General features: G+C 32.2%; 214 protein-coding genes and 3 tRNA genes (1 of these 217 cut by a window edge). 81 read left to right on the forward strand and 136 right to left on the reverse strand.

The annotated features are described in order from the left end of the window. Window positions 1-399: 399 nt before the first annotated feature. Complete coding sequence (locus H7355_RS11420; RefSeq protein ID WP_186647570.1) at window positions 400-1125, forward strand: 4-hydroxy-tetrahydrodipicolinate reductase; 726 nt, start codon at window positions 400-402, stop codon at window positions 1123-1125. Window positions 1126-1212: 87 nt separating this feature from the next. After that, window positions 1213-1884, forward strand: a complete 672-nt coding sequence (locus tag H7355_RS11425) for a hypothetical protein (RefSeq protein WP_186647573.1) — start codon at window positions 1213-1215, stop codon at window positions 1882-1884. On the opposite strand, the gene H7355_RS11430 is transcribed toward H7355_RS11425, so the two are convergent. Beyond that, window positions 1885-2526 (reverse strand): hypothetical protein, encoded by a 642-nt coding sequence (locus tag H7355_RS11430; protein ID WP_186647575.1) that lies wholly within the window; start codon window positions 2524-2526, stop codon window positions 1885-1887. A gap of 166 nt (window positions 2527-2692) precedes the next feature. On the opposite strand from H7355_RS11430, the gene H7355_RS11435 reads away from it, so the two are divergent. From H7355_RS11435 to H7355_RS11455, 5 genes are all read left to right on the forward strand, one after another. Continuing rightward, on the forward strand, window positions 2693-3466 hold the full coding sequence (locus H7355_RS11435; protein ID WP_186647577.1) for a hypothetical protein: 774 nt from the start codon (window positions 2693-2695) through the stop codon (window positions 3464-3466). Window positions 3467-3530: 64 nt separating this feature from the next. After that, window positions 3531-5081: a response regulator gene (locus tag H7355_RS11440; protein WP_186647579.1), complete on the forward strand. Its 1551-nt coding sequence runs from the start codon at window positions 3531-3533 to the stop codon at window positions 5079-5081. A 33-nt stretch (window positions 5082-5114) separates the two neighbouring features. Further along, a complete protein-coding gene (locus H7355_RS11445) occupies window positions 5115-5915 on the forward strand; it encodes a DUF6588 family protein (protein ID WP_186647581.1) in 801 nt (266 codons plus the stop codon). 176 nt (window positions 5916-6091) lie between these two features. Beyond that, complete coding sequence (locus H7355_RS11450) at window positions 6092-6421, forward strand: hypothetical protein (protein WP_186647583.1); 330 nt, start codon at window positions 6092-6094, stop codon at window positions 6419-6421. A gap of 32 nt (window positions 6422-6453) precedes the next feature. Beyond that, on the forward strand, window positions 6454-8466 hold the full coding sequence (locus tag H7355_RS11455; RefSeq protein WP_186647585.1) for a SpoIIE family protein phosphatase: 2013 nt from the start codon (window positions 6454-6456) through the stop codon (window positions 8464-8466). Between the two features lies 1 nt (window position 8467). Here H7355_RS11455 and abc-f read toward each other — a convergent pair whose 3' ends face one another. Together abc-f and H7355_RS11465 are read right to left on the reverse strand one after the other, a co-directional pair. Next, window positions 8468-10420: a ribosomal protection-like ABC-F family protein gene (abc-f, locus tag H7355_RS11460; protein ID WP_186647587.1), complete on the reverse strand. Its 1953-nt coding sequence runs from the start codon at window positions 10418-10420 to the stop codon at window positions 8468-8470. Between the two features lie 26 nt (window positions 10421-10446). After that, complete coding sequence (locus H7355_RS11465; protein ID WP_186647595.1) at window positions 10447-11328, reverse strand: alpha/beta fold hydrolase; 882 nt, start codon at window positions 11326-11328, stop codon at window positions 10447-10449. Window positions 11329-11463: 135 nt separating this feature from the next. On the opposite strand from H7355_RS11465, the gene flgG reads away from it, so the two are divergent. The 5 genes from flgG to H7355_RS11490 are packed head-to-tail and all read left to right on the forward strand — an operon-like array spanning window position 11464 to window position 15930. Next, a complete protein-coding gene (flgG, locus tag H7355_RS11470) occupies window positions 11464-12249 on the forward strand; it encodes a flagellar basal-body rod protein FlgG (protein WP_186647597.1) in 786 nt (261 codons plus the stop codon). A gap of 16 nt (window positions 12250-12265) precedes the next feature. Further along, the gene (locus H7355_RS11475; RefSeq protein ID WP_186647600.1) at window positions 12266-13060 is read left to right on the forward strand and encodes a flagella basal body P-ring formation protein FlgA; all 795 of its coding nucleotides are present in this window, start codon (window positions 12266-12268) and stop codon (window positions 13058-13060) included. Beyond that, complete coding sequence (locus H7355_RS11480) at window positions 13047-14330, forward strand: hypothetical protein (protein WP_186647602.1); 1284 nt, start codon at window positions 13047-13049, stop codon at window positions 14328-14330. The genes H7355_RS11475 and H7355_RS11480 overlap by 14 nt, the downstream gene beginning before the upstream one ends. 27 nt (window positions 14331-14357) lie before the next feature. After that, window positions 14358-15434, forward strand: coding sequence for a flagellar basal body P-ring protein FlgI (locus tag H7355_RS11485; protein WP_186647603.1), 1077 nt, complete (start codon window positions 14358-14360; stop codon window positions 15432-15434). Between the two features lie 13 nt (window positions 15435-15447). Then, the gene (locus tag H7355_RS11490; RefSeq protein WP_186647612.1) at window positions 15448-15930 is read left to right on the forward strand and encodes a rod-binding protein; all 483 of its coding nucleotides are present in this window, start codon (window positions 15448-15450) and stop codon (window positions 15928-15930) included. A 64-nt stretch (window positions 15931-15994) separates the two neighbouring features. On the opposite strand, the gene H7355_RS11495 is transcribed toward H7355_RS11490, so the two are convergent. From H7355_RS11495 to H7355_RS11505, 3 genes are read right to left on the reverse strand one after another with little or no spacing between them, the layout of a single operon-like run. Further along, window positions 15995-16369, reverse strand: a complete 375-nt coding sequence (locus H7355_RS11495) for a hypothetical protein (protein WP_186647615.1) — start codon at window positions 16367-16369, stop codon at window positions 15995-15997. Then, window positions 16366-17322 carry a hypothetical protein gene (locus H7355_RS11500; protein ID WP_186647617.1) on the reverse strand — a complete coding sequence of 319 codons (957 nt, stop codon included), beginning with the start codon at window positions 17320-17322 and terminating at the stop codon, window positions 16366-16368. Before H7355_RS11500 ends, H7355_RS11495 begins: the two co-directional genes overlap by 4 nt. 56 nt (window positions 17323-17378) lie before the next feature. Then, window positions 17379-19094: a hypothetical protein gene (locus H7355_RS11505; RefSeq protein ID WP_186647619.1), complete on the reverse strand. Its 1716-nt coding sequence runs from the start codon at window positions 19092-19094 to the stop codon at window positions 17379-17381. A gap of 388 nt (window positions 19095-19482) precedes the next feature. Here H7355_RS11505 and H7355_RS11510 point away from each other — a divergent pair, with 388 nt between their 5' ends. Next, window positions 19483-21429 (forward strand): methyl-accepting chemotaxis protein, encoded by a 1947-nt coding sequence (locus tag H7355_RS11510; RefSeq protein WP_186647621.1) that lies wholly within the window; start codon window positions 19483-19485, stop codon window positions 21427-21429. 34 nt (window positions 21430-21463) lie between these two features. Here the strand turns inward: H7355_RS11510 and H7355_RS11515 are convergent, their stop codons facing one another. Then, window positions 21464-22969 (reverse strand): methyl-accepting chemotaxis protein, encoded by a 1506-nt coding sequence (locus H7355_RS11515; RefSeq protein WP_186647623.1) that lies wholly within the window; start codon window positions 22967-22969, stop codon window positions 21464-21466. A gap of 128 nt (window positions 22970-23097) precedes the next feature. Continuing rightward, on the reverse strand, window positions 23098-24630 hold the full coding sequence (locus tag H7355_RS11520) for a WD40/YVTN/BNR-like repeat-containing protein (RefSeq protein ID WP_186647625.1): 1533 nt from the start codon (window positions 24628-24630) through the stop codon (window positions 23098-23100). A gap of 454 nt (window positions 24631-25084) precedes the next feature. On the opposite strand from H7355_RS11520, the gene H7355_RS11525 reads away from it, so the two are divergent. The 3 genes from H7355_RS11525 to H7355_RS11535 all read left to right on the forward strand — a co-directional run bounded on the left by H7355_RS11525 (window position 25085) and on the right by H7355_RS11535 (window position 29193). Continuing rightward, window positions 25085-26317, forward strand: coding sequence for a hypothetical protein (locus tag H7355_RS11525; RefSeq protein WP_186647627.1), 1233 nt, complete (start codon window positions 25085-25087; stop codon window positions 26315-26317). 67 nt (window positions 26318-26384) lie between these two features. Then, window positions 26385-28748 (forward strand): adenylate/guanylate cyclase domain-containing protein, encoded by a 2364-nt coding sequence (locus tag H7355_RS11530; protein ID WP_186647629.1) that lies wholly within the window; start codon window positions 26385-26387, stop codon window positions 28746-28748. Between the two features lie 10 nt (window positions 28749-28758). Further along, window positions 28759-29193 carry a GatB/YqeY domain-containing protein gene (locus H7355_RS11535; protein WP_186647631.1) on the forward strand — a complete coding sequence of 145 codons (435 nt, stop codon included), beginning with the start codon at window positions 28759-28761 and terminating at the stop codon, window positions 29191-29193. A 10-nt stretch (window positions 29194-29203) separates the two neighbouring features. On the opposite strand, the gene H7355_RS11540 is transcribed toward H7355_RS11535, so the two are convergent. The 3 genes from H7355_RS11540 to H7355_RS11550 form a co-directional block, all read right to left on the reverse strand. Next, complete coding sequence (locus tag H7355_RS11540; RefSeq protein ID WP_186647633.1) at window positions 29204-29665, reverse strand: hypothetical protein; 462 nt, start codon at window positions 29663-29665, stop codon at window positions 29204-29206. Window positions 29666-29792: 127 nt separating this feature from the next. Beyond that, the gene (locus H7355_RS11545; protein ID WP_186647636.1) at window positions 29793-30245 is read right to left on the reverse strand and encodes a hypothetical protein; all 453 of its coding nucleotides are present in this window, start codon (window positions 30243-30245) and stop codon (window positions 29793-29795) included. Window positions 30246-30270: 25 nt separating this feature from the next. Beyond that, entirely contained in the window at window positions 30271-31254 is a 984-nt protein-coding gene (locus H7355_RS11550) for a pyridoxal-phosphate dependent enzyme (RefSeq protein ID WP_186647638.1), read from the reverse strand. Window positions 31255-31327: 73 nt separating this feature from the next. Here H7355_RS11550 and H7355_RS11555 point away from each other — a divergent pair, with 73 nt between their 5' ends. The 9 genes from H7355_RS11555 (at window position 31328) to H7355_RS11595 (ending at window position 41821) form a co-directional block, all read left to right on the forward strand. Next, window positions 31328-32626 carry an RsmD family RNA methyltransferase gene (locus tag H7355_RS11555; protein WP_186647640.1) on the forward strand — a complete coding sequence of 433 codons (1299 nt, stop codon included), beginning with the start codon at window positions 31328-31330 and terminating at the stop codon, window positions 32624-32626. Next, window positions 32623-33972 carry a hypothetical protein gene (locus H7355_RS11560; protein WP_186647642.1) on the forward strand — a complete coding sequence of 450 codons (1350 nt, stop codon included), beginning with the start codon at window positions 32623-32625 and terminating at the stop codon, window positions 33970-33972. The genes H7355_RS11555 and H7355_RS11560 overlap by 4 nt, the downstream gene beginning before the upstream one ends. 314 nt (window positions 33973-34286) lie before the next feature. Then, on the forward strand, window positions 34287-34835 hold the full coding sequence (locus tag H7355_RS11565) for a DNA-3-methyladenine glycosylase (protein WP_186647644.1): 549 nt from the start codon (window positions 34287-34289) through the stop codon (window positions 34833-34835). A gap of 154 nt (window positions 34836-34989) precedes the next feature. Continuing rightward, entirely contained in the window at window positions 34990-36381 is a 1392-nt protein-coding gene (locus tag H7355_RS11570) for a sugar transferase (protein ID WP_186647646.1), read from the forward strand. 42 nt (window positions 36382-36423) lie between these two features. Beyond that, a complete protein-coding gene (locus tag H7355_RS11575; protein WP_186647648.1) occupies window positions 36424-37593 on the forward strand; it encodes a glycosyltransferase family 4 protein in 1170 nt (389 codons plus the stop codon). A 173-nt stretch (window positions 37594-37766) separates the two neighbouring features. Beyond that, window positions 37767-38873 (forward strand): CDP-glucose 4,6-dehydratase, encoded by a 1107-nt coding sequence (gene rfbG, locus H7355_RS11580; protein WP_222435705.1) that lies wholly within the window; start codon window positions 37767-37769, stop codon window positions 38871-38873. Then, entirely contained in the window at window positions 38858-39934 is a 1077-nt protein-coding gene (locus H7355_RS11585) for a DegT/DnrJ/EryC1/StrS family aminotransferase (protein ID WP_186647652.1), read from the forward strand. The genes rfbG and H7355_RS11585 overlap by 16 nt, the downstream gene beginning before the upstream one ends. After that, window positions 39928-40962, forward strand: a complete 1035-nt coding sequence (locus H7355_RS11590; RefSeq protein ID WP_186647660.1) for a lipid II:glycine glycyltransferase FemX — start codon at window positions 39928-39930, stop codon at window positions 40960-40962. The genes H7355_RS11585 and H7355_RS11590 overlap by 7 nt, the downstream gene beginning before the upstream one ends. After that, window positions 40949-41821, forward strand: a complete 873-nt coding sequence (locus H7355_RS11595) for a glycosyltransferase family 2 protein (protein WP_186647662.1) — start codon at window positions 40949-40951, stop codon at window positions 41819-41821. The genes H7355_RS11590 and H7355_RS11595 overlap by 14 nt, the downstream gene beginning before the upstream one ends. A 70-nt stretch (window positions 41822-41891) precedes the next feature. Here H7355_RS11595 and H7355_RS15925 read toward each other — a convergent pair whose 3' ends face one another. Next, a complete protein-coding gene (locus H7355_RS15925; RefSeq protein WP_222435706.1) occupies window positions 41892-42284 on the reverse strand; it encodes a hypothetical protein in 393 nt (130 codons plus the stop codon). After that, a complete protein-coding gene (locus tag H7355_RS15930) occupies window positions 42268-42930 on the reverse strand; it encodes a class I SAM-dependent methyltransferase (RefSeq protein WP_222435707.1) in 663 nt (220 codons plus the stop codon). The genes H7355_RS15925 and H7355_RS15930 overlap by 17 nt, the downstream gene beginning before the upstream one ends. Before the next feature lie 375 nt (window positions 42931-43305). Here H7355_RS15930 and H7355_RS11605 point away from each other — a divergent pair, with 375 nt between their 5' ends. From H7355_RS11605 to H7355_RS11615, 3 genes are read left to right on the forward strand one after another with little or no spacing between them, the layout of a single operon-like run. Further along, window positions 43306-44046, forward strand: coding sequence for a cytidylyltransferase domain-containing protein (locus H7355_RS11605; RefSeq protein WP_186647664.1), 741 nt, complete (start codon window positions 43306-43308; stop codon window positions 44044-44046). 13 nt (window positions 44047-44059) lie between these two features. After that, the gene (locus H7355_RS11610; protein WP_186647666.1) at window positions 44060-44953 is read left to right on the forward strand and encodes a class I SAM-dependent methyltransferase; all 894 of its coding nucleotides are present in this window, start codon (window positions 44060-44062) and stop codon (window positions 44951-44953) included. 3 nt (window positions 44954-44956) lie between these two features. Next, window positions 44957-46240, forward strand: coding sequence for a DUF4910 domain-containing protein (locus H7355_RS11615; protein ID WP_186647668.1), 1284 nt, complete (start codon window positions 44957-44959; stop codon window positions 46238-46240). 9 nt (window positions 46241-46249) lie between these two features. Here H7355_RS11615 and neuC read toward each other — a convergent pair whose 3' ends face one another. The 29 genes from neuC to H7355_RS11760 all read right to left on the reverse strand — a co-directional run bounded on the left by neuC (window position 46250) and on the right by H7355_RS11760 (window position 75629). Continuing rightward, on the reverse strand, window positions 46250-47455 hold the full coding sequence (gene neuC, locus H7355_RS11620) for a UDP-N-acetylglucosamine 2-epimerase (protein ID WP_186647670.1): 1206 nt from the start codon (window positions 47453-47455) through the stop codon (window positions 46250-46252). After that, window positions 47445-48296 carry an NAD-dependent epimerase/dehydratase family protein gene (locus H7355_RS11625; protein ID WP_186647672.1) on the reverse strand — a complete coding sequence of 284 codons (852 nt, stop codon included), beginning with the start codon at window positions 48294-48296 and terminating at the stop codon, window positions 47445-47447. Before H7355_RS11625 ends, neuC begins: the two co-directional genes overlap by 11 nt. Then, window positions 48293-49324, reverse strand: coding sequence for an N-acetylneuraminate synthase family protein (locus tag H7355_RS11630; protein ID WP_222435708.1), 1032 nt, complete (start codon window positions 49322-49324; stop codon window positions 48293-48295). The genes H7355_RS11625 and H7355_RS11630 overlap by 4 nt, the downstream gene beginning before the upstream one ends. A 21-nt stretch (window positions 49325-49345) precedes the next feature. Then, window positions 49346-50572 carry an N-acetyl sugar amidotransferase gene (locus H7355_RS11635; protein ID WP_186647684.1) on the reverse strand — a complete coding sequence of 409 codons (1227 nt, stop codon included), beginning with the start codon at window positions 50570-50572 and terminating at the stop codon, window positions 49346-49348. Window positions 50573-50587: 15 nt separating this feature from the next. Further along, the gene (hisH, locus tag H7355_RS11640) at window positions 50588-51241 is read right to left on the reverse strand and encodes an imidazole glycerol phosphate synthase subunit HisH (RefSeq protein ID WP_222435709.1); all 654 of its coding nucleotides are present in this window, start codon (window positions 51239-51241) and stop codon (window positions 50588-50590) included. 10 nt (window positions 51242-51251) lie between these two features. Next, the gene (gene hisF, locus H7355_RS11645; RefSeq protein ID WP_186647688.1) at window positions 51252-52103 is read right to left on the reverse strand and encodes an imidazole glycerol phosphate synthase subunit HisF; all 852 of its coding nucleotides are present in this window, start codon (window positions 52101-52103) and stop codon (window positions 51252-51254) included. Further along, complete coding sequence (locus tag H7355_RS11650; RefSeq protein ID WP_186647690.1) at window positions 52100-52801, reverse strand: acylneuraminate cytidylyltransferase family protein; 702 nt, start codon at window positions 52799-52801, stop codon at window positions 52100-52102. The genes hisF and H7355_RS11650 overlap by 4 nt, the downstream gene beginning before the upstream one ends. A 52-nt stretch (window positions 52802-52853) precedes the next feature. After that, window positions 52854-53861 (reverse strand): GDP-mannose 4,6-dehydratase, encoded by a 1008-nt coding sequence (locus H7355_RS11655; protein WP_186647692.1) that lies wholly within the window; start codon window positions 53859-53861, stop codon window positions 52854-52856. A gap of 6 nt (window positions 53862-53867) precedes the next feature. Then, the gene (locus H7355_RS11660; RefSeq protein ID WP_186647694.1) at window positions 53868-54971 is read right to left on the reverse strand and encodes a nucleotidyltransferase family protein; all 1104 of its coding nucleotides are present in this window, start codon (window positions 54969-54971) and stop codon (window positions 53868-53870) included. Window positions 54972-55157: 186 nt separating this feature from the next. Continuing rightward, the gene (locus tag H7355_RS11665) at window positions 55158-56552 is read right to left on the reverse strand and encodes a hypothetical protein (RefSeq protein ID WP_186647696.1); all 1395 of its coding nucleotides are present in this window, start codon (window positions 56550-56552) and stop codon (window positions 55158-55160) included. 13 nt (window positions 56553-56565) lie between these two features. Beyond that, window positions 56566-58320 carry an ABC transporter ATP-binding protein gene (locus H7355_RS16265; protein WP_186647698.1) on the reverse strand — a complete coding sequence of 585 codons (1755 nt, stop codon included), beginning with the start codon at window positions 58318-58320 and terminating at the stop codon, window positions 56566-56568. Window positions 58321-58322: 2 nt separating this feature from the next. After that, window positions 58323-60119 carry an LIC12162 family transferase gene (locus H7355_RS11675; protein ID WP_186647700.1) on the reverse strand — a complete coding sequence of 599 codons (1797 nt, stop codon included), beginning with the start codon at window positions 60117-60119 and terminating at the stop codon, window positions 58323-58325. Between the two features lie 100 nt (window positions 60120-60219). After that, window positions 60220-61134: a glycosyltransferase family 2 protein gene (locus tag H7355_RS11680; protein ID WP_186647702.1), complete on the reverse strand. Its 915-nt coding sequence runs from the start codon at window positions 61132-61134 to the stop codon at window positions 60220-60222. A gap of 33 nt (window positions 61135-61167) precedes the next feature. Then, window positions 61168-61920 carry a polysaccharide deacetylase family protein gene (locus H7355_RS11685; RefSeq protein ID WP_186647704.1) on the reverse strand — a complete coding sequence of 251 codons (753 nt, stop codon included), beginning with the start codon at window positions 61918-61920 and terminating at the stop codon, window positions 61168-61170. 31 nt (window positions 61921-61951) lie between these two features. Beyond that, a complete protein-coding gene (locus H7355_RS11690) occupies window positions 61952-62890 on the reverse strand; it encodes an SDR family oxidoreductase (RefSeq protein ID WP_186647706.1) in 939 nt (312 codons plus the stop codon). Between the two features lie 38 nt (window positions 62891-62928). Then, the gene (locus H7355_RS11695; protein ID WP_186647708.1) at window positions 62929-63378 is read right to left on the reverse strand and encodes a dTDP-4-dehydrorhamnose 3,5-epimerase family protein; all 450 of its coding nucleotides are present in this window, start codon (window positions 63376-63378) and stop codon (window positions 62929-62931) included. Window positions 63379-63453: 75 nt separating this feature from the next. Further along, on the reverse strand, window positions 63454-64239 hold the full coding sequence (gene rfbF / locus H7355_RS11700; RefSeq protein ID WP_186647710.1) for a glucose-1-phosphate cytidylyltransferase: 786 nt from the start codon (window positions 64237-64239) through the stop codon (window positions 63454-63456). A 37-nt stretch (window positions 64240-64276) separates the two neighbouring features. After that, window positions 64277-64816 carry a class I SAM-dependent methyltransferase gene (locus H7355_RS11705; RefSeq protein ID WP_186647712.1) on the reverse strand — a complete coding sequence of 180 codons (540 nt, stop codon included), beginning with the start codon at window positions 64814-64816 and terminating at the stop codon, window positions 64277-64279. Between the two features lie 10 nt (window positions 64817-64826). Continuing rightward, complete coding sequence (locus H7355_RS11710; RefSeq protein WP_186647714.1) at window positions 64827-66017, reverse strand: glycosyltransferase family 4 protein; 1191 nt, start codon at window positions 66015-66017, stop codon at window positions 64827-64829. Between the two features lie 22 nt (window positions 66018-66039). Then, window positions 66040-67020, reverse strand: a complete 981-nt coding sequence (locus tag H7355_RS11715; RefSeq protein ID WP_186647716.1) for an NAD-dependent epimerase/dehydratase family protein — start codon at window positions 67018-67020, stop codon at window positions 66040-66042. A 27-nt stretch (window positions 67021-67047) separates the two neighbouring features. Then, a complete protein-coding gene (locus H7355_RS11720) occupies window positions 67048-67776 on the reverse strand; it encodes a class I SAM-dependent methyltransferase (RefSeq protein ID WP_186647718.1) in 729 nt (242 codons plus the stop codon). A gap of 1 nt (window position 67777) precedes the next feature. Beyond that, window positions 67778-68758, reverse strand: coding sequence for a class I SAM-dependent methyltransferase (locus tag H7355_RS11725; RefSeq protein WP_186647720.1), 981 nt, complete (start codon window positions 68756-68758; stop codon window positions 67778-67780). 33 nt (window positions 68759-68791) lie between these two features. After that, the gene (gene pseB / locus H7355_RS11730) at window positions 68792-69889 is read right to left on the reverse strand and encodes a UDP-N-acetylglucosamine 4,6-dehydratase (inverting) (protein WP_186647729.1); all 1098 of its coding nucleotides are present in this window, start codon (window positions 69887-69889) and stop codon (window positions 68792-68794) included. Between the two features lie 25 nt (window positions 69890-69914). Further along, a complete protein-coding gene (locus H7355_RS11735) occupies window positions 69915-70487 on the reverse strand; it encodes a GNAT family N-acetyltransferase (protein ID WP_186647732.1) in 573 nt (190 codons plus the stop codon). Continuing rightward, complete coding sequence (locus H7355_RS11740) at window positions 70484-71533, reverse strand: N-acetylneuraminate synthase family protein (RefSeq protein ID WP_186647733.1); 1050 nt, start codon at window positions 71531-71533, stop codon at window positions 70484-70486. The genes H7355_RS11735 and H7355_RS11740 overlap by 4 nt, the downstream gene beginning before the upstream one ends. Before the next feature lie 7 nt (window positions 71534-71540). After that, window positions 71541-72425 carry a sugar nucleotide-binding protein gene (locus H7355_RS11745; RefSeq protein ID WP_186647735.1) on the reverse strand — a complete coding sequence of 295 codons (885 nt, stop codon included), beginning with the start codon at window positions 72423-72425 and terminating at the stop codon, window positions 71541-71543. 185 nt (window positions 72426-72610) lie between these two features. After that, the gene (locus H7355_RS11750; RefSeq protein ID WP_186647737.1) at window positions 72611-74188 is read right to left on the reverse strand and encodes a response regulator; all 1578 of its coding nucleotides are present in this window, start codon (window positions 74186-74188) and stop codon (window positions 72611-72613) included. A 2-nt stretch (window positions 74189-74190) separates the two neighbouring features. Continuing rightward, the gene (locus H7355_RS11755; RefSeq protein WP_186647739.1) at window positions 74191-75126 is read right to left on the reverse strand and encodes a hypothetical protein; all 936 of its coding nucleotides are present in this window, start codon (window positions 75124-75126) and stop codon (window positions 74191-74193) included. Continuing rightward, window positions 75123-75629, reverse strand: coding sequence for a hypothetical protein (locus tag H7355_RS11760; protein WP_186647741.1), 507 nt, complete (start codon window positions 75627-75629; stop codon window positions 75123-75125). Before H7355_RS11760 ends, H7355_RS11755 begins: the two co-directional genes overlap by 4 nt. A 186-nt stretch (window positions 75630-75815) precedes the next feature. On the opposite strand from H7355_RS11760, the gene fumC reads away from it, so the two are divergent. Next, a complete protein-coding gene (gene fumC, locus H7355_RS11765) occupies window positions 75816-77210 on the forward strand; it encodes a class II fumarate hydratase (RefSeq protein ID WP_186647743.1) in 1395 nt (464 codons plus the stop codon). Between the two features lie 68 nt (window positions 77211-77278). Here fumC and H7355_RS11770 read toward each other — a convergent pair whose 3' ends face one another. Next, a complete protein-coding gene (locus H7355_RS11770; RefSeq protein WP_186647745.1) occupies window positions 77279-78241 on the reverse strand; it encodes a hypothetical protein in 963 nt (320 codons plus the stop codon). A gap of 261 nt (window positions 78242-78502) precedes the next feature. Between H7355_RS11770 and pheS the strand changes: the two genes are divergently transcribed. The 3 genes from pheS to H7355_RS11785 all read left to right on the forward strand — a co-directional run bounded on the left by pheS (window position 78503) and on the right by H7355_RS11785 (window position 83395). Then, a complete protein-coding gene (gene pheS, locus H7355_RS11775) occupies window positions 78503-79627 on the forward strand; it encodes a phenylalanine--tRNA ligase subunit alpha (RefSeq protein ID WP_186647747.1) in 1125 nt (374 codons plus the stop codon). 25 nt (window positions 79628-79652) lie between these two features. Beyond that, the gene (pheT, locus tag H7355_RS11780) at window positions 79653-82481 is read left to right on the forward strand and encodes a phenylalanine--tRNA ligase subunit beta (protein WP_186647749.1); all 2829 of its coding nucleotides are present in this window, start codon (window positions 79653-79655) and stop codon (window positions 82479-82481) included. 173 nt (window positions 82482-82654) lie between these two features. Beyond that, the gene (locus tag H7355_RS11785) at window positions 82655-83395 is read left to right on the forward strand and encodes a substrate-binding periplasmic protein (protein WP_186647751.1); all 741 of its coding nucleotides are present in this window, start codon (window positions 82655-82657) and stop codon (window positions 83393-83395) included. A gap of 30 nt (window positions 83396-83425) precedes the next feature. Here the strand turns inward: H7355_RS11785 and H7355_RS11790 are convergent, their stop codons facing one another. Continuing rightward, window positions 83426-84829, reverse strand: coding sequence for a hypothetical protein (locus H7355_RS11790; protein WP_186647753.1), 1404 nt, complete (start codon window positions 84827-84829; stop codon window positions 83426-83428). A gap of 184 nt (window positions 84830-85013) precedes the next feature. Here H7355_RS11790 and H7355_RS11795 point away from each other — a divergent pair, with 184 nt between their 5' ends. Then, window positions 85014-85238, forward strand: coding sequence for a NifU family protein (locus H7355_RS11795; protein ID WP_130611241.1), 225 nt, complete (start codon window positions 85014-85016; stop codon window positions 85236-85238). A 2-nt stretch (window positions 85239-85240) separates the two neighbouring features. Further along, window positions 85241-86389 carry an Mrp/NBP35 family ATP-binding protein gene (locus tag H7355_RS11800; RefSeq protein ID WP_186647755.1) on the forward strand — a complete coding sequence of 383 codons (1149 nt, stop codon included), beginning with the start codon at window positions 85241-85243 and terminating at the stop codon, window positions 86387-86389. 8 nt (window positions 86390-86397) lie between these two features. Here the strand turns inward: H7355_RS11800 and H7355_RS11805 are convergent, their stop codons facing one another. The 11 genes from H7355_RS11805 to H7355_RS11855 all read right to left on the reverse strand — a co-directional run bounded on the left by H7355_RS11805 (window position 86398) and on the right by H7355_RS11855 (window position 97799). Further along, window positions 86398-87789, reverse strand: a complete 1392-nt coding sequence (locus tag H7355_RS11805; protein ID WP_186647757.1) for a homocitrate synthase/isopropylmalate synthase family protein — start codon at window positions 87787-87789, stop codon at window positions 86398-86400. Beyond that, window positions 87779-88807: an alpha/beta fold hydrolase gene (locus H7355_RS11810; protein ID WP_186647759.1), complete on the reverse strand. Its 1029-nt coding sequence runs from the start codon at window positions 88805-88807 to the stop codon at window positions 87779-87781. Before H7355_RS11810 ends, H7355_RS11805 begins: the two co-directional genes overlap by 11 nt. A 22-nt stretch (window positions 88808-88829) precedes the next feature. Beyond that, window positions 88830-89675: a HesA/MoeB/ThiF family protein gene (locus tag H7355_RS11815; protein ID WP_186647762.1), complete on the reverse strand. Its 846-nt coding sequence runs from the start codon at window positions 89673-89675 to the stop codon at window positions 88830-88832. Between the two features lie 134 nt (window positions 89676-89809). Next, on the reverse strand, window positions 89810-90673 hold the full coding sequence (locus tag H7355_RS11820; RefSeq protein ID WP_186647764.1) for a HesA/MoeB/ThiF family protein: 864 nt from the start codon (window positions 90671-90673) through the stop codon (window positions 89810-89812). A gap of 137 nt (window positions 90674-90810) precedes the next feature. Further along, window positions 90811-91980: a response regulator gene (locus H7355_RS11825; protein WP_186647766.1), complete on the reverse strand. Its 1170-nt coding sequence runs from the start codon at window positions 91978-91980 to the stop codon at window positions 90811-90813. A 141-nt stretch (window positions 91981-92121) separates the two neighbouring features. Next, window positions 92122-92196, reverse strand: a tRNA-Asn gene (locus tag H7355_RS11830). 122 nt (window positions 92197-92318) lie between these two features. Next, window positions 92319-92981 carry a hypothetical protein gene (locus H7355_RS11835; protein WP_186647768.1) on the reverse strand — a complete coding sequence of 221 codons (663 nt, stop codon included), beginning with the start codon at window positions 92979-92981 and terminating at the stop codon, window positions 92319-92321. 23 nt (window positions 92982-93004) lie between these two features. Next, window positions 93005-94438, reverse strand: coding sequence for a DUF4340 domain-containing protein (locus H7355_RS11840; protein ID WP_186647770.1), 1434 nt, complete (start codon window positions 94436-94438; stop codon window positions 93005-93007). Further along, window positions 94435-96090 (reverse strand): Gldg family protein, encoded by a 1656-nt coding sequence (locus H7355_RS11845; protein ID WP_186647772.1) that lies wholly within the window; start codon window positions 96088-96090, stop codon window positions 94435-94437. The genes H7355_RS11840 and H7355_RS11845 overlap by 4 nt, the downstream gene beginning before the upstream one ends. Before the next feature lie 3 nt (window positions 96091-96093). Next, the gene (locus H7355_RS11850; RefSeq protein ID WP_130611283.1) at window positions 96094-96822 is read right to left on the reverse strand and encodes an ABC transporter permease; all 729 of its coding nucleotides are present in this window, start codon (window positions 96820-96822) and stop codon (window positions 96094-96096) included. Further along, window positions 96819-97799, reverse strand: coding sequence for an ABC transporter ATP-binding protein (locus tag H7355_RS11855; protein ID WP_186647774.1), 981 nt, complete (start codon window positions 97797-97799; stop codon window positions 96819-96821). The genes H7355_RS11850 and H7355_RS11855 overlap by 4 nt, the downstream gene beginning before the upstream one ends. A 172-nt stretch (window positions 97800-97971) precedes the next feature. Between H7355_RS11855 and H7355_RS11860 the strand changes: the two genes are divergently transcribed. The 3 genes from H7355_RS11860 to H7355_RS11870 all read left to right on the forward strand — a co-directional run bounded on the left by H7355_RS11860 (window position 97972) and on the right by H7355_RS11870 (window position 100039). Continuing rightward, window positions 97972-98469 carry a response regulator gene (locus H7355_RS11860; RefSeq protein ID WP_130611289.1) on the forward strand — a complete coding sequence of 166 codons (498 nt, stop codon included), beginning with the start codon at window positions 97972-97974 and terminating at the stop codon, window positions 98467-98469. Between the two features lie 6 nt (window positions 98470-98475). Further along, complete coding sequence (locus H7355_RS11865; protein WP_186647776.1) at window positions 98476-99261, forward strand: amino acid kinase family protein; 786 nt, start codon at window positions 98476-98478, stop codon at window positions 99259-99261. A gap of 85 nt (window positions 99262-99346) precedes the next feature. Next, window positions 99347-100039 carry an NAD(P)H-binding protein gene (locus tag H7355_RS11870; protein ID WP_186647778.1) on the forward strand — a complete coding sequence of 231 codons (693 nt, stop codon included), beginning with the start codon at window positions 99347-99349 and terminating at the stop codon, window positions 100037-100039. A 41-nt stretch (window positions 100040-100080) separates the two neighbouring features. On the opposite strand, the gene H7355_RS11875 is transcribed toward H7355_RS11870, so the two are convergent. From H7355_RS11875 to H7355_RS11885, 3 genes are read right to left on the reverse strand one after another with little or no spacing between them, the layout of a single operon-like run. After that, complete coding sequence (locus H7355_RS11875; RefSeq protein WP_186647780.1) at window positions 100081-101454, reverse strand: NAD(P)H-binding protein; 1374 nt, start codon at window positions 101452-101454, stop codon at window positions 100081-100083. A 32-nt stretch (window positions 101455-101486) separates the two neighbouring features. Continuing rightward, the gene (locus tag H7355_RS11880) at window positions 101487-102224 is read right to left on the reverse strand and encodes an SDR family NAD(P)-dependent oxidoreductase (protein ID WP_186647782.1); all 738 of its coding nucleotides are present in this window, start codon (window positions 102222-102224) and stop codon (window positions 101487-101489) included. 28 nt (window positions 102225-102252) lie between these two features. Then, complete coding sequence (locus H7355_RS11885) at window positions 102253-103251, reverse strand: class I SAM-dependent methyltransferase (RefSeq protein ID WP_186647784.1); 999 nt, start codon at window positions 103249-103251, stop codon at window positions 102253-102255. A gap of 216 nt (window positions 103252-103467) precedes the next feature. Between H7355_RS11885 and H7355_RS11890 the strand changes: the two genes are divergently transcribed. From H7355_RS11890 to H7355_RS11905, 4 genes are all read left to right on the forward strand, one after another. Then, window positions 103468-104196: a hypothetical protein gene (locus tag H7355_RS11890; RefSeq protein WP_186647786.1), complete on the forward strand. Its 729-nt coding sequence runs from the start codon at window positions 103468-103470 to the stop codon at window positions 104194-104196. A 296-nt stretch (window positions 104197-104492) separates the two neighbouring features. After that, window positions 104493-105290 (forward strand): 2OG-Fe(II) oxygenase, encoded by a 798-nt coding sequence (locus tag H7355_RS11895; protein WP_186647788.1) that lies wholly within the window; start codon window positions 104493-104495, stop codon window positions 105288-105290. 22 nt (window positions 105291-105312) lie between these two features. Beyond that, window positions 105313-106713 carry a pyridoxal phosphate-dependent decarboxylase family protein gene (locus H7355_RS11900; protein WP_186647790.1) on the forward strand — a complete coding sequence of 467 codons (1401 nt, stop codon included), beginning with the start codon at window positions 105313-105315 and terminating at the stop codon, window positions 106711-106713. Window position 106714: 1 nt separating this feature from the next. Next, the gene (locus H7355_RS11905) at window positions 106715-107392 is read left to right on the forward strand and encodes a GNAT family N-acetyltransferase (protein ID WP_186647792.1); all 678 of its coding nucleotides are present in this window, start codon (window positions 106715-106717) and stop codon (window positions 107390-107392) included. Here the strand turns inward: H7355_RS11905 and H7355_RS11910 are convergent. The 5 genes from H7355_RS11910 to H7355_RS11930 form a co-directional block, all read right to left on the reverse strand. Continuing rightward, window positions 107389-109581, reverse strand: coding sequence for an aminotransferase class III-fold pyridoxal phosphate-dependent enzyme (locus H7355_RS11910; RefSeq protein WP_186647794.1), 2193 nt, complete (start codon window positions 109579-109581; stop codon window positions 107389-107391). The two genes, H7355_RS11905 and H7355_RS11910, sit on opposite strands and share 4 nt — an antisense overlap. Before the next feature lie 17 nt (window positions 109582-109598). Beyond that, entirely contained in the window at window positions 109599-110789 is a 1191-nt protein-coding gene (locus H7355_RS11915) for an aminotransferase class I/II-fold pyridoxal phosphate-dependent enzyme (protein ID WP_186647796.1), read from the reverse strand. Beyond that, the gene (bioB, locus tag H7355_RS11920; RefSeq protein ID WP_186647798.1) at window positions 110779-111825 is read right to left on the reverse strand and encodes a biotin synthase BioB; all 1047 of its coding nucleotides are present in this window, start codon (window positions 111823-111825) and stop codon (window positions 110779-110781) included. The genes H7355_RS11915 and bioB overlap by 11 nt, the downstream gene beginning before the upstream one ends. Window positions 111826-111979: 154 nt before the next feature. Further along, window positions 111980-113017, reverse strand: a complete 1038-nt coding sequence (locus H7355_RS11925) for a methyltransferase (protein ID WP_186647800.1) — start codon at window positions 113015-113017, stop codon at window positions 111980-111982. Between the two features lie 127 nt (window positions 113018-113144). Continuing rightward, the gene (locus H7355_RS11930; protein ID WP_186647802.1) at window positions 113145-113681 is read right to left on the reverse strand and encodes a pyridoxal-dependent decarboxylase; all 537 of its coding nucleotides are present in this window, start codon (window positions 113679-113681) and stop codon (window positions 113145-113147) included. Window positions 113682-113965: 284 nt separating this feature from the next. Here H7355_RS11930 and H7355_RS11935 point away from each other — a divergent pair, with 284 nt between their 5' ends. After that, window positions 113966-114190: a hypothetical protein gene (locus tag H7355_RS11935; RefSeq protein ID WP_186647804.1), complete on the forward strand. Its 225-nt coding sequence runs from the start codon at window positions 113966-113968 to the stop codon at window positions 114188-114190. 267 nt (window positions 114191-114457) lie between these two features. Then, on the forward strand, window positions 114458-115753 hold the full coding sequence (locus tag H7355_RS11940) for a 3-oxoacyl-ACP synthase III family protein (RefSeq protein ID WP_186647806.1): 1296 nt from the start codon (window positions 114458-114460) through the stop codon (window positions 115751-115753). Between the two features lie 3 nt (window positions 115754-115756). Here H7355_RS11940 and H7355_RS11945 read toward each other — a convergent pair whose 3' ends face one another. Beyond that, on the reverse strand, window positions 115757-116068 hold the full coding sequence (locus H7355_RS11945) for a hypothetical protein (protein ID WP_186647808.1): 312 nt from the start codon (window positions 116066-116068) through the stop codon (window positions 115757-115759). Between the two features lie 395 nt (window positions 116069-116463). On the opposite strand from H7355_RS11945, the gene H7355_RS11950 reads away from it, so the two are divergent. Beyond that, entirely contained in the window at window positions 116464-118377 is a 1914-nt protein-coding gene (locus H7355_RS11950) for a glycoside hydrolase (RefSeq protein ID WP_186647810.1), read from the forward strand. On the opposite strand, the gene H7355_RS11955 is transcribed toward H7355_RS11950, so the two are convergent. The 4 genes from H7355_RS11955 to H7355_RS11970 all read right to left on the reverse strand — a co-directional run bounded on the left by H7355_RS11955 (window position 118367) and on the right by H7355_RS11970 (window position 121969). Further along, complete coding sequence (locus H7355_RS11955) at window positions 118367-119098, reverse strand: hypothetical protein (protein ID WP_186647812.1); 732 nt, start codon at window positions 119096-119098, stop codon at window positions 118367-118369. The two genes, H7355_RS11950 and H7355_RS11955, sit on opposite strands and share 11 nt — an antisense overlap. A gap of 21 nt (window positions 119099-119119) precedes the next feature. Further along, window positions 119120-120328: a tetratricopeptide repeat protein gene (locus tag H7355_RS11960; RefSeq protein WP_186647814.1), complete on the reverse strand. Its 1209-nt coding sequence runs from the start codon at window positions 120326-120328 to the stop codon at window positions 119120-119122. Between the two features lie 83 nt (window positions 120329-120411). Then, window positions 120412-121053 carry a hypothetical protein gene (locus H7355_RS11965; RefSeq protein ID WP_186647816.1) on the reverse strand — a complete coding sequence of 214 codons (642 nt, stop codon included), beginning with the start codon at window positions 121051-121053 and terminating at the stop codon, window positions 120412-120414. Window positions 121054-121087: 34 nt separating this feature from the next. Next, window positions 121088-121969: a hypothetical protein gene (locus H7355_RS11970; RefSeq protein WP_186647818.1), complete on the reverse strand. Its 882-nt coding sequence runs from the start codon at window positions 121967-121969 to the stop codon at window positions 121088-121090. A 49-nt stretch (window positions 121970-122018) separates the two neighbouring features. On the opposite strand from H7355_RS11970, the gene tyrS reads away from it, so the two are divergent. Continuing rightward, window positions 122019-123284, forward strand: coding sequence for a tyrosine--tRNA ligase (gene tyrS / locus H7355_RS11975; protein WP_186647820.1), 1266 nt, complete (start codon window positions 122019-122021; stop codon window positions 123282-123284). 149 nt (window positions 123285-123433) lie between these two features. Continuing rightward, complete coding sequence (locus H7355_RS11980) at window positions 123434-124363, forward strand: class I SAM-dependent methyltransferase (protein ID WP_186647822.1); 930 nt, start codon at window positions 123434-123436, stop codon at window positions 124361-124363. Window positions 124364-124441: 78 nt separating this feature from the next. Here H7355_RS11980 and H7355_RS11985 read toward each other — a convergent pair whose 3' ends face one another. The 17 genes from H7355_RS11985 to H7355_RS12065 form a co-directional block, all read right to left on the reverse strand. After that, entirely contained in the window at window positions 124442-125059 is a 618-nt protein-coding gene (locus tag H7355_RS11985) for a hypothetical protein (RefSeq protein ID WP_186647823.1), read from the reverse strand. Beyond that, on the reverse strand, window positions 125056-126786 hold the full coding sequence (locus tag H7355_RS11990; RefSeq protein WP_186647825.1) for an ATP-binding protein: 1731 nt from the start codon (window positions 126784-126786) through the stop codon (window positions 125056-125058). Before H7355_RS11990 ends, H7355_RS11985 begins: the two co-directional genes overlap by 4 nt. A gap of 587 nt (window positions 126787-127373) precedes the next feature. Further along, window positions 127374-128894 (reverse strand): ABC transporter substrate-binding protein, encoded by a 1521-nt coding sequence (locus H7355_RS11995; RefSeq protein ID WP_186647827.1) that lies wholly within the window; start codon window positions 128892-128894, stop codon window positions 127374-127376. A gap of 15 nt (window positions 128895-128909) precedes the next feature. Then, complete coding sequence (locus H7355_RS12000) at window positions 128910-129119, reverse strand: hypothetical protein (RefSeq protein WP_186647829.1); 210 nt, start codon at window positions 129117-129119, stop codon at window positions 128910-128912. Between the two features lie 29 nt (window positions 129120-129148). After that, on the reverse strand, window positions 129149-130054 hold the full coding sequence (locus H7355_RS12005) for a hypothetical protein (RefSeq protein WP_186647831.1): 906 nt from the start codon (window positions 130052-130054) through the stop codon (window positions 129149-129151). Window positions 130055-130550: 496 nt separating this feature from the next. Further along, window positions 130551-131258 (reverse strand): hypothetical protein, encoded by a 708-nt coding sequence (locus tag H7355_RS12010; RefSeq protein ID WP_186647833.1) that lies wholly within the window; start codon window positions 131256-131258, stop codon window positions 130551-130553. 17 nt (window positions 131259-131275) lie between these two features. Then, entirely contained in the window at window positions 131276-132436 is a 1161-nt protein-coding gene (locus H7355_RS12015; RefSeq protein WP_186647835.1) for an MFS transporter, read from the reverse strand. Next, entirely contained in the window at window positions 132433-132933 is a 501-nt protein-coding gene (locus H7355_RS12020) for a DUF2165 family protein (protein WP_186647837.1), read from the reverse strand. Before H7355_RS12020 ends, H7355_RS12015 begins: the two co-directional genes overlap by 4 nt. Window positions 132934-132959: 26 nt before the next feature. Next, window positions 132960-133190 carry an acyl carrier protein gene (locus H7355_RS12025; RefSeq protein ID WP_186647839.1) on the reverse strand — a complete coding sequence of 77 codons (231 nt, stop codon included), beginning with the start codon at window positions 133188-133190 and terminating at the stop codon, window positions 132960-132962. A gap of 14 nt (window positions 133191-133204) precedes the next feature. Beyond that, window positions 133205-134170 (reverse strand): ketoacyl-ACP synthase III, encoded by a 966-nt coding sequence (locus H7355_RS12030; RefSeq protein ID WP_186647841.1) that lies wholly within the window; start codon window positions 134168-134170, stop codon window positions 133205-133207. A gap of 37 nt (window positions 134171-134207) precedes the next feature. Continuing rightward, complete coding sequence (locus tag H7355_RS12035) at window positions 134208-134906, reverse strand: HAD family hydrolase (protein ID WP_186647843.1); 699 nt, start codon at window positions 134904-134906, stop codon at window positions 134208-134210. A gap of 26 nt (window positions 134907-134932) precedes the next feature. Beyond that, a complete protein-coding gene (locus tag H7355_RS12040) occupies window positions 134933-135742 on the reverse strand; it encodes an AfsA-related hotdog domain-containing protein (protein ID WP_186647844.1) in 810 nt (269 codons plus the stop codon). A gap of 392 nt (window positions 135743-136134) precedes the next feature. After that, a complete protein-coding gene (locus tag H7355_RS12045) occupies window positions 136135-137145 on the reverse strand; it encodes a TerC family protein (protein WP_186647846.1) in 1011 nt (336 codons plus the stop codon). Window positions 137146-137215: 70 nt separating this feature from the next. Continuing rightward, complete coding sequence (locus H7355_RS12050) at window positions 137216-138454, reverse strand: S8 family peptidase (RefSeq protein WP_186647848.1); 1239 nt, start codon at window positions 138452-138454, stop codon at window positions 137216-137218. Window positions 138455-138532: 78 nt separating this feature from the next. Continuing rightward, entirely contained in the window at window positions 138533-139306 is a 774-nt protein-coding gene (locus H7355_RS12055; RefSeq protein WP_186647850.1) for an SDR family NAD(P)-dependent oxidoreductase, read from the reverse strand. Between the two features lie 9 nt (window positions 139307-139315). Continuing rightward, window positions 139316-141202 (reverse strand): ABC transporter ATP-binding protein, encoded by a 1887-nt coding sequence (locus H7355_RS12060; protein ID WP_186647851.1) that lies wholly within the window; start codon window positions 141200-141202, stop codon window positions 139316-139318. Window positions 141203-141206: 4 nt separating this feature from the next. Continuing rightward, window positions 141207-142967, reverse strand: coding sequence for an ATP-binding cassette domain-containing protein (locus tag H7355_RS12065; RefSeq protein WP_186647853.1), 1761 nt, complete (start codon window positions 142965-142967; stop codon window positions 141207-141209). A gap of 400 nt (window positions 142968-143367) precedes the next feature. On the opposite strand from H7355_RS12065, the gene H7355_RS12070 reads away from it, so the two are divergent. Continuing rightward, entirely contained in the window at window positions 143368-143985 is a 618-nt protein-coding gene (locus H7355_RS12070) for a TetR/AcrR family transcriptional regulator (RefSeq protein ID WP_186647855.1), read from the forward strand. Between the two features lie 8 nt (window positions 143986-143993). On the opposite strand, the gene purH is transcribed toward H7355_RS12070, so the two are convergent. Next, complete coding sequence (gene purH / locus H7355_RS12075; RefSeq protein WP_186647857.1) at window positions 143994-145652, reverse strand: bifunctional phosphoribosylaminoimidazolecarboxamide formyltransferase/IMP cyclohydrolase; 1659 nt, start codon at window positions 145650-145652, stop codon at window positions 143994-143996. A gap of 275 nt (window positions 145653-145927) precedes the next feature. Between purH and H7355_RS12080 the strand changes: the two genes are divergently transcribed. After that, window positions 145928-147061, forward strand: a complete 1134-nt coding sequence (locus H7355_RS12080) for a cyclic nucleotide-binding domain-containing protein (RefSeq protein ID WP_186647859.1) — start codon at window positions 145928-145930, stop codon at window positions 147059-147061. On the opposite strand, the gene H7355_RS12085 is transcribed toward H7355_RS12080, so the two are convergent. Together H7355_RS12085 and H7355_RS12090 are read right to left on the reverse strand one after the other, a co-directional pair. After that, window positions 147011-147661 carry an acyltransferase gene (locus H7355_RS12085; protein WP_186647861.1) on the reverse strand — a complete coding sequence of 217 codons (651 nt, stop codon included), beginning with the start codon at window positions 147659-147661 and terminating at the stop codon, window positions 147011-147013. The genes H7355_RS12080 and H7355_RS12085 overlap by 51 nt on opposite strands. 11 nt (window positions 147662-147672) lie before the next feature. Further along, window positions 147673-148065, reverse strand: coding sequence for a hypothetical protein (locus tag H7355_RS12090; protein ID WP_186647863.1), 393 nt, complete (start codon window positions 148063-148065; stop codon window positions 147673-147675). A 172-nt stretch (window positions 148066-148237) separates the two neighbouring features. Here H7355_RS12090 and H7355_RS12095 point away from each other — a divergent pair, with 172 nt between their 5' ends. Both H7355_RS12095 and H7355_RS12100 read left to right on the forward strand, forming a co-directional pair. Further along, complete coding sequence (locus H7355_RS12095; RefSeq protein WP_186647865.1) at window positions 148238-149371, forward strand: heparan-alpha-glucosaminide N-acetyltransferase domain-containing protein; 1134 nt, start codon at window positions 148238-148240, stop codon at window positions 149369-149371. 90 nt (window positions 149372-149461) lie between these two features. Beyond that, on the forward strand, window positions 149462-151687 hold the full coding sequence (locus tag H7355_RS12100; RefSeq protein WP_186647867.1) for a cation:proton antiporter domain-containing protein: 2226 nt from the start codon (window positions 149462-149464) through the stop codon (window positions 151685-151687). 33 nt (window positions 151688-151720) lie between these two features. On the opposite strand, the gene nadA is transcribed toward H7355_RS12100, so the two are convergent. Next, the gene (gene nadA, locus H7355_RS12105) at window positions 151721-152827 is read right to left on the reverse strand and encodes a quinolinate synthase NadA (RefSeq protein ID WP_186647869.1); all 1107 of its coding nucleotides are present in this window, start codon (window positions 152825-152827) and stop codon (window positions 151721-151723) included. Between the two features lie 62 nt (window positions 152828-152889). Between nadA and H7355_RS12110 the strand changes: the two genes are divergently transcribed. Continuing rightward, a complete protein-coding gene (locus tag H7355_RS12110) occupies window positions 152890-153747 on the forward strand; it encodes a 3-hydroxybutyryl-CoA dehydrogenase (protein ID WP_186648571.1) in 858 nt (285 codons plus the stop codon). 10 nt (window positions 153748-153757) lie between these two features. On the opposite strand, the gene H7355_RS12115 is transcribed toward H7355_RS12110, so the two are convergent. Continuing rightward, window positions 153758-154978: an MFS transporter gene (locus H7355_RS12115; RefSeq protein ID WP_186647871.1), complete on the reverse strand. Its 1221-nt coding sequence runs from the start codon at window positions 154976-154978 to the stop codon at window positions 153758-153760. A 301-nt stretch (window positions 154979-155279) separates the two neighbouring features. Here H7355_RS12115 and H7355_RS12120 point away from each other — a divergent pair, with 301 nt between their 5' ends. Together H7355_RS12120 and dinB are read left to right on the forward strand one after the other, a co-directional pair. Continuing rightward, on the forward strand, window positions 155280-156170 hold the full coding sequence (locus H7355_RS12120; protein ID WP_186647873.1) for a Bd3614 family nucleic acid deaminase: 891 nt from the start codon (window positions 155280-155282) through the stop codon (window positions 156168-156170). Then, the gene (dinB, locus tag H7355_RS12125; protein ID WP_186647882.1) at window positions 156160-157257 is read left to right on the forward strand and encodes a DNA polymerase IV; all 1098 of its coding nucleotides are present in this window, start codon (window positions 156160-156162) and stop codon (window positions 157255-157257) included. The genes H7355_RS12120 and dinB overlap by 11 nt, the downstream gene beginning before the upstream one ends. A gap of 5 nt (window positions 157258-157262) precedes the next feature. Here dinB and H7355_RS12130 read toward each other — a convergent pair whose 3' ends face one another. Beyond that, window positions 157263-157817, reverse strand: a complete 555-nt coding sequence (locus H7355_RS12130; RefSeq protein WP_186647884.1) for a transporter substrate-binding domain-containing protein — start codon at window positions 157815-157817, stop codon at window positions 157263-157265. A 331-nt stretch (window positions 157818-158148) separates the two neighbouring features. Between H7355_RS12130 and H7355_RS12135 the strand changes: the two genes are divergently transcribed. Continuing rightward, complete coding sequence (locus H7355_RS12135; protein ID WP_186647886.1) at window positions 158149-159756, forward strand: trypsin-like peptidase domain-containing protein; 1608 nt, start codon at window positions 158149-158151, stop codon at window positions 159754-159756. A gap of 229 nt (window positions 159757-159985) precedes the next feature. Further along, window positions 159986-160393 (forward strand): hypothetical protein, encoded by a 408-nt coding sequence (locus H7355_RS12140; protein WP_186647888.1) that lies wholly within the window; start codon window positions 159986-159988, stop codon window positions 160391-160393. A gap of 21 nt (window positions 160394-160414) precedes the next feature. Here the strand turns inward: H7355_RS12140 and H7355_RS12145 are convergent, their stop codons facing one another. Beyond that, on the reverse strand, window positions 160415-161734 hold the full coding sequence (locus tag H7355_RS12145; protein WP_186647890.1) for an MFS transporter: 1320 nt from the start codon (window positions 161732-161734) through the stop codon (window positions 160415-160417). Between the two features lie 146 nt (window positions 161735-161880). Beyond that, the gene (locus tag H7355_RS12150; RefSeq protein ID WP_186647892.1) at window positions 161881-162393 is read right to left on the reverse strand and encodes a hypothetical protein; all 513 of its coding nucleotides are present in this window, start codon (window positions 162391-162393) and stop codon (window positions 161881-161883) included. A gap of 1036 nt (window positions 162394-163429) precedes the next feature. Here H7355_RS12150 and H7355_RS12155 point away from each other — a divergent pair. Then, window positions 163430-164437 carry an N-acetylmuramoyl-L-alanine amidase gene (locus H7355_RS12155; protein ID WP_186647894.1) on the forward strand — a complete coding sequence of 336 codons (1008 nt, stop codon included), beginning with the start codon at window positions 163430-163432 and terminating at the stop codon, window positions 164435-164437. 3 nt (window positions 164438-164440) lie between these two features. Here H7355_RS12155 and H7355_RS12160 read toward each other — a convergent pair whose 3' ends face one another. The 4 genes from H7355_RS12160 to H7355_RS12175 form a co-directional block, all read right to left on the reverse strand. Beyond that, complete coding sequence (locus H7355_RS12160; protein ID WP_186647896.1) at window positions 164441-164701, reverse strand: hypothetical protein; 261 nt, start codon at window positions 164699-164701, stop codon at window positions 164441-164443. Window positions 164702-164962: 261 nt separating this feature from the next. Then, window positions 164963-165475, reverse strand: a complete 513-nt coding sequence (locus H7355_RS12165; protein WP_186647898.1) for a hypothetical protein — start codon at window positions 165473-165475, stop codon at window positions 164963-164965. Window positions 165476-165512: 37 nt separating this feature from the next. Next, complete coding sequence (locus H7355_RS12170) at window positions 165513-166115, reverse strand: hypothetical protein (protein ID WP_222435711.1); 603 nt, start codon at window positions 166113-166115, stop codon at window positions 165513-165515. 128 nt (window positions 166116-166243) lie between these two features. Continuing rightward, window positions 166244-166320 (reverse strand) — tRNA-Asp (locus H7355_RS12175). 112 nt (window positions 166321-166432) lie between these two features. On the opposite strand from H7355_RS12175, the gene H7355_RS12180 reads away from it, so the two are divergent. Next, complete coding sequence (locus H7355_RS12180; protein ID WP_186647902.1) at window positions 166433-166762, forward strand: hypothetical protein; 330 nt, start codon at window positions 166433-166435, stop codon at window positions 166760-166762. Window positions 166763-166806: 44 nt separating this feature from the next. Here the strand turns inward: H7355_RS12180 and H7355_RS12185 are convergent. The 3 genes from H7355_RS12185 to H7355_RS12195 form a co-directional block, all read right to left on the reverse strand. Further along, window positions 166807-166883: transfer RNA gene (locus H7355_RS12185), tRNA-Asp, on the reverse strand. A gap of 90 nt (window positions 166884-166973) precedes the next feature. Next, window positions 166974-167288 carry a hypothetical protein gene (locus tag H7355_RS12190; protein ID WP_186647904.1) on the reverse strand — a complete coding sequence of 105 codons (315 nt, stop codon included), beginning with the start codon at window positions 167286-167288 and terminating at the stop codon, window positions 166974-166976. Between the two features lie 76 nt (window positions 167289-167364). After that, the gene (locus H7355_RS12195) at window positions 167365-169011 is read right to left on the reverse strand and encodes a peptide chain release factor 3 (RefSeq protein ID WP_186647906.1); all 1647 of its coding nucleotides are present in this window, start codon (window positions 169009-169011) and stop codon (window positions 167365-167367) included. A 137-nt stretch (window positions 169012-169148) separates the two neighbouring features. Between H7355_RS12195 and H7355_RS12200 the strand changes: the two genes are divergently transcribed. The 6 genes from H7355_RS12200 to H7355_RS12225 all read left to right on the forward strand — a co-directional run bounded on the left by H7355_RS12200 (window position 169149) and on the right by H7355_RS12225 (window position 173749). Continuing rightward, complete coding sequence (locus H7355_RS12200) at window positions 169149-170570, forward strand: hypothetical protein (RefSeq protein ID WP_186647907.1); 1422 nt, start codon at window positions 169149-169151, stop codon at window positions 170568-170570. After that, window positions 170567-171253, forward strand: a complete 687-nt coding sequence (locus H7355_RS12205) for a hypothetical protein (protein ID WP_186647909.1) — start codon at window positions 170567-170569, stop codon at window positions 171251-171253. Before H7355_RS12200 ends, H7355_RS12205 begins: the two co-directional genes overlap by 4 nt. Further along, complete coding sequence (locus tag H7355_RS12210; RefSeq protein ID WP_186647911.1) at window positions 171231-171977, forward strand: hypothetical protein; 747 nt, start codon at window positions 171231-171233, stop codon at window positions 171975-171977. Before H7355_RS12205 ends, H7355_RS12210 begins: the two co-directional genes overlap by 23 nt. Then, window positions 171974-172450 carry a hypothetical protein gene (locus tag H7355_RS12215; RefSeq protein WP_186647913.1) on the forward strand — a complete coding sequence of 159 codons (477 nt, stop codon included), beginning with the start codon at window positions 171974-171976 and terminating at the stop codon, window positions 172448-172450. Before H7355_RS12210 ends, H7355_RS12215 begins: the two co-directional genes overlap by 4 nt. Before the next feature lie 10 nt (window positions 172451-172460). Continuing rightward, the gene (locus tag H7355_RS12220) at window positions 172461-173234 is read left to right on the forward strand and encodes an RsmE family RNA methyltransferase (protein ID WP_186647915.1); all 774 of its coding nucleotides are present in this window, start codon (window positions 172461-172463) and stop codon (window positions 173232-173234) included. Window positions 173235-173314: 80 nt separating this feature from the next. Beyond that, window positions 173315-173749 carry a VOC family protein gene (locus tag H7355_RS12225; RefSeq protein ID WP_186647917.1) on the forward strand — a complete coding sequence of 145 codons (435 nt, stop codon included), beginning with the start codon at window positions 173315-173317 and terminating at the stop codon, window positions 173747-173749. Here the strand turns inward: H7355_RS12225 and aguB are convergent, their stop codons facing one another. The 4 genes from aguB to H7355_RS12245 form a co-directional block, all read right to left on the reverse strand. Continuing rightward, the gene (aguB, locus tag H7355_RS12230) at window positions 173750-174610 is read right to left on the reverse strand and encodes an N-carbamoylputrescine amidase (RefSeq protein WP_186647919.1); all 861 of its coding nucleotides are present in this window, start codon (window positions 174608-174610) and stop codon (window positions 173750-173752) included. Window positions 174611-174617: 7 nt separating this feature from the next. Further along, window positions 174618-175664 (reverse strand): agmatine deiminase family protein, encoded by a 1047-nt coding sequence (locus H7355_RS12235; RefSeq protein WP_222435712.1) that lies wholly within the window; start codon window positions 175662-175664, stop codon window positions 174618-174620. Between the two features lie 104 nt (window positions 175665-175768). Next, complete coding sequence (locus H7355_RS12240; protein WP_186647920.1) at window positions 175769-176104, reverse strand: hypothetical protein; 336 nt, start codon at window positions 176102-176104, stop codon at window positions 175769-175771. Between the two features lie 243 nt (window positions 176105-176347). Next, window positions 176348-176740, reverse strand: a complete 393-nt coding sequence (locus tag H7355_RS12245) for an HU family DNA-binding protein (RefSeq protein ID WP_286190841.1) — start codon at window positions 176738-176740, stop codon at window positions 176348-176350. Window positions 176741-176843: 103 nt separating this feature from the next. Here H7355_RS12245 and pdxY point away from each other — a divergent pair, with 103 nt between their 5' ends. Further along, the gene (gene pdxY, locus H7355_RS12250) at window positions 176844-177707 is read left to right on the forward strand and encodes a pyridoxal kinase PdxY (RefSeq protein WP_186647924.1); all 864 of its coding nucleotides are present in this window, start codon (window positions 176844-176846) and stop codon (window positions 177705-177707) included. Here the strand turns inward: pdxY and H7355_RS12255 are convergent, their stop codons facing one another. After that, window positions 177708-178232 (reverse strand): MgtC/SapB family protein, encoded by a 525-nt coding sequence (locus tag H7355_RS12255; RefSeq protein ID WP_186647926.1) that lies wholly within the window; start codon window positions 178230-178232, stop codon window positions 177708-177710. A 174-nt stretch (window positions 178233-178406) separates the two neighbouring features. Between H7355_RS12255 and H7355_RS12260 the strand changes: the two genes are divergently transcribed. Next, window positions 178407-178691 (forward strand): hypothetical protein, encoded by a 285-nt coding sequence (locus tag H7355_RS12260; protein WP_186647929.1) that lies wholly within the window; start codon window positions 178407-178409, stop codon window positions 178689-178691. Here the strand turns inward: H7355_RS12260 and H7355_RS12265 are convergent, their stop codons facing one another. Both H7355_RS12265 and H7355_RS12270 read right to left on the reverse strand, forming a co-directional pair. After that, window positions 178692-179477: a hypothetical protein gene (locus tag H7355_RS12265; protein ID WP_186647931.1), complete on the reverse strand. Its 786-nt coding sequence runs from the start codon at window positions 179475-179477 to the stop codon at window positions 178692-178694. It abuts the gene before it with no gap. 6 nt (window positions 179478-179483) lie between these two features. Further along, entirely contained in the window at window positions 179484-180464 is a 981-nt protein-coding gene (locus H7355_RS12270; RefSeq protein WP_186647933.1) for an ATP-grasp domain-containing protein, read from the reverse strand. Between the two features lie 143 nt (window positions 180465-180607). On the opposite strand from H7355_RS12270, the gene H7355_RS12275 reads away from it, so the two are divergent. The 4 genes from H7355_RS12275 (at window position 180608) to H7355_RS12290 (ending at window position 184132) form a co-directional block, all read left to right on the forward strand. Next, entirely contained in the window at window positions 180608-181783 is a 1176-nt protein-coding gene (locus tag H7355_RS12275) for a homogentisate 1,2-dioxygenase (RefSeq protein WP_186647935.1), read from the forward strand. Between the two features lie 45 nt (window positions 181784-181828). Further along, window positions 181829-182965 (forward strand): UDP-N-acetylglucosamine--N-acetylmuramyl-(pentapeptide) pyrophosphoryl-undecaprenol N-acetylglucosamine transferase, encoded by a 1137-nt coding sequence (locus H7355_RS12280; RefSeq protein WP_186647937.1) that lies wholly within the window; start codon window positions 181829-181831, stop codon window positions 182963-182965. Continuing rightward, complete coding sequence (gene tsaE, locus H7355_RS12285) at window positions 182965-183507, forward strand: tRNA (adenosine(37)-N6)-threonylcarbamoyltransferase complex ATPase subunit type 1 TsaE (protein ID WP_186647946.1); 543 nt, start codon at window positions 182965-182967, stop codon at window positions 183505-183507. Before H7355_RS12280 ends, tsaE begins: the two co-directional genes overlap by 1 nt. Before the next feature lie 139 nt (window positions 183508-183646). After that, on the forward strand, window positions 183647-184132 hold the full coding sequence (locus H7355_RS12290) for an Hsp20/alpha crystallin family protein (RefSeq protein WP_186647948.1): 486 nt from the start codon (window positions 183647-183649) through the stop codon (window positions 184130-184132). Window positions 184133-184212: 80 nt separating this feature from the next. Here the strand turns inward: H7355_RS12290 and H7355_RS12295 are convergent, their stop codons facing one another. The 7 genes from H7355_RS12295 to rpoZ all read right to left on the reverse strand — a co-directional run bounded on the left by H7355_RS12295 (window position 184213) and on the right by rpoZ (window position 193045). Continuing rightward, window positions 184213-185475, reverse strand: a complete 1263-nt coding sequence (locus tag H7355_RS12295) for an ATP-grasp domain-containing protein (protein WP_186647950.1) — start codon at window positions 185473-185475, stop codon at window positions 184213-184215. A gap of 239 nt (window positions 185476-185714) precedes the next feature. Beyond that, the gene (locus tag H7355_RS12300; RefSeq protein ID WP_186647957.1) at window positions 185715-186893 is read right to left on the reverse strand and encodes a S8/S53 family peptidase; all 1179 of its coding nucleotides are present in this window, start codon (window positions 186891-186893) and stop codon (window positions 185715-185717) included. A gap of 255 nt (window positions 186894-187148) precedes the next feature. After that, window positions 187149-188906: a proline--tRNA ligase gene (locus H7355_RS12305; protein WP_186647959.1), complete on the reverse strand. Its 1758-nt coding sequence runs from the start codon at window positions 188904-188906 to the stop codon at window positions 187149-187151. A 28-nt stretch (window positions 188907-188934) separates the two neighbouring features. Beyond that, window positions 188935-189840, reverse strand: coding sequence for a class I SAM-dependent methyltransferase (locus H7355_RS12310; RefSeq protein WP_186647962.1), 906 nt, complete (start codon window positions 189838-189840; stop codon window positions 188935-188937). Window positions 189841-189846: 6 nt separating this feature from the next. Further along, window positions 189847-190686, reverse strand: a complete 840-nt coding sequence (locus H7355_RS12315) for a Cof-type HAD-IIB family hydrolase (protein ID WP_186647964.1) — start codon at window positions 190684-190686, stop codon at window positions 189847-189849. Window positions 190687-190734: 48 nt separating this feature from the next. Beyond that, complete coding sequence (gene metG / locus H7355_RS12320; protein ID WP_186647973.1) at window positions 190735-192717, reverse strand: methionine--tRNA ligase; 1983 nt, start codon at window positions 192715-192717, stop codon at window positions 190735-190737. Between the two features lie 100 nt (window positions 192718-192817). After that, a complete protein-coding gene (gene rpoZ / locus H7355_RS12325; protein WP_130611520.1) occupies window positions 192818-193045 on the reverse strand; it encodes a DNA-directed RNA polymerase subunit omega in 228 nt (75 codons plus the stop codon). A 187-nt stretch (window positions 193046-193232) separates the two neighbouring features. Here rpoZ and H7355_RS12330 point away from each other — a divergent pair, with 187 nt between their 5' ends. The 6 genes from H7355_RS12330 to H7355_RS12355 all read left to right on the forward strand — a co-directional run bounded on the left by H7355_RS12330 (window position 193233) and on the right by H7355_RS12355 (window position 200378). Beyond that, complete coding sequence (locus H7355_RS12330; protein ID WP_186647975.1) at window positions 193233-194813, forward strand: ABC transporter substrate-binding protein; 1581 nt, start codon at window positions 193233-193235, stop codon at window positions 194811-194813. 9 nt (window positions 194814-194822) lie between these two features. Next, on the forward strand, window positions 194823-195743 hold the full coding sequence (locus H7355_RS12335) for an ABC transporter permease (RefSeq protein ID WP_186647977.1): 921 nt from the start codon (window positions 194823-194825) through the stop codon (window positions 195741-195743). After that, on the forward strand, window positions 195740-196594 hold the full coding sequence (locus H7355_RS12340) for an ABC transporter permease (protein WP_186647979.1): 855 nt from the start codon (window positions 195740-195742) through the stop codon (window positions 196592-196594). Before H7355_RS12335 ends, H7355_RS12340 begins: the two co-directional genes overlap by 4 nt. A 19-nt stretch (window positions 196595-196613) precedes the next feature. After that, window positions 196614-196997 carry a DUF6165 family protein gene (locus tag H7355_RS12345; protein ID WP_186647982.1) on the forward strand — a complete coding sequence of 128 codons (384 nt, stop codon included), beginning with the start codon at window positions 196614-196616 and terminating at the stop codon, window positions 196995-196997. Between the two features lie 176 nt (window positions 196998-197173). After that, entirely contained in the window at window positions 197174-200005 is a 2832-nt protein-coding gene (locus H7355_RS12350; protein ID WP_186647984.1) for a PAS domain S-box protein, read from the forward strand. A gap of 10 nt (window positions 200006-200015) precedes the next feature. Further along, entirely contained in the window at window positions 200016-200378 is a 363-nt protein-coding gene (locus H7355_RS12355) for an Hpt domain-containing protein (protein WP_186647986.1), read from the forward strand. Window position 200379: 1 nt separating this feature from the next. On the opposite strand, the gene H7355_RS12360 is transcribed toward H7355_RS12355, so the two are convergent. Genes H7355_RS12360 through eno form a run of 3 tightly spaced genes read right to left on the reverse strand, consistent with a single transcriptional unit; the run spans window position 200380 to window position 203168 of the window. Next, on the reverse strand, window positions 200380-201552 hold the full coding sequence (locus tag H7355_RS12360) for an ATP-binding protein (RefSeq protein ID WP_186647988.1): 1173 nt from the start codon (window positions 201550-201552) through the stop codon (window positions 200380-200382). A 10-nt stretch (window positions 201553-201562) separates the two neighbouring features. Continuing rightward, on the reverse strand, window positions 201563-201871 hold the full coding sequence (locus H7355_RS12365) for a hypothetical protein (protein WP_186647990.1): 309 nt from the start codon (window positions 201869-201871) through the stop codon (window positions 201563-201565). A 16-nt stretch (window positions 201872-201887) separates the two neighbouring features. After that, entirely contained in the window at window positions 201888-203168 is a 1281-nt protein-coding gene (eno, locus tag H7355_RS12370; RefSeq protein WP_186647992.1) for a phosphopyruvate hydratase, read from the reverse strand. Between the two features lie 300 nt (window positions 203169-203468). Between eno and H7355_RS12375 the strand changes: the two genes are divergently transcribed. Next, complete coding sequence (locus H7355_RS12375; RefSeq protein ID WP_130611546.1) at window positions 203469-203822, forward strand: HU family DNA-binding protein; 354 nt, start codon at window positions 203469-203471, stop codon at window positions 203820-203822. A gap of 69 nt (window positions 203823-203891) precedes the next feature. On the opposite strand, the gene H7355_RS12380 is transcribed toward H7355_RS12375, so the two are convergent. The 3 genes from H7355_RS12380 to H7355_RS12390 all read right to left on the reverse strand — a co-directional run bounded on the left by H7355_RS12380 (window position 203892) and on the right by H7355_RS12390 (window position 206266). Next, window positions 203892-204302, reverse strand: coding sequence for a hypothetical protein (locus tag H7355_RS12380; protein WP_186647994.1), 411 nt, complete (start codon window positions 204300-204302; stop codon window positions 203892-203894). Window positions 204303-204390: 88 nt separating this feature from the next. Then, window positions 204391-204864, reverse strand: a complete 474-nt coding sequence (locus H7355_RS12385) for a hypothetical protein (RefSeq protein ID WP_186647996.1) — start codon at window positions 204862-204864, stop codon at window positions 204391-204393. A 151-nt stretch (window positions 204865-205015) separates the two neighbouring features. Continuing rightward, window positions 205016-206266, reverse strand: a complete 1251-nt coding sequence (locus H7355_RS12390) for an MFS transporter (RefSeq protein ID WP_186647998.1) — start codon at window positions 206264-206266, stop codon at window positions 205016-205018. Window positions 206267-206436: 170 nt separating this feature from the next. Between H7355_RS12390 and H7355_RS12395 the strand changes: the two genes are divergently transcribed. The 3 genes from H7355_RS12395 to H7355_RS12405 all read left to right on the forward strand — a co-directional run bounded on the left by H7355_RS12395 (window position 206437) and on the right by H7355_RS12405 (window position 212243). Next, window positions 206437-209100, forward strand: coding sequence for a valine--tRNA ligase (locus tag H7355_RS12395; protein ID WP_186648009.1), 2664 nt, complete (start codon window positions 206437-206439; stop codon window positions 209098-209100). Window positions 209101-209154: 54 nt separating this feature from the next. Continuing rightward, on the forward strand, window positions 209155-209670 hold the full coding sequence (gene orn, locus H7355_RS12400) for an oligoribonuclease (protein WP_186648011.1): 516 nt from the start codon (window positions 209155-209157) through the stop codon (window positions 209668-209670). A gap of 194 nt (window positions 209671-209864) precedes the next feature. Continuing rightward, a complete protein-coding gene (locus H7355_RS12405) occupies window positions 209865-212243 on the forward strand; it encodes a hypothetical protein (protein ID WP_186648013.1) in 2379 nt (792 codons plus the stop codon). Between the two features lie 14 nt (window positions 212244-212257). On the opposite strand, the gene H7355_RS12410 is transcribed toward H7355_RS12405, so the two are convergent. The 4 genes from H7355_RS12410 to H7355_RS12425 form a co-directional block, all read right to left on the reverse strand. Continuing rightward, window positions 212258-212797 carry a pentapeptide repeat-containing protein gene (locus H7355_RS12410; RefSeq protein ID WP_186648015.1) on the reverse strand — a complete coding sequence of 180 codons (540 nt, stop codon included), beginning with the start codon at window positions 212795-212797 and terminating at the stop codon, window positions 212258-212260. A 179-nt stretch (window positions 212798-212976) separates the two neighbouring features. Continuing rightward, window positions 212977-213981, reverse strand: coding sequence for a hypothetical protein (locus H7355_RS12415; RefSeq protein ID WP_130611571.1), 1005 nt, complete (start codon window positions 213979-213981; stop codon window positions 212977-212979). A gap of 350 nt (window positions 213982-214331) precedes the next feature. After that, window positions 214332-215588: a fumarylacetoacetase gene (fahA, locus tag H7355_RS12420; RefSeq protein ID WP_186648576.1), complete on the reverse strand. Its 1257-nt coding sequence runs from the start codon at window positions 215586-215588 to the stop codon at window positions 214332-214334. Window positions 215589-215610: 22 nt separating this feature from the next. Continuing rightward, entirely contained in the window at window positions 215611-216579 is a 969-nt protein-coding gene (locus H7355_RS12425) for a hypothetical protein (RefSeq protein WP_186648017.1), read from the reverse strand. Between the two features lie 103 nt (window positions 216580-216682). On the opposite strand from H7355_RS12425, the gene H7355_RS12430 reads away from it, so the two are divergent. Beyond that, a complete protein-coding gene (locus tag H7355_RS12430) occupies window positions 216683-218554 on the forward strand; it encodes a cation:proton antiporter domain-containing protein (protein WP_186648019.1) in 1872 nt (623 codons plus the stop codon). On the opposite strand, the gene H7355_RS12435 is transcribed toward H7355_RS12430, so the two are convergent. The 5 genes from H7355_RS12435 to H7355_RS12455 all read right to left on the reverse strand — a co-directional run bounded on the left by H7355_RS12435 (window position 218537) and on the right by H7355_RS12455 (window position 223259). After that, window positions 218537-220051 carry a nicotinate phosphoribosyltransferase gene (locus H7355_RS12435; protein WP_186648021.1) on the reverse strand — a complete coding sequence of 505 codons (1515 nt, stop codon included), beginning with the start codon at window positions 220049-220051 and terminating at the stop codon, window positions 218537-218539. The genes H7355_RS12430 and H7355_RS12435 overlap by 18 nt on opposite strands. Window positions 220052-220076: 25 nt before the next feature. After that, window positions 220077-220547 carry an NUDIX domain-containing protein gene (locus H7355_RS12440; protein ID WP_186648023.1) on the reverse strand — a complete coding sequence of 157 codons (471 nt, stop codon included), beginning with the start codon at window positions 220545-220547 and terminating at the stop codon, window positions 220077-220079. 16 nt (window positions 220548-220563) lie between these two features. After that, on the reverse strand, window positions 220564-221730 hold the full coding sequence (locus H7355_RS12445) for an MFS transporter (RefSeq protein ID WP_186648025.1): 1167 nt from the start codon (window positions 221728-221730) through the stop codon (window positions 220564-220566). Between the two features lie 103 nt (window positions 221731-221833). Beyond that, the gene (locus H7355_RS12450; RefSeq protein ID WP_186648027.1) at window positions 221834-222601 is read right to left on the reverse strand and encodes a hypothetical protein; all 768 of its coding nucleotides are present in this window, start codon (window positions 222599-222601) and stop codon (window positions 221834-221836) included. Further along, window positions 222585-223259: a hypothetical protein gene (locus tag H7355_RS12455; RefSeq protein ID WP_186648029.1), complete on the reverse strand. Its 675-nt coding sequence runs from the start codon at window positions 223257-223259 to the stop codon at window positions 222585-222587. The genes H7355_RS12450 and H7355_RS12455 overlap by 17 nt, the downstream gene beginning before the upstream one ends. Before the next feature lie 155 nt (window positions 223260-223414). On the opposite strand from H7355_RS12455, the gene H7355_RS12460 reads away from it, so the two are divergent. Continuing rightward, the gene (locus tag H7355_RS12460) at window positions 223415-224329 is read left to right on the forward strand and encodes a DMT family transporter (protein WP_186648031.1); all 915 of its coding nucleotides are present in this window, start codon (window positions 223415-223417) and stop codon (window positions 224327-224329) included. A gap of 167 nt (window positions 224330-224496) precedes the next feature. On the opposite strand, the gene H7355_RS12465 is transcribed toward H7355_RS12460, so the two are convergent. The 7 genes from H7355_RS12465 to H7355_RS12495 form a co-directional block, all read right to left on the reverse strand. Then, window positions 224497-224907 carry a DNA/RNA non-specific endonuclease gene (locus H7355_RS12465; protein WP_186648033.1) on the reverse strand — a complete coding sequence of 137 codons (411 nt, stop codon included), beginning with the start codon at window positions 224905-224907 and terminating at the stop codon, window positions 224497-224499. A gap of 63 nt (window positions 224908-224970) precedes the next feature. Continuing rightward, on the reverse strand, window positions 224971-225540 hold the full coding sequence (locus H7355_RS12470) for a PAAR domain-containing protein (RefSeq protein ID WP_186648035.1): 570 nt from the start codon (window positions 225538-225540) through the stop codon (window positions 224971-224973). Between the two features lie 45 nt (window positions 225541-225585). Then, window positions 225586-226152, reverse strand: a complete 567-nt coding sequence (locus H7355_RS12475) for a DUF2345 domain-containing protein (protein WP_186648037.1) — start codon at window positions 226150-226152, stop codon at window positions 225586-225588. Window positions 226153-226297: 145 nt separating this feature from the next. Next, window positions 226298-226735 carry a hypothetical protein gene (locus H7355_RS12480; RefSeq protein WP_186648039.1) on the reverse strand — a complete coding sequence of 146 codons (438 nt, stop codon included), beginning with the start codon at window positions 226733-226735 and terminating at the stop codon, window positions 226298-226300. 9 nt (window positions 226736-226744) lie between these two features. Next, a complete protein-coding gene (locus H7355_RS12485; RefSeq protein WP_186648040.1) occupies window positions 226745-227509 on the reverse strand; it encodes a hypothetical protein in 765 nt (254 codons plus the stop codon). 9 nt (window positions 227510-227518) lie between these two features. Then, a complete protein-coding gene (locus tag H7355_RS12490) occupies window positions 227519-228481 on the reverse strand; it encodes a PAAR domain-containing protein (RefSeq protein ID WP_186648042.1) in 963 nt (320 codons plus the stop codon). A 43-nt stretch (window positions 228482-228524) separates the two neighbouring features. Then, window positions 228525-230686 carry the 3' portion of a contractile injection system protein, VgrG/Pvc8 family gene (locus H7355_RS12495; protein ID WP_186648044.1) on the reverse strand. Its footprint extends 130 nt past the window's final position, so only the last 2162 of its 2292 coding nucleotides appear in the window; the start codon falls outside the window, past its right edge; its stop codon occupies window positions 228525-228527.

Raw genomic sequence — 230686 nt, forward strand, 5'->3', positions numbered from 1 at the left:
TAATTACTTACTCCATAACTTACGTTATGAAGATTTTTTTTCTTTTGACGGCTCGTCTTTTATCTCGAGCCCCGAAGCTTCCCTCTCTCTCGACTTGCGTCGATTGAGTCAAAGCCTCTAAGGACCCGCACTCTGTTTCTGCTCTCTTCTCTTGTCAAATAACTTTACCAGTTATGCTGGGTTGTTAGACTGATTTCTCAGTTTTGCTTCCCGCTGGTAAGGGATGTAGCTACAGAAACCATGATCACTTGTCAAACTTTTCTGAAAAGTTTTTTTAAATAAAATATTATTTTGTATTTTCAAATACTTAAAACTGCCTCATTGCGAAGCTTTGAAAAAAGCGAATCTCGTTATATCCTCCCCACTGGTCTTGAATGTGTTAATTTATAAGGACTTTTTATGTATATTGGTTTGATTGGAGCGACTGGTCGACTTGGAACACTCACTGCAGAGATACTCGATCAAGAAAAAGCTTCCTATGTTAAGATTTCCCGAAATATGTTGGCAACCGTTGAAAATTTCAGATCTTTATTGTCTGATCTTCCTACTGATATGCTCTTACTCGACCTGAGCCTTCCTGCTGGAACATTAAATTTATGTAATATAATTAATATTTTAGACACAAAGTCTCTTGAAAAGTTGTGTGCGCTCGTAATTGGAACAACGGGGCACAACGTCATAGAGAAAGAAGCTATTCAAAAGTGCTCTACAAAGCTTCCTATTTGCATGGTCTCAAATTTCTCAAAGGGAATATTCTTATTTGAGCAGCTCTTAAAAGCAAAAACCACATCAGGCCTTAATGTAAGCGAACTTGCTCGAAGACTTGGCTTCGATCTCTCAATTCATGAGATTCATCATACACAAAAGAAAGATGCTCCCAGTGGAACAGCTATAACCTTAGCAGATGCCTCATCTGTGAATCATGAAAGAATATCTTCTTCGCGGGTTGGAAAAGTCGTCGGTGAACATAGTCTTATATTAAGCCACAATAGTGAAAGTTTGCAAATTACGCACACAGCTCATTCACGAAGACTCTTTGCAGAGGGAGCTATTGAACTTTGTAAAAATATATATAAAAATCGACCCAAGCCAGGTCTATTGCGCACAGAAGATTTTTTTATTTAATTGACTTGAACTTTAGAAGTCATTGCATAAAAATTTAAGCTAAACTATATCTTCGCTGGGATTATCCCAAATGACTAGATACAACAAATGCTGTCTTTTAATAAAGCAATTTGTAAATCTTACACTCTCACTCAATTAAGTTGTGGTTGGTATATGGAAACATTAGTACTCATATTTAGAATTTTATTCATCGTTATTGCATCTCTTACAAGTATAATTTATATCCTATTACAGCTCTATCAAAAATTACCAAAAGTTAAATTCGAATTAGCCATAGCAGATTACATTGTTTATTCGATAGTAAGTGTTATTTTTGGTTTTGGTACCGACTCTTATTTTGGACTTTTGGCCTTTATTCCTTTATTAATTGCAAAAATTGCTGCAAAGAGTTTGATTGTGCCAAATAGAATCAGTGGTTCTGGTTTATGGATTGAACTTGATTGGAAAAAACTAACTCCAAAAGGTTTTGATCGCAATGTTTCCAAACAAATACTCGATGAAATAAATAAAATGCTAAGTAGCACTCCTAATGATACACATTTTATTATTCCACGCATTTATGCACGAGTTGCTATAGCTTTTATGATGCGTAAAATGAAAAAAGATAATCAAAAATTGCCTGCAGGGTTAACGGCTCAACAAAAAGATATGGGCATGAATCAGTTTACAACATTAGCACAAAGCATATTATCCCTTGAAGTGGGGAAGAGCGAAAAGAAAGATCTTCATATTGGTATACTTAGGATCACTCGACTCTAATTAGGATATATCTGGCAAATCAAAAAACCATTTCTCTTGCCCCTCTTCTTTCTCAAATCCAGCAATCAAAACTGAAGGAATAACGTCATTTTCAGATGAAATTGAAAGTATTTTTTCAAATTCAGCGTATTTATTTGCTGGTATATGGTTTTTAATCCACCCAAGCAAAGCATTAACAGATGTGCCAATAAGTATAATAGGTGGATTTATTTCATTGTTTAGAAGGTTGCTCAGATCCATAAGGGCATCATTTAAGGTGCCAATTTCTGGTTGTAAACCCGCATGTCTATCTAACCTTTTATCAACACAAACAGGCAAAGCCATTCTATTAGCAAGAATCTCAGATGTTTTGAGGCTTCGCATATCATTTCCTGCCAAAAGCAAAAGCTGAGGGCACAAACCAACTGAAGCTTGAATTGCGTTGGGAAGTGAAGTGGGATCTTTAAAAGATTTCCACATATTATCTTCATTTAAAGATTTTGTTCTTGCTTCTATGTTGGATAAAAGATCTAGATGCAAGCTATCCTTTAAAAATGTGAATATTGATTCCGAGAGAGCTTCAGCACCTTGCTCACCTGTACGACTCAAATATTGGGGAGCTCCGGCTTCACCCTGGGTAAAAAATAAAAACAGTGATTTCATATAACCCTTCCTGAAATTCAATTGCCGCAAATAACCATTAGGATTTAACTCTCGCCACAGTCAAGCCCATGTAGTATGTTAGTGTTGGAAATCACAATACCTTCTATAAGTTGGATTATTGTGCAAAATAAATATAATTTCGCAATAATATGTTTGAGGTTCATTTATGAATAAAAAAATTGAGTTTGAAAACCATTTTTCAGCTCGTGTTCTCGAAATATTCTTTCCAGAAGGATACCATATACATTCAGAGGAAGATATTTCAAATTTAAAAAACGCGTGGGTTGCAAATTTAAAATCATGGCATTCTCCCTATACATGTTTATTTGATCTTAGAGATTTTCATATATCTCAAGAACAAATCCCTGCTTTTGAAAACATGCTTAAATTTTTTAAAAATTTTTTTATGCGAAAAATAATTGGATTTTATGATGATGAATCTAAAAAACCAAATCTCAAAATAGAAATTATATTTAGTTACGACGAAGCTATTAAACACACAGGATTAGCACGAGGCAGAGGTGTTCAAAAAATTAAAGGAGATTTACGTAGCGCAATTCAAATTGATAATGATTTTAATGCACACGTGATGGAAATAAATTTTGCTGAAAATGTTGATTTTATCTCAGCAGCAGATGTTCAAATATTAAAAGCAAAATTACAAAATATTCTCATGATGTGGCATACACCGTATAGTGTTATGTTTAATTGTGTCAACTGCACTTTTAGTCAAGAAGCGTATAGAGAATTTACAAAAGTAGAACGATTCTTAAGAGGATTTTTTTGTAAGTCAATTATCGGCTACGCCCCAAAAGCTGAAAAAGAATCTTACCCATTTATCACGTTCCGTTCTCGCCATCTTGCCGCAGCGTCACTTGAAAACAGTGGGATTGAATCCGGTGAAGTGGCAAACTGTTCGACACGTAAAATTGGCACATAAATTTCTGTAAAACAGGTTAAACTGAGAGCATCCTAGTTTTGCTTAAGCAAGGAGCTCAAATTATATGAACGATAATTTATCTGAAAATGAAATTCTTCGTGCTTTCGTAACAAATTCAAAACAGAAGATCCAGGAACTCAATGGAGTTGCTACCATTTTAATGAAAGAAGGACCAAAACCTGAATTTTTTGATGCAATATATCGAGCGAGTTCTGCAATTAAAAATTTTGCTGCAACCTGTAATCAAAATCAAATAGTTTATTATATTGTAAGTGTAATCGATGTTCAATTTAATCAATTACGTTTAGAACGAAAAGAAATTACTGAGACAGTTAAACATGAAATAAAAGAAAATATTCAAACATTAAAAGATATGATTTTAAAACTATCAAATGATACTTCAACTAAAGAAACAGATGATGACAGCTATACAGATATTAGTGAAAATCACCTTGGCATGTATGTTGCAATTGGTCAATTGAGTGTCTGGAGTTTTCACGACATGATGAATGCTTTTGCAAAAATACATGGATATACAGAACTTTTAGATGACATTGTTCAGCATATCCCAAAAACATTTTCACAAGTTCATAGTGAACTGCATGTTGTTAAAGAAAAGCTTATCTCAAATACCGAATATATGACAGGAATAGTTAATCGTATTCGCTCTTTACGTGGTAAAACAAAACTTATTATGAAAGAGCATAATATTCGAAGCATTGTGCAAAAAATTCAAGATTTAACTCAACAACCTCGTAAAACTTTGCAATGGTCTACCTTACAAATTCCAAGCGTGAATGTACAAGTGGACTATATTATTTTTGAGCAGATGTGGGTTCATCTTTGGCGGCTTCTCACGGAATGGCAGATCCCTGGAAAAAGTGTACAATCCTTGTGTCTAGGAAAAATTGAAAAAAATAAATTTCCGGGCAATCCAAAATTTAAAAACCAACTGAATTTATATATTTGGTTAGAATCTAATGATATATCTAAAGTAAATCCTGAAGAAATAAAATACAATGATAAAACAGAGCATTCAGATATAGCAAATATCTTTTTGTACACAGCAAAAACAGCCGAACGTATTCAATGCGAAGTCTTATATGGTAAAACTTCAGATGGTGTTCCTATATTTAGAGTTTCTCTTTCATGCGATGATATTTTGCATGCAGTCTCTGAAACAACTGGAAACGCTGTTCCTCAACCACTACATGCAACCGAAGAAAATAAAAATTTAGTTCCATTAAAATATGTTCTTATTGTTGATGATGAAAAAGATCTTCGTTCAATATTAAGTTTGAAGATAAGTAAACTAGGCTATGGCGTTTGCGCAGCTTCCACAATTCAAGAAGCTCGTGAATTAACTAAACAAAAAGATATAAAACTTATTCTATCCGATTTATATTTAAATAATGAAAGCGGAATTGAATTAATGAAAGAATTTAAGCAAAGTTTTCCATCGACACCATTTATTTTTATTACGGGTGCAGATGCAGATGATATACCAAACTCTATCATGGAAATTATGACAAAATATTCTTCAGGATTCTTAGCAAAGCCAATTTCTAATCAAACTTTAAAGGACATGCTTGATAAAAATTTACCACTCATCTAAGAAGTAAACGGTATTGTATGGAAAGGAATTAAAATGTTTTTTAAAAAAAAATCCCCGCAAAGAAAATCAATATCTATACTTAGCCTATCTTTTTCTTTGTTTATGACTCAAGAAATTTATGCAACATCCCTCGATTATCAATTTACGGCACAACCATCTCAAAGTGACTATGACAATATTGTACGCCCTATTGTAAATTCCACCCGTTTTCAATTCATGTCTTTTCCTGGAGCATCGGCAGGTAGAATAATTCCACTCTCAATCTCTGTTGGAGCAGGAGCAACATATTTTGATGTTTCGAGTTCAACCAAAACGTCTTTAAGTAACTACACAAATGGCAGCGCTAATTTTCCAACATCCATCGTTTATCCTCGTATTATAGCTCAATTAGGTATACCATTTGGCTTGGATGTAGCGTTGAACTATGCACAAATACCAAATAGTAATATTGAATTATCTGGGGTCGCATTACAATATGCATTCAAGCCAAAACTATTACCACTATCGTTTGCTTTGCGAGCAGGATATACGCAAATAGCAAATTATGCACCGTTTACAGCTTCTTCTACAAATGCAGAATTATTAATTGGTTTAGCTGTTCCATTTTTGAAACCATATTTGGGTGCAGGAGCAAATTGGTCAAACGCAAGTACAAATGCAGATTTCACAAGCAATGGTGTTACAGTTCATGTTTCACAAAGTTCAGCTTGGACAGAATTTTATGGAATGGGCGGCCTTCATGTTTCCTTAATTCCGTTTATTGGAATTGATTTTAATGCACAAATTTCCAGTTCACAAACAATTTATAATGCAAAACTTTCATTAGATATTTAATCTCGCAAATTCCTCATTAAAAAAGTCAATCCAAATAAATATAAGGCATTTCTTGCCGCATTAACTATTTAACTGATGCTCCGATCAAATATGAAGCAATAAAAGAGCCCCAGCAAAGGAATCTTTTATTCCAAAGAAACAAGAAGTTTCTTTGTATATGCCAGGAGGCAATTATTATGATCTTTTTTACTTTACAAAAAAAGTTGCGTGAACTTGTGACTTCAAATTGCACTTTATTGTGGCTTGAAGGAGCGAAGCATGAAAGAGTTCTGAAAATTAAATTAACAGGAAACAAGGTAATTTTAAACTTAGCAAACGAAACAACACGCGTAATAGCTTTCGAGCGCTATGCGTGTACTTCAGTCGGATTACAATTTTGGTTTCAAGGAAAAGCTGGAGTTTTATATAAATGGGAACAAGTGCCAAAATCAGGCGGATTTGACAGCATACAAAAGGAACAAAATTTACCGGATGATGAACCTCCACCGCCCAATGTTGCAGCTTAAGTAAAGAAGATATATTAATTTTCGGGGTTTTTATGAGGTTAACTGCAAAAATACTTTCATGGATACTAGGTTCAACATTAGTAGTCATGCTTACTTTTGCAAGTTTAGCTATTTATATGCTTGAAAAAAATTTGAGAGCAGAAGCATTAAATTCACACAAACTTATTTATACATTATTCGTTCCTTCAGTTACCCGTTACTTATGGGAATTTGATATATCAGGAATCAGAGAAACTCTTTCAAATATTATCGAAAATAATTATGCTTATAAAATATATATATTTGATTCCGATTCATCTCTTGTCACATATTTAGGAAAGGATCCTAAAAGCGAGAAAATATCTAATAATTATGATAAAAACAAAGAAAACGAAATAAAAGAAATCATCACGCCAGAGAAAAAGAAAAAGTTGGAAAATAAGCTTTTAAAAAGTGAAGAAAGCTTTTTATACCAAGACAATCTCCCAAATGAAACATCGAGAATTATCGGCAGTATGATTCACCGAAAAAAAGCCAATGCGGAACCAACTGTTATCGGTTATTTTGTGTTAGATTATTCCACTTCAAATATTGCAAATGCAATTCGTGCCATGATCCGCAATGTCGTATTTCTTGCATTAGCAATTACAGTTATGATCGTGTTTTCTATAGGACTTCTGTTAAGAAAAACTTTAATCAATTCCATTTTAAGACTCAGTCAAGCAAGTTTAAATATCTCTCGCGGAAAATTTATAAAAATTCCGGAAAGACTTGGCAGTCGAGATGAGATGAAAGATCTTGTCAAAAACTTTAATATAATGAGCTCACAAATCGAGGAAAATCAAGATAACCTCAAAAATTTAGCGGAAGAAGGTATGAAAGTTTCCAGTACCTTTTCTATTGAAGATCTAGGAAAACAGTTATCAGAATCTCTAGAAAAAATAGCAAAGAGAAAATTAAATACTGAGTTTTATGTTATACATTATTTATTACAATTTACATCGACAGAAGGTTTTCATGAAATATTAAAAGCCGATGAAACAGGTGAGGATAATTTTTTAGCGTTAGATAATATTGAAGATGAACCTCTGGGAAGAAAAAGATTCTATATCAAAGACAATGGAACAGGAGAAGTCAGTGCAATAATTCAAATTGATGATATTCGCCAGATCTATCAATTCTCCTACAATGCAGCAGAATCAGTTTACAGTGCGATCAGAGCTCTCCAGATCAGTGTATCAAATGCGCTTGATAATATCCGATTTATTAAAGAGCAAAAGGAACAACAAAGACTCATTGGTGAGCAAGAAACAGCTCGGCTTGTACAAAATAATCTTATGCCTAAGTCAGATTTTAGAGTGATAGGTGATTTTGAATTGGCAAATCACTTTGAAGCTGCAGACAAATGCGCAGGAGATTGGTGGAATTATTATACTTTAACGAATGATAGGTTGTTACTTTTGTTAGGAGATGTGACTGGTCACGGCACAGCGAGTGCTCTCTTAACGGCAGTTGTAAAAGGGTATTGTGATTCCATTCATACACAACCATTTATAACAACCAAAGCAATCTTATCTCAACTCGACGCAGTCGTACGCAATAGTGGAGACGGCAATAAAGTCATGACCATGTTTGCAGCAGTCCTAGATCCTATCAATAAAACTATTGAGTTTTCAAATGCAGCTCATAATTTCCCCATAACAATTAAAAAGAAACAAGGAAAAAATACTTTGTCGAAACTCATTGCTCAAGGCAAACCACTCGGCTTTGATATGACACCGACAGCTGAACTGTCATCTCAGAATTATGAGCAAAGAAATGTAGTACTTGAAAACGGTGATGCATTGATTATATATTCGGATGGATTAATTGAAGCTCTGAATAATTCTGGCGAAGAATTTAGTGAAAAAAGATTAAAAATGATCATTCTGAATAAAGCAGAAAGTAGTGTAACAGAAATAAAAAATGAAATCATAAAAGAATTCAGAGATTTCACTTTTCCAAATAAACTTATGGATGATGTTACCTTTATAGTTTGCCGCTTTAAAAAAATAGAAGATGCTTAAACTATTTTGGTAAACAACTCAATCTTTCTTCAATCTCAATCCACTCTTCTTCAGATTTAATTAATAAAGATTTAAGATTTTCATGCTGTTTATTTAAGTCTGTAAGACGTTTATAATCATTATGATCTACGCTTTCCATTTCGTTTGAAATATTCTTAATCTTTCCGCTTATTTCAAGAATATCTGCATCAATTTTTTCCTTTATCTTTTCAAGCTTTAATTTTTCTTTTTTGTATTCTTGCTGCTGTTCTCTTGAATTATCCGAAGAGTTTGCTTGAATAGGTTTTGTATATTCATCAGAAATTTTTGCAACTTCTAAGCTTTTATCAGGACTCAAAATATCAGGAAAACCTGACAAAGGAGCTAATCTTTCATAATCTTCAAGTTTTCCTTCGAATAAGGCAAAACGCCCATCATTGGTCATAGCAAAAACATGTGTGCATATCGAGTCGATAAAATTTCTATCATGACTAACGAAAAGCACAGTTCCTTCATAATCATCAATTGCCTGCGCTAAAATTTCTGCACTGGACATATCTAAGTGGTTTGTAGGTTCATCTAATAATAAAAAGTTTGCTTCCTGCAGTAAAAGACATGCTAGTCCCACTCGACTTTTTTCACCACCCGATAAAACTTTTACAGGTTTGAACACATCATCACGCCTGAACAAAAAACTTCCCAAAAGACTGCGGGCACGTCTTTCTGAGACATGGGCAGAGCTTCTCATAACATTTTCTAAAATTGTTAATTTTTCATCAAGAACATCTAACTGATCTTGGGCAAAAAACGCTAAAGAAACATTGTGTCCCAATTCAAAACTACCATCATATGGTCGAATATTTTCAGAAATTGTTTTTAATAAAGTTGATTTTCCGATACCATTTGGCCCTATTATTGCAATTTTCTGCCCTCTTGTTACTTTTAAATGAATATCTTTTGAAAGTACTTTATCATAGCCGATGCTAAGCTTTTCAATTGTTAATACTTCCTTACCACTTGCAATGGTTTTAGGTAATGAAAAAGAAATTTCATCCGCAGCATTATCTAAATCAAATGTTCCCTCAAGTTCTTTCATACGTGCGAGCATTTTCACACGGCTTTGGGCTTGCTTTGCTTTTGAAGCTTTTGCTTTAAATCGATCAACAAAGCGTTGAACTTCTTCCATTCTTTTTTTCAAGCGATCAGCTTGAGCTGCTTCTAATTCAAGTCGATGTTCCCGTTGTTCTAAAAAAGAATCAAAATTACCTTTATATGGTGTTAATTTACCATTATTAAGATGCAACGTAACAGTGGACAAACGATTTAACAGTGCTCGATCGTGGGAAACAAACAATAACGTTCCCTGAAAGCTCTGTAAAAATTTCTCCACCCAGATGAGACTTGGTAAATCGAGGTGGTTGGTCGGTTCGTCAAGTACTAAAAAATCAGGATCATTTAAGAAAACACGGGCCAACTCAAGACGCATTCTCCAACCACCCGAAAGTTCTTTTGGGTTTTTACTAAAAAGAAAATCCTGAAAGCCAAGACCTAATAAAATACCTTTCGCACGAGCTTCGAGTGCATATCCACCCGCCTCACGAAAATCATTTTCTATTTTCTCATATTTTTTATGAACTTCTTCACTATAATTTTCTTCCATTTGTTCAAGAATATGATCGAGCTGTTTTTTAAGCTCCCGCAATTTAATTGCACCATTAACACACTCTTCAAGAAGTGTTGCCTTTGGATGTGCGTTCGGTTCCTGAGGTAAATAACCTAGATTTACCTTTGCAGGTTTTAATATTTGTCCACTGTCCGCTTCATCAATTCCGCAAATAATATTTAATAATGTTGATTTTCCAGCACCATTGGGCCCAACCAACGCCACTCTTTCCGCTTCTGGAAAATGATAGGTTGTGTTTTGAAATAAGGTTTTTGCAGCATAACCTTTCGTTAAGTTCTCGATCCGAATCATGAATTAATTTCCATTTCTTTCTGATTTCAACCACTTTTTTCAATCCATTTTAAGAGATCGGATATAGCTTGTGATCGACATTGTTCTGTTTCATTAAAAATCTCATGCCCCGCCCCTTCAATGACTTTGAATGAACTGTCATTATGAGAAAAATAGGGTACGCATTTTTTTGTCACTTCAATTTTTACGAGTTTGTCATCCGAAGCGGCAATAACTGTGACAGGGGCTCGGATAAGACGAATTGCTTGGACAATTTTCTTTTCATCAAGGGCTCCTAGGAATGTGCTTCCCATTCTCGCAGTTATATGGGTTAAAATTAAATGATCATGCCGTGCCGCCTCATTATTCTCGGGATTGTTGGATAAGGAATTGGGAGGAATTCCAATAGGAGCCACCAAATTAGGAAGAAACTTTGCAACTTTTGTGGCAAGAAATTTTTTCCAAACGGGTATATTTTGCTTAACCCCATAACATGGCGAACTTAAAAAAAGCGGTGGACAAGAGTCTGCCAAATGCGCTGCTGCATAAGTTGCAAGTAATGAGCCAAAACTGTGGCCAAACAAACCAAAAAAAGAATTCTTTTGTTTTGTTAAACCAAGAATTTCCTTAACATGATTTGTCATAAATATCACGTCTAAAACCATCGCATGTAAATTTTCAGCATCCCCACGTGTTGGTCCCGATTTACCATGCCCTCGGATATCAAAAATTGCAAAGGCAAGATTTTTCGAGCAGACAGCTCTTGCGACATGCGCATATCGTCCACTGTGTTCACCAAAACCATGAACGGCAAGAACGACTCCATCTAGTTTTGACTCCCTCTGTTCTTTTTTTGCAGGAGTGTAGACACGAAAAAAGAGTTCATTTCCATCGAAACTTTTTATATTTTCTGCACGTTCTTGAAACATAATCAAAACTCCCTGCTTCAAAATTTCCTATAGTTAATTAGATAGCTGCAATGTTTTCATACGACTTTCACACTAAAACAAATTAACCTGCAAGAAGAAATGGAAATATTTTGATTCCTATAAAGGAGGCAGCTTATGCTTCGCAGTTTAAACACAGCAGCGACAGGTATGGACTCTCAACAAAGATTGATTGACACACTTTCCAACAATATGGCCAACGTCAATACAATTGGATTTAAGGGGAGTAAAGCGTATTTCCATGATCTGCTCTATCAAAATATTCGCGCTCCGGGACTGCAAACAACGACAGGAACAATCGCACCAAGTGGTATTCAAATCGGGAATGGTTCAAAACTTGTCTCGGTTGAAAAGTCCTTCGATGAAGGCGCAATAAAAATCACAAACAAAGACACAGACATGGCTATAATGGGCAAAGGATTTTTTAGGATTCAACTGCCCGATGGCAACATAGCATATACACGTGATGGAACCTTTCGGCGCAGTGCAGATGGAAGAATTGTTACATCGGAAGGATTGCCATTGTTACCAGAAATCGTTGTACCAGCAAATACATTGCATTTAGGCATAACACTTGACGGAGTCGTTTCAGCTAAAGTCAGTGGAGAATATGAGCCTCGCAATTTAGGCCAAATTCAATTGGCAAATTTCATAAATCCTGCAGGTTTAAACTCTATGGGCCGTAACCTTTACACAGCCACTCCTGCATCTGGTGAAGCATTAGTTTCAATACCAGGTGAAAATGGTGTGGGTACAATTGATCAAGGCGAACTTGAAACGAGTAACGTCAATATCGTAGAAGAAATGGTGCAATTGATTGTTGGACAACGTGCTTATGAATTGAATAGTAAAGTCATAAAAACGGGCGATGAAATGTTAGCATCAACCAATCAAATGAAATAAAAATATTAGGTGAACTATGATTGCATTGCCTCCACAAATCTATATTGAATATAAAAATTTAGCGAATGATCAAATCCGTGCAGAAATTCAAAAAGATCTCATCGCACAGGTTTTAAAAAAAAATGGATTTGAAGAAAATGTAATTATTGAAAATCAATTGCAAAAAAATCCATCGGAAAAAGATTATATTTTGAATGTCAATTGTCTTCAATGTAATCTTTTAGGATCTGATGAAAATGAAGTTGTTTTTTCTTCTATTCATAAATCAAACACAAAAAACAATTATACTGTAGAATATACATTTGAAGTGAGTGCAAACAAAAATAAACGTTCGCTCTGGAAAATTGCTGTTACTGACAAAAAAATAATTTATTTTATTTCAGCAAAACAGAATCTTCAGGTAAATACAATTTTATCTTCAAATAACATCGAAATCAAAACATGTCTCACAGGGGATGATAAATGCTCGCCTAAAATGTCTTATCAAACTTCTCAAGAGGCAATCGAGCAATTAAAACTTTTTATTAATAAAAAAACAAATAAAGATTTAAAAGTAGGTCAGGAGATTGAAATAAAAAATCTATCCCAAGAAATTCTTGTACATACAGGTGAAAAGACTCGAATTACCTATAAACCTTCCAATACACTTACGATACAAACTCACGGGAAAGCTCTCTCAAACGGTGGACTTGGAGAAATAATTCGTGTTCAAATAAATGACTGGTTTGAGAAAAATGCTTCTTTTCGCCCTACGGGGATCATTGAAGGAACAGTGATTGCACCAGGGGAGGTTGAATATGCTATCAAATAATAACACCAAAAATTTTATTCATGATCTTGATTCTATTTGTTTACATGAAGAAGAAGGATATACAGAGACATTAAAAGTTAAAGAACACCGTAATAAAAAAAGTAAAAAGGTGATTTTTAGTTCTAAAAGCTCTGATAAAGAAACAAACGATCACAATGTTTGGTTTTCAACAATAGATAAATATTTAAATTCAGTTGAGTATGCTTTTGACAAAGGTAACACTACGAGCAAAAAAGTATCATCAGCATTTGATAAAATACCTGAACCAACCTCAAAAAAAATTGTTTTGCGCCTGACTATTCTTTTTGCAATTATTGCTATGATTATCTTTTTTTCAAGCTGTGCTCCAAATAGAGTTTATGCACAAAATTTACCTATTCGGCCTCTGGTTGGAAATATAAATGGTCCACAAAATAACAATGAAGATTTGAAAATAGAAAAAAATAATCCAGTTGATATTCCCCGTGGGCAAGAGCAATTATTTATAAAAAGAGAAAATTTATCAATAAAAACAAGAGAAGCCGGTTCATCTTCGGGAAGTATTTGGACGGATTCAATGCAACCCAAATCCCTCGCTACAGAATACCAACCTTCGCATGTAGGTGAAACGATAACAGTGAATATTCCTGATGATTTACAATTTAAAGATTCACCGAATCCTGCACAGCCACCAGCAGGCGGAGCTGCTCCTGCCACTCCACCGGCTTCAGGGCAAAAATATGATCAAGTAAAATCTATGAAATTTGAAATCGTTGGTTTTGAGCCTGGCGGAGACGTTTATATAAGAGGAACAAAAAACTATATAAGTGATACAGGGGAAAGCAAAAATATATTAATCATGGCAAAACTTCCTCAACGTAGCCTTAATAAATTTGAAGTAGATGCAAAAGAAATTACTCAAATAGCAATCAATGAAAATAGCAATGGTCAAAGTTCTGAGTATTCGGCAGCAGGCTGGGATATGACTGTATCAAGAAAACTATCAGGTTATGCACCTGATATGAATACGACAATTGCTGCTCTTGATGGACAAAAGAAGGAACTAGAAACACAGAGAAATGCGCTAAAAGAACAGCAAAAAGCACTTAAAAATGATGAAGAACGGATTAAGAAAGATAGAAGCCGCTTGGATGCAGAGATGGCACAAGCTAAAAAGCTTTTAGATTCAGCAACAATTATTGATGCACCTGATCAACAAGGGGCAGGAGATGGTAAAGGAAAAAGCAAAGGGGCAGGAAGCGCTGGTGGTAACAAACCTGCTGCAAAATGATTTTGCAAAGGGATAAAGGAGAATAAATTGAGAGTTTTATTAAACTTCTCTAAAATAAGAATTGCTTTCTTTCTCTTAATATCAATATTATTTCAAGTTTCTATCACAGCGCAAGAAAGCGAATTACCTGTCAGATTAAAGGATCTTGTCGAAGTCCGAGGTGTTCGTGGAAATTCCCTATCAGGAATCGGACTTATTGTTGGGTTACAGGGAACTGGAGATAGTAAAGCCAGTCTTGCAACTAATAAAGCGACTTCCACCGTTTTTAAACGCTTAGGCATGACAGTTGAACCAACCGAAGTGATTACAAAAAATATTGCAATCGTCGTCGTCACAGCTGTCTTACCTGCTTTTGCCCGCGTAGGTGACAAACTCGATGTCCGTATTTCCAGCATGGGAGATGCGCAAAGCCTCGAAGGAGGCACTCTTTTACTGACAACTTTAAGTGCGGTAGATGGACAAGTTTATGCAACGGCTCAAGGAACAATCAGTCAGGGTACATCGATGGCGGGAGCGGAAGGTGGCACGGGACAAGCCACGCGCGGCTCGACCACAAAAACTGTTTCTTTAACAAACACAGGAACAGTTGAAAAAGAATTTTTATCGACCTTTATAAGTAATAATAATATTGAATTGAGTTTAAAAAATGCAGATTTTACTACTGCAACTCGTATAGCAAAAGCACTCAACGATACCTTTGGTGAATTTATAGCCGATCCCATCAATGCAGGACTTATATCTGTTAAAGTTCCAAATAAAGTAACTAGAAACAATCCAAGTTTTAATCCGGTCACATTTATGTCAATTTTAGAACAAATTAAAGTAACTCCTGACTCAATAGCTTTTGTTGTCATCAATGAACGGACTGGCACAATTATTTCTGGAAGCAATGTCGTCATAGAACCCGTTGCCATCAGTCATGGTCGCTTGGAAATACAAGTTGGCAAAAAAAATTATAAAGTGGGTGAAATGCCAGCTGTGACTTCAGTTTCTGACCTTGTTCGTGCACTCAATAATTTAGGAGCAGGTCCTAAAGATATTGTCTCAATTATACAGACATTAGAAATTGCAAAAGCCATAAAAGCTCAAATTAAACTCATGTAAATGGAGATTGGTTATGCGGATTGGTTCTCAAGATATTTTACAAAAAATGAAAAGCAATTCAGATCCATCAATCAACCAACCTACTCAGACAGTAAAAGACCTATCGAAAAAAGAACAGAATTTAAGAGATGCAGAAAATGTTTCGAAAGAATTCGAAACTCTTTATATCGATATGATGATAAAAAGTATGCGACAAACTGCAAAACCTGAAGATGAAAGCAATGCTCACGATATTTTTCAAGGTATGCTTGATGGGGAATATGCAAAAATTATGGCCGATGCGCAAAGTTTCGGTATTCGTGACCTCATTTTAAATTGGATGAAAGAAAATGATCCTGAATTAAATCCAAATATTAAACTCCCAAATGATAAAGATGGGATTGCCGCAACTAAGAAAGAATTCAATAAGGCATCTGAGCTCATGAATAAAATAAAAAATGATTCTTATATGTCTAAGTTAGCAATCGATCAGTATAAGATGGGTATGGGAAAATAAAAGTAAATCCATATATAGAAAAAATTTTCTAGATCTAATTGGAATAGTTCCTTATAATTATCTTTCATAACTCATCAGGTAAATAGAGTTCTTCTCCATTAGGCATGACAGTTATTGTTACGTTCCCTTTTCTGAATATGCGTGCTCCGTCATTTTTAATTTCAAGCAAAACTCTGTCTTTTGGATCTTTTAGCCAAGCCACATATTCATGGGGAGAGAGTTCATTATAATTTACTTCATCTTTCACATTATCTTGAACTCTATCTTCATTATTCTTCGCTTCATTCTTTTGCTCATTATTGATATAAACATCTTTTGACAAACTTATTTCTGCATCATTTAAATTTATACTATTACTTCTTATTTTAAATATAAAAAATAAGCTTAAAGAAAGAAATATAAATGACATTAATACAATAATTTTATTTTTTAATTTCATTGTCCCACCCAAACTAAATTATCTGAATATTCCGAACTACGAGTCAATCTAAAAACCACAAAATTTCTATTAATTGAATTGCTTCCACAATTATCGCTTAAAAACTTACCATTTAGAAAGCACTTATCATACAATAACTTTGCACTTTTTTGATAAGGAATCATTTTATAATAATCATTTATGTATTCAGAAAAGTTTGGAAGTTTTCTGCGTAATGCATCTATAAATAAAAATGCGACCTCACTTTCATTCCAACTTTCTTTAGCTGATTTTTCTAAAGTTTCTACGAACTCATTTACAACTTCTGGTGTTGCTTGTGGCGAATACAACTCAAAGGAATCAATCCAAGTTAAAAAATTTTTAAGCTCTTTCATTGAAAGCTCTTGAGATTGAGTTGCATAGGTTTTCCCTAAAATATTTTTATATTTTTCATCTTCTGGACGACAAGATGCTTTTTCACTAAAGTATTGTTCTAATCCTACAAAAATATAGGTAAAAGACAAATCTAAAATTGGCTTTTCACTGCGACAATTTTCACTATACATCTGGGTAAAGTTAAATAAAGATTCAGAATAAGATGAAATCTCATCCATATGAAATGAAGATGGTGTCTCTGGTTTCAGATACTCCATAAGTGTTAATTTATTATGCAGATCAAGTTGTTTGAGCCATCCCCAAAAACACCCACGCACAACATTTTGCACAGCATTGTGATAATCAAGTGATATAGTTAAATCGTTATATTTAAATTTTGTACCTGATAATATTTGTCTTAACCAAATATCAGAGTTTTTCATTTCTTCAGGACTAAATTTGTCATTAAAAGTAGGTAAAAAATAAATTTTATCCATTAACTGGGAAGTTCTAAAACTCCCATAAATGTAATTAATGGGTAAGGAGTATATATTTACAGTAAATAATAAAAATGCGATGCCGATAAAAAGCTTTTTCATTGGTTCCTCAAGGAAAAAAAAGCTCCAGAAATTCTCTGAAGCTTTTTTAAATAATCTTAAAGATTATCTGGTAGAATGTTCCCTTCTGGTGAAGTAGGAGCATTTGTATTTCTGCTCTCTCCACAAGTATTCGCGTCTTGTACATTTGCACAGGATTGAGATTGTCTAGCGGCCTGCGTTGCATCAGTTAAAGGTAAAGCGGTTGTTTGCTCACCTTCATTACAAGCTCTATAAGCTTTCACATGGACATTCCAAACAAAACAAATATTGGTTGGAATTGAAATATTTATAGAGCGTGAATTATTAGATACGAGATCACGATGTATTTTTAATCCTGTTAATGTTGCCATTTCTTGTGCATTTGTTTGCCAATAGTAATTTGGTCTTTGCGCAATAGCACTTACAGCCGACTGCGACCAACCTGATTGCTGATAGGCTTGAAACACGTTTTGATGACCATTGTTTTGTGCTGTTCTATCTTGAATAAGTCCTTGTTGTTGTTGCATTTGTTGCCAATATTGATTTCTATCTTGCAATGATAAATTTGTTTTTTGCACTTTTAATTTTTCAATTTCACTTTCAAGAGCTTGTGTCGCAGCAAGCATAGCTGCTTGAGAGTCTCCTGAATGAACTGTGATACGACATTGACTTTGTGACTGTGGACCATTCATAATCATATTTGAAATTGTATTATCATTAAATACTGCGACTTGTTTATTGATAATCGAACGGTTTTTAATTATCAATCCAGGGCCAAAATCACAGTCAAGAGTCGCATTGTATGGACTTATATTTTGCTGTAAAACACCTTTCACGCTTATCGGTGGAATAAATGGAGATAAACTTCTAGCAAATGACACCGAACCATTTGTGGTTAGATCGAAGTTAAATGTAGCACCCGTGAGAGTTCCTCCTCCTTTAAGCGATGAAAATATCGGAATACCTGCGCGTTGGCTTTTAACCCCATTGGAATCGTATTGTAATTCTGTTAAAGATTCAAAAGTCAAACTCGCAAGTGGAATTACAGATATTTTTATATTTGGAGCATATTTTGATTTATAAGTTTTGATTTTTATGAGATCACTGTCACTAAATCCACCATAAATATTTCCAGTAATGAGTCCACCATTTGAAGAATTCAAATCAACTAACTTTTGATTTAATCTATTGTGTCTAGCTGTCACATTTTCATTTTCGTATATTGGAAAATGGATACCAGCATTTCCAAATACAGTTGCAATATTATTGTAAATCGAGGTTAAAATTCCTTTTGGTAATGTTTGTTCAAAACCACTCGCCTTTTTTTCTATTTCAGTTTTCTTCTCAATCGCTTTGTTTAAATAATTTTGATAGACTTGAATATTTGGATCAGAAGGATTTCGCTTAATCGTTTCATTAATAATATTTTCCAAATCAAGCACTGTTTTTCTTGCATTAAAGTATTCTTCAGTCGTTAAATTAGAGACTTTAATACTTAAATCTGCGATAACAGACGAACTTGAAACTGCAACATCATTTTTTAAATAAGTTGCAGATACACCATCAGCATTTGTCGATGCTTTTAATTTTGGTACATAATAGTATTGATTAATATCAACTTGATCTTGATAAACAGGTATGCCAACAACATAATCTATTGCTTGTTTGTCAATTTGCTCCATCGTTTTGTCAACAGGCAAAGGAAGAGTAGTGCTTTGAAGCTTTGGCATACCAGCATAACTTAGACAAGGTATCATTAAACTAACGACAGAAAACACAGATACATTTTTCATACTAGTTCCCTTTATATTTGTTAAATTAACAAAAATACATTCTACAGTAAAAATTAAAACTTAAAATATTCGCATTACCTAGCATAGTATAATTAAAAGATCAACATAAATAAAAATTAAATAAAAATAAATTATTGATAAACAACGTAAATAATAATAATAAATTTTCTTATTAACACAAAATAAATACAAATATTAAGATGATTTTTTTATTCTAATTTTTTTAATCATTAAATTAATTAACAGGTCAAAATATCCAAAATTTACTCCCCCTAGAGAGTCAGAAAAAGAACATCAAATAGCTTTGGCTATTACATAAAAATGCATTTTCTGTTACTTTTAAGATCTGAAGATACATACATTTTTAAAAAAATTATAAGGCTTAGCTATGGCTTTAGAAAAAATAAATAAATTATTGGATAGATTTAGCTTAAAAGCTAAAGTTATCTTCACTGGTATATTTGGTATTACGATAATTGCTTTTATCATAATCACAATTGCTCTTATAAATAATAATATTAGAAATCAAGAAGCGATCCAAAACTATATAAATAAATCAACCTACGCAATTGATAAATCCATCTCAGCACAATTTTATGAGCGCTATGGTGACGTACAGGCATTTGCCGTCAATACGATTCTACAAACGAACAGAACAGATGACATGGCGAAAGTATTCAACGAATATGTAAGAATGTATGGAATATATGATTTCATTCTATTTGTAGATGCAAATGGCAACTACGTTGCCTCAAATACAAAAGGATCTAAAGATGAAAAACTAAATCTTGCAAAATTATCTAAACAAAACTTTGCTAAAACGGAATGGTTTAAAAATTCATTTGAAGAAAGATACACGGTTGATAAAACAAATGGATTCGATGGAACTTTTTTTGAAGATGCACAAACGGATAGTCTTGTTGAAGAAGCTTATGGAAGACAGGAGTTCACCACAAGTTTTAGCACCGTTGTTAAAAACTCAGCTGGAAAAAAAATTGGCGTCATAACCAATCGCGCAAATTTTGCTTGGGTTGGAAGTGAAATATCGACAGAATTTGAGCAAGCAAGAAAATACAGTGCCATCAGACTGGATATTTTACTTTTAAATAAAAATGGAGCTCTTCTTGCTGACTTCACCCGTGAGAGTTTCGAAAAAGGCAAAGCGCTTGATCCAAATTATTCTTCAGAAAAAGCAAAAATGCTCATTGACTCAGATGCTGTAAAAGATGCCTTAAACAACAAAAGCGGATCTTCATACTTTTACGACAAAATATCAAAAAGAGATACCTATCTTGCTTTTGATCAAATCAAGAATAAAAAATTTATTCCAAGTATTAATTGGACACTCGTTATTAGTATTCCAGTCGATGATATATTTGGTGGAAATAATAGACAGACTCTTTATACAGTCATTATTATTTCATCGGTTTGGCTTATCTCTTTGATTTTTGCTCTCTATCTTTCTCTTGGTCTCTCGAAGAAATTTGCTGAGGTTGCTCGTAGGCTTGGGATCACTTCAGAGTCAATTTTAAAATCATCAAAAGAGCTAACGAAACTTTTCGATAAAGTTGCTGCTAATGCTGTTAAACAATCACAATCGCAGGAACAATCATCAGCATCCTTGACTCAAATTTTAGCCATGATCAATCGCACTGTTGAAAATGTTCAAAGTTCAAAAGTCACTGCTACCAATGTTTCAAATGAAGCTCAAGAAGGCAACCAAGCTATGGAGCGTATGGAAAAAGCTGTCATTAAAATAGAAGAAACCAATACCTCCCTAGAAGAAATCAGAAAGATTATCAATCAAATAAATACAAAAACATCACTTATAAACGATATCGTATCAAAAACAGAGCTCCTCTCACTCAATGCTTCTATTGAAGCAGCGCGAGCAGGCGAATACGGTAAGGGGTTTGCTGTGGTAGCAGAAGAAGTCGGGAATCTTGCCAAAACAAGCGGAAATGCTGCAAACGAAATAGAAACGCTCATTGCCTCCAGTGCATCGAAAGTTGATAGCATTATAGAAGAAACAAAACTTAAAGTTGTAGAAGGAATTGAAGCAAGTAAACTTGCTGTCACTATATTTAAAGGCATATCTGAAAAAATAGAAGATATTAAACAGAGAGTTGATTCAATTAATGAAGCAACGAATGAACAAAAAATTGGAGTAGAAACCACCACCGAAGCAACCAATCAACTGAGCTTGGTTACAAAAGAAAATAGTGATTCAGCAGATAAAGCTCTTGCTACAGCTAAAACCGTTGAACAGGATAGCAATCGCATTGCTCTCAGTATGAATGAAATAAAATATTTAGTTTATGGTAAAAGATTTTAATTGAGGAGTGCAAAAAAGAAGAAATCATATTCAATCAGTCCTTCTTTTTTGCTCCTTGAATGACAAGATTTGACTTTTCAACATTATCTTTTAAAACTTCACTTACTTTTGCAATATCTTCGGTTGCTCTTAATGATTTTTCTGACTCACTGCTGTTTTTTAAGGCTAAATCGTTTAATTGGCTCATTGCTGTAGAAATCTGTCTTACACCAATCTCTTGTTCTTTGATGGCATCTGAAATTTGTCCCATTTGCGTATTTATACCCAAAATTCCATTCACGATATCAGGGAAAGAGTCAGAAACGGTAGATGTTCTTTGCTCTCCAACACTGACATTCTCAATAGTTTCTTGCAGAATTCCATCGACATCCTTCCGGCTTCTATTCAAGAGATGCTGAATTTCATTGGAAGCTTTACCGCTCATTTGGGCAAGATTTCCGACTTCAAGTGCCACCACTGAAAAGCCTTTCCCCGTTTCTCCAGCACGGGCAGCTTCTATTGATGCATTTAAAGAAAGCAGTTCGGTTTTAGCAACAATTCTCTTTATATCCTTAGTTTTGATTTCAATTTCATTAAATATTTTCTCAATATTTTTTAATTTAAAACTCGATTCTTTGATTTTCTGCATTGAGTCTTGCATACTTTTGATAGAATTTTCACCCTGTTCAACTTTTTTTGAGATTTCATTCGCAGATCTCGCTGAATCCATAGAAAACTCGGTAGTTTTTGCAATCATACTTGTTATTTCAGAAATTGCAGAAGCTGTAGATTGAATAGAAGCTTCCTGATCTTTAGAAAAAGATTGGACTTTTTGACTTGACTCACTCAAAAATTTGCTTTTATGTGTTAGAGCTTCAGAATTTTTCATCAAAATACTACTAACTTTCATCAACGGTTTTACAACTGAGTTTGCAAAATAAAGCCCAAGCGAGAGGAGTGCAGCGACACAAAAAATAAATGAAACCAGCAGTATTTCAATAAATTTTTTAAGAGAATTTAATACATCATCTAAATACAATCCCGTTCCAACAATCCAATTCCACTCAGGAATTAATTTTACATACGCAATTTTTTCAATTGGCGTATTTGAGCCAATTTTAGGCCACATATAACTTAAAAAACCTTCTCCTTTTGTTTTAGCAATTTCTGTAATTTTAATATAAATTTTAAATCCTGTAGGGTCTTTAAAATCACTCATATCTTTCATAAACAAATCAGGTCTTGAAGGGTTTACAACCAAATAATTTCTTGTATCAGCAATAAAAATATATTCTGATTCAGAGTACCGAATAGATTTTATATTATCCATCAATCTTTTTTGTGCTTCTTCGTGTGTCAAGAGGCCTTTTTTTTCTAATTCAACATATCCTTTAGATAAAGTATAACCAATATCAACTATATTTTTTATTCTCTCTTTTCTTGTTTCAAGCAACACATTCCAATAAAAATTGCTAAGCCAAACTAAAAAAACAAAAAATATCATAACTGATAGGAGACAGTTTAATAAAATTTTAACTTTAATACCATACCGGTCAAACATAGAAATCCTTTCAAATAAGGATGTTCTATACTTTATCGGTAGGTATTTCGTATTTATTAAAGAATTAAAAAATATAATTTTATATAGTAAAATTATATTGTTATAACAGAAACGATACGCTCGTTTACCTATTTTGAATCCTCAAAATAAGAAAGTCCGGAAGGAGATGAAATCAATGCCTTATCTTTAAAGAGCGTGAAACTCATAGGAAAGGGAATAGGAACCACTTTTCTAAAGATGATCGGATTTTCATGTAAATCTGCTAAATATATTCCATCGGTATGGTCTATATTTTTATTTTTTTCACTTTTCAAATTATTTTTAAGATTATATCCACATGTTTTGCAAAGTACAGATGCATAAATATAATTTTCCTGTATAAATAAATTGTAAATTTCATTATCACGCAATTCTTGCTGAGGATAAAATTTACCTCCAACTCCATCTTTTGAAATATAGATACCATCTTTTCCGCCCAAAATAACTATATTTTTATTTACTGCGATTTCACTAATATATTCATCTTCTAATTCAAATTTATTTTTATAAAATATTCCACTTGTCAAATCATTTGTATAAAAAATATTTTTCTCAGAAGCTATAATAACTTTATTTTCAGAAATAAGTAAAGAATTTATTTGCATACCAGGCATTAGATGTACCTTTTTAAAGGTCCCATTTACACCTTCTGTTGTAAAAAAAAGTGAATTATCATTAGTTAAAACATAAATATTTCTTCCTGAAGCAGCAACCCTAATTATTTTTTTATTTATTATCATTGGATCCCGCACAATTTTAAAATTCAGAATGTCATCATATGTGGTATAATATAAACCTCCATTACCGCCATAGTTTGCTGCATAAATATATCCATTATCAAATGCCATATTACGTACATCTTCACTTCGAATAGATTCAATCTTTTTGAAATTATTTTTTAGAAAATCACTGGTGTAAAATAATCCACCTTGTGTTTTGATTTGACTATTTGGTATATCTACGTTTTTATAACCTACTGCAAAAATTCCATTCCCATATGGATATACTCTATAAATTGCTTCGTGCGCTAATTCTTTTATTGTAAATTCTCTCGAATAATCAATTTCAATATTTTTCCCTTGAATACTGTAATCAAACTCATTTACTCTTCTTAATTGAAGATAAACCGTAGGAGATATTAATGAATCTCCTTTATTAAGCATAACTTTTGCAAATATTTTATCATCAAAATCACCCTGAGAATTACTTACCTTTGTGAATTCAAGGAATTTTTTTGAAAATTTATCTGATAAGAGGTACCTTTTTTTTCCATTGTTCATTACATTATATTTAGTAATAATATTATTTATAATTAATTTTAATCTCCTCAAATAAATTTTACAATTAACATCATTAGTAGACAATGCGAGAGTTTTCTCATGAATTTGGTCGCTACCAAAAAGTTTCCATTCTTTACCAATTAAGTGTTCATTACACCCTTCGCCATAAAATCCTTCTAGTATAATATTATTTTTTGGGATTTCTTTGCTTTGTGTCTGTATAGACAATCCAACGTTTAAATGCGAATCAACAGTTGATTCAGTTTGAAAATTATCTTGTTTACATGAATTTAATAAGAAGCAAAAAAATAAAACGACTACGCAATAAGATTTAACTTTCATATGAAAATCCTTTAAATTTTGCGAAAAAATATTATTAGGGAAATACAAAATGCCTTATATTATATTTTCCTATTATAAAAAAATTTAACAGAAAAATTCATGTATAATACAAATTATCAACTTTCAAGTACTTTCGTACTTTTAAAAATAATTTAAATTTGAAATTTATTAATATTTTAATTTTATTAAAAATTAATATTAACTTAATTATTTTTTTCTTAATAATTAATATAACCATATATTTATTATAACAATCTATTTATTTTTATGAAAAAATTCCCTAACACAAACAATTAAGATATTGTATATACTGGATTTTTATTTATAAGTTCATATTTTCTCAACATCATCCGATAAAATAACTTATAGAGTATGTGATTCTGATTTGCATATGCAATGTGCTGTTTTATTAAACTCTTACACAATCTATTTGGACCGACCCAGGGAGGCCTAAATGGTAAAAAAAATTGAAATTCACTTAAAAGAGGACCCATTGTCCACTTTAAGAATTTTCATAATGGAAAAAAGTCTAAATAAAAATGAAATCAAAAAACTTGATAATATAGAATTTATTCATGACAAATATAATTCTCTAACAATAGATCAAAAAAATAAACTAATTGAATTTACTGCATCACAATTGAAAAATAAATTCGATTTAGAAGAGCCAATCTATGATCAGCTTTTTTCATTTTGTCTAATTTCAAGTTTTGAGAAAGAATTTCAACATAATAACAAATTAATTAATATACTAATGGAAGACTTGTCTAACATGCATCTTCTTGATAAAATATGTCAGACTTTATTTTCTATTATGGATCATGAATATGACTTCGCATCAAATAACAGCTTAATTGCTGCACATTCACTAGCATTTATAATTGAATTAGGTATTAGACTCAACAAATTTCACAGCAAGAATGAATTTAACTCGGAACATACCCAGCATGTCATCAAATATATCACTTCAAATTTGCTTGCAAGAAGTAATATCAACAATGAAGAAATGCGCATCGGTCTTGTTTATTATTTATCTCGAATTGATACTAAGCCACAATTATATCTTCAAAAAATATTATCACGTTTCGGCGAAAGTTTACTTGAAAGTGTTTTTAACAAATATTTTATGAATCCGGAAAAAAATAAGACAGCACTCTACTTTCTAAAAGAACATTTAAGTGTTTTTCTTGGCGGATCTGCATTTATTGCAGAAATGACACAATCTGTTTTACAAGCTCAAATGTTAAAAAACCCTGATGAATTTATTAAACTCTTAACTCAGTTTTTAAAAGCTCCATTAAATGAACTAGATGATTATAAAAATATAACTATACATGTTTCATTTCTACTTAAAAAAGCATTTGCTATCAATCATTCCAAACTCATCAATAGTCTAATGGATATCATTTTAGATCATTTGGAGACTATAAAAAATCAGAAAAAAGATATGTATTTGTTAGCCGGTGACATTATAATTGACATATTATTGAGTGCAAGAACAAAACAATCCCGTCAGTTCATAAATAAAATATCTTCTCTAAATAAAGACATTTTAAATGATAATAAACAACAAATTAAATTTAAAAAAACAAATGTTCATCCAATTAAACTCAATATGGAGGCAAAAGCTAAAATGAATTCCTCCCCTCCCTCAGTGCTAGATGAAATCTTACTTTTGGCAAGTTAAAACAAAATTACCTACATGAAATTTTTTAAATAAAAAATAATAAAATATATTATAAAAAGGATTTTTTATGAAAAAAAATATACGAAGCCTATTTTCGAAAAAGAGATTACTTCATTTTTTCTTTTTGCCAACATCATTTAAAACTGGCTTATTCATCTGTACTATATGCTTGTTTCTTTTACTAAGGCATTATTCATTACCCAAAAATGCATTAGATCTTGTTGGTCAATTAGAACGAGAACTCTACGACATTCGTTTTAAAATAAGAGGTCCGATCAAGTTAACAGGAATTGTGGGAACATTGACAGCTGATGACAAAAGTATTGAAAAATTTGGACGGTGGCCATTCCCCAGAGATATTTATGAAAAAGCATTGCAAAATTTAAAAAAAGCAGGAGTAAAATGGATTGGTTTTGATGTCTTTTTTAGTGAGCCGCAAAGAAGATTTCTAGACGAAAGTATCCTTGATTTAAAACAAATTTATACAGGAAAACACTTAAATTCAAAAGAGTTTGATAATACTTTATACAATTTGATGAACAATAGTCCTGGAGATTTTTCGCTTGGGAGGGGAATAGAAGATTTTAAATCTATCACACAAGGATTTTATTTTATTGACCACAAGTCTCAACTCTTAAATTCTCAATACGATTGGCTTGCAAGTTTTCATCGCTTAAAAAATTCTGCAATCGACTTCGTTGATTTTCCTGCTGGTAAAAATATAAATCAGTATAAAGATTTAATGAGTTATGGTGCAGTCACAAACACTGATATTATTGCTGGAAAGTCACGCTATGTTGGCTTCGCAAACAATCAATCTGAATCCGATGGTCTCATCCGTAAAGCGGCTTTGGTCAAAGCTATTGAACCCACTGATAGTAAAGGAAATTCACATGGAAATGCCATCTTGGTGCCAAGTTTAGGACTGTCTCTTGCTGCTAATTACTTAGGCAGTGGCATTGTCGTCCACTTCGATGAAATAGGAATTGAAAGCATAGAGCTTTATCCGAGTGACAGTAAAAAACCACAAATAAAAATACCACTATTTTATGATGGGCAAGGTAAACTTCTTATCAATCACTATGGTGAATTTGAGCAATTGCCCCAGCTGTCATTACATGATGCTTATGAAAATAAAATCCCAAAAGATGTCCCACCTATCCTTGTCTATGGAGGAACGGCTACTGGTACAAACGACAAACGCCCCTCACCATTTGACGAAAATTTTGATGGAGTAGGCCATCATGTGACTGTTATTGAAAATATATTAACACAGAATTTTATGAAAAGACCGTTATCAGCGCCTTTTTTAGAAATAGCACTCTTAATAGTAACTGGTATCCTTTTTTCCTTTATATTAAAACATATGAGTGCAATAAAATCAGCTATTTTTGTTGGAACATTTCTTATTTCTTTCTATTTAATTGATAAATATTTTCTATTTGGCAAAGGTAATTGGTTTTATGTAGGTATGTTTTATTTGCAAAGCTTTTCAATTTATTTTGGCATTACTATTTTTAAATATTTTACAGAAGAGCGGGAAAAGAAAAAAGTCAGAAGTGCATTTCAATATTACTTAAACCCAGCTGTAATAAACCAATTAATGGAACAACCAGATAAACTGAAACTTGGTGGAGAAAAAAAGAACTTAACAGTTTTTTTCTCCGACGTTAGAGGGTTCACTACCATTAGCGAATCCCTTACCCCTGAAAAACTGACTGCTCTTTTAAATGAATATTTCACTCCTATGACAAAAATAATTCTTGATTCAAATGGACTTCTTGACAAATATATTGGCGATGCTGTTATGGCCGTTTGGGGTGCTCCTATTCCAATCGAAGATCATCCAGATCGGGCCGTTATGTCGAGTCTGAAAATGCTTGATGAACTCGAGAATCTACAAAAAAAATGGGCTAGCGAAGGATTGCCCTTTCTCGATATAGGCATTGGTCTTAATACAGGTGATATGGTAGTTGGAAACATGGGTAGCGATCAACGGTTTGACTACACAGTGCTTGGTGACGCTGTCAATTTAGGGGCACGCCTTGAAGGGATTAATAAAAACTATGGAACACGAATTATTTGTTCGGAGTTTACAAAAAATAGTCTCAAAAATCCTGAAAAATTTCTTTTGCGAGAGCTTGATATTATTCAAGTTAAAGGAAAAAATGAACCCGTCCGTATATTTGAAGTTATGCGTTTTCAAGCAGCGGAAAGAGAACAAATCAAAGAACTCATTCAAGCATATGAGAGCGCCTTGAGTTTATATCGGGCCCAAAAGTGGAATGATGCTATCACTCAATTTAAAAATGCCTTAAAAATAAAGGCTGAAGACCCACCCAGTTTGGAATTTATCGAACGCTGCAACTATCTTAAAAAAGAAGGTGTCGATAAAAATTGGAATGGAGTATGGGTATTTAAAACAAAATAAAGGATAAAAGATGAGTTCGTTGAAAGAGAAATTAAAAGAAGATCTTAAAGTTGCGCTTAAGGAACAAAATAAAGAAGTTTTAGCTGTTGTTCGTATGTTAATCAGTGCTATTCAATATGGAGAAACAGCTGCTAAACCTATCCCTGAGTTTGACTCTGTTTTGACATATCGTAAACAGTTGCTGGATTCGCTTGAAATGTTTCCAAAAGGAAGTGAAAAGCAAGTCCTGATAGAAAAAGAATTGCAAATTGTCGAAAGATATATGCCTAAAGCTCCTAGCGAAGAAGAATTGCTGCAAATTATAAAAGATAAAATAAACTCAGTTCCAAAAGATGAAAAAATAAATATGGGTCTTATTATGAAAGATTTAAAACAAAGTTTCCCCACCTGTGATGGGAAAATGGTGATGGGATTGATTCAAAAAGAAATTGCTTTGCGAAAGTGAAATGGAATTTTTAATTTTCAAAGGTGTATTGAAGTTTTAGTCCCATTGTCATCTTTGTTAGATCTCCGATTTCAAATGAATTTTCAGATTCACTTTGATTTTTGCCATAAAAATTGGGTCTTGGCACATAAGTGAAAAGTGGCTCAGCATGAAATCCTGGTTGATCGAATTTATTCACATGTCTATTGCCCGAACCACAATCTGACAGAGACAGTTCAATCACACCAACCATGGCACCTAATCCTGCACCTATCAAAGTTGCTGTTGCTATTTTTGCGGGCACTTTATCAGAGGTCTCATTGGCTATTAAAACCAAAGCTCCAACTCCCGCACCAATTCCTGCACCAAATAGGGTGTCACGAAAAAGAATAGGACCTACTTCACATTGTGCCTGAGCAGATTGCCAACTTGGAACAAGGAAAAGGAAAGCTGATGCTAATATTGTTAAGCCTTTTTTAGAAATAAATTTCATTTTTAAACCAATTTTATAAAAATACAAAACGAATAAACAAACCAAGAGGAGAATAACTGAGAATATTTCATTTTGCAATGGTGATATTGCTATAATTAAATAGCAATCGTATTTTCTGCAAGATCAATTACTCACCTTCATCAGTCAATTTTTTTTGCAAAGTTTTAATAAACTCAGCATCATAATCTGCTGCTATGACACTGTCGTCAATACCACCATTGGAGATATATTGAACGGCAAGTTGAAGAAAGTTTTTCTCTCCTCCATCGTTCAATAATTTTACTGCGTTTGGAAAGACATACCAATTTAAAGTTATTTTCTCTCCTAATAAATTAAATACTAATGGCAATTCTTCTTCACTGCTTGCAATAAATTCTAGTAAATATTTTGTATTCACATTTTTGTTTATATGCCAATCAAATTTATCATGCCGAATTAATTTATTCTTATTAATAATTTCTTTTAAATCATTTTTATCCAACGAGACTTCAACAATTTTATTATCTAACAAAGCAAACATAACTTTGAATGCATTATTAGATAATTTTATTTTTGTAAATAAAAGCAATTTAGCTTTCATATTTTCCCTATTCACTTAATAAATTTTATTTAGAAAATTTATTATTTGGTAAAACCGCTTGCTTAAAATTTAATTTAGACAACCATTCGTTGTCCATCAGTTTTGTCATATAATTACGGATTCCATCGGGCAGAATAACTACAATTTTAGAACCCTTAGGGACAGTTTCAATTATTGCATTCACACCATATAAGGCTGTTCCTGAACTTCCACCACACAAAAAGCCTTCTTCACGAATGGCTCTACGCGCCCAAACAAAACTTGGCTCATCCGTAGTTTTTATCCATTTGTCGATTAGATTGCAATCCAAAACTTTTGGGAAAAAATCATACCCAATTCCTTCAACTTGATAAGTCCCAACTTCGGTGCCCCCACCTAAGATACTGCCCACAGGATCACAACCAACAATTTGACAAGAAGGTTTTAACTCTTTAAATCTTCTAGCTATTCCGGTAATTGTTCCCCCTGTTCCAGCCCCCGCTACTAAATAGTCTGGCACCATACCAAGATCATCAATAATTTCTTGCGCTGTAAATTTATAGTGGGCTTCACAATTTGAAGGGTTTGCATACTGATCAAGGACATGCGCATTTGGTAGCTCTTTTGCTAAACGATTTGCTACAGAAATATGGCTTTCTGGCGCGTCATACGCTGCTTCGGTTGGTGTTCTTATTATTTCTGCTCCTAGAGCCGCAAGCACAACTTGTTTTTCTTTGCTCATTTTCTCAGGCAAGGTAATGATAACTTTATATCCGAGAACTGCTCCCGCCAACGCAATGCCAATACCCGTGTTCCCACTTGTTGGCTCTATCAAAATATCGCCTGGTTTTATTCTCCCAGAATTTTGCGCATCCAAAACCATTTGATAACCAATTCTATCTTTAACAGATCCTCCTGGATTTAAAAACTCACATTTTGCATAGACCTCAACCCCATCTTTTTTAAAGAGACGATTGATTTTTACCAAAGGAGTTCTACCTATTGCTTCAAGAATATTTTTTGTTTGCATTTTTATACCTTCCCATGCGACAACCTGTCGTCGCGTATTTTTAGAATCAACTTCTAACTCAAAAAGGGTTACAATGTCCAAACAAAGCACAAAATACCAAACTACAAAACTCAACTTAGCAAGAGGGCTTCGCTTTCGTATTGGAGAAGATGGTAATATATATGCATCTATTTCAAGTTCATCGGGTGAATTTTATATCGCACCTGAAGTTTTGACCTTTTTGTGCTTTTTAACAGACAACAACAAAGTAACAGATATAGATCTCATTCCTAACAAAATAAAGAAACAATATAATAATCTTTTAAATAACATTCCAAACAAAGAAGAATGCAAAGAATTATTAAATGATCTTATTGGCGCAGGAGTTGTCATCAGCTCAAATGCAGAGAATTCTCGCCATCTACATGAGGATGGTTTCGGTGACCCTTGGATTCAATGGGCTATGATCTCTGATAATATGCGGTCGAACGCATATTTTGCTGCATTAAAGCAAGTTCTTACAAATCATTCTATCGTTCTGGATGTGGGTGCAGGAACAGGTCTTCTGTCAGCACAAGCATTATCGCTTGGAGCAAAAAAAGTCATTGCTATAGAAGAAACTAAAATAGCAGAAAATATTAAACCTATCTTTACAAAGTTAGGTCTTGAAACCAGTGCTAAGAATTTTATATTGCACAACACTAATAGTTTTGATGTTGAAATAAATGAACCGATTACAAATGTTGTAAGCGAACTTTTTGGCAATGATCCTTTCCAAGAGGGAGTGATTCCCACTCTCAGAGAAATTGGCTCACGCTTTGTTGGCAAACAAATTACATATATTCCAAATAAAGTCTCAGTATTTTTTAATTTAATTGAATTGAATAATCACCCAGTTTTGCATAGAATCAAAGCATTTAATAAGCTCAAAGCAGATTCCAATAAGATTAATTTTACTGAAAAGTTTATGCATGCTGCTGCAAGTAAATTAGATTTAAATTCTATTTCATTTCCGATTGCCTTAAATGCAAATGATTTTAAATATCTGGCAAAAACTTGTGCATTGGGTGCAACACGTCTAGATCCTCCACCTGTTTATAGTTCAGATTTAACGAAACATCCACTCTATGGAAAAAAAGAAATTATTATTGAAGAAGATTGTGACAATATTCTTGCTATTATTTGGTTTAGAGTCCATTTGACTCAGTCAATTACTATTTCATCAAATCCTAAAGAAGAAGATGCTTGTGAACACTGGAGTCCCATTGCCATACCACTTAAAAAACTTTTAAATAAACAAAATAAAATTGAAATTAAATATCAACTCAGTGAACAAGAAAATCTATTTTGCTGCGATATTTATCACAATGAAGAAAAAATAGGATCAAGATGAAACCAGAAAAAGAGCAAAATATTGAAAAGCAAATTAAAAAACACATCTACGGAAAATCTCAATCTGCAATCGTAACTTTTCCAACTGGTTTTGGTTCGACTGCTTTGCAAGAAGTCGAAGAAATTTTAAATAATCTTTGGTTTAAACAAAAGTTTAATAGCAAATGTACACTCTTAAAAAATGAAATTTTAATTGAAAATGTGCATATTTTTGCCTTAAATGAAATTCTCATGCGCAGTCTTTGCCTCACGGATCTTCGTCTTATTTTACTCGAAGAAAAAGCTGTTGGCAAAGAAGCTTTTGCTAAGCATTGTCAATCCATTGCTTGGGATTATTATTTACAGAAATCAATGTCACTCAAAGTGAAAGTCGACTCAGTTGCGAGTAAAGCCTTTCACGAAAGCGGTCTAAAAGAAATTTTAGCAAATATTCTAAAAGACAAATGCCTCGAAATCGTGAGCGGAGAAAACACCAACGAAACAACAGCTCTCTATGCGCAGCTGTATAAAGATAAATTAACCGTCAGTTTATCCCTCTGCGGTCAACCTCTGTATAAAAGAGGCTATCGTGGAACATTGAGTGCCAGTGCCCCCTTACGCGAAGATGCGGCTGCCTGCACAATCACAAAAGCATTTCAATTTCTACAGAAACACAAGCAAGATCTCAAAGCTCAGACACTCATGCTCCCTTTTTCAGGAACAGGTACTTTTGCCTTCGAATATCTTTTGTCACAGCTTGCACACGCCCCTTGTTTACTTAATAGAGAGTATGCAATTCAAAAAATGCCGCTTTTTAGAAAAGAAAATTTTTCATTTCTTCTAAAGAAAGCGAATGAGTTTTCTAAACTAAATCTATTAAACTCACTAGATAATCCATTCCATATTCTCAGCATCGACAATGCAAAACAAGCAAACGCTGCATTTCTGGAAAACATTGAAAACTTTAAAAACAAACTCGACAATTCATTGCAGGAATTATTTATTAATAGTTTTTATAAAAGTAACAGTTCCAACGAAAAAATATTGTGTGAAAACTTCTTAAAATTAAACATCGATGAGCTTTTGCAAAATGCAAATTTTGGGAATGTCTTTCTTCCACTCAATCCCCCATACGGAATCCGCTTAAATGACAAAGGAAACTCAACGGTTTTCTACGCAAATGTAGGCAAAAAAGTTTCCGAAATTCGAGCAAAATTAAAAAATAATAACTCACATTTATTTGGCTTTATACTTTGTCCGAGTGAAGATTCCTGGTCCGCTTTTTGTAAATGCATGCGTGGAGCAGAACTCGAAACTTATCATTTTACCCAAGGTGGTATGGATATACGTGTGTGTATGTTTGTTTAAATGATAAAATTTAATTAAATAAATTTATTTTTCATATTTTCAAAATTTTCTTGATCTGTTTTTTTGATTACAATTCATCGTCTTCAGTAGCGCCCCATTCAGTTAGAACAGTATTCGTTAATGGCAAGTACCATTGAAAATCAGGGTCATTTTCGTTACTAAACATTTTAATCTCCATCATAATGTTCAGCTAAGAATTAAAACAGCTTTGCTATTTACTCAAGCATTTATTACAGTAAACTTTGCTTTTACAAAAAGCGTTCTGCAATAAATGTGCTTTTATATTTTTTTATCTCATTGAGAGTGACTTTAATATGAACCACCTAGATAGAAATTTCTTTAAACAAAATGCAACGGAACTCGCCCCAAAGCTCCTTGGCATGACGCTTTGTCACGTCAATTCTAAAGGTCTGCGCAAAACAGGAATCATTGTCGAAACGGAAGCTTATATGCCAGACGACCCTGCTTGCCACGCTTCTCGGGGTAAAACCAAGCGCACTCTTCCCATGTTTGAGGAAGGTGGTATGAGCTATGTTTATCTTATCTATGGTATGTATTATTGCTTTAATATTGTTTCAGGCGAAAAAGACAGTGGTCAAGCAGTACTTATTCGTGCACTTGAAATTCCCAATTATCCCCATGCTAAAGAAGCCGCTGGTCCTGGTAAGCTTTGCCGTTACCTTGAGATTACAAAAGAACACAATGGTATTTTACTTGCAAAAGAAAACAATCTTTGGTTAGAAAATTCAATAATAATTCCTAGATTCGAAATTGTAACCGCCCCGCGTATAGGAATTTCTGCAGGAAAAGAAAATCTGTGGAGATTTTATATAAAAAATAACAACTCAATTAGTAAAAAATAAATTATTTATTTTTTTAAATTTATCAAAAAAATTATTTATTATAAATAATCCTTCTTTAGAATATTTAGCGCAAAGAAATATTGAAATTGCAGCAAAGATAAAATATCATAGTTTAATAAAATTTCAAAAGTTATGAGAAAGGTAATCTTATAACATGATACATGTGAAGCATATTCGTAGAAGAAAATTTTTTGTATTAGTAGATTTTTTAGTTGTATTATTGTCTATTTATATTGCTATATTTGTAAGAACAAAGATAAATATCCCAATTTTTGAAGGACTATTACCTTCAGCTGTTATTGATCAGCAGATTACTCTTTTCTTTACAACAATTATTTTAGGCAGTAGTTTTTGCATTAGCGGATACTTAGTTGGCTTATACGATATGTGGAATACATCTAGTATAACAATTTGGGCACAAAAAATTATTTTTCCAAACTTACTTATAGTTGCAATTGCTTTTTCATATCTCTATTTAAGTAAAAACTTTTACTTTCCCAGTTCATTTTTAGTAACACTCTTTATAATAAATTTTTGGCTGTCTCTTTTATGGAGAGTTTTTTATTTTAAAATATTTGAACGCGAAATTAGCAATATTGTTCTTATAGGTGAGCATGAGAATTGCTATGAATTCTCCCAAGAATTTTTAAAAGATCCTTTTATAAATAGAATAAAAGTTTGCGCAATATTCTGCTATAATATAAAAGAATCAATCGCATCAACAGGATTACAGCCTAAAAATATTTCTGAATTTAAGAATTTTTCACAAGACAATTTAATAACTTCTATAATTATTGTTAACTCAAACAATATTCAAGAAAATATTTTTCCCGATGTTTTTAAAGCCGCACGCAAGGGTGTTCAAGTCTTTACAGTGCCAAATCACTACGAAATACTATTAGGCAGACTGAGACATGTCCATGTCAATGACCTCCCACTTATTGAATTAAAATTAGAAAATAGCGTCTCATTTTATCTTAAAATTAAACGTCTATTCGATATATTATTTTCATTGATTATTCTAACATTTTTATCAATTCCAATCGCTATCATTTCAATACTAACAAAATTAACTTCAAAAGGGCCCGTAATTTACAAACAACAAAGAGTAGGCAGAGATTCTAAAGTTTTTAATATAATCAAATTTAGAAGTATGATGGATAATGCTGAATTAAAAACTGGCGATGTTTTTGCAAGTAAAAACGACCCAAGAATTACAAAATTTGGTAAATTTATGCGCGAAACACGGTTGGATGAAATCCCACAACTTATAAATATTTTAAAAGGGGATATGAGTTTTATAGGACCACGTCCAGAAAGGCCGTCCTTTGTTAATAAGTTTGAAAAAGAAATTCCAGCTTATTCAGAGCGCACTCGCATCAGACCTGGTTTAACAGGTCTTGCCCAGATCCATGGTGATTACGAAAGCAGCGCTGATACGAAACTAAAATACGATTTAGCTTATTTGGTCAATCAAAGTTTTTTCTTAGATTTTCAGATTTTAGTAAAGACAATTAAGGTTTTGCTTTTAAGAAAAGGGCAATAATAACTTCATAAATTTTTAAGACTCAAGGAAAAATTCGCAAAAATGAGTTCGAATATCCAAAATAATAATAGTTCAAAAAAAATAGTATTTGTTACCAATTCTTCAAAATATTTTTTTTCCCATCGAATCTCTCTAGCAAACTTTTTACTTGAAAATGGATTCAATATTGTAGCTATCACTAAAATTGATTCCTCTGATAAAATTCAAGATAAATTTTCAGCAAATTTTAAATTAATTAATTGGAATATAGACAGAAAAAGCTTTTATCCAATAAAAGAATTATATACATTGATTAAGTTATTTTTCCTAATAAAACAAGAAAAACCAGATTGCGTCCACAGCATGACAATAAAAAGTGTTATTTATTCTGGAATAGTTTGCAGAATTTTAGGATTGCCTATGGTTTCATTAATTCCAGGCTTAGGAACAGCCTTTACATACCCTGGCATAATAGGATTTTTTCTGAAAAAAATTGCTATTTTTCTCTATAAAATATCCTTAAACAATAAAGACTTTAAAATTTTCTTTGAAAATAATGACAATAAAGAGACTTTTATTAAATTAAAAATTCTTAATCCAAACAATGCAATTACAATTAATGGAAGCGGTATAGATATTGAAAAGTTTAAATTCAAGCCTAGAAATTTCCAAGACAATACAAAGCGATTTGTCCTAATGGCCGCAAGGCTTATAAAAGACAAAGGACTGATTGAGTATATTGAAGCTGCAAAAATTATTGCGAAAGAAAGGAGTGACATACAATTTATTCTTGCAGGAGAAATCGATCCTGGAAACATAACATCTTTTTCAAAAGAAGAAATTTTAGCAATGCTAAATGGAACTCAAATTTCTTATATTGGCTATCAAAAAAATATTCTTGAAATTTTAGAACAAGCACATATTTTTTGCTTACCGAGTTATCACGAAGGTCTGCCGGTATCAGTTTTAGAGGCACTCGCTTCTGGAGCAATTGTTGTCACATCAAATGTTCCTGGCTGCAGAGATGCAGTATTAAACGGCAAAATAGGCTATACTGTACAAGCGAAAAACCCTCTCGAACTTGCAAATGCCATTTTAGAAATTTCTAATTTTAAATCTTATCCTCAAATTGGTTATAAAGCGCGCTTAGCTATTGAAGAAATTTTCTCTTCTAGCATAATTAATAATATTTATTTAAATACATACATGAAAATATTAAATATTAAGCATTAATACTATTTTCATTTAACATCCTTAAATTGCAAAATCTATTTAAATAGACAGCATTTATAAACCAAAATATATCTTGCATTCTTCAAGAAAAAAAGTATTATTTTCGTAACTAAAGTTCAAGCTTTTCTTAAAAATTCTAGAAATGGAACAGTTTACAAGAAATGGGGAATGTCTTGCCTATTAAACAATCATTCAAAGAAACTTATAATAATAAAAAAGTATTTATCACAGGACATACTGGATTTAAAGGAGCATGGCTAACGCAGTGGCTTCTTGAATTAGGAGCAGAAGTATCAGGTTATTCTTTATATATACCTTCAGATCCAAGTTTATTCGAAATACTAGATTTAAAATCAAAAATTCAAGATCATAGACAAGATATAAGAGATTTTCCCACACTACAAAAAACTATTCATGACTTTAAACCAGACATTATTTTTCATTTAGCAGCACAATCTATTGTCATGGAATCTTACAATAAGCCGAGAGAAAATTTTGAAGTAAATGTAATGGGTATGGTTAACATTCTTGAATCGATCAAAACGATCGAAGGAATTCAAGCTGCAGTCTTAATTACAAGTGATAAGTGTTATGAAAATGTAGAATGGGAGTATGGCTATCGTGAAACAGATCGTTTAGGCGGCAAAGATCCTTATAGCGCATCAAAAGCATGTGCTGAAATAATTTTTAGCTCTTATGTGAGGTCTTTTCCTTTACTTAAAAATAAATTTGTAGCAACTACCCGAGCTGGCAATGTCATTGGCGGAGGTGATTGGGCTGCTCAAAGAATAATTCCAGATGCAATGAGATCTTGGTCAAAGGGATTGAGCCTAAGTATTCGAAATCCATTTTCGACAAGACCCTGGCAGCATGTTTTAGATCCTCTAAGTGGTTATTTATGGCTCGGAGCTCAGTTACTTCAAAAAAATAAACTTTTAAATGGAGAGTCGTTTAATTTTGGACCTCATTCAGATTCCAACCATACAGTTGAAAAACTACTAAAAATAATTGAAAAAGACTGGAATTCACCACCAACGATAATTGAGAATCAAGAAACACGGATTGGTGAAGCTCATTTACTAAAGTTATGCTGCGATAGAGCTTCATCTCTCTTAAATTGGAAACCGAATTTGACCTTTGAAGAGACGCTCTTATTTACAAATGAATGGTACTTAAATTTTTATAAAAATAATTCTATCAACATGAAAGAATTTACATTGCATCAGCTTAATAATTATTTTAATTTTGCAAATAAGAGGAATTTATGTTGGGCTACTTAAAACTGAGTAATCATGAAAAGGAACTCGTAAATAGTATTTATTATAATAAAAATTTATTTCACAAAAATAAAACCAATATAATTCTACCCCCTTTAAATACATTTTATTTTGGATATTGCCGAAATGCCTTATATGAAGCATTAGTACTATTAAATGTTATGAAAGGTGATAAGGTTCTTTTACCAAGTTTTATTTGCAAAGATTTATTATCAGCTATTAATAGCTTATCAGCAGAACCCGTTTTTTACGATGTGAATGAAAATTTTGATCTTATTATCCCTCCAGAGTCTCTTCCAAAGGCCAAAGTTATTATTGCAGTAAATTACTTTGGCTTTCCTCAAACACTAGATAAATTTAAAGAATACTGTTCTAGAAATAATTGTTATTTGATCGAAGATAATGCTCATGGTTTTCTCAGCAAAGATGAATACAATAATTACCTAGGAACAAGAGGAGATATTGGAATCTTTAGCTTCAGAAAAACATTACCTTTAGAAAGTGGAGCAGCATTACTTATAAATAACAAATTAATTCATAACAGTTTAAACTCTAACTCAGATTTAAAATATACAATTTCATTAAAATACAAAATGAAAAATTCAATTAGAAAAACTTGCGCTTTTTGTGGATTATGGCACATTTATCTATTTATTTACCTTATCAGAATGTTTCGAAAAATAAAAACAGGCAATATCTTCCCAGTTTCAGATACTTCAGAAGAATACATTTTGCCAAAAAATAAATTGCTGAAAGATAATTTAATGAATCATCTTAATAATCTCAATATTGAATCTGAAATTGAAAGAAGAAGAAAATTATATTTTTTAGCTGAAAAATTATTAATCAATGAAAAATGCATATTTATATACAAAGAATTACCCAAAAATGTAGCCCCTTACTTATTTCCATTTTACTGTCAACCTGAAAATATTGACTCAATTAAAAGAAAACTTGCTCAAAATTTTTTATTCTGTTTTCCATGGCCAGATCTTCCACAAGAACTAAAAAATAATTGTCCTGATTATTATAAAAACATTTGGGGAGTTTCATTTCAATGGTAAAATGGAAACCAATTATCAAACAGAATGAAAACCAATTATTTTGGGACAACTTGTTTAAGAATAAATTATATACTTCATTTTATCAAAGTTATAATTGGGGTGAATACAAAAGAAATTTCAAATGGATACCTTATCGATTAACTTGTCATGAAGAATCCTCAGATATTTGCTTAGAGCAAATTCAAATTTTAGTTAAATCTTATAAAATAAATTTTTTTTATTTATGGATATTTAGAATATCAATTTGCTGGATTCCTGGAGTGTCTATTGAGACTTCAAAGTTTTTAGATAATAATTTTATTCAATTAATAAAAAAACTAACTAAATCCAATATCGTTTATCTCAGAAGCTCTATTTTTTCTTCATATTCTACCATAAATTCAATTATACTTATAAGTCAAAATTGGAGAAGGGCTCTCGTTCCACTCAGCACTGGCTTAAGCATGGTACATGATTTAACCATTGACTTATCACAGTTAGATAAGATTATGAGCTCAAATTGGCGACATAATTTAAAAAGAGGTCTAACAAAAAACTCTGAACCAAAGAAATGGGACAATCCTTCTGCTAAAAAGATTTTTGAGCTTTATCGTGACGTTGAATTAAAAAAAAATATTGCAGAGCAATTTTCTTTAAGTGAAATTGAAAAATTATTACAATACTTTGGTGAAAATCTCATAATATTTAAAGTAGAAAATATATTCAATGAAGTTATTGCAATCAGAGGTTGTATCATTTGGGGAAACACTGCATTTGATTTATTTGCTGCAGCAAATGAAGAAGCAAGAAAAATTTATGCTTCTCACGTAATTCTTGCTAAACTTTTAAAATATTGCATAAGCCAAAATGTTATTCGCTATGATATGGCAGGTATAGATCCAATAAATGGCAAAGGGGTTTATCATTTTAAAAAAGGGAGTGGTGCAAAAGAAATTGAATACATGGGTGAGTGGGAGCAATCGAATTCGAAAATATTAAGATTAATAATTAATTTTAAAGTCAGTAGGATTTCAAATGTCAACATTTAACTTTACAACACTTTGTACTTATAAAGTATCTATTATAATACCTATTTACAATGATGAAGTTGTCATTCCCAGACTGGTAAATGAAACCTTAATTAATTATAAAAACGAAAATAAATATGAGATAATTATTATAGATGACTTTAGTGTTGATAATAGTTTAAACCTAATAAAAGAATTGCTTATATTGAATAATTTCGATAATTATATTATATTAAAGCATTCTAAGAATCTAGGTGCTTCAGCTGCTAGAAACTATGGATGTAGGCATGCAAACGGTGAATTTATAGCTTTTCTCGACAGTGATGACTCATGGCATTTGCAAAAGCTTGAGCTACAAATAAATATTATGATGCAACAAAAGTCTTTTCTATCAGGAACTTTACATAAAGTGATTGATCCAAAAAATTTAAAAAAAAGTATGAACTTAGAAATTAACAATGTGAATTTTTGTGAAATAAAATGGCCAAATATTCTATTTAAGTCGCCTTTCTCTACACCAAGTGTAGTTATGCATAGAAGTTTATTAAAAAACTTCAAATTTGATGAATCTTTTAGATATTCTGAAGATTACGATCTATGGCTTAGAATTTCAAACTCCTACAAAACAGTTAAAATCTTGGAAAATTTAACATTTACCTTTAAACATGACTACTTATCAAATAATAAATCGCTTAGTTCAAATTTATTACGTATGCAAAACAGCCTTACATTTATCAAGCTTAAAGCGATCAAAGATAGAAACATAAATTTATTAAGAAAAATCATTGTTTTTATTTCAATTTTTTTTGATTTTTTAAAATTATTTAGACGAATTATCTTGATGATAGGATTTAAAATTAAGACAATAAGATTTACTTAAAAAATAATTTAAATATTTTTAATTGAAAATTAAACAAATAATAAAATCAAACTGAAGTTAAACATGCATTTTATAATTTAACAGACAAGCAATGTATTTCAGAACAAAAATGTCTTTCATCTATTGCAGTTTGAAGTTTGTCTATAGTATTCGCAAATTCACTCTTCATAATATTGATAACTTTATTCGATGCTTTATTCTTATTTAACATTGTAATAATACTTCTATATAAATCCATTATGTCTGTACCAAATCTCCATTCAGCTAAGGATTCTACCCCAATTATAGAATTCATTTTTTTAATAGATTCATCTGTAAATAAATGAGTATGACCTCCTGATAATTGTCTTGGAAATACTTCTGGAAAAATACTCTCTAAGATTACAGAGAATGAAAACATAGGAACTGAGTAATATAAATATTTTGCAGTACTTTCTTTAAATGCATCAAAAAAAATGCTCAATGACTCCAATAGCAGTTATAACATCGACATTACTAACTTTAATTGCACCAAAAAAACCTTCTTCATCAACTACTGAAAGAGGGAATTTAGCTAAAAAATGTGATATTTGACTATTTCCAAATTCAACCATAGCTTTACTGATATCAATTCCAGATGCTTCAATCCCCCTTTTTAATGAAGAATAAACAAAATATCCACAACCGCATCCAATATCTAAAATTTTACATGTATTCAGTGGAAGATTATCTAATAAAAAATCAACTTTTGGTAAGTAAATGTCATTAGAGCGTTTTTCGAAACTTGTATCAATATAATTACTTGAATACTCTAAACCAGAATTTAATATATATATTTGCTCAATAAATGCTTTAGTATCATCATACTTTCCATTTAAATGATTACATAATTCGCAAAATGAATATTCAATTCCATGTTTATAAATATCTATCTTATTTGGCAGATCCTCTGAACATATTTTACATTTATCTCGGCGTGGCTGCGAAGCATATAATAGATTTTTCTTTAAAGAATTACTTAGCAAAATATCATTATCAATAAAAAAATCATTTTTTGTCTCAAAGTAAAACGATGAGGATTTAGAATATTTAATTTTTGAAACCTCATTTTTATCATTTTTTTGATACATAATTTATTTTACTTTCATTTAGTATTAATTACAAATTCATAAAAATTAAAAAGCATCATTTCTATTATATCAGATAAGAATCCATTAAAGCTATACATTAAAACTTTATTTTATAATTAACAAATAAAAATTTTACAATATCGCTCTTTAATTAGGCATTAATAAATATTAAAGATTTATCCACTTTAATTTATTTATTTTATCAAAACAAACAATAAAGCAAATACTACTACTTGCTATAAAATATAACAAATTAAATCGTTCTTCTAAAAGGAGGTATGCATCACTTTATTTTCAAAGTTTTATAGTATATGCTGCAAACGATCATCTTTATACTATTAGGTAATTTAAATATTTATTAGAAAGAATTTTTAAATGTCTTTAAATATTCATTGTATAATTCAAGCAAGAATGACTTCAACTCGTCTCCCTGGCAAGGTAATGAAGATACTCGGTGATAAAAGTGTTCTTCAGCATGTTATTGATAGATGTAGCAAAAGTATTTATTTATCAAAAATAATTATTGCATCCCCATTTGGTGAAGAAAGCATACCGATTCGAACATTTGCAGAAGAAAATAATGTTCAATATTTCGAAGGTTTAGAAAATGATGTATTAAATAGGTATTATTGTGCCTCTCAGCAATTTAATTCAGATATAATTGTAAGAATAACGTCAGATTGTCCTCTCATTGATCCTTGTATTATTGATGCTATGCTCTCAAATTTCTTATGTGAATACAATACAACTCAGGAACTTCATTACTACTCCAATACGATTGAAAGAACATTTCCAAGAGGATTGGACGTAGAAATTTTCACAAAAAAAACGTTGGAAATATTGAACACAGAAGCATTTCTCGCAGAAGACAGAGAGCATGTAACGCGATACATATATTTTAATTTAGATAAATTTAATGTTGGAAATTATAAATGCTTATTAAATTTATCTAAATATAGATTGACTCTAGATACAGAAGAAGACTTCAACATGTTCAAAGAATTACATAAATTTAATAATATTGAACGATTTTATCTGCCAGATATTATTAAAATCCTAGAAAAAGCTCCTTTTATACAAAAAATAAATGAAAATGTGGTACAAAAATCATTATAATAAGGAAAAAAAAATGAATAATTCTATTTCTAGCCACTATGATGCTTCATCTGAAAACTATTATCTACAATATGAGCGCAATTTACTAAATGATGTCAATAGAGTATATCCTGCAAATTATTTCCGCTTACAATTATTAGTAAACTCATTTATTGAAAAAAATATTAAAAGAGTTATTGAAGTTGGAGTTGGAGAAGGAACTCCATTATCGACGCTATCAAATCTAGGAATCGATGTCACAGGATTCGATATTAGCCATGAAATGGTTAAAAAATCAAAAGAAAAATTACAAAAATTAGGTCTAGATCCGAACAATATAATTTGGGGAGACATTCAAGACCCAATTACATATTCCAGTTTACTCCGTAAAGGTCAGTTTGATGCTCTTTTAGCAATGGGAGTTATGCCTCATGTCAGAAATGACGAAGAATGTTTACTAAATATTAAGGCACTTGTTAAACCTGGAGGAACTGTTTTTATAGAGTTCAGAAATAAACTTTTTTCGCTTTTTACTTTTAATAAATATACATATGAATTTATTCTTGATGATTTACTTTCAAATGTTTCAACAGATATAAAAAATTTAGTTAGCGCTGAGCTTAAAAATAAATTGGAAATGAACAAGCCAACTCCTCGTGTTATTCACGAGGAGAATAATAAATCACCAGGTTATGATGCAATATTGTCAAAATTTCATAATCCTTTTGAAATATCTAATTTATTTAAAAAGTGTGGCTTTAAGAATTTAAATCTTCTTTGGTATCATTATCATCCGGCCATGCCATATCTAATGGAGCAAAATCGAGAGCTTTTTAGAGCAGAAGCTCTAAAACTTGAACACGATACGTCAGGCTGGAAAGGTATGTTTCTCTGTTCAGCCTTCGTAGTAGAAGCTACTAAGGAATAAAAAATGATTGGAGATAAAATATACAATCTTGCAAAAGATCTTTGGAAGATTGATAGGAGTATAACTGGTGATGGGGTCAGGAAAACTTTATCAATAATAAAGAATAAGCATCTACCACAATTATCAATTTTCGAAGTGCCTTCAGGCCACAAAGTTCTTGATTGGACTGTTCCGAAAGAATGGCGGATAAAAGATGCTTATATTATAACTCCTTCTAAACAAAAAATCTGTGACTTTAAAATAAATAATCTTCATATTTTAGGATATAGCAAACCTATACATAAAAAAATGCAGCTTGATGAATTAAACCAAAATTTATATTCACTTGAAAATCAACCAGATGCTATACCATATGTTACTTCTTACTACACTGAACGATGGGGATTTTGTCTTTCACATAGAGAAAGACTTCAACTTCCCGAAGGAGAATATGAAGTCTTTATCGATTCTGAGCTTTTTGATGGTTCATTAACATATGGTGAATTGATAATTCCTGGAGAGCAAAAAGAAGAGGTATTTCTTTCAACGTATGTCTGCCATCCATCTATGGCAAATAATGAATTATCAGGACCATCAGTAACGACTTTTCTTGCTGAATGGTTGATGTCATTACATAAAAAAAAATATACTTACAGAATAATTTTTATACCTGAAACTATTGGGTCTATAACATACTTGAGTAAAAACTTAGATACATTAAAAGCAAATGTAATAGCAGGTTTTAATATTACTTGCGTTGGAGATAATAGAACATACTCTTATCTTCCTTCAAGGAACGGAAATACATTAAGTGATATTATTGCAAAACATGTACTGAAATGGATCTATCCCCATTATAAGTCTTATAAGTGGAAGGATAGAGGGAGCGATGAACGACAATATTGTGCGCCTGGAATAGACTTACCAATAGCATCTATTATGAGATCAAAATATGGTGAGTATCCTGAGTACCATACGTCTCTAGATAATCTTAATAATGTTGTTACACCTGAAGGTTTAGCAGGAAGCTATAATACTTTAAAAAACGCTATAGAAGCCATAGAAAATAATTATAAACCAAAGGTATCGATACTTGGAGAACCACAGTTAGGTAAAAGAGGTTTGTATCCAACTTTATCTATCAAAAATAATTCCGATAGCATAAAAACTTTGATGAATTTAATTACATACTCTGATGGTACAAAAAGCCTAGTTGAAATTGCTGAAGAATGTGATGTCCCTATATGGGAATTATACCCCATAATTAATAAGTTATTAGACCATAATTTATTAATTATAAATAAATAATTTATAAATTTAAAAATTAACCAATGTCATTTTCTTATTTAAAATTTCATTATTCAACTTAATTTTCATCAGAACATCTAAAATTTTTTCAGAAGCATCGCCTTGGCCATATGGATTAATAATTTCTCTGCACTTATTTCTAAAATCTACGTCATATAAAGAGTATCTTATTTTAGAGTAAATTTCATTTTCATCATAACTTACATCTAGAACATTTTCAGCACGTAATCTACCATTTTGCCGAGTTCCAATATTTACTGTTGGACAATAAAATGCTGGAGTTTCTTTTATACCAGAAGAAGAGTTTCCACAGCAAACTATTTTTTTATTCATATCTAAGGCTAATGATAAAAATCCATAATAATTTTTTTGACCTAAAGAGGGGTATATATAAATATTTTTATTATTTCTATTATTAATAAAATAATTAATTTGTTCAATTATTATTTTACATCCTACATCATTATTTGGATAGGTTATTACTATTTGTACGCCTTCATTTGCAAGTCTCCAAAGAGCTCTAAGCGATTGTTCAATATTTTTTTTTGTATCATCATATTCTATTGAGACTGGATGCTGCGTAAATAACACTAATGGTTTAGAAACATCAATTTTATATTGATCAATTAAGCTTTGTTCTGAAGTAATATAAGAATCTTTTATCAAATCTATCCCAGTAAAACCAACATTATGAACTCTCCAAATCTCCTCGCCCATACTGACTACTCTATTTGCAGCTTCTTGATTCGTTGTAAAATGCAAATGAGCTAACTTAGTAATCGCATGTCTCACTGAATCATCAAAAGCTCCCCCTTCAGTTATATCACCACCTTCAATATGAGCAGTTGGTATACACATTTGTGTGCTTGCGATTGCAGCTGCAAATCCTTCAAACCTATCTGCATATACAACAAAAATATCTGGACGAATATTTTCCAAAGTCTGTGTCATAGATAAAATAGCAGAGCCAATTGCTTTAGGAGTTGATGATAAGCTATCCATATTCATGTCAATTTTAACTTCACTTGAAACATTAAAACCATCATTACGAATCATTTCTAATGTTTTTCCAAAATTTTTATCAAGATGGGCTCCAGAAACGATTAAATGAAAATCAATACCTTCATGGTCTCGTAAAAGCTTTAAAAGAGGAAATAATAAACCATATTCAGCTCTATTCCCCGTAAATACTGCAATTCTCCTTTTACTTTTCACTCATATCTCCAATCAATTTATGAATACCATCTAAAATATTTGTTTTTGGGATCCAATTAAAGCACTCTGTAGTTTTACTGATATCTATTTTAATAGAAGAATAGCATGGTGGGAATCTATATTTAATTTGTAGATGTTCTTTATTCGTAGCTGTAAGAATTAATTTACATAAACTTTCCACAGAAATTGATTTACCACTCGCTACATTGAAGACTCCAGTAGCCTCCTTAATTGCTACATGATAAAGAGCACTTAAAAGATCGTCAATCCATAGATAATCCCGCTCAGAGCTACTATCATTTAAAATAATTTCACTATTATGTATTTGCGATAAAATATTACTAAAAATATTTCGATTTGACATTCCAGATCCAAAAATATTCGACAACCTGAGAATGACTCCATTATTTCTTTTTACAATATTTTCAACCAAGACTTTTGCCCGTGAATAAACATCGTTTGGTTCTGATAAAATAGAATCTGGATTTAAATATAAAGAGCTTTGATCATTATATACAGAGGTAGAAGAAGTGTAAATAAATCTTATAGGTTTTTTACTCAGAAAATACAAAACTTGCTCTTCTACTCTTTTGATATATGAAAAACCTTGTTTATTAACTTCAGCCTTATCAGCTGTTTCTGCAAAATGAAAAACAATTGAATTCTGTGGAATCTTTGCTTCCAAATAACTCATAACATTTTGGTAGGAAATACCTGGATATTTATCCTCTATATTACTTCTATGTATAGCAGTTATATTAAAATTTTTATTTAAAATACTTTTTATAAATGCCTTTGCAATAAAACCAGAAGAACCGAGAATAACGATATCTTTTTTCATTGAGAAACATCTTTCAGTTTTAAATGAATATCGTTCGGAATATCGTTCAAAGCTTTTTTTCCAATTATATTTTCAAAATCAGATGCAGGAATTTCGCCTAAACCAGGTCTTTTAACCCAGATATTTTCAATACTAAATACATCATCTTTACGAATTGGTGCAATTGTCGCCACCGATGCATATGCAAAATCAATGACAGGCTTTTCTTCTTCCAAAATACTTTTTCTTCCACCACGAGCTTCCCAAATTGCTCTTGATCCATTAACTAATTCTTTAAGCTCAAAGGGTGTGATCGAAATTGAAATATCTGGGCCTTCCCAATCTTTTGAGAGAGTAAAATGTTTCTCCAAAATGCATGCACCTATTGCAACAGCACCTAATGCACAATAAATATTCAAAGAGTGATCAGATAAACCAATTTCAATATTTGGAAAATTAGCTTTTAGATCATCAATTGCCCCGAGACGAACATGTTTATATGGCGTTGGATACATACTTGTGCAGTGTAGTAATATTAAAGGTACGCTATATTTAGATATAATATTCACTGATCTTCTAATTGATTCTATATCATTCATACCAGTAGAAAGTATGATTGGCTTACCTTTTGCGGCTATATATTCTATTAAAGGTAAATTATTACATTCTCCAGAACCAATTTTATATGCTGGAACATCCATTTTCTCAAGCCGATCAGATGCTTCTCTAGAAAATGGTGTTGATAAGTACATAATACCTTTTTGATCACAGTATTTTTTTATTTTCAATTCTTCAATTTCTGTTAATTCACATCTTTTTATTATATTCCAAAGAGGTTCTTTTGAAATTTCTCCAGGTAAAATATCTGTCTTAATCATTTCTTTTTCAGTAATATGGCATTGAAATTTGATTACTTCTGCTCCGCTTTCAAATGCACTATCAACCATAGCAATCGCTTTATTAAGATCTCCATCATGATTTATTCCAACTTCAGCAATAACAAGTGGTGGAAAATCTTTTCCAATACTTCTATTTCCAATTTTAAACATAATCACCCTCATTTTAAATGCCTAATCATCTACTCCGTCATTATTAACAGTATGTCTTAATCGCCATTCATGTCCTACTTTTTTCCAGATATGATCTGATCTAGCTTTATCACACAACTCCAAAAAATCATCTCCATTAATTTCAAGATACTCCATAATCTCATTAAAATAGCGATCGGGAAATTCACCATCAAATCGTTTGACAAGATTACATGCCTCTTCTCTATTAATATGATCATTTCTTATTTCTTGAGAGGCATCATATGTTGCCCGGCCGATCCCAAATTTTATAAATGTAGTATAATAATGCAGATCATCAATTTTATCATCAATACTACTATACTTGCTATATGTACCTTGCGTCCGAAACGGGCGAGGCTTAAATCCAGTGTTTTCAACTGCATAATAATATACTTCTTGTGGGGCCCACCTTAAATAATAACCTAAATAATGGACGTCAACAAAAGACTTTTCTAAATCGCTTATTGAAGCTGGCAAATATGGCATTAAATCAGCAAGCTCAATATTATGTTTTGATTGCAATTCTTTTACAGATACTCCACCTAAGTAAAGATCATCTAAATTATTCATTGTAAAATATGATTTATCTCTTAAAGAAGTAGAGTTATCTGCGATTGGATTGCCATATTCAGCTTCATTCTCACCATAAAAAACTAAGGGAATATTAAATTTTGCTGCGATTTTTGGGGCCAAATTTTTTTGACCAAGAATAAATGTCTGAAATGGATGCAATAAATTAATAATAGATAAACGTGTTAATAATTTCATCACTCTTCCATTTTGCTTGAAACAAATATTATCGAATCCTCCTATTTCAATCCAGTTTTTATAATTCTGATAACCATATTCTGTATATAATATAGGAGGCCATGTTAACGTAAGAGGATGCATGCCATACTTATACTTTAAGATATGTGCTGCATACGCACTATCTTTGCCTCCACTTCCAGGAACCAAACAATCATATGAACCATCTTTTTTTCGAAATTTATCACATAAAATTTCAAGTTCTTTTTCACGATCAGACCAATTTATATTATTTTTTTGTTCCGAAAAGCGGCAAGCGTCACAAACTCCACTCTCATCAATCTGCAGAGTTACTTTTTTACTTTGTATTGTATGTTTAAATTCTTGAGTAGATGAAGGTCTTTGATTTGACATAACGCATTTTTTACAAAAAATAATTTTTGGAGGAAGACCATACTTTACTTCTAAATTTTCAATCATATCTTTTCCTTTAAATTATAAAATATCCAGCCAATCTTTATAGATTTGAATTCCTTTTTTTGAACTTTTTTCAGGATGAAACTGAACAGCAAAAATATTGTCTTTAAGTATAGACGAACAATAATCTATTCCTGCATAATTTGTATGAGTCAATTTAATTGATATCAAGTCAGGAACGACATAATAAGAGTGAATAAAATACATATAATCACTTATAAAAGATATATTTTTTAAAGGTGTCATTTCTAATAACTGATGTCCTTCAATATAATTAATTTTATTCCAGCCTATTTGAGGAACTTTGTAATTAATTAAATTATCTGAACTAAAGTTACTAAATCTTTTTACACTTCCAGAAATAATATTTAGTCCATTTGTCTCACCAAATTCTTCACTTTTTGAAAACAATAGTTGCATTCCTAAACATATGCCTAATAAATGTTTTCCTGTTTTAATGAATTCAAAAATTGCATCTCCAATTCCAGTTGTATTTAATGTCAACATAGCATCTTTAAAGGATCCAACTCCTGGCAAAACAGCAGCATCCGATTGTATTATAACTTCAGGATCACTTGTAATTAAAACATCTTGTCCTAGATAATTGAAAACGTTATAAACACTGCTTAAATTCCCTAGACTATAATCAATTATAACAATTTTTTTACTCACTTTTTCTCCATTAAAAACAAGGACGACATATAATACTCTCATCCAATAATGCATTTTTTATTTCGAAAATATTTGAAGGCTTTATATATTTTGGAATTTCTTTATTCTTCAAAAATTGAAGATTTCCTTCACTTTTTTGAGTATATTCTTTAAATAGTTCATGCACTAAATCGTAGTGTATGATACTTGCGAGTGCTATTGCATTAACATGAGTTTTCTTAGCACATTCTACAATTTGCGATAATTGTCCAGCACCACCATGGGCAATGACAGGAATTCCAACTGCATTTACAAATTTTGAAATGAGTTCGCAATCAAAACCCGTTCCAGTTCCTTCTCTATCAATTGATGTGAGCAATATCTCTCCGGCACCTAATTTTTCTACTGTTTTAGCCCACTCAAAAGCATCAATTCCTGTATATTCCCTGCCATTGTTAGTATAAACTAAATAATTTTGATTAGCTTGTTTTATAACTTCAATAGCAATAGTAATTGTTGATGAACCAAATTTTAAAGCCGCTTTTTCAATAAATGTAGGATCATTTATTGCTGCAGTATTTATACAAACTTTATCGGCTCCTACTCTAAGAACTGCTTTAATATCTTCAAGGTTTCTTATTCCTCCTCCAACAGTTAATGGAATAAAAGATTTCTTTGAAGTCTTTTCAATGAGATCATGCAAACTATTTCGATTATATAAGCTTGCAACAACATCAATATACAAAATTTCATCAATACCTTGCTCATAATAATTCTGAGCAAATAAAATTGGATCACCTAAAACTCTTAAACCTTCTAACTGAATACCTTTAACTAAATTTGGACCTTTTATATCTAATTTTGCAATTATTCTAAGAGTCATTGAATGTTTCCCAAATATTTGTTACTTAATAAAAATTCTGCAAATTTCAAATCAAAATAATCATCTATATCTATAGAGTTTTCCTTTAGCATTATATATGGAATTGTATCATCATTGATTAGCTTTAAATTTTTTAAAAATTTTTTTACATCTATTACGTAAACTGCACCATTAATTTTATAATATACTTCCAAATCTTGTCGTCTTTTAATTTCGCCAATATTAATCACAGGTAATAAAGTATTGTTACTAGAAATCGAAAATGAATAATTTACAGCTTGGGTAGGAACAACTGAAACCGCAGATGAAACTGAGTTATCTATGCACATTTTTATACAATTATCAATATCTTTATAACTTCGAAATGGAGATGTAGGCTGAAGAATAACTAGATAATTATAATCCTCTGTAATATTTTTAATTGCATGCAATACTACATCGATGCTACTTGAAGTATCTTTAGCTAATTCTTTAGGTCTAACAAATGGTACTTCACATTTAAACATCTTCGAAACTTCTATTATTTCTTTATCATCCGAAGAAAGAACGATTCTATCTAGAAAAATTGATTTTTTAGCCTCTTCAATTGTCCATGCTATTAAAGGTTTCTCACCTAGATGCACAATATTCTTTTTTGGAATTCCTTTTGATCCACCTCGAGCTGTTATTAAACCTAGAATTTTATATCCACTGTACATCTTAATTAATACCCTTTAAAGTTTAATTTTTTTAATTCTCTATTTATGAGTCTCAAACATGATATACATTTGATGAGGATAAATAATAATTTTGATTTTTCATCCATTCAATTACTTTAGTTAATCCCTCTTCTAATTGAAACTTTGGCTTCCAATTTGTCGCTAATTTTAATTTTGACGGATCAGAGATTAGTCTTTCGACCTCACTCATTTGTGGCCTAAATCTTTCATTTTCAACAACAACATTTAATTTTATTTCAAATATTTTTTCAATTTTACTTACTAACTCACCAATAGATATTTCAGTTGATGTACCTGTATTAAATATTTTCCCTAAAACATCATCATTTGCAAGAGCAATCTCCAAAAATGCATTAACAGTATCTTTTACATAATTAAAATCTCGCGTTGGTTTTAGACTCCCCAATTTAATATCTGTACTTCCTGACAACACTTGTGAAATTATAGTAGGTATAATGGCACGCATACTTTGTCTTGGCCCATAAGTATTAAATGGTCTTAAAATGACGGCGGGCAATGACATCGACCGAAAATAAGATTCTACCGCCATATCTGCTGCTATTTTACTTGCAGAATATGGTGATTGACCTTGCAATGGATGGTTTTCATTTATCGGAATGAATTTTGCTGTACCATAAACTTCACTAGTAGAAGTATGAATTAAGCGACTCACGGCGGGTGAATCCAAACAAGCCTCAAGGATATTTAAAGTACCTGTAAGATTTGTTTCAAAATAACTATATGGAGCAACATATGAATATGGAATGGCTATAAGCGCTGCCAGATGAAAAACTGTATTTTGATCCCTTAAAACTTTTTTCATAAAAAACGGGTCACGAATATCACCCAAAATAGCTTTTAGATTTCTAGGTTTTTTTTTATGAATTAAATCACTTAGCCAACCATAATTTCCAAATGAATTATAATAACAAAGTGCTGTTACTTCGAAATTTCTTTCTACAAGCTCTTCTACGAGATGACTCCCAATAAAACCATCAGCTCCTGTAACAAAGACTCTGCCAAGTTCTCTATTAGACATTACTTATTATCCTTTAAAATAGAGATGATATTCACTATTCGCTTTTAAATATTCTTCAGGATGTCCAATATCAATCCAATATTCATGCAACAAGTATGGAATGACTTTTTTGCCATCTGAAATACACATTTTTATAAAATCTGTCATATCTAAATATTTATTACTATTTATAAGCCGTGTTATATCAGGGTTTAAAACATAAATACCAGCATTAACTAGAAAATTTAGAGTTGGTTTCTCTGATAAAGACATTATATTATTATAACCAATTTCAACAACTCCATAAGGGACTTTATATTGAAAAGGCCTCACAACACAGGTTATTTCAGCCCGATTTTTTTCATGTTCTTCTAAAATTTTATTATATTGAATATTTGATAATATGTCTGCGTTGCATACAATCAAAGGTTCAGTAATAAAATTATTAATTAAACCTATTGATCCAGCAGTACCTAACGCGATTTTTTCTCTAACAAAATGAAAATTTAAATCTGCAAATTTACTTGTGCTTAAAAATTCTTCTATTTGATTTGCTAAATAGTTCGTAGAAATATAAAAATTTTTAAATCCCTGCTTATAAGCTCGATTAACAAGAGTCTCAATTATTGGCTTTCCACCGACTACCGCTAAAGGTTTGGGTCTATCGTTTATAATTGATTTTAACCGTGTTCCCAGCCCTCCTGCCAAAATAAATATATAATTTGAAAAACACTTATTTAGTTGAATTTCGTCATTCACATTGTCTGAAAATCGGATATCATGCAAACCTAAAATATAAATATCAACAATTTTTCCGAAATCATCAACCAGTGGAATTTCCCTTTTGCCGACCCTATGAGCAAGATCGAATAACTGATTTGCTGAAGAGTTAAAACTTCCTATAACAGGATTAACATTCATCCATTTTTCAGAAAAATCATTTAGTGATGCCCCTCTCAAAAGAGCTCTTCGAATATCACTATCAGTTAGAATTCCCAATAGTTTTGAATCTGCAGCAGATGAAATACAGACAATAAGTAGTCCGGATTTTGTCAATGATGCAAGACAATCCATTAATGTTGACCTACTTGACAACACGGCTTCGTTAAAGTTTGGTGAAAATTTGTTCATTTTTCAATACCAATGGTAAACATCATATCTTATACACCTTGAATATAGAAAATATTCCTAAACATTATAACTAGACATTCATTAATGATATCGAATTAAAAGTTAGTTTTCAACTAGTTCTTCAAAATTATTTAAATTTATATAAAAATTGCTAAATTTTACCATATCAACAAATTAAGCAATAAATTATTTATCACATAATTCTCTTTCAATAATATTCAGAATTTTCTCCTTAGCATAAATGCTCTGCACAATATATTTATCGACTAAAATATCTGATAATTGAAGTTTACTTATAAATTGAATTAAATCATCCTTAACATAATTTTTTATTTTAAATTCGATATCTTCGCTATGAAAATGGGTATTTAAATCTGAGTTACCTGATAGATTTATAAATCCAATTTTTTTTCCCAACGCAAGAGATTCAACTGCTGCAGTAGAAAATGAAGTTAATACAATTTTCGCCGAGGATATTGCTTCATATACATTCATAGAATTACGATCTATATAACAAATATTTTCGGAAATTAAATTATACTTTTTTAAAGTATCCAGTTCATTATTATATTTTGGAAAATATGCAATCTTAAGATTCTTATATTCTGAAGCGATTAAATTAAAAGCTTTTATATTTTCTGTTTCATTTTTTTTATAGCTAAAATAATGACTCATATTTTCATCAAAAGAAGATGAGTCTATAAAGGATCCAACATATATAATATCAAATGAGAATTTACTTTCAAATTTATTTTTTAAAAATTCAGACAATCTTAATGAACCTAGTTCAATAATTTCATTAAACAAGCAACCTCCATAAATTCTTAAATTACAAGTCGATTTCGAGGTTAATGAAAAATAAATATCAGCATATGAATAATTCGCATCACTTTCGATAGTTCTAATTCCATTCTGAATGGTTAGCAATTTAGCGCCACTTACTTTTGACTTTATAAACGGAAACCCATTATCATTTCCAGATAAAATAACTTTTGGCTGAAATTTATATTTAATATACTTCCCAGAATATGTATTAAATACAAGTAACATATTTAATATATCAAAATTAATATGCAATTCTTTTTTAATTTTTTTAATATAAAAATTTGACTTTATAAACATGATAATTATTTTAAAAAAATCTCTACATAAAAACTTACTTAATGTCGTAATATTTAGTGATTTAAATTTATTCTTTCTAATTTCACTGTCAGAGAAATAATAAAAGCTTTTCAAGCTTCCTTCGTACCATTCATCAATTAGTACATCATAATTATTTTTTCGATCATAACTAACTAATGACAAGAAACTCCCATGAAACACTCTAAGAATAAAGTAAATAGTAAATGGAATCCTTACAAATTTCATTCCCTTAGATAATTTATATTCATGCTCAGTAATAAGAATTTTTTTTATAAATAAAAAAATAATTTTTTTTTCTACACCAAGATTTTTATATATAAAATTTGCATATGCACTTATTGTATTAATATTTTCTAAATCATTAAGTATATTAATATTTTTTCTAATTACATGTGAGTATTCCTCAGGAACAGTAAAATCACATAGTTTTAAATTCATAAATTCCTTAAAATTAAATTTTTACAAAAGAATTCAAATCAATAACTTTATCCGCAGATCTAAGAATTCCCTGACGATGAGATACTATTATGATTGTAGTTTTCTCTTTCAACTTTTCAACTGTAGTTACAATTTCTGACTCTATTTTCTCATCTAAATTAGCAGTTGCTTCATCTAGAAGCAATATGTGTGGATTATTTAGGAGTGCCCTTGCCAAACAAATTCTTTGCTTTTGCCCTGCTGATAAACCCGTTTGATCCTCAGATATATAATAATCTAAAGTACACTTCTCTACTAATTCTTTCAAACTAGATGCTTCTACGGCTAACATTATATCCTTATCATTCACTTCCCTTTTAATTCCATATAATAAATTTTCCTTAATTGTTCCTTTTACTAAGAATGGTTCAGCTCCTACATAACCTACTCTTACCTTCATATTTTGAAAAAATAAGTAAGGATTCGTATTTGAAATAAAAATACTTCCCTTTGTTGGTTTTAAAATTCCGAGTAAAAGCATTAAAAGAGTGCTTTTACCAGATCCGCTTGATCCTATTATTCCAACACATTCACCAGGCTTTATACTGAAATCAATATTTTCTAAAATCGTACTATTCGTTTCAGGATAAGTAAATGAAACTTCATTGAAGTGGATAGAAGGAATATCACTTAATTCAGAATAATTGCAATTTGTTTTATTAGTTTCACTAGGAGCACTTAACTTTATTTTTTTTTCGTTGCCAAAGAAAGATAAATTTTTTAATATTCTTTCTAAATTTTCATGATCTTCTTCAGCTATATTTTTGAAAAATTTAATTGCCGTCATTGCCTGAGAAGAATATGTGTTAATAACACCATAATAGTTTATTAATGAAGATAAGCTTTGGATAAAACGAACCAATAAATAAATAAATGAAACTAATACTAAAGGTGATGTTTTCCATTGCACTATACTAAAATATATAGTAGAAACAAGTAATATAATTCCTAAAAATGAAGGAATTGTTGTATTTAAAACATTCAATATTGATGCTTTTATGGATTTTGATGAATATCTTAATATATTTTTAATAAGAGAATTATATTCAATATATGCGCTTTTCATAATATTAATAAATAATAAATTACGAGAAATTCTCTGAATTCCTTGATTTAACTTCAGCTGTTCAATTGGAATTAGATCTGCAATTGTTCTAACTAATTTATTAACTTTTAAACAAATTAATCCGATAATTGACAAACAGAGCATACAAAAAATAGTTTCTTTCCACGATGTAAGAAACAATAATATCACAAGAAACAAACATTGAATAGACATAGACAGCAAATATATAAAGCTAGAAATAAATAAATTAGTTTTAGGAAATATCTCAGACAACCTATAATTCATTTCTGACACATCATTACTAGTTTTTGATTTATTGTATAAAAAATCAGAAATTGAATATATCCTTAATCTAGAACTGCAATATTCATTTATAAAATTGTTACTATGATTGACAATAACCTGAAAAATAAAGCGTAATATACCCACACATATTAGCATCAATATTGCTTGATAAATGTCAATATTTCTTAGAGAATAATTTAAAATCTTTGGAGAAGAATCTATTATACCTAAATTTATTAAAAATAACTGCAAAAATAGCGCAACAAATAATTCTATAACGGCTAAAAATAATGAGAAGAAAAAATTTATTGCAAGCCAAAATAGAGATCGAAATCCAATAAATCGAATCAACAATTTAATATTCTTTTTTATAGTCAAATTCATATGTTTATATCACCAATGATTTTTTTACAGCTTTTCAATTTATCGTTAAAAATTATATCATTTATTGTATCTATCCACTCTTTATCCCAAGTTAAAGAGCTCCTTCCAAATTGCTCAATAAAAATTTTAACTGCATATTGTACCTTTTCAGAATACCACCAATCTTCTAAGTAGTCAAAAACTTCATTAATTTTGCTAGCAGCTGATTCTGGATTTGAATGAAAAATTCCAGCTTCATGAAGCAATTTAAAATAACTTTCTGAATATTTTGAAATTACCCAATGATCACAATTCCAAAAAATAATTGTTGGCTTATTTAAGGAAAGACTTTGAATGAATGTCGTATTCATATTATCACTTATAAATAGACGACATTCTGCAAGTTTTTCTTTGAAATCTTCAGGATTGTTATTCCTTATTATATTAATTTTTTTTAATTTATCGCATAACCTTTGCTGAATATCCCAAACAGAGTCTTCTGGAAATAGTCTAATAATTAATTTATTTCTAACTTTGTGATCTAGACTTTTTGCAAATCTAATTTGCCAATTCAAATATTCCAAAAACTGATCACCGATTGGTGCTGAATAATAATTAGAATGATAATTTTGAATAAGAGTCCCTGTTAAAATTACACTATCAGTCATTTTTTTATTTTTAAATTTATTTATTAATATTGGACTAGGCAATGGAATGGTTTTATATAGGCAATTTTTCCATCCCCATGTTATATAATAGTTGTTTATTTTTAACTCAAACTCTTCAGAATTATTGTTTAATCTATTTCCGTAACCACCACCATGCTGAATTCCAATTGTCATTGCACCATTTTCTGCACAATATGCAAACCATAGTGCAAAATGACTATTAGTATATAAAACTGTATCTTGTAGTATGTACTTTGGAACTCTATTTCCATAAAATTTTATTGAGTCTAAAAGCATTGAATCTAATTGTTCTAAATATTGCATAGGTAAATTATTTTCTAAACTCTTGATTAGAATTCTATAAAATTCATCATCAGAGTCAACTTCACTATAAGAACTTCTAAGACTTTTATTAATTAAAAATTTTTTATTACTTGAAAATTTTTTACACCTATTAATCCCAATTTTTAATTTTGACTTAATAACCAATTTTATCTGCTGAGATATCGTCAATTGATTCGAAAAAAGTTTTACATCTGAGTTGTAGCATAAAATAGATATAAATTTCCAGATATAGTTTTTTATTTTATTAACAACAAAATTATTTTCGGATATTTTATTATTAAAGTTATTAATTTTTTTTATATCTATTATTTTTATTTCATCTAAATTTCTTATTATTTGCGAGGAAACTTGCAAATTCCATTCTTCGGACTTCATAATGTTTAAGTATTCAGAAATATCATAAATAGTAATATATGAATTTTCATCTAACAAATAAGTACTTAATTTTTCATTATATAATTCAATAGCTTTTTTAATATGAATATATTTGTCATAAAAATTAGTAATATAATATATTAGAAATGGAGTTAAAATTGTTCGCCAAAATTTATCTGAATAATTTTTATTAGTAAAATTATTTATTTTTATTTTTAAATGGGAAATCACTTCATCTTGCAGCTTGTTTAAATAATTTACGCGACTTTGATTATTTTCATAATCATTCCATATATTTTCAACTGTTTCTGTATCTAGGTTTTTCCACATTTCCTTTCGTTTATATAGCTTACATGATTCAGACATAAAAATGATCTTCTGCTCTTTATCCCAAAAATCTTCATTTGAAGTATAAACTAAAAACATATAAACCTCTTTAAAAACAATTGTATTTTATTATTGTACATAATTTTTTATTTAAAATTACTTTAAAAATTATAAAAATACTTCCTTAATTTTATCATTATCAGTTTGAGATCGGATTTACAATCATCTTTATAAAGACTCTAAATGAAAATAATATAAGATAAAAACACCTAAATATTCTTGGAAACATAAAAACTGACATTAATAGATTTTCATATCCTTTATAAAATTTCCCTACCTCCACATAGTTTTTTGATTTTACATAATAAACTACTGCAAGTCTTTGCCTATATTTAATTCTATTTATTAGATTCTTTTTTATATTTTTGTAATAATGCTCATTCAATACTGACATAGTTGCTTCACTATTTTTTTCAACATTTTTACTTTCATTTTTATCGTGTAAATGATATTCACCAAGAACGTCATTAATAAATTTTATTTTTATCTGATGATACATAATTTTTAGCCAAAAATCATAATCTTCTGCTGTGATAAATGTAGTATTTTCAGACATAAAGTTAACCATTCTTGCTACAGATAACTTCAAAACTACTGCAGATGGACTGAGCTCATTTCCTCTAAAAAACAATTTTTCATAAGTTGCATTTTTCTCAGGACCATAGATTCTTTCTCTAATTTTTTTATTATTATAAATAAACGCTTCCCCATGACATACTAAATCATATTTATTTTGAATATGATTCATACATATTTCTAGCTTATTTTTATACCAAATATCATCAGAGTCTAAAAAAGCAATATATTCAGTTTCAGCAATTTTCATTCCGTAATTTCTTGATGCTGCAATTACTCCATTATTTGAAAAATTGACCAATACAATTCGCTTGTCATTGAATGAATTAACAACTTCTTCTGTATTATCTGTAGAATAGTTATTTACTATAATTGCAATCCATTGGTCAAAAGATTGATTAATAATTGATTGAATAGCATTTTTTAACATATTTGCATGATTATAAGTCGGAATAATTATCGTCACAATAGCTTTCATTTGATCACCTAATAATGTTTCATCAAGCCATTTTTAAAAATATTTTCTTATAAACAAATAATCATAATATCCATTTATTTTTTTATTAAACAAATTACTATCATCTCTTTTAATTATCTCCGTTCTTCTAATCAAATAAGGATTATAATTTTTTAAAGTATTAATATCTGATATACTACAGCCTGATAGTGAATAGCCACACTCTTTAACTAAGTTTATAGTTTCATTTGTATAACTACCATGAGGATATGTCATCGATGTAATTCGATGACCTAGAAGATCTTCCAAATAATTTTTACTAAATAATAATTCATTTCTTTGAACTTTGATAGTCTGATTTGCTAAAATTGGATGAGATTTAGTATGCGCGCCAATTTCACAAAATGGCATTTCAGATACTCTACGTAATTGTTCCTTTGTAAAAAAATATTTTTTTCCAATAAAATCTGTTGTAATAAATATTGTAAATGGGATTGATAATTCGCATAAAATATCAGCAGCAAGCATATTATCCTCATATCCATCATCAAATGTCAAACAAATAGAGTTTTTATTTAAGACTTCTTTATTAATTAATTCTGAAAATTTTAAAAAATAACTAATATTTTTTAAAATTTTCAGATGTGATTCAAATGTATCTAAATCAATGCTGATCCCATAGTTATCATGCTGCAGTTCTGTACCAAATGCATGATACAAAAGAACTCGACATCCTTTTATATTAATATATTTTCGATAGATATTAAAATATAAAACTGCGAGCGTATCCTTTATTGCTCCTCTCAAATTTGCACCTATATATTTAAAAGTTATTGATTTAAAAATGAGATTGACAGTAAATTAATGTTTTATCAATCTCCTCTTCTATCGCTCCTGAAAGCTTAAATCCAGTCGATTCAATTTTATTAATACAATATGTAAAAGTAGGATTACCATGACCTTCATCACCAATATCTTGCATAATAATTTTAGGTGTAAATTTTAAGACATCTTGACATCTTTTTGAAATCAGTTTTGCCATATCATATACAGTCAATGTATTTTTTCCACCAAGATTAAATATTCCGTCATAAATATTAATTTTCTGATCAGATAAAAGGTGTAAAATGCAATTTTCGATATCTCCAATTGGAATAAAATCTCTTTTTTGCATTGGATTTTTTAACGTCATACATTTATTTTCTATTACTTCTCTGCATAAATTATTTACCAATAAACTCCATCTATTAATATTCTTTGAAACTGGATAGCCAAAACCATTCGATAGACGTAGGACTAGTCCAGTTATTTTTTTATTGGAATGATAACTTAATATCAGATCTTCTGCCATTCGATGACATATAGAATATGGATGCCTCGGCTTAGGTAAAGACTCTTCATTTATATCACCGATTAAAGGACTTCCATAAATATGGGCAGTAGAAAAATATATTATTTTTTTTACATTACTTTTTTCAGCTGCACTTAATAAATTATATGTATAAATACAAGTTTCAATAATTGCTTTTTCAACATTATTTGCTGAATCGATTTCATTTGGCGTTGAAAGATGTAATATAGTATCAATACCTTCACAACAGTCCATAATAGATTTTTCTGAAGTAAAATCTATTATTCTTAAATATGGAATATTTATATCAATATTTTTATTTCTAGAAGTTGAATAAACTTCATATTGATTAGATTCGGAGAGCTTTTTAAATAATCTACTTCCTAAATATCCAAGTCCTCCAGTAATTAAAATTTTTTGTGTCATAAAGTACTCATTATAAAGTTATTTAAATTATATGATTTCTATTTATTAATTAAACCCCATTTATACGGAATAATTTCACTTAATGGATCTAAGCGTTCTATTTCATGGCTGCTATGTGGTATGCTTGCACAATTTGCAACAATTGCAGTTTCGTTTCCCAGCCCTTTAAAACCATTCCAAATTTTTGGTGGCACTGAAACTAAAAGGTAGTTATCAACCCCTAAAAATATTTCCTGAATATTTCCTCTGGTCGGGCTATTTTCTCTGTCATCGTATAGTACAAATTTTATATTTCCATATGGAACACAATAATTTAAAGTCATTTCTTTATGTATATGCCATCCTTTAATAGCATTTGGATAAACACAAGAAAAATATATTTCTCCAAATGATTTAAAAACTTCTGAATCGTTTCTCATCATATGCATAATTTTTCCTCTTTCATCTAAAATTTGTTTCAAAGGAGAAATTCTTACGCCATGTATCATGCATTAATGTCCTTATAAAAGTTATTATTGTTTAATTTCTCAAATCAATTTACAATAATTACTAAAATTATATTCTTAATTAGAGAATACCCATGGAGCATTTCCATTATCATACATCTCATTTAACAATTGGTATTCTCTATATGTGTCCATAGGTTGCCAGAATCCTTCATGCTCATAGACCATTAATTGTTTTTCAGAGACAAGTCTTTGCATTGGATCTTTTTCAAATACTAAGCTATCGTCATCAGTTAAGTAATCTAATAACTCTCTTCTACACACAAAATAACCACCAGAAATCAGTCCCCCTGTCGTTTGTGGCTTTTCATTGAACTCAGTTGCTAAGCCATGACTATTGCAAACAAGCTCGCCAAATCTACCAGGAGGCCGAACTCCTGAAACTGTTAGTATTTTGCCGTGTGACTTATGAAAATTTACCAATTTATTAATATTAATATCACTTAAACCGTCACCATAAGTTAACATGAAGTTTTCATCATCATTTAAATATTTTCGAATTTTTCTAATTCTTGATCCTGTCATAGCTTCAAGACCTGTTTCAGCCAAGGTTACTTTCCAATCAACATTTTTTGAATTTCCAAAGTACTCAATATTTTGGCTATCACCTAATGATATTGTAAAATCACTTGTATGTGCTCTGTAATTTAAAAAAAAATCTTTTATAACTGTATTTTTATAACCTAGACAAAGTATGAAATCTTTATAACTCCAATTTGAGTAATAATTCATAATATGCCACAGAATTGGAATACCACCTATAGGTATCATAGGTTTCGGTATATTATCAGCGACATCTCTTATTCTAGTTCCTTTTCCTCCACACAATATCACTGTTTTCATTTTAACATCCCTCTTAAGTGTTAATAACTAGAAATCCTTATTTTATAACCCTTAGCTCAAACGTTATTGAGTTTAATGGAAATAAATGAGAAAGCCGCATTTCATAAAAAACTCTATGCTTTTCAGCTATGTAAATCATAATTCTGTGCCAAAATCGAATTCTTTCTTTTTTAAATTCTTTATCGAATTCAATTTTTTTAACTCTAAATTTAACTTTAGCATAAGCATACTTTTCAAAATAAATGTTTGTTGGATCAAAATAATCAAACCAAAATGAACTAAAAAAATTTCTGTGAGTTGGATCTATATATGCATATACACTTCTAAAGTAAGGTACAGAAATTATTATATTTGCGCCATTCTTTGATATTCTATATATTTCCTCTAATACTTTTACAGGATCTGAAAGATGCTCCAGCACATTATCCATTATAATTTCATCGATTTCATTTTCATCAAATGGATAAGGATATCTGTCAAGATTGTGTATAATATCCACATTCTTCAAACTTAGACTGTCAACTCCGATATAACCTTCTTTCTTAGAGTTGCCACACCCTAAATCTAATTTTTTCACAGTTTCACCTTTAAAAATTTTGATAATTTTTTATATTTTCATATAAATTCATATATTTTCTAATAGCAACTTTTGCCTCGAAATATTTTTCAAAACGAATCTTAGCGTTCTTTCCCATTTTTTCTCTAATATCAGAATTATTTATAAGAAAAATTAGAGCTTCTGCAATTGATAAATAATTTTTAGACTCTACAATTATCCCTGTCTTCATATGCTCTATTTGCTCTATTATTCCTGAAATATTTGAAGCAATCACTGGCTTTCCTAAACTCATGGCTTCTAAAATAATATTAGGAAAATCCTCGTTAGAAATAGATGGTAAAACTATAATATCAGAACCATTAATTAGGTTAAATATATTTTTTTCTCTTCCGATAAATTTTAAATATTTTTCAATTTTATTATCATTTGCAAATTGTTTAAGTGCATCAAATTCTTTACCTTCACCTTCGACGATAAATATAATTTTATTCAAAATAGGTGCTGCATTTTTTCTTAAATAATCAATTGCATGAAGCAGATACAAATGTCCTTTTCTTTTCTCTAAAACTGCTATAATAGAAACAACAATGTCCTCGTCATTTAATTCCAATCGTTTCTTTAATTGAATGTTACTTTCATTAATGCTTCTTAGGGTAATTCCATTATGAATAGATACAAATCTATTTTTATGCACACTTGGTATTAATTTGCTTAACTTATCTCTCGCATAATTCGACGCAGTTATAAAACAAGTTACTAAGTTAAATGTAATAAAATCTATTGGAAAATCAATCACTCTTGATAAAGATCTATACGGTATAGGAATATTATTTACAGTGTATATTATTTTTTTTATCCCAAGTATTTTTCCAGCTAATACTGCGCTATTACATGAAATTGCTCCTGGATAATTTCCGTTATTTATATGTAGAATATCGATTTTTTTCCCATAAAAAAAACTAATAATCTTGCAAAAATTAATCACATATATAAATATCTTGAGAAAATTTATAAAAACTGAAGCAATAAAGCTTGGAATTTTATAATGTAAAAGTCTCCTTTTTAACTCTGATGAATCTAATAAGTTCAAAGGGTAAATAAACTCATATTTATTTAATCTGAGAAATAATTCATTTTGATATTTATCTGAAAACCTAAACGAAAAAGATAGATCATGAATTTTTTTTAATTCATCTGAGTTCATAAAATTTATTATCATGTTTTCGCATCCAGCAAGATAATCACAATCTGAATGATAATGTATTCTCAATTTTTCCCTCAATTTTTAAAACGCTTTTATAATAGTCAATCGTTTTTAATAAACCTTCATTTAAGCTGGTTGCAGGTTTCCAGTGCAATTCATTCATTGCTTTACTATTATCAGCCGAATAATTTTTTATATCATTTTCTCTATGATCTTTCAAGCCAAATTTAATTAAACCATAATTTCCTATAAGTTCTTCAACTTTAAGAGCTAAATCTCTTAATTTTAATATTTGACCACTAGAGATGTTATAAACTAAATTATTTTTTTCTTCACCGTGAACGAGGGCTAAAATAATTGCATCACAAATATCATCTACAAATATATAATCTCTAGTTTGTAAGCCATCAGTCATATCAAATTCTTGTTTTAAAAGCAAAGAATTGATAAGTGAAGGAAGAAACATGTCTAATTTTTGTTCTGGCCCATAAGCAATGGATGGTCGAATAGTTATTAATCTAAATTTTTCTGCTTGAGATATTATTTTACCCATTAAATAACTCGCCGTTTTTGACCATGAATAAGGCGATATCGGTGATTCAATTATATTTCCATCATACTTTAATTGATTATTTCCATATTCTTCACAAGTTCCAACATTAATTATCAATTTTATGGAACTTACATTTACTGCTCCGCTATATATATTTAATGACCCTAAAATATTTGTTTGCATTGCAGCATAGAAATTTTCAATACAATAGTTTCTCTCTTTGAATGCAGAAAGATTTATTATTGCATATGGATTTTCTTTCTTAATTACATGTTCGACAAAATTTTTATCTTCAATCTTGCCATTGTAAGAGGATGAAGTACTACTTCGAGAAACTGTTATAATATTTCCTTTAAAATCTATTTTTTTCAGTTTTTTTATCAAACATTTTCCAATAAAACTGGTCGAACCAAAAATAAAAATCTTTTTATCATTAAACGCATCAAGTTCATTCATTTTAATCATTAAAATTCCTTATTAATTACAAATTAATTATAACTTTCGAACTACCAAACAATAGTTAAGACAAAGCTTTTCATTGTAAAAATATTTATCAAATTTTAATGCACATATATTCAATATTGGATAAACAAATATTTTCCGAACTTTTCTTAAAAATCTTTTTAATGGATATGTAAATTTATTTGTATAATTGATGTGCGAATATATCGAAACCATCTTAGTTTGTATGAGTGCTGCAAATGCTCCCTCAATTGGATATAATTCAATAATTTCAAATCCTGCATTTTTAAAATGAGAGATAAGTGAATACTTAGTAAATCTGTAATAATCATATGGTTCAGAGTGTAGTTGCCATAACTGAGGAACTGTAAATATAGCAATTCCATTTTTTTTTAAAAGCCTATGACATTCATTTATAAAACTTTCCGTATTGAATACATGCTCTAAGACTTGAGTAGAAAGCAAAGTATCAAATGATTCGCTCATTAAGCCAGTATTCTCACAATCACAATATAAATCAGCTTTTGTTTCATTTCCATAATTTGATTTCATAGTCAATTCATTATCGATACCATAATAAGATTTTACATATTTTAAAAAAATTTCTTCATATGGTTTTTTTCCGCAGCCTATATCAATTAAATTTCCTTTTGCATATTTTTTTGACTCTTTTTCCATGCATTTTGATATATTATTCTCTACAATTTTAACTTCTGACCAGTATGATTTAATATTTGAAAAGAAATTATTTTTATTCATTTTATTCTTTCTTGAGAACAATAATCATATCGTTTCCATCTTTTATATTTGTCTTTTCCATTATTTTATTCATTTTCCATGCCTCATAAATTGACATGTTTTTATATGCATCTAACTCTTCAAAGTATTTACTTGAAAAATAATATAATCCTGGATAAGAAAATGTAATAGAATCAATTATTTTTAAATTATTTTTGTCCGCATAATTCTGAATATTATCAAGACTAAAGTGATATAAATGTATAGGTAATTCTAAGCAATTTGGATACATTTTATATACATGTCCATCTATATTTGGCACACATATTATTGCAATTCCTTCACTATATAAATGCTCACTGATGAATTTAAAATATAAGCTTGGCTTGTCAACATGCTCTAAGGACCAATTCATTCTAATGATATCAAATTTTTGAGTATTAGGAATCGAGTCTATTGAATCAAATGATTTAATATTTAATTTATCTAAAATAGATCTAGCTTTATCTGAAAAATCACAACCAAAAACATCTAAAAATTTCCTATAATAATAAAGACTTGATTTCGACCCAAAAAAATGAGTTGATACACCACTACCACACCCAATATCAAGGATTTGTCCACGTTTATTTTTTATATTTAATTTTAAGTATTTTTTCACAGGATCTTCAATTTTAGGAGTTATGCGCTGGATAAAATATGGATGAAGAAATTTAAATGGATTAAGCATGATAACAAAAATTGTGTTTGAAAATTTATTTAAAAGTAACTCAATATTTTTTTTTAAAAAACTTTTTTTAGAATGAAATGAATAATTGTTACTATAAAATAGATTCATATATGAAAATTTTGGTCTAGGATTTGTAAATTTTAAATTACAATTATTACATTTAACAACATGAAAAATATCATTAGTAGTATTGTATATTAAGTCTTTTTGTTTTGCAATTTTAGTATAGCTTTTGCTCCCACATAAATCACAATTTATAGTTTCATAGATCATGACTAACTCTTTTTCAAAATATTTTAAACTTGTTTACAATTTATTATTTTCAAAATTAGAAAAAATTTGTTTATCTTCGATCGATGTAAAGTAATTCTGGGTGTAAACATTTGTTTCTGCACTTATGACAAGTTCCTCATCTTTTTGCTCATGTAAAGATAGTATCTCCAATAATTCATCGGATTTCAGCCATTTTTCATTTATTTCAGATGAATATCTAAAACCCTCTTTCACTTTAATTCCTTCATTTATGCGATTTGTATCTAGATACCAATTGTGTATTGCTGGATGAATAACATAATAGTCATTATATTCATAGGTATAATCAGCATCATCTTCACCAATCATACATTCATGCAATTTTTCTCCAGGTCTTATACCGATAATTTTTATTTCACATTCAGGTGCTATTGCATGGGCTACATCTATAATTTTCATACTAGGAATTTTAGGTACGTATATTCCGCCACCAAAATTCACTTCAAAGGCTTTTAAAACGAGATCTATCCCCTGATCTAAAGTGATCCAAAAACGTGTCATTCTTGCATCAGTTATTGGCAATATACCCGATTTTTTAGATTTTAAAAAAAAGGGAATCACACTTCCTCTAGATCCAAGAACATTGCCATATCGTACTACAGAAAATTTTGTCCCATTTACTCCTGAATATGAATTCCCTGCAACAAAAAGCTTGTCTGAGCAAAGTTTAGTCGCGCCATATAAATTAATTGGGTTTGAAGCCTTATCTGTTGAAAGGGCAATAACTTTTTTTACCCCTAGATCAATACAAGCATCAATCAAATTTTGAGCCCCAATTACATTAGTTTTTATAAACTCAAATGGGTTATATTCTGCTGCAGGAACTTGTTTCAACGCAGCTGCATGCACAACAAAATCGACTCCATTTAATGCTCGACGAAGTCTTGATTGATCTCTAATATCACCTATAAAATATCGAAGACACGAATACTTTTCCACAGGAAATTCTTTTGCCATTTCAAATTGCTTCAATTCATCTCTACTAAATACAATTATTTTCTTTGGTTTATATTGATTTAAAATTCTTCTAACAAATCGTTTACCAAAACTCCCTGTCCCACCAGTAATTAAAATGCTTTTATTATTTAGCATAATTTTTCCTATTTATATAAATCTTTTAATCATTTATTTTATAAATTTTATCATTACTATCTGATAAAATAAGTTCTAATTCACTTCTTATAACTCCATAAATTATACTATTTAAATATTTTCCATTTTTAAAAACATTATTTCTTAATATACCCTCTTTTTTAAATCCAATTTTTTCTATTAGCTTTGATTTTTTAATGTCAATTTCATAAACTTCGCACCAAATACGCTCTAGATTCAAATCAAAATAAGCATATCTAATTAAAGCAGTAGCAACATCAGGTGCGTAAACATCATCTATATATAAGTTATTAATACCTATATACATTGATAACTCAGCATTTCTATATATAAAGTTAATATTACATAATCCGCATACTCCAATCAATTCTTTTGTTAATGAATCAAATACTCCAAACATTAAGTTATTTGAATTTTCAGAATTGATTTTATTGAGCCATCTTTGCTGATCATCATAATTTAATTCTTTATATTCTCTAAAATACTGTCTAAATTCACTATTATTTCTCCAAATTTGGAGTATTTTCAAATATTTTTCTTCAATGGGCATGAGATAAATGGATTCAAATTGAATCACTGTATATCCTCCCAACAAATAGGAGTAGAATCTTCCATATCTTTATTTATATGTTTTCCAATTACTTTGTGAAAATCTTTTGGTAATATTCCTTTTTGTGGTCTCAATAATACTGAGTTTTCTAATGTAATTCTCTCACCTTTTTGCAGTTTTCCTTTAGTGACTAAGCCTCTTCTTTGTAATATTTTTGTTTCTTCTTCGCATTCTTCAATTTTTTTCCATGGTTTTCCTAATGCTAATTCTAAATTTCTAATCTGCTTACTCATTTCAGTAAATTCGACTAAATTCATAGCAAATGCATGATCTGGACCTTCTCGTGATTTATCATCAGTAAAATGTTTTTCTATCACTCTAGCTCCTAAGGCTACAGCACCTAGAGGAACCGTTAATCCAGGTGTATGGTCAGAGTATCCTGTAATGCACTCATACATTTTACTATATGCTTCTATCACTCTAATGTTTGAAAATGAAAAATCTGTTGGATATTGAGTCACACATTGAAGAAGAATTACGTCACCACTTCCATATTTATTCAAGATATGCATCGCTTCATCAATTTCTGAAAATGATGATGCACCTGTTGCGAGCAATATTGGTAAATTTGTTTCTGCAGCAGTTTTTAGAAAATCAACATTACTTATTTCTCCTGAACCTATTTTGATTGATGTAATATTATTTTTTACTAGCTGCTCTAAAGCCTCAATATCATAGGGAGCTGACATAAACTCTAAACCTAGTTCTTCTGAATATGCTTTTAATTCTATAATCCATTCCAGGGGCAACTCTGCTGATTTATATACTTCACCAACCGATTTTTTCCAGTTTGATTGAAATGAAGTATTTTTAAAATTTTTTTCACTGATAATTTTTTCTGCCTTAAATGATTGAAATTTTGCTACTTGAGCTCCACATTTATAAGCATCATATATAAGTTTTTTTGCTCTATCTATAGAACCATCAAAATTACTTCCAATTTCTGCAATAATTAAAGTTGGATTATGGTATGAAATTTTATATTTTCCTATCTTAATTTCTTTCGAGAACATAGGCACCTCAATAATTAATTTCTGATATTATATCTTCACAAGAAAATTTTATTTCCTTAGAGCAAATAATAGATTGGTTTAACACTCTTTTTGCTTTTGTGTTTAAATTCATTTTATGTTTTATAATATTTTCATGTAGATTGTATTTTTTAAATATCTGAAAAATTAATTCATACTTTGAGCATGAATCATAGGATGAAATATGATAAACATTTTTTTTATAATATATTTCTTTATCTCTACAAACTGCCCAGTCATAGATCCATTGATTAAGTCTATTTATGGACACAGGAGTTATCATATTGTCTACGAATCCATATATTTTTTGTTTTTCAGCATGATACAGTAATTGCCCAAGAAATCCATTATATTTTTCTTCTGCATGAAAACCTACTGGAGTAGCCCTTATGATTACATAATTTTTTGAAGCTAAATTCTTTAAAATTTTTTCACATTCAATTTTTAAATATGAGTAAATATTTACAGGATTCAATGGTTCTACTTGATCATTTCTTGTTGAGGGTTCAATACCCCATAAAACCGCATCCGTTGATAGAAATAATATTGGTATTGAGTGCTGATTTAATATATTAATAAATTTTTCAAAATTTATTTTAAACTTTTTAATTTCATCATTTGACATATTTTCAATTGCATCTAGATTAACTGGAAAGGCTAAAAAAATAACTGAATTTATTTCACTTATGAAACTCATAACTTCCAATGGATTAGAAAAAATATCAATATTATAAAAATTTTTGCTATTCATCCATGGTTTTTTATTTCTAAAAATTTCTATCAAATTATTTTTATTAAATAGATTTAGTAAATTACTTCCAACTAACCCTGTTGAGCCTACTATTAAAATTTTGTCTCTTAATAAATTTTGCATAGCAAAAATTGCCTTTAAGCATTATTTCATATTTTTTCAACAGTGCATATTTATCGGATACCAAAGTTTAAATTACTGATTATTGCACTATTGACAATTTAACACATCCAAAATTTAAAATACAAATAAATCACGTTTATTTTTTTGATATTTTTTTAAATAATTTTATTTTATTCTAAAAATTACTAACTCTTCACCTCAGCGGCATCCCCATTCGTAACGGCAGGCATGAAACGGGCGACTATTTTCTTGAGGGCATCCATCCCGGATTCTTTTGTCATATAAAAGACATTTTCATATTTAAAACCACCATCACCTTGATCGACAATGTTGCTGCTAAAAAAGATAAAAGGCGTGTTAATTTTTTCTTCACGTAAGGCTACCAAAAAGTGTGGGCCCGTCATTCTCGGCATGCGCACATCGCTTATTATTGCCACAATTCTTTCCGCAATGGCTTTTTTATCTTCTTGCTGAAAGTATTCTAGCGCTTGCAGTCCATCTTCTGCTTCCACCGACTCCCAGCCCGATTGTTTCATGGCACGTTTAACCAGTCTGCGTATGTCAGATTCATCGTCTACAATAAGGACAAGTGGCTTCGCACTGCCTGTGTATTTTTGTGCTGAGCCTGCTTCGGCATTTTCTGTTCCTTCTTCTTTTTGTGACTCTTCTTCTTGGAAACAAGTTAAGCCAAGGCTAAATAAAATATGTGATTCTTGCAGCATGGCTTCGAATTTTGCACTGCCTGGCATTTTATTTGCAAATTTTTCGAGAGTCGCAATTTCTACTTTTTGTTTACCGCCAGGGATACATGAACATTGCGCAGATATCGTAACAAAATCATCATTCCCGTTGATATCAATATAAATCACACTGTTACCTTGTGTTATAACGTCACAGAGTTCCGCAAATGCTGCATTCAACCACATAATAAAGTTAACCGGGTTTGCAACAACAGTGGGATCATATGTGTCATCTTTACGAATTTTATAAGTAATTCCTTGTGTCGTAAATCGATGAACGTTTAGCATAAGCGCATCATCAACCATACTCATAACATTTGATATTTGTGTTTCAGATAATTTTGGATTTGAAAACTTTCTAAACCAGACAGCGAGATCTTGAATGTCTTGCATATATTGCAAGGCCTTTTTTAAATCTTCTTGTGCTGTGTTATTTGTATTTAAGGCTGGTAAAATTTGTGTTTGTAAAATTCCACGGCACATTGTAATTGGATTTATCAACTGATGAGCTATATCAGCACCAATTTCTGAGATTGTATTCATACGAACTGAATAATGCAACTCTGCTTGTGTCGTCATTAAATCAGCTAATTTATCACGCATTTGTGCATGTGTGTTTTGCAGCTCGTCATACATTTTTGTAAGACTCAAATCTGCAATTTCCATGCATATTAATATTTCATTGTTTGCAATTGGTATTTTATGCAATTTAATTTCTGCAGGGAAAGAACCAACTGGACCTCTCCGTACTTGTCTTTGATAGTCATAAGCCTGACCTAATTTTAAGGCGATATTAAATAATTCGTAGATTAATGGTTGATCTTTTGCTTCAAAAAGATCATCTATATTTACTTTTGCAGCAGATTTTCCAACCCCACCAAACCAAGTTTGTTTCTTAAAAGTAGCATTGCACCAATACATATATCGATCGCCAGCATTAAATAAGGCAATACCGGTTGAAACATTTTTTAGAATTTGCGAAGCAAGAGCTTTGTCCAAGTCCTTGCTGAATTCTGATGCCATTTTTATTGAGAGTCCTCAACTTTAAAATAGTGGAAACTCCTTAGTCTTTTATCGAAGTCTTTGAATCTTTTTTCAAAGCGCATCAGGCAAACGATTTCAGTCATTTTTCCTGGATTTACATTAACTATATAGTGATGAAGTCTTTCGAAAATTAATTTTATTCCTAATCCTCCACTATCGCGTTTTCCTATATGTTCTGTTTTTTGGTTTTCATCTAAATACTGCATAACTGTTTTTTTACTCAATGAACCAAATGGATCTGCTACAGATAAGCCAAAAACTTCCCCATCAAATCCCCACTTAATTCTGACTGATTCTGTATCACTTAACTCAAAAGGTGCACTTCTATCAGCTGTTTTTAATCTAGGATTTGCATCAAAAACAGCATTGAGTAATAATTCATCTGCCAAATCACAAACTCTTTGTGCATATTGATCAAAACGATCTGAGTTGCCGCCAATTTTTAAGATAAATTCTTCCAATATTTTTATTGCTTCTCTTTTATCATTTTGGGATTTAATTCTTTTTTCTTTAAAAATCGCAGGGAAATTTAAATGTTTTTCAAGTCCAGGGTAATCTTTTGACTCAAACTTTTTAAGCAACATGATTAATTCTCGTGCATCAAATTCACCATTATTAGTTGCTACGAAACACTGAATATTGGAACAATCAATTAAACTCGGAATAACTCTTTGAAGTGATTCTTGAAGAATTACGACAATCCGACATTCAGGATAGGTTGAAGAAAAGTCTTTTAAAAAATCGATCTTTTTAGCCTCTGCAAATAAAAAAAATCGATCTTTTTTTTCATTGGCAGCAAATACTTTTGCTTCTTCTTCACTTGTGCAAGGTTGAAAATTTACGCCAGCTGAGCGAGTGAGCATCCCCAGTTTATTTTGAAAAGCAATTGAGTCGGGTAAAAAACAGACAACTTTCAAGCTGCCTCCTTCTTAAACCTTTGGGGATTTGACGAGATAAAATAGAAATATTCGCTTGGTTCAAAGTCAATTTCGAGATCAAGTCCATCTTTATTTTTTAATACCAAGTTAAACTCATCATAATTATCTAAAATTGGAATTTCATTTCCCAAAGTCAACAATAATACTTCATGAGTATCATTTGATGGGCAATAAAAATTTGCATAAATACTTTGTACACGTGTCTTGTCACTTAGAAAATCACTAATATTAAATTGTTCAACCAACCATCTTGGTGCATTTATATATACAAATGTGCAATCAAAAGTATCAAGAATTTTATACCAAGCAAGGATACCACATGAGTTTGCGCGTTTAACTTTAGAAAAATCGAGGTTGACTTCTTTTTTTGAAGCTGAATTTTTAACTGCTTGTTCAAGTCCTTGTTTAATTAATTCCACTGAAGATTCTTCATTAAGAAGACCAGAGAATTCAACTGTTGTATTATTAACGACCACTTCCATTGATCATACCTCAAAGCAGTTGTGTTCATATAGATGTCAACATATCGGACTTCGAGTCGCTCTCTTTAGCTCCTTCGAAACTTGCTACATTGACGCCTCAATCCTATAAGTATTAGGTCGGCCTTTCTAATTACATTTGGAAAGGAAAATCCTATTCATTCGTTTTCTCTTTTAGGAGATTCTACTATGTCTACACGTATAGAAACAGATAGCATGGGCGAAATTGCAGTCCCACAAAATGCTTATTGGGGAGCTCAGACGCAACGCAGTTTTCAAAACTTCAAAATCAGTGGAGAGCGTTTTCCTCGAGTATTTATAAGAGCTTACGCGCTTGTCAAAAAGGCTGCTGCTCAAGTAAATGCAGAATTGGGAGAGCTCGCAAAAGAAAAAGAGAAATTGATCAGTCAGGCCGCTGACGAAGTCATTGAAGGAAAATTTGACGATCACTTTCCTCTCGTCGTGTGGCAAACGGGCTCTGGCACTCAATCCAATATGAATTTCAATGAAGTGATATCGAATCGAGCGATTGAAATTGCTGGAGGAGTGATTGGGAGTAAAAAACCTATTCACCCAAATGATGACGTGAATCGTGGACAAAGTACCAATGACAGTTTTCCAACTGCAATGCATGTTGCTGCAGCTATTGCAGTACATGAAAATTTTATTCCAGCAATCGATAAAATCATTGCAACTTTTGAGGCAAAAGCAAAGGAATTCTCTGACATAGTTAAAATTGGCAGAACGCATTTACAAGATGCCACACCACTGACTCTAGGTGATGAAGTGAGTGGTTGGGCTATGCAACTCAAAATGTGCAAGAAAGCAGTTCTAAGCTCAATGGAAATGGTTTATGAATTGGCCGCAGGTGGTACAGCAGTTGGTACAGGCTTGAATTCTCATAAGAATTATGCAAAAGGAATCGCTAAAAGATTAGCCGAATTTACAAAAATTCCTTTCGTAACAGCTCCGAATAAATTCCAAGCTCTTGCTGGGCAGGAGGCTCTGGCAAATCTTTCAGGTGCATTGAATACAACAGCAACAGCATTTATGAAAATCGCCAATGACATAAGATGGCTTGCCAGTGGTCCGCGCTGCGGAATTGGGGAGATTTCTATTCCAGAAAATGAACCTGGCAGTTCCATTATGCCTGGCAAAGTTAATCCTACTCAAAGCGAAGCGGCAACGATGGCATGTTGCCAAGTTATGGGCAATCATGTTGCAGTGACTGTGGCTTCGAGCCAAGGAAACTTTGAATTAAACGTTTTTAAACCCGTTATTATTCATAATATTCTGCATTCGATTCGCCTCTTAGCAGATTGCTTTGTTGGTTTTGAGGAACACTGTGCTTCAGGCATTAAAGCCAATAAAGAACGAATTAATGATCTTATGCATAAGTCACTTATGCTTGTAACTGCTTTAAACACTCATATTGGTTATGATAAAGCCGCTTCCATTGCGAAAACCGCACATAAAAATGGAACAACATTAAAAGAAGCAGCGCTTTCACTTGGCTATCTAACGGCAGAACAATTTGATGAATGGGTTGATCCTACACTTATGCTTTCACCGCATGGGAAATAAATATTAAGAAATTCATATTATATAAGTATTAAAATGGCTCATATTATTCAAATAGGAGCCATTTTAATTTATTCAACACTCACCCATTGAAGTATGAGCACCCCAGGTTTTCCTGATTCGCCATTTGTCCCAGGAGAATTTGGATGACCGCTTTCATGATGCCGACTGCCTTGACCTGGTAGGGACTGCATGCTGCGGTTACCGCCATTCCCCCCAATTCCGATTTTATAAGGAATTTCCTGGCCAGGTTGCACATTCAAAATATTCTCTTGTACCAATGCAGAATAGCCATCTTTGCCTTTTCCACCATTTCCGCCAAACCCACCTTGGTAAGGTGCACTTGGGTTGTGTCCGTTGGCACCCACTCCGCCTTTGCCACCAAAACCTCCCATTCCACCATCGCAATACTGGCCAAAATTAGCTAAAAAACTAGAAATATTTGTATTATTTTTAATATTTTCTTTATTTTTCACTGCTGATAAAAACTTAAACTCCCCAAACTCTGTCTGCTCTCCTAATTTTCCACTTTCTCCTGCTATGCTAGCCGAGTTTGCAGGATGAAGACGATGAGGATCGTTTTGAAAAGGTGTGCATTTAGTTAATGAGTTGTTCGAATAGCAACTTTGTCCTGGTCTTCCTGGGTTTCCTCTTTCGCCTGAAGCAACTTCTCCATTGGCATCGCCACCAGCGGAACCATTTCCCCCAAGTGAGGTATTTCCCCATGAACCTTCGAAAGCTCCCCCTCCTTCTCCGCCAGCCCCTCCACCGCCTCCTCCATTGCCACCAGAGCAACCTATAATTTTGACAGAATAAACATTTTCTGGTACCACCCATTTCCCTGTAAGAGAAGAATAAGTACCATCGTTATTCTTAGTTGGTTTTAAGATTAATTGATTGGATTTTGCGACCAATTGAGGCCTTGGAGAACTCACATAAATGACATTCTCTTTCACTTCACCATCTTTTTTTGCGCCACAGCTCACCAAGAGAGCCATTGAAAGAATATAAGAGAAAGCAATCTGGATTTTCATTTTTACTCCTTTAGTTATATAGAAATTCAAACCACAGCTTGATTATTCATTAATATAAAAATATACTGCAGATAATTTCTGATATAATTAACAGATTAATCTTATATTATTTTAATTATAAGGAGTTTATATTCTTTATGATTGCTATTTAGAAAAGTCAGGCTATAAGCTAAAATGTCTTAATTTGATACTGCAAAAAGGACTTTTGCTTGTATTTTTAGCATTATTTGTATCGGATCAACTATTGGAGAAGAATGCTTTATGTCAGGAATTGAGGAAATTAAAAATATTTTAACAGCCCCCATATCTGTTTCTTATCAAAATATTGAAGAACTCATTAAACATATCAATGACGAACGCGTTCGCTTAACTCAAGTGGTTGGTGAGAATGGCTTAAATTCTCCTGATTTAAACATATTTTCCAATGATATTATGGAAGAAATTCGCATTCGCTTCACTGGCAAAAAATCACCCCTCCAAGAGTGGCTTAAATCCCTGCGCAATATACCTGCAGATGAGCGTAAAAATGCGGGGGCTAAAATCAATGAACTGAAAGCTGAGATTGAAAGCTGCATTAAAACTTTTTCAGAGAATTATAGAATTCAAGTTGAAAATAAAAAATTGAATTCGGAAATGGACGATATCACATTGCCATTTAGCCAATTAAATCTCGGTTCCCGTCATCCCGTAATAACGGTTATGCGCGACCTTATGGTACCGTTTCAACGCATGGGGTTTTCTGTTGTCGATGGTCCTGAAATGGACAATGACTTTTATAATTTTGAAGCTTTGAATGTTCTAAAAGATCATCCTGCTCGGGAAATGCAAGATACATTTTTTCTAGCCAGTGAATGGGTATTAAGAACACATACGAGTAATGTGCAAAGTCATGCTATGAAAGAACGAAAATTACCTTTAAAAATTGTTTGTCCTGGCTGCGTTTACCGCAATGAATTTGACATGACTCACTTACCCGCTTTTCGACAAATTGAATGCCTTGTTGTTGATAAAGGCATTCATATGGGTCATTTACGGCATACTATCAATGAACTACTGAATGCAGCTTTTGGTCGCTCTGTAAAATTACGCTTCCGTTCGAGTTATTTTCCATTTACCGAACCAAGCGCTGAAGTTGATGTTGAATGTCAACAGTGTTTTGGCAAAGGCTGTCGCAGTTGCAAACATACGGGTTGGTCCGAAATCGGTGGCTGTGGGGTTGTTAATAAAAAAGTTCTAGAAAGCTGCGGAATTGATTCTTCTGTTTATGGAGGTATTGCTTTTGGTTTTGGCGTGGATCGCATTGCAAAAGATCGTTTTGCAGTCTCAGATTTACGTTCATTCATTGATGGCAATGTATCATTCTTAAAGTCATTCGGACTCGTTTAAAAAATACAGCAATAAGGTAAATGTCATGCTAGCAAGTTTAAATTTTGTCGAACGTTTCTTAACTCTCCCTAAGATTACTAAAAATATAAATATCAATGGAAAAAATATATCAGAAACTCTTTATGATCTCGACAAAATCGCTCCTCTTTTAACTCGCCAAGGATTTGAAGTAGATAGTATCAACGTTTGGGGCTCTGGTCTTGAAACAGTTGTCGTAGGATATATAGAAAAAATAGAACCACATCCGACTGCAGGAAAATTACAAGTATGTCATGTAAATGTAGGAGAATCTACATTGAGACAAATTGTCTGCGGAGCACCCAATGCACGAGCTGATCTTTATGTAGCTGTTGCACTTCCTTCTACAAAACTTCCCAATGGACTAGAAATTAAACCTTCTAAAATCCGTGAAGTTGAAAGCAATGGTATGCTTTGCGCGCGTGAGGAACTGAATCTTCCAACCAATAAAGAAATTGATGGTGATGGAATTTGGGAACTCGATATGGACGCACAAGGCGGAATTTCAAACAAAATTCTTAAAAATAAACTGGGCTATCCTGTGTTTCATGCACTCAATATGACGGATACATTGCTTGAACTGAGTGTGACACCAAATCGTCCCGATATGCTGTCTCATGAAGGAGTTGCAAGAGAGCTAATGGCAGGATTTAGCTATGCCAAAATTCCATATAATCTAAAAAAAGACACTGAATTTGCCAATAAAATATCTTTAACTGAAGAAAATATTAAAACAGATGCACTAAAAAATGCTTCTGCAAAATGTGGTGATATCGCCTTTTCAAGTGAAAATCATCTGGATATTCCTGCTTTTTTTGTTTTAATTGACAGTGTAGAAGTGAAAACAAGTCCTGCTTGGTTGAGAAATTTACTTGAAGCACTTGGTCAGAATTCAATTAATAATATAGTAGATACTTCAAATTATGTTCTATTAGCATATGGCCAACCAAACCATGCTTTTGATTTAGAAAAGCTATCTTCACAAGAGTCTAAGGTTAAAAAATTAATTCTCCGCAATGCGAAAGCGGGTGAAAAATTCGTAGGTCTTGACGGTAAAGAAAGAAATTTAGAAACTTCAGATGGAATCGTCGCTGATATTGAAGGTGCACAAGCAATTCTTGGTGTATTAGGAGGCGAACATTCAAAAGTAACAAACCAAAGTAAAAAAATTGTTGTTGAATTTGCCAATCCAAATTCTGTAGCTGTGCGTAGAACATCGCGTCGTTACGGTCGTCAAACAGATGCTAGTTTTTTATTTGAAAAAGGTATTGATGCAGAGCAACGTTACAAGGCTGCTATCGAATTCTTTGCAATTATTTCCGCTGAAAGTCAAAATAAACCACATTATTGTGGCACCGTTCATTCAGTTGATATGCATAAAAAACCTATGCTATTGACGCAAACAAACACTATTGAAATAGATTATAGTGCTCAAGATCAGGAGAAGGTCTTAGGCGCTCAAATTTTACCATTTAAAGAACAGCTCAATATTATTTCATCACTTGGTTTTACTTTAAAAAAACAATCAGATGAAAAATATAAAGTAACTGTGCCCAGTTGGAGAAAACAAGATATCGCTGGCGAAGCAGATTTAGTAGAAGAGTTTATTCGTATAGTTGGTATCGATTCTGTTCCTTCTTCTCCATTTCATTCTGTTGCTATTGTCAGTCATGATGATCCACAATTTGCTTTCAATGAAAAAATAAGTTCACGCTGTGCAGCTCTTGGCTATAATGAAGTTATTAGTTTACATTTCATGCGTGCAGATGATTATAAAAAATTAGGATTGAGTTCTATAAATTCATTAGGCGAACCAGTTGCTTTAATGAATCCGATCATAGGTGATGAGCCTCTTATGCACACAACACTTATTCCTGATTTATTAAGAAAAGTATCGCGGAATATAAGTTATGGGGTAAAAAGCGGGCAATTATTTCACTCCTGTCGCACATTTCAAAATCATGATGATGCTGGAGAAAGAGTTTTTCCTACAAATGGAGAAAGAATTGGTTTACAAAATGAGTTAGCAGAAGTTTTTGAGAACACATTAGAATATCACTTTTCTCATGGTTATTCTTATTCTAAAGAAACTTCTCAAAATAAACGTCCAGTGGAAACTCCACGTTTAGCAGGAGTGTGTTTTGGCAATAAAATTGACAAATCTTGGCAAAATACTACTGAAATCCATTGGTCTTTACACGACATAATGGCGCATATTCAAGAAATATGTCGTTGTGTCGGAGTTGATATATCTTTTGTTAAAATAACAGATAAAGAAACGAACACAGATACTTTTGCACATCCTATAGCAAAAGCCCTTCACCCAGGCAGAAGGATTGGATTTTATTTCCTTGATGAAAATAATAAGTCAATCTCGCTTGGCTGGGCTGGAGAATTACATCCAAATACGATGCGCAATTATGAAATAGACTCTCCATGCTATATTTTTGAATTAAATGTTGCGTTGTTAATGAAAAAATCATTTCTGCCTAAGAAGGTGATGCAAAAAGTTGTGAGTTCACAAAAATTTCCAATAATAACAAGGGATTTTGCATTTTTATTCGATGAAAAAGTCACAGGGAAAGAACTCTATACTGTAGTTGCAGAATCTATAAATGAAATTATTAGTAAAGAAATACCGGCTATTTTAAATTCGATTCATATTTTTGATATTTATCGTGGGAAAGGCATACCAGAAAATAAAAAATCTCTAGCTTTTCAAATTTCACTTGAACCGATTGAAAGAACATTTACAGAAAAAGATATAACTAAATTAACAAAAACAGTTATCCAAGCCGTCACTGATAAATTTAAAGCGGATTTGAGAGGGGTTTAACCCTCTCTTTTTTTATAAATAAAACCCAACCCAAAATTTCTTATAACAAATAATTTTTAAGTCATTTTTTTGACTTTTTACTCAAACAGAGTGAATTAAAATAAAACATCTTACAATCAAAAATTATATATTTTAAAATATAAATTTAAGATATATCAAAAAGGGTTCTTAACTTGAAATTCCTCATACTTTTCTTAATGTCATTTCATTTTATTGCTTATGCAAATGTAAAAATAATCAAAGTGGGTTATTTTGAAATATTACCTTATGCTTTTAAAGATTCTAAAGGAAATATCGATGGTATCGCTGTCAATGGTATAATAAAAAAACTAAACTTAGGAAGTAAATATAAAATACAATTTTATGAATTTCCTCTTGCAAGGGGTTTTCATGAATTAAGTAATGGAAATATTGATCTATTACTACTAACGACAAGCCGAGTGTTTTTAAACAAATCAGATTATGCTCACTCTGTACCAATTTGTAAAATACATGAATATATTTTTGTCAACAAAAACTCTGAAATAAAAGAATATACAAGTTCCAATATATTTAAAAATAAAACCATCGGTGTCAGAGTAGGAGTAAATTTACCAGACTACTTTGAACAGAAGAAAAATAATCTTATACTTTCCGAATCTTCTGGAGGAAAAGCAATACACACTCTTTTACAAAAATTATTACAAAATAGAATAGATATTCTTTATTTAAGTAATCCTAAAGCTGGAATTCTTGAAGCAAAAAGAATGAAGGTCCTTAATAAAATTAGATATATTCAATTGGGCGATCATACATATGAAGTCTATGTGGGCTTTGCTAAAAAATTAGACCCATTTGTTAAGAACAAAGTGAACGAAATAATAACTAAAAATATAGATGAACTTAAAATCATGTGCGTAGTTAATGATTCATAAATTTAACTTTAACCAAAATTTTCTTTATAATTACAACGAAAAATTAATTCCCGATTGCGTTGTAAATAAATTCTGAGTCTGTGTTCCATCTGGTAATGTTTTTATTTTCCAATCATAGTATCCAAAACTGCAACTAAAAAAGAAATACTGATTTGTGCTTAATTTCTTATCAAACGAATACTTAAGAATAGGAGTAATAGCAACAGAATTTGCATCGGAAGCAATCAATTTACGCGACACATAAACAAGTGAGAAATCTAAGCCTAACTGCCAATTTCGCGTGATTAAATAGACAGGCTGAACATCGATACTCAAACGATTTGCCAATCGTGCAGTCTGTAAACCATCCTGTATTAAGGATTTTTTGTCATCCGCAATTTTTAAAACAGGTAATTCAGAAGCGTAGGTATTATTTAAAAGAATAATTCCAGATAAAATCCCAGCATATGGGGTAAAATAAAACTCCGAAGAATCAAGTATGCCAATTGTATTCTGTGGGTAATTTGGAGGAATTCTTCCTTTCCCCTTATATGAACTTGAAACAGTTCTATTATATGGTTGAACATTTTTATCAGCAGGAAGTGATTGAAACCAAACAGTGGTATGACCTTTTAAACCATCTGATAAAGGTCTTGAAAAAATACCACCAACCATAAACGAAGACGTATTCACTACCGTATCTAATTTTACATTATTATTTTCATTTTTTTGTTTGTTTAATTCTTGATAATAACGAAGGGCAAAAATGGGTTGAAAAATTTTTCCTTCAGATAATAAAAATTTACCCGAAAAAAAAGCAGTTAATATTAAATCATGTTCGTCATAGAGTTGTGGATTATTATCGTTATCTAAGATCTGATTGCCATTAATATCTCTCCCTGTAGCAAAAACAGATTCATTATTTAATGCTAGTGATGCTTGAAAAACGTCATTTTCATAACCAAAGCCTTGTAACTCAATTTGATTAAAAGGATTGTCCAATTGAAATAAATAAACATTTTCGAATTCAAAAGTTCTTCTTCCTACCCAAAATGAAGATATTTTTGCACTGCTCGGAAAATTTAAATAAAAATCTCTTAAGTGATATTTATTTTGTTCATATTCTTTTGGATATAAATTATAGATAAACGGCGAATCCCAAAAATAATCTACTCTAACTTTTAGCGAAACCCAATCACGTAAATCCAATGAAAACTTCGCAGACAGAGAATCAACACTGTAAGCAGTTGCACTGGTAGCTTGATTTTCTGAACTTTGATTTGGTGAGTTTCTCAAAGAAAAATTTTTACCCGCTGTTCTTAGAGCGCCTCGCCCCTTAAAACCGAAACTCATACTCCAAGAGTCTGAAAGAATTATATTTTCATCTGCATAGACATTAAATGTTTTTAAAACACTTAATATAATTATTGCTGATATAGTACCTACCTTGTTCATGAAAATAAACTCTTTTGAAAACATTTGATTATAAAATACAAGTTGATTCACCCGAGATTAATATGTGATTATACTCAAAATACTCTAACAAGCCCCCCTTGACCGAGTAAGTTCAGATACTATGTTCATAATGAAAAAATATTTCAACCTATAGGGGTTGTCTCTCTTTTTATGAGGTTCTTAAATGATTGCAAAGATTCAGGAAATTATTGAACAACAAATCCGACCTGCTCTCCAGTCCGATGGAGGGGATATAGAGTTGATTGATGTCGAAGATGGTATCGTTAAGGTAAGGCTCGTAGGAGCTTGTTCTCATTGCCCTTCTAGCGCAATGACTTTATATCAAGGAGTGGAAAAAATGCTTATGGAAAAAGTGCCTGAAGTCAAAGGCATCGAGCAGGTCTGGTAAAAATGACTGAAAATACTAAACAAATACTTGATACAGTTCAAGAACTAGAATCTGTATTGTCTTTTGCTGTGCAAAAATCCTTAGGAAATTTCACTTGGAAAGAGAGAACTCACTCTGTTGAAGAAGAGAGTGGAGTGTTTAAAGTCCGTTTTTATTCTGACGGTTTAAACTTAGCAGAAAAAACTGCAATTGAAGCTATTATCAAAGAAAACTTGGGCAAAAATAACTATAATTTTTCAGTTTATTTTGAGCGCAAGGATAAACCAGCATCACAGCCACAAAAAACGCCCCACGCTCCTCCTCAAAGCTCGGGAGCTCATGAGCAAGCAGCGCATTCTCAGCAAAAACCAGATATGCGTCCTCCATCGGGGAAACGACCTATCTCCGGAGTTAAAAGAATCATTGCCGTTGCAAGCGGAAAAGGAGGTGTGGGCAAAAGCACGGTGAGTGTAAACTTAGCATTAGCACTTTATAATCAAGGATATAAAGTGGGCATACTCGATGCTGATATCTACGGGCCTAGCGTCCCAACAATGCTTAATATACATAAAGACCCATTGGTGAATGAAAATAATAAAATTATTCCCCCTGAATCTTTTGGCTTAAAAGTTATGTCATTTGGTTTTTTTGCCCCTGAAGAAACGGCTGTAATTTGGCGAGGCCCCATGATCATGAAAGCCTTGCAACAGTTTTTCTGGGATGTTGAGTGGGGTGAACTTGATTTTTTAATTATCGATCTTCCTCCTGGAACGGGCGATGCTCAGTTAACTTTAGTGCAAAGCATTCCAATTTCAGGTGCTGTTATCGTAACAACACCACAAAACGTTGCTCTTCTCGATGCTGTAAAAGGCATTGCGATGTTCCGTAAAACAGATGTCCCTATCATTGGGGTCGTCGAAAACATGTCAACTTTCTCTTGCCCTGCATGTGGAACTGAGACACATATTTTCGGTGCGGGCGGTGCTGAAAAAGTATCTGAAAAATTTGAGGTCCCTATCCTTGGACATGTTCCTCTGATTCCTGAAATTCGTGCTGCAGGTGATCTTGGTGAACCATTAACTTCACAGCCTAAACACGCCGTTCGTATTCGTTTTGCTGAGATTGCTGAAAAAGTTGTTAAAAACACTTTGACAATGGAAAATAAAAAGTAATTTATTGGTCAAATTAAACTTTGGTTATATGACGGTGACATGACAAAATTTAAAAAACGGCCAGTTCCTGATATATATTCATAAGTATGTTCAAGTTCAGCAGGAATAAAAATCGTTGCTGGACTTTTTATTAATTGACTCTCATTATTTATTGTTACCTTAGCGACAAGACCCGTTCCATCAGAATTATTCCCCATAAAAACAAAAATACTGTCACAATGATGTGCATGCGTATCGACATGAGGTTCATAACTTTCTGCATAATCTTCTTTAAAAAGACGTTCGATGATATAAACAGGAGATCTTTCATCCACTCGAAAATCAATGTAAACCCAACGATCACCCACTCCATGTCTGTGATATTTTAACTCTTCAGCAGATTTTAAAAAGGGGATCCCGATTTTAAAATCATTTAAAAATCTTTTTTGATTTTCTCGAATATATTCCTTAGTAGCCATAGACCTTTTCATCGCAAAAGGTTCTGGTGATAAATATTCATATGCTTGATAGTTTTTTGAATTCGCTTTTGTATGATATTTTGATGTATGGATAAATACATTTTTACCTACGATAGGTCTATAAAATTCAGGTGTAAAATGGGCAATTCTTGAAACAATACTTGCTAAATATTTTGTTTCCTTAAAATTATAATCAGAATAATTATAAAATTCTTTTAACGAGGCACTCATTTGAAATAAATCACAGATACCTGCTCTCTCACCTATTCCAAGCACGCTGACATCAATGACAGTGGCACCCGCCTCTATAGCAGCATGGGCATTGGCTAATGCTAATCCTAAATCATTGTGAAGATGCACTTCTATTTCGCATTTAAATTTACTCACAGCCAAACGAACCATCTGCTTACATTTTCTAGGATTCCACGCACCGACCGTATCTGCCAAGCTCAAACGATCTAAGCTTTCTTCTGCTAACATTTGTGCAATTTCTTCAACGATATCATGAGATGTACGTGAAGCATCTTCTATCGTAAATCGAACTTTTAAACCTAATTTTTTTGCATAACGAATGGAAGATTTAACTTGCTCTTTTACCCAATCTTTTGACTTATTTGTATATTTAGTCTCAAGAGATATAGGGTTAAATGAAGCCCATATTCCAACCCAATTTGCCCCAGTCCGATATGCAGAAAGTATTTCAGAATGACAAGCGCGAGAATGCACTAAAATATTTGTACTTTTAATTTCATTGCAAATTGACATGCATGTCTCTTCTTCTTTTATTGATATTCCAGGATGTCCTATTTCAATAGTGTCTACACCAAAAAGAGCTAAATGCTTTGCAATTTCAATTTTTTCTTCTAGAGAAAAGCAAACACCGTAAGCTTGCTCGCCTTCTCGCAGAGTGGAATCAAGAAGTTTTATTTTATTACGAAGCACTTTCTGTTTCCTTATTTTTTAGAAAAGACACTATAGCGTCTATATATTTTTTCCGATTATTTTCATAGATAATCCAATGTGTTGCATTTTTAATAATAATTTCTTTTTTAAATTTTACACCTGTAAGTTTTTTAAAAAGATTTTTATCTGCAAATAAATCTTGATCGCCATTAATCACTAATGTTGGTTGAATAATTTTAGATATTTCATAAACAGGTCGTTCATTCCATACTTCAAAAAGATCTTTCATTGGCCCCATGACTCTTCTAATTGAACCAGGAACTCTGCTCTTGCTATCAAGATTTCTATATACTTTCTCAATTGAGTTAATTGTGTCCTGAGTTACTAAATCTTTTTCTTGCATCATCATTTTCCAATGTGAATAAATCGCTTCCCAAGGAATATTTTGATACGCTCCTAATTTAGCATTAAATTGATTATTCTTATCTGCAAAAGGTTTGGTAAATAAGGGAAGACTGAAGGAATGCATTGCTCCCGTTAAAACTAATTTATCAACATTTTTATGATTTATTGAAGCATATTCTGCTGCTACAATTGATCCAAAAGACCAACCAATGAGGGAAACTTTTTCAACATTTTTTAATTTAGTAATATAATCGATTATGACAGAAAGTTGTTTTATAGCATCTTTACTTTGTAGGGGATAAACACCTTCTGGTGGTGGATAAATTTCCATTTCTTTTGGATAAGTTGATTTACCCATTCCTTCAAAATCAACACTAAAAACATCCAGTCCCGCTTTTGCCAATTCATCCATAAACGAAACAGCAGGTATATCAAATGCTTCTGCAGAAGGAATACAAAGCGGTGGGAGTAAAATAACAATGCCCGATCTTTTATTCTTTGCTATCGCTTTATTAAAACTTTTTTCTTTGACATACAACGTGCTTTCCGAACCATATTTTATAAAATGCTCGGTTATTTTGATATTGTTAGAATAGGAATTTAAGCATACAACTAACTGAATAAAAACAATGAAAAACTTAAAGTAACGCATTTTCCCATGTCCCTTCCATTAATTAAAGCAATGAATTATCCCATGTTCCTTCCACTGGATGTTCTATTTTTACCATTTCAGTCCTACCTAAATCAATTTTAACTAAATTTGGTGCATAACTAGGAGAAAGATTGTTTCGCTTTAAAATATATTTAAATACCTCAAAACTTGCCAATAATCCTACGATATTCGCAACAGGACAAAGCACTGCCCATGGAGCTTTTTTATCTACAAAAGCATTGGCCCATTCTTCATGTGCACCAAATTTAACAGAATTTATTGCTCTCTCATTTTTTATTTTTAATATTTCATTTTTAACTTCGTCACTTAATTCTTTATTATAAGAATTATGTCGCAAAACAATTTCATAAGGAGGTGTATTGTCTGAAAAAGTCATCACGCCACCACGGAAGGGAGGAGTCACTGCAATCCAAACGGATGGAATTTGAATTTTTTGAGCTGTCCTATGAATAATAACTCTCGTCACAAGATTGTCAGTAGCATCTACAACAATGTCAGAATCTTTTAATAATCGATAGGCATTTTCTTCATTAAACATTTCCAATGAAACTTTTACATTTATATTTGGATTGATGTCTAATAATGTTTCTTTAGCACATTCTGCTTTGTATTTATTAATTCTTGAGACCGATGAAAGCATTTGTCTATTAATGTTACTCAATTCAAATTTATCCATATCTACAACATGGATATTTCCTATTCCCATTCGAGCGAGCGAGATGAGAGTCACTCCACCTACCCCACCCGCACCAATGACAGTTACTTTTGCTTTTGCTAAACTTATTTGTTCTTTTTCTGTTATAACTCCAATGTTTCTCATAAAAATTTCATTTTCTAATGATTGCATTTCTTATCCTTCAATTTATAAAATATTTTTAATTATGCTTTTCTAATTTACCCTAAAGCTTTTCTTGATTTTGTTTTTTACAGGATTCTAAATCTTTTCTTGATTAAGCTTATTAAGTTATTATAAATCTATTCTTAAATATGAATAGCCTCCCAATAGCCCTGACTTGGTGTCTGTACAGAAACGGGATAAAGCAAGTTATCCAAATCGATTAAAATCCCTTTTGGAGCTAATGCAAGCGGTTTTTTACCGATAATAAGCTGAATAACTTCATGACAACTAAACGATGCTAATAAAGATGCACGAATAGGAGTTATTATCCACCCAACTTTTCCTGCGCAGAAATCATCTGCCCATTCTTTTGGTGCTCCCTTTTCAACCGAATATTGTGCTCTTTGTTTCTTTAAATTTTGCACAAATTCATGCACTGAAGGATCCGAAATTTTTTTCCCATGTGTTGGTATATTTAAGGCCGTTTCGTAATCAATCCCATCCGGAATAAAAGTAGAAACAAAGCCCCTATGTGGCGGACTTCCTGACATAGAAACACTGGGAATTCCATGTTTTTTTGCTGCACGATGGACAATAATTCTCGAAGGCATATCATCCAACGCTTCGAGCACAACATCATGACCTTTTATCAAATCATCTACATTTTCTTCTGTAACTTTTACTTGATAAAATCGAGATTTTAAATATGGATTAATATCTTTTAAATATTTTTCAGTGGAAATACTTTTTGCTACATCAATTGTAGAACAAAATGCCAACATCTGTCGATTGATATTTGAAATTTCAAATGTATCAGGATCCACACCACTCAAAGATCCTATACCTGCACGCGCACAGAGAATGGCCTCCATTCCACCCACACCACCTAAGCCAAAAATAATAACTTTACTGTTAGCAAGCATTTCTTGCTCTTTATGTGAATAAACTCCAATATTTTTTTTGGTCATTTCTGAATAATATTCAGCTTCATTTAACTTAATATTCATGTTCCCCCCTCTTACAAGAAGCTTTATAAATGAGTCTTAAGCTCTTGCAAACAAAAGGGAATAGGCGCAACAAAATGTTTCATATGTTGTGTATTTTTTGTTTATTTAAAAAATTTCTTTCCCACAATTATTTTAGCTCAACTTGCACGCGAAGTTTTCATGACAGATTGATTTGGGAAGTTTTTTTGTTGCTTCAATTGATAAGATAAAATTGCTTCAAATAAGCGTTTTGATAAATTTTGATTTTCAAACTCAATGCCAATGCACCATTCTCCAGATTCAGAACTTGTCCATGAAATCTTACCAGACATAGATTGTATTCGATGTGCTAAATCTTTTTCTCCTACTTTTTTCTTAGTGCTAGAAGATAAAGTTGAAAGTGAAGATGATTTTTTCTGCTGCTTTTTACCTTTTACTTCTGCAGCATCTAGCTTCGTCATACCTTTTTTATTTTTTTCTTGAGCTACAACAATTTCTTCTTTTGAATTTGTAATATGAGAAATTTTTGAAAGTTCAAGCATACTCCCACTTTCAATATCTGAATGCGATGGAAGTTTTAATGTAACTGAACTTCCTGAAGAGATTATTTCCATACTCGCTAACAGTAAATTCCAATCCGTTAATCCAGATTTTCCTTGTTTACTTGGTTTTAATTTCACACCGCTCAAAGAACAATCTTCAATAATGCCGCAAAAATAAATTGGTATAGGAGCTACAACTTCTGCTTTATTCTTTGTTGTTTTTTTCTCCTTAAGATTTTTCCCAATCTTTTTTGTAACTTTTTCTGTTTTTGTCTCGACTTTAGCTCCAACAGCTTTTTTATTTTTTTGTGGCGCTAATATTTGCTGAAAAGCAAAAACACTTTCATTTTCAAGTAACACCTCAGCAAAGACAGGCAAATGGCAAGCAACTCTCTTTTGAGTTCTTGTCTTGAGCTCACAAAAGCGCTGTGCCACAGCAATCACAACTTCAGGATTCACTGGCTTCTTCAGCCAACTTTGACAGTCAGCATAGGGTTGTAATGATGTCTCAATGGACTGAATCACATCTGGTCGATCAAATGCCGTGATTAAAATGGGTGTGTCATACAATTTTTTAAGGAGCAGAGCTGTTTTAGCTCCATTCAAATCTGGTAAATCAAAATCAATGACAAATGCATCTACACCTTCGCTGCATTTAGCCAATTGAAGCGCTTCTGCAGATGTCTTAGCCACAAGAACCTGTATACCCGGATAATGATCTTTAAAGACTTCACTGGTCATAACAAGACTGGCTTTACTTGAATCAGCAATTAAAATTTTCTTCACTTTTGACTCCCAAGGGTTGAGCTCGCTTGAGAGATTATAAGCTGAAAATAAAAATAGCTGTGCGACAAAAAAGTAAATGGGAAAAATTTATCTATTTTAAAATAAGGGAAAAATAAGGAATTTTGCGGCTAGGATGAAGAATGGCTCCCCAGGGGTGGATTGAACACCCGACCAAGTGATTAACAGTCACTTGCTCTACCACTGAGCTACTGAGGAACGTCTTCGTGAAAGTGTGTCTACATAATCGCGAGAGAGAGGTCAAGTCGATTTAAAAAAAATTTTTCATTTTTTTTATTTCATGCTTTTTTGCTCTATTTTGAGAAAAAATATGCCTATTTTTAAGGAATAAGTCCATCTGCCGCCAAAACATCGCTTTTTTCCCAAGCAAACTCCCACTTATGAACTCGCTGCTGTCCGCTCACAAGTGGGCGAAGAATGTCGAGTCGCTTCAGTCGACGGTGAAAATTTCCAGGATCGATTTCTTGGCTTGAAAGCATACCCACAAGAAGACGAAGGTCTTGGATTGAAAAGACTTGCGAAAGCAGCTCAAAGGTAAAGGTCGTATTTTTAACCCACAGTGGAACTTGATTGAGACACTCCCTTAAAAAAAGACGGCTGTCAGGAGCCAAAATAGAGTCTTGAGAGAAAAGATTTTCAGCATCTAGCCAAACCCCCTTTGCATACGAAGAAAACTCTTGGGGAAGCGCGATAGCACGCACAATGGCTATACTTTGGGATTGTTCAAAGAGGAGATCTCTATCGTAGACATCAACAATACGATCTTTGCAGCGAGCAGAATTGAGCCAATTTTCTAAGTCAGCAAACGGAACTTCTGAAAGAAGATCTCTTAGAATTTGGCGTGTTCCACCATGTAAATGAAGGTCTTGCTTCAGCATAATGCTTGGGAAAGTCTGTCTGTCACTTGTGGGATCTTTGGTCACCAAAACACGAAGGCTATCGCTGACTGCAGCGATAGGTATCAAAAAAAGTTCTGTTTTCAAAAGAAATTACTCCATCTATTTTTTTACTGACGCGTGGACGTATCACCAACTGAATAGAGTTGAGCAAGCAGTGAAAGCCACCCAGCTTCAACGATATACACGGTGGGAGCATCTGAACGCTTTAAGTACACACTTTTTTCGTTATTTGGAACCCTGTTGCCAACAATAATTTCAATAGACTTTGACTTAGAATCGGATCCGAGCAAAAAGGCAAAAGTCTTAAGTGGCTTAGTTAGACCAAATTTCACAAGATCTTCATTGGTTGCATTTAAAATAAGATCATCAGCCGCCATCAGCTCCCAATTAGAAAAAAAAGTCAATACCTCTGCATTTGGAGGCTGAGAAACGGAAGGTTGTTGCGTTTCTGACTCAACAAAGTACCAATTATTGTCTTTTCTTAAATATGTAGAGTTCGACAGTTTTATGCCGGAAATGTGATCTAAGTTTACGCCAAGTAAAACTTGTCTATTGCGAAAATACTTGTCTTTGGGAATAAGATCGCTCCAAAGGTCAAGGTTCAGCTGAGCAACAGCACCGTCTTTCATTGTAACAAAAATACCGTCCTTTGTAATTCCATATTCGAAATTTTGTAGAGTTTTACCAGCAGAGTCTTTAAAATCGACCACCCCTGCAGGCGGAAGTAAGTTAAATTTCTTCTTTAATTCCGGAGTAACCTCTGAGTTTTCATATACTTTTTGTGCTAGAAGCCCTTGATAACGGCCTAAAAACTCATCAATAAAAACACCGTCTCCAGGCCATGCAAATGGTTTTTGCATTTCCCATTTGTTGTTCTTATCCTTTACCATAACAATATCATTCTCATGGGACTTTACTTCAAGAAAAGCCACATCAGCCCCTTTAAAGTCGCTCACTCTTTTACTGCGGAAATCGGAAAGCATTTTATTTTCAAGAACTGAAATAAAGCTATTATTAACCACTAAGAGCAACTTTTTTGCGGGGTTCATTGCATAGACTGATGAGGAATTTAAGTTTGCTCCACCCTTTTTTCCAATATCGAGATCATGACCAATAAAAAGCTGTTTGATCTCAGAATTTTTCAAATCAATTGTCACAGAGTTCTTTGTATTTTCTAAACCAAACTCAGTTAACATAGCCTTATCGCCTTTAAGAGCTGCTTCCGTTCGAGGCAGTTCTTGCTGCACCGTAATTTGCTGAATTGCAGCTAAAATATTATTTACTGCATCTTGATCGGCGGCAACAGCGATTGGAGAAATAATTTTCCAAGGAGATGTGAATGTATCGCGTGCAAAAGTAAATACAGAATTTTTATTTTGCACTGTAAATTTAATAACATCTTTTGTATCAAAAAAAATTGCATATGTTGTTTCTTTTTGCCGCTCTTCCTTTTTTTCGGTCATATAATTATCACCGTAGTAAACACCAATAAGAGCGCCAATTGCAACAATTCCAAGTGCTACTTTAATTGAATACTTCATGCAGATCTCCTCTTAAACCATATAAACAAACCTGATATAGCTGTAATTACTGGTAATATACCAGCAAAAAAGGGCAGCCATCTCCCTGGATAAAGGGACATATTAAATTGCTTTGGAGTGAAATCACGTGGAGGTATAGAAACCAATTCTTGATCCTGATATAAATGAGCAACTGTTATAGGCAAAAGATTTTCACTGATTGGATTATCTCTTGCATAAGGCCCCAATATACTAAAGCCAAAAACAACTACTTGCGCTTTATCTTTAGCAGGATCTGTTTCTTTATTTAATACTTTTTCTACTGCTAGGTTTGAAGCACCAGAAATATCAAGATTGACACCAATAGTCCAGATTTTATTCGCATCAAAATTAGCATCAGGAGACAATCGGAATGGAGCCATTAAATCAATTTTATTTCTGACTTCAGGAGCTATTGTGATAGGAGCTGCACTATATGCAGAGAGAAGATTTGTTGCATTTATTAGAACTTTTCCGGTTGGATTTTCATTTGCAAGAATTGAAATAGGACGTCCACCATCGAGAGGCATAATAGCTTGTGCACCATAAACGTCTGCAAAAACTTTAGTGATAGGAGAATCAGGATTGAAATTACTTGCTAAAATAGGGGGTCTAGAAAAATTTTGCTTTACAAGCTGTTGCCCGATCGGCGTCGAAGTATTTAATGTTAATAAAATAGGATCTAATTTCAGATTTAATTCTGTGTATAGCCTTTCGAGCCCTTGCTCACGATAAGGATTTACTAATAAAATTAAACGCCCACCAAATCCAATAAAATTTCTTAAAATATTTTGAACTTCTTCTCCATACAAGAGATTATTATCTCCAGCAATCAAGACTTTAGCTTCTTGAGGTAAGTTACCTTGCTTGATATTCCACTCTTTTACTTCATAAGATTTAGCTTGTAAAACACTTACAACATCTGAATAACTGCGACCAGAATTATCAGGATTTACGCTCGGCTCACCACTACCAGATAAAAAATAAACTACTTTTTTAAATTTAACCAAATTAATAATAGCATTTGTTAGCTTACTCTCAGTAATAACTCCATCTATTTCACTTTTATTATTACCACTCATTAAAACAAGACGAGAAAAGCCCGAAGGCTGAATTTTCTGAACCATAGCCTTATCTGTTAAGCTCAATTGACCTACATTTATAATTTGAGGTGATGTTTTCATATATAAAGATAAGAGATCAATATTGCTGTCGCAATAGTTTTCACCTAGATTTGATGATGGAACACAAATAATTTCTACAGGTTTTGTGAGAGTAGATAGAATCTTTACACTTTCAGGAGTTAAAGAGTTTATTTTATTTGAAGTCAGGTCAAAAGATTTTGAAAAATTATTTTTATTTAAAACAACAGCAAGACCTATGATTAAGCACATACCAATCAAGCTTGAAATAATAGCTTGGGCAAAATATTTTGGTGCATATTTTTCTGCTGTATTTTCTTTGTTTTTATTATTTCCTAAAGGAGAAACTAAATAAGCAAGAACAATAGCGCCTAACAAGACGAGACCAATCGGAAAATATTTGTTAATTAAAACTAAATTTTCCCACATAAGCAAAGTAACAAAAATCAAAAAAATAGTCGCAATTGAAAATTCAAGTTTATGCTTTTTCATTATTTAAAATCTCCATTTTTTACTTTCCATAACAAACCGGCATAAGAAAAGAAAAACAGAAATAATTGCAATATATGTTGCAATAGAACCTGTTTTTATCATGCCTTTTGTAAACTCTGAACTCAGCTCTAATAAATTAACACTGTGTCTATACCAGTCTGGGATGCCAGGAAAAAAACCTGAGAATATAAATAGCAGAATAAAAAATGCAGATCCTAGATAACTAATAATAGGATTCTTTGTAAATGAACCAATAAAAAGTCCAATTGCAACAATAGTCGCACTGTTCAAAATAAAACCAATCCATCCACTTAACAAGACTTTTAAATCAGGTTCGGTAAAGATAATTGAATATAGTGGATAGAGTGCCATAAAAATACCAATCACTCCGAAATACAACATTACACCTAGAAATTTCCCGTATACGATTGCCCATGTAGAAATAGGAGCAGAAGCTTGCAATCTATAAGTGCCATTTCCCAAATCTTCACTCATAGTTTTCATAGTAAAAGCGGGAATAATAAAAATATTTATGTAATTTAAAAAATTTAATATTTGTCCAAAAATATCTGCAACGGGATCGATGGACTGCCCTCTGATCAATAACATTTGCACAACAATATAAAATACAATTCCAGACACTAGAAAAATAATACAAGCAGCTATCCATCCTAAAGGTGTACCAAAAAATCCTTTAAAATCTCTTCCTGCAATTGCTAAAGTCACACTCATATAATTTCTCCTGTAGGGGATATTTGAGCCTGATGATGACCAGGTTGTGAACGAATCACTTCAAAAAATATTTCTTCAAGACCTTCTTTTTTCTCTTCAATACCTATTAAAGGAAAATTTTGTTGAACGATCTGTTCAGTTACATTAGCAATATTTTCTCCTCCCGAATCCGCCCAAAACTCATTCCCAAATTCGACCAAGATAGAATTGTTTTTCTGTGACATTGACTTTGCAGATTTAACATAATTTCTCTGTTGAAACCAATGCAAAGCATGTTCTGTTTTTGAAGCAAATGTATATAAATAATATAATGGTTTTGAATTATCATTTTTAATAGAAGTTTTAGCAGCAATATGTCCATTATTTATGATAATAACTTCATCACATGTTGCTTGCACTTCAGATAAAATATGCGAACTTAAAATTACAGTTCGTTCGCTTGCTATTTTTTTTATTAATTTTCTAATATGTAAAATTTGGTTGGGATCAAGACCTTCGGTTGGCTCATCAAGGATTAAAACTTCGGGCCTATGGATAAGTGCAGCACAAAGCGCTACGCGTTGACGATATCCTTTAGATAAATTCCCAATGATTCTTTCCGTGACATCACTCACATCACAATCTTCTATCACTCTTTCAACCGCGGATTTCCTCTCTTTTCCACTTATACCTCGCAATTTTGCGACATAATGAACAAAATCTCTAACCCGCATTTCCTTATATAGAGGAGGATTATCAGGTAGATAACCCACATGGGCTTTAACATCTTGCGATTGTTCCACAATATCATAACCACAGATCTGAACACTTCCTGAACTTGGTCCCAATAAACCCGCTAAAATGTCCATTGTTGTTGATTTCCCAGAGCCATTTGGCCCTAAAAACCCGCAAACTCGCCCAGAGCCAACTGAAAAGTTTAATCCATGTAAAACTTTTCGCTCGCCAAAGAGTTTAACAAGTCCTTTTACTTCAATCATTTAGACCTCCTCAAAACAGACTCGACTCGGAAAGAAAAAGCGGCAGAAATTTACCGTCAAATAGTCAATATCCTAATGGGTATGATTGATATTAGCAAATTTAAGGAAATCAAAGAAGCAACCGATCTTTAATAAGGTTAATGAGTTACAGTTATTTGAAAAGGCTTCTTGCATGAAAAAACGAAACTTTGGAGACCAGACTTTTGCCAAACGAGTCGCTGCTCTCAACAAAAAAGCAATGGCACATGAGCACGTTGTTAATTTAGATGCCTACAGAGCTGCTTCACGTAGACCAGAAGCAAAAACAATTCTTGTTGTCGACGACGAGCCGGTCATGCGGAATGCTATTAAAAGAATTTTTGAAAAAGATAATTTTAGAGTTTTAATTGCAAAAGATGCAATGGAGCTTTCTAAGATAATTGAAGACACAAAACTTGATCTCGTTTTACTCGATATTCAACTCCCATGGGTTGATGGCTATGAATTGTGCGCCCTACTGAAGTCACATCCTCTCCTGAAAAATTTGCCAGTGGCTTTTGTTTCAGGCAATAAAACAGAAGAGGATATTCGCAAAGGCTTTGATGCTGGTTGTGATGAGTACATTACAAAACCTTTTGAAGTAGAAGCAATTCAGCGAATGGTGAATCAACTGTTGTTGAAAACGAGTTAGGTAACAATGGATCCTAAAAAAAAATGTATTGTTCTTAAATTTGGGGGAGCCTCCGTGCGTTCTCCTGAATCTTTTTCTTCTATTGCAGATATCATTTTACAACGCAAAAAAGAATATGAACGAGTGATTGTTGTCGTGAGCGCAATGGGTAGCACGACAGATGATCTCATTGCTTTGGCAACGAAAGTAAATCCTAACCCACCAAGACGTGAACTCGATATGCTCATTTCGGTGGGCGAACGTATCAGTGTTGCTTTACTAGCCATGGCACTGTCAGCAAAAGGAAGTGAAGCAATCAGTTTTACCGGGAGTCAATCTGGAATACTAACCACAAACGATCACTCTGACGCTAAAATTGTAAATGTAAAACCACACCGCCTCATTCCACACTTAGAATCCGGAAAAATCGTTATCGTTGCAGGCTTTCAAGGAATGAGTCTTGCAGGCGAAATAACAACTTTAGGTCGGGGAGGATCGGATACGACCGCCGTTGCCCTTGCAATTGCTTTAAAAGCAGATCTAGTTGAATTTTTTAAAGATGTTTATGGCATATATAACACTGATCCAAAGCTAGATAAACAAGCAAAGCTATTGTCAATATTAAGCCATAAAGAAGCTTTAAATATAGTAAATAGAGGAGCTAAAGTCCTGCATGCACGTTGTGTGCTTCTTGCCGAAAAAAACGCTGTGCCACTCAAAGTTCTCCCCTTTGCTCATTATGAAGAGAAAAATGTTGGCACTCTTATTGAATCTAATGAAAAAGCAGATTTACATATTTCCTACGAAGTTTGATATCATGCTTAATACAAACTTTATGCAAGTTTGCAGATCGACGTTCTTATTCTTAATTTTCCTTAGCTAAAGGAGATTATTAGAAATGAAGCAAGTTGTTATTGTAGGCGGCAGTGGTCTAGTCGGAAATCATATTTTAAATGTCTTAGCCCATAAGCAAGATATAGCAGTCACATCTCTCGTACGAAAAGTTGTTGGAGACTCTAACATCCCTTCAATAACTGAAGTGATATTTAATTTTGAAGACCCAAATGAATATAAAAAAATCGGCTCAGAGATTAAATGCGATATTTTTTTCTGCTGCATCGGAACAACTATTCGCAAAGCAAAATCTGCTGAGAATTTTTTAAAAGTTGATCGTGATTATCCCATTTTATTTATTGAAAATATCAAAAAAAACTCACCGAAAACAATTTTTGTTTTCGTCTCTAGTATTGGTGCAGCAAATCCACGAGGACTTTATTTAAGTGCAAAAAGTGAAGTAGAAAATGTTTTGAGAAAAAGTCTATTACCTTATATTATCGCTCGACCAAGTTTACTTATTGGCAAAAGAAAAGAGTTTCGTCTCGCAGAACAATTGGGCGGAATAATATTCAATAAAATTGACAATTTTCTTAAAAAGATAAATATCAGTGATGCACTTGCTATTAATAAATATGTTCCCATTAAAGCAACAGAAGTTGCAGAATGTCTAGTGCATAGTGCAATTAATTTTGACAAAACTATACCAGGAATCGTTATTGAAGGAAGAGATTTTAGCAATTTTACAAATTCGTGAGAAAATTATTACAATTGTTGCTATCAATATTATTTTAAAATTCAAACTGATTTTTCTCTTAGAAATTTATTAAACATTTCCATGACCAATGCATGAGCAATCGCTTGTGTAAAACGATAAATATACCAAGGTAAAGAAGGGTAAAAATCATGAATCGCAGCAACGACAGATTGTTCATGCGGAGAAATTCGAAATTCTAAGCGAGCATTGGCAAATACTGGCTTCTTAACTAAAAATCCTCCTCTAATATAAAACAATTGACGATCTAGAGAACTTCGATCAATCGAATGAAATAATGTTAATAAAGTTAAACTAAATAATTTAAAATGAATATATTCACCCTCAATTTTTGATCTAATAAAAAAGAATAAAAACTTTGGCAACCACTTTGTATATTCTTGTGCAACATCAATTGCATTCCAACCACTCGGTAAAGATAAACGTTGAACGGATCGGACGTTATTTTCCAAAGAATTAGATATTTGATGCTTAACCGAATTTTCTTGAATCTCTTTTTCATTAGCGATTGCTTTTTCAAGGGATTTTTTTAAAGAGATTGGATTTGGAATATATTTCTGAAAAAGTTTGATATTTTGGGGTATCATATTATATTTTAAACTATCTACTAAGGGAGAAACTATTTCATAATATTGTCCTGTAATGAGGACAACCCAAAATTTTGAAAGATATAAAGTTGAAAGAGAAATGGGAAAAATATAGCGCTTTAATCCCATAACTCTCGCAGTTAAATGCATAAACTCAATATAAGTTATTTTTTCAGGTCCAAAGGCATCGATTGTTTCATTGTAAGTTTCTTTATTATTGATACAGAGAGAGATCATTTTTACAATATCTTCAACATCAACTGGATAGGAATATGAATTTGCCCATCTTGGACATATCATTATTTTCAATCTCTTAACGAGTGAATAAACCATTTTAAATGAAGTGCTTCCTGCACCAATTATAATTGCCGCACGAATTCTCGTAAGTGGCACTCCTGAACAACTTAATATTGTTTCAACCTCTTCTCGGCTTTTTAAATGACGAGATAACATTATCTCATCGTGAGGGATAATTCCACCTAGATATATTATTTGTTTCAGCTGACATTTTTTCGCTGCTTTTGCCACATTGTCTGCAATTATAAGATCAAGATCTTCAAACTTAGCTTGAGTTAACCGAGTTCCTTTATTCATCGAATGCACTAAATAAATGAGAACCTCTGCCCCTTTCAATGCTTCTTCCGTTTCTCTTAAATTATATAAATCACACTTTATCCATTGTATATTATCACTCTTAGTTTCTTTACGACTCAATGCTTTTAAGGTACATTTATCTGACAATTGTGCAATTAAATTCTTTCCAATGAAACCCGTTGCTCCTGCAATAACAATAACTGGCTTCTCTGACATATTGATTTCCTAATATTTAAAAGATCATCTTGCTAGATTTTAGGGGGTGTTCTCACATGGGTCAAGCCACCATCGACATGAAGAATCTGCCCAGTAATGAATGAACTTTTTACGCCTAATAAATAAGATATAGCTTCTGCAACATCTGCTGGTTCACCTATTCTTTTAATAGCATTCATTGCAGAAGTTGCTCGTACAACCATTTCATTTTTAACTAAATGTGCAGACATTTTTGTATTTATTAATGAAGGAGCGACACAATTCACTCTTATTCCAGAATTTGCATATGTCATACTTAAACTTCTTACCAGCGATTCAACTGCACCCTTAGCTGCAGAAATTGCTTCATGGTTTGTTAAACCAACTCCAGCAGCTACAGATGAAATGAGAACAATCGAACCATATTTTTGCTTTTGCATAATAGGCAATATATATTTCAATGAGTAGAAAATACTATTTAAATTCAACTCAAATGTATTTTTCCATTCCTCAATTGAGGTTTGATGCAGTGGTTTCATAACAATAGATCCGATGAGATGAACATATTCATGGATAGCTCCCATTTTTTCATAAATGGCATCCAACGTTGCTTTTACTTCATCAGGTTGAGTTGCATCTACTGAAAAAAGTTCGACATTATCTATTTCCTCACGCTTATTTCGGACTAATCCAATTACTTTTTTATCATTTCCTTCTATTCTAATGAGCTCCTGTGCTATTGTAGAATAGCATCCGTTAATAAGTAAAATCTTTTTTTCGTACATAGTCATATTAATCTACCTTTATGTATAAGTAATTTTATGTTTTTGGTTTAACTATAATTATCTGTACGCCAAGACTTAAAAAATTTTCTAAGAGAAAAAATGGAATTGTTAACACTTTCAAAAGTAAATACGAAAAAAATTTATTCTCAAAGTTAATATTTGATATTTTATTTTTATGCTTTACTTTTTCTTGTCTGCCCAACCACCAAAGGGTAAATGCATCCAAAGTTCCGTGGCTTTTATATTCAACTATCTCCAAATTTGCTTTATTAATTGCATTTATAAGAGTTTTTTTATTAAACACAACTGTATGTCGTGGCGTATGAAAACCTGCCCAAAATCCTTTTTGGAATTTTACGAAAAATGAATCATAATTGGGCACTTCAATTATGAGAATTCCATCTGACATAATTTTATCTCTTAAATTTTTAAGAACAAGAATTGGGTCATATTCATGTTCTAAAACGTGCCAAAGAGTTATAATATTAAATTTCTCTATTCCACCAATTTTATCGAACGATCCTCTAATTAATTTTATTTTTTTTAACTTATTTTCAGGGATATTATCCCAGCCTTGAGAAGACAAATCCAAACCAAAACATTGAGCATTTGTCTTCTTTTGAGTCATAAGCAAAAAAGTTGGATTTCCGCAACCATAATCAAGAATTTTAGTAGATTCATTTATATTCGGATAAAATTTTTTTAAGTATGAAAATTTTTTTAAATCAATTCTATATTGCCCAAAGTCAACGAGCCTTGAGAATTTTCCCCAAGCTCTGCTCCCTAAATGAGGTAAATATTGATTATGATAATACTCTGCCATTTCTTCTTCACTTGGAGGATCTTTTAGAAAGACAAGGGAGCAATTATAACACTGAAAATAATCGAAATAGCTATTATTTATTTGTAATTGCACATAACTTTTCTGCACTAAAAAAGTTTTGAATGAAAAGCAGTGTGGGCATTTAGTTGTTTCTTGATAATAAATCATATTACCATTTTCAATATTCAAATTAAAATGCAAAGCGTTCATTTAATATTTTAAAATTCCAATCTATCTTAACATACATGAGAATAGGTTTTATACAATACGAATCCATGTTTTTTGTATAAGCTAAGAATATATTCTTAGTACCTCTCTTTCAAAAAATTTGTTAAGCCTCTAGCTTGAAAATTAACTTTAGAAAAACTAGAATGCCTATTAAGAATTCAAAAACTGTTCAGTTACTTAATATTGTGGAATATAAAAATGGATGTAAATTTAAACAAAGATTCCGCTAAAGCGTATAATAATATTTCTTTCCAAAATTTTCATTTTAGCCTACTTAAGCAGGAACACTTTAATCAAGCAAAAGAGTGCTTAGCAAGAGTCTTCTGTACAGATGGAGCAATGCTAAAACACTTGCAGGTCCAACAGAATGACTTAAATGAGTTCTTAGATGGTTTGTTAAATCATGCAATTCCACAACAGCTGAGTTGGATAGCAGTCGATAAGTCAACACAAAAAATAGTAGCGGTGCGTGTTCTGACTGATTTTTATGATAACTACTTACCTCAATCACCATTAACAAAAGAACTTACAATTATAAAAGATTTAATTACCACACTTTATGATATCGAATCTGAAGAATTGAATGTACAAAAAAACACTTTACTTCATACTTGGATGACAGCAGTCGAAAAGGATTATCAAAAAAAAGGACTTTTAAAAAGTTTGTATATGCTAGGCTCGAACCGGGCTAAAAGTCTTGGCTTTACTTCATGTATTGGAGAAGCGAGTAACATACACAATCTTAATTTTTTAAAAAAATATACAAAGATTAATCAATTAAATTCTATAATTTACAAAAATTATCAATACAATGAAATTTTTCCCTTTGCTGATATGCAAGAACATGTAGAATGTGTGCATTATAAATATCCACTACAATTCTATCCTGAAGCTGAAGAATACAGCTCAATATATTCAAAAATATAGAAAAGACGAATTGTTAAAAAAAAGAATAAAATGAATTTATTATCAAATATAATTCTTTATAAAAAGCAAACAAAAAAAATAGACCTATTCAAACAATACAAACAGTAAAGATAACTAAGTTATTTTTACTTTAATCTAGATTATCAAAATTTATAATGTCATATATAATATATTCTATAATTACCTTTTAAAAATTAATTAATTATAAAATCTTGACAAGAATTTTTTATATGATAATTTTTCAAAACGTTTTCAAATTTATAACTCTTTTATTTTTTAATAAAATTGGAGGCTAAATGGATAATTCAATAATTGAAAGAACAATAGAAATAAAACAAAAATCAATTGAAAACTTAATACAAAATGAAACATTAGCACTCATAGTAGAAAATTTTTATGCCGCTGACTTATGTGATTCGCTGTATATTAAACTCCAAAAAGATAAAAATTCTGAAATATATACTCATGAAACAATAGAAGACAATAAATTAGTCTTACAAAACTATGGGGTCAATCGCATCGGATTACCTTTTAATTCAACTTATAATACATCTGATGCAGAGTTAATAAATGCATATTATAGAGAGGCTCAAGTTGCTAGAGAAAGACTCAGACAGCATTGCTATCCTGCTTTTACACCTATTGATAAATTGCGTTTAATTTTAGATGAAGTATTTATTCCTGGTGCTAGTGTTGCACATTTTCAAAATAAAAAAATGTTAACAGGAATTGCTAGAATAAGTTCAGAATCTCTCTCTTACCTATCAGAAATTCAACCTCATTTTGATGCTCTCCCCTTAAAATATGCTGAATTTGATAAACAATTAGCAGCTAATATCTATCTCAATACCCCTGAAGATGGAGGGGAACTTGAATTGTGGAATTCCCTCGATTTAACACCTTTGACTCAAGTTCCAAAAAATTGGCGAGAAAAATTGCCACCTTCTATAAAAATAAAACCTAAAAAAGGTGATCTCATTATTTTTAACTGTAGAAAGCCTCACGCTATCTGCGCATTTAAAGGCAAAGAAAGAATAACAATTCAAGTTTTTATAGGATATAAAGAGGGCATGCCTCTCATGCTTTGGAATTAATATTGCCTTAGGAGTTTAACAAATGGAACAAGATTTTAAAAAAGCTTTAAATATTATTTCTGATTGGATTCTGGAATATAGCACTCAGAAAAATAATTTACCTGTTTCTCCTAAATTAAAATTTGGGGATATCTATAAACAAATTCCAAAATGTCCCCCAGAAAATGCTGAGAGTTTTTCTACTCTCTTTACAGATTTTAAACAAAAGATTTTGCCAGGTTTAATGCATTGGCAAAGCAATAATTTTTTTGGCCTATTTCCAAATACAACCAGCCCACCATCAATTCTTGCCGAAATGTTAATTGCAACTTTAAATGTTCAATGTATGAACTGGACAGCATCACCCGCAGCAACAGAACTTGAAATCAGTGTAATGGAATGGTTAAGAGATCTTATTGGCTTACCAAAAGAGTTCTCTGGTGTTCTTCAAGATTCTGCCTCAAGCTCTACTCTCATTGCCACACTGATTGCACGTGAAAAAGCAACAGATTTTTTCAGTAATTTAAAAGGAACAGGACTTGCTCCTCTCGTTGCCTATTGCTCATCTGAAGCACATTTTTCTATAGAAAAAGGCATAAAAATCGCTGGGATTGGCAGTCAAAATTTGAGAAAAATACCGACCTGTGAAAATCAGAAAATGAACACAGATATACTTTTGTCCACGATTGAAGAAGATATTAAAAATGGTTTTAAACCCTTTTTAGTGGTGGGTGCTTTGGGGACTACAGGCTCAACTGCTATCGATGACTTAGAAAAAATATCTGCTATTACAAAAAAATATAATTTATGGTTCCATATCGATGCAGCATATGCAGGCGCAGCACTTATTCTTCCCGAAATAAGAGATATAGCAAAAGGCTATGAACTTGCTGACAGCATAGTTTTTAATCCTCATAAATGGCTTTTAACTTCTTTTGAATGCTCTGCATTTTTTCTAAAAGAAAAAAATAATTTAGTCCGAACATTTTCAGTTAAAACACCTGAGTATTTGAAAGAAACTCATTTTGAAGAAAATACAAATTTTAGCGACTGGAGTCTAGGCCTCGGCCGTCGCTTCCGTGCACTCAAACTTTGGTTCGTAATCCGCTGGTATGGCACAGATAAATTACGAGAAATTATAAGAAATCATATTTTACTTGGGCAAAAAATGGAAAATTGGATTGCCAATGATTCAGAATTTGAAATTCTCACACAAAGAAATTTTAACCTAATTTGCTTTCGATTTCGTTCTTCCGATGAAGTAAATTTAAAAATTATAGATCATATAAACTCATCTGGAAAATTCTTTTTGGGACATACTAAAATAAATAATCAAGTCGCAATTCGTATAGTATTTGGACAAATTGATATTCAAGAAGATCATTTACAATCTTTTTGGTATGAAATACAAAATATTGCTAAAAAATTTAAAAAGGAAATCTAATATGAAAGACACAGATTTTAACTTTTGTATATTAAATGATGAGTATTTTAATCAAGCAAAATTTTGCTTGATTAAAGTTTTTATAGAAAATGAACCTATGGGAAAGCATTTAAAACTCAGTGAAGATGATTTAACTGAATTTGTAGAAGGATTATTAATACACGCATTTCCACAAAAATTATCATGGATCGCAATTGATAATACCACAAATAAAATTGCTGCTGTAAGAATCTTAACAGATGTATACAATGATTATTCACCTGTTATTCATTCTTCAAAAAAATTAAATATCATTTTCAACTTTCTTGAATCACTTTATTCGAATCATGAGAAAGTTTTGCAGGTAAAAAAAACAACTTTACTCCACACTTGGATGACAGCTGTGGCAGAAGAGCATCAACAAAAAGGATTGTTAAAAACATTATTTAAACATGGAGCTCATTGGGCTAAAAAACAAGGATTTCAATATTGTATAGGAGAAGCGACCAATATTCACAATCTTAATTTCCTTAAAAAGTATACTGAGTTTTCACAATTGAACGCAATTGAATATAAAAAATTTGAGTTCAATAATTCTTATCCTTTTCAAAATCTAGAAGAACATTTAGAGGGAGTTTTATATTACTATCCTTTACAATATTTTCCTGAAATTGAAAAAGACATGCCAGCAATGTATTAGCAATCTTCTTTCAATAAATTATACACTGTATTTAATATACCATTCAATCTTTTTTTCGTTGAGTTAAAACTTGCTAAAATATAAATTACGTTTCCTAAAGGACGAATAGCTATATCTAAATCTTGCAGTTTTTCTACGATTGATTTTGCTCTCAACGAAGCATATCCTGCTTCAGTATCAGACAGTTCAACGGCAAATATACTTCCAAAAGCAAAAACTCCGGTAACAGAATCAAGACAAGATATTTTTTCTACATAAGCATAATTCCATAAATTACAGATAGTATCTCTTTCAGGGCAATAATGAAGTGAAGCTTGTATTTCATCGATTGCTTCCAATGCGACAGCACAACCAACTGGCGTTGCTGTATAAGAATGTCCATGTAAAAGAGCTGTTGACAAATCATCACCTAGGAAGCAGTTAAAATAGTCTTCACTTGCTAAAGTAACAGACATAGGCAATAAACCACCTGTTAAAAGTTTTGCATAGCAAGCAATATCTGGATTTATATTCAACAATTGTGCCGCTGTTATTTTGCCAAGTCGCCAAAAACCGGTAAAAACCTCATCAATAATGACAGGTATATTTCTTTTTTGGCACTCATAAATAAGTTGCTTTTGAAAGAGAGGATCGATGAGCTTCATACCACCAGCCCCTTGAATAATAGGCTCTAACAGCAAGGCACCTATCGCTATATTTTCAGAAGCAATATATTCCAATTGAGTTTGAATATAGGAAGAATAAATTTCTGATAAATGCGTTTTTTGTCGTTCATCATCAAAAAATGACCCTAATGATTGAAAAGGCATGGTAAAAGTATTTTCAGTAGACATACCCTTAGGAAGACTCACAATGTATTTTTTATTTTTGAGAGCTATTTTTGGATAATCTAACCAAAATCCTTTTGGAGTATACCAATGTTCATTGTTTTTAAATATATTTGGATTTGTTGCATTCATGGATGCATTTGTATCACCATGATATGAATCTTTTAAACCTATTATATAAACGTCGATCTTTTTATTATCTTTTGGAAATCCAATAGATTTTCTAAATGCAATTTTCAAAGCAATTTCAACTGCACTCGATCCATTATCCGAATAGAATACCCGATTCGCCCAACCTCTCCCAACAGTATTGATTAATTTATGAGTCAGTTTTGCAACGGGTTCATGAACATTACCAGGGAACATTACATGACCATATCGACCCGCTGCGTGCACCGCTGCTTGAGCTAGCTTTACGGATCCATGGCCGATTCCTTGCGTCCACCAACTTGCAGATGCATCATATGAAATTTGTGAAAGTAAATTATTATTACTTTCCTGCTGCAACTTTAAAAAATGTATATTGTCGTTAAATGCGCTCTCTATATATTTAGCAGATTTTATATTTTTATGTTGAGTAAAAGGCCACCATATATGCTTATTAGCAATATCGATATACTCGTCAATTATTTGAATTCTACTTAAATGATAGTTTGAAAGAAACCTAAATACATTTAAAAATTCATTTAAATTAATATTAAACCACAATTCAAGTTCTTGTGAATAATTATCATTCTGCCTAATATCTTCTAATTTATTCAAATTTTTCATTTCAAAAACAGGATATTTTTCATTATAATACTTCTTTAGAAATTCACCATTCTCATGTTCACCTGAAAAAAGAAGAATACAAGTTATATTGTACCCACGGCTTTCAAGCAAAGATATCGAACTGATTGTGCATGAAATTCCCCCTAATTTTGCATCTGCTATAAAAATCACAGGCAATCTCAGAGGCCGATAAAAATCACATTGAAGATTGCCAGACAATGATGGCGAAGCAACTCCACCAGCACCTTCGATTAAGACAAAATGAGCTTGATTTTGTTTAATCTCATCACGTATCATTATTAAAAGTTTTTCTTCAAAATCTTCTAAAGATAAGTTCCCAGATAATGCACGATGAGGTGAAACTGGTTCAGATAATGAGAAAAGAGTTTTTGCACTCACTTTAGCAGATTGATTGTATTTTTTAACGAATGATGAATCTGAATCTTTTGGGAATCCAGTTTGAATCGGTTTTAAATAAAGTGTATTAACTTTTTCATGCGCTGCTGCCAAACAAAGTCCAGTGGAAAATAAAGTTTTACCTATATCTGTATTTGCACCCATAACATAAAATGCAGGATATTTTGTTAACATAAATCTTCCTTTAAAATTTAGAATATATTTTCAATTAAATCATCTATATCTTTTTCTGAATGATCGCTTCTTAATATAACTCTTAACCTTGCTGTCCCGCGCGGGACTGAAGGAGGGCGAATTTCTTTGACTAAAATTCCACGTTCTAACAATGATTGTACCATTTTTAAAACAAGCGCATTGTCACCTATTATCAATGGAATTATATGAGAACAATGATTATTTAACTCATGAATATTCTGACACGAACGATTTTTGGGCAATAAAGATATTTTTTCTTTAAAATAATTTATAATTCTAGATAATTTATATCTTTTTAATTTTCCTTCTTCGCTAAAAATTATTTTGAGTGATTGATGGAGAGCACCAACGGCAAATGGAGTAGCTGCTGTTGAATAGATTAAAGCCTTTGATTTTTGCATTATTCTTTGTTTTAATTCTAAATAATCAGTTGCAATAAAACCACCAGAAACCCCTAACGCTTTTCCACAACCAGCAACTATAGCTAACACATATTTTTTTAAATATGGGTTTTCTGCCAAATAACTTCCTGTTGAAAAAACTCCAATTGAATGTGTTTCATCAATAATTATAAAAGTATTATACTTTTCACAAATTTCTAATAATTTTGTAGAATCGAAAATATCACCATCCATAGAAAATAAAGATTCTATTACAATGATTTTTGCTTGGGCCGATGATTTTTGTAATTTTTGCTCTAAATTATTAAAATCCATATGGCGAAAAATAGACGCAGGAATTTTTGCATTACGAAAACCTAAATAAATACTTGCATGACAACGATGATCAACAAATAATTCCTGAGAAATTATATTTTCTTCAAATGAATACGGTGCAAGAGCATCAAATAATGCTAAGTTTGCCATAAATCCAGAAGTAAAATAAAGAGAATATTTTAAACCAACACAATTTGAAAAATAGTCTTCTAATTCCAAAAGATTTGCATCGGTTTCTACAACCATTCTTGAAGAACCTGATCCTGCCCCATTCTCTTGAGCAGCTCGGTAACCAGCATTTATCACCCGTGGATCAAAGCGCATTGCTAAGTAATCATTTGTTGAAAAATCAATCTTGATTTTTTGTTCACTTTTATTTTTAAAATAGTGAATTGGTTTTCTAAAATTATGCTGCTCTATTAAGACAGAGTTCGTGCTCTGCCATATTTTATTCAAATATTCAGTTGACATATTCTTTTTCATTTAAAAGATTAAGTGGCTTTGTGACATCATCGATAAGTTTATTATCGAAAGAATAACCTGGAAGCGGAGAAGTTAATAAAATGTCGCCGCTGAAAATGGAGTTAGCCCCTGCAGCTAAACATAAAATTTGTGCTTCTCTGCTCAAATTCATTCTACCTGCAGAAAGACGTAAACGGGCTTTTGGAATAAGAATACGGGCCACAGCGATGGTTCTGACAAAATCGAGCACATCGACGTCATCTTGATTCTCTAAAGGTGTACCATCAAATTTAACTAGGAAATTGATGGGAATACTTTCTGGCTGTGGATCCATGGTAGCTAAAAAGGCGACAAGTTTCATTCTATCTTCAGCACTTTCGCCCATTCCTAATATTCCACCACAACAGATATTTATATCATTTCTTCTTAGATTTCTTAGTGTTTCAACTCGATCTTTAAATTTTCTTGTTGTAATTATTTTTGAATAATAATCTTTTGAAGTATCAACATTATGATTGTAATAATCCAAACCTGCTTCTTTTAATTTTCGACTTTGCTCATCATTTAACAACCCTAACGTAACGCAGGCCTCCATTCCTAGCGCTTTGACTTCACGAATTGCTTCTAGTACCCGCTCAAATTGTTCGCCTCTTGGCGGCTTTCTCCAAGCTGCTCCCATGCAGAAGCGCTCTGCTCCATTTTCTTTAGCAACCTTTGCTTTCTCGACAATATCTTGGACTTCCATCAAAGGATGCTTTTTAATGTCTGTTTCATAACGTGCACTTTGAGGGCAATAGGAACAATCTTCAGGACAAGATCCTGTCTTAATCGATAGCAATGCACTGCGCTGAATGTCTGCTTCTGGCCAATGCTCCTTATGCACAATAGCGGCATCTTGTAACAATTGTAAAAAAGGTTTTTTATACAATTCTATAGCTTTTAAGTATAATTCTTCATTATATTCTTCACTAATTAGTTCTTTGGCCTCGTCTGCACAGTATTCCTGCTGAATTTTTTCTCTTTTATCTTGTTCTAAATGCTGCATTTTTTATCTCCTCTAAAAATTATCGCCAAAAAGAACTGGAGATAGTCTTACATTCGAGAATGAAATCTGTAAAGCAAATAGAACATAGCTTAAATAAATAAGAGTTTTATGCAATTTTTTTGAGAAATTAAAAATCAGGAGAAAAGTGATAGAATCACTTTTCTCTCACTTCAATAAGGCAGGTCATATTTAAAACATTTTTAGCGCTTACAAGCTTGAGATTTGCTGAGTGAAATAGCTTTTCAAATTCAGAAAAAGTTCTTTCTTTTCCTTCCGTCATTAAAAGCATTGCAAAATCCATCGTTCTTGCCAATAATGGTTCAATTGAACTTTCTAAAGCCGCTTCAATTAAATAAATTTTTCCACCTTCATTTAATGCTTTTCGACAATTTGCTAAAATTTGTCTTGCTTTTTCATCATTCCAATTGTGAATGATATTTGAAAGCACAATGCAATCTACTTTAAAAGGAAGAGGCTTAAAGAAATCACCCCATATCAGTTCAACCCTATTTTTATATTGAAAGTCTTCCATTTCGCTCATAGCACTTTCTATAACACTTTTTTGATCAAAAAGTATCCCTTGCAAATGTGCGTGCTGAGTAATCATATTTCTAATTGAAGCTCCTGAGCCTCCTCCGACATCTGCAATTGTTTTTACAGAGCTTAAATCCATTTCATACAAAGCATTTTTATTTATATTTTCAGACAAATCACGCATTGCTAGATTAAATACAGTTTCTCTCTCAGGATTTTTATTAAAATAAGAATAAAGAGATTCATTATGCGCACATTCAAAAGCACTTTTTTCTGTTCTTAGAGCTTTATCAATATTTTCTGCAGCTTTGAAAAATTCAAGACTCCACAGATTTGTTAAGTTTGCATAATTTCCTTTTTTATTAGGAAGAAATCTTTCGCCCATTCGAGTCAAATGAAAATTCATATCGCTTGTTTCTTTGATCAAATTAATATTTTCAAGGCATTTTAATAATCGATAAAGTCTACTCGGTATAAAATCATTTTTTTTAGCCAAAGAATTTAGTTCATTTATACCATTATCTAAATGCATAAACAAATCATATTTAACAGCAATCTGGATACACTTTAAGTTAATATTTGCAGCAAGAAGTCCATTTATTTTCAAATCATCATTTGCATTATACATATCGAAAAAGTTTTGTGAATTATTTTTCATAAAATTCTCCTTCATTTGATGTTGCACAGTTGACATCAAAAATATATTTAATTTTTTTATAAAGTAAAGCATTTTTTTAATTTTTTATTTGTAACTTTAAGTCATTAGAAACAAATGGAAGATATCATTATTCGATTTCTAAACACCAATCAAGCATTTTTTTTATATGATAACTTTCTAAAAATGGATTCACTAATATCAGTCGCAGAAAAAATCCATCTTCATCTTGAGAATAATTTATCATTGCATAATTTTTATCAATTAATTTATTTCTTACAATTTTTGACCAATTAAAGTTACTATAATTTTTATAAGGAGGAACTATTTTAACACATATATTTAAATATTCTGGAGTATGCAATAATTCTAATCGTTCTTTCTCATTTATATACATCAAAACTTCATCACGAATTTTGTAAAGTTTATTAACAAAATCTCCTAGCCCATTCGTCCCTACACTTTTCCATAATGACCAAAAGCTTAAAAAATCACCTTTCCGTCCACACTGCCAAGTCAATTGTCCTTTATCTACAGCGGTTGGATTTTGATGAAATAAATAATCACAATTATCGACAACATTTGCATCTTTTAAAAGTTGGGCACGACGAGTTAAAAAGAAACTACCTTCCACCTCTGTTAAGAGGTTATATTTTAGCTGGAGCAAGGATTTATGGTGAACCAGCAATAGATATGAGTTTTAAATGTGTCTATTTTTTTACCATGCTTTATTTAAAAGACTTATCCCCTCTTTTTAAACAAAGATATATTAGAAATCTATAACACTTATGGCCAGTAGTTTAAGAGTTTTATTTAAATTATTTTTATTTTTTATGACTGTTTTGATTTATTTTTTTATTACCATTTTTTTTCTTTTTAATATGTGGATTTAATATTAATAAATCTAGAAAATTTTTACTGTATATAATTTCTTTTTTTTCTAATTGGTGTTTGTTCTTTTTAAACATACAACTCATTATAAAAAATGACAAATACAACCATGATGAGAATTTTTTATGTGATTTTTTTCCAGAAGCTACAAGCACAGAAGGAAAAGAAATAAGAGCATTTAAAAAACCACTATTTCAATCAGCTATACTTTCACAGTCGTCTGTTTTGCCTCTCTGCATAAATTATTTAAAGATCGATGGAGAAAACTTAAATATTGGCAAATAAGGACAAGATTTTTGGTATGGTGATATGTGCTTTTTTAGCCATCTGCTTAAACTTTTTTCCTGCAAAAGTATTCAAGCTGAAATAAAGTTCATAGATAGAATAGAATATAATTCTCAATTATCTAAAGCTCTTATGGCTGAAGAAAGCAATAAAATTATCAAAGAGAGTTTTATTCCAATTGCTTAAGATATAAATAATTTACATTTTTATAAAATTTGCTAATATTAAGAATTCTTTTGGTCATTTTATCTGAGGAAAGAGCTTATCTTGAAAAATATATCTAAAATAATACAATATGTTAAGATAAAATCAAGCTTTGCTTATTTACCAAGCCACGTGGTAGATAATATAAAGTTGGCTGAATATCTATCGACAAAAGACAAAACACCAGCAGATATGGCAGACACAATATCAAAGCACACTGGGATCTACGAAAGACGCTATGCCTTATATACTGAAGCAGCCAGTGATTTAGCTATCCAAGCTATCAAAGCAAGTTCAATCGATTTAAAAACCATCTCAGCGCTGCTTGTCGCTACAACCTCTGGGGATTTTCCTTCGCCTGCAACAGCAACTTTTGTGCACAAAGGACTTAGACTCAATAACAAGACTCATTGTCTCGATATTGCAAGTTCCTGCTCAAGCTTTCTTTCTGCTTTGCGCAGCTCATTCGGCTTTTTAACAGCGCAAGAAAATACCCTCGTGGTTGCAACAGAACTCAAGCACAAAGGGCTCACGGAAAATGATTTGCGGACAAAATCACTTTTTGCCGATGGTGCTGGCGGCGTTTATTTAACAGAGGGAAATGAAAAAGATGATTTCCTAGTCTTCATTCATCAAGAAAGCCAATCTGAACTTGCACAAAATATTCTTATTCCTGTCGGTGGGTCAAGAGAGCCTGTTACTTTAGAAAATATCGAACGCAATAAACTTACTTTTACAGATGCTAAATTTATGTATTTACAGACAGTAAAAGCAATTACGAATGCGATAGAAAATTGTTGGAAAACAAGAAACGAATATTTACTCACACGAAATAAAAAATGTATCGCCTGCACAATTTATATTCACCAAGCTAATAAAAATATATTGACCGATGTAATGGCTAAATTGCCTGAAGAAATTTCTACAAATATTCCGACCCTAATGGCAGATGTGGGAAATATGGTCTGTGCCTCACTACCAGTCTTGAGAACTCGCGTTCTTTTTTTAAAAGCTATTTTTTTCCACACACGCACTCAAATTGCAAAAGACAATCTTATAAATCACTTTTTAACTTTGTGTGCCAATAGTTCATTTTTCTCTTATGAAAAAGATGAAAAAGGAATTTGTTTTAAAACTCATTTTTTTGCGGAAGAAATTTCTATTTATGATGCTTGTACGAATAATGTACATGAAAGCTGGCTTGCTCGTATAGATGTAATTGAATATAATTCTTTGCAAAAAATATTTACAAATGAATACAAAATATATGAAGGAAATAAAGAGTATCAATTTTTAGATATTTGGATCGCTGCAGGAGGGGGATTTCAAACAATCGGATTGCTGCATGGCAATATTTAAGCACTATGGCAACTTCGATTCGGGCTGATAGGTTGCTTTGATTGAAAACATCAAAGGAAATTTTTTATTTGGATGTTTTAAAACATATTTGTCTGCAGCAATCTCCTCTAGGTTTGGAAAACAATTATAGAAGCTATAGGTAAATTCATTTAAATATTCAAGAATAAGACCTTTTTTCCTGAGCGCATTTACGATTTCACTCAATGAAAGACTCCATTCATAAGCCAAATGTGAAAATTTTTCATTAAAATCGGCATAGCTTCCATTTACTTCAGAACAGATAAAATTTTCATGAGTCGAATAAGCTTCAGTCAAGGTACCTTAAGAACATCCGAACAAATAAACTGAGCAGGGATATTGAGTTCCTGACTGAGTTGCTTTGCCAATTCTATAGCTTCATTGGAAAGATCAATTCCAGTTTCGGTAGCTCCTAAATGTGCCTATGAAATGGTATCTTGTCCCATATGACACTGTAAATTTAGCCCAATTATTCCACAAAGAAAGATTATTATTTAAATGCTTTTCACTCTTTTCCAAGTTTGCTTTCATCCTCTTTTTATCTCCATAAATATTTATTTTTTTTCCTACTCATTCTGCAAGGAGTTTTTCTTGCGCATATGAAAGAACAGGATATAATTCTGAATGAAGAATGATTGTCTCTTTAGCACATTCTTTTCTTTATGCCTATTCATATAATGCAGGAATTATAAATGAAAATTAAAAACTTTATTCCTTTAATCATGGCAACTCTATCACATTCTTTTATTTTTGCGCAAGATAAAAAAATACAATTTCATCTGCAAAATTGGGATGTCGAAATAAACCCAGAAAACCTAGAAGTTTCTTATACGAAATTAAATGAAAAAAACACTATTGCCTCTACATTACAAAAAGATCTTGGAGAGATTGCAAATTTAACATTCAATAATACTTCTGCTCAGTGGTTATTTCCAGCAAAGCAATTGTCTGTGTCTGTCACCCATAAAGGCGACGATCTCATATTTAAATTTGATTCTAATAAAGAACAGGTTTTAGAGTGGCCCAACACTATCACAGTGAAAAACTCTAAGAATTTAATTATTCCTGATGGTGAAGGTCTACTTATCCCTGTACAAAGCTTGTTTTGGCAAAATTCTATACAAAAATATGATGCGTCAGAGTATCCAATGGCGTACGCATTGACCTTACCACTCTTTGGTATCCAAACAGAAAATAATATTATATCATACATTTCAGAAAAGAGTTTAAACAATACACTTAATATTAAAAATCAGCAAAATAGAATGTATGCAGTTCAAAGCCATGAATTTAGAAAAATAGATAACTTCTCAACTTATGAAATCACAATTAATTATAACGAAACAACAAATCCAATTTTTCCAAGCCAGATCTTTAAAAAACAATTAATTGAAAAATCACAATTTTTGACACTAGATGATAAACAAAAACTTAATCCTAATATAAATAAATTATTTGGTGCAATGCACACTTATGTATGGGGTACAGGGAGAACTATAGAATTTTTAAATGCAATAAATAAATTAGGCATTGAAAAAATGTGGATAGGTACCGATGAAGGAGAAAACGATAAATTTAAAATATCTAAAGATTATATTCAAACAGCTAAAAATCTTGGCTTTCTAGTCGGTCCATATGACACATGGGAAAATATCCAAAACCCAAGGACGGCAGATACATATTTATCCGTTTTTCCAAATGCTTGGCCCAAAGCTGCTGTCATCGACAAAAAAGGAGAACCTATAAAAGGGTTTCATAATCGCGGTTATGAGGCAAGTTCCCAATATTTTGCCTTGCAAAACCCAACAAATAAAGACTTAAAAGATCGTTTAAATAAATTTGCAGAAACAGGAATAAATAGTTATTTTTTAGATGTTGATGGCACTGGTACGTTACACGATGATTATTCACCAGAACACGCCATGAATATTGAACAAGATTTAAATAACCGCATAGCACGTATGAAATTAATTTCAGAAGATAAAAAACTCGTTCTTGGTTCAGAAACAGCTGTTTATTTATTTGTTCCTTCCCTAGCATTTGCCCATGGCAACACTTCTGTCTTTAATGGCCCGCATTGGAAGCTAACCCGAAATAAGAAACAATATGGAGCCTGGTACCCTACAGAACGTCCAAGTTTTTTCTTTAAATCAATCAATGCGCCTACTGAATATATAAAAACTAAATTCAATTCTATTTATAGAATACCACTCTTCCAAGCCGCATTTCATGAAAGTATTATAACGACGGATCGCTGGGAAATACCAATTACAAAATTTAAAAATGCAATAAAAGATCGTTTATTGTTAGAATTACTGTATGGCATACCTACAAATTGGGTTCTTGATACTCAAATGGTAAAGGAACAGGCAGAAATGCTTAAAAAACTAAATGCTTTTTTCTCACCGCTACACAAAAAAATTGCCACGTTACCGCTATCTCATTTTTCATGGCTGACTGAGGATAAATTGGTACAAAGAACACAATTTGGCGATGATGTGCAATTAACTGCAAATTTTTCAGATAAAAATTATAAGGATATTCCAGCAAAGAGTATTGAATTAATCTGGTTAAGAGACAATAAAAAAGAAATATTTACACCTTAGCTTTTTCTTTTTTTCCCTCATAAAAAACTTGATCAAATACCTGTCTTTCTTCAGACATCGTATATGAAGCACGAGTGTCTTTTATCAATTTAGTAGCGAATTCTAATACTTCTTGTAGATCACAATTTTGAATTCCTTTGTTCAAAAACTTCATAAGACCTTCGTTGATTTTCTTTTGTGCACCTAAAGCATGTTCAATTCTTTGCGTTTGAATATCTTCAAAATTAAGGGATTGAATCATTGTATAGACTTGTGGGCGAAGCCTCTCTTCAAGACGGCAAACACTTTCCATGCGTTTTGAAATATCAGACCAAATGTGATCATAAGCATTGGAACTCGTATTATTATCTATTCCTTTTGCTTCTGCATCTTTTTCCACAGCTTCTCTGATTGCAGGTGGCAATAATGCGGGATTGGCTTGAGCCGCTGCTTCAGCAAAAATATCGTCTGCGCGAGAATTTGCGCGGGTATTTAGAGTCGCTGCTTCGTTGTGAGTTGATTTATTAAATAAACTTTCAAAAATCTCTTGAGCTGAACGTCCCTCTTGCACAACTAAATTATCCATTTGTTGAATGGCAGTGGACATGGCTTCAACAAAAGATCGAACATTTGCTTGTAAATCAATCAATTGATATTCCATTAAAACTGAAAAATGAAAGAGCAATTGCACAAGCATATTTTCGGGACTTTTCGCATTTGTAAAGGGAAGTTCTTTTTCCATTAGGGATCTCCGTCACTGAAATCATTCTTCAAAACTTGCGCCTAATTCTGTTAATTTATCCTTAGCTTTCGTATAGTTGGGATCAATTTTCACAACGCGTCGCAAGACTTTAATGGCTTCATCCTTTTTTTCCCAAAGTATCAAAGTCACTGCCTTATTAAATAGCACAAGATGATTATCGGGATGTTTCTTTAAAATTTGATTATAAGTTTGCACCCCTTTTTCATAATCCTTGGAATCGCGGTAACAAATAGCCAAAGAATTTGCATAACTCACATTCTCAGGATCAAGGTGTACAGCTTCTTTCAAAAGTTTTAACGCACTGACATAGTCTTTTTTTGAAAAATAACAGAATCCTAACCGCTCAATAATATAAGGATGTTTTAAGCCTGCACTGGTTGCTATGCTTAAAATTTGAATGCATTCATCGATTTTATTCTGTTTTAAAAGCATTTCAGTACAGCTTTCATAACGCACGATATTAAGTGGGCTGACAGCCACAGCTTTTTTTAAATCTTCAAGAGACTTTTCATTGTCATTCATTTGTGCATAAATTTCAGCACGGACTACATAGGCATGGACATAGTTTTCATTCCGCTCTATCCCAAGAGTGGCATACTTTAACGCTTCTTCTAATTGTTTTTTTATTAAAAGAATCCTGGCAATACCGACTGGAGGGCGGGCAGCTTTGTGTGAGACTTTGAATAATTCTTGATAAACTTTTAAAGCTTCATCATATTCTTTGTCACGCATTTTAGATTTTGCAAATTCATATATTCGTTCAGGATTTTTAGGATTGATAAAAGCATTATAAGCACTGCGAATTTTTGGCAAAAGATCGCCTTGAGAAATGGGGCGCACAAGCAGATCATCCATACCTACTTCAAGTGCATACATCAATTCACCTTTATTTAGGGCTTTTGATATAAGGACAAATGCTGGTCGGTAACAGTTGTGATCTTCACTCAATTCTTTGAGCATATCGTAACCATTTACAAACTCAAGATCATCACCTTCAATGGCAATATGAACAGGTTTTACGCGTAATTCCGCTAAAGAAGCGTGACCATCCCTATCCGTTTTGACATTGGCAAAACCAAGCTTCTGCAAATGGTGCTTTATAATCAGACGAATTTCATTATGAGCTTCACCCACATGAATTGAAAGATCCGTGCTAAATGGGGTCGGTTCACTTAAACCAAACATCTTAAAGAGATCTATATGTTCCACTCCAAATAGCCTCCACGCGAAGCATTTTGCAGTCTCAAAAGAACTCTTAAGATTCTGATTTTCAAGGAAAAAATATTAAGAAATCATTGCCCCAAGCCTGTTGCTAAGAGTTTTCTTCCTTTAGAAAATAGAACTTCAATTTTATTGAGCCCGCTTTCCGCAACCACAAAGCCAATACCAAAAGATTTATGATTGAGTATCTCACCTGTTTTGAATCGTACAGATGCTTTATACTCTTTAGCTTGCGAAACATTATTTTTTTGCGCACTTAAACGCGCTTCAAATTGCGCAATATCTTCTGAGGTGCCGGCTTGCATACTTAAAGGTAGCTGAGCAACCGATTTTGTACTCGCTCTGGAGTCAGAATCATCTTTTTTTCTAGCTTTTGCTTTTGACTTACTTTTTTTCTTTACTCCAGGATCATCTCCTGTGAGGCGCTTAGCCCCTGCATCTAAATCAAGATCTTGTTCTTCATCACGTTCCATTTCCCGAGTTCCTCCTTTAGCTAATTCAGCCTCAGATTTTGGTGAGCGATATAGTTTTTCTGACTTACATGTATTGCACAATACCTTTTCAGGCTTATTATTTGCGCCACAAGTTACAATAGTATGAGTTAAATTCATCTTGCAACGATTGCAGTAAGCTAAAATGTCATTTCCTACTCTTGATGAAGATTTTGACTGCGATGAAATAAAAAGTGAATTCGGACCATCCGTAATTGCCATTTTTCCTCCAAATGGATCCAACGAGAACTAAAATTTAAAGAGAGAGAGCGACCTGTGCGCCCGCAGTTTGCCTGAGTGTTGTATCATCGGAATCAGTCTTGACAAGTGTATAATAGAGACGAAGCACTGGACCATTAAAAAAAATTCCTGTTCCCCAAAAAAACCTTGATTCATTTGGATTATAACCAACACTTCCTTTAATATCAAAGAATCTATGAACTGCAACATTAAAGCCACCTACTGCTGATAAAAATCCTGACTTTGAATCAAACAAAGCATCGGCACTCAATGTGTAATAACCATCTAAAACAACAGTGGATATCCCTGCATCAAAGCTTGTTGGGTTGTATTTATCAAACATCCCAAGGCTACTGAGACCCAAAAATATAGGACGACCACTTGCCAGGTCAATTTGATAAAACAAACCTGCACCCATTCTATAATTTTCTGCTTGCCATTTCCATTTCTCAGTCAATATCAGTTGCTGATATTCAAATGACAGACCAATACTTAAATTTTTAATTTCAGGAATTTGATAAGCAAGTCCTAAAGTAAATCTTCTATCGCGCTCAATGTCATCACTTGAAAGAGTTTCTCTGGCTCTTAAAACCGTTGCGACAGGAGTTAAATAAGAATCAAAAATTCCAAATTCAACCATATCAGCCTGCTTTTGCCACGCTGTACCTCCAAATAAATAATATTCTTTTTTTAATGCTGGCAGAATAGCAGGATTGGCATCTACCATCGAAGCATCCCCTGGTGCAGCAGCACCTGCACCACTTAAAGCTGCAAAAGTAGAAGAAGGGGACATTAATGCATAAGAAGGCTTAGGTGTATCAGCAAAACTTAACTCTTGAAAAAATATATTAGACAAACAACACTGGACAAAAATAATATTCTTTAGTTTAAAGGACATTTTGAACTCCAAAAGAGAGATGCTTTCCACACAGAAAGGAAAAGATATCATGACAGCAAAAGGTTCTCTTATTTCAAAGCTTCGCGAGCGAGGCCTCATTGCGCAAATAAGTCACGAAGAAGAATTAGAACAATTGCTAGCTAAAGGAAACAAAAATGAAAAAGGTTTAATCCATGCAGCCTATTGCGGATTCGATCCCACTGCAGCAAGCCTGCATGTGGGGAATTTAGCTGCTCTCATGCTATTAAGAAGAGCGCAAAATGCTGGTTTGCAACCTATCGTTCTCTTTGGAGGAGCCACAGGAATGATCGGGGATCCCACAGGAAGAACCGATATGCGCCCAATGAATTCAAAAGAGCAAATCTCAGAATATATTGAAAACTTTAAAAACTTAGCCAAACGCTACTTCGATCTCAAAGCACCCAATGCACCTATTTTTGTCAATAACAATGACTGGATCGGGCCAATGAGCTGGATTGATTTTGCCCGCAATGTCGGTTGTCACTTCACCGTTGCGCGCCTGCTCTCTGCCGAAGTCAATCGATCACGCTTTCAAGAAGGTGGCTTGACCTTTATGGAACTCGGCTACCAATTGTTGCAATCATATGACTTTCTACATTTATATCAAAATTACAACTGTGCTATCCAATTTGGCGGGGACGATCAGTGGTCAAACGTACTTGGGGGGGCAGATCTTATTCGCCGCGTTGCCAGTGGAAAAGCTTTTGCAGTGACAACCCCTCTCCTTGTAGGTAGCGATGGCAAAAAATTTGGGAAAACAGCAGGCAACGCTGTCTGGCTCGACCCAAAAATGACCTCGCCGTATGACTTTTTTCAGTTTTTCCGCAATGTGCATGACGCAGACATTTTAAAAATGTTCAACGTATTCACTTTGCTGGAAAAAGAGCAGATCGATAAAATATTTGAAAATCCAAATATCAATGAAGTAAAAGAACGCATGGCTTTCGAAATCACTCAACTTGTGCACGGAGAAAGTGAGGCTATGAAGGCTTTAGAAACTTCAAAAGCACTTTTTTCTGGAAAAAGCGGTGATCTTTCCAATGCGCCCACTACTGAAGTGGAAAAATCTGAAATCGAAGCTGGTCTAGATATTTTAGCTCTGCTTGTAAAATGTAAATTATCCACAAGCCGTGGCGAAGCACGGAAACTTGTACAGGGCAATGGTCTGTATTTTAACGGTGATAAGTTAACTGATTTTACTTACAAAATAAAAGAAATTGATTTCCAAACAGAACACAACGCAATAGTTCTGCGTAAAGGCAAAAAAGATTATCACTTAGTTAGATTAAATTAATTTATAAACAAAATCATTTATTTCTTACTTGAATCCCCAAAAAACTAAGTCTATGGTTCCCAGTAATATGCTCAATAAATATGATTTTAATCATATTTATTGAGCATATTGAGTTAACTTTTTTACAAATACACTTTAAAGAGGATTTGATGAACAATCATAGACAGGCTAATATATTATCTCATAAAATTGAACAAAATAATAACTTTGATAATACTTATCAAGAAATAATAAATAAAATTAAAAATAGTATCTCAGACAAAATCTTGCAAGAAGAACTCATTAAAATTCTCGATAAAGTTAAAAGTTCTGAAATTGGAAGATTCTATATTGAAAACAATGGTTTTAATGGTTTTTGGACAGAATATATGTGTTCGTATCCTGAAACAAAAAAACTGGGCTTTAATGTCTCTGATAATGAAAATGAAAAATATCTGCTTGAAAAATTACCTATTGTTATTGCCACTCAACATAGATATCAAATTTTTAAATCTGAAATAAAAAAACGATTACGAGACAACATAAAAATAGCTTCCCTTCCATGTGGCTTAATGAATGACATTTTATCATTAGATTTTCATGAATATAAAAACTTTTTAATTCATGGAATTGATCTTGATAAGTCTAGCTTACAGCAAGCAAGAGCAATTGCATTGGCAAAAGGATTAATTTACCATTGCAAGTTTACTGAAGAAGACGCTTGGGATATTAATTACAAAAATGAATATGATTTATTGATTAGTCATGGTCTCAATATTTTCGTTGACAGTGATGAAAAGAAAATTGAAATGTATAAAAAAATGCATGCTTCTTTAAGAGAAAACGGAGAGCTTATAACGAGCACAACTGTTCCTCCACCTGAGCTCAATAAAGATTCATGCTGGGACATTGATAAAATAAACTCCAAGGATCAGAGATTTCAATCTTTATTTTTTAAATACTTCACAAATAATTATGAAAATAACGTTAGAACACCTCAACAATTATGCAATATATTAGAGAAGTCTGGATTTTCAAATTTTGAGATAATACCTGATGTATTAGGAGTTTTTGTAACAATCATTGCAAAAAAATGTTAGAAAAATTCATTTTAATTATCTTGAGTAATTATTAACTATTACAAGCCTCTGTTGAGAAGTGACAGGAGCTTGTATTTTTTAGTTTGGGTCATTGGACTTAAAGAACTTAGAAAGCAATTTTATAGCTGAATCAATTCTATGCTGATTTTTATTTTTGGACTTAGTGAAAACAAATTCTAGCAGTGCATCAAACAATTTCAGATTATCTTTACCTACTTTTTCTATTATTATGCTATGTAATAATAAAGAGATTTTAATGATTCGAACGAAATGAGTTGAATCATTTTTGTCAGCCATGAATTCCTGCATATATTCAGTACGCGTATCCAAATCCAAAGTATGATAATTTTCTAATAGAATTTTTTCCCAACCAAATAAATTTCTTACATTGGGTGAAAGATTATTTTTAATTTCTGTATATAAAAACTTATTGGGATTGTCTAAATAGTACGCGAATTCATGTAATGTCATATTATCAAGACTACCAAAAGTACACAAGGTCTCTATCGCATTCATGAATTTACTATCTTCAGGGTACCCTTCTATTTCTAGCTTACGATAATTTGACAGTGACATTTCTAAAATATCTGCAATATTTTGAGTCGTATACTGTGAGCGGTTGCGAAAGCCTTTTAAGAAATGTGTAATTCTTTTTGCGTAATATTTTGTTTGCTCATCGCTTAAAACTTTTTTCATAATCTCATCCTTTTGAATTTATCTGGAAACATATTTTTAATATTAGAGAAAGTATTTGGTTGCTTTTCAATAAACCCATCAAAAACCTTAAGTTCTTGTTCACTGCAACACACTTCAGAAGATAAGAAGCAAGGATTTTTATAGCCATATCTTCTTAATAAATCTACAAAATTCATTTGCACAATGTTTTGCTTATATCCGTCAAAATAGTAGTCTAATATAATACAAGAGATATTTTTTAATATTTCTGAATCTTCCTGAATTTTTTCAATCAGCGCTTCGGGACTTTCAAATACCAAGACATTTACATCTATTAAAGACTTCTTCCACATTTTAAGATAAAAATCACTGTCATCCACAACTAAAACAGTTTCCTTTAAATCATTATTATTAATATTCACTAAATTTTTTTTCTGCAATAAATAATCGTAAAAAATTTCATATAACCGGCTTTTAGATATGGGTTTTGCAATAAATTGTTTAGCTCCCATTTCAAATACACGATCTTGAGAAAATATTCGGTTTGTATGTATACATATGTAACAATTTTTATCAATATCTAGAACATATTTGATAATGTCGAAACCAGTATGAAAGTTATCTTTTAAATCGATATCAGAAATAATAATATTAGGCTTTTCTTCATTATAAATTCGAATAGCTTCATCATAGTTATTGGCCTTATAAAAACTAATATTTTTTTCGGAACCTAAAAATATTTCTATAGAAAGCTCATAAAGTGCAGATAAATATTTTTCTTCATCATCTATTAAAAGAACAGAAATTTTATAATTGTTATATAAAATTTCATTGTTTATCTGATTAATATTATCCAAACTCAATTCTTTCCTGTTTTCCAAGTAATTATCTATATTTAACTTCAGTATTACGTCTGAATTATCCGGTAAAAATTTATATTTTGGAGGACTGACTTTATCTGAGGAAGCTGGGATTGAGAAAATAAATTCAACTCCCCTTTCATAAGCTGACCTGCAATAAATTGTTCCACCAGAAGATTCTATTAATGTCTTCACACTATATAATCCTATTCCATTTCCTGTTTCTTTTCCTATGGTAAAATTAAGATCAAATATTTTTTGAATATTTTCCTCCGATATATACGCATTATTATTTCCAACACAAAATTCAATATAAATATATTCATTTACGACAATGTTTTTAGTATGAAACCAAATATTCCCAATTCCACTCATCGCCTCAATTGCGTTTGAAATGAGGTTATTTAAAATTCTCTCAAATTGTATTTTAGAAAAACAAATATTGTTTTTATGAGTAAATTTATATGAAAAATTAATTTTACATATCTCACTTATTTTAGAAGAGTTTAATAATGAACTATACACTATATCTTCAGGATTAAAGCTCTCTATATTTTCGTTCTTTCCAAATCTCATAAAATCATTTAACATATTCGTTACTTTTTCCAAATATATATTGAGATCAATTTTTGACTTTGATAGTTTTGCATTTACTTCGGTCAAGTTTTTGGATTTTTCTATCGATGATATAATGATGTTTAACATAGAAAATGGTGCTCTGATATCATGCGCAAGCATCCTGATAGATGTAGTTATACCAGTCATTTCTGCAGATTTAATTTGATTTACAAAGTGTTGATAACTTTTTAAGCGAATTTTGAGTAAATGTTTTGAAATTAAAAAAATTGCGAATATAATTAAAAAATATATAATTGCTATTAGATACATTTCAATTTCTTTGACAGTATAAACAGCAGGATAACTACTTTTAGAAAGATAATGTTTCTGAATAATATAAAATCTAAATTTATTTCGTTTAATTACCAAATTATTTTTATAAGATTTTATATCAATACTACATAATGAATGATTAGGTTGAATTATATAATTTGACTTATCTTCAATCCATAAGAAGCAAAAACTATTTGTTTTAATAAGATATGAAAATTTATTCTTGATATAAAATTCATCTCCTCGATCAAAGGAATGCAATATACTTGGCAGAGAAACTTCAAGAATTTTATTCGGAATAGTAAAATAAAATTAATAAATAAATAATGATAATGAGCCAAAAAATAAAACAGTAGCCAACAAGATAATAATAAAAGTATCTTTTTTTGATTTTTTTACAATTTCATTTTGTAGTAAGATCTTTATATTTATAAAACACCTCATAAAAAAATAAATACATATTGTTATACCCGATAAGCAAACTGTTCACCAACTGATTTTAATTTTTTAAAACTATTATAAAATATCGTAGTAATTTGAAGATAACAATTCTATTTACATTCATTCAATAACTTTCATAAAACTTATTTATTATTCATAATAATATTTGCTAAATGGAATGTTTGACCACCAAACTGCTCACCAACTGATTTTATTTTTTTGGGATTATAATAAGCTATTGCCGGTATTTCAAAAAGAGCAATAGCTGTATTGTTATCATAAAAATACTTCGATATTTTTTCTATATTTTTACCAAGAATATCTCTATTTGAAGAAAGTTTTGCTACCTCCAATAAGTTCTCTAACATATCGTCGTTGGGGTACCCATTTATCAGGGGACTTCCTTTTTTAAAAAAGGTAAAGGTGAGCAGAGGATCATAAAAATCAGCTCCTTTTCCCATTAAACGAAAAGGAGATTCAGCAAATTCACTTTGAAAGGTATCCCATATTATATCAGATTTAATAAACTCTATATTTAAACCTACTTCTTTAAGTTGATTAGTAATAATTACTCGATATGTACTCCCTAAATATTCTAAATCTGGAGTATAGGGAATTTTAAAAACTTTATTTTTATGCTTAGAAAGTATTTTTTGAAATATTTTTTTAGACTCATTTATATTATGTATTTCTTCATTATTCAGCCTACCAATCGAACCCTTTGTAACAATTTCATTTAATGGTTTGGTAGCTATTAATGTAGATTTAGAAATAGGATTTCTCATCAATGCAAGATTTAAAGCTTTTCTAAAATCAGAATTACTTCCTAATTCATTGTTATAATTAAAAGAAATTATTCGGATATAAATTGGAAAAATAAGTTCTTTTTTTAAATACACTGTATTATTTACTGCAAAACTGTCTTTTAGTGATAGATCTGGTCTTAAATTTCTTTTAAGATCAAAAATAATATTTTTAGGTGCATTTGGATAATTCTCAATATCAATTAGTTCAAGGGTAAATTGCCGATTTAATTTATCTTCATTTTTAATTATATAAGGGCCAACACCTATAGGCCATCTTTTCCAATTCAAAAGATCCTGCTCAAATTCTTCAATAGGTACCAATGAATAATTAGATCGTGCTAATGTATACATAAAACTTGGATTGGGAGCGCTCGGAGTAACTGAAAGAGAATATGCATCAATTATTTTAACACCCTCAACTAATCCACTTTTATACGCTTGACCAGGATTTATTTTCTCGGTCCCCTTTATGTTTATAAGCTGCATTGTACCTTCATTTCTAGCATTTGCAAAAAATGGGCGCAGTATACTAAACTCTAAATCTTCAATTGTAACTTTACGGCCATTTGTAAAGTAGAGATTGTCTCGAATTGTTAAAATATATTGATTCTTCCTATAATCCCAATTAAATTCCTTCAATGTAATTGGCTTTATATTAAATTCTGCATCCATATATACAAGTAAATTTAATACAGCTGTATTAAAAGTATATCGAGTGTCAGCAGCTGCATCTTCAACCCAAGGATTTTCTGCATTTGTAGGACTATAAAATACAATTCCACTTGTTTCCAATTGAGCTCCTATAAGATTAGAGTGAAATGAAATAAAAGTAGAAATAAGAAGTAGATATTTTTTCATATTTTAACTCTAAATTTAACTTTCACCACCAGCTGTCATTAGATCGATGGGCATATTCGTTCGCCAAAGTTTTTTTAAAGAACTATCTTCAAGTTTATTATTATCCAATTCAATATTTTTACAAAAATTCTCATTATATTCATAATTAATATCCAACTCATTTCCTTGAACATTTTGAGTATTGATCATTCCAATTATCGATATTAAATAAATACTTTTTTTCATATTTCCTCCAATCAAATATTTTAAATTATTTATTCATCAATTAATTCACATATTTCCAAGATTATACCTCCCCCTATCTTTGTTAAAGTACAATTATCAATTATACTTTTTATATTTGATTTCAGATCTACTAAAAATATATTAATTCTATTTCTGATATATATTTTTTGTTCACTAGTTAAATTATCCAGATTATCAATTGAGTAACAAAGCTTAAGCATAAATGCCAAGGCCACAGCCGAATGCAGAGAAGCAAGTGCAGGGCGATAAGATTTTCTTAAGGCTGAATATGCAATCGTATTTTGTGAATTTAAAATTAAAGGATCATAAGTTTGCCAAACATATAAAACCTGATGCCCAAGTTCGTGAATTAAATGAATTGAATAATCAATTTCTTGATACTGAGATGAATAATTATTTGGACTTATAAAAATGCTATCCATCATACGATAGGTACTAAAAGCAGTAAATAAATTTGCTCCCTTAAGAGGAAAAATAGGAAATATATAACTTATCATTCTTTCATATAGTTTGAACAAAAATGAATCAGAATCTTTAATAATATCTGTTGCAGTGTAAATTAAATTGACAAACTCATTTTCTTTATGAAAATTTTTAGAAGAAAAACTTACTCTTGTATTTTCTTTATCTACGATATAATCAAGTGGTAAATAGCTATCTTCTGATGTAAATATTTTTTCTAACTTGTTTAGCAAATTTAAATCAGTTATACACTTAACATTTTTCTGTAATGGAAAAATTCTAAATAAGTCTTCTTCATGAAAATCATTCCACTTACCAATAGAACACATTAAAGGACTATATTCATGATATGAGGAGCCAAGTTTAACGTTAAGCTCTTTTAGTAAACTTGTTTCACATTGTTCTTTAATTCTTAAAATATTATTATATGAATTTTCTGAAAAAAGATACATTTTAAATATCCTATTATTTTAATATTTAGAAGATAAATATCGTATTAATAATATTAAAATGCGATTAACATAAAACAAATTAAAAGTAAATACATAACTGTTCATTTTATAAAAAAAAGTAAAAGGTATTTTCAACAAATGAACTTTTCACATAATTATTAAAAATTTATTAAAATTAAAATATTTAACTTTTGAGTAACACTAAAAAATATTTATATATTATGAAATTATTCAATTAAAATAAGTAAATATAGAATTTTAAAGTCTAAATTTATTTCTGAAAAATAGACTCCCTTTTAGTAATATTAATTAAACTAAATTTTTTAATATCTATTTATTAATATTTTAAAAAACAAAGTATTTTTAAAAATTATAAACATTTTTTTAACAAAAAAAAAAAAAAACAAAGATATACTTTCAAAGCATAATTATGATCAATAGTAACAAAACTGAAGAAACCGAGTAGTTGCTACAATATTTAAATTTAAACGAATTTTTATATACTAAGATCTGCAAAATTATTTTTGACTAACCAACTATCATGTAACCATTTTTCTGTTTTTCTATGGCCTGGAAATGAAATCCAAATAATATCTCTTTCGAATACAAATACTTTTTTATTCGTTCCTATAATAACCCAAAACCATTTTTTATCTTTTGTATTTTGCATCTTAACTTTCATACCAGTAATGGTTAGATCAACAGTTTTTTTATTATCTTTTAATTGAATTTGTTCGTTATGTTTATCAATCCAACTTATCTTAAATGACTCAAGAAGATCAGGAGCATGCTCGTTTAAAAATCTCAAAGCAATTTCTTCAGCTTCAGTTTTGGATGGCAAATTTCCTTGTGCCAATGCAGCATCCATAAGGGTAAAACCACTTAAATTTCCATTTTCACTTATAAGCATGCTAAAATGTTCGCCCATTAATCCAGTATTGACGCCATCTGAGCGCTCATATCGAATAAGATCTGCGTTTTGACTATCAATTTTGACTTTCACTTTCTTAATTTTTTTATTAAATTTTTCTGGTATATCTAAAATCAGATTATTTTGCATCTGAGTTTGTTTCTGCAATTGTGTCTGCGTATTTGTATTTTTCATAACCTCTTCTTTCTTATCTAAACCTATCGCTGCGTAAGTATTAGTTATAATCAAAATTGCTATAATTGTATTTGAAAATTTATTTATTTTTAAATTCACTTTAAATATTCCTTAAATTAAGCTTCATGATAAGAAATCTTTTTGTAATCCGACTTTTTTGCCATATAAATTATAATAAAACCTATTAAAATATATGAAATTGGGACAATATTTAGAATTACTAAGCCAAATTGGGCAAAATATTGTGAACTTATTGGCGCAACACTTGCTCCAAAAAACAGCATAAAGCTATAGATCGCAAGTGAAAGCCCCCTATTTTGCATGCTAGATCTACCCGAGATAGATGCTATTAAACTTGGAGTCGTGATGGATACTCCAGCGGTTAAGACTGCACTTGCAATTAATAAATTTAAACTATTATTAAACAATCCAATTACAAATGCTAATATGGTTATCACCAACCCAATAAGTGTTGTTTTAAATGCTCCAAATTTACGGATGAGAGAGGAAGCCCAAAATACAAATAACAGTGTAGGTAATCCAGCAAACCTAAGATATTGTAAATTTACATTCAGATTTTTACCTAAGGATTGCATTCCAGAATGGAATGCAACAAAACTAAATAAAACAGTTGTGGCAACAAACCATGAAACTAAAATATTTGAATCTTTTAGCAATAAGAAAAATTGAGTTCTTAAAACAAATTTTTCCTTTTTCAAATTAGATAGAGTCTTTGGGGCAAAAGAAAATATTCCTAAAGCGCCTACTAAATAAATAGGGACTAAAAGTAGCATCACTTTGCAAAAATTTATATCTAACCAAGTAGATAGAAGTTGAATAACAGGAGCAGAAGCTAAAAAAGATAGACTGATTAAAGAAATTCCTAATGGGCGCTTGTTGCATTCAAGTGTTTCGCTGACCAAAGATAAAGCTGCTGGGGGAAAAGATGAAGCAACAAACCCTTGAAATGCTCTTGCTATCAATAAAAATGTGAAACTTGAAGATAAACTGATGACAAAAGTCATCAGAGCTAAAATACTGAGACCAGACACTAAAACCGTTCTTCTCCCGTACTTATCAGATAAAGAACCTAGCACTAAAAATCCTGCAGCATAGGATAATCCGAACACAGAGCTTACAAGCATTGACTCTGAAGCTGTTACATTAAATTGTGTTGAAATATTCGAATTTAAAGAAATTGGAACATACAATTGCCCAACAACAAATAATGCACATCCCATTAAAAAAATCATTAATAAAAAGTGATTTATTTTCAAGACATACCTCCTGTATTATAATTAATCAGTAAAAAAATTAAGATAGAAACCTTTAAAAGATTAAAATGCATCTGTTGGTATTGTGGAGTTTTAATCCAATAGCCAAAATATAAGCCACCACAAATAAAGAAAATCCACATTGCTACAAATAACACAAGTGAAAAGTTCATAAATTGAATCGCTAAGGTTGCATATTCATAATTAATTAAAATTGTAAGTAGATAAAACAATGCAGATATTATCATAAAAATACTAGTTATAAACTGATATAAAGTCACAAAAACTAAAGTTTTTTTTGCAAATGATTCCGAGTTAATCGATCTCTTCGTCAAAGCTTGACTCGTATTCTTATCATTTTTAATTTCTCTCATCGTAAACATGTTATGAAGTATATTAAAATTTGTACTTTTATCTTTCAAGTTATTCAAGAATATTAAAAATATCCAACAGCTCATCCCAAAAAAAACACAAAATTTAAAATAGTCAAAATAAAGCATCTCAACTCCAATTTTTACAAGGATAATTAATTAATAGATTTCACTATTACAGAATCCAGATAAGCAAATAAATCCTTAAATTTATATAATTTATCTAAATTATCAGGTTTTTCATTTACGCCATAGTGTTCAGATAGAAAAACCATGATAGAAATAAGATTTAATGAATCCCATTCTATTTTTTCATCATATATATCAGATGTAACATTTTTCTCAAAAATATTTAATACATTAGAAATTACTTCATTGTTATTCATAAAATATCCTTTCATTAGAAATCAATAACAGAAAGCGAATAAGAGTATCCAATTCCAAATCCAACCATAATTATTTTATCACCCCTTTTTATAGTTTTATTCTTTACAAATTCTGAAAAAACAATAGGAATACTTGCTGACACAGTGTTCCCATGTTCACTCATAAAGCACAAGAATTTTTCATCTGGTATTTTTAACTTATTTTTTAATGAATCTAGCATATATTTATTTGCTTGATGAAATATAAAAAAATCAATTTCATTTAAATTAATTTCAAAATCAGAGATCAATTTCTTAAACATCTCCGGCACTGCATTTATCGCAAAATGAAAAACTTCAGGGCCATTCATATAAAAATAATTATTATTGCTTTCACATGATTTCATACCTCCTTTATATGAAATTAAATTATTTAGACCAGAACCATCCGTACCGTATAAAAACGTGTTCATTTTCTGATAATTTGCTTTTCTATTAATCAAAATCGAAGCAGCTCCGTCACCAAAAATTGTTCTTGTTGAATGATCAGATGGTTCTAAATGTTTTGAGTAAGTTTCAGAAGTGATTAATAGAACATTTTCGGCTTGATGAGTTTCTAAAAGTCCCTTAGCAACTCCAAGAGAGTATATAAATCCTGAACAACCTTGATTAATATTTATTGCTCCACACCAATTTTGTAATCCTAAATTTTTATGGACAATACACGCTGTAGTTGGCATTAAATAATCAGGAGATTGTGTACACAAAATTAGATAATCAATCTCGCTTCTGTTAATTTTATGCTCTAAAAAAAGTGCTTCACAAGCACTTGTAGCAAGATCAGATGAAAATTCATTTGCATTTGCAATTTTTCTATTATTTATGCCAGTTTTTTGGTATATTTTTTCCGGAGTATAATTGCTGAATATTTTACTCGCATTATAATTATCAAAATCATTTTTTGACAAATAATAACTAATACACTCGATATTTGCAAACATATTTCATTCCTTAAAATATTTTATTAAGATATTCTTTCTAAACTATTATCCAATTATTTTTCTTAGCATGTGCCAATAGCTTTTTACATTTTGGGACAACTCGTGGATTTCCAACAAAATTCAACATTGGCAAATCTGAAATATGATCCCCATATGCAAAGCATAATGAATAATTAGAAAAATTATTTTTTAAAAGGTGATACTTTATAATATTTGATTTCCCTTGACCAATTACAGGCATATTTAATAATTTACCTGTGCATTTATCATTTATTATCTCCATTTTTGTGCACAATATATCATCTATTCCTATATAATCAGCTATTGGTTTAAGACAAGATTTAAATGAACCTGATACAAAAATAACTTTAGCTCCATTAGATTTATGAAAATTAATTTCACTGATTATTTTCTCATTAAAAAAATTACTTTTTTCTTTCACTTCATCAAACCATTCATGAGCGTAATAATTTAACTCATTTATATCTACTCCTCTGTAAAATCTATAATAAATTTCATTAATATTGTTTCTTGAAAATTTCTTAGTTTTTAAGTACTTAATTAATCCGATGTAATATAAATATTTTAGTAACACAATAATGTTAAATTTAAGAGTCATTTTTATTGTATAGAATCTCAAAAAACTAAACATACTTTTTTCTTTGATAATAGTTTCATCAACATCAAAAAAATTATAGTATGTACATTCTATTAGACTTATATTTTGATTAATCATAAGATCTCCTTGAATGAATCAAAATATTAAAAATTATAAGATTGCAGGAATTCGTTTTTTATCTTATGTGAAAAATTTTTAATATGTTTTTCAGCAATTTCTTCCTCTATTTTCTTCATTATTTTTTTATTATATAATTTATATTCAATTTCAATTTCAGAGCCTATTATGTTGTTTTGTATAAATTTAGTACTACTATTTATTTTATAAGTCCCACTTGTATGTACTTTCATATCTAATATGTGATGCTCAATTACAACATCAATTGGAAACAAGAAATTGTTAAATTTTGTGACTATATTACTCCAGATACAATAAAACTTACCTCTATTATTATGCTCTAAAATATATTTTTCGGAAATTGCAATCATCATTTGCCTAGCTGCTTCTATTAGAACCATTCCTTGTATATGTCTCCCTGTCATATGATCACTCATTTCCGCGCAAGAATCGTCAATAATCAAATGGCTCTGATATGTATTGTTATCGATTTTATGTGGACAAGTTATTAAAATATTTTCCTGCTTATGCTTGTGAGTATCTTTACTCTCGATTGTTGCTCTTGTCTCTGGGAAAATCACTTGTATTTCATAATCTTTTGCATATTTAATAATTATTTCTTTTTCTTGCTTATTTAAGCCTTGTCCTAAATAGTAAACAGATTTTTGCACACTATTATTATTACTCTTTAAGTCAGAAATAAAATTACTCAGAGTTATAACATTATTTCCTTGAGCAAATTCATCAAAATTATCTCCAACAATATAAAAAATTTCTTTATTTATGTATTCTATATTTAACACATTATCTTTTCTACTCAAATTGATATCTTGCATACACCCACCAATCTATAATTTTATTATCGACTTTTTTATAATAATCATTATTTTTATATTGTAAGAAATTTTGAACTTATAAAAGCACAATATTCTCTGATTTATATAAATAATTAATTTAGATACTTTAAAATGTCAATTTCAAATTTTGAAAAACTTAAAACACGATTTTCAAAATTTATAATCGTGTTTTAATATGCATATAATACGTGGAACTTAAGTTATTTAATTAATATATTCCTTTGAATAAGAATATTGCCTCATTAAATTTAAAAGGTCCCTCCTAACCCGTATTAGGAAAATTCTTTCCGGATAAGCTCTCTCACCTAAAAGAACGAGACTATAACCTTGTTACATATTTTAAATATTGCAGAACATTATAAAAATAATATTTATTTTCTTCTCTTTTTTCTATTATCAATGACTATTGATAATAGAATTGAGGAACCAATTAAAACGCTTATTATTAAAAGGGACCAAACAATTGGGAATTTACCGCCAAAAGCTTCATTCAACCAAACCATTTTAAGTCCCACGAAAATAAGAACCGATGCAAGCCCGTATTTAATAAATGAGAATCTATCCATCACACCAGCAAGCATGAAATACATTGAGCGGAGCCCTAAAATTGCAAAAATATTAGAAGTAAATACAATCATTGGTTCTTTCGTTATGGCAAAAATAGCTGGGACAGAGTCCACTGCAAAAATAATGTCACTCAGTTCTAAAAATATAAGAGCTAAGAAAAGAGGGGTCACATAGATCTGACCATTTTTAAGTAGAAAGAATTTCTGCCCTTCAATTCGTGGATGAACTCTAAAAATCTTTTTAAGCTGCTTAATAATAAAGTTATTTTCTAGGTTTTGGGCTTGAGTTCCTGCAAAAAACATTTTAATACCAGTCAAAATAAGAAGCGCGCCGAAAAATAGAACTACCCAATGGTATTGCATTAAAATCGAACCCATGGCGATAAAAATTGCCCGAAATACGAGAGCTCCTATGACGCCCCAAAATAGGATTTGGTGTTGATATTTTTTTGGAATCCCAAAATAGGAAAAAACGACAGCAAAAACAAAAATATTGTCAATTGCAAGCGACTTCTCAACAAAAAGACCGGTTAAAAATTCAAGTGCTGAGGTTTTAGCTTGATTCTTTGCATCAAAACCACCAATAGATGTGTAAATTTCATTCGTTGAAAATTGATGCAGTGCATAAAAATAAAAAAGTATATTAAATGTAAGTGCTAAACTAATCCAAACGCTCGTCCATATAGATGCTTCCTTGAAACTGACTTCGTGGGTTTTTTTATGAAATACACCTAAATCTAGAGCAAGTAATGCTAATATAAATCCAGAAAAACATATATAAAACCACCAATAGTCGTTAAATGGAAAAAATATCATTGCATTATTCTCCTTCACACATTCTTTAGGGATTATGAGTATAAAATATTTCCAATCTCAAAAATATATCTTAGTTTTTAGAAACGGATTCTAATAATTTTTTTACATCTAAACGACCATAGCGAGAATTTTGTAGAGAATCGGATGAATTGTAATATATATTTGTGGATGCGAATAATTTATGCAAAGTTGTATTTACATCAAACTGAGAACTCAGTCCATAATAAATAGATAATGCAGAGACAACGAGGGGTGCTGCAAAACTTGTTCCTCCCACAAATTGGAGTGATCCATTTTTATCATTTAAGCTCATAAGAGCCCCTTGAGCAGATAAATCAACAGATTTTCCATAATTTGAAGTGTCTGCTCGACTCAAATCACTGTCATGGGAGCCAACTACAATGATATTATTTAAATCATAGCTGGCAGGAAAGACTGGATAATCGTCAATATTTTTACCATCATTTCCTGCTGCACATACAAATATAACACCTTTCTTTAAGGCATTTGCCATAACAATTTTTTCAGCCATGACAACATTATCATCAGGTTTTTGTGAATATGCAAAACTTAAATTAACAATTTTTGCTCCCAAAGAAATAGCTTCATCCAATGCAACCGATATTTGTAAAGAACCAAACCTTCTCTTATCAACATTTTCATTATCACTTGAGAATGAAATTTTAACTGAATGTATTTTAGCATTCTTAGCATAAGCATTATTTATTGTATGACCAGAAACACTTCCTGCTAAAACCGAGGCAATAAATGTTGCATGTGATGCCCAGTTATTTATATTTGTATCTCCAGATATATTTGAACTCGATGCTAGTGCATTTTGTATTGAGAGAGTAGCAGGGACAACTCCTGAATCTACAATAGCAACATCAATAGGATTTAATGCTATATTATTGTTTTGTAAATAATCATAAGCTTCATTAAATCGAGCTTCACAATAGGCTTCTGAACAGTTATCACTATTTCTTGTCATTGCTGCGGTATTTATAATATTGCTACGAATCTTTCTATTTTTATCGGGTATTGTGTAAATATTTCTCGAAAAAATATATTGCTGGTTTTTTTTTCCAATATTTATAGATTTCACAGCTATCATATTAGGAACTGATTTATATCTATATATGACTTTTTGTCCATATGTTAACAATTCACTGTCACTCATACCCGATTCAATTACATAGGAACCATCTGAAGTTGTATCGACTGTTGAATTAAATGGATTAAAACTACCACAAGATGTAAGAAAAAAACATAAAGTAACTATAGGATAAATACTTTTAAAATAATGCATTGCTACGCCTAAATTTTGATTTTTGCATTAATATTACATTTTTAAAAAGTATTTATATTGTATATTCAGTTTTTATATTTATTTATAAACTGTCGCTTTATCGGATAGGTACAATTTGCCGTGTGCACTTTCACGAGCTTTAATGTCAATAAATAAGAATTTATAAATATTTTCAGCTGCTGCTTGTGGAGTTAACATTTCATTCTTATTAATAAGTTCTTTATATTTTTTGACAACCTCTAAATCCGATGATTCATTGGATATCACATTTGATACCATATCCGTATGCACAGTCCCAGGATGAATGGACAAACAGTTGAGCTCATCGAAAGCAAATCGATAAGACAACCACTTAAAATATAATAAGCATGCTGATTTCGTTGCCCCATAAAGTTCTAAATTGGGAAAAGGATCTACAGCAGAAAGAGAAGACAGGTGTGCAACAAAAGGTGGATTTTGCGAACCATTATCTGTATGTGACATCATAAATGGAAGAATATCTTCGATTATTTCTGCACACGAAAAATAATTTATGCGCATGGCTTCAGCCTGAGACTGCCAAAACAAATGCTTTTCCATCCGATTTGTTTCACTCACTTGTAAAATTGGCATAACTCCAGCGCAATGAATAAATCCCACTATGGCTTTTCCATAGATACTTTTTGACAATTCAGGAAATGGACTGTCTGATATTGGATTGAGAAGATCCCACCAAACAAAAACGTCTTCAAACTCACTTCTTTTTCTACCCATATGTACTATTTTGTAATTATTATCTTTCAAAATTTTTGCTAATTCGTAGCCAATACCTCGTGAAAAACCTGTACCAATGATCCATTTTTCAACACTCATTTTCACTCCTCAATGATACTGAGTTTCCTTAAAATGCTTAAAAGCATTCAGAACTGTTTGTGGAGAAGCATCCATTATCAGTCTACCAGAATCAAGCCATAGAATACGATCACAATCTTCTATAGTTGAAAGCCTATGGGCGACAATTATTTGTGTACGGTTCTTTAAATACGTCTTACAAGCATTCACGAGCAGTTCTTCTGAAAACGGGTCAATTGAACTTGTTGCTTCATCCATCAAAACAATGGGAGATTTTTTCAAGAGACAACGGGTCATACAAACCAATTGCTTTTCGCCAGATGAAAGATTTGCACCGTTTTCTAATATTTCCATATCAAGCGCGTTTTTATTTTCATCAAAAAACTTTCCCAAACCGACTATTCGAGCAGTCTTAATGATCTCTTCATCGCTAATAGATTTATTTATTGTAATATTATCGCGTAAACTTCCTAGGAATAAAGTTGGAACTTGAGAGATTAGCGAAATAGATGAACGAAATAATTCTAAAGGAATATAACGACCACCTTGTTTTACTTGTCCAAGATCAGCTTCATATCCATTTATATATATATTTCCACTTTCAAATGGATACAAATGAAAAAGCGCCTGAATAAGACTTGACTTTCCACTTCCGGTTAAGCCAATAATACCAACCCTTTCCCTCTCCTTAACCATAAATGAAATATTATTTAGCACCAAAGATTGTTGTGGATAGTATCTCAGCGAAAGATTTTTAACTTCTAAATTTAAATTTGAAAAATCCAAAATTTTTGACTTCTTCATTTTTAATTCGTCTTTATAACTCAATTTTCGATGTGAAGTCAGAAATTGTGTTGACGAAGGTAAATAGGATCCACCTTCAATCTCTCGGCATAAATAATCATTCATTCTTTCTGTTCCCGTAAGAGCATCTTCTAAAGCAGAAAGCCACTCAAAAAATACTTGTATTGTTGTCGTTGTTAAAGAAATAAAGGTAAAAGCAACTCCTAAGGAACCAATACTTACAATCTTATTTTGCACGAGCCAAATACCAAGAACACCAGTCGTAGACAAAATAGTTACGTTTACAAAAGCCATTTGTAAAGAAAAAAAACTTATGACAATATTTGTTTTATTTTTTTGCAGCAAAAATTTATCGAGCAATCCATTAAAGCGCTCAGTAAATTTTTTATTTTTCCCAAATATACGAACGATTTTTGCCCCTTGAATTGTTTCTGTAAAATGAGCAATTATAGGACCTCGTATCACAGAAAGATCTCTTCGAGCCTGTCGCATTTTTTGCTTGTTAACTTTATAGACAAGAAAATTTAACAAGCCAGATAAAATAATAATTGGGAAAAAATATAAACTTGCAATGAGAGTTAAAATGAAAAATAATATCAAATCAAATGTTATTGAAAAAAGCTCAGAGAGCGGGCCACCAGACATCCTTGATATAGCAGAGTAATCACTACTGAATCTTGTTATTATTCTTCCTAAAGGATTTCTATCAAAAAAAGAAATTGGAAAACGTGAAACTCTTAAGGTTGTTTCATCATAAAGCCGCGCACATGAATGCGTCCCCATACGGGCAACCGAAATTCTAAAAAATAAAATAAATAAAAAACCAGTAATTGAAAATAAAGTTAGTAAAAATAGAAAATTACCATTCGAAAAACTTGAAAAAAAACCCTCTCTCTTGTCACATAGAGTAGAATTTTGACAAAGATTATCCGCCCACTTACCTATAATATTTGCATTTGCTAACAAAAGTCCTCGCCCTATAAAACCAACCAATAAGCAAAATAACAATTTCATTTTATATGGTTTTATTGCCATCAAAATTGTTTTATAAATGGATTGTGAATACTTTCCTGTGAAATGTACTTCATCATTCATATAATTTTGATTTGGCATAAAATCAATCCTTGCTTTCGAGTGACATAACGAAATCTCTGACTTGCTTAGAAGATTGCATGATTTCATGGTAAGGACCATCTTCAATTATCTTTCCATTCTTCATAAAAATAATTCTGTGACAGAAAGGTAAAATTGATAGTCTGTGTGTTACTAATATTTTTGTTTTATTCTTCCAAGCACCGTTTAGTAAAACTTCGTTTAATTTTTTTTCTGTTCGAATATCTAATGAGCTCAAACAATCATCTAAAACAACAATAGGATTTTGCGAATAATATGCTCTAGCAATTGAAACTTTCTGCTTTTGGCCACCTGATAAATTCACCCCTCTTTCGCCGATTTCTGTATCAAGCCCTTTCGCTATATTTTCCTTTACAAAACTAAATTGCGAGAGTTCTAAAGCTTCTTGAATTTTACCATCATTATCTTTCGGGTAATTGTATTCGAATGCAACATTGTCTCTCAATGTTGAATTAATTATAAAAAAATCTTGAGGTACATAGGAATAGTAACTTTTTAATTCATCGAATTTCATTTCTGAAACAGACTTATTATCTATTTTATACTCGTCATATGAAATACTATTTAAATTCATCAATGCCGATAGAAGACTTGACTTACCAGCTCCTAACTCTCCAATAATAGCTACAAATTCATTCTGCTTAATATTTAAATTAATTCCTTCTAAAAGAATATTATTTCCAATTCGATAACTTAAATTTTTGATTCTAATGGAACACCCATTGTTCAATGAATGTTGGAAAGGCGAATCTATTATTTCAGGTTCCGTTTCACTTGCCCAATAATTTTCAATTCTTTTAATTGAGGTGTAGCAATCACTGATAGTAACAAGAGAAATAGGGAGCATACGAAGTGGGCGGGTTAGCAATACACCAAAAATCCAGAGTAAACTAAATATCTCACCAGGATTAATATTATTACCTTCTAATTTAATCAATATATAGACAGAAAAGATGTTAATAAAAAAGGGTGCGGTATACCCCAAAGAATTCATTGTACTGCCATTCGTCACCATAGCTAAACGATTTTTGGTCTCAGAAAATCGGGCTTGTTTGATTTTATCTTCTACAGCCGTGATCCAATTGAGCATACGAATGGCTCGCATATTTTGCAGCCATTCATTAACATAGCCAACTCTTATTGCTGCATACAGTTTATTGCGATAGAAGAATTTACCTTGTTTAATTGCCATTAAAAAGTTAATTATGAGAAGCGAAATAAGCAAAATAAAAATATTTACGGGATTGAGATTTGTCATCATAATAATAGCAATAGGCGCAAGAAGAATTGGCAAAATATATGAAGTGATATTTGGCATAACATCATCAATGAGAGTAGATGCAGTCTGTATATCGCTCGCATAGACTGACAAAACCTGCCCAACTGTTAAGTTATTTTTATCTAAATTTTTAATAATAAATGTTTTATTATAAGTCACCTTTGATAGCCATTTTTGTACAAAATTTGCCTCAAAAAAGCTGATATATTTTCCAAGGAATGCTAAGGATTGCGCGATGATTCCACAAACAAAAACCATTATCATATAAATAAATAAATTCGAATGTGAAACTTGCCCAGGCAAAGAAAAAGAATTTATAAAATTTTTCTGATAATATGGAATAAGTATTGAGGCAATACTTGCTATTAAACTTATCAGAAAAATGGTTAAGCGAAAATGGGGACGTAAAAAAATTATTTTAATAAATAGATTATTTTTAATAAAAGAAAATAATTTTTTTGCCATATCAAACTTTTCCTCTCCAAACACTACATCCAGAGATACTACATTTACGCACCAAGTGCTTATCTATTTTAGAAAATTTTAAACAGCTTAGCTTATATAAAATAAGCTTTTGTATTTCAGCAATCCTTTTCTCATATATAAATACTATTAATATTTTTAGTTATTTTGAAATTCATCAAAATCAATCAAAAAATCATTTAAAAGAATACCCATAATCTCTATTATATTTTTATGTTAAAGCATGCTATTCTTTATATTTAACAAAATACTGAATAATCTATTATCCGTTCTAAATTAGGTCTATTATACTTACTATAATTCCTCTATATATCTTGGTTAATATCGCAAAACCAAAAATTATAATTTTTTACTATTTAACCAATTTTGAAAGTATATTCACATGAACAACAAATATTCAACAAAATACTCAATTGAACGCTTTAATAAGAAAAATGCCCGCATGCTTACTATTCTGAAAGTTGCAACAGATTTATTCGCACAAAAGGGCTACGAGCTGTCAACCACTAAAGAAATTTCAATTCATGCAAAATGCTCTGAGGGGCTTATTTTCAAATATTTTAAGAACAAAACCAATCTTCTCTCAACACTTTTAGAAAAAGGCCTTTCTCGAGTAATCAACAAAACCCCGCCTCACTTTCAGAATCAAGTAAATTTAGAAAATATTTTATCCAGCTATATGAGATGGACACTCGATGGATTTTGGGAAGAACGTAAAGTATTTAAAATATATTATGCTCAACTCCTTCAGGGCAATATAAACTTAAGTACATATCAAAAATTTGAAGAATTTTTTAAATATAGAAATCGCATACTAATTAAATTATTACAAACTAATTTAAATAATCAAATTTTTCAGGTGAGTGATTTTGAAAATATTTTTTTAGCAATAAACTCATGTGCACTCAATTTATGTATATTTAATTCTTTCGATTCAACACTGCCCCAAGAAAATATTTTCAAAAAAGGCCAAGACTTTATAAAAATTTTAATTAAGTAAGACTTTAATCAATGTTTAAAATGTCTTAAACCTGTGAATATCATGGAAATTCCATATTTATCACACGCCTTTATCACCTCTGCATCCTGCACACTTCCCCCCGGCTGGATAATGTGTTTAATTCCATATTTATGAATAATCTCTATACTATCCGGAAAAGGAAAGAAAGCATCACTCGCTAAAATAGCATTGTCGAGCGATAATCTATTTTTATTTAAGCAATTGTGCACTGCATCCACTCGATTGGTAAAACCACCAGCAATAGATAATGTTTGTTTTCCATTAGCTAAAACAATTGCATTCGATCGCACATGTTTGACTACAGTCATTCCGAATTCTAAGGCTGCAAATATTTCTTCGTTTGGCTTTAGCAAAGTTGGATATGTCACTTTGCTTTTATCTATCACGATATCATTTGCAGATTGAGCCAAAAAGCCACCCTGAACATGGGTAAAAATAGTTTTATTCGCTAAAGGTAATAACGAATCATATGTTGCTAAACGCAGATTTTTTTTCTTTTGTAGCAATTGCAATGCTTCATTTTCAAATTCTGGTGCTATCACAACTTCTAAAAATGTTTCATAAAGTTTTTTGGCTAGGTCGAGTGATACTTTTTTAGTTAAACAAACTATACCGCCAAAGGGACTGACTGGGTCTGATTCAAAAGCCAAATTATAAGCATCAGAAATAGATATATTCGAAATTCCAACCCCACATGGTGTATTGTGCTTCAAAATAATTGCAGCACATTTATCATTTAAATCGCTTGCCAATCGAATAATATGCTCGATATCTAGCATATTATTATAGCTTAGCTCTTTACCATGAAAACACTTCATATTCACAAGAGAGCAGACATCTTGCACATGCATATCTGATAAACTATAAAATGCAGCCTGTTGATGAGGATTTTCTCCATAGCGCAAAGATTGTTTTTTATTTAATGACAAACAAATATGCTCTGGCAATGAATCTATAGCATTCACATTTTCTAACCGTACAGGACCTAATTTCCTTGTGAGTGAATTTTCGACATTAAAATTTTTTTCCAGTGACGCCGCTATCAATTCATCGTAAGACGCAGTTTCACGCAAAGCTTTTATCGCCAATTGTCTCCGCAGATCTAAAGAAACAAAGCCATTATTTTCGATAATATTTTCAACTAAAGTCTGATAGTCTTTCACATCTGCTAAGATAGAAATCGAAGCATGATTTTTTGCAGCGGCCCGCAACAAACTAACTCCACCTATATCAATATTTTCAACAAGTTCTTCGGGTTCGACTCCCATTTTTAACACCTCTTGAAACGGATAAAGATTGCAAACAACTAAATCAAATATTTCAATTCCATGTTCTTTTAAATCTGCAAGGTCGCTTTCAAGGGATTCACGGCCAAGAATCCCACCAAAAATTTTTGGGTGGAGAGTTTTAACTCTACCACCCAATATTTCTGGAAACTTTGTGATTGAATCAACTGTTGCACATGGCAATCCGAAATCTAGAATTGCTTTATAAGTTGACGTCGTAGCAACGAGTTGGCAGCCTATTTTATTTAAAAAAACGCAAAGTTCTTTTAAACCATTTTTATCTGATACAGATAAAAGAGCTCTGCGTACTTTAACCAAATCTTTTACTGGTTGAGATAACGTGGCGGAATAATGACTCATGCTTCACCTCATTCAAAAGCAGTATTTTGACACTAAAAAAGTATTGTTAAGACTTATCTAAAAAACGCTTATAGCGATACTTATTTGCACGTATAAACGCTTTTCTGATATCACTCTAATGAACAAAAAGAAATATAAAATTATACTAAAATGAGACGATATTTGTTTATATTGCAAAGAAAGATAGCATGGGAGGTTAGGTGCTAATTTGTTTATCAAAACTCTTAAATTTTAAAAGAATTACAACTGTCTTTTCTTAGAGAAAGAATATAGAAATGCTTGAATCCTACAAAAATATACCATTATTAAGCGATTTAAGTGAAAGTCAATTGGAAAAATTAAAAGAAATATCTACAGAGCTTCGTTTAAAAACAGGAGAAACCTTTGTTAATGAAGGTGAAGTAGATCATAGATTTTTTATTATTATTGAAGGAAAAGTTGAAATTATAAAAAAAAATGGCTCACGCTATTATCCAATTGCTCAACTTTCTCAAGGCGAAATAGTTGGAGAAATGATATTATTCGAAAATGCTCCACGCTCTGCAAGTGTGAAAACGATGGAGCCATCCGTCATTTTATGCTTTGATCTTGAAAAAGTAAAAAACAATCCATATTTTCTTGATGTATACGCGAAATTAACGACATTTTTTGGGGAAAAAATATCAAGAAGACTGCGTTATACAAATGAAGTCACAGTAGAAATTCTAAAAGAGCGCTTGGCAATCGGAAGTTTTGCAGTTAATATTATCGCTATAACAACTCTTTATGCAATAAGTTTACAAATATTACAAAAACTTAAATCCATAATGTCAAATTCAACTCTTGTTACTATTATTGTCTTAATGTCATTTTGTTACTTTATAATATCGATGATGATTAATAGCGGATATCCATTAAAAACATTTGGATTAACTTTTCAAAATTGGAAAAGAGTGATGCTCGAGTCATTTTTATATACAACTCCTTTTTTACTTACTATTCTCTTAATAAAGTTCTGTATTATAACTTTCATCGATAAATTTCACAATTTTGCATTATTCGATCCTATGGCAATTTTTAAAACAAGTGCTGATGTTAATATGAAAGTTTATTTTGCTGCGTTATTTGGCTATATTATTTTTGTGCCCATTCAAGAATTAATTGTGCGAAGCGGTATACAATCTGCCTTGCAAAAATTTCTTTCAGGGTCAAAAACCAAAACAACTTGGATGGCAATTTTATTATCTAATGTTTTGTTTGCTGGCGGACATTCTCATATAAGCCCTGGCTTTGCTCTGTCCGTTTTTATACCTGGTATTTTTTGGGGATGGCTTTATGCTAAACAGAATTCAATCATAGGAGTGAGTTTTTCTCATATCTTAATCGGAGTTTGGGGGGCTTTTATCATTGGCTTTGAAAACATCTTTTGACATTCGACGATCACCAATGACTTTTGCAGGCACTCCAGCCACAATCGCCCACTCAGGCACATCGTGTGTCACGATGGCTCCCATTCCAACCACACTGTAACTACCTATATTATTGCCATCTGTAATGCCCACATTTGAAGACAGCCAAACATCTTCTCCAATATGAATTCCTTTGGAAATAACAGGTTGATCTTTAATCAATCGATTTGGTGATGTCGCATGATTAAAAGCATATATATAAACTCCACTGGCAATTCGCGTGTTTTTTCCAATAAAAACCCCTTTTGCGCCGCCATCTATAAGCACACCCGAGTTGAGGCTCACACCATCGCCTATTGTGATTGGTCCATGTAACACAACGTTTGCTGCGATCGTAACACGATTCCCAATGATAATATCTCTACCTGGTTCGGCAAAAATATGTGCATCTGGAGAGATAAAACAATCTTTACCAATTTTAACTGTTTCTAATTCTGTTAATTTTTTTTGGACATCTTTTTGCCAAGTTTGGGCCCATTGCAACTGTTTTGGTTTTAACGAATAATAAAGCCACGGCATATATGATAATCTTTTCTTGTGCTGTTCTATATATTTATCCATATGCAATTCACCTATAAAGTCTTCAATTCAATTTTCTTATAGCTTATCATAGTTCTGCGAGCATCAAAAAGACTCTTATAGCTCTCATAGCGAATTCTTAATTTCTCAGTTTCGGCCCTAGAATTTGCAATTTTTTCGAGCAAATCTGTATATTCTTGATCGGCTTCCGCTAAGCGCTTGAGGCGAGACTCAGGCATTTTCTCCTGCGTTAATTCAATTCGGTTCATTATTTGCGCCCGAATTGAAGTTCGCAAAAGTTCATAACGTTCTGCTTCTTTTCTTTTTTCGACGTATTCTAGGCCAATTTTGTTAGCCAACTGAATAATTTCCTCGAGTCCCATCTCTTTTATTTGCCCAGAGGGTTGCTGACTGTTCGTATTTTTTTGAATATTTTCGCCTGACAAGTAAACTCCCAAAAATAACTTTCTAAACATATGTCATTACACTCAAGCAAACATACCTTCAAGAAGTTTCTTTGCAAACAATTCTTAAACAAAAAATTAATGATTGAAACAATGGGTGTCATGTTTTATATACCCATAGAATAGAACAAGAAAAAATACAGAAAGGATAATTATGAGAATTCAAGCTCTAGATAAAGCCCGAGGAGTTGTTTTAATAATAATGGCTATCGATCATGCAAAAGAAATGATCGGAAAAAATATAAAATTTAGCGGTGAATTTTGGAATAGAAATTTCCCATTTTACGAGGACTCATTTTTATTTTTCACACGCTTAATCACGCATATATGTGCACCATCTTTTGCATTTATGATGGGCTTAAGTATGATACTTTTAACCCACTCAAACAAAACAAAATGGCAAGACGAAGTTAAGTTGTGGAAATATTTTTGCTTAAGAGGTTTTATTTTAATACTATTTGAATACTTAATATTTGCACCAATTTGGAGTTTTGTATTTAAAGATCCCTCTATTGTTTTTCGCTTTGCAGTGATCTCAATGTTAGGTTCTTTAATGATTTTAATTTCATTTCTTGTTAAGCGTCATTGGTCTATACAAGTTATTGTTATGCTGTTAAGCATCTTTATTCCACCATTCTTTTTTTCAACGGGAGAACTCGATGCAAAAAATATCAATTTCCTATTAAATATACTATTCGTGCCTGATGGAAATTATTTCATTTATGCTATATTCCCATATATTGGTATTGGTATTTTAGGATTATTATTTGGAAAAATTTTAATAAAAAAGGAAAAAATTGCATTTACTCTTCTTCCCATACTTGGCATCATTTTTATTTCTCTCTTTATTTTCAGTCGCTTAATAGGTAGTGTATATTTCAATTTAAAAAGTTTAGTATCATTAAGTGATTCACATTGGTGGAGTTTCTTTTATATGATAAAATATCCACCGTCACTTACTTATTTATTATTTACACTCGGCATTTTTTTCATTCTCTTCTCATTAATTTATTTTATAGATAAATTCACTACAAATAAGATTATCATAGTTTCAAAGTTTTTAGATGTAGCAAATGTCTATGGAAAATCGACCTTCTTTTTCTATGCTATGCATCTTATTATCCTTTGCTTATTAGGTGTTTTAATATTGGATATCTTAAAATGGTCATCAATTTCCGATATTGCATATGGGTGGATCATTGCTCTCATAATTTTATATCCTTTATGCAAATGGTATCGTGACTTTAAGAAAAAGAAAAATGAAAATTCACTGTGGCGAATGCTATAATAGCAGCGCAACAAAAGCATGACACTTCATTTATTATTAAAATATTAAAAAAAAATTTTTTAGATTATAATAATAAAAAAAGGATTTGTTATGTTTCATATACCACAGCTGATAATCGATCTTTCTGTTATGCTTGGCGTTGCTACAATCGTGATCTATATATTTAAAAAGATCAATCAACCTGTCGTTTTGGGATATATCGTCGCAGGTATTATCGTTGGCCCCTATTCTCCCCCAATTTTTTCTGTTGTTGATGTTTCTTCTGTAAATACATGGGCAGAACTTGGTGTTATTTTTTTAATGTTTTCTCTAGGTCTTGAGTTTAGTTTTAGAAGATTGGCAAAGGTTGGAATATCTGCAAGTGGTACTGCACTGATTCAAATTATTTTTATGCTTATTATCGGAGTATTTATTGCAGAATTAATTGGCTGGTCCCATATGGACTCTATTTTCCTAGGGTGCATGATAGCGATCTCTTCGACCACAATTATTATAAAAGCTCTTGATGAACTTGGACTTAAAAATAAAAAATTCGTTGATCTCGTCTTCGGCATTCTCATAGTTGAAGATTTAGCAGCAATATTAATGCTTGTTGCCTTAACAAATATTTCATTAACATCAAGTGTTGGTGCTTTGGATCTCCTTATTGCTGGCGGTAAATTAGCTCTCGTTGTGAGTATTTGGTTTTTAGTCGGTATCTTCATTGTCCCACGTTTTGTAAAAAAGGTGAGTCAACATGACAATAATGAAATGCTGATTGTTGTCTCAATCGGTTTGTGTCTTTGTCTAGTAGCATTGGCATCGTATTTTAACTATTCGGTTGCACTTGGTGCCTTTATCATGGGATCGATCATCTCTGAAACACCTGAGTCTCATCAAATTGAAAACCTATTACAACCATTAAAAGATATATTTGGCGCAGTCTTCTTTGTCTCAGTTGGTATGTTGCTGGATCCGCATGCGATTTTCAATAATATTTCATCTATCTTAATCATCACAGCCGCTATTATCGTTGGAAAATTATTTTCTGTTACTTTTGGTGCCATAGTTACTGGCCAAACCTTAACAAATGCAGTTAAAACAGGTTTTAGCATGGCACAAATTGGTGAATTTTCATTTATTATTGCTTCACTCGGACTCAGTTTTAGGGTGATAAATGAAAGTATTTATCCTATAATTGTGACAGCCTCACTGATTACAACATTTACAACCCCCTACTTAATTCGCCACTCTGCAAAAATAGCAAATATACTTGAACAAAAAATGCCAATAGGTGTTAAAAATAAACTCACTCACTATACAAACTGGTTTCAAAGAATAACAGTTATTGAAGAAAAACAAAAGGATTTAAATAAAAAATTACTGCAATGGATATTAAATTTATTTGTCGTTATCGCTGTTTTCTTGCTAATTTCAGAAAAACTATCACCCATAATTAATAATTATATTCAAAAAGAACTTGTTGTAAAAGTGATTTCTTGGCTAGTAGCATTTGTTCTTTCATCACCAAGTATTTGGGCAATGTTAAATATTTTTAAAATCAATTATGAAAGAAATCTTAAAAACATAATTGGCAAAGAAGTAATATCATTTTTCGTTAGTAGAACTCTCACGATTTTTATCATTGGCCTGCTCAGTTTAAAATTTTTCCCTTCTCCCTTAACATTAGTAGTTACAATTGTTGCTTCAATTCTTTTTATGATTCTCTTTAGAAATAAAATTGGAAAATATTACAGCTGGATCGAAAGTCAATTTAGCTCATCTTATAATTTAGAAGAAAAAACAAAAATAAATCACCCAATTTTATATGAACAACTAGCTCCTTGGGATGCACATCTTGTCGATATAAAAGTTCCCATTAATTCATTTGTCATTGGAAAAAGTATTGTTGATCTCAATCTTAGAAAAAAATATGGAATAACCATAGTAGCGATTGAGCGAGGAGAACATACCATTGTTTCCCCAAGTATAAATGAAATAATTTATCCATTAGATACTTTACTCTGCTTTTCAACTGATCAAGAAATAGATATATTTAAAACAGAACTTGAAAATTCGAATAAAATTATTCAATCATCCCAATTTATCCCTGAATACGACCTGAAAAGATTTTTCATAAATAAAAGTTCATATATAAATGGTTTATCCATAAAAGATTCTGCCGTAAGTGAAAAATTTAATTGTATCATAGTTGGGATTGAAAGAAATAATGAACGTATAAAAAATCCAAAATCATCTACTATTTTACTTGCAGATGATATTCTTTGGGTAGTTGGTGAGGTCAAAAAACTTGAATTATTTGCACACAAAATTTAAAAAATAAACTATATTGGATTATAAGATTTGAATTTAAAGTTTAACGCTCATCTCAAGCATGCGCAAAAGCGCTTGCTTTGCTAAGGAACGAGCTGGCTCATGAACTTCAATTATATTTTTAGGAGTTCCTTTTTCAATTTCTTCTAGTGCCCAAGTCAAATGGGGTAGATCAATCCTATTCATCGTTCCACATAAACACATAAATGGATTTATGCTTACAACAGTTTTATCTGGGTTTTCTTTAGCAATACGATTGACTAAATTGAGTTCTGTACCAACAGCCCATTTACTTCCTCGCGGACTTTGTGCAATTGTTCGCACTATAAAATCAGTTGAACCTGCAAAATCGGCTTGATCTACGACTTCCATTGAACATTCAGGATGCGCAATTATTTTATATTCTGGATCTTTTGCCCGAATTGTCGATATCTGTTTTGCGCTAAACATCATATGCACAGGACAATAACCTTGCCATAGCATGACTTGAGTCATTTTTATTTCTGTTTCATCAAGACCACCATAAGGTTTTTTAGGATTCCATATTTTAATTTTTTCTAACGGTATACCTAATTTTTTTGCAGTATTTCTACCTAAATGCTGATCAGGATAGAAAAATAAAATTTTTCTTTCTTTAAGCGCCCAATCTACGATTTTATGCGCATTTGAACTTGTACAGATTATTCCACCTTTTTCTGCAACAAAAGCTTTTAAAGCTGCGGTTGAATTAATATAAGTGACTGGCATAATACTATCATGTCCAACCATTTCTATAAGCTGTGCATAAGCTTCTTCAACATCATCTACATCGGCCATGTCAGCCATATCACAGCCTGCCCCTAGATCGGGAAGAACAATAATTTGCTTGCCTCTTTTTAAAATATCTGAACCTTCTGCCATAAAATGCACACCACAGAAAATAATATAATCTGCATCTTTTTGGCTGGCGGCATATTGAGCCAACTGCAATGAATCACCACGTATGTCGCTTAATTCTACTACCTCTGGTCTTTGATAATGATGGGCAAGAATGACAAGTTTTTTCCCAAATTTAATTCTGATTTTTTGAATCCGCTCTTTCATTTCTTCGACAGAAAGTGAAGGATATGGTTCTGGTAGAGGCATTTGATATGTTATTGACATTAATTTATCCTCATAAAAATGTTGAACCTATGTTTCATGATCCAACGCACAAGGAGTTTTATATGCCAAGTTTAGCAAAAATCAAAACCATCGGTGTCACCGGAGCCGGTCAAATGGGTAGCGGGATTGCGCAGGTAGCTGCACAAGCGGGTTACCAAGTTCTTTTATGTGATGTAAATAAAGAAGGCTTACAAAAAGCAATTTCAAATATTGAAAAAAGTTTATCAAAATTATTTGAAAAAGGAAAAATAGATGAGCACCCGCCTGTTATTCTTGGCCGAATAAAAAAAGTAAATCAACTATCTGATTTATGTCAGGCAGACTTTGTTATCGAAGCAATTAATGAAAATGAAGATTTGAAAAAAAATATTTTTTCAGAGTTGGATAAAATATTACCATCGCATGTTATTTTAGCAAGTAATACAAGCAGCCTATCAGTAACAAGACTTGCTGCCGCAACAAAAAGGCCTGAATTATTTATCGGTATGCATTTTATGAATCCTGTTCCTTTAATGAGTTTAGTAGAAATTATAAGAGGGCATGCTACTTCCGACGAAACTTATGAGATTACAAAAGATCTTTCCGAAAAAATGAATAAAGTCAGCGTTTGCTCGCAAGATTATCCTGGCTTTATTATTAACCGCATACTCATGCCTATGATTAATGAAGCATTTTATGTGTTAATGGAAGGAATTGCTTCGGCAGAAGATATTGATTCCGGTATGAAACTTGGTACAAATCAACCCATGGGTCCTCTCACTCTCGCCGATTTTATTGGATTAGACACATGCTATGCTATAATGAAAGTTTTATTTGATGGCTTGGGAGACAGTAAATACAGACCTTGCCCTTTGCTTAAAAAATATGTGGATGCAGGCTATTATGGAAGAAAATCAGGACAGGGTGTCTATAAATATTAAAAAATATTCTTCAAATTTTAATCTTTTCTAGCACTTTTTCCCTTTGCCCATAAAAGAAAACAAAAGGTGCAACGAAAGAAATAATAGCTAAAATGATAAATAAATAATGTGAACCAAAATTAAAGAAAATAAATCCTCCTCCAATAGGTCCTAAAACTAAGCCAAAATTTTTAAATGCTGCAGCACCAAAATAAGCCCCGCGCATATGCGAGGGCGCAAATGTATCAATCAATTCATTGGAAATAGGGAAGACAAGCACTTCTCCAGACGTGATGAGTAGGATAGATAGAATAAGAATATAATTCGAATTTAAATCAAAAGTCAGGACAAGAAAGCCAAATGTGAGTAATAAAGAACCCAGACACAAACTTTTATTTAAACCAATTTTACGCGTTATTTTATATAATGGACCTTGGATAAGCAATACCAATATTCCATTTGCAGTGAGAAATAAAGAATACTTTTCAACTCCATTTTTAACTTCATCATGCATAATTTGCGATAATGTTGTCATTATTTGATTGTAACAAAAAATTAAAATAATGCAGGTCAAAATTAAAAAAAGCATTTTTCTATCATTAGAAATAATAAAGCAAGATTGTTTAAAGCTCACTTTTTTATCCGTCGTAGCTACATTATGTGGATAATTTCTTTGCATTAAAATAAAAAAAACAAAGAAATAAATAGAATATAATAAACCTGCATAAAGAAAGCTCGATGAAGTTCCATTTGTATTTAACAACAGCCCAACCATTGGGCCAAGAGAAGCTCCAAGATTTAAACTAAAATATCTTAATTGAAAAATTACGCCTTTTAATTCTGGGGTTGCAAGATCACTTAGAAAGGCTGTGGCGACAGGCTCAAACACACCAGCCGAAACTCCAGATAGAACCGATAAAAGAGTGAATGACAAAATTTTCAACTGCATATTTTCAATATGTGTAATTAAAAAATATGAAAATAAAACACATGTCGAAAGAATAATGGTTAAAAGAAGAATTTTTTTTCTGCCTAATTTGTCTGATAAATAGCCGCCAATGAAGGAGGCACAAATTCCCGCAAACGGTGATACGCCCACTATAAAACCGATTTCAGTGGGATTTAAATTGGTATTATTTCCTAAAAATATAGGAATGAATGGCAAAGTCATAAAAATTGCCATTTTTTGCAGAAAAATTCCAACTAAAATTGAAATGATCGCTGGGCTCAATGAGAATAAATATTTAAACATATAAGTCCCTGTCGTTTATTGAAGATATTTATTTTATTATTAAAAAAAACAAAACAAGTCAATAAAATATGAAAATTTTAAATATGCTACGCTCTATGTCATAGCCCATTACGACTCAATCTGAATCCATAGTAGCGCTTAGCTCAAGGCAAATACGTTGTCAGTTTTTTCTATTCAATCGAGCTCATTCAATTCATTCTTTATTTGCCTATCAGATATTTAAAGGTTATTAATTTATCTATTCTTTGATTTCATTCATTTGAAATTAAAGCTATTCATTTATATAATATAAGGGAAAAAAATGAAATTATCGAGTCAATTTGACAAAAATATTTTACAGATTGCTTATAATTTCACCAAAACAATTTCAACCGATTTTGCTTTTTTAGCTTTTGCCAACAAAATATTTTACGCTCAATCTAAAATTGAACCTAAAACTCCACACAGTCCGGTAACAATTTTAATCCAAGGGATATATCGAGAATATCCAGATATTGCATTAAGAATTTTAAGAAATAAAATATTTACAAATTATCACCTTACTGAAATGTGTTTAGGGATGGTAAAAGTTACAGCTAAAAGAATTGCTCATATAAAAAATATCTCCGAGCAAAATATTTTAATCAAGGATCAAATTATAGAAATATCTTTACGAAAATATGAAAATAATCTCACTGAAGAATTAGATTTTCTGCTTAAAAAATATGATTCAAAAATGAAGAAAGAACTCAATTTTATGCAGATAGCACAACATCTTGCAAAAGAAATTAAAATTGAAAACGAAAAATATGAATCTTGTAGACAAGTTGCTTGCCTTTTAGTTGACTCTAATCGTAATGTTATTTCATATGGCTTAAACGAAAATTCAAAAAATAAAACGTTGCATGCAGAAATAAATATGATCCAAAATTTTTATAATAAAAATAATAAAATTCTTCCATCTGGAAGCAGCATATATACAACATTAAAACCATGTAAAATGTGTGCAAGTATGATATGGCATTGCGCTGAAAACATTTCAGACATTAAAGTATATTTTCTCAATGATGATCCAGGTACTATGGCTAAAAGTACAGTGCTAAACTGTAATTCAATTGAACGCATTAGAGCAGCCAAATCCGAAGTGGAAAAAAATATAAAAATTGAAATGCAACAAAGCTTTTCTCAGGAGGTTTCCTATCATGGCAAATGATAAACCTTCAATTCATCCTTCACTCCTCACTCGTAAAATTATTCATATCGATCTAGATGCTTTTTTTGCTGCTGTGGAAGTTATATTAAATCCTAAATTAAAAAATAAACCTCTCATCATAGGAGGCACTCCAAGCTCACGTGGCGTTGTCTGTACAGCCTCCTACGAAGCTCGGAAATTTGGAATAAAATCAGCTATGCCATCGGCGCAAGCCGTTAAACTTTGTCCACATGCTATTTTTTTAAAACCAAACTTTGAAGCTTATAAAAATGCTTCTCGTGAGGTTTTTAAAATAATCCAAAATTATTCTAATATCATTGAACCTATGTCAATGGATGAAGCATATATAGATGTAAGTGATAGTAAAAATGCAACACAAATTGCAGAAGATATACGAAAGAATATTTTTTTAGCCACTCAATTAACAGCTTCCGCAGGTGTTGCTCCTAACAAAATGGTTGCTAAAATAGCATCTGACATAAATAAACCAAATGGAATAACTATAGTAAAGCCCCATGAAGTTTTTCATTTTATGCAACCACTCTTAATTAAAAAAATCCCTTTTGTAGGACCTGTCACAACGAAAAAATTTTCAGAATATAATATTTTAACCTGCGCTGACGTTATTTCTACTGGCAGAGATTTTATCATAAAAACCTTTGGTACCTCATCTGAATGGGTTTATCAACGAGCATGTGGTATTGATGATTCCCCTGTTGAAACAGCTCATATTAGAAAATCTCTTGGAGAAGAAGAAACTTTTCCAAAAGATATCTTTCTTATGGAGCATAAATTAAAAGAGTTAAACAAAATTATATTAAATTTATTAATCTGTCTTAAAAGTAAAGGTTTTGCAGCTAAAACAGTTACAGTAAAGATTAAATATGCGAATTTTAAAGTAAGAACAAAAACGAAAAGTTATCCATTATATTTTTTTACAGAAGAAATAATAAGCAAAGTTGCTTTAGAACTGTTTCATGAATTCAAATGTGAAAATGATTCCATCCGCCTGATTGGAGTTTCTGTTTCAAATCTAATTGAATTAAAAGATATGCAACAAGAAACCTTATTTTCAAATTATATTTAATTTAATTATTTATAATTTTTAATATAATTTCTAACAATTTTTTCAAATGATCCTGAAGTTTTCAGCCTTGATAATTCCTTATTAAATTCTTTAATAAACTCTTTACTCCTTGGATATTTGTGAGAAGATTTTTTTAAAATTCCTAAATGAGTGGTTCCTATGCTCAAACCACGGAAATCTTCTGGCCATTTTCCTTTACCTAAAATTTTTTTATTGCAATAGATGACAACTTTTTCCTTATAAATATTATCTGAATAATCCATCCAATTTCTTTCTGGATCATTCGGGCGGAAATATGCAGGATAAATGGCAAATGCTTTTTCATCTTTTACTTCTTCTAAACCTCTTTTCCAAGGAATAGCTTCAATTGTTGTATCGAAGTTTTTCATTTTTGAAAAAATTTTACTTAATATCTTAAAGTATAAGCCATCCACTATACTATTTTTTTGCGCAAATGAATATGGAGGGTAACCATCATCAGCTAGAATTAAATATTTTTCATTAGCACTTGCATTTGATAAAAAGCAAATTAGTAAAATTAAAACTATTTTATTTCTCATTTCTTTTAATCCCAATCATAAGGTCACATTTTCTATTAGAAAATTTATTTAAAAAAATGATAGCACGTTCCATTTCCCACTTAAAAACCCAATTCATACTGTCCTTAAGCCACTCAGGATCTCAGCCTCATCGCTTCTATATATTTCTATATAAGTGATGAAGTTTTTTATATATATGATATTATAATATAATATTACTATTTTTCATATTTTATAAACCACTTGGCTATCGACTTTTTGGATCATTGTCTGCTATAAACCAAGCAGAGCATTTATTTAAAGCTCAAGGTGCAGATGAAAAATTTTAGTGTTATAATTTTAGGAGGTTACAATGAATTCCGATTTGAAAGATTCTAAGAAAGTAGCAAATTTTATGAAAGCAAGAGCTAAAAATATTGTCGTAGCAGGCATTTCCATTGCAGCCATATTTGGTGTTGCAAGCGCAGGCATTCTCCTTTTTAAACCAGAAACTTTTACAAAAATAAGCGATGATCTCACAGCACAGGCATCCAGTAATTATGCTCTACCTCCAGCACAAGCCCCTATACAAAAAGAAGACACTGAGTTTTTGAAGAAATTTAAAAAAGTATTTTCGAATGTTGCTGAAGAAAGTAGCCAAGCTCTCGTCTTTATTGTGGCAGAAAAAAAAGTGAACGTTCCACAATATGATTTTCCGGATGAATTCTTTTTCCCATTTTTACCTCCTCAATTTAAAGGCGGGCCCAGTCCCAGAGGAGGTGGCAAAAAACAAGGGATAGAAACTGATGGCGGATCAGGCTTTATCGTAGATTCAACCAACGGATATATAATTACGAATAATCACGTAATCGATAAAGCAGATAAAATCACAGTTACAACCAAAGATAAGAAAAAATATAAAGCAAAAATCATTGGTACAGCTGCAAATGTTGATATTGCCGTTTTAAAACTCGAAGATTTCAAACCTTCCGCAGATATCAAACAAGTGAGCCTTGCAAATTCCAATGAAGTAAAAGTTGGAGATTGGGTTCTCGCATTGGGTGCTCCTTTTGAACTTGAACAAACAGTTACGATGGGTGTTGTCAGTGCAGTGCAAAGAACCAGTGATACTCTCGGTATCAATGGTGCCAATAGCTTTATCCAAACCGACGCAGCGATTAACCCAGGGAACTCTGGAGGCCCACTTGTGAATTTAGACGGTCAAGTGATTGGTATGAACACTGCAATCTATTCGAAAAATGGAACCAGTGTTGGGATTGGCTTTTCTATTCCTTCAAACACAATTCGCCTTGTAGCTGAATCAATCATAAATAATGGTAAATTGACTCAAGCTTATTTAGGCGTAGAAATGTATGACTTAAATAAATTTGGCGCTGCGGCTATGAAGGAAATGAAGATAGATCCCAATACCGAAGGTGCTCTCGTTATGCGCGTCGTGCCTGGCAGTCCAGCAGCCAAAGCAAACTTACAACCTTATGATATTATTCAAAGTGTCAACGGAGAAGCTGTGAAAGCTTCCTCTGACATTCAACGACAAATTATTTTCTTAAAACCAGGTTCCACTATCAAACTCGGCGTTCTTAGAAATGGTAAAAAAGTAGAATTGAAAGCCACTGTGACAGAGTTACCAAGTGCAAAGAATGAAAAAGTCGAAGAAGCAGAAAATTCTGAAAAATCTGGAAAATCTTTGGCTCGCAACTTTGGCCTCACACTTTCAGCAAAACAAACACCATCCGGTAAAGGTGTTATGATTGCCGGCGTTCAACAGGGCAGCTTAGCAGATCGCGCAGGAATTGCTCAAGGTGATGTGATTATCAGCGTGAATAAAGAAAATGTTGCAAATCCAAAAGATGTCGAAAAAGTTTTAGAAAAAGCCAAAAAAGCGAATTCTTCAGTTATTTTCTTGCTCGTTGAAAGAGAAAATTCTCAATCCGCTATTATTCTACCTTTAAATAGTTAATCCCATTTGTTTCTGGACAAAAAAACTCTTAGGATTTGAAATTTTCCTAAGAGTTTTGTTTTAAATGCATTTAAAACACTCATTTTTTGTGTTGAATTTCGAATAAAACAAATAAAATCCAATAATAAGATATGTTCAAATTTAAATAATATTAATTTGTTTACATTATGAATGCAATTTGTAATCTTTCCCAAGAATTTTTTTATCAATTTCCTAAAGGAATTTTTAAATGTTGTCTCAACCGGAAAGACTTAGCGAAATCAGTGGATGGATCCTCCCTTGCGGCAAATGGCATAGCACAGAAGAATGGTGGCATATTAACGCTTTATATGACTTACGTGATTCAGGACTCAGCTCACTGCAAGAAAAAACAACTTTATCAATTCTCGCCAATGGTGATGAAGCACAAATACGCGATCATGTAGCACATTTAGGTTTTATTAAAATATCACGCTGCCAATTGGATGGAGTGAACATGTCACGCCAACAACTTGCAACATTACAATCCCTTTTATTTCTTTGTGATCCAGAACAGGAAATTGGGATATTAATCGGGAACACGGGAATAATTAAAAATGTAAATATATCTAGAATAATGAAATTAAAAAATCCAACTGTACTATTTGAAGAAAAATAATTCTAACAAAATTATATAAAATCATAAAAATGCTTTTGGATATAGACGCAAATAAGCATCGGGCATTTCCGATTCTTTGAGAGAAAAAACTTTCAACAATTCTTTATTTAATAATACAAAAAAAGCACAGATTCCAATTAAGGCACCTAAAGAAATCATAGAAAAATTGATACCAATATTTTTTGAGAAAAAACCGCCAATTAAAGTACCAAAGGGCATCATAAGACCTGACATAAAGGCAACAGTCGACATCACTCTATTTCTATAGGAATCTGGTGTGGCAAGAGATCTCACTAAAGAAGAATTAATTTCGAGAAGTGAGAGACCAATACCACCTGCAAAAAGCCATGGAGCTACCAATATGGCGAAACCATATTCAGATTGGACAAATAATTTCGCCGAAAGACCAGTTGAAACTATTGATAATGCAATTAAAAGGATTCCTAAGAATATAGATTTAAATCTCCCCATAATTTTATTGATATTATTAACAATTCCTAAACTCCCAAATATAAGCCCTATAGAAAATGAACCTTCTAAGATAGCTATCAACCAAGTGCTTTTAGGATAACCTGTAAAAATAAGACTAGGTAACAAAATAAAGAAAAAGGGAAATAATGAAAAGTTAATTGTAAGCGCAATGATTGCTAAATAAAATTCAGATTTAATCTGAAAGACAGCATTATATCCTGCACGAGTTTTATAAAACCAATTCAATAGAAAGTTCTGCCCCTGCAGTAATTTGTCAGGAGAAGATTCTTGAGTTTTTATCATAATTACCAAAATAAGAGACAGAATGACTGCGAAGGTATTCAGAATTAAAAGATTTGCGTAACCAAGAGGCCCTAAAAGAATTCCTGCTATAATAGGCCCCAAAAAAGATGATGAAGAAAGGACAAAACTCCGCACTTGTATAGCATCGTTCAACCTTTCCGCAGGTACAAGCAAAGGTGTGATACTTGATTGCAACGGTACCCTTATACCTATCGCTAAGCCTAAACCTACGAGACAGGCGGAAATAATAAATGGATTATAAATTCCTTTTAGCGAAAGAAAAGTCAGAACAATTGAAGCGACAGAACTTAAAACGTAACAGTAAGAAATTATTTTTTGCCGACTAAATGAATCACCTAACCAACCAAATAGAGCTTTTGCAATTACTTCAACCAACACTCCAATAGAGACAAAAAAAGCAAAGGTGGTTTCACTGCCAGTCTTATCCAAAATCCACCATGCAACAGCAAATTGCCCACAACGAGCCCCAATTCCATTTAATATCGCACTCGTCTGCATTAAATAAAAATCACGTCCAAGGCTTGCAAGAATTTTCTGTGAGAACAATATTCTCTCCTTCATTTTCTTAAAATTTTTACATAATTATTAAAAATATAAAATAATTATCTATGCTTAATATAGATAAGTAGAAAACTCAAGAGAGATCTTTCTTTAGTTCAGATATCAAAAAAATGTGTCTATTTTCCAAGCTCTTATTTTAAAGTAACAACATATGGCCCAGGGATACTCAGAAATTTCTTCATTTGTCCGCCATTAGATGCACACACACTGGCATCTTTTGGATTATAGAAGCTAAAAGCAGGTCCATATTTCAAACAAATATTCTGATAGTCCCAACCAGTATCCCATACAACATTTTGTAATGGACATACGTCTAAACGGATATATGCAAGACTATTAAAAGTTATACTTTGGGTATTCTGAACAACATACCATCCTTTGGACAATAAAGGATTTGCTTCAACGACTGCTATACAAGCTGTGCGATTGGATTGATTGACAATAGTTATGTTGTAACCAGCTGTAAGTGGCACTTGATTTTCACTTGCAAAAGTTTCCGTTGTTAAAGCGAAATCTTGTTTTGCTGATATCGTGATATTCGGAGCATGATCCACAGAATTAAGCTCTAAAGCTTGATTAGCAAAAGCATTACTAGATAAAGTTAATAAAGAACAAACAGAAAAACGAATAACACTATTTCTCATATTCCCTCCTTTTGGTAAAAGAAGATTATAACTTTTAATATTTATTTTTTCATACTCAATAGTCAAATTCATGTCTATGAATAAATAATGCACTCTCTGAAATTCATCAAAATAGTTCAGCGATAAGATGAATTTCTATGTCTGTTAATATTTTAATTAAACCAAAAATTAAACTTACCAGACAGTTATTTTAAAAGAAATAAAATAGAATATGATCGTAAATTTACTAGTTTTAAGTCAAGTATATTGACTTTGTTCAGTTTTATTATTAAATTTTGACTTTAGTATATAAGTTTGCCCTTGTGAAATTAGAAATTATTTTTATTTCAATAATATATTGAACAGCTAATCAAAGTTAAGTAATCACATTCAATGCTGGTAGTAAGTAAGAGCTGAGCTCTTATGCTGCAAAGAAATATGAAGGCTTCGTTAGTAAATAAAAAAAGTTCTTCAATAATTAAAGTTAAAAAGGCTTCTAGGAATGATTTTGCACATTTTAATTTAAACATTTTCTCTCTCAGTATTCTCTTCTAATATTAATGTCTTTTTCTTCTTAAATTTTCTTATTCTATAAGTTAAAAAAAGCGCATATACAAATGGGAGAGAGTAAATTGGGGATAATAACAAATGTCCATTGATTTGAGGACCATTATGCCCGTAAGCCAAAATTGCACCTATTATGCATAATTTTTCTTTTTAAGTTTAAATATTATTCAAAACATTCGCTTTGCTTTTGAATTTACATATTCTTGCACTTTTCTATCCGCATAGATGTCCAATCTTTTTTTTGTTCTATTAAAATTTTCATACTGTTCAGCATAGTTAATAGCTTTTGCTAAAAAATTCTTATCATAATTATTTTTTCTCAGATATAAAAATAATTCATTCTTTTCAATTGTAAAAATCTGTTATTCAAATGGCAGTTATGGTAGGCATACATGTATGGTGAGGTTCAACTAAATCCTGATCTTACCTTTATTTATTTGTTATAATTCATTTTTTTTTAATACTTTTTAAAAGCTAAGGATATTTTATTATGAAATTCCCTGTAAGTGCAATATGCTTAATGGCTACTTTTATTATAAGTTGTGGAAAATCAGTAAATTATATTGAAGATAAGAGTTATCAAATAGATGATAAAAATGCTTCAAGAGGACAAAATGAGAGAGTGAGTTCTCTTATTTTTCACTATACAGCATTGCCCTTTGAGGAATCTCTTCGAGTTCTTACTGCAGGAGCGGTTAGTGCCCATTGGCTTGTTCCTGAAAATGGAAATAAAATATATAAACTCGTAGACGAGAATAAACGAGCATTTCATGCAGGTATTAGCACATGGAAGAGTAGGACAAATATTAATGATACTTCCGTAGGTGTGGAAATCGTTAATTTAGGTTTTGTGTGCTCGGATGGGAAAACTGATTGTTCTAAAGAGAAGAGAAAATGGTTTCCATATCCAGAGGAACAGCAGACATTAATTGTTGAGCTAGCTAAGGATATTCAAAAACGTTTTCAAATTGATCCTTTGTGTGTTGTAGCTCATTCTGATCTTGCGGTTGGAAGAAAATCGGATCCAGGCCCACTTTTTCCATGGAAATTACTTGCTGAAAATGGTGTTGGATCTTGGGTAACAGAGGATGAAATTATAAAAGAAATTCAAAATATCAATACTAATATTTCCAGTGATATTTCAAGATTGCTTGTCCAAACTAGGTTGTATGAATTTGGATATGAAATTAAAAATTTGAATGTTTCCGACAATTTTGTATTGGATAAAATGAAAAAATATGGATACGATTCAAAAAAAATTAAATTGTCTGATTTGAGTGCGTTAAATGAATTAAATAATTATGGAAATTTGCATACATCAAACGATGATATTTTTGATTCAAATTTAACGACTCAAGCTATTGATGCTTTTTTAATGCACTATTTACCAGAAGAATATTTATCAAATACTATTCCAGAAAATAAAAAAATCCTTGCAACCCTTCAAGCTCTGCTCATTAAATATCCAAACAGAGCAAAAATAGGCTGTGGATTTTAGTGCCTACCTGAAAAGAGGATTTGCTTCAACAACTGCTATGCAAGCAGTGCGCTTGGATTGATTGACTATTGTTATGTTGTAACCAGCAGTCAGTGGCACTTGATTTTCACTTGCAAAAGGTTGAGCTGGCAAAGCTATCTCTTGTTTTGCTGATATTGTGATTTTTGGTGCTTGCTCTACAGATCTCAGCTCTAAAGCTTGTTCGGCAAAAGCATAACTTGATACTGCTAAAAAAGAACAAACAGAAAAACGAATAATATTCATAACATTTCCTCCTTTTTATAGAAGAAGATTGTTGCTTTTTATATTTATCTTTTCATACTTTATTGTCAAAAACATGTCTATGATTAAATAATACACTCTCTGAAATTCATCATAATAGTTCAGCGATAAGATGAGTTTCTATGTCTGTTAATATTTTAATTAAACCAAAAATTAAACTTACCAGACAGTTATTTTAAAAAAAAATTGCCAGGAACAGGGCAGAAGTTAGAAATGGATTGATTAAAAGGCTTGAGTGAATATTTAAGAGGGTAATTTATTAAGATCATTTTCTTGTAAACTTAATGTCTTTTTCTTCCTAAATTTTCTTATTCTATAAGTTAAAAAAAGCGCATAGACAAATGGGAGAGAGTAAATTGGGAAAAACATCCAGTGCCCCTTGACGATAGAACCATTTGCACCTAATCCGGAAATTATTCCAACTATGATTATTGGCACTTCAATATCTACCCATAACGCTATAAAACCTAAATGCAGCAGAGTTTCTTTGTATGCATTTGAAAGTAAAAGGCTCTTTTCCTTAGTCAAAAGTATTATTTCTGAAATCACTATTATAAAAAAAACAATAAACATTATGATTGCAGAATAGTTTCCTATCAAATTAAATATTTTAGGGATAAAAATTGATTTTATATGAAAAAAATTATCACTTTCATTTGTCATATATGGGCAAATACTATGAATAATTTTTATAAATAAATTATAATTACACAATATAGCTATCGTAGCAAGAAGCAAAAAAATATTTTTAAGCACAATTTAATTCCTTTATTTTTTTTTAGATTAAATTTTATCAAAACATACGCTTTGCTTTCGTATTTACATATTCTTGCACTTTTCTAGCCGCATAGACGTCCAATCTTTTTTTTGTTCTCTTAAAATTTTCATACTGTGCAGCATAGTTAATTGCTTTTGCCAAAAAAGTCTTATCATAATTATTTTTTCTCAAATATAAAAATAAGTCTTTCATACTATGAAATGGCATTACACCGCCAGTTTTGAATCCATTTACTAATGCAGCGTACGTTTGCGAATTCTCTTCAGTAATATCTTCTAATTTTTTATTCGCAACTTCACTCTCTTTATTTTTATCTGTGGTCGCAAGATAAACTCTTTCACCCAACTCTGCATAATATTTCATTTCACCCACTTCATCTCTATTTGCAACATAAGTACGAATAACCTGATCATTTTTAATATGAACGGACCACTTTCTTGCATGCATATACTCAAGAACACCAGGGGAATTGAATGCACAGGTATGACATCCTGTTTGGGGAGCAATGATTTTTGCAATGATTCCTCCTAATGAATGGCCACACACATATTTAATCGGAATTTTTTCATAAAGAAAACTCCGCTTTGAAGCTTTAAAAAACTGCAATGCTTTTTGCACTTGCAGAAGTTCAAAGTTATTTGCAAAGTTTAAATCTTCTTTAAGATCGTTTGCTAAAGTAGCTTGTGTTGAAGAAACAGGAAGGACTAAAACAAAAAAAGCCGTCCGAAGACAGCTTTTTTAATAAATGGCGGGATGGACGGGACTTGAACCCGCGACCTCCGGCGTGACAGGCCAGCGTTGTAACCAACTCTACTACCACCCCACTCAGTCCAACGTATATGCCAGAGCGCGATCAATTATGCAAGGTGTTGAATTGAATTTTTAAAATTGCACCGATCTGCTAGAATCAAGCAGCAAAGAGAAAAGGAGGCGAGATGAAAAATATCACAGAGAAAATAACAAATCCAAAGGTAAAAGCCGCAGTAGATGCTCTGCAGGCTGGCAATCTTGCGGATTGGCTTGCGTGCTTTTCTGACAACGCCAAACTCTTTGACGATGGAAAAGCAATGAATTTGAAGAGTTTTTCCAAAGACGCTCTCGGTCACGAAAAATTCGTCTCCATAGATAAAGTCGAAAATAATAGCATGGATATTTATGGTCAATTTGAAACAGAAAAATGGGGAAGTTTTAAAACTTATTTTAAATTTCATTTGGGAGCGAATGGAAAGTTTGAGCGTTTGGATATCGGGCAAGCCAATTATTGATCGGCATAAAAACAAAAAAGCCGTCCGAAGACAGCTTTTTAATATGGCGGGATGGATGGGACTTGAACCCACGACCTCCGGCGTGACAGGCCAGCGTTGTAACCAACTCTACTACCACCCCACTCAGTGAAAATGTGTATGCCAGAGAAGAAGAAGCTTTGCAATAGTTTCACAGTGTTTTTTTATATTTTTTTTTTATTAATAAAATCATCTATTTAAATATAACAGCAAAGCCACCTAGAAGCATAAAAATTCCAAAGAGAATTGCGGCAAGAGCCAAAGCATAGAAAAGAGAGGACGTGTGAAAAGGTTTTTTCACCGTTTTTTTCTGTACTTTCAAGGCAATTCTATGACTTTGTTGCGTTTTTAGATTCCGCGCCAGAGAATCTCCATGGGTACGGAGAGATGTGTGTCTCTGCTTCTTATCTGCTTTGTGCTTGTGATCACGAAACTGAATGATCTTAGCCCCAGATTGTGGTTCTTGGGACAGGAGATGAGACGAACGCAACTGGAATAAATTTTTCATATTGCCACAGCTCCTCAAAAAGAGAAGTTTTACCTTTTTGGAATCTTATGCATTCTAATAATATACACGAGAAATATCACTCTTCAAACAAATCTGTTGACATTTTCATCATATTACCATGCAAAGTCGAGTTGCTTTTAAATAAAGAAATCTTAGGGCAATTTTCTTGAAAATAAGAAAGAGCAAAATCATTTTTGAATAAAAATAAATAATTCCCCTGCATATCACGAACAGTCACAACATCTGTTTTGCTTTTAGCTTCTGCTACTTCTTCAGCGCTGGCGTTGGTCCACCGCGCATGCTTAAACGCAAGATTATCGAGTGCACAATCGACATTGTATTCATTTTTAAGCCTAAAAAGAAGCACGTCGAATTGCAAGGATCCCACAGCTGCTAAAACAGGATCGCTTGCTGCACGGCTTTCATCCACAAACATCTGGACTGTGCCTTCCTGGCAGAGTTGAACCAATCCCTTAAGCAGTTGCTTACGCTTCAAAGCACTGGTAGTCCTGACAACCGCAAAATTTTCAGGAGCAAAGGAAGGAATACCTTCAAATTCAAAGTTTCCGCCTTCAACCAAGGAGTCTCCAATAGAGAAGAAACCTGGGTCATAGATACCCACCACGTCGCCAGCAAAAGCTCTGTCAAGGGTGCTTCTATCCTGCGCAAAAAACTGTTGAGGATGAGTGAGTCGAATTTCACGATTCAAGCGAGGGATAGTGACATTCACTCCCGCTTCATAGACGCCACTGACAATTCGCAAAAATGCAATACGATCTCTATGCTTAGGATCCATATTAGCCTGAATCTTAAAGATAAATCCACTAAATTCGGAAGAAAGCGGATCTATTTTGCCCTGACTGCTGCCCTTTGCGGATGGAGGAGGTGACATTTCAAGAAATTTTTCAAGAAACAATCTCACCCCAAAATTGGTCATAGCAGCCCCAAAAAACACAGGAGAAAGCTCACCCTTTAAAAATTTCTCATGGGAAAAGTCATCTCCAGCCATTTCGAGCATTTCAAGAGATTCAAGTGCTTCTTGCAAAAGTTCCTCAGGAACCAGAGAGGATATTTGCTCTTTGTCTGTGAGAGGGATCACTCTCGCAGCCGTTTCAGTTGTTGTGTTTCTTCCTTCAAAATAATGTAAAGACTTAGTTTCTCTTTCAATGATCCCACGAAAGCGCTCACCCGATGAAACAGGCCAGCTCATAGGGTAAGTGGGTATGCCAAGCACGCTTTCAATCTCGTGCATAAGCTCAAGAGGATCCCTAGCTTCTCGGTCCAATTTATTTACAAAGGTAAAAATGGGGATGCCACGCAATTTACAGACTTCAAACAATTTGATCGTCTGTGGCTCCACACCCTTTGCTGCATCGATAAGCATAATTGCAGCATCGGCGGCTGCCAAGGTCCTATATGTATCTTCTGAGAAATCTTGGTGACCTGGTGTGTCAAGTAGGTTACAAATATAATTGCGGTATTCGAAATTCATCACGCTGGTTGAAACAGAAATTCCGCGTTGTTTTTCAAGTTCCATCCAATCGGATGTCGCAAATTTTTTAGATTTTTTTGCTTTGACCGAACCAGCTAAGCGAATGGCTCCACCTAGGAGCAAAAGCTTTTCGGTCATGGTGGTTTTTCCTGCGTCCGGATGAGAGATAATTGCAAAAGTTCTTCTGCGATTGACTTCATCACACAGTGTTTTTTTGTCAACAAAGGGCATGGTTTTCTCCTATGGGATACCAAATAATAACTGCTTTTTGCTAGCACAATTTTGACACTTTGGGAATTTCAGAGTTACAAGATTGCGAGGATACTTGAAATCAGGTGATTCACTACATGCACCAAGAGGCGTTTTTCATGAATCAGGTTAGCTTATTACAACTAAGAGAAGCCGCAGATCAACTGATTCTGCTAGCGAGTACATTCCAAATTAAACCACATTATCTCCGAGCAAAACAAATTAGACAAGCAGATAAATCCCTTGTTGCCGTTGATGCTTTTTTTTCTAAACAACTCTCTGCTGAAGCACGTCAATGGAAGGAATCAATTGAAGGATTGAAAATCCTTAAAAAAAAGCTTGCAGCCGTTCAGGAAAAGCAAAAAGAAATTGAAGATCTTGAAACGCGTATCAGCGCGTTAAAAGTAACAACTCAGCCTTGGTTTTCCCTCGAAGAGAATGAAAGACAAAAAATAATTCAAAATGCCAAAAGGGCACAAGACTTTATTAATAATCATCTCGAAAAAACTGAAGCACATATTCTTCACCGTTACAATAGATTTTCGGCCTTAAAAGACTTGGCTCCCTATGCAGACAATGCCAATTATCTATGCGAAGCCGTTTTTCATTATGAAAATCGCGAGAAGTATGAAGCCAATATTGCAAAAGTTGAACAGAAAAACAAAGTAGCCCGAGAGCGACTCAAAACTGTCAACAGAGGGTTTTGGCTCGCCATCATATTTTGCGTATTTATAGTTACGATTGTTATCTCATTTCCCTTTGCAATCAGCCTTTGGAAGAGAAAAAAAGAAATTGAAAATCAGATTATTAATGCGGAAGAAACCTTAAGAAGAGAGCATAAAAGACTCGTTGCTGCCGAAGAAGGTGCAGTCGTCGCTCAAGACATTCGTAGTCATTTAGGAGAAATATCTTTAGAGCAAATCCGAGACACTCTTGCTGAAGTAAGGGATTTGCGCGCAGAATTTCAAGGTCCTGAGAGAACTACGAGCTCAACCGCAATCTTACTCAGCTTTATTGATCTTCATAAGCTTAGACTGTGTGAATTGTTTGGTGAAATATCAGATAATCCAGTTAAAACCTTTAAATGGCTCTCTGATAATGTAAATAAATATCAAAATACCGAGTCTGTCATAAAAAAACTACAAGAGAAAAAAGAAGAAGTTTCTCTTCAGCAGAAACAAATGACAAAAGGATATTCACAAGAAATGCTAATCAATAGCATTGTAAAACTTGAAAGAGTTGCACAAAATAGTATGCTTTTTCCATTTGATGATGAAAATAAATCCTATTTTTCTGAGTTAGCTATTCAATTGCCTGTAACTCTTTCACAAATCAAAGAAGTCCTTTTCTTTGTAAGCCGAAGTCATCCGATTGACACTCAATATTGGGATATGTTGCGTGTTAAAATTCAAGGGTTCTCGAATACGATGTCTCTTTGTGTCCTCGATGCTGAAATTGCAAGTCATATGGGTGATGCGGTTCTAAAGGAACAAGAGATAAAAAATCTAGAAACTTTTGAAGCAAAGCGAGGCAGTGCATGAGAAACTTAAGATGGATATTCACTGGCATTTCAGTATGTTTTGTTTCTTTACAAGCTCATGCTCAAGCAGAAGAAAACAAAGTTTCATTTGATTTCGCTAAGATGACAATATCTATTTTTGGAGTTTTCAATTCGAACCAAGAAGAACCTAAAAATGGCATCAATGCCGAAGTCAAGGCACGGAAAAATGCCATCACGAGCCTCACAACTTATTTCAAAAATTCATGTTTCAACTCTGAAAAAGGCCAATTGGGAACAAAATCAGATTGGTCTTCTTATTTTCGCTCCCAGGGCAGTGAAATATATCAGAATGGTGTATTAAAAGTGACATTATCAGCACCTATCCGAGATATTTTAAAAACGCCTACCAAAAGAAAAACAGTTATAAAAACCGATGACGGGAAGAAAATAGCTTTTTCTATGCTTATCACCGTTCCTGGCAGCGCAATTCAATGCGGCACTGTAGGACTTGACCTTGGCAACAACAAAAAAGTCATGATTTACCCTTCCGATGTTGTCAAAGAAGCCATTGGTTTAACCGTGGTAAAACTTGTATATGATGGCAAATCCGATTTAAAGCCAGCAACCCCAGCTGACATGGCAATTTTACAAAACTCAACACTTGCAAAGGATCAAAATGTACCCGCTGGTGTTATTCCTGTTGTGGTCATTGTTCCTGAATAGTGCCACTGCACAAAACTTTTCTTTACATAATAAACAAACCATAAATTTCAAAGAGGAACTGCCATATAGCATCTTACTTTGCGAATTTTGTGGTTTAAAAAACCAAAGAATAAGAAGTACCTTCGATAGGTATTACCTGAAAAGTTTACAATCTCTCAAACTATTTCCGAGTTCACAGTGGGATACAGAAGCACGAGCCCTGATAGATAAACAACAAGAAAGCGAATACCAGATTTTCGGGACAAAAACGTGGCCCGCACAAATTCCATTTATTCTTTCCCCGCTCAAAGAAAAAAATGGTTTGTTGGTTCTCATGCAATCAGACAAAGAGATCCTAGGAAAACAGCCCCCTAAAATAGCGAGATATATATTATTTTATGAGGGCAAAGTATTTATTGAATCTACTGATAAAGCTCTTGATAATATATTAAAAGAGCCCGAGCAAAAAAAAGAGCATGACGATGGAATACACTTTTTTATTGCAAAAGAAGTTTCAGGCGAGCAAATCCTTGCCCTTGAAAAAGTCATAAAAAACTTTACAGATGATAAAAATTCCATAATTATTCCCTATGAAGTGACTGCTGATGGTATACACTATCGAAGCGATATCGGAGTTAATAACCTCATGCGGGCCATAAAAAAAATTAACCTAGTTGTACCAAATCTTTCTGCAAAAAAAGTGCACGGTATGAATGATGCTATAGAAATTACAAAGACAAAATGACTCAAAATTGTTCAATTATAAAGATAACTTTATTAACTTTTTCAGAGTATAAGAAATTAAAGAAAAAAATACCTGAAAATATTTTTTACGAAAAACTCGTCCATGCATTAATAGAGAATAAAAATATTTTTTTAAATCCATTTCTAGAGAAAGATTTTTCTGATATATTTATCTATACTCTGAGATCTTTATGTGAATTTGAAGCTATGACTTTTCTACCAGATGAGTCTCTATCTGAATACAATACTACAAAAAATAAAGTAAAAGTACTTTGTGAAAATCTCCAAGCAATCTGTCACAAAAACGATTATACTTTATTAAATTATTTTACAGAAAATGACTTTAGAAAATTTATAGCTTTTTGTGATTGTTTTGCTGAATGGTGCAAAGAAATCAAGTATTTTAAATTAAGTGAAGATGAGAAAATAATTCTTCTTGCCGAATCACCGCTTATTTCACTCTGCCGCTTATAATCGAGAAAAAATGAGTATACAAAAACAAACCTGGACATTAATCCAAACCGATTTATCCAAAGATCAGAACGAAGTAATTTTAAAAGATGACGAGCATCACTATGCTTTTCATGTTTTACGTCTTTCCTCTGGAGAAGAAGTTGAAATTACCAATTGCAAAGGATTAAAAGCAGTAGGCTGCATTGATTCCGCAAATAAAAAATCAATTTCTATAAAAATAGACAAAATATCAGAATTAAAAAAATCTTCGCCAGAAATTCATCTTTGGCTTGCTTATCCAAAACCTGCGACCCTAGAGGAAGTTGTCTCAAGTGCTTCTGAACTAGGTGTTGACCATATTCATATATTTAAAGCTGATAAATCAGCAGTTAAAAGCCCTATAAAAATAGAAAAAATGGAACGTATCAGCCAAGAATCTGTCAGAATTAGTAAAAGTGCTTTTGCTGCTAAAATATCTTGCTACAATAATTTAAATGAACTTTTCCAAAAAATTATTGATTTAAATAACAAAAACCGATTGATCCTTTTTTGTGATGAATCCCACATTTATGAAGGTAAAATTCGCAATTCAATTTATTCTGTCTTACGCGAACAATTTAAAAACGATCTCGAAGAAATTTGCCTCTTAATAGGTCCTGAAGCAAGTTTTTCAGATAAAGAGCGTTTATTGATTCATGAAACAATCACAAAAAATTCTGTTTCATTAGGAAACAATATTCTAAGAGTTCCCAATGCTGTTCTTAGCGCTCTCGGAAGTATTATTAATTTTAAAAACGATCATTGATATCAATGTCAAAACTATGTCTCTAGCATTTATTTAAATTTCATACTAAATTTTAAGAAATATAATGAAAGAATAAAAACATGGCTAAACAAATTTTTGTTAATTTACCTGTTTTAGACCTAATTAAGTCTAAAGAATTTTTTAAAAAAATTGGTTTTAAATTTAATAAAAAATATACAGATAACAATGCTGCATGCCTTGATATAGGAAAAAATATTTTTGTAATGCTTCTCAGTAACGAATTTTTTAAAAATTTCACAAAAAAGTCCATAAGCAATGCCAAAAACAGCACAGAAGTGCTTGTCGCAATCTCTTTTGACAGCAAAAAAAAGATCGACTCCCTTATGAGCAAAGCTTTAAAAGCAGGGGCCACTAAAAGTCGTGACGCGCAAGATTTGGGTTATATGTATTCGCAAAGTTTTGAAGATTTAGACGGACATATTTGGGAATTGTTTTGGATGAATGAAAAAAAGATGGCGATTGAACTTAAAAAAATGCGCAAGAATCAAAAATAATCACTTACCATCCAATCCTAACAATTTATGATAATGCTCTGGTCTTCTATCTCTAAAAAAACCCATTCCTGCTCGAAATACCTGTGCTTCTTTAAAAGAAAGATCGGAATAAATAATCTTATCACTAATGCGATCAGCTTCAGCTATCTTTTCACCCATAAAGTTACAAATAAATGAACTGCCATAAAAGTTCATATCTTTTTCAATACCAATTCGATTGGCTGCAGCTACATACACAGAATTACAGACAGCATGCCCGATCATAGCTCTTTGCCACATATCTTTTGTATCGATAGCGTGAGCTTCGGGTGGTTCTGAGCCTATTGCTGTGGGATAGAGTAGGAGATTTGCACCCTGCAAAGTCATACTGCGTGCGCATTCAGGGAACCACTGATCCCAACATATTCCGACACCAATATTTCCATATGCTGTTTTCCAAACTTTAAAGCCCGTGTCGCCGGGATTGAAATAATATTTTTCTTGATAACAAGGGCCATCTGGAATGTGTGTTTTACGATAAATACCGAGTATTGATCCATCTGCATCGATCATTGCAAGACTATTATAATAAGCGGGCCCCGATTTTTCAAAAAAACTGATAGGTAAAACAACTTTGTGTGTGCGAGCAATTTCTTGAAATTTGGCTATAAAAGGGTGATTCTCGACTTCATTAGCTAATTCAAATAGATGATCATATTGCTCTTGACAAAAATAATGATATTCAAAGAGTTCAGGTAATAAAATAATATTTGCATTATTCTTTGTGGCCTCTTCAATAAATCGAATGGCTTTTTGTATATTTTCATCAATCATGTTTGTCATGCTCATTTGAATCAAAGCAAGCTTAATATTTCTTTGCATCAATCATTTATCTCCAAATATCACCCGCTGGTTGTTGCTGAGTCACGCAATGAAATGATCCTCCTCCATTAATAATGGCCCGTGAACTTAAACCAATCACATCTCGTCCAGGAAAAAGTGAACGTAAAGTTTTAAGAGCCAATTCATCATGAGGATCTTGATATAAAGGAACAACGACAAAATGATTGCCAACATAAAAATTGGCATAGGTTGCAGGCAAACGCTGCCCTTCTATTTCCATTCTTTGTTTAGGCAAAACTAAAGGGATAAGTTTAAAAGAATTTCCTTCGAGATCTGTAAATGTTTTTAACAATTCGTAATTGCGTTGCATTGCATGATAATTTTTATCTGATTTATCTTCCGTGATAGAATATACAATCGTTTGTTCATCAACAAATCTAACAATGGTATCGATATGTCCATCAGTGTGGTCACCTTCAAGGCCATCTTCTAACCAAAGCACCTTTTTAATTCCCAAATAATCTTTTAAACTTTTTTCTATCTCATTTTGAGAAAGATTTGGGTTTCTCATTTTACTTAGTAAACACTGTTTTGTAGTTAAACATATCCCCTTACCATTAATGTCTAAGGAACCCCCCTCCATAACTACAGGAGAATTAAAGAAATTAATATTGAGAATCTTAGCAACTTCGTAGGGAGCTAGAGAATCTAAATCCCATTTAAATTTTTGTCCCCAAGCATTAAATTCCCATTTCACAAAACTTAATTTATTTTCTTTTAAAATAAAAATTGGGCCATTATCTCTAAACCAAACATCATTTAATGGGACTTCATGTAAAGAAATATTACTGAGTTCTCCGAGTCTTTCTCTAGCGTCTAACTCAGTTTCTTTATTATTCACCAACAGATGAACATGTTCATATTTCGCAATTGTTTTTACAAGGTTGGTAAATTCTTCTCTTACAGAGTTTAACCTTCCATACCAAATACCGTCATCAAAAGGCCAGCTTGTCCAAGTAGCTGAGTGGAGGGCCCATTCTGCAGGCATGGAAAAACCAATATTATAAGGTGTATCTTTCGGTATTTGAGACATCAATTTTTCCTTTTTTTGAAATAAAAAACAGGCTTATAAATAAAAATACCCAAATTTGATATACATCAGATAGAAAATTGAGTCTAGATTGACTAATTTTTTAGTTAACCGCTGCGAAAAACTTTTGCTGTAACTGTTTTTAATACTTTTTTCTCTACAACTACTTTTTTAGCTTCAGTCACATAATCTTTCACTGCATCATAGGCATGTCTTTCATCTCCACCAGCAGCAATCCATTGAGCAACTGTTGAGCCACTTAAAAAATGATGAGGATAACCAAATACCACTTTGTTTGCTTCTAAATGAGCCCAATTCGTCTCGAAGTTTTCTTTTTCAAATAAAACCGTTGCGTAGTCTATAACCCTTAAAATGCAGCTTTCTACATTTTTGAATTCAACTCCTCGTGCCAGTTTTACTTGATCCTTTACTTTAAACTTCAAAAAAACCTCTGAAAAAAGTTCTATCTTACCTGTTTTTATATCGACATAAAAAAGTAATTTATTGAGACTGGGGGGATTGTCAAAATTTTTTACAGATTATTTTAAATAAATTCTTATATTTACAGCAAGAAATCGAGTAAAATCAGCATTTAATCAATAATATTGATATCTTAATAAATTCACATAAAAAAAGCTGGCAAAAAAAATATTAGCCAGCTTTTATTTGAACAAGTCAATTTTTACTTACTTTTTCTTCTTAAGAGAAGACTTTCTTTTAACACCAACTTTTTCCTTTAACGACGAAGCAACTCTAAAACTTACTTTTTTAGAAGCAGGAATTTTAATTTCTTCACCTGTTTGAGGATTTCTTCCCTTACGGGCAGCACGATCTTTTACTTGTAAAATTCCAAGTTTATCTATGCGTACTTTTTTCCCTGCAGCAACATGATCTTCAATTGCATCAAGAAAAGCAGCAATGACTTCTTTCGTTAATTTTTTTGGTAATTGATCAAAACGAGTTGAAACTTCAACGGTTAGCGCAGAAGTAGATACAGTCGAAACCTTTCTTTTAGTCATACACATCCTCTCTTGTGAGTGGTTAAATGAAACTCTGTTTATAATTGCCTGAATCGACATATATATCAAGAGGAAAAGTATAATTTTTTAATTTGCTAATGTAGCATAGTCAAAACTTCACGAAACTAAGTTGTGAAGAAATCTTTTCTAGGAGCTATTAACAATGAATCAAATTATTCTTTCCATACAATCCTGTGTCAGCTATGGCCATGTCGGCAACAGCGCTGTTACCTTTCCTTTACAACGACTTGGCGTTCAAGTTTGGCCGATCCACACTGTACTATTTTCAAATCATACAGGCTACGGACAATGGAGAGGTAAAGTAATTGACATAGAAGGAGTAAGTGAAGTTTTTTTAGGGATAAAGGATAGAGGCGTTCTAAAATATTGCGATGCTCTTTTAAGTGGTTATATGGGCTCAAAAGAGCTGGGAAAAGTCATGATAGAAGCAATCAAAGAACTCAGAAAATTAAAACCAGAAACTCTATATTGTTGCGACCCTGTCATGGGCGACATTGGCAGAGGATTCTTCGTTAAAGAAGGCATTCCTGAATTTTTCAAAGAAGAAATGATTAAATACGCTGATATCATTACACCAAATCATTTTGAATTAGAATACTTAAGTGATAAAAAATTTGATGCTATCGAAGGTGCCGTAGAAGCTGCACGCAGTGTCATGAAAAAAGGCCCAAAAGTTGTTGTTATAACAAGTCTGTTACTTAAAGACACAAAAGAAACAAATATCAACATGCTTGTTGTAAATGAAAATTCAGTTTATATTGCAACAACTCCATATATATCTATTACTTTAAATGGCACTGGTGATCTGACTGCAGCTTTATTTACCCATTTTTACTTAAAATATAAGAAAAATACTCAGAAAGCTTTAGAAGCAACTATTTCTCGTGTTTATGAAGTCATTTTGAAAACAGCAAAAGCTTCAGCAAAAGAACTCGTTCTTGTACAAGCACAAAACTCTCTTGTGAAACCCAAACATTTATTTAAAGCAAAAAAAGTTAAAATATAGCTAGTCCAAAGTTCCTGGTCCAGAAGATCCAGAAGATTTTGCAGAGCGGTTTTTAAAAAATCTTTTTTCTATATAAGAAGTAAACGAAAGGAAGACTATCAATCCTATCGTTATAAGTATGGTTGATAAGAAAATACCAAAGCCAATCAAGATTCCAAGAGCCGACACGGTCCATATAACGGCAGCAGTTGTCAATCCCTGCACTTTACTGCTTGATTTAAAAATTGCTCCAGCCCCAATAAAACCGATACCTGAAACTATTTGCGCGACGATCCGTGTGACATCTGCAGAAATGACAGGACTTGAACTTTCATATTCACTCATCATCAAAGATACGGCCGTAAAAAGTGCAGATGCAGCACAAATAAGTGCATTTGTTTTAATACCTGCAAGTTTTCCTCGATACTCCCTTTCTATCCCAACTAACGTACCAACGAATAAAGCAACTCCAACTTTTGGTAATAAAAAAAAGAGAACATCAAGTTCAGGAATATAGTGCACTGTAAGAGTCAAATCATTAGACATATATTTACCTTAAAACAAATAAACAGCTATTGATAATTTACTATTTTCTCAATTTAAAAAAATAAGTGTTAGAAAAATTTTCTATCTTTGCCAAAGATATGACTCAAAATTTATTTTCAAAAGCAAAATGACGAAACACTTTGAGCAAATTAATTCATTGTCTTTAGGTGGTTTATGTCCGTTAAGAAAAATAATATAGATGAAAAAGATCTCGCAAGACATATGGGCGATCAAGCTTGTCGCGCAGAAACCAACAGTCTCGCCCAAAAAAAATACTCTCACTTACAAAGACTTATGAGTAAAATAACGGCTCTTTCTGATAAAGAATTCGATATTGCATTTTCTACACTTGAATCTATGTTAGAAAATTTTAATTCAAAGAAAACAAAAGTAGAAGATGAAAAAATAACAAATAAAAATAAAGAAAATGCAATTGCAGTTATAACTAATAAACAATAATCACTGATATTCACTTAAATTTATCGTATATACATCAGACCCAATTCTAAATATCAATTCTGAAGGATATATATTATCTGCTAAAACATATCCAGCCCAACGAACGTATATATCTGTTTCATTTGAAAAAAAGCCATAAAAAAATTGGCTATTCATTACGAGAGTATAACCTAAACCTTTGCGCTCTAAATTTAGTTTACTTTGAACTTCGATATTGTTATCTGATATATTTACAGTAGAAATCGCAATATATTGTCTTTTATTTTCAACTGGTGTAAAATTATTTTCTGTATGATTTTTATTTTTTTCTTCCTCTTTTAGTTCTAAAAATAAACCATCATTGCTATTTATTTTCTGAAATGCGTATCCTCCACAAATAAATGCACGCAGATTTTTAGCTCCAATTTTCGCAAATAAAGAAGTCATTTGATTGAGCGAGTCAGTATCTAAAACAGCTTCTGATTGAAATGTATAATCAATTTTATTTTTGTTCACCTCGAATGAGGAATACTCTTCACCTAATGGACCAATCACACTCCCTTTTAATCGATTAAATTTGTTCTCCCAAATGGCTTCCATTTGAAATGATGGAACTCTAAAGTTTGACGAGTTAATATCAGCTAAGAATTGGGGATTATTATCAGAACTGCACAGAGAAGTAATAGTAGAAGAAACTCTGGAAATCGCTTCATCTTCAGGCACTTTTTCCAATTTACGAGAACGCAATGTTGTGCAAGAACAAATTAGCAAAATAACTAAAAATGAATTTGTAATTTTAAATAACATAAAAACTCAATTCGTCATAAGATGAAAAGCTTTTCTTGCAGAACTGTGCCCTGTGAGCATTTCATATGTTCTAAAACCAGTTGGTGATGTAATATTTATTTCGCCAATTCGATTGCCAATGACATCGAGACCCGCTAAATAAATATTTTTTTCCTTAAGAAAAAGAGCTATTTTTTGACACAATTCCTTCTGCTCCTTTGTCATTTCTCTTAACACAGCAGATCCACCCTGAGCCAAATTCGATGCTACTTTTCCTTTTGCTGGCAAGCGCACAAAGTCACAAATAATTTCTCCACCAGCAACTAGAACTCTCCGATCACCTTCTTCATATATTTCTTTTAAAAAAGGTTGAATCATTAGTTTTTGCAATTTATTTTCATTTTTTAATTTAAGACTTAAATATGAAATAAATGCAGTTTTATCTTTAAAATATTCAACGCTCTCACCGCCATGACCCAACCATGGTTTAGATATATATCCATTGTAAAACAATTCAGAATATTCATGACAAAAAGATTCTATAACATTTATATCCGTAGACAAGCATGTGGGGACTATATTCTTTTCACTGATAATACCCTCAGAGAATGCACGCCATTGTAATGCTTTCTCATGATATGCCAATAAGACTTCTGGTGGATTCAATATTTTAACTGAATTCTGCGCAGATAAAATCCAACAAAGATCTTTGTATTCTTCATCAAAAGGAGGATCTTTTCTAATTAAACAATATTGATAATCAGAAAATTGAAACAAATTTCCAATTTTAGGTTCAAATTTAATTTCTTGCTGAGAAATTTTTTGTAGATTAATGATATTTTTTATAACTATATTATTATTATAAAAATGAATATCATGACTTTCACACCAATGAACATCAAATCCATCTTCTAGCGCAACCTGTGCTAAAGCCAAACTTGAATCTGAAGAAACATTCACTTTTTTTATACTATCTGCAATCACGAGTACTTTTTTTTGCAATGCCATTTTACTCCTCAAACAAACTCATACTTTTGCTAAAAAAGATTATTACAATCCCTTATGAAAAGCAATGAAAGCCTTGCTGAAGCTGCGATTAAAGTGTTACAATTATATTTCATATTAACTGATATTTAAAAGGAGTCGATTTTATGATTGATTATCGTAAACTTGGTTATATCTCTGAGAAACAGCATACTTTCTGTGAGTTCGAAGGAAAAATGCTTGCAGAACATGTGATCACTCGCAATGGATTTAATGATAATTATTCAATTCTTTATCAAAAAAGAGCTCCCACTCATGAAGTTAATACAGAAATTTACAAAACAGAAAATCCATTTTTTCCAAGTTATAATAAATTGAGTAACAATGAATTGAAAAGAAGACATTTTAAAACACCAAATTATTCAAAAGAAGGAAATTTATTAGAGGCACGAGCAACACTTCTTGTAAATAATACATGCTCAGTGGGCATATTAAAACAAACAAAAAAAGACCATTTCTTTTTTGCAAATGGCGACGCAGATGAACTCTATTTTGTAGCTGAAGGCAATGGTATTCTCCAAACCGTCATGGGAGAAATTGATTACGTCTCAGGAGATTATTTATTTATTCCAAAAGCAATTCCTTATCGTTTTTTACCTAGTGCAAATTGCAATATGCTTATTGTAGAAGGAAAAAATAACTTTGGTATCCCAAAAGAATTTCGTTTAGCGCAAGGACAATTTAAATTGGATGCTCCATACAATCATCGTGATTTTCACGCCCCCAGCCGCCTAATGGAACTCAAAAGCAATGAAAATTATCCAATCATTATAAAAAGAGATAATATATTAACTAAACATGAATACACAGACTTTCCTTACAAAGTGGTTGGTTGGGATGGTTGGTATTGGCCATTCTCTTTCTCTATTCATAATTATCAACCCAAAACAAGTTCTGTACACCTTCCCCCTACAGTACACACAGCGTTTAGCGGCGATAATTTTTATATTATGAACTTTGTCCCTCGGGTATTAGACTATCACCCGAAAGCGATTCCATGCCCTTGGCCCCATTCAAATATCGACTGCGATGAAGCTATTTTCTATGTAAGCGGAGACTTCACAAGTCGAAAAGGAATTTCAAATTATTCTATTAGTTTTCATCCGTCTGGTATCCCACACGGTCCTCATCCTGAAAGATACGAGCAAAGTATTGGCGCAAAAAGAACAGAAGAATTAGCAATTATGGTTGACACTTTTGAGCCATTGTTTGTAACTGAAGCAGCAGCGATGCTTGAGGACAAAAAGTATCACTATACTTGGGATTCACATGAGCATCTTTAAAATTGTTTCAATCTAAAGCAAATATTAAAAGAACTGGCAATCCATATGAAAGATAATGAAAAAAAATATTCAATTGTACTTACGGGTGGAGGAACTGCGGGTCATGTCTGGCCACATTTTGCCTTATTTGAAGGAGAAAAATCGCCTTTAAATACAGCATTCCGAGAAAATAAATTGAACGTTCATTATATCGGCTCTCAATCAGGAATGGAAAAAGATCTTGTGCTGATGAATCAACCTTCGTGGCAATACCATTCTATTTCAACAGGGAAATTGAGGCGGTACTTTAGCTTACAAAATTTCTTAGATATATTCAAAATTATATTTGGCTTTGTTCAAGCATTTTTTATACTCAATAAAATAAAAGCATCCGCAGTATTTTCCAAAGGTGGATTTGTTTCTGCCCCTGTCGTATGGGCTGCTTGGCTGAGAGGTATTCCTATCATTATCCATGAGAGCGATGCCACTCCTGCTCTCGCTACTAAGTTAACACTCCCATTTTCTTTTCTTGCTTTAGTTGCATTCGAAGAAACAATTCAAAAATTACCTTCTATTTTTCATAATAAAATAAATTATGTAGGACTCCCTTTGAGAGAGTCATTATTTAACGCTACAAAAGATCAAGCTAATCAATTTTTTAATTTTAAGCAAAATAAAAAAACAATTTTAATATTCGGTGGAAGTTTAGGCGCTCAAAGTCTAAATAAAAAAATGTTTGAAATTATTCCTGAATTAAATAAAAATTTTAATATCATTCACATCGTAGGTAAAGGTAACTATAAAGAAATTGAGAACGCTGAGAATTATCGTCAATATGAGTTTTTAAATCACGAAATGAAATATGCTTATGCCCTCGCTAATTTAGCTATTTGTCGCGCGGGGGCTAGCAGCATTTTTGAACTTGCTGCTGCACGTATACCTATGATTCTTGTTCCGTTAGGGCTGCATGCCAGTCGAGGGGATCAAATCGTTAATGCCAGAATATTCACAAATAGAGGTTGGTCACAATCTATCGATGAAAATACTTTTCAAAAGGAATCAGCTATACAGTTGATAGAGTCAACTATGAATTCTTTAGAAGAACGCAAATTAGCTCTTGAATCTGCCCCCTCAGCAGAATCAGCATTAAAAGTAAGTCAAAAAATATGGGATATTATTTTACGATATGAGGCAAAAAAATAATGGATGATTTTTTAACTCTAAAAAACACTTTGCAAGAGGTTTTTGACGATAATGATTTAAATAAAGAATTATCCATTGAAGTAACTTTATCTGATCTGAGTTCCTTTGCTCAATTTATCGCCTCATATTTAAAAGCCGGTGACTGGCTTTTTTTGGACGGAGATTTAGGTGCAGGTAAAACATCATTAACCAAAGAACTTTCATCAATCCTAGGGGCTCGTCAACAATCGATAAGTCCTACATTTTCAATTTTAAATATAGAAGAATTAAATTCTGAAACCGATCTTAAAAAACTCATTCACCTCGATTTATATCGATTAAAATCAGGCAGAGAACTTCTTTATTTAGGTTTAGAAGAAGAGTTTAATCCGAAAAACACATTGTGTGTCTTTGAATGGCCTTATAATATTGAAAATGATGATTATTTAGACTTTTTCAAAATTACAAAATGCGCAAAACCAAAGAGAGTCATTGAAATTACTTTAGAACTTGCTGAGAAAGAAGACGTTCGTATTTATCATATTAAAAGAACACATTTTTAGATAAATTATTTATAATTATATAATTTTATTAGTAATTTTTTTTTCAATCCCCCCCCTTTACTTTCTAAAAAGATGGCATACATTGAAATTGATGAGGAGGGGTTATCTTTTATTATGCTTAAGTAAAAGGAGACTTTTTATGTCAATTTTACAACCATTTAAAAAGCAAAATCAGCTAACAAATCGTCCTGAAAATGATTTGTTTTATTCTCTACAAACTGATGTGAATCGTTTATTTAATAGTTTCTTTAATGAATTTGAAATAGACTTACCATCGCAAAAATCGAAAAACATTTGGGCACCTCGCATAGATTTACGTGAAACTGCAAATGCATTTATAATTACCGCAGATCTTCCTGGTACTAAAAAAGAAGATATCCATGTGAATATCAACGAGAATATTTTAACTATTAAAGGTGAAAGAAAATCTGAAAATCATAGTGAAAGTGATAAGCATTATATTAGCGAACGTTACCATGGACAATTTGAACGTTCTTTTGCGTTACCACAAAAATCTATTGATAAAGAAAAAATTTCTGCTGAAATGAAAAATGGTGAACTCATAATCAATATTGCTAAATCACCTGAAGTTCAAAAAGAAGTTCGAAAAATCGAAATTCGTTAATCTCTCTCCCCTTTTCTCATTAAAGCAGTTGGTATTTGAATAATGCCAACTGCTTTTTTTTATTATTTAATAAAATATTTCTATTTATTATCATGCATAATAAAAATCTCTTGAGACAAAGCTTCTGCAACCTCAATATGTTTCGTTAATTTTTCGCCTTTATCGACTGAATCTTTCCAGAAAAACTCTACTGTACCTTCACGTGCTCTCCAGCAAATAGATTCCTCTGAAACATCCCCTTCTTTGGCCGAAATACTGAGTGAGGTTATATAATTCGGTAAATAGGAAGGTAAATGGATAGACTTTATTTTGCCAATCGGAGCCTTTAAAAAGGCTATCGCTGATGTTCCTTTTTCTTTATTCGATATTTTACATTCATCGATGGAAAGCCCCTGCCAAGCAGCAATATGAAATTCATAGGGATTAAAACCGTAGGTGCGCTCTATTAAATCGAGTATGGCATCACCCGCAGGGCGAGCTCCGATTTCCATAAGTTTTATTTCTCCGTTATGAGTTATTCGCATTTCCACATGACAGACGCCTTTATCAATCCCCAGTGCCTGCACAGCTGCGCAGGATATTTCATGGATTTTTTTGGATGCGGAATAAATAGAAGGTACCACATGCCCAATTTCAGAAAACCAAGGTTCTGGGCTTAAATATTTATCAGTAACTGCTAACACTGTTTGTTTATTTCTTTGTGCAAAAACCTCAACCGATATTTCGTCACGCGCTTGAATATATTCTTCTACAACATATTCACCTTGCGAAACATAAAAGACATTTGCATATTGGTTGAGGATTTTCTCGCAATGTTCAAAAGCGGAACTTAATTGATCTTCGTTCTCAACTTTGACAACACCGCCACTACCACCAAAATCCTTTGGCTTAATGACTAATGGATAACCCATCACTTTAGCCTTTTCTCTTAATTCATCTAGAGTATGAAATAAAGCGAACCTAGGTATGGGGAGATCAAATTGTAAAAACTTTTCTTTCATAGCAAATTTATTACGACAGAGTTTAATTGTTTCAAAACTTAATGAAGGGAGATCATATTTGTTTGCAATCCTCGCAGCAGACATCAATGTCCAATCATTACATGGAACGACGCCCTGCAATTGACCTGGATTTGATTCTAAAAAAGATTGGATTGCCGTTAAACTGGAAAGAGGATCCATTGGGTCACCTTGCAGGCAGTGATGAAAGTAACGATTGCGATTTATGCGTGGTTCCTTCACAATCGAAATAATCTCTCCCGTAAAATTTTGAAGTGCAGCAACTACAACCTTCTCTCTAAGAAATTGTTCCGCACCTAAAAGTAAAAGATATTTTTTACTCATTTCATACCCCCATATTTATTTTCATTCAAAAAATAAATTTATCGACTATAAAAAATGACTTTCAAATAATAGCCAGTATAAACAATTATTTCTAATTATGCTTTAAATATACTCATATGGTATTTTTATTGATTTGTCAATGGAGGTGTAATTTGATAAATAAAGAAATAAAATATGTATTGGAATTATAATATAAATTACTTATAATTCCAGCTTTTTAACTTTAGCATTTAATATATTTATAACTCATCTTCAAAATGCACGAATTCTTTTTTAGCATGCGGAGTCAAAGTATCATTCGAGCCATCTATTTCTTTAGCTTTTTCTTCTTCTTTTTTTATATTACAAGCTTGTGCAATTGCTTTACCTGCATTTAAAACACGCCCTTCTGTAATATAATCTTTTAAGTGATCATATTTATCCGAAGTTTCAAGTAAAGTTTTTTTGATAAAATTGGCCGTGATATCTTTTGAGCATGAGTGCATTATAGCAACGACACCAGAAACGATTGCAGTGGCCTCAGATGTGCCATTACCCTCTCTTTTAAACCCATTTGGATCTAAGTATGGAATTTCAAAGCCAGGTGCTCCTATATCAACTCGTCCACTGCCATAGCGACTGCCCGTTGATAATTGTGAAATATAAATATCCGGCGATCCTTTCTTATATGAGAGTGCTGCCACGCGAATAACAGGATCTTTTTCCTTGTTTTCTTTTGATCTCGGTTTATATGCAGCTGGCCAGTATTGCTTTTCAGCAGGTAAATTATTTATATTTCTTCCATCATTTCCAACGGCTGCAATGATTAAGATATTATTTTCAGAACCAATTTTTTTAAGCAATTCATTCCATTCTGTCGCATTTTTAGTTCCAATATCTGCTCCTGAAATATTTAAAATATTTTCTTTTTTCATTTTATGTGCTTCATCTACGGCATCATAAAACGAAGTAGGGTGTCCATTTGGAATTACAACTCTATTAATTATAGGTAATTCTGGAAAAATTCCTTTATAGTAACTTTTGCCATCAAAATAAAGACGCGATCCTATTATTGATGCCATAGCTGTTCCATGAATATAAGCAGGACTTTCAAGATCTTTTTTACTCACTGAACTGTGAACATGCTCATAAGTATAAGAGATATTAAAACTTTCAAGAGGGTGAATAAACGAATCAATTATTGTAACAAATGGTTCGCGAAATTTAAAATACTTTAAGTTTTTAGGAAACTTCATCTGTTCAAAATATTCAGGTCTGTAATCTTTATAGGATCTCACTTCCTGCTCTTCTAGATCTAACAGACTCAGATAATCTTCTGTTTTTTTTCTCGTTTCTGCACTGACTTGGAGAGGATAACCAATTAAAATACAACCTAATAGTGTCAAAGTTGGAAAATGTATCTTTTGCTTTAATTTCATATTGCCCCAAAAAAAATGAATTGAAAGATAATTCTTTCAATTCACACTTAAGCAATACGTATGCCAATTTTGTAATAATTTAATAAAAAATAAAAGTTTTTATTTTTACTTATATTTATAAACAAAATAATGATAAATTTTTTATCCATAAAAATAGAATATATTAATATATTTATTTTAATGAGTTAATTCATTTTTTAAAAATGGTTGTAAAAAACTCTCTTCTTTTAAAAAATAAAATCTCTAAAAAATTAATCATACATTATTATAATTCTTATATTCAGCAACTATTTCAGATTTTAAAACATCAATAATTTCTGTAACTTTAATTTTTCTTGCTTCCATCCGATTGTCTCTGTACTTTAATTCTACACAACCTTCAGCAAGAGTTTTTGGTGAAACAATAATTCTATATGGAATTCCAATAAGATCAGCATCGGCAAATTGGGAACCCGGTTTTTCATCTCTGTCATCAAATAACACTTCGTAACCTAAACCTGACAGAGTTTTATAAAGTTTTTCAGATTCTTCGCTCACAATCTCTTCTTTCCGATTGAGTGCACACAAATGAATTTCATACGGAGCAATCGGCAATGGTAAAATTGGGCCTCTGTCATCATGGCTTTCTTCAATAATAGCAGGAAGAAGACGTGTTATACCAATTCCATAACATCCCATAATAGGATATTGTTTTTTTCCGTTTTGATCGAGAAAAGTACATTCCATATCTTTGGTATATTTTGTTCCTAAGTGAAATATATTTCCAATTTCAATCCCACGTGTTTCTTGCAATGGATTTTCACATACTTCACAAGGATCACCTGCACGCGCAGCAGCAATATCACCAATAATCACCTTTTCTTTTTCAAATTCTTTTACAGTTGAAAGAAAATCTCTTTCTGCATTAAAATTTGTATAATGATAATCTTTTTCATTGGCACCTGTTACTAAATTTGTACTTTTTACAACAGTGTGATCTAAAATAACGTAACAGTTGTGCAGATTGAGTCCTATTGGTCCCGTGCTTCCAGCGACCGCGCCTGCTTTTACGAGATTTTCATGGGTTGCAGGGACAACTTCTGATTTGACTAAATTACGAACTTTTGCACTGATAACATCGAGATCTCCGCGCACAAAAGAAACAACAGGTGTTCCAGAGAGTGTTTGGAAAATAACTGCTTTTGCAGTTTGATCTGGAGTTATCTGTAAAAATTTACTTAAGCCATCAATCGTTTTTTGGTTTGGCGTGTGAACTTTTTCAAGTTTTTCTAATTTATTTTTTTTAATAATAAATGGTGATGTTGCAATTTCTTCGTTAGAACTTGTTTTACAATGTAAACAAGAAATGAGTTTATCTTCACCTGTTGGCACGAGCATTTGAAACTCATGTGAATATTTTCCACCAAATACACCGTTATCGGACATAACACTAACGAAGTTTTTACAACCTGTGCGCTTATAAAAACGAATGTAAGCTGCATGCGCTCTGTCATAATATTCTTTGAGATCCTCTTCTGTCGCATGAAAACTGTAAGCATCTTTCATAGTAAATTCACGCAAACGGACTAAGCCACCGCGTGGACGTGGCTCATCGCGGAATTTGGATTGGATCTGGTACATCATAAGAGGAAGTTGTCTGTAACTGGTAATTTCTGTGCGCGCTAAATAAACAACGGGTTCTTCGTGTGTCGGATTCAAGACCATCTGTTTTTCGTTGCGATCCTGAAAACGAATCATATCTTTGCCGAAAGTTTGGTAACGACCCGTTTCATCCCAAAGTTCTTTTGTTGCTGAACAAGGCATACGCACTTCTTGGCCTTCAATCGCATTCATTTCTTCACGACAGATTTTTTCAATTTTTGCAACGCTTCTCATTCCAAGAGGGAGAAGACCATAAATTCCAGCTGAATACTGGCGCATATAACCTGCTCTTAACATAAATTTATGACTTGGAATTTCGGCATCACGTGGTGATTCTTTTACAGTTTTACCAACCAATTTTGACATACGCATTTTTAAGATCTCCAATTGTCTTTATTATTTAGATACTTTCTTTTTGTAGCAATTCTTCTAATAGAATACTAGCTCCTCCAAGATGATCTTTCATTGATAAAAATTCTTTTTCAGCAGTCTCTAAATTGTTACCTCTGCGAATACACGTGATCAATCTATTTTTGGGAGTATGAGTAGAAGGAACAAATTCTGTTGCAGTTACTTCATAGCCATTTGCCCGAGTTAAACTGATACGAAACATATCAGTAAACTGTGCAGCAATCTCTCTCCTAACCTGTGGGGTATTAAAAACGGGAGTGAGTGGATGTGTTATTTTATTTTCTTTCCATTTACGCGCAAGCTCTGCTTGGCAACATGGCGCAACGGCGATAAAATCAGCTTTTTCTTTAATTGCAAGCGCTAAAGCCATATCTGTTGCCGTATCACACGCATGCAAAGCAATCACTGCATTTGGTCTTTTTTCATGTGTCCATTTATAGGTAAATAATGAAGCTGTTTCGAATTTTAAAATATCTGAAAATCCTAAATTTTGCGCTCTTTGCTTACAATCATTTATTATTTTTGTGTTTGTATCGACACCGATAATTTCGACTGAGTGATTCCATTTTTCTTTAAAGCACCAAGCCAATAAAAAAGTAAGATAAGATTTTCCACAACCTGCATCAAGAATGCGCACAACTTTATGTCGCTTAATCAGTTCTGCAAAATGCTCTTCAAGCAAATTGAACATATGATTTATTTGAATAAATTTCTTAACATTGTCTTGTGACATGGAAGCATCGGAATTTAAAAGTCCAAGCGAACGCAATAATTTAGGTGCATTGAGAGGAGTGATTGTATAATTTTTCTCTCCCATTAATTTTTTAATTTTTTCCGTTGTCCAATATTTTTGTGCACGAATAGCGAAGTTTTCAGGTTGTAATTCTAAAGTCATTTAATATTATTTACTCACATTGTATAAGCGTTCTAAGAAGACGGCAACGCCATCTGCATCATTTGAAACTGTTTTTGCCTTTGCAAATTGCAAAGCATATTGATCGGCATTTCCCATAGCCACACCGAGACCTGCAGATTTAAGCATTTCTGCATCATTCTGCCCATCCCCAAAAGCAATCACATCCTTAACTTCAATTCCCAAATGTTCACACACCAAGGTCATTGCAGTGCCTTTGTTTGCATTCGAAGCTCCGACTTCAATCCATGGCCAGCCATTGAAAGTACAAAATTGAATTTTTGACATAAAATATTCATCTTGATCTTTTAAAAAAGCTTCACGATTGCTTTCTGGGGTCAAGAGGATTAAAAAGCTGATTACTTGTTCTTCTGGGGGATTTTCTATATCCAATTCAAGAACTTCGCTATCATAATGTGTGGTAAATTTATCGACATCAATTGCATTTGGATATAAACAATAGAAACCTCTTGAAGTATCTACTAATAAGTTTTGGATACTATATTGTGGATTCCCATTTAAAATCATTTTGCATCTATCAAAAATAAGATCACGATATTTATTTTCGAGATACGTAAGAGACATTGAATAACCATCTCTACTTTTTTTAATATCACTGCCATTTAAAGTAATAATTGGTGTATTTAAATTCAGTTTTTCTGTAACCTTATTAACTGATTTAATAGTTCTACCAGTTGCAATAACAACATGAATTCCCTGATCAATAAATGCATTGAGACAATCTAAATTCTTTTGTGATATTTCTTTTTTCGAATTTAATAAAGTTCCATCTAAATCAACAAAAATTGCTTTATATCCAAAACTCATAGATTCCCCTGTTGCTGTACAAAAAATAATTTTTATAGAAGCTATAATTTAAGTTAACAAAGCACCTTCTTTTAGATTTTCTGGGAGATAAATCGGACTCACTTTACCATCTGCAGTGTCCGTTGCAAGCATCATTCCTTCACTCATACCAAACTTCATTTTCCGAGGTGCTAGATTGCTTACAATTATCACTTTACGATTTGCTATTTCTTCAGGTTTAACCCATTCTCTAATTCCAGAAAATATTTGTCTTTCACCAAGAGTCCCTAATGAAACAATGAGTCTTAATAATTTTTCTGATCCTTCTACATATTCAGCACTTAAAACTGTGCCAACATGCATTTGTACTTTAGCAAAATCCTGAATAGGGATAATATTTGGATTTTCAACTGATGCTTCTTTTTTATTATCCACTTTAATTATTTTCTTTGCTTCAGGTTTCACACTCGCACTTTCATTTGCAGGTTTCATTTTTAGCATTTCTGCTGCAATGTCAAGACGAGCATAGAGTTTAGGAATTTCCTTCAAACTAAATTCACTCTGAATTGCAAAAAACTCTTGTGCTCTCGCATATGAGTGACTGAAGTCAGAAGTATCTTCACCTATACTTTGTAAGAGCTCATTCATTTTTTTAGGAAAAAATGGATAGGCTAAATATCCCGCGACGCGCAAAACTGCAATACTCGAAGCAATAATATTTGCTAATTGTAGCTGACTTTCCGCTTCATTCTTTTTTGCAATATCCCATGGTTTTTGCTGAGCAATATGTTTGTCAGTGAGCGAAATAAGCGACCAAATTTCATTCATCACATCGGCAATTCTAAATTCATCAAAAGCAATTTGTACATTTTTTACTGCATTTTTGCAGGCAATTCCAATTTCTTTTTGTTCTTCTAATAATAAATTATGAGCAAATTTTGGAATTTTATTTGCAAAATACTTTTCCACCATTGTCAAAGTTCTTGATAAAAGATTTCCAATTCCATTTGCTAAGTCGGAGTTGTATCTTTCAAGATAGGATTTCCATGAAAATTCAATATCTTCACCAGGATTTGTTGCTCTAAAAAAATAATTTACAAAAGTATCGCGACCAAAATGCAAGATTTGTTCCACATTGATACCATTCCCTAAACTCTTCGACATCTTATGTGAGTCTTGAAGTATCCATCCTGTAATCAGTAATTTTGGTAAAGGAATATCGAGAGATAAACACATCGCAGGCCAAAATATACCATGAAACTTAAGGATGTCTTTTCCTAAAATATGGTGTGCATTTTGCCAATATGCACTTGAATGCGCTTTTTCAATTCCACCAATACCAGTTACATAGTTTGGCAATGCGTCGAACCAAACATAAGCAACATGCTCAGAATCAAAAGGTAGCTCAACCCCCCAAGATAAACGAGATTTTGGACGAGAAATACTGAGATCAGAGTCTAAGTTTTCCAGCATTCCTAAAAGTTCATTAATGTATCTTTCTTGGTGAGTGATTTGTCCTTTAGCAATCAAATCTTTTAACTGCTCACGATATTTTGAAGTTTTAAAGAAATAATTTTTTTCTTTTCTAAGTTCAGTTGGAATTTTGTGGACTAGGCAATTATTATTCTCATCTCTTTCACTATTGGTTAAATATCCTTCACATTTATAGCAATAATAACCTTCATGTTCTCCAAAATAAATATCGCCTTTTTTATAACAATAATTCAAAATATTTTGCACATTTTTTATATGATCTTTATCAGTTGTTCTTATAAATATATCATTATTTATTTCAAATCGCGCAAACTCATTTTTCCATAGAACGGCCATTTCATCGACTAACTGTTGAGGAGATTTATTTAGTTCTTTAGCTTTTGTTTCAACAGCTTCGCCATGTTCATCGAGACCGGTTAAAAATTTAACTTTTGCTCCACGCTGCTCATAATGAGTCTTTAATATGCTTGCTAAAATAGTAGCATAAACATGTCCTGCATGTGGAGTTCCATTTGCATAATAAATTGGAGTTGTAAAATATTTATAACAATCTGTCATTTCTGCTCTCTTTCAATTCAAAATAAAAAACTGGACACCGCATGGAATACAGTATCCAGTTTAACGTAAATCTCATGCCTAAACAGGAAAAAAAATGTTCTTATTTAATACGACCTGGTAGTCTGAGACCGGGAACAATCTCAGCATTTTTAATGCCGACTTTTCCAGCAGCAATTTCGCGCAATGCGGTCACTGCTTCTTTGTTTTTGCATTCAACAAGAGCATCACTTCCCTTTTGAAGTTGACGCATACGACGAGCCGCCAGCATAACAACAACAAAGCGGTTTGGAATTTGATCGAGGCAATCTTGAACTGAAATACGAGCCATGTTGCTTCCTTTAAAAAAGAGCAAAAGGTGAGTGAAGATACTGCACAAGCAGCGATCCTTTCTTTGTAGCAATAGCTCAAGCATGCGTCAACACGTTTTTATTTTAGTGGTTGGAATTTTGGCTCAGTTTTCCTAACATCATATGGACGAAAGAATGAAGCGTTAAAAAGCGCTCTAGGAGAAATAAATGAACTCGCGGTTTTCTAGTAAAAGAATAATAATATCAATTGTTTCAATATCTGCCGTGGCTTTTGCCATTTATCAGGCTCAAAATTCAAGTAATGAGAATGATTTAAAAAATGCCAAAGAGAAAAAAAGCACTCTCTATGCAGCCTTCGATTCCAAAATACAATCAGGCGATCCACGTTTGATTGGCAGCGATCCAAATAGCCAATATATTGAAAATTTAAGATTTTTACCTCTGATCGGTTTTGATGAAAATGGCAAACTGCAGAACTTTTTAGCTGATGAAATTATCCCTGTCTCAAATAAGTCTTGGCTAATAAAGCTCAAAAAAAACATTAAGTTTAACAATGGCTCCACTCTCACAGCTGATGATGTCGTAGCTACCTATAATGCCATAATGAATCCAGAAAAAAACTTTCCCCCAAGCCCAAGAAAAGCTGCATTTAATAGCGTCACAGTCTTTAAAGCCAAAACTCCAGACGAAATTCTTATCGAATTAAAGGAGCCTGATGCCGCTTTTTTAAACAATCTTGTTATAGGAATCCTACCAAAAGAGGCAATATTAACAGCAGGTCCCAATAAAGTTGACAATCAAGGCTATGAAAGTGGCCCCTACATATTGAAAAAAGCGGATGCAACCAACTGGCTTCTCTCCCGTAATGAAAATTATACTTTCTCTGAAAAACCTAAAATGGAAAATCTTAATTTTAAAATTATTACGGACAGCGGAACAAGGTATGCAGCTCTCATTAAAGGGGATATTGATCTTGCACAAAATGCAATTGATCCAGATAAAGTTGCACTCATTCAAAAATCAATGAACGATAAATTTCAGATTTTGAGCGCCCCAAAATTAGCAACTACATATTTAGCTTTTAATTTTCGTGACCCTATTTTTAGTAATTTAAAAGTAAGGCAAGCGATTGCTTATGCTATTGATCGAAAAAGTTTATTGCAGTTCCGCTTACAAGGACAAGGGACTTTAGCAAAAGGCATGTTTCCAGCAAATAATTTTTATTATGACAATTCTCTTCCAGAAATTCAGTATGATCCGCAAAGAGCAAAAACCCTGCTAAAAGAAGCAAATATTCAAGATCCAATTACTTTTGCCATTAAAGTTTCAAGTAGCAATAAATCAACTGTTGAAATTGCAAAAGCAATTGCAGCAAATTTAAAAGATGTAGGTTTTCAACCAACTGTAGAAATGCTAGAAAACAGTGTATTTTTAGACCAGTTAAAAAAAGGTGTGGCGAGTGTTTGGCTCTCTCCATGGGTAGGATTTAAAGATCCCGATCACTTACGTTTTGTCTTTGCATCCAACATGGTTGCACCTGCTGGTGGGAACCGAGGAGCATATTCCAATCCAAATATAGATGATCTTTTACAAGAAGGACGAGAAGAAATAATCCCAGAAAAAAGAAAAATCATATACGATCAAGCTCAACAATTGCTCTCAGCAGAATTGCCTTATGTTTACCTATGGCATAGTTTAAATATAGCTGTGACTGGAAAAAATATAGAAGGTTATAAACTTTACGCAGACGGTAGGTACTGGTCAATCGTCAACGTAACAAAAAATTAAAGAATTATTATGTTAAAAGTCCTTTTCCAACGTTTCTTACAATTGCTATTTGTTTTATGGGGAATTTCAACAATTATTTTTTTTCTACAAAGAATGATTCCTGGAAGCCCTGCAGATAGTATATTAGGAGCAGATGCCTCTGAAATAGATAAAGCTGAATGGCTCACTCGTTTTGGTTTAGATTTACCTCTATGGAAACAATATTATTATTTTATTATTAATTTAATCCAAGGTGATTTAGGAAATAGTTACCATGATTTCACTCCTGTGATGGAAATAATTCTTCCAAGACTATGGCAAACAATGCAACTTGCATCCATTGCTTTTATTTTTTCCCTTCTTTTAGCAACTTTTTTCGGCATGATAAGCGCAGCTAAAGCTGGAAAGTTTGCCGATAAAACTTCAGCAATTGTTTCTTTACTTGCAATATCGGCTCCTAGTTTTATTATTGGTCCTATTTTAATGTGGATATTCTCTGTTAAACTTGCAATATTTCCATTGCTCGGCAATGAAGGAGCATCTTCATTCGTTTTACCTGCAATCACACTCGGAGCATCTTTAGCTGCTTTTTCAAGTAGAATGATCCGCAGTGGAATCGTTGATGTTCTTCAGGAAGATTATATTCGTACTGCAAAAAGCAAAGGACTTTCAGCCTTTCAGATCTTAACAAAACATGCACTACGAAATGCATTTCTCCCAACTCTCACAATTTTAGGAATGCAACTTGGGGTCCTTCTTAGTGGAGCTGTTATTACTGAGCAAATATTTAATTGGCCAGGATTAGGCAGTCTTGTTGTTGAGGCCGTTCAACAAAGAGAATATAATGTCGTCTCAGGATGCGTTATTGTTATGGCTACTATATACGTCATTTGTAACCTTATTGTAGATATTCTTTATCGCATTTTCGACCCGAGGGTTCGTTTTTCATGAAAGACTTTGTCTCCCGTTTTTTTAAAATTTTAAGTCGTGATAAATTTGCAATTGTATCAGCGTTTATACTTATATTTTGGATTACGATTGCTTTCTTTCCAATAATAATCCCTTATTTTGCAAATATACCTTTAGTCCTGCAAGAAAGACTCGCTAGTCCATCTAGCAAATTCTGGCTAGGCGTGGATGGAAATGGCCAAAGTGTGAGCTTGCTCATTATGAATGGAGCTTCAACCTCGCTGATTGTGAGCCTATTTACCGTCAGCATGAGTCTATTTGTTGGTATTCCATTGGGAGCTATTGCTGGTTTTTTTGGCGGGAAAATTGATATTCTTATATCTCGTTTTATAGACATTCTTCTTGCTTTTCCGCCCATGGTATTGCCTATCGCAATCATGGCTTTTTTTGGCGGAGGTCTTTTAAACGTTGTTATAGCTTTGAGCTTAACAGGTTGGGTGAGTTATGCACGAGTCGTGCGGGGTCAGTTTTTATCCTTTAAAGAACGTGAATTTGTTGTGGCAGCCCAATCGCTTGGGGCGTCTCCGACAAGAGTCATGTTCAAACATATATTTCCTAATACAATTTCACCTTTAGCTGTTCAGGCAACTTTTTCTCTCGCAGGAGTCATAATAGCTGAAGCAGGCCTGAGTTTCTTAGGTTTAGGAGTGAGTCAATCCCACGTAAGTTGGGGAGGACTACTCAATTCGGCGCGTGATTATTTAACAACCAATCCCACACTTGCTTTTTTCCCTGCAATAGCCTTATTTTCAGTCGTTGCAAGCCTAAACTTTATTGGCGAGACTCTACGATTGACGTTTGATCCCAAAAGTATAGGCGCTGGACGCATGTAATAATCAAAGGAAACTATAAATGAATGAAATTTATACACCAATTTCTATTGGTGAGCTTTTAGATAAAATAACTATACTGCAAATCAAGTCAACACAAATTAAAGACTCAGAAAAACTCGCAAACATTAACAAAGAACTTCAATTATTAATAGATGTTTGCCAAAAAAATAATATCGACACCAATGACTTTCTTGTGCAAAGCTTGAAAAAACACAATGAAGAACTTTGGGAAATAGAAGATCAAATTCGCGATAAGGAACGCGCAAAAGAATTTGATGAAGAATTTATCCGTCTAGCACGTGCAGTTTATTTTACGAACGATAAAAGAGCTGACATCAAAAAGAAAATTAATTTACAATCTGGCAGTTCTTTAGTTGAAGAAAAAAGCTATAATAAGTATTAAAATTAAATTCCTGTGCAACCACTCATATTTTGTTAACTTAAAGACAATTCAGAATACATTATTTTGAATTGTCAAAATTCCATCAGCCGTATTTTCTGATTTAATTATAAATAATTAAAAACCGATAAAGCTTCGAAAGAAATACTTATATTATTGTCAAAATCAAATGGGTTTAAATGAAAACACCTATACTACCCACAAACGAACTCGAGAGGTTAAAGGCTCTCGATAAATTTGATATACTTGATACAATAGCAGAACAATCATTCGATGACCTTAGCTTCCTTGCTGCAAAAATTTGTGAAACGCCAATTGCTCTCATCAGTTTTATGGATGAAAAACGTCATTGGTTTAAATCTCATTATGGAATTGCTAAGAATGAAGTTCCACGTGATTATAGTTTTTTTCCACATTTAGAATATATAGATAATATTTTTGAAGTAACAGACACTAATACAGACGAAAAATTTGCATCAAATATAATTGATACCAATTTCCCTAAGATACGCTTCATAGCTGCTACACCTCTACAAAACTCCGATGGGTATATTCTTGGCACTTTGTGTGTCATAGATAAAGTTCCCAATAAATTAAATACAGAACAGCACTCAGCTCTAAAATCGATTGCTCGGCAAATCGTTGCTCAGTTGGAACTTAGAATAAAACAAAAAGAAATCCAAAATACTCAAAATGATATGCATGCAATGAGAAAGTCTTTTTCCATAATAGAGTTTGATCCAAACGGAGTTATTTTAAATGCTAATGATAACTCCTTAAAACTTTATGGTTATAAAATTGATGAAATAATTGGCAAACACCATGGTATTTTTATTCCCTATGCAGAAAGAATTTCTGAAAACTATAAAAAATTTTGGCTCGATTTAAAAAATGGAATATTTCAAAGCAACGAATTTAAACGTATAACAAACAATGATACTGAAATTTGGATAAAAGGAATATACAACCCAATTTTTAGTCACGACAATAAAGTTTTAAAAATAATAAAAATTTTTCTAGACATCACTGAAGAAAAAAATAAATCCAATGATGCATTACAAAAATTACAATCGCTCTCCAAATCCAATTCAATTATAGAATTTGATTTGGAGGGAAATATCATAAGTGTAAATGAAAACTATATGCAACTTATGGAATATTCAGGTGAAGAACTCATAGGAAAACATCATTCTATTTTTGTCCCCGAAAAAATTAAAAATACTCCAGCATACCGTGATTTTTGGTTAAAACTAAGAGATGGCCATCATCAAATAGGAGAGTTTGAAAGAGTATCAAAAACAGGTAAAATTATTTATATACGCGGAACCTATAACCCCATTTTTGACATAAATGGTACACTTATTAAAATTGTAAAACATGCACTTGATGTAACAAATGAAAAGATAATAAATACAAACAATTACGAAATACTTAAAGCCATTGATCGCTTTTCTTCATTTATTGAATTTAATTTAGACGGAACTATTCTTTCTGCTAATGAAAATTTTTTAAAGATGATGAAATATTATCGTTCTGAAATTATAGGAAAGCATCATTCAATTTTTTTAAAAGAAGAAGAAATACATTCGACATTTTATGTAGAATTCTGGGAAAATATAAGAAAAGGAAAAATTCAAACAGGAGAATTCTTACGCATAAATAAATATGGAAAAGAAATATGGATTCGAGGAGTTTATAATCCAATTTTTAATCTAAATGGTGAGCCTTATAAAGTAATTAAATATTTGAGTGATATTACCTCAGAGAAAATTGCAAAAGATTTAGATAAACAGAGAAGAGATGAATTGATTGAAAAGGAAAAAAATTTAAGTAATGCTAATGAACAGTTATTGAAAGCAAAAGAAAAAGCTATTCGTGCAGATCAAATTAAAACAAATTTTTTGTATACAATGAGTCATGAAATTCGTACACCGCTCAATGGAATTATCGGTATGTCATCTTTACTGCAAGAAACACAACTGACACCAGAGCAAAAAGAATTTAGTGAAACCATATCTCAATCAAGTAAAACATTATGTGCATTGATAAATGACATTCTCGATCTCTCAAAAATTGAATCTGGAAAGATGGAAATTGAAGAAATTGAATTTAACTTTTGCTCTTTTTTTAAGGATATTATAAAACCTTTTTATTTTTCTGCTCAAAAAAAGAATATTTTTTTCAAAACCGAATGCAATGATTATGGTTTCAAAGTTTATGGAGATTTCCCTAGATTAGGACAAATTATTTCCAATTTAATTTCAAATGCGATTAAATTTACTGCTGAAGGCGGAGTCGAAGTAACAGCTAATTTGTCTCCACAAAATGATATGACATTATTAAATATAACCATACACGACACTGGTATAGGAATACCTGAAGATGCAAAAAATAATTTATTCCAATCTTTTACACAAGCTGAAAAATCAACGAGTCGCAATTTTGGTGGAACCGGCTTAGGGCTTTCCATATCAAAACAACTTATTGAACTTATGAAAGGCAGTATTAGTTTTGAAAGCACATATGCGGAAGGAACTACATTTAAAATTGAGTTATTACTTAAAACAGGAAGTCAAATTCAACCAAATCTTACTTTAAATCAAACTCTATCGGAAAAAGATCAGTTTGCATTTGAAGGAAGAGTTTTGATTGCTGAAGATAATGAAACGAATCAACTTGTTCTTGCGCGAATGTTAGAGAAATGGGGATGCAAATATCAAATTGTTGACAATGGTACTAAAGTTTTAGTTGCTATGAAAGAAAATCAATTTGATCTGATACTTATGGATTGCCAAATGCCTGAAACAGATGGATATACAGCTAGTAAATTGATTAGAAAGAGTAATATCCTAAACAATCAAATCCCCATAATTGCTTTTACAGCTAATATTGTTCAAGGTGAAGCAGAAAAATGTTTGAGTGCAGGAATGAATGAATACCTAACGAAACCTGTCGATAAAAAATCGTTAGAACTCATACTTAAAAAATATTTAATCTGTAAAAATGGATAGGAATTTATGCATGATCGATAGAGAAAAACTAAAAAAATATGAAGAACTGCAAATAAATGGAAAACCTGATGTTGTAATCGAAATAATCGAATCCTTTTTACAAACTTCTAAAAAAATAATTAAATCGCTGTTTTTTTGCTTGCAAAACTCAGACTATAAAGGGGCTAGTGATAACTCTCACAAATTAAAATCAAGCGCACATGCAATAGGCGCAACAGTTTTAGGTGATCTTTGTGCAAAAATTGAATCATTAAATGAAGAAAATAAAATCGATGATATAAAAATATTTTCAGAATTACTAAAGAACGAGTATAAAAATGCTTGCAATGAATTAAATGATATAAAAAAAAGTAGAGGTGTCAAAAATATTTAACTTATTTATTATATAAATCAAGAAAACTTTTACCGATTAACTTTCGATAACTTGGAATATTCATAAAATCGATAAATTCTGAAACCTCTAAAATCCGTTCATACATTCTTGCTCCAACCCGTTCAAGCATCGTTTGTGTCCAAAAAGACTCATTTACAGGGATATTTCCGGTTAAATTATCAGGTTTGCTGCTTGGGCTCCAATAATTACTTTTTGGCTTATGAGTTGTATGAGGAATTTCTTTTTCATCATATTTAAAATTTTGTGGTAAATAATTTGTTGTTATTATCGTGATTTTTTTTGCGTTGTATCGCGAATTAATAAGATCGTCGAGTTTTTCTAATTGCCACTCATTTTCATTGCGACCTTTACCAAACTCATCAATTATTAATATGTCAACTTCAATCAAATGCTTCAGAATGGAAAATCCCGATCTTTTTTGCTCATATTCAGCCTTTAATTGATTTAATAAAAATTGAAATTCTACAAAACGCCCCGTCAGATTGTAATTCATGATAAGATATTTGAGCGAAGCTGTTGCAAGCAGTGTTTTTCCAGAGCCAACGGGTCCAGTTAATGTCATAAAATATTTATGATTACCTGCATTTCCACCTTTAATAATAGCTACAGAATTGTTACAAAAATTTTCCATTCTATGAATATTTTCGTTCATTTTTTTACGTTGCAAGTCATTTAAATGATCGAAACTAAAAGATTGAAAATCTGCTTCCATATATTTACAAGGAATTTCTGCTTGATTTAATAATTCGACTATTCTTTCTGTATGAGTGCAAGCACATGTGTTTGGACTGATATTTTCAATAGAATGTTCAAATTCACCTTCGTCTGTTTCAAAGACATGCACTTCTTTTAGCACCCTGTGCCCAGTTCCTTCGCAAAGACGGCATTGCAAACGTGGGTTGCAGGCAGGACATACAGCAAAACGAAACTTGTTCGCAGACCGTTCAATATATATAGGTTCGCTGTCATCTTGCTCTTCAGTGCCCTCGTCTATTTCATCCTCAAGGTCTTTCGACTGTGGCATAAAATAATCGCTCTTACCGCAAAGACATTTTGGCATAAGAGTGACAGAAGCCCCCTCTTCGCTTTCTCTCAACTCAATTAAATTTTGTAAGGAAGAAAAAATTTCTTCAAACGATCTGCTCGAACTCATTTTTTACTCTCTAAAATTCTGTTGATTTGATTAAAACTGCGTGCACCCGACGGGACAAAGGAACTAAAGTCGAGGGAAATGGTCTTGCTTTGTGCTTACATTCTTCTGCATATTCAAACATAACCTGTGCTATAAAATCTGGTTTTAAACCAGAATCCTCCCACGACTTCAAAATATCGAGATCCGCAGAAGACATAGACATTCCTTTTCCTCTTAAATCGAGGAATAAATGCACCAACATGGAATACTCTGTTGGAAAAATTTCTGAAGACGATGTCATATTTTTGATATCCGATGCCCACCTATAAGCAATGAGCATCAGACTTCCTTATTGATTAGAGACAACGACCCATTTTCCAAGAAAAACCAGCCGTAGTTCCCAATTCTTCTTCAATACGAATGAGTTGATTGTATTTTGCAATACGATCTGTTCTCGATGCACTTCCAGTTTTAATTTGTCCGGAATTTGTTGCAACAGCTAAATCAGCAATAAATGTATCTTCTGTTTCACCACTGCGATGTGAGATAATTGTTGTGTATCCATTAGTTTTAGCAAGTTCAATCGTTTTTAGAGTTTCAGTCACTGTTCCGATTTGATTTAATTTAATCAAAATGGAGTTCGCAGTTCCTCTTTCAATTCCCTTTTGCAAAAGTTTGTGATTTGTAACAAATAAATCATCTCCAACCAACTGAACTTTATTACCAATACGTTCGGTTAATAATTTCCAGCCTTCCCAATCATTTTCATCGAGACCATCTTCGATACTAACGATAGGATATTTATTACAAAGTTTTTCATAAATATCAACCATTTCTACTGAAGTTTTTTTAGTTCCTTCACCATCTAAATGGTATTTCCCATCTTTGAAAAAAGAACTTGCGGCAACGTCGAGAGCAAAACTGATTTGACTCCCAATTTTATAACCTGATTTTTCAATTGCAGAGACAAGTAATTGAAGAGCTTCTTCATTGCTACCTAAGTTCGGTGCAAAACCACCTTCGTCACCCACAGTTGTTGCAAGTTTCTTTTCAGTTAATACTTTTTTGAGTGTATGAAAAACTTCAACACCTGCACGTAGAGCATCTGAAAAGTTTGAAAAACCGTGTGGTACAAGCATAAATTCTTGGAAATCAAGATTATTATCTGCATGTGCTCCACCATTAATAACATTCATAAGCGGAACTGGAATTGTTTTTGCAAATGTGCCGCCAAGATAACGATACAGAGGCAAACCAACTTCTTCTGCTGCTGCACGTGCACATGCCATTGATACAGCTAAAATTGCATTTGCACCTAATTTTGATTTATTTTCAGTACCATCAATTTCAATTAAAAGATCGTCAATTGCAACTTGATCGGAAACTTCAACCACACCTTCTAATCGAGGAGCAATGTGTTGTTCAACATTATCAACTGCTTTTAATACGCTTTTTCCTAAATAAATTGCTTTGTCTCCATCACGTAATTCACAAGCTTCATGCTCACCAGTGCTTGCACCTGATGGAACAGATGCACGTCCGACATAGCCTTCTGCAGTTAAAACTTCGACTTCAACTGTTGGATTTCCTCTAGAATCAAGCACTTGACGTGCACGAATGGAATCGATAAGTGACATAGTTTCTCCCTTTTTTGATAAAAAAACAGGCAAACTGTTCTGCCCATTCTTCCCTCTGTTATGCTACAAATTTATTGACTCATCAATAGTTCCACAAATTGAGATTGGGTTGTGCCGATTATACGCTAGCTTTATTACAATTTTTCTATTTGGCTATTGACTTGAGCAGTCAATTACCTGTATTTAAGTAACAGGAGCATGCAGATCTACCATTTTGAAATAACTATCCGTCAAGTTTGACGCAAAAAAATGGGTTAGGCATTTTTGCTTCTGATATTTCTCACAAAGGAGGCGTTCCCTATGGCTAAGCCAGAGACTGTTTCAACGAGTCAAATGATTGCAAATGTTGCTGCTAAATTTGATCAACTTCCAAAGAAAATAACTAAGGAAGTGATTGCAGATTTTCTCAACACAGTAGAAAGTGAAGTTGCTTCTGGTAAGAAACTTCGTATAGACAAAATTGGTATTCTTCAAGTTAAGGAGCGCGCACCACGCATGGGACGCAATCCACAAACGGGTGAAGAAATCAAAATTCCTGCTTCTAAGAAAATCGCTTTCCGCGCTGCAAAATCATTGAAAGAACAAGTTACTGGTTCTCGTGCGTCTGCTAAAGCTAAAAAACCTGCTGCTGCTGCGGTTAAAAAGAAAAAATAACCACGCAAAAGCAATTTTTTATAAAAACTAAAAGCCAGTCGTTTTTTTCTGGCTTTTAGTTTTTTTTGTTTATCCAAAATGTATAAAGACGTGCTCCATTTCTTTTGGAATATTGCTTTCTTCATTTATATCTTTATTAAGTTTTATCAATAATTTTCCATTTTCTATTTTTGCAAAATTTAATTTATGATCATAAGATTCCATAATTGGTTTAATTTTATAATTTTTATCACAAACTTTATCAATTTTATTATAAACTTCTCTCTTTACTATCACTATATGTTTTATATCAACAGTATTTTTTAGTTTAACCATCATCTGTATGCCATCAACATAAATAAATTTGTCATTGTCATCATATGGAAAGTAGAAATCATTTGTTTGATCTTCATTTATACAAAAAAGTCTAAACTTTTTTACATCACCTGCATAGCTTTCTTTAACTATTAAAAGAAAAAATAAAGAAACTAAAGCTTTCATTAAGTTCTCAATCCCTATATATTTTAAAAAAAATTTTAAGTTCTATTAACCCTATTTATTTCTATGCTTGCTTTTAGAATTTTAATGATTATGCCTTTCTCCATATCATGTAACTTTCACCGTATCTGTTAAATTCTAGATGCGTCATTTCTTCTATATTTTTATACTCAATTTCTTTACTTCCATCTATAAGAATAAAGCTGTTTTGTTTCTCAACAGCAAAATAAAAATCACTACCTATATTCGGTTTAACTGGCTGCATAAAGTAATCTTTCATACAAATTTTACTTAATTTTTTGTAATCTTTATTTTTTATGATTATTATATATTTTTCATTATTATCATTAAATTTAATACTTTCATATCTTAGAACACCTTTTACTAAAAAATATTTATTGCTACCATATTTAGGGTAATAAAAATTGTTTATATTATTTTTATTCGCACAGGTAATATAGAAATTTCTTTCTTCGCCATACATATTTTCGTCATTATTGGCAGAGTATACTTGAGAAATCATACCTAATCCAAGCACAACAGAAAGAATATTTACAATTCTCATTAATTCACCTTTATAACAAAGTTATTACAAATAAATAAAAAAAAGAAAAAAATTCATTTCAAAAAATCCTTTTAGAAATTTTGAGATTGAAAAAAAATCCACTCATTTTTGTGTGGCAAATTTAAGAGTGAAATATCAGAAGTTAATTAGCTTAAGATTGCAAATTCTCTTGACTGATTTTAAAATTTTCTCTGTTAAAATATGAAAAAATAAAAGTGCCGATATATATTAAAATTATAACATATAAAATAAATTGCCAATTAGAATAATCCATCGATCCATCTCTATGACTCATAAGTGAAATAAAACTTGCGGCAACCGCTCCCGATGAAAACTGTAAAAACTGAAAAAAGCCCATGCACTGACCCGTATTCTCTTTTTTCACACTGAGCATAGCAACTTTGTTAGAAGCAGACATTGATATTGCTCCAGAAATGCCAAGAACAATGTAAGCAAGTATAATTAAAAATACTGAGTTTGGCTTTGCCAGCAACATAAACAGTATTCCTAAGATAGGAGATATACTGCCAATGAGAATACATTTTACGGGGTCTTTATCTGAAAGAACTCCAAATTTTTTTGCTAACAAAATGACTGATAAAGAATTTGCAGAAATAATTATTGCTGAAGTCATTAAGTCCAATTTATAAATCACTTGGAGCATGGAAGGTGCGAGCATCCAAAATATATTTGACGCGAAAAACAAACAGAAGATCCTTAGACACGAAAATATATACTTCTTGTTTGTAAATATTTCCTCTGGGAAAAATTGGAATAAGGAGAAAAATCTTCTTTCTTTTTTTAAATAATTTATTTCTTTAACTTCATCGATATATTTAAGACCTAAGATAAATGAAAAAAGTGCAAGGACGAGTTGAAAGACAAATATAAAAGACCAGTGTGCATATCTTGTTATAAAAGCACCCACAACCGGGGAAATAAGGGTCGATGACGAAAGGGTTGCTGCAAAAATACCAAACGTCCAACCTATTTTATTTTCGGGAAAAATATTTCTAATTAGCTTCATTTGAGCAGAAACAATGATAGCATCTGCAATTCCTTGCAATGCTTGCGTAACAAGAAAAAAATAAAAAGATTTTAATAGAATTGATATTAAGCTAAAAACACACGATAAAATAAAAATGCCTATGCCAATTAAATACATTTTTTTAGCTGGATTTCGGTCAACAACTTTCCCGAAAAACAAAAGTGAAACGCTAAAGAATGTAAAAAATATTGTATTTCGCCAAAATGAGGTTGAAAGACTGGTTAGAAAAGTGACTGATATTTTATCCATGACTAAGTTGATCATGGATGAACTCATGACCCCCGCAATGACTCCAACGGATATAATAATAATTAATAATAAATCTTTGTTATCCTCTGTGATTTTATGCTTCATACTTACCTAATATATCTGGAATTATAGAATATTAATGTTCATCCCAATTCCTTATCACACTCATTTTAAAATACATAATTTATCAATAATTTCACCCATAGATTGTTTGTTGTGCCTGAGAAATTTAAATGATAGAAAAAGCAGGTGTTTTTGAGCAAAAGGAGTGCCTCGTGACAAAATTTGAAGCTTTTGGAAAAGCCTTTGACCCCGCGCAAACCGAGTCAAAGCTTCGTGATTATTGGAAAAAAAATAATTTTTACAAATCTGTAAGAAACCCTAATAAAAAACCTTACACGATCACTATGCCCCCACCAAACGTCACGGGCGACCTCACCATGGGGCATATGATGTTCACCTTGCAGGACATTCTTATCCGTTGGCACAGAGCCAAAGGTCTTGAAGCCTGCTGGATTCCGGGCACAGATCACGCAAGTATTGCAACCGAAGCAAAAGTCACGAAATTACTCGCCGATCAAGGAATTTCTAAACGAGAAATTGGCCGCGAAGCATTTTTAAAACATGCTTTTGAGTGGAAAGAAAAATACGGGGGACGGATAATCGAAAGTTTAAACACCCTTGGCATAAGCTGCGATTGGTCACGCAATACCTTTACAATGGATGAAAAATATTCATCTGGCGTTATTAAAGCCATAGTTAAACTTTATAAAGACGGGCTTATTTACAAAAGTCACCGTTTAGTGAACTGGTGCCCCGTTAGCCAATCGGTTATTTCCGATGAAGAAGTTTTTCCAGAAGAACGCAGTGGTTCACTTTGGCACATTCGTTACGTTGTAGAAGACAATCCGAAACAAAGCATTGTGGTTGCCACCACCCGTCCAGAGACATTGTTTGGCGATTTAGCCGTTGCTGTCCATCCAAGCGATGAACGTTATGCGCATTTAATCGGTAAAAATGTCATCGTTCCTGTGTGCAACCGTTCTATACCAGTTATTGCAGACCATTATGTTGAAAAAGAATTCGGCACGGGGATCGTAAAAATCACGCCTGCGCACGACATGAATGACTTTGAAGTGGGCAAACGCCATAAACTCGGTCTACTCAATATTATGCATCCAAACGCAACTTTAAATGACAACGTTCCTACTGAATATCGTGGACTCGATCGCTATGTGGCACGTAAAAAACTCGTTGCCGAACTCGACTCCATCGGTTTACTCGACAAAATCACTCCGCATAAACTTGTCGTAGGCATTTCGGAACGGGGAAATGTGCCCATTGAGTACTACCTCAGTGAACAATGGTACATAAAAATGGACAAACTTGCAGAAATGACCTTGAATGCAACCCGTTCTGGCAAGCTCAAACTCATTCCTGCCCACCAAGAAAAAACTTGGGAACATTGGCTCACAAATATTCAAGACTGGTGTATCTCTCGCCAACTTTGGTGGGGACATCGCCTCCCTATTTACACTTGTCAAAGCTGTCAACATGTTCACTGCGAAGAGCAAGCTCCGATTCATTGCGAAAAATGTGGGCACAAAGTCTTGCAGCAAGAAGACGATGTCCTTGACACTTGGGCGAGTTCGTGGCTTTGGACATTTGCAGTGCACAACTGGGCGCATCCAAATTCCGAAGAAAAGAAAGACCTTGCCTACTATTACCCTACAGAAGTTATAGTCACAGGTGCTGATATTATCTTCTTTTGGATTGCCAGAATGGTAATGGCTGGTGAATATTTTATGGGTGAAACGCCCTTTAAGCACTGTTACTTTACTCCAATTGTCCGCGACTCTGTTGGTCGAAAAATGAGTAAATCGCTCGGAAACTCACCCGATGTTTCTGGCGTTATGCAAAAGTATGGGACCGACGCCATGCGTTTCTCACTCGTAAACCAGATCGTCACAGGCCAAGATATTTTTTGGAGCGATGAATGCTGTGATTTAGGCAAAACATTTGCAAACAAAATTTGGAATGCAACCCGTTTCCTTACGATGAATGCAGTGAAGCTCGATATCGATCCCGCACAAATCTCATTTGATGATTTAAAGCTTCGCTCAAATGACACAATTATGGGCTGGATAACAAGCGAGTTCTTCCATGTTGTCAGCAAAACCCATGAGAATATTGCGCGCTATGAATTCTCCCAATACACAAGTTCTATGTATGAATTTGTTTGGATGATTTATTGTGACTGGTTTGTTGAACTGATGAAACCACGCATAAGCGACGAAGCAAACAAAGAACTTGCACGGGAGACCATCACCCTTGCTTTCCAAATTTTTGATGGTGTTTTAAGATTATTACACCCAATTATGCCTTTTGTAACTGAAGAAATTTGGCAACAATTAAACCCAAGTCGCCAAGGAAAAACCATTGGCTTCGAAAAACTGCCTGAACCAAACACAGACATGATCGATACAAATTCCATCAAATATATGCGAGAAGTGCAAGGGGTTGTTGGCGCTGTCAGGACAATTCGCGGTAAATTCAACATACACCCTGGAACTGATTTATCAGTTTATATGCGTGATTCACACACTCGCTTTGGCAACCTGATCCCACAGATGGAAGCTCTGGCAAAAGCTAAGTTTTATTTTGAAAGTGAGCAAAAAGGTTTCTGCGCTCCAGCACTCATCAATGGCTCTGAAATCTTTGTCAGCCTTGAAGGTCTTGTCGATAAATCAGCAGAGCGTGACAGGCTTATGAAAAAAATTGAAAAAGTTTCCGCTACTATAAATGGAATTGAGCGTAGACTGAGCAATCAAGAATTTGTGAAGGGTGCTCCTGCTCATATTCTTGACGGGGCTAAAAAACAACTTGAATCCAATCAAAAAGAGCTTGAGATGTTGCAAGACTCATTGAAAGAGCTTTAAAATAAAGAGAGCATTTAGCTCTCTTTTTTCTTTTTTCTTGGATGAATTTAACAGATGAAATATTTATATTGGCTTGATATGGAAATGTCAGGACTCGATCACACAAAAGAACGCATATTAGAAGTCGCATTAGTTATTACGGATTTATCTTTTCATGTTGTAAAAGAATATATCAGCGTCGTTTATCAACATGACGACGTGCTCAAGGGAATGGATACGTGGTGCACTGAGCATCATGGAAAAAGCGGTCTCACAGCAAAAGTAGCAAATGGTAAGCCTGAAAAAGAGGTTGAACAAGAAATCATTGCTCTGATAAAAGAATTTTCTCCACAAGAAAAAGTAATTCTTGCTGGCAATACAATTGGTCAAGATCGGAAATTTATTGATCAATGGATGCCTGAACTTGCAAAAAATCTTCATTATAGAATGCTTGATGTTTCAAGTTTTAAAATTGTTTATGAAAATATTTTTAATAAAAAATATGATAAAAAACATAAACATAGAGCTCTAGAGGATATCATTGAATCCATTGAAGAACTCAAGTTCTATTTACAATATGTGAATGTTTAATTACAGTCTCCTCTTGCAAAAGAGGAGATTTTTTTTGCAATCTTTTTTTATTTTTTTTTAACTGGTGTTCCCTGAAAAAAACTGAATATTTTTAATAAATTAATAATGTAATATTTTTGGTATAAAAATTGCATGCATGATTTTTGATTTGAATTATTTTTAATATTCATTTCATTATATATTGGAGATTTGTTATGCTAATACCTTCATATAAGATTCAAAAAGAATGTGAAAAATATGAACTATTGGCTAATGATAAAATTTATACAAAAGAATCAGAGGAGTTTTTTACAGAAAATATTTCTTTAACACTTGAGAAATTTAATAGCTATTATAGACCGTTGGTCAATTCTACCTCCGCTTTCTTAACTTGTTTATCTTATTTTAGCATGATCAAAACACCACAAAAGTATAACAACAAGAAAGTATTTAAGCATCTTCTAGACATTTTCCATAATTATAATAACAAAGCCTATCTTGCGCAAAAAATTGACCCTGCCCGCACTTATGATCCAAAGAAAAATTGGCAAGAATTTATAGGCAAAGAAAAACTATCGACTCTCAAACTTTACCCAGAATATGACTCTTTAAAACAAAGCATAGAAGGCCATTTCAAAGCCATTGATGTAAAAGCTAAACCATCAGGGAATGAACATTATTTTAAAAAGGAACAATCCTCCAAAGGTGAACATTTTGTAAGAATTTATCGAAATGAATTTAATTTACATAAGAAAAAATACAAACTTATACCTGGGTTGTATGATAAAGAGAAAATTTTTCGCACTTTAAAAGACCTCAATACTGAATTAACACGTGAAAGCAATAAAAAAAATGTTACAGACAGATTAGATTATTATTGTACATTGAATGATATGCAAATTTATAAATTATTTGTCTCACCCATTGTCGGCTTTCATGGAATATTATTTGGTATACTCATACCACCAATTACAGGAACAGCTATGGCTGCAACTGTTGTAGGAACTGGGATTGGCACTGGGATAGGAACCGCTAAAAATCATTTTTCTCATTTTGTGAAAAGAATTTACAATGTTGGAATTAGACAAAATTCTTTTAGAAGACTTGATAGAAATAAATTAGCAGATAGATTAAATGACTCAATCGAAAACAACGACATTAGAAAAATGGGTTCTATTATTGCTGAACTAAAGAAAGTGAATCTAAAAGTTGGAAATTTTAATTTCTTTTTTTCCAATGCTTTTAAATATTATTGTGAATTGAAAAAAGAAACAGATAAATATGCTAAAGATCTCTTTGTCGACGATAAACAATTTCAGATTATTTTACCAAGATTACAAAAATTATATTATAAAACTCTTTGTTATTTTAGAAAAAAAGAAGTACTCGAAGAGACACTTCGTCTACAAGTGAGTTCCTTAAAAGCAATTAATATCAATTCCGCTTTTCTTATTCGCAATAATGCAAAAGTCAAAAAATTTATTAAAAATCATCTTAACAAAGATGAAAAATCACAAAGAGAACTTATCCAAAAATCAATCACTAAAATTTGCGGTAAAAATGCAAAGAATTTAAGTTTAATCGAAGATGTCATTTTATTATCATTAAGAACAGAATCTATCGATGAAGAATTTATTAATAATAATTCCATCTGTGCAACTCTAAAAACAGGTTTAGCTGAACAAGTTGACGATGTTTTAGGAAACTTTGGGTCCTTGAATGAAGGAATAAAGTTTGGCGTGCGCACCACCGCAAAAATAACTCCTACCGATTCCTTATTTTCAAAACTTTCTAATGACTCGACTCACTTTGATTTAGGTCTGTGGCTCACAATGTCAGCTTTAGAAGGAATTCTTTATTTATCTGAATCAAATAAAGCTAGTCAAAAGTACCAAATGATCACAAAATGGGTCAGTAACTTAACAGGTGCAATGTATTTATCCCGTGTCGGGATGAGCTCTGCATATATAATTGTCAATAAATGGACAAATCTTTTTAGCAATTCTGTTATGGATTATTTATATTTAAATCCATTTGGCATCATCACTGATATTTTTAGTTTGAAAATTGGTGGAGCTGTTTCATCAAATCATGCCGCTATATGGAGGCAAATCATAATAGAGTTTGATGAATTTAAGAAAAAATATGCAAAAAATAAATGGACTCCAGCCTATGATTATTTTATAAAATCTAGGCCAAGTGATCCTTCTGAAGTTATTCATAATATATCTGATATGTATAAAAATAAACTTACAGGTATTATAAATATGATTGAGAATATTCATAACGATTCTTTAAATTTGATCGAATCGATCCAAAAATTTGAAGAGAAAAAATCTAAGACATTATTTAAGACGAGTATTGATGATGTCATTAATAATTATACAAAAGTTATTATAAAAACATTTTCTCTTGCTAAAGAACTTGAGACCTTTGATTTGTATTTGGAATTTCTTACAGAAATGAATGAAGAAATTGATATCACCCTTAAGATCAATTTTGCTTTGCTTGCAATTGAAAATAAGGGTGTTTTCTCAATTATCCAATTTTTATCAGACCCTTACGTAAAAAAACATATTTTAGATAAAGACTGATTGGCAGTTAAGTATTAGCGATTGACCTTTGTGCCTTCATTTATAGAACGTAAAATTTCATCACGCGGGATGAGATCCGTTGGCAAAGTCGCTCTTCTTACGTTTGCTCTGTAAAGAATTGCACCTCTTAATTTAGTATAATCAAGATCGGCATCCTCTAAATTCGCTCTTGTAAGATTTGCTCCTTCTAAATTCGCATTCCATAAGCTTGCATTTGCAAAATTACACCCTTCTAAATTCGAGTCTTTAAAATTCACATAAGAAAGATTTGAAGTTTCAAAATTGCAATTGGAAAAATCCAATTTTGCTAGATTCGCTTTACGAAAATCTAATTTAGAAAAATCACGGGTGGTTTGCAAAATATCAATTGCTTCTTTACGTGTGAGAGTTTTTGGTTTTGTTTCGTCAGAATCTATATCACCACGGATTTCAGAATGTATTTCATCCTCTTCTTCTGCGTCATCATCAAAATCATCATCATCTTCTTCGATCACACGTCGAGCCATTAAACTCATTTTTATAGGTTTATCATTACGATTGAGAACAACTACCATTTTCAGAAAACCTCCTTAATTGGGTTCGCTTGCCGCTCTACATTGCCCCAAAATTAAAAAAAATCAAGAATAAAAAAAGAGAGCAGTCAAAAAGAACCGCTCTCTTTTAAGAGTATAGAATTTTCTTAGAAAATGGAAAACAAATTCACTCATTCCTTTAAGAAATTCATGCAAAACTTTTAGTGGACAGAGTTTGGTACAGGAGTCTGTGCAGGACGCGCTGATTTCTTTGAGAAAGAAAGTGAATTTGCGTCATCGCCAAACTCTTCGTCGAGGTATTCTTCTTCAACCATATCAGTTTTGTCTTGAACAGAAATTCTAGCTTCAAGCGCTGCAGCTTCGAATACGTTATTTGAAGCTGTTTCAAATAGAATTGAAGACAATCTTGAGCGAATAACAGATTTTGGAGCCCAGAAGAGATCCGCTAAAGCTTTGATCATATTTACACGTGTGGAAATTTTTTGGATTTCTACAGCGAGAGCTTCTCTTGGCACTAAAAGTGCATTGGCAAAATCGACGATCTCAGCTTGTGAAAGAGTTTCGCAGCGACTTGTAAATTTGAATTTTTCTCTTTCAGAAAGAAGAACAATTCTTGCAATTTCACGTGCAATTGCAGTGCGTGTGTGCGCTCTGATATCGCCCTTACGGAAACGAATTGCGTAATGTCCTGGTTTTACACGGGAACTACGAGCAAGTTTGTCAGATACGTCACCTGGCATAAGTTGGATAAATGGAAATGCAGAAATCAATTCTGGAATATGAACTGGAATTGCATTGATATTTGCTTTTGAAAGAATTTCTTGTGCAACTTTTTCGATTTCAAGACTTCTATCACGACGTTCAATACGAACACCTGGCTCTTCTAAAGAAAGTCTTCTTTCTTCTTCAGCATCACAGAAATCGCACCAAGCTTCATCGAGATCAACGAGGCCATCAGCAAGATCCTGAATGATTTCAAGATCAACATCGAGTGCTTTAGCTAAATTTTCAAGCGCTTGCACATTACGTATTGCTTTTTTACCACGCTTCCAATGACTTGTATCACTTGGATTGTAATTCAAAATGGAACCAAGATCTTGGTCATGAACCTTTTCATTTGGCTGACGAAGTTCTAAAACGCGAAAGCAAAAACGGAAAAGTTGGACAGATTGTGGAAATCTAACTGCTTCTTGTAACTTACGCATAATAATTCCCTTTCTAGCAATAATTAAAAAAAACATTAAAAATTAAAAAAATCACAAAATTAAAACAGTTGTGCAAAAAAATCGTATATGTAGTAAATTCAATTAACGATTCTTCCATGTAAGTTGATTACTCTTCAATTGAAGAAAGTACCAGAGTCTTTTCAATCCGTCAAAATTTAAGACATTTTTACAAGAGATATAAAGGTTTAATTTCTTAGAGAAAAATCCTCAATATATGAATTTATGTTATATTTATAAGGAATTAAAAATATTAAAAGCATTCTCATAGAATCAAGTGTCTTCTTAAAAGACACTTAAGAGAAGAGATGGATAAAAGAAAAGAGAGATTTTTAGCAGGGTAAGACTTTCGCAGATAGCTCACCAAAACCTATTCGAACATCTCCTTTTATTGCAAAACCTTTGAATAGAATTGTATCCCCATCTTCAATAAAAGATCTTGTTGAGCCATCAGGGAGAGTTATAGGTTTTGTTCCTTTCCAAGCAAGCTCAAGCATGGATCCAAATGAATTTGGTAACGGGCCGCTAATTGTACCACTGGCATAAACATCACCAACGCTGACAGGAGAGCCATTTGAAGTCATATGAGCCAATTGTTGGAATAAATTCCAATACATATATTTGTAATTTGTACTTGAAATTAAAAAAGGCTCACTCATCTTGTCCGACTGTAGGTAAATTTCGAGCTGAATATCAAAGAGTCCATTCTTTTTACACTGTAAATATTCGAGCTCGGTGACATCTTTGTCTTGACTAGGAAGAGCGAAGGGTGCAAGCGCTTCGAGCGAAACTATCCATGGAGAAAGTGAACTTGCAAAGCTTTTGCCTAAAAATGGGCCAAGTGGTACATATTCCCAACGCTGTATATCACGCGCAGACCAATCATTAAAAAGTGCAAGACCAAAAATATAATCAGATGTTTGATCCGGAGAAATCATCTCACCCATTTCGCTTTTTTTATTTGTAATAAAAGCCATTTCTAGCTCAAAATCCAATTGCTTTGTCGAGCCAAAAACAGGGGAATTGGAGTCCGCAAGACACATTTGGCCTTTTGGTCTTTTAAAATTTGTTCCACTTACAATAATAGAACTCGAGCGTCCATGATAGCCAATGGGAATGTGTTTCCAGTTTGGTAACAGTGGATTTTTCTCGTCTCTAAACATTTTTCCTACATTAGTTGCATGATCGAGACTTGAATAAAAGTCGACATAGTCATTTACTTGAATAGGTAAGAGCATTTTTACAGAATGTGTCGGGATAAGAATTGTTTCTAAATGTTCTGGATGTTTCTTCAATTTCGAATTTAAATCAGAAAAAAGTTCTTGAATTGCATAGCGAACATTATTACAAATTTTATTACCTAAAGATAAAAATTCATTCAATTTGTTATTGTCAAAATGTTCTGCTTTTAAACCAGCAATATGAGTCAAATATCCAAGCTTAAATAAACTACTAAGATCAATTACATTGTCCCCGAGTGCAGCACCCACACGGGCAGTAGATTTTAGATTATTTGTATAAAAGACGCCAAAAGGGATATTATAAATCGAAAAATCATGATTTTTAGGAATATCGATCCAACTTTTTATTTCCTTCATAAGACTACCTTTACTAAGTAAGAATTTTATGCTCAATAAGATGCTCTATGGGTTCTAAAAAACTACATGTTCCAAAACTTTTTATATATTTTTTTCTAAGATTTTCAATCTCTTTATTTGTTAATAAAAAGTTTCGAATTTTTAATCCATCGTGAGAAAATTTAAAATCTTCATATGTATAATCAGAGATTATTTCTTCTATTTCTTCTTCAGTGATTCCACCTTTATATAAAAGCATCATAGAAGAAAAAACATTTAAAAATCCATGCAACACAGTTCCAACTTCTTGATTAAAGTTTGGTATTGGCACATGCAACCCAGCAGTTGCTTTTATTCCTAATTTATTTTGGGCACATAAGCTAATAAATTGCGCAATTTTTTTTGCTGAGGGTATTTGATCTTTTTTAACCCCTCCCGTCCTGAGTTTTATTTGCACTTGATTATCAGAATTACTTCTGTTATATTCGAATATTTCATTTATTTTTTTGTTAAAATTATCATTTAATGGGATTTCACAAAAATATTCTATTTTTTTATTTAACGTAGAAAACTGCTTGAATAAAATTGACAAATACTCTTCTATCCTTTTATTTGAATTTGCAATGAGAATATCTTCTGCTGGCAAAAATTCTATGGAGAGAATATCAAGCGAAGTCTCAAAGTTTTTTGAAAGTAATTTAATGTTTTGAAAATCCTTTTGCAGTATACTTGGAAAATCACTAAAATTCTTACATGTTGAAAGAATTATTGAAAAGTTTGCTTTTCTTTTTCCAACTTGTGAAAAAGAATTATGTGTATTAAGAAAAGAAATAGTTTCAACTATTTTATTTGCTGGAAGTACAAATTTTCCTAGCATATCTTCATATTCATGTGATAAATATTCTGCATAGTTCTTAAGTGATTCTTCTAACGAAAGCTGCGCTGGTGGGAACATTCCAGCGTAATCTAAAAGCTCATTCATAAAAACTTTTAAACTTTGCATAATTTCTCCTAGTGTTAAAAATGAATGAATTGATTTCTTGTTTCAAACAAAGAAATTGCGCTATCTTTAAAGAGACGATAATTTTGAATGGAGAGTAAGCTGAATGCATAATGTTTTTATCCAAGATCTCGCAGCCATCCTTCTCACAGGAGGAGCGTTCGGTTGGATGTTTAAAAAATTTTTCAAGTTGCCTTTAATCTTAGGCTATATATTTGGGGGTGTCCTCCTTTCTTTACCGATATCCTACACTCCTTATGTTGTTAGTAAAGAATCAGCCAATACCCTAGCAGAGATAGGGGTTTTATTATTAATGTTTTCTATGGGACTGCATTTTGGCTTGCGCAAAATTCAATCTCTTGGGGTCTCTCCTGCTATTGTAGGGGCGTCTCAAGCTCTTTTAATGTGGTTAATAGGCACCAATGTCGCTCCCTTTTTTAATATTACAGGCTTTGAAGCTCTCTTTTTAGGTGCCGTCATAGCAACTGCATCGACAGCGGTCATAGTTAAAATCCTTGAAGATCATCAACTGAAAAGCGCCCGTTTCGCAGAAAAACTTATGGCAGTTTTGTTGATAGAGGATTCGATAGCAATTTTTATGATCATTTGGCTTTCCACCTCTTCGAGTGGAGAAAGCATTCAATTGATGGAAATTATCCCAATTTTTATCTTTAGTATTTTACTCTGGTGGTTTTTAGGTACTTTATTGTTACCACGTATTATTCATTCAGCATTTAAAACTGGAAAAGAAGAACTTCTAGTTATTTTAAGCATTGGCCTTGCACTTGGTCTTGCCTATTTATCAGCTTCTTGGAATTTCTCAGCTGCACTTGGTGCATTTATAATGGGATCTATTCTTTCTGATTGTAGAGAATTGAAAAAAATAGAATTAGTCATTGAACCCGTTAAAAACTTATTTACTTTAGTTTTCTTTGTTTCTGTTGGATTCCTTTTTTCTCCAGAAATAATTCTCGAAAAGTGGAGTCTTATTTTAGCGCTCGTTGCCACAATCATAATTTGCAAAATTGGTCTTAATCTAATTTTTAATTTATTTGTTGGTCAAGGTATTAAAGACTCAATTCGAATAAGTGGGAGTATGGGACAAATTGGAGAACTTTCATTTGTTATAGCACAAGTTGGAGTGAGTCTTGGCGTTATAGAAAATAAAACTTTTTCTGCTATCGTAGCTACTGCTGTAATAACTATGTTATTAACTCCATTCATATTTAAGTTTTCTATTAAATTGGCAGAAAATCCAGAAACACTTATACCGAAACCAATTTATAAGTTTATTGAATCTTATTCACAAGCAGTTATTAATTTTTCACTCGAAAATAAAATGGCTCCCTTTTATAAAAGATTTTCAATTTTTAAATGGATTCGTTATTTAACAGAAAATACAAAAAGTCGATTGAAAAAAAACTTTATGTTGATGACTTCAAAAAACGTAACAGCTACACTTGACCGTCTTGCTCCTTGGGATGAATATTTAGTACATGTGCATGTTGGTGCAGATGCTGATATCACAGGTCGTAACTTAATTGATCTTAAACTTAGAGAGAAATTTTCTGTTAATATTGTAGCAATTGAACGCAATAATAGAACAATTATATCTCCAAAAGCAACTGAAGTTGTTATTCCTGGCGATACCTTATTAGTCTATGGTAATGAAGAATCAATTACAAAATTGGAAATATTTTGCTCAAAAGAAAAACAAGAAGAAGAAAATCCACTCACGATTGATCAATGTTTACTTGCTGGGGTAAATCTCCACGAAAAACATCCATTTATTGGTAAAAGCATTTTAGAACTTGGAATAAGAGTGAATTATAATTGTATTGTCCTAGCTGTTAATAGAAATAATGTAAGAATAAAGAACCCCGTTTCAAACTTTATTTTTGATCACAATGATGAGCTTTTTATATTTGGAACGAGAAATTCATTAGAAAAAATAAAAGAATTACATGCTAGCGTTTAGATCTGGTGTTCTTTTTTCGTTTTGGTCTTTTTTTTTAAATTTATAAATTAAATTTAATTTATAATCGTGTAATTTCTTTTCGAGACCTGCTGGATAATGATGCGGGTTCATTAATCTTCTTATACTTGCATGCAGTTTTCTTAATTGAGTAAAAGTCCTCTCTCTTATTTCAATAAGTGTAGGGGTCTTATATACAAGTTTACCATCTCGATAAATCGGTATTAATAGATCTTCTGATTCACAATTCTTAGGTATTTCACAGAAGCGCGTGAAATCTTCTGGATCAATTATTAGAGTTGACTTAATCTTATCTGAACTTAAAGTATCAAATATCATATCTGCTTCAAATAAGTTTTTATTGGAATACCTACGTACCTGCAGAATTCCTGGGGTAGAAATTTTCATAGACTGTTCAGATAATTTTATCCGATGTTCCCAATGCCCTGCTGAAGATTTAATAGCTGAAATTTTATAAACTGCTCCTAATGCGGGTTGATCAAAAGCAGTGACCAATTGAGTGCCAACTCCCCAAACAGCTATTTGAGCTCCTTGCTCTTTAAGGCTGGCAATGACATTTTCATCTAAATCATTGCTCGCAACAATAACTGCTTCATGAAAACCAGCTTTATCAAGCATTTTTCTTGCCTCAATACTTAAATATGCAAGATCCCCAGAATCGAGGCGAATACCACCCATTTTTTTACCTTGAGTCTTAAGCCAATTGCCAACTTCAATCGCTTTTTTAACACCTTCTAAACTGTTATAGGTGTCGACTAAAAAAATAACATTATTGGGCATTGCACGAGCAAAAGCATAAAAAGATTCCACTTCGTTATCAAAAGCCATCACCCAGCTGTGTGAGTGCGTTCCACGCACAGGAATATCAAAAATTTTCCCTGCTAAGGTGTTCGAAGTAGCAGAACAGCCCCCAATAAATGCAGCTCGACTGGCACTCAATCCACCATCAACACCCTGCGCTCTGCGCAAACCAAATTCAAGCACTTGGCTCGTACCCGCCACAGACACAACCCGTGCTGCCTTGGTGGAAATTAAAGAATGAAAATTAATAATATTGAGTAAAGGAGTTTCTAATAGCTGACATTGAATAAGTGGACCCGATATTCTTAATAAAGGTTCATAAGGAAAAACAATTGTTCCCTCCTGAATAGCATCAAGGTTACAAGTAAAAGACATATTTTTAAGATATACAATAAAGTCTTTTTCAAATAATTCATTTCCATCCGAATCTTTAATTGAACTCAAGTAACTCAGATCATCTTCAGAAAACTTAAATTGATTTAAATAGTCAATGACTAGCTCAAGTCCTGAATTTAATGTAAACCCTCCGTTAAAAGGGTTCTTACGAAAATAGAGGTGAAAAACACTTTCTCTTTCAGAAATACCGGATTTCCAATATCCATATGCCATGGTTAATTGATAAAAATCAGTTAATAATGTTAGAGAACCCTTGTAAACTGTTTCAAAAAATGAGCTCATGAATATTTACCTTAATTTTTTTTTCTTACCACTTGTTTTGTCGCTCACAGCCTTCAAAAAACTCAGCAAGCCTTCTTCTAGTAGCTCTTGTGATATCATAAGGCAAATCCTCAAGCGAAAACCACTTGGCTTCTTTTATCTCCGGACTTTCAAAGGGCTGAATGTCAAATTTTTTTATAACATAAAAACAAACAAAGTCATCAACACCAAGAATTTTATGATAATAGCAATCAATAATAACGGGAAATTCATTTACAATTATTCCTGCTTCTTCACGCACTTCACGGATAATTGCATCTCGAGGCGATTCACCTTTTTCCACTCCTCCACCAGGAAAATGCCAGCCATTTAAATAGGTATGTTTGACAAGTAATATTTTATTTTCTTTATTTATTACGAGCCCTCTCACACCACTCGTACGCACACCACAAATTCTTTGAATAATTTTCTTCAAAATATGATAAATGGTGTAAATTGATACTGAGATTTTCCGCATAGTTTTCCTATTTATTTTACTTTTTCCGCAAAAGTGGAATAAAATATACAAGAACAGGCAAGAGCATAGCAAGAACAAATCCATATTCTTCTGAAGAACTCATACCAAACCCTGCAACAGGAGGTCCTATCAAGGATCCCAAGCCAAACATAGCAACAACCGCCGTATTTGCTCCTGCTAAACTGCTTCCTTTGTATTTTTTACCAACAATAATAAGTGCCAGAGTATAAAAACCAGAAATACATGCACCCCAAAAGAAGAGGATTGGATATAAAACAAAAGGTGTGTTGATAAAAATTCCAATTCCAATTGCCCCTATTATTCCAATCAAAGTACATAAAATAAGCGCTTTTTTTTCACTATATTTATCTGCAATAGCTCCAACAAAAAATTGTAAACACGCTTGCCCTATCCCTACAGTCACAAGTAAAGAAACAGAAACTCTTTCAGTTAACCCACTGTAGACGCCATAAATGGGCAGTAAATTAAAAGCTGTTGTTTCCAAATATCCATAGACAAGAGCTGCGCCCATTGCGATGGGTGAAGACAAAATAATTGGTTTTAAAGCGGTTTTCTCTTCACTTTTAATATCAGGTATTTGTTTTCTAGCCATAATAATTGGCACAAAAACAAGTAAGAGAAAAAAGGAACCCACAGCGAATGGCAAAAATCCTTTACTTCCTGTTAATGCTAAAATCCCTGCCCCCAAAAAATAGCCAATACTAAGGCAAGAAGAAAAAATCCCCATAATGCGCCCACGCATAGAATCGGATGACAACTCTCCTATCCACGTTTCACTTGCCACAAAAATCCCGTCAAGGCAGGCACCAAAAACGAAACGAAGAACAAACCACAAAAATACGCTTTGTGTGAAAAAGAAGGACAGAAAACACAATACAGCAAGAAAAACAGCAAAAGTAATAAAACTTTTTAAGCCATATTTTTCCATAAACTTTAAAAAAATAGGCGAAAGGACAAATGCAGCAATTGCTGGCATAGAGGTGTTTAAACCAATCATAATTGAAGAATATCCCATTTCTTTCATTACAAATGAAAGGAGTGGAAGGGAAAGTCCAAAACCAATTCCTGTAGCAGCCACACAACTCAACCCAGCAATGATTCCTGAACGCGACAGGGCGTTGTTCTTAGCAGCTAAAGTGTTTGATTTTTCTAAAGAACTCATAATATTTCTGTTTCCTAAGGGCAAAAATTCTGTTTGCAAACCCGGTTTGCTGAAAAACAAATGAATGTTTCTGTCATTTTTAAGCAAATAGCAAATAAAAGAGTCATTCAGGATAACTTTTAAACTGATATCCATCAGGGAGAAGCTCATCTTGCAATTTTTTATTACTGACTTTCTTATTCATTTTTTTTATGTAAGTAGTTGGAAATGAAAAATTTAAATCAATTTCTTTTTTTTCTTTTAATTCATTAACTACCTCTGAATTTTTTTTATAAAATCCATTACAAATATTAATCCGTGATTTGGCTTTAAATTTCTCAAGTAAAATATTTATACAATAAACAATATCATCAACATGAATTAAGTTTATAATTCCATCCGGATCTTGAACTCTGCCTTGTATAAACCAATTTTTAGGTAAGCGATTCGGTCCAAATATCCCTGCTAAGTGAACAATATACGCTCCTTGAAGCCGCAATTCTTCCTCCGTTTTTATCCGCAGTTTTGCATAATCAAGAGGAGTGTTTTCATCGATGATTTCATTGTCATATGCATGGATATATGCTGAGATTGTACTTAATATTAAAATTTTTTTATTTAAACAATAGTATGAAAAAAATTCTTTTGCGTATTGACTTTCTTCTTCGCTTTCAGCAACTGAAAATGTCCAAATAATATTTTCACAAACTGGTAGATTTTTCCATGAATCTTTATTTGTTAATTCAAAATATATAGTATCATCTTGAGAATTACTTTTACGGCTTGTCGCTAAGACATTTGGAAACTTTTTACAGTAATTTGTTCCTACATAACCTTTACCTAAAACTATCGTTTGACTCATACCCATTCCAATCTCATTTCGTTGCACCATTCTGTCCCTGCTCTTGCACAGGATTATTATCAGATTGATTAGGCGTTTGCTCTGATTTATTTTGCGGTGACATCATGGATTGCTCAGAAGCTGGTACAGGTTGTGAAAATTCTTTTGGGAGTATGGGGCCGTGGGTGGTTCGGCCTGTTTCTTTAGAGTATGTGCCTTTTGGAACTGGTAGATCTGGAAATTCAGCTTTTGGAAATTTTGGCAATTCACCAGGCATCATTGGATGATAGCTTTGCTCAACCCCCACTTCATATTGAGGTGCTTCAATATTAATATTGCCATTTTTATCAATCCGGACGGTTACATTTTCTAAATCTTGATTGCGAACAGTGCTGATATTGACTCCGTTTAAAAATATAATTCGACCAGACATATAAGTCGATTCATATGGCATCCTTTTTGAAATTGTATTGCCTGACGGCTGGATTGTGCCTCCACGAGCTGGCAAAGTAAAACTAGGAATAATCATTTGCTCAATATTCTGTGTTTGAATCGGAATTGGCGCACTTCCCACTCGTTGAATTCCAGTGCCTTGCAATGGCTGCGTTTGAATTGGGAGTTCTTTTGGCAATTGTTGCGCATTTAAATACGGATGTATTATGCTAAGAATTGCAATTTTAATAATTATTTTTATAAATTTTCTTTTCATTTTTTGAATTTCCATTTTAATTTTATTCAAAGAATAACATTGTATTGTATCTTTAAAAAACATATGAAACGGAGAGAAAATATTGCCGTATTCGTTTTTTTTCAAACACGTACTTTATACTCTATTCCGCAATGAAACATTATAAAGGAGTTTTCATGCCAAAATTTTTAGCTATATTTTTAGTCATATGCTCTACCTTTTTCTGGGGAGCAAACTTTAATGTTGGGAAATATGTTGTCAACGATTTTGCCCCCATGATTGCAACGGCACTGCGATTTCTAATTGCTTCAATACTTATATTTACAATTGTAATGATAAAAGATCGAAATTTTTTGCAAACGTTCAAAAATAATTTTAAAATGTATTTTATTCTTGGTATTATTGGTGTTGCGGGTTTCAATGGCTTATTTCTTTTTGGGGTAAAATACTCATCTCCCATAAATTGCGCACTCATCATGTCTACAAACCCTTTAGTCACAAATATATTTGCATATTTTATTTTAAAAAAGAAAATATTTTCATATCAAAAAATAGGGATGCTCATAAGTCTTGTAGGAGTCATCATAATATTAACTCAAGGTTCTCTACATGCTTTATTGAATCTTAATTTTGCATTTGGCGATATTTTAATCATTATCGGCAACATATGCTGGGCTCTGTATGGTGTTTTGAGTATTCGCTATTTAAGTAAATCTTCTCCTCTTGCCACAACTGCATCGACCATGATTATTGGCACGATTGCTCTTATCGTATTTTCCTTTTTTGAAGGACATGTCGATCAAGCGTTTCATCAATCTTCATCTATTTATCTTGCCATCACTTTTATGGCAATTTGTGGCGCTGTGCTTGCCTACTTATTTTGGAATATTGGTATGGCGCGACTGGGAGCAGCACAAACATCTATCTTTTTTAATTTCGTGCCTGTTTTTACTGTACTTGTTTCAATTTTCTTAGGGCATCCAATTTATTTAATCCAAATTGTTGGTGGTGTCATTATTCTTTGCGGTGTGATAATTTCTTCGAATGTTATTCAGTTACCTATTAAAGTAAAAAAATATCAGAGGCATTAAATTGTAATCCAAAAACTTTTTACAAAATAAAGCGAAAATTTAAATCGAATGGAATAGTGAAACTAATTAACATAAAAGCTTCTCATTTTTTTGCGAGACTCTTCTGTTGGCCTAATTTATCGCTTGCTGAATTTGGCACTCGTATTCATAAGGATTATCAGTTTCTTCTAGAGCAACTCTGCGAATTTCATCAATATCTCTTTGCATGGCTTCCTTAAATCGCCCTGTTTGTATGTTTCATTCCATTCTCCACCTCCTAGGTTATTCTCTGCATCTTGCGGCACGAGGTTAATTTTCTCTCCGGGCCGACCAAAGCGATTGGCGATAATATGACCACCTTGATCCATTTTTTTCTTCGTATAAGGAACTAACTTCCCTTTTTTAGCAGCAGTAATTTGCTGATACCCGTTTCTATCTTTTCCTTTTACTAAATCTAAATCAGTTTCGACAGAAGAGGTGCGGGCTAAATGATCCGTCTCAAATTTAATTTTGTTATCAACAAAATAAATAGTGTCAGCTTCAGGATTATTTAATTCTTTATTACAATTTCCTTTTTTACCAGAATTTACATAAACCACAGGCTTTTGTTTTGGAGCAGTTTTGCTTCCCCCATTTGCTTGTGAATTTCCGTTAATAGAAGTCTAAGAATGACTTCCTCCATTAAACTGTGATTGAGCGGCTAACTTTTTTTCCTGTCGACTCAAACAATAACGAGAGCTAAGAGCATGAATTAAATTTTTGCCATTTGCGTTCGCTCTATATTCACCAATGCGTGATAGTGCTTGCAATTTATATTTATCTTTTACAGGATCTAAATCTAATACATCACTTAAAAGTTCAGTTTTTTCTTTATAACTTTCTTCTTCTGCAATAGCATTTTCACAAATATTAAAAAAATCTAAAACTTTATCGCCAAAACTTTCTTCTTCAACATTACTCGTGATTTTTTCAATAAAATTTTCTTGAGCTAATTTTTGTGAGACTAAAGTGCAACCACAGGATGCTTTGTGTCCATTTAATGCAACAGGTCTACCATTTATGAGAAAATTTTCATCTCCCTCAATGATGACACCTGTACCATGGGAACAAATGACAGAATCACCCACTAAAGCAATATTTAATCCGCCAATTTCATAACCAGAACATTGAACGACAATGCCACCACCTGTTGTTGTTCTCCTTTTAAAATAACACCCTTTTTCATAGTGCAACTTCCTATTGCTCTTTAGGAATAATTATTATTTCAATAGATAAATTTATTTTATAGTGACTGCATTTGTCGCACCCTTAAGCTGAATTTCTTTCGCTGTAACTATGACAATCCCTGATTCTTCAAGGGTAATTTTTACATTTCCAACTTTAAATGTAATTGATTTTTCAGCTTTGAATTCGATATTTTCTTTTGCCTGCAAGCGTAATTTATTTAATGTATTTAAATCTATATTGCCTTTAGCATTTTGAACTATTTCTTTCTCTGTTTCGAATTCAATGTTTTCATTGGCACTTAATTTAATATGCTTTTCGGCCACAATTACTGATTGCTCTTGTGTGCTTAAAATAAAATGCTTTTCGCTGAACATTTCTATTTGTTCTTTAGCATAAATGGAATAATATTTTTCAGTCCTTATTTCCATTTCCTCTTTTGCTTCATGCAGCATATTTTTTTGCGTTTTAAACTCCATCTGCTCTTTTGAAGTGGAGAGCATGTTTTTAGAAGTTTTCATAGACATGGTTGACATAGACTGTGTTAAATGATCCCCAAAGGAACGGATTTTCATATGCTTTGCTGCAGAGATATCGACGGAGGATTTTTTGTGATCCATCACGAGGAAATTATTTTTCTTATTTTCAGACGGCTGATCGTAAATGGCGAGGACATGTTTAATTATCTTGCGAACTATTGGGTATTATTTATCAGGATTTTAATTAATACAAATGACAATGGGTATATTGGTTTCGACTGTAATTTTATTTTATATTAAGACTGCAACCTTCTTTAAAGTCAACATAGACGCATGCACATTCAGCAACTCGTTCATCTGCATGTGGAACATAAATTCTTAGTTTATTATTTTTTAAATTGACACCCATAAGATCTTGTTCATATTTAATTTTCTTAGAAGTCAAAATTCTAAGTAAATGCTGATAGTCATTTCCAAGTAGGTAAACGTTATCTTCAATTAAAATACGATTGGGTTGGAAAATTTCTAAACCTTCAAGTTTATTTGTCTCATCATCGTAGAATGCATGAATAACCAAATTATAAAAATCATCTGAAGTTACTTTACAAATGGGGGTTTTTTTAAAAGCCTGTACTTTGGAACTAAATATTTTTCTTACTTCATCCCTAGTCATGCCCACTTTTAATTGTCCTTTTTTTGCATCATCTATGAATTCAAATATCATATTTTCCTCTTATTTTTTTATAATAAAATCTTTTGGATTTAATGTCCTAGCATATTCTTTCATTTCCTTAATTGCGATTGAATATGTTGAACTAGTTTTCGACTTAATGTCATTTTCATCTTTTTTAATAGCTTCCATTACTTTGCTGTTTTGAACAAGTTGCTTTTGAAGTTCTAAGTATTTTAACGTCTTCAGATTTTTTCCATGACTGGCTAAGTACCTTTCATCACCATAATTCATTCTTATAGCAGGACCAGCATTAGGAGTAATTTTGCTATTCATATATGTTACTTTAGAAGGAATGTGATGAGATGTTAATCTTTCAAAAGAGATGCTGCAATCTTTTTTGCTAAAATCTACATAAATTGCTTTTACAATAATTGGTCCATCATCTTCTGTAGGATTTTCAATGTCGATATCTGGAATGTATAAACCAATATTTTCATTTTCTAATTTAATTCCTGTGTCGTGTTTAATATATTCAATTTTTTTAATTTTTAAATGCTCTAATAATTTTTCATAGGAACAAAATAAATTAAAACCATTATAATCAAACCAATAGTTATGTTCACTTATTCCAAAATTAAATAATTCATTATTCTTATTGTACATAGCATTTAACTTGATTGAATTAAAAGAATCATTTTGAGAACTAAACTCAGTTGATTCGTAATAAGTAAAATTGCTTTTGATAATGTTTCTAACCTCGCTTGGATTTAATTCTTTTTTTAAAATCCCCTTTTTATAATTATTATAATATTTAAAAATAAACATATAGCATCCTTATTTAAAATCACTTGGATTTAAAGTTTTTAAATATTCTTCCATTTCTTGAATTGCGCATTTATATTTATTAGGATCTCCCTTTTTGACAGCAATTCTATAGACATCATCAATATCCATTTGGACGGCTTCCTTTAATCTACCTTGTTGAATAAAATCTTTTTGCTTATCTATATATTGTATGCTCTCTAGGCCCTTACTTCCATGACTCATTGTATCTATATGATCTTCTGGATCCATCTGTATAGCAGGACCTTTCATTGCTCTTCCATCGGGATTCATTTTTGATCCTTTATAAGCGCTTTTTGCAGGAATATGGTGTGAATCTTTTCCATCACCAATTGGCAAACGTGTTTTCTCATGTACGCCACCCCTGTATTTATTGTTAGAACAATCCAACTTAGTCTCAACGTCAGATTTCTTAATTTTATTTATTTGATCTTGCTGCTTTTGTAAAGAATTTTGATTTTGATTTACAACGTAATTATCTCTGAAAGAACAAGCTAAACCTTTTGCAATAATAAGCGGAGAGCGCTTCAGTCTTGAATTTTCTGGTTTGTCATAATCTTTACAAACATATTCTATTGGGTCATCAACAAATTCATGTATATTATTTATTGTTTCTACAATAAATTCTTCAATTTCTTCTTCTATTTTATATAATACACTTTTTAAATTTTCAAAAAAAGAAGGTTCTGGAACGTCTATTTTATTTTTTTCACCAATTTGTTCTGCAATTAAACTGCAGCCGCAAGAAGTTTTATGTCCTTCAAGAGCAATCCCTCGCCCGTCTATTTTAATATTTGAATCTCCTTCGGAAATAGCTCCAAATCCATGAGACGCACAATGAATTAGATCTCCTTCTAGGGCAATTTTAAAACCATCGACATATGTGCCAGTTCCTTTCACAACGACTCCACCATTTGAAAGCGGATCTCCTTCGACAACAATTCCTTTTTGCATTTTGCAACATCCTATTGCTTAATACATTAAAATTTTTATTCTGTTAATTTATTTTATGAGCTCTTGAAGCTCCTTGAATAATTATTTCTTTCCCTTTAAATATTATATTCCCTGAAGGATCTAAGATTATTTGGCTTTCACCAGCTTGAATAATTATTTTTTTTTCAGATTTTATCATAATGTCATCTTTTGCAGATAGATCTAAATTTTTATCCGTTAATAATTCCATAAATTCTTTTGAAGTAATTGATATATGAGTGTCAGCTTTGAGCTCTGAGTATTCAAATGAATTTACAGAAAAATATTGATCTGTTTTAATTTCAGCCTGTTCTTTTGTCGCTAAAAGATAATATTTATCAGAAAATATTTCTATCTGCTCTTTTGCTTGCAAATGAAAATTCTTTTCCGTCCTTATTTCCATTTCCTCTTTGGCTTCGTGCAGCATATTTTTTTGCGTTTTAAACTCCATCTGCTCTTTTGAGGTAGAGAGCATATTCTTAGAAGTTTTCATAGACATGGTTGACATAGATTGAGTTAAATGATCCCCAAAGGAACGGATTTTCATATGCTTTGCTGCAGAGATATCGACGGAGGATTTTTTGTGATCCATAACGAGGAAGTTATTTTTCTTATTTTCAGACGGTTGATCGTAAATGGCGAGTACGTGTTTATTCTCTTTGGCGCTCACAGGATATTTGCATTTTTGGTTATACAGACAGCCGAGCACTACGGGGAGATCGGGATCGCCATCTTCAAACGAAACAACCACTTCGTCACCATGGCGAGGGGTGACAAACATTCCATAATTTTGGCTTGCCCACGGGCTCATAAAGCGGGCTAAGATATAATCTGACTTTACGGGTAAACCCTTATATTGCCAAGGTAACATCACCTTAATATAATTCTTTTCACCATCGAGATCTATTTTCTCATCATCTGCTTTTACGATTCCATGCATTGTTCCATCGATATAATTGCGTTCATAATCTTGTTTTATTCCGTAAGTTATTTCCGCTGGATGCATATTCATTTCTGTGAAGTATTGGCAATTGTTTTTTCCGAATTGAGATTGGCAATTAAATACAAAACGCAAATTATGCACACGATAATTTTTTAACTTTTTTAACTCGCCGTATATTTTTTTGAATTTATCCCTGTCATAATTGGCATTCACCCTGCTGCCTAAATAAATATCGAGGCAATTTGTCATTCCACTTGCTTGAAAAGTCGGAAATGTGTTTTTTAATTCTAGTTTTTCTGCGCGTCTATCGAGAAATTTAATACTCGAATCGGTTAATGAGTATTTTTTAGCCCCCTCCTGTCCATAGGTCCATTTTAATTGCAAAGGGGTTTTGTGTTTAGGCGGAAGTTTTGAAACAGCTTCTTTGCTTTTTAAGGGAACACCATGTCTGCGCGCGTCGGAATCAAGCACTTGAATAGGTGCAGGAATACCCGTATTTATAAAACGCAGGCCGTATAAAAAATTCTTTTTTTCAAACGATTGCTCAGCCAGAGTTTCCCACATAACACTTTGATCGTCGATTAAATCCAGCGTGGTTTCTTTTTTTATTCCTGTTGGAATTAACATCTCGGGTGCTAAGATTTCATCAAATATCATTATTTCGCATTTTTTATCTTTGAAGGTAACAACATATTCCCAATCTTCTTCTTCAATCAGGCGTAAAACAAAATCCCAATGTGACTCTCCATTTTGCACACAATTGATTCGATTGCTTTTAACGGGATAGGTAATGCAAAAGTCAGGCTTAAATTTTTCGGTTAATAAACTCTCTTTGCAGAAATCCGCAAAAACATCTTCAATTATTTCTTCGACAGTTTTATTAACATAAGCGCGATAAGCATTGGTCTGTTGCATAAATGCAGGCAGAGGTGCCGCAGCGATCTGCAGAATGATTGTTTCGACCCCATCATGTTCAACGGATGAAATTTGAAAGTTTTGGATATAACCATTAAATTCTCTGACTTTGAGTGAGTAACCATTGAGCAAGTGTGCATGAATTTCTTTGAAATAAAAATAAGCCGATATATTTTCGCTATCAATCACATGTCCATGCAATTGCATATCGGATAAAAATTTTACAAATTCATTTTTACTGAGTTCAATCCTTAAGTCTATTCTAAACAAAGAGCTTATACTTTCTTTTATTTCAAACTGGGAAACTCCACTTTCAAATATTATTTTTT

The sequence above is a fragment of the Fluviispira vulneris genome, assembly GCF_014281055.1.
Lineage (GTDB): Bacteria > Bdellovibrionota_B > Oligoflexia > Silvanigrellales > Silvanigrellaceae > Silvanigrella > Silvanigrella vulneris.

Excerpts from the sequence above, each read along its gene's own strand:
- H7355_RS12330 (WP_186647975.1), top strand. The coding sequence starts at position 193,233 with ATGAACTCGCGGTTTTCTAGTAAAAGAATAATAATATCAATTGTTTCA.
- H7355_RS11770 (WP_186647745.1), bottom strand. The coding sequence starts at position 78,241 with ATGAAAATCCAGATTGCTTTCTCTTATATTCTTTCAATGGCTCTCTTG.
- H7355_RS11450 (WP_186647583.1), top strand. The coding sequence starts at position 6,092 with ATGATCTTTTTTACTTTACAAAAAAAGTTGCGTGAACTTGTGACTTCA.
- H7355_RS11845 (WP_186647772.1), bottom strand. The coding sequence starts at position 96,090 with ATGAAAAAGCATAAACTTGAATTTTCAATTGCGACTATTTTTTTGATT.
- H7355_RS11720 (WP_186647718.1), bottom strand. The coding sequence starts at position 67,776 with ATGAATAAAAATAATTTCTTTTCAAATATTAAATCATACTGGTCAGAA.
- H7355_RS11590 (WP_186647660.1), top strand. The coding sequence starts at position 39,928 with ATGGTAAAATGGAAACCAATTATCAAACAGAATGAAAACCAATTATTT.
- H7355_RS12450 (WP_186648027.1), bottom strand. The coding sequence starts at position 222,601 with ATGGTGCAACGAAATGAGATTGGAATGGGTATGAGTCAAACGATAGTT.
- H7355_RS11900 (WP_186647790.1), top strand. The coding sequence starts at position 105,313 with ATGGAACAAGATTTTAAAAAAGCTTTAAATATTATTTCTGATTGGATT.
- H7355_RS12375 (WP_130611546.1), top strand. The coding sequence starts at position 203,469 with ATGGCTAAGCCAGAGACTGTTTCAACGAGTCAAATGATTGCAAATGTT.
- H7355_RS11815 (WP_186647762.1), bottom strand. The coding sequence starts at position 89,675 with ATGCAATCATTAGAAAATGAAATTTTTATGAGAAACATTGGAGTTATA.
- H7355_RS12050 (WP_186647848.1), bottom strand. The coding sequence starts at position 138,454 with ATGCATTATTTTAAAAGTATTTATCCTATAGTTACTTTATGTTTTTTT.
- H7355_RS12025 (WP_186647839.1), bottom strand. The coding sequence starts at position 133,190 with ATGAATAACAATGAAGTAATTTCTAATGTATTAAATATTTTTGAGAAA.
- H7355_RS12045 (WP_186647846.1), bottom strand. The coding sequence starts at position 137,145 with ATGATATTTTTTCCATTTAACGACTATTGGTGGTTTTATATATGTTTT.
- H7355_RS12380 (WP_186647994.1), bottom strand. The coding sequence starts at position 204,302 with ATGAAAGCTTTAGTTTCTTTATTTTTTCTTTTAATAGTTAAAGAAAGC.
- H7355_RS11855 (WP_186647774.1), bottom strand. The coding sequence starts at position 97,799 with ATGATTGAAGTAAAAGGACTTGTTAAACTCTTTGGCGAGCGAAAAGTT.
- H7355_RS12055 (WP_186647850.1), bottom strand. The coding sequence starts at position 139,306 with ATGAGTGTTGAAAAATGGATCATTGGTACAGGTTTTTCACGAGGTATT.
- H7355_RS11690 (WP_186647706.1), bottom strand. The coding sequence starts at position 62,890 with ATGACACAAAAAATTTTAATTACTGGAGGACTTGGATATTTAGGAAGT.
- H7355_RS11435 (WP_186647577.1), top strand. The coding sequence starts at position 2,693 with ATGAATAAAAAAATTGAGTTTGAAAACCATTTTTCAGCTCGTGTTCTC.
- H7355_RS11985 (WP_186647823.1), bottom strand. The coding sequence starts at position 125,059 with ATGAAAAAAGTTTTAAGCGATGAGCAAACAAAATATTACGCAAAAAGA.
- H7355_RS11885 (WP_186647784.1), bottom strand. The coding sequence starts at position 103,251 with ATGAACGCTTTGCATTTTAATTTGAATATTGAAAATGGTAATATGATT.
- H7355_RS12070 (WP_186647855.1), top strand. The coding sequence starts at position 143,368 with ATGAACAACAAATATTCAACAAAATACTCAATTGAACGCTTTAATAAG.
- H7355_RS11465 (WP_186647595.1), bottom strand. The coding sequence starts at position 11,328 with ATGTTTCAAGAACGTGCAGAAAATATAAAAAGTTTCGATGGAAATGAA.
- H7355_RS12235 (WP_222435712.1), bottom strand. The coding sequence starts at position 175,664 with ATGTCTCAAATACCGAAAGATACACCTTATAATATTGGTTTTTCCATG.
- H7355_RS11820 (WP_186647764.1), bottom strand. The coding sequence starts at position 90,673 with ATGAATATTAAGTTAAATGAAGCTGAATATTATTCAGAAATGACCAAA.
- H7355_RS12255 (WP_186647926.1), bottom strand. The coding sequence starts at position 178,232 with ATGTCTAATGATTTGACTCTTACAGTGCACTATATTCCTGAACTTGAT.
- rfbF (WP_186647710.1), bottom strand. The coding sequence starts at position 64,239 with ATGAAAACAGTGATATTGTGTGGAGGAAAAGGAACTAGAATAAGAGAT.
- H7355_RS11540 (WP_186647633.1), bottom strand. The coding sequence starts at position 29,665 with ATGAAATTTATTTCTAAAAAAGGCTTAACAATATTAGCATCAGCTTTC.
- H7355_RS11955 (WP_186647812.1), bottom strand. The coding sequence starts at position 119,098 with ATGGAAAAAGAACTTCCCTTTACAAATGCGAAAAGTCCCGAAAATATG.
- H7355_RS12065 (WP_186647853.1), bottom strand. The coding sequence starts at position 142,967 with ATGGCAAAAAAATTATTTTCTTTTATTAAAAATAATCTATTTATTAAA.
- H7355_RS12085 (WP_186647861.1), bottom strand. The coding sequence starts at position 147,661 with ATGGATAAATATATAGAACAGCACAAGAAAAGATTATCATATATGCCG.
- H7355_RS11715 (WP_186647716.1), bottom strand. The coding sequence starts at position 67,020 with ATGATTAAAATGAATGAACTTGATGCGTTTAATGATAAAAAGATTTTT.
- H7355_RS12205 (WP_186647909.1), top strand. The coding sequence starts at position 170,567 with ATGAGAAACTTAAGATGGATATTCACTGGCATTTCAGTATGTTTTGTT.
- tsaE (WP_186647946.1), top strand. The coding sequence starts at position 182,965 with ATGGATGATTTTTTAACTCTAAAAAACACTTTGCAAGAGGTTTTTGAC.
- H7355_RS11530 (WP_186647629.1), top strand. The coding sequence starts at position 26,385 with ATGAAAAAAAATATACGAAGCCTATTTTCGAAAAAGAGATTACTTCAT.
- H7355_RS12200 (WP_186647907.1), top strand. The coding sequence starts at position 169,149 with ATGAATCAGGTTAGCTTATTACAACTAAGAGAAGCCGCAGATCAACTG.
- H7355_RS12060 (WP_186647851.1), bottom strand. The coding sequence starts at position 141,202 with ATGCCAAATCAAAATTATATGAATGATGAAGTACATTTCACAGGAAAG.
- H7355_RS11980 (WP_186647822.1), top strand. The coding sequence starts at position 123,434 with ATGAACAATCATAGACAGGCTAATATATTATCTCATAAAATTGAACAA.
- H7355_RS12180 (WP_186647902.1), top strand. The coding sequence starts at position 166,433 with ATGAAAAATATCACAGAGAAAATAACAAATCCAAAGGTAAAAGCCGCA.
- metG (WP_186647973.1), bottom strand. The coding sequence starts at position 192,717 with ATGACAGATTGTTATAAATATTTTACAACTCCAATTTATTATGCAAAT.
- H7355_RS12115 (WP_186647871.1), bottom strand. The coding sequence starts at position 154,978 with ATGTTTAAATATTTATTCTCATTGAGCCCAGCGATCATTTCAATTTTA.
- H7355_RS12390 (WP_186647998.1), bottom strand. The coding sequence starts at position 206,266 with ATGAAGCATAAAATCACAGAGGATAACAAAGATTTATTATTAATTATT.
- fumC (WP_186647743.1), top strand. The coding sequence starts at position 75,816 with ATGTCTACACGTATAGAAACAGATAGCATGGGCGAAATTGCAGTCCCA.
- H7355_RS11895 (WP_186647788.1), top strand. The coding sequence starts at position 104,493 with ATGGATAATTCAATAATTGAAAGAACAATAGAAATAAAACAAAAATCA.
- H7355_RS11560 (WP_186647642.1), top strand. The coding sequence starts at position 32,623 with ATGAAACCAGAAAAAGAGCAAAATATTGAAAAGCAAATTAAAAAACAC.
- H7355_RS11440 (WP_186647579.1), top strand. The coding sequence starts at position 3,531 with ATGAACGATAATTTATCTGAAAATGAAATTCTTCGTGCTTTCGTAACA.
- H7355_RS11625 (WP_186647672.1), bottom strand. The coding sequence starts at position 48,296 with ATGAAAAAAGATATCGTTATTCTCGGTTCTTCTGGTTTTATTGCAAAG.
- H7355_RS12095 (WP_186647865.1), top strand. The coding sequence starts at position 148,238 with ATGAGAATTCAAGCTCTAGATAAAGCCCGAGGAGTTGTTTTAATAATA.
- H7355_RS11925 (WP_186647800.1), bottom strand. The coding sequence starts at position 113,017 with ATGAAAAATAATTCACAAAACTTTTTCGATATGTATAATGCAAATGAT.
- H7355_RS12305 (WP_186647959.1), bottom strand. The coding sequence starts at position 188,906 with ATGCGTATGTCAAAATTGGTTGGTAAAACTGTAAAAGAATCACCACGT.
- H7355_RS11565 (WP_186647644.1), top strand. The coding sequence starts at position 34,287 with ATGAACCACCTAGATAGAAATTTCTTTAAACAAAATGCAACGGAACTC.
- H7355_RS11740 (WP_186647733.1), bottom strand. The coding sequence starts at position 71,533 with ATGTTCTCGAAAGAAATTAAGATAGGAAAATATAAAATTTCATACCAT.
- H7355_RS12155 (WP_186647894.1), top strand. The coding sequence starts at position 163,430 with ATGAAATTCCCTGTAAGTGCAATATGCTTAATGGCTACTTTTATTATA.
- H7355_RS12245 (WP_286190841.1), bottom strand. The coding sequence starts at position 176,740 with ATGTCGATTCAGGCAATTATAAACAGAGTTTCATTTAACCACTCACAA.
- H7355_RS12310 (WP_186647962.1), bottom strand. The coding sequence starts at position 189,840 with ATGACTTTAGAATTACAACCTGAAAACTTCGCTATTCGTGCACAAAAA.
- H7355_RS11505 (WP_186647619.1), bottom strand. The coding sequence starts at position 19,094 with ATGAAAAATGTATCTGTGTTTTCTGTCGTTAGTTTAATGATACCTTGT.
- H7355_RS11535 (WP_186647631.1), top strand. The coding sequence starts at position 28,759 with ATGAGTTCGTTGAAAGAGAAATTAAAAGAAGATCTTAAAGTTGCGCTT.
- H7355_RS12490 (WP_186648042.1), bottom strand. The coding sequence starts at position 228,481 with ATGCAAAAAGGAATTGTTGTCGAAGGAGATCCGCTTTCAAATGGTGGA.
- H7355_RS11875 (WP_186647780.1), bottom strand. The coding sequence starts at position 101,454 with ATGTCAGAGAAGCCAGTTATTGTTATTGCAGGAGCAACGGGTTTCATT.
- H7355_RS11795 (WP_130611241.1), top strand. The coding sequence starts at position 85,014 with ATGATTGCAAAGATTCAGGAAATTATTGAACAACAAATCCGACCTGCT.
- H7355_RS12435 (WP_186648021.1), bottom strand. The coding sequence starts at position 220,051 with ATGAGCTCATTTTTTGAAACAGTTTACAAGGGTTCTCTAACATTATTA.
- H7355_RS11800 (WP_186647755.1), top strand. The coding sequence starts at position 85,241 with ATGACTGAAAATACTAAACAAATACTTGATACAGTTCAAGAACTAGAA.
- H7355_RS11425 (WP_186647573.1), top strand. The coding sequence starts at position 1,213 with ATGCTGTCTTTTAATAAAGCAATTTGTAAATCTTACACTCTCACTCAA.
- H7355_RS12360 (WP_186647988.1), bottom strand. The coding sequence starts at position 201,552 with ATGAGTTCGAGCAGATCGTTTGAAGAAATTTTTTCTTCCTTACAAAAT.
- H7355_RS12315 (WP_186647964.1), bottom strand. The coding sequence starts at position 190,686 with ATGAGTTTTGGATATAAAGCAATTTTTGTTGATTTAGATGGAACTTTA.
- H7355_RS11660 (WP_186647694.1), bottom strand. The coding sequence starts at position 54,971 with ATGAACAAATTTTCACCAAACTTTAACGAAGCCGTGTTGTCAAGTAGG.
- H7355_RS11635 (WP_186647684.1), bottom strand. The coding sequence starts at position 50,572 with ATGATTGAAAATTTAGAAGTAAAGTATGGTCTTCCTCCAAAAATTATT.
- H7355_RS12140 (WP_186647888.1), top strand. The coding sequence starts at position 159,986 with ATGTTGTCTCAACCGGAAAGACTTAGCGAAATCAGTGGATGGATCCTC.
- H7355_RS11575 (WP_186647648.1), top strand. The coding sequence starts at position 36,424 with ATGAGTTCGAATATCCAAAATAATAATAGTTCAAAAAAAATAGTATTT.
- orn (WP_186648011.1), top strand. The coding sequence starts at position 209,155 with ATGAAATATTTATATTGGCTTGATATGGAAATGTCAGGACTCGATCAC.
- H7355_RS11665 (WP_186647696.1), bottom strand. The coding sequence starts at position 56,552 with ATGAATTTAAAACTATGTGATTTTACTGTTCCTGAGGAATACTCACAT.
- H7355_RS12340 (WP_186647979.1), top strand. The coding sequence starts at position 195,740 with ATGAAAGACTTTGTCTCCCGTTTTTTTAAAATTTTAAGTCGTGATAAA.
- H7355_RS11555 (WP_186647640.1), top strand. The coding sequence starts at position 31,328 with ATGTCCAAACAAAGCACAAAATACCAAACTACAAAACTCAACTTAGCA.
- aguB (WP_186647919.1), bottom strand. The coding sequence starts at position 174,610 with ATGCAAAGAAATATTAAGCTTGCTTTGATTCAAATGAGCATGACAAAC.
- H7355_RS12415 (WP_130611571.1), bottom strand. The coding sequence starts at position 213,981 with ATGCGTAAGTTACAAGAAGCAGTTAGATTTCCACAATCTGTCCAACTT.
- H7355_RS11650 (WP_186647690.1), bottom strand. The coding sequence starts at position 52,801 with ATGTACAGTGGATATAAAATTCTAGGTTTAATAACAGCTCGAGGTGGA.
- H7355_RS11545 (WP_186647636.1), bottom strand. The coding sequence starts at position 30,245 with ATGAAAGCTAAATTGCTTTTATTTACAAAAATAAAATTATCTAATAAT.
- H7355_RS12120 (WP_186647873.1), top strand. The coding sequence starts at position 155,280 with ATGAAATTATCGAGTCAATTTGACAAAAATATTTTACAGATTGCTTAT.
- H7355_RS12030 (WP_186647841.1), bottom strand. The coding sequence starts at position 134,170 with ATGTTTGCAAATATCGAGTGTATTAGTTATTATTTGTCAAAAAATGAT.
- H7355_RS11655 (WP_186647692.1), bottom strand. The coding sequence starts at position 53,861 with ATGTCTAATAGAGAACTTGGCAGAGTCTTTGTTACAGGAGCTGATGGT.
- H7355_RS11790 (WP_186647753.1), bottom strand. The coding sequence starts at position 84,829 with ATGAACAAGGTAGGTACTATATCAGCAATAATTATATTAAGTGTTTTA.
- abc-f (WP_186647587.1), bottom strand. The coding sequence starts at position 10,420 with ATGATTCGGATCGAGAACTTAACGAAAGGTTATGCTGCAAAAACCTTA.
- H7355_RS12300 (WP_186647957.1), bottom strand. The coding sequence starts at position 186,893 with ATGAAATTAAAGCAAAAGATACATTTTCCAACTTTGACACTATTAGGT.
- pheS (WP_186647747.1), top strand. The coding sequence starts at position 78,503 with ATGTCAGGAATTGAGGAAATTAAAAATATTTTAACAGCCCCCATATCT.
- H7355_RS12215 (WP_186647913.1), top strand. The coding sequence starts at position 171,974 with ATGACTCAAAATTGTTCAATTATAAAGATAACTTTATTAACTTTTTCA.
- H7355_RS12295 (WP_186647950.1), bottom strand. The coding sequence starts at position 185,475 with ATGAGTAAAAAATATCTTTTACTTTTAGGTGCGGAACAATTTCTTAGA.
- H7355_RS11605 (WP_186647664.1), top strand. The coding sequence starts at position 43,306 with ATGTCTTTAAATATTCATTGTATAATTCAAGCAAGAATGACTTCAACT.
- H7355_RS11860 (WP_130611289.1), top strand. The coding sequence starts at position 97,972 with ATGAAAAAACGAAACTTTGGAGACCAGACTTTTGCCAAACGAGTCGCT.
- H7355_RS11965 (WP_186647816.1), bottom strand. The coding sequence starts at position 121,053 with ATGGCAATTACGGATGGTCCGAATTCACTTTTTATTTCATCGCAGTCA.
- H7355_RS11840 (WP_186647770.1), bottom strand. The coding sequence starts at position 94,438 with ATGAAGTATTCAATTAAAGTAGCACTTGGAATTGTTGCAATTGGCGCT.
- hisF (WP_186647688.1), bottom strand. The coding sequence starts at position 52,103 with ATGACTCTTAGAATAATTGCAAAATTAGATATAAAAGGTCCAAATTTA.
- H7355_RS12000 (WP_186647829.1), bottom strand. The coding sequence starts at position 129,119 with ATGAAAAAAAGTATTTATTTAATATCGATAATTGGAATGATCAATACT.
- H7355_RS12460 (WP_186648031.1), top strand. The coding sequence starts at position 223,415 with ATGCCAAAATTTTTAGCTATATTTTTAGTCATATGCTCTACCTTTTTC.
- H7355_RS11880 (WP_186647782.1), bottom strand. The coding sequence starts at position 102,224 with ATGACTATGTACGAAAAAAAGATTTTACTTATTAACGGATGCTATTCT.
- H7355_RS12270 (WP_186647933.1), bottom strand. The coding sequence starts at position 180,464 with ATGGCATTGCAAAAAAAAGTACTCGTGATTGCAGATAGTATAAAAAAA.
- H7355_RS11615 (WP_186647668.1), top strand. The coding sequence starts at position 44,957 with ATGATTGGAGATAAAATATACAATCTTGCAAAAGATCTTTGGAAGATT.
- H7355_RS11680 (WP_186647702.1), bottom strand. The coding sequence starts at position 61,134 with ATGAAAGCTATTGTGACGATAATTATTCCGACTTATAATCATGCAAAT.
- H7355_RS11515 (WP_186647623.1), bottom strand. The coding sequence starts at position 22,969 with ATGTTTGACCGGTATGGTATTAAAGTTAAAATTTTATTAAACTGTCTC.
- H7355_RS11595 (WP_186647662.1), top strand. The coding sequence starts at position 40,949 with ATGTCAACATTTAACTTTACAACACTTTGTACTTATAAAGTATCTATT.
- H7355_RS12485 (WP_186648040.1), bottom strand. The coding sequence starts at position 227,509 with ATGTTTATTTTTAAATATTATAATAATTATAAAAAGGGGATTTTAAAA.
- tyrS (WP_186647820.1), top strand. The coding sequence starts at position 122,019 with ATGACAGCAAAAGGTTCTCTTATTTCAAAGCTTCGCGAGCGAGGCCTC.
- H7355_RS11710 (WP_186647714.1), bottom strand. The coding sequence starts at position 66,017 with ATGATAATAAATTTTATGAACTCAGATGAATTAAAAAAAATTCATGAT.
- H7355_RS12405 (WP_186648013.1), top strand. The coding sequence starts at position 209,865 with ATGCTAATACCTTCATATAAGATTCAAAAAGAATGTGAAAAATATGAA.
- H7355_RS12475 (WP_186648037.1), bottom strand. The coding sequence starts at position 226,152 with ATGGATCACAAAAAATCCTCCGTCGATATCTCTGCAGCAAAGCATATG.
- H7355_RS11475 (WP_186647600.1), top strand. The coding sequence starts at position 12,266 with ATGATTGCATTGCCTCCACAAATCTATATTGAATATAAAAATTTAGCG.
- H7355_RS12195 (WP_186647906.1), bottom strand. The coding sequence starts at position 169,011 with ATGCCCTTTGTTGACAAAAAAACACTGTGTGATGAAGTCAATCGCAGA.
- H7355_RS11610 (WP_186647666.1), top strand. The coding sequence starts at position 44,060 with ATGAATAATTCTATTTCTAGCCACTATGATGCTTCATCTGAAAACTAT.
- H7355_RS11750 (WP_186647737.1), bottom strand. The coding sequence starts at position 74,188 with ATGGCATCAGAATTCAGCAAGGACTTGGACAAAGCTCTTGCTTCGCAA.
- H7355_RS12225 (WP_186647917.1), top strand. The coding sequence starts at position 173,315 with ATGGCTAAACAAATTTTTGTTAATTTACCTGTTTTAGACCTAATTAAG.
- H7355_RS15930 (WP_222435707.1), bottom strand. The coding sequence starts at position 42,930 with ATGTATCAAAAAAATGATAAAAATGAGGTTTCAAAAATTAAATATTCT.
- H7355_RS11725 (WP_186647720.1), bottom strand. The coding sequence starts at position 68,758 with ATGATCTATGAAACTATAAATTGTGATTTATGTGGGAGCAAAAGCTAT.
- pdxY (WP_186647924.1), top strand. The coding sequence starts at position 176,844 with ATGAATCAAATTATTCTTTCCATACAATCCTGTGTCAGCTATGGCCAT.
- H7355_RS11500 (WP_186647617.1), bottom strand. The coding sequence starts at position 17,322 with ATGAAAAAGCTTTTTATCGGCATCGCATTTTTATTATTTACTGTAAAT.
- H7355_RS11995 (WP_186647827.1), bottom strand. The coding sequence starts at position 128,894 with ATGAAAAAATATCTACTTCTTATTTCTACTTTTATTTCATTTCACTCT.
- H7355_RS12190 (WP_186647904.1), bottom strand. The coding sequence starts at position 167,288 with ATGAAAAATTTATTCCAGTTGCGTTCGTCTCATCTCCTGTCCCAAGAA.
- H7355_RS12480 (WP_186648039.1), bottom strand. The coding sequence starts at position 226,735 with ATGATATTTGAATTCATAGATGATGCAAAAAAAGGACAATTAAAAGTG.
- H7355_RS12150 (WP_186647892.1), bottom strand. The coding sequence starts at position 162,393 with ATGAGAAATAGTGTTATTCGTTTTTCTGTTTGTTCTTTATTAACTTTA.
- H7355_RS11870 (WP_186647778.1), top strand. The coding sequence starts at position 99,347 with ATGAAGCAAGTTGTTATTGTAGGCGGCAGTGGTCTAGTCGGAAATCAT.
- H7355_RS11495 (WP_186647615.1), bottom strand. The coding sequence starts at position 16,369 with ATGAAATTAAAAAATAAAATTATTGTATTAATGTCATTTATATTTCTT.
- H7355_RS12100 (WP_186647867.1), top strand. The coding sequence starts at position 149,462 with ATGTTTCATATACCACAGCTGATAATCGATCTTTCTGTTATGCTTGGC.
- H7355_RS12135 (WP_186647886.1), top strand. The coding sequence starts at position 158,149 with ATGAATTCCGATTTGAAAGATTCTAAGAAAGTAGCAAATTTTATGAAA.
- H7355_RS12425 (WP_186648017.1), bottom strand. The coding sequence starts at position 216,579 with ATGCAAAGTTTAAAAGTTTTTATGAATGAGCTTTTAGATTACGCTGGA.
- H7355_RS12290 (WP_186647948.1), top strand. The coding sequence starts at position 183,647 with ATGTCAATTTTACAACCATTTAAAAAGCAAAATCAGCTAACAAATCGT.
- dinB (WP_186647882.1), top strand. The coding sequence starts at position 156,160 with ATGGCAAATGATAAACCTTCAATTCATCCTTCACTCCTCACTCGTAAA.
- H7355_RS12040 (WP_186647844.1), bottom strand. The coding sequence starts at position 135,742 with ATGCAAGATATCAATTTGAGTAGAAAAGATAATGTGTTAAATATAGAA.
- H7355_RS12260 (WP_186647929.1), top strand. The coding sequence starts at position 178,407 with ATGTCCGTTAAGAAAAATAATATAGATGAAAAAGATCTCGCAAGACAT.
- H7355_RS12160 (WP_186647896.1), bottom strand. The coding sequence starts at position 164,701 with ATGAATATTATTCGTTTTTCTGTTTGTTCTTTTTTAGCAGTATCAAGT.
- H7355_RS11480 (WP_186647602.1), top strand. The coding sequence starts at position 13,047 with ATGCTATCAAATAATAACACCAAAAATTTTATTCATGATCTTGATTCT.
- H7355_RS12020 (WP_186647837.1), bottom strand. The coding sequence starts at position 132,933 with ATGCTTTATTTTGACTATTTTAAATTTTGTGTTTTTTTTGGGATGAGC.
- nadA (WP_186647869.1), bottom strand. The coding sequence starts at position 152,827 with ATGTCAATAACATATCAAATGCCTCTACCAGAACCATATCCTTCACTT.
- H7355_RS11905 (WP_186647792.1), top strand. The coding sequence starts at position 106,715 with ATGAAAGACACAGATTTTAACTTTTGTATATTAAATGATGAGTATTTT.
- H7355_RS12345 (WP_186647982.1), top strand. The coding sequence starts at position 196,614 with ATGAATGAAATTTATACACCAATTTCTATTGGTGAGCTTTTAGATAAA.
- H7355_RS12130 (WP_186647884.1), bottom strand. The coding sequence starts at position 157,817 with ATGAGAAATAAAATAGTTTTAATTTTACTAATTTGCTTTTTATCAAAT.
- H7355_RS12265 (WP_186647931.1), bottom strand. The coding sequence starts at position 179,477 with ATGTTATTTAAAATTACAAATTCATTTTTAGTTATTTTGCTAATTTGT.
- H7355_RS12365 (WP_186647990.1), bottom strand. The coding sequence starts at position 201,871 with ATGCTCATTGCTTATAGGTGGGCATCGGATATCAAAAATATGACATCG.
- H7355_RS11890 (WP_186647786.1), top strand. The coding sequence starts at position 103,468 with ATGGATGTAAATTTAAACAAAGATTCCGCTAAAGCGTATAATAATATT.
- H7355_RS11550 (WP_186647638.1), bottom strand. The coding sequence starts at position 31,254 with ATGCAAACAAAAAATATTCTTGAAGCAATAGGTAGAACTCCTTTGGTA.
- H7355_RS11585 (WP_186647652.1), top strand. The coding sequence starts at position 38,858 with ATGTTGGGCTACTTAAAACTGAGTAATCATGAAAAGGAACTCGTAAAT.
- H7355_RS11420 (WP_186647570.1), top strand. The coding sequence starts at position 400 with ATGTATATTGGTTTGATTGGAGCGACTGGTCGACTTGGAACACTCACT.
- H7355_RS11510 (WP_186647621.1), top strand. The coding sequence starts at position 19,483 with ATGGCTTTAGAAAAAATAAATAAATTATTGGATAGATTTAGCTTAAAA.
- H7355_RS11630 (WP_222435708.1), bottom strand. The coding sequence starts at position 49,324 with ATGTTTAAAATTGGAAATAGAAGTATTGGAAAAGATTTTCCACCACTT.
- H7355_RS11910 (WP_186647794.1), bottom strand. The coding sequence starts at position 109,581 with ATGTTAACAAAATATCCTGCATTTTATGTTATGGGTGCAAATACAGAT.
- H7355_RS12430 (WP_186648019.1), top strand. The coding sequence starts at position 216,683 with ATGCATAATGTTTTTATCCAAGATCTCGCAGCCATCCTTCTCACAGGA.
- H7355_RS12410 (WP_186648015.1), bottom strand. The coding sequence starts at position 212,797 with ATGGTAGTTGTTCTCAATCGTAATGATAAACCTATAAAAATGAGTTTA.
- H7355_RS11430 (WP_186647575.1), bottom strand. The coding sequence starts at position 2,526 with ATGAAATCACTGTTTTTATTTTTTACCCAGGGTGAAGCCGGAGCTCCC.
- rpoZ (WP_130611520.1), bottom strand. The coding sequence starts at position 193,045 with ATGGCTCGTATTTCAGTTCAAGATTGCCTCGATCAAATTCCAAACCGC.
- H7355_RS11990 (WP_186647825.1), bottom strand. The coding sequence starts at position 126,786 with ATGTATCTAATAGCAATTATATATTTTTTAATTATATTCGCAATTTTT.
- H7355_RS12005 (WP_186647831.1), bottom strand. The coding sequence starts at position 130,054 with ATGTATCTTTTTTCAGAAAATTCATATAATAATATTTTAAGAATTAAA.
- H7355_RS12110 (WP_186648571.1), top strand. The coding sequence starts at position 152,890 with ATGCCAAGTTTAGCAAAAATCAAAACCATCGGTGTCACCGGAGCCGGT.
- H7355_RS11970 (WP_186647818.1), bottom strand. The coding sequence starts at position 121,969 with ATGTCCTTTAAACTAAAGAATATTATTTTTGTCCAGTGTTGTTTGTCT.
- H7355_RS11950 (WP_186647810.1), top strand. The coding sequence starts at position 116,464 with ATGAAAATTAAAAACTTTATTCCTTTAATCATGGCAACTCTATCACAT.
- H7355_RS11865 (WP_186647776.1), top strand. The coding sequence starts at position 98,476 with ATGGATCCTAAAAAAAAATGTATTGTTCTTAAATTTGGGGGAGCCTCC.
- purH (WP_186647857.1), bottom strand. The coding sequence starts at position 145,652 with ATGAGTCATTATTCCGCCACGTTATCTCAACCAGTAAAAGATTTGGTT.
- H7355_RS11850 (WP_130611283.1), bottom strand. The coding sequence starts at position 96,822 with ATGAGTGTGACTTTAGCAATTGCAGGAAGAGATTTTAAAGGATTTTTT.
- pseB (WP_186647729.1), bottom strand. The coding sequence starts at position 69,889 with ATGCTAAATAATAAAAGCATTTTAATTACTGGTGGGACAGGGAGTTTT.
- H7355_RS11810 (WP_186647759.1), bottom strand. The coding sequence starts at position 88,807 with ATGCGTTACTTTAAGTTTTTCATTGTTTTTATTCAGTTAGTTGTATGC.
- H7355_RS11695 (WP_186647708.1), bottom strand. The coding sequence starts at position 63,378 with ATGATACATGGCGTAAGAATTTCTCCTTTGAAACAAATTTTAGATGAA.
- H7355_RS12335 (WP_186647977.1), top strand. The coding sequence starts at position 194,823 with ATGTTAAAAGTCCTTTTCCAACGTTTCTTACAATTGCTATTTGTTTTA.
- flgG (WP_186647597.1), top strand. The coding sequence starts at position 11,464 with ATGCTTCGCAGTTTAAACACAGCAGCGACAGGTATGGACTCTCAACAA.
- H7355_RS11455 (WP_186647585.1), top strand. The coding sequence starts at position 6,454 with ATGAGGTTAACTGCAAAAATACTTTCATGGATACTAGGTTCAACATTA.
- H7355_RS11490 (WP_186647612.1), top strand. The coding sequence starts at position 15,448 with ATGCGGATTGGTTCTCAAGATATTTTACAAAAAATGAAAAGCAATTCA.
- H7355_RS11445 (WP_186647581.1), top strand. The coding sequence starts at position 5,115 with ATGTTTTTTAAAAAAAAATCCCCGCAAAGAAAATCAATATCTATACTT.
- H7355_RS11570 (WP_186647646.1), top strand. The coding sequence starts at position 34,990 with ATGATACATGTGAAGCATATTCGTAGAAGAAAATTTTTTGTATTAGTA.
- H7355_RS12080 (WP_186647859.1), top strand. The coding sequence starts at position 145,928 with ATGCTTGAATCCTACAAAAATATACCATTATTAAGCGATTTAAGTGAA.
- H7355_RS11915 (WP_186647796.1), bottom strand. The coding sequence starts at position 110,789 with ATGTCAACTGAATATTTGAATAAAATATGGCAGAGCACGAACTCTGTC.
- H7355_RS12280 (WP_186647937.1), top strand. The coding sequence starts at position 181,829 with ATGAAAGATAATGAAAAAAAATATTCAATTGTACTTACGGGTGGAGGA.
- eno (WP_186647992.1), bottom strand. The coding sequence starts at position 203,168 with ATGTCACTTATCGATTCCATTCGTGCACGTCAAGTGCTTGATTCTAGA.
- H7355_RS11760 (WP_186647741.1), bottom strand. The coding sequence starts at position 75,629 with ATGGAAGTGGTCGTTAATAATACAACAGTTGAATTCTCTGGTCTTCTT.
- H7355_RS11525 (WP_186647627.1), top strand. The coding sequence starts at position 25,085 with ATGGTAAAAAAAATTGAAATTCACTTAAAAGAGGACCCATTGTCCACT.
- H7355_RS12275 (WP_186647935.1), top strand. The coding sequence starts at position 180,608 with ATGATTGATTATCGTAAACTTGGTTATATCTCTGAGAAACAGCATACT.
- H7355_RS12455 (WP_186648029.1), bottom strand. The coding sequence starts at position 223,259 with ATGAAAAGAAAATTTATAAAAATAATTATTAAAATTGCAATTCTTAGC.
- H7355_RS11745 (WP_186647735.1), bottom strand. The coding sequence starts at position 72,425 with ATGCAAAATTTATTAAGAGACAAAATTTTAATAGTAGGCTCAACAGGG.
- pheT (WP_186647749.1), top strand. The coding sequence starts at position 79,653 with ATGCTAGCAAGTTTAAATTTTGTCGAACGTTTCTTAACTCTCCCTAAG.
- H7355_RS12385 (WP_186647996.1), bottom strand. The coding sequence starts at position 204,864 with ATGAGAATTGTAAATATTCTTTCTGTTGTGCTTGGATTAGGTATGATT.
- H7355_RS12035 (WP_186647843.1), bottom strand. The coding sequence starts at position 134,906 with ATGATTAATCAAAATATAAGTCTAATAGAATGTACATACTATAATTTT.
- H7355_RS12350 (WP_186647984.1), top strand. The coding sequence starts at position 197,174 with ATGAAAACACCTATACTACCCACAAACGAACTCGAGAGGTTAAAGGCT.
- H7355_RS11675 (WP_186647700.1), bottom strand. The coding sequence starts at position 60,119 with ATGTTTTTAGTTTATACTTCAAATGAAGATTTTTGGGATAAAGAGCAG.
- H7355_RS12220 (WP_186647915.1), top strand. The coding sequence starts at position 172,461 with ATGAGTATACAAAAACAAACCTGGACATTAATCCAAACCGATTTATCC.
- H7355_RS12355 (WP_186647986.1), top strand. The coding sequence starts at position 200,016 with ATGATCGATAGAGAAAAACTAAAAAAATATGAAGAACTGCAAATAAAT.
- bioB (WP_186647798.1), bottom strand. The coding sequence starts at position 111,825 with ATGCAGCATTTAGAACAAGATAAAAGAGAAAAAATTCAGCAGGAATAC.
- H7355_RS12440 (WP_186648023.1), bottom strand. The coding sequence starts at position 220,547 with ATGCGGAAAATCTCAGTATCAATTTACACCATTTATCATATTTTGAAG.
- H7355_RS12445 (WP_186648025.1), bottom strand. The coding sequence starts at position 221,730 with ATGAGTTCTTTAGAAAAATCAAACACTTTAGCTGCTAAGAACAACGCC.
- H7355_RS11520 (WP_186647625.1), bottom strand. The coding sequence starts at position 24,630 with ATGAAAGTTAAATCTTATTGCGTAGTCGTTTTATTTTTTTGCTTCTTA.